This window comes from Sphingomonas jinjuensis (genome assembly GCF_014197105.1).
Classification (GTDB): Bacteria; Pseudomonadota; Alphaproteobacteria; order Sphingomonadales; family Sphingomonadaceae; genus Sphingomonas; species Sphingomonas jinjuensis.
This window is the reverse complement of the sequence record NZ_JACIEV010000005.1, coordinates 111,672-285,907: the sequence shown is the minus strand read 5'-3', so window position 1 is coordinate 285,907 and position 174,236 is coordinate 111,672. Positions and strand designations below refer to the sequence as shown.

At 67.5% G+C, this 174,236-nt stretch carries 195 protein-coding genes, 2 tRNA genes and 1 pseudogene (1 of these 198 only partly in view); 77 read left to right on the top strand and 121 right to left on the bottom strand.

From position 1 onward, the window contains the following. Window positions 1-130: 130 nt before the first annotated feature. Window positions 131-643, bottom strand: coding sequence for a GNAT family N-acetyltransferase (locus GGQ80_RS10940; protein WP_183984658.1), 513 nt, complete (start codon window positions 641-643; stop codon window positions 131-133). A gap of 83 nt (window positions 644-726) precedes the next feature. On the opposite strand from GGQ80_RS10940, the gene GGQ80_RS10935 reads away from it, so the two are divergent. Next, window positions 727-1,098 carry a dihydroneopterin aldolase gene (locus tag GGQ80_RS10935; RefSeq protein WP_183984656.1) on the top strand — a complete coding sequence of 124 codons (372 nt, stop codon included), beginning with the start codon at window positions 727-729 and terminating at the stop codon, window positions 1,096-1,098. Here the strand turns inward: GGQ80_RS10935 and GGQ80_RS10930 are convergent. After that, entirely contained in the window at window positions 1,073-1,921 is an 849-nt protein-coding gene (locus GGQ80_RS10930; protein ID WP_221364326.1) for a hypothetical protein, read from the bottom strand. The two genes, GGQ80_RS10935 and GGQ80_RS10930, sit on opposite strands and share 26 nt — an antisense overlap. Before the next feature lie 224 nt (window positions 1,922-2,145). On the opposite strand from GGQ80_RS10930, the gene GGQ80_RS10925 reads away from it, so the two are divergent. From GGQ80_RS10925 to GGQ80_RS10905, 5 genes are all read left to right on the top strand, one after another. After that, a complete protein-coding gene (locus tag GGQ80_RS10925) occupies window positions 2,146-2,814 on the top strand; it encodes an energy transducer TonB (protein ID WP_183984654.1) in 669 nt (222 codons plus the stop codon). A gap of 75 nt (window positions 2,815-2,889) precedes the next feature. Next, a complete protein-coding gene (locus GGQ80_RS10920; protein ID WP_183984652.1) occupies window positions 2,890-3,681 on the top strand; it encodes a MotA/TolQ/ExbB proton channel family protein in 792 nt (263 codons plus the stop codon). A gap of 92 nt (window positions 3,682-3,773) precedes the next feature. Continuing rightward, complete coding sequence (locus tag GGQ80_RS10915) at window positions 3,774-4,250, top strand: ExbD/TolR family protein (protein WP_183984650.1); 477 nt, start codon at window positions 3,774-3,776, stop codon at window positions 4,248-4,250. Between the two features lie 31 nt (window positions 4,251-4,281). Beyond that, entirely contained in the window at window positions 4,282-4,710 is a 429-nt protein-coding gene (locus GGQ80_RS10910; protein ID WP_183984647.1) for an ExbD/TolR family protein, read from the top strand. 855 nt (window positions 4,711-5,565) lie between these two features. Next, window positions 5,566-5,922 carry a tetratricopeptide repeat protein gene (locus GGQ80_RS10905; RefSeq protein ID WP_183984645.1) on the top strand — a complete coding sequence of 119 codons (357 nt, stop codon included), beginning with the start codon at window positions 5,566-5,568 and terminating at the stop codon, window positions 5,920-5,922. Between the two features lie 168 nt (window positions 5,923-6,090). Here GGQ80_RS10905 and dcd read toward each other — a convergent pair whose 3' ends face one another. Continuing rightward, window positions 6,091-6,645 (bottom strand): dCTP deaminase, encoded by a 555-nt coding sequence (gene dcd, locus GGQ80_RS10900; RefSeq protein ID WP_183984643.1) that lies wholly within the window; start codon window positions 6,643-6,645, stop codon window positions 6,091-6,093. A 100-nt stretch (window positions 6,646-6,745) separates the two neighbouring features. On the opposite strand from dcd, the gene GGQ80_RS10895 reads away from it, so the two are divergent. Together GGQ80_RS10895 and GGQ80_RS10890 are read left to right on the top strand one after the other, a co-directional pair. Next, window positions 6,746-7,204, top strand: coding sequence for an NUDIX domain-containing protein (locus GGQ80_RS10895; protein WP_183984641.1), 459 nt, complete (start codon window positions 6,746-6,748; stop codon window positions 7,202-7,204). Continuing rightward, window positions 7,204-7,835: pseudogene (locus GGQ80_RS10890) on the top strand (5'-methylthioadenosine/S-adenosylhomocysteine nucleosidase). The gene GGQ80_RS10895 and the pseudogene GGQ80_RS10890 overlap by 1 nt, the downstream one beginning before the upstream one ends. Before the next feature lie 134 nt (window positions 7,836-7,969). Here GGQ80_RS10890 and GGQ80_RS10885 read toward each other — a convergent pair. The 3 genes from GGQ80_RS10885 to GGQ80_RS10875 are packed head-to-tail and all read right to left on the bottom strand — an operon-like array spanning window position 7,970 to window position 9,586. Beyond that, a complete protein-coding gene (locus GGQ80_RS10885) occupies window positions 7,970-8,428 on the bottom strand; it encodes a cytidine deaminase (protein WP_183984639.1) in 459 nt (152 codons plus the stop codon). After that, the gene (locus GGQ80_RS10880) at window positions 8,425-9,111 is read right to left on the bottom strand and encodes a GH25 family lysozyme (RefSeq protein WP_343051023.1); all 687 of its coding nucleotides are present in this window, start codon (window positions 9,109-9,111) and stop codon (window positions 8,425-8,427) included. The genes GGQ80_RS10885 and GGQ80_RS10880 overlap by 4 nt, the downstream gene beginning before the upstream one ends. Next, window positions 9,104-9,586, bottom strand: coding sequence for a UPF0262 family protein (locus GGQ80_RS10875; protein WP_183984637.1), 483 nt, complete (start codon window positions 9,584-9,586; stop codon window positions 9,104-9,106). Before GGQ80_RS10875 ends, GGQ80_RS10880 begins: the two co-directional genes overlap by 8 nt. Before the next feature lie 156 nt (window positions 9,587-9,742). Here GGQ80_RS10875 and GGQ80_RS10870 point away from each other — a divergent pair, with 156 nt between their 5' ends. After that, entirely contained in the window at window positions 9,743-11,233 is a 1,491-nt protein-coding gene (locus tag GGQ80_RS10870) for a replicative DNA helicase (protein ID WP_183984635.1), read from the top strand. Between the two features lie 135 nt (window positions 11,234-11,368). Here the strand turns inward: GGQ80_RS10870 and GGQ80_RS10865 are convergent, their stop codons facing one another. From GGQ80_RS10865 to cobA, 5 genes are read right to left on the bottom strand one after another with little or no spacing between them, the layout of a single operon-like run. Beyond that, on the bottom strand, window positions 11,369-12,127 hold the full coding sequence (locus GGQ80_RS10865) for a phosphoadenylyl-sulfate reductase (protein ID WP_183984633.1): 759 nt from the start codon (window positions 12,125-12,127) through the stop codon (window positions 11,369-11,371). After that, window positions 12,120-12,569, bottom strand: a complete 450-nt coding sequence (locus GGQ80_RS10860) for a DUF934 domain-containing protein (RefSeq protein ID WP_183984631.1) — start codon at window positions 12,567-12,569, stop codon at window positions 12,120-12,122. The genes GGQ80_RS10865 and GGQ80_RS10860 overlap by 8 nt, the downstream gene beginning before the upstream one ends. Then, window positions 12,562-14,193 carry a nitrite/sulfite reductase gene (locus GGQ80_RS10855; protein WP_183984629.1) on the bottom strand — a complete coding sequence of 544 codons (1,632 nt, stop codon included), beginning with the start codon at window positions 14,191-14,193 and terminating at the stop codon, window positions 12,562-12,564. The genes GGQ80_RS10860 and GGQ80_RS10855 overlap by 8 nt, the downstream gene beginning before the upstream one ends. A gap of 15 nt (window positions 14,194-14,208) precedes the next feature. Then, window positions 14,209-14,505: a DUF2849 domain-containing protein gene (locus GGQ80_RS10850; protein WP_183984627.1), complete on the bottom strand. Its 297-nt coding sequence runs from the start codon at window positions 14,503-14,505 to the stop codon at window positions 14,209-14,211. Continuing rightward, the gene (gene cobA / locus GGQ80_RS10845; protein WP_183984716.1) at window positions 14,502-15,290 is read right to left on the bottom strand and encodes a uroporphyrinogen-III C-methyltransferase; all 789 of its coding nucleotides are present in this window, start codon (window positions 15,288-15,290) and stop codon (window positions 14,502-14,504) included. The genes GGQ80_RS10850 and cobA overlap by 4 nt, the downstream gene beginning before the upstream one ends. A gap of 181 nt (window positions 15,291-15,471) precedes the next feature. On the opposite strand from cobA, the gene GGQ80_RS10840 reads away from it, so the two are divergent. Then, window positions 15,472-15,738 carry a hypothetical protein gene (locus GGQ80_RS10840; protein WP_183984625.1) on the top strand — a complete coding sequence of 89 codons (267 nt, stop codon included), beginning with the start codon at window positions 15,472-15,474 and terminating at the stop codon, window positions 15,736-15,738. Between the two features lie 84 nt (window positions 15,739-15,822). Continuing rightward, window positions 15,823-17,613: a DUF885 domain-containing protein gene (locus GGQ80_RS10835; protein WP_246347002.1), complete on the top strand. Its 1,791-nt coding sequence runs from the start codon at window positions 15,823-15,825 to the stop codon at window positions 17,611-17,613. 32 nt (window positions 17,614-17,645) lie between these two features. Here GGQ80_RS10835 and GGQ80_RS10830 read toward each other — a convergent pair whose 3' ends face one another. From GGQ80_RS10830 to GGQ80_RS10785, 10 genes are all read right to left on the bottom strand, one after another. Further along, window positions 17,646-18,383 carry a 3'(2'),5'-bisphosphate nucleotidase CysQ gene (locus tag GGQ80_RS10830; RefSeq protein ID WP_343051022.1) on the bottom strand — a complete coding sequence of 246 codons (738 nt, stop codon included), beginning with the start codon at window positions 18,381-18,383 and terminating at the stop codon, window positions 17,646-17,648. Next, complete coding sequence (cysN, locus tag GGQ80_RS10825) at window positions 18,380-20,290, bottom strand: sulfate adenylyltransferase subunit CysN (protein WP_183984623.1); 1,911 nt, start codon at window positions 20,288-20,290, stop codon at window positions 18,380-18,382. Before cysN ends, GGQ80_RS10830 begins: the two co-directional genes overlap by 4 nt. Before the next feature lie 127 nt (window positions 20,291-20,417). Then, window positions 20,418-21,317, bottom strand: a complete 900-nt coding sequence (gene cysD / locus GGQ80_RS10820) for a sulfate adenylyltransferase subunit CysD (RefSeq protein WP_183984621.1) — start codon at window positions 21,315-21,317, stop codon at window positions 20,418-20,420. 69 nt (window positions 21,318-21,386) lie between these two features. Then, a complete protein-coding gene (locus GGQ80_RS10815; RefSeq protein ID WP_183984619.1) occupies window positions 21,387-21,605 on the bottom strand; it encodes a hypothetical protein in 219 nt (72 codons plus the stop codon). A gap of 102 nt (window positions 21,606-21,707) precedes the next feature. Beyond that, window positions 21,708-22,952, bottom strand: a complete 1,245-nt coding sequence (locus GGQ80_RS10810) for an N-succinylarginine dihydrolase (protein ID WP_183984618.1) — start codon at window positions 22,950-22,952, stop codon at window positions 21,708-21,710. Then, window positions 22,952-23,971 (bottom strand): arginine N-succinyltransferase, encoded by a 1,020-nt coding sequence (locus tag GGQ80_RS10805; protein WP_183984616.1) that lies wholly within the window; start codon window positions 23,969-23,971, stop codon window positions 22,952-22,954. The genes GGQ80_RS10810 and GGQ80_RS10805 overlap by 1 nt, the downstream gene beginning before the upstream one ends. After that, complete coding sequence (locus GGQ80_RS10800) at window positions 23,968-25,173, bottom strand: hydrolase (RefSeq protein ID WP_183984614.1); 1,206 nt, start codon at window positions 25,171-25,173, stop codon at window positions 23,968-23,970. The genes GGQ80_RS10805 and GGQ80_RS10800 overlap by 4 nt, the downstream gene beginning before the upstream one ends. Window positions 25,174-25,252: 79 nt before the next feature. After that, entirely contained in the window at window positions 25,253-26,164 is a 912-nt protein-coding gene (locus tag GGQ80_RS10795) for a DUF481 domain-containing protein (RefSeq protein ID WP_183984612.1), read from the bottom strand. A gap of 12 nt (window positions 26,165-26,176) precedes the next feature. After that, the gene (locus GGQ80_RS10790; RefSeq protein ID WP_183984610.1) at window positions 26,177-26,689 is read right to left on the bottom strand and encodes an RNA pyrophosphohydrolase; all 513 of its coding nucleotides are present in this window, start codon (window positions 26,687-26,689) and stop codon (window positions 26,177-26,179) included. Further along, complete coding sequence (locus GGQ80_RS10785; RefSeq protein WP_183984608.1) at window positions 26,686-27,639, bottom strand: alpha/beta hydrolase; 954 nt, start codon at window positions 27,637-27,639, stop codon at window positions 26,686-26,688. Before GGQ80_RS10785 ends, GGQ80_RS10790 begins: the two co-directional genes overlap by 4 nt. A gap of 47 nt (window positions 27,640-27,686) precedes the next feature. Here GGQ80_RS10785 and GGQ80_RS10780 point away from each other — a divergent pair, with 47 nt between their 5' ends. Next, window positions 27,687-28,583 (top strand): arginase family protein, encoded by an 897-nt coding sequence (locus tag GGQ80_RS10780; protein WP_183984607.1) that lies wholly within the window; start codon window positions 27,687-27,689, stop codon window positions 28,581-28,583. Window position 28,584: 1 nt separating this feature from the next. Here the strand turns inward: GGQ80_RS10780 and moaB are convergent, their stop codons facing one another. The 3 genes from moaB to GGQ80_RS10765 all read right to left on the bottom strand — a co-directional run bounded on the left by moaB (window position 28,585) and on the right by GGQ80_RS10765 (window position 31,830). Next, on the bottom strand, window positions 28,585-29,112 hold the full coding sequence (moaB, locus tag GGQ80_RS10775) for a molybdenum cofactor biosynthesis protein B (protein WP_183984605.1): 528 nt from the start codon (window positions 29,110-29,112) through the stop codon (window positions 28,585-28,587). Window positions 29,113-29,287: 175 nt separating this feature from the next. Continuing rightward, the gene (locus GGQ80_RS10770) at window positions 29,288-31,105 is read right to left on the bottom strand and encodes a lytic transglycosylase domain-containing protein (RefSeq protein WP_183984603.1); all 1,818 of its coding nucleotides are present in this window, start codon (window positions 31,103-31,105) and stop codon (window positions 29,288-29,290) included. Then, window positions 31,102-31,830, bottom strand: a complete 729-nt coding sequence (locus tag GGQ80_RS10765; protein WP_183984601.1) for a uracil-DNA glycosylase — start codon at window positions 31,828-31,830, stop codon at window positions 31,102-31,104. Before GGQ80_RS10765 ends, GGQ80_RS10770 begins: the two co-directional genes overlap by 4 nt. Window positions 31,831-31,947: 117 nt before the next feature. On the opposite strand from GGQ80_RS10765, the gene GGQ80_RS10760 reads away from it, so the two are divergent. Genes GGQ80_RS10760 through GGQ80_RS10750 form a run of 3 tightly spaced genes read left to right on the top strand, consistent with a single transcriptional unit; the run spans window position 31,948 to window position 36,084 of the window. Then, on the top strand, window positions 31,948-33,603 hold the full coding sequence (locus tag GGQ80_RS10760) for an electron transfer flavoprotein-ubiquinone oxidoreductase (RefSeq protein ID WP_183984599.1): 1,656 nt from the start codon (window positions 31,948-31,950) through the stop codon (window positions 33,601-33,603). Beyond that, window positions 33,575-35,200, top strand: a complete 1,626-nt coding sequence (locus GGQ80_RS10755) for a tetratricopeptide repeat protein (protein WP_343051021.1) — start codon at window positions 33,575-33,577, stop codon at window positions 35,198-35,200. The genes GGQ80_RS10760 and GGQ80_RS10755 overlap by 29 nt, the downstream gene beginning before the upstream one ends. Beyond that, window positions 35,197-36,084 carry a 4-(cytidine 5'-diphospho)-2-C-methyl-D-erythritol kinase gene (locus GGQ80_RS10750; protein ID WP_183984595.1) on the top strand — a complete coding sequence of 296 codons (888 nt, stop codon included), beginning with the start codon at window positions 35,197-35,199 and terminating at the stop codon, window positions 36,082-36,084. Before GGQ80_RS10755 ends, GGQ80_RS10750 begins: the two co-directional genes overlap by 4 nt. A gap of 7 nt (window positions 36,085-36,091) precedes the next feature. On the opposite strand, the gene GGQ80_RS10745 is transcribed toward GGQ80_RS10750, so the two are convergent. Then, window positions 36,092-38,119, bottom strand: coding sequence for a glycoside hydrolase domain-containing protein (locus GGQ80_RS10745; RefSeq protein WP_183984593.1), 2,028 nt, complete (start codon window positions 38,117-38,119; stop codon window positions 36,092-36,094). An 81-nt stretch (window positions 38,120-38,200) separates the two neighbouring features. Between GGQ80_RS10745 and GGQ80_RS10740 the strand changes: the two genes are divergently transcribed. The 4 genes from GGQ80_RS10740 (at window position 38,201) to GGQ80_RS10725 (ending at window position 43,748) form a co-directional block, all read left to right on the top strand. Further along, window positions 38,201-38,743, top strand: a complete 543-nt coding sequence (locus GGQ80_RS10740; RefSeq protein WP_183984710.1) for an RNA polymerase sigma factor — start codon at window positions 38,201-38,203, stop codon at window positions 38,741-38,743. After that, window positions 38,736-39,707: a FecR family protein gene (locus GGQ80_RS10735; protein ID WP_183984591.1), complete on the top strand. Its 972-nt coding sequence runs from the start codon at window positions 38,736-38,738 to the stop codon at window positions 39,705-39,707. Before GGQ80_RS10740 ends, GGQ80_RS10735 begins: the two co-directional genes overlap by 8 nt. 97 nt (window positions 39,708-39,804) lie before the next feature. Continuing rightward, window positions 39,805-42,618 (top strand): TonB-dependent receptor, encoded by a 2,814-nt coding sequence (locus GGQ80_RS10730; RefSeq protein ID WP_246347000.1) that lies wholly within the window; start codon window positions 39,805-39,807, stop codon window positions 42,616-42,618. Further along, complete coding sequence (locus GGQ80_RS10725; protein WP_343051020.1) at window positions 42,615-43,748, top strand: YdcF family protein; 1,134 nt, start codon at window positions 42,615-42,617, stop codon at window positions 43,746-43,748. The genes GGQ80_RS10730 and GGQ80_RS10725 overlap by 4 nt, the downstream gene beginning before the upstream one ends. 1 nt (window position 43,749) lies before the next feature. Here GGQ80_RS10725 and GGQ80_RS10720 read toward each other — a convergent pair whose 3' ends face one another. Then, entirely contained in the window at window positions 43,750-44,253 is a 504-nt protein-coding gene (locus GGQ80_RS10720; protein WP_183984589.1) for a MarR family winged helix-turn-helix transcriptional regulator, read from the bottom strand. A gap of 159 nt (window positions 44,254-44,412) precedes the next feature. Here GGQ80_RS10720 and GGQ80_RS10715 point away from each other — a divergent pair, with 159 nt between their 5' ends. Then, window positions 44,413-45,927, top strand: coding sequence for an O-antigen ligase family protein (locus tag GGQ80_RS10715; RefSeq protein ID WP_183984588.1), 1,515 nt, complete (start codon window positions 44,413-44,415; stop codon window positions 45,925-45,927). Window positions 45,928-45,931: 4 nt separating this feature from the next. On the opposite strand, the gene GGQ80_RS10710 is transcribed toward GGQ80_RS10715, so the two are convergent. Genes GGQ80_RS10710 through GGQ80_RS10700 form a run of 3 tightly spaced genes read right to left on the bottom strand, consistent with a single transcriptional unit; the run spans window position 45,932 to window position 49,403 of the window. Continuing rightward, complete coding sequence (locus tag GGQ80_RS10710; RefSeq protein WP_343051019.1) at window positions 45,932-47,209, bottom strand: cell wall hydrolase; 1,278 nt, start codon at window positions 47,207-47,209, stop codon at window positions 45,932-45,934. Then, complete coding sequence (gene cysK, locus GGQ80_RS10705; protein ID WP_183984586.1) at window positions 47,206-48,126, bottom strand: cysteine synthase A; 921 nt, start codon at window positions 48,124-48,126, stop codon at window positions 47,206-47,208. Before cysK ends, GGQ80_RS10710 begins: the two co-directional genes overlap by 4 nt. Beyond that, window positions 48,123-49,403 (bottom strand): MFS transporter, encoded by a 1,281-nt coding sequence (locus tag GGQ80_RS10700; protein WP_183984584.1) that lies wholly within the window; start codon window positions 49,401-49,403, stop codon window positions 48,123-48,125. The genes cysK and GGQ80_RS10700 overlap by 4 nt, the downstream gene beginning before the upstream one ends. A gap of 116 nt (window positions 49,404-49,519) precedes the next feature. On the opposite strand from GGQ80_RS10700, the gene pdhA reads away from it, so the two are divergent. Both pdhA and GGQ80_RS10690 read left to right on the top strand, forming a co-directional pair. Further along, window positions 49,520-50,563, top strand: coding sequence for a pyruvate dehydrogenase (acetyl-transferring) E1 component subunit alpha (gene pdhA, locus GGQ80_RS10695; protein WP_183984582.1), 1,044 nt, complete (start codon window positions 49,520-49,522; stop codon window positions 50,561-50,563). Further along, a complete protein-coding gene (locus GGQ80_RS10690) occupies window positions 50,563-51,993 on the top strand; it encodes a pyruvate dehydrogenase complex E1 component subunit beta (RefSeq protein WP_183984580.1) in 1,431 nt (476 codons plus the stop codon). Before pdhA ends, GGQ80_RS10690 begins: the two co-directional genes overlap by 1 nt. A 21-nt stretch (window positions 51,994-52,014) precedes the next feature. On the opposite strand, the gene GGQ80_RS10685 is transcribed toward GGQ80_RS10690, so the two are convergent. The 3 genes from GGQ80_RS10685 to GGQ80_RS10675 form a co-directional block, all read right to left on the bottom strand. Further along, window positions 52,015-53,322, bottom strand: coding sequence for a pilus assembly protein TadG-related protein (locus tag GGQ80_RS10685; protein ID WP_246347018.1), 1,308 nt, complete (start codon window positions 53,320-53,322; stop codon window positions 52,015-52,017). Window positions 53,323-53,423: 101 nt separating this feature from the next. Then, entirely contained in the window at window positions 53,424-53,960 is a 537-nt protein-coding gene (locus GGQ80_RS10680; RefSeq protein WP_183984578.1) for a TadE/TadG family type IV pilus assembly protein, read from the bottom strand. After that, on the bottom strand, window positions 53,960-54,451 hold the full coding sequence (locus GGQ80_RS10675; protein WP_246346999.1) for a TadE/TadG family type IV pilus assembly protein: 492 nt from the start codon (window positions 54,449-54,451) through the stop codon (window positions 53,960-53,962). Before GGQ80_RS10675 ends, GGQ80_RS10680 begins: the two co-directional genes overlap by 1 nt. A 146-nt stretch (window positions 54,452-54,597) precedes the next feature. Between GGQ80_RS10675 and GGQ80_RS10670 the strand changes: the two genes are divergently transcribed. Then, the gene (locus tag GGQ80_RS10670) at window positions 54,598-55,194 is read left to right on the top strand and encodes a hypothetical protein (RefSeq protein WP_183984574.1); all 597 of its coding nucleotides are present in this window, start codon (window positions 54,598-54,600) and stop codon (window positions 55,192-55,194) included. A gap of 22 nt (window positions 55,195-55,216) precedes the next feature. Next, window positions 55,217-55,681 (top strand): EF-hand domain-containing protein, encoded by a 465-nt coding sequence (locus tag GGQ80_RS10665; protein WP_183984572.1) that lies wholly within the window; start codon window positions 55,217-55,219, stop codon window positions 55,679-55,681. On the opposite strand, the gene trmFO is transcribed toward GGQ80_RS10665, so the two are convergent. Together trmFO and GGQ80_RS10655 are read right to left on the bottom strand one after the other, a co-directional pair. Then, a complete protein-coding gene (gene trmFO, locus GGQ80_RS10660) occupies window positions 55,614-56,984 on the bottom strand; it encodes a methylenetetrahydrofolate--tRNA-(uracil(54)-C(5))-methyltransferase (FADH(2)-oxidizing) TrmFO (protein ID WP_183984570.1) in 1,371 nt (456 codons plus the stop codon). The genes GGQ80_RS10665 and trmFO overlap by 68 nt on opposite strands. A gap of 33 nt (window positions 56,985-57,017) precedes the next feature. Then, window positions 57,018-58,811 carry an ATP-binding cassette domain-containing protein gene (locus tag GGQ80_RS10655; protein WP_183984568.1) on the bottom strand — a complete coding sequence of 598 codons (1,794 nt, stop codon included), beginning with the start codon at window positions 58,809-58,811 and terminating at the stop codon, window positions 57,018-57,020. A 151-nt stretch (window positions 58,812-58,962) separates the two neighbouring features. Between GGQ80_RS10655 and GGQ80_RS10650 the strand changes: the two genes are divergently transcribed. Together GGQ80_RS10650 and GGQ80_RS10645 are read left to right on the top strand one after the other, a co-directional pair. Further along, on the top strand, window positions 58,963-59,346 hold the full coding sequence (locus GGQ80_RS10650) for a VOC family protein (protein WP_183984566.1): 384 nt from the start codon (window positions 58,963-58,965) through the stop codon (window positions 59,344-59,346). Next, complete coding sequence (locus tag GGQ80_RS10645) at window positions 59,343-59,774, top strand: DUF488 domain-containing protein (RefSeq protein WP_183984563.1); 432 nt, start codon at window positions 59,343-59,345, stop codon at window positions 59,772-59,774. The genes GGQ80_RS10650 and GGQ80_RS10645 overlap by 4 nt, the downstream gene beginning before the upstream one ends. A 108-nt stretch (window positions 59,775-59,882) precedes the next feature. Here GGQ80_RS10645 and GGQ80_RS10640 read toward each other — a convergent pair whose 3' ends face one another. From GGQ80_RS10640 to yaaA, 5 genes are all read right to left on the bottom strand, one after another. Beyond that, the gene (locus GGQ80_RS10640) at window positions 59,883-60,236 is read right to left on the bottom strand and encodes a DUF952 domain-containing protein (RefSeq protein ID WP_183984561.1); all 354 of its coding nucleotides are present in this window, start codon (window positions 60,234-60,236) and stop codon (window positions 59,883-59,885) included. Continuing rightward, window positions 60,233-63,010 carry a DNA gyrase subunit A gene (gene gyrA, locus GGQ80_RS10635; RefSeq protein WP_183984559.1) on the bottom strand — a complete coding sequence of 926 codons (2,778 nt, stop codon included), beginning with the start codon at window positions 63,008-63,010 and terminating at the stop codon, window positions 60,233-60,235. The genes GGQ80_RS10640 and gyrA overlap by 4 nt, the downstream gene beginning before the upstream one ends. Window positions 63,011-63,122: 112 nt before the next feature. Further along, window positions 63,123-63,374 carry a hypothetical protein gene (locus GGQ80_RS10630; RefSeq protein ID WP_183984557.1) on the bottom strand — a complete coding sequence of 84 codons (252 nt, stop codon included), beginning with the start codon at window positions 63,372-63,374 and terminating at the stop codon, window positions 63,123-63,125. Between the two features lie 130 nt (window positions 63,375-63,504). Beyond that, entirely contained in the window at window positions 63,505-64,194 is a 690-nt protein-coding gene (locus GGQ80_RS10625; protein ID WP_183984555.1) for an SDR family NAD(P)-dependent oxidoreductase, read from the bottom strand. Then, on the bottom strand, window positions 64,191-64,931 hold the full coding sequence (gene yaaA, locus GGQ80_RS10620; protein WP_183984553.1) for a peroxide stress protein YaaA: 741 nt from the start codon (window positions 64,929-64,931) through the stop codon (window positions 64,191-64,193). The genes GGQ80_RS10625 and yaaA overlap by 4 nt, the downstream gene beginning before the upstream one ends. A gap of 158 nt (window positions 64,932-65,089) precedes the next feature. Here yaaA and GGQ80_RS10615 point away from each other — a divergent pair, with 158 nt between their 5' ends. Next, window positions 65,090-66,424 (top strand): tetratricopeptide repeat protein, encoded by a 1,335-nt coding sequence (locus tag GGQ80_RS10615; protein WP_183984551.1) that lies wholly within the window; start codon window positions 65,090-65,092, stop codon window positions 66,422-66,424. A gap of 377 nt (window positions 66,425-66,801) precedes the next feature. Here the strand turns inward: GGQ80_RS10615 and GGQ80_RS10610 are convergent, their stop codons facing one another. Next, window positions 66,802-67,275 carry an Lrp/AsnC family transcriptional regulator gene (locus GGQ80_RS10610; protein ID WP_183984543.1) on the bottom strand — a complete coding sequence of 158 codons (474 nt, stop codon included), beginning with the start codon at window positions 67,273-67,275 and terminating at the stop codon, window positions 66,802-66,804. 183 nt (window positions 67,276-67,458) lie between these two features. Between GGQ80_RS10610 and GGQ80_RS10605 the strand changes: the two genes are divergently transcribed. Together GGQ80_RS10605 and GGQ80_RS10600 are read left to right on the top strand one after the other, a co-directional pair. Further along, complete coding sequence (locus tag GGQ80_RS10605) at window positions 67,459-69,189, top strand: histidine kinase dimerization/phospho-acceptor domain-containing protein (protein WP_183984541.1); 1,731 nt, start codon at window positions 67,459-67,461, stop codon at window positions 69,187-69,189. 58 nt (window positions 69,190-69,247) lie between these two features. Further along, window positions 69,248-69,324, top strand: a tRNA-Pro gene (locus GGQ80_RS10600). A 1,079-nt stretch (window positions 69,325-70,403) separates the two neighbouring features. Here GGQ80_RS10600 and GGQ80_RS10595 read toward each other — a convergent pair. The 7 genes from GGQ80_RS10595 to GGQ80_RS10565 all read right to left on the bottom strand — a co-directional run bounded on the left by GGQ80_RS10595 (window position 70,404) and on the right by GGQ80_RS10565 (window position 75,944). Next, window positions 70,404-71,000 (bottom strand): methyltransferase domain-containing protein, encoded by a 597-nt coding sequence (locus tag GGQ80_RS10595; RefSeq protein ID WP_183984539.1) that lies wholly within the window; start codon window positions 70,998-71,000, stop codon window positions 70,404-70,406. Beyond that, window positions 70,997-71,650 carry a PIG-L family deacetylase gene (locus tag GGQ80_RS10590; protein WP_183984537.1) on the bottom strand — a complete coding sequence of 218 codons (654 nt, stop codon included), beginning with the start codon at window positions 71,648-71,650 and terminating at the stop codon, window positions 70,997-70,999. The genes GGQ80_RS10595 and GGQ80_RS10590 overlap by 4 nt, the downstream gene beginning before the upstream one ends. Then, window positions 71,647-72,621: an acyl-CoA dehydrogenase family protein gene (locus GGQ80_RS10585; RefSeq protein ID WP_183984535.1), complete on the bottom strand. Its 975-nt coding sequence runs from the start codon at window positions 72,619-72,621 to the stop codon at window positions 71,647-71,649. Before GGQ80_RS10585 ends, GGQ80_RS10590 begins: the two co-directional genes overlap by 4 nt. Continuing rightward, entirely contained in the window at window positions 72,618-73,661 is a 1,044-nt protein-coding gene (locus GGQ80_RS10580; RefSeq protein ID WP_343051014.1) for a glycosyltransferase, read from the bottom strand. The genes GGQ80_RS10585 and GGQ80_RS10580 overlap by 4 nt, the downstream gene beginning before the upstream one ends. Further along, complete coding sequence (locus GGQ80_RS10575) at window positions 73,658-74,092, bottom strand: pyridoxamine 5'-phosphate oxidase family protein (protein WP_183984533.1); 435 nt, start codon at window positions 74,090-74,092, stop codon at window positions 73,658-73,660. The genes GGQ80_RS10580 and GGQ80_RS10575 overlap by 4 nt, the downstream gene beginning before the upstream one ends. 287 nt (window positions 74,093-74,379) lie before the next feature. After that, entirely contained in the window at window positions 74,380-75,246 is an 867-nt protein-coding gene (locus tag GGQ80_RS10570; RefSeq protein WP_183984531.1) for a Brp/Blh family beta-carotene 15,15'-dioxygenase, read from the bottom strand. Next, window positions 75,243-75,944: a bacteriorhodopsin gene (locus GGQ80_RS10565; RefSeq protein ID WP_183984529.1), complete on the bottom strand. Its 702-nt coding sequence runs from the start codon at window positions 75,942-75,944 to the stop codon at window positions 75,243-75,245. The genes GGQ80_RS10570 and GGQ80_RS10565 overlap by 4 nt, the downstream gene beginning before the upstream one ends. Before the next feature lie 221 nt (window positions 75,945-76,165). On the opposite strand from GGQ80_RS10565, the gene GGQ80_RS10560 reads away from it, so the two are divergent. Further along, window positions 76,166-76,723 (top strand): putative antibiotic biosynthesis monooxygenase, encoded by a 558-nt coding sequence (locus GGQ80_RS10560; RefSeq protein ID WP_183984527.1) that lies wholly within the window; start codon window positions 76,166-76,168, stop codon window positions 76,721-76,723. 40 nt (window positions 76,724-76,763) lie between these two features. Here GGQ80_RS10560 and GGQ80_RS10555 read toward each other — a convergent pair whose 3' ends face one another. The 3 genes from GGQ80_RS10555 to GGQ80_RS10545 all read right to left on the bottom strand — a co-directional run bounded on the left by GGQ80_RS10555 (window position 76,764) and on the right by GGQ80_RS10545 (window position 79,158). Then, entirely contained in the window at window positions 76,764-76,922 is a 159-nt protein-coding gene (locus GGQ80_RS10555) for a hypothetical protein (RefSeq protein WP_183984525.1), read from the bottom strand. Between the two features lie 112 nt (window positions 76,923-77,034). Further along, window positions 77,035-77,316 (bottom strand): protein NO VEIN domain-containing protein, encoded by a 282-nt coding sequence (locus tag GGQ80_RS18825; RefSeq protein ID WP_425506046.1) that lies wholly within the window; start codon window positions 77,314-77,316, stop codon window positions 77,035-77,037. 426 nt (window positions 77,317-77,742) lie between these two features. Next, a complete protein-coding gene (locus GGQ80_RS10545) occupies window positions 77,743-79,158 on the bottom strand; it encodes a hypothetical protein (RefSeq protein WP_246346996.1) in 1,416 nt (471 codons plus the stop codon). 272 nt (window positions 79,159-79,430) lie between these two features. Between GGQ80_RS10545 and GGQ80_RS10540 the strand changes: the two genes are divergently transcribed. The 6 genes from GGQ80_RS10540 to GGQ80_RS10515 all read left to right on the top strand — a co-directional run bounded on the left by GGQ80_RS10540 (window position 79,431) and on the right by GGQ80_RS10515 (window position 85,966). Beyond that, on the top strand, window positions 79,431-80,288 hold the full coding sequence (locus GGQ80_RS10540) for a hypothetical protein (RefSeq protein ID WP_183984521.1): 858 nt from the start codon (window positions 79,431-79,433) through the stop codon (window positions 80,286-80,288). Window positions 80,289-80,456: 168 nt separating this feature from the next. Then, window positions 80,457-81,362, top strand: a complete 906-nt coding sequence (locus tag GGQ80_RS10535) for a glycosyltransferase family 2 protein (RefSeq protein ID WP_183984519.1) — start codon at window positions 80,457-80,459, stop codon at window positions 81,360-81,362. After that, the gene (locus GGQ80_RS10530; protein WP_183984517.1) at window positions 81,334-82,137 is read left to right on the top strand and encodes a ChbG/HpnK family deacetylase; all 804 of its coding nucleotides are present in this window, start codon (window positions 81,334-81,336) and stop codon (window positions 82,135-82,137) included. Before GGQ80_RS10535 ends, GGQ80_RS10530 begins: the two co-directional genes overlap by 29 nt. A gap of 20 nt (window positions 82,138-82,157) precedes the next feature. After that, window positions 82,158-82,715, top strand: a complete 558-nt coding sequence (locus GGQ80_RS10525) for an RNA polymerase sigma factor (RefSeq protein WP_183984515.1) — start codon at window positions 82,158-82,160, stop codon at window positions 82,713-82,715. Continuing rightward, window positions 82,705-83,643 carry a FecR family protein gene (locus GGQ80_RS10520; protein WP_343051011.1) on the top strand — a complete coding sequence of 313 codons (939 nt, stop codon included), beginning with the start codon at window positions 82,705-82,707 and terminating at the stop codon, window positions 83,641-83,643. Before GGQ80_RS10525 ends, GGQ80_RS10520 begins: the two co-directional genes overlap by 11 nt. A gap of 52 nt (window positions 83,644-83,695) precedes the next feature. Beyond that, window positions 83,696-85,966: a TonB-dependent receptor gene (locus GGQ80_RS10515; RefSeq protein ID WP_343051010.1), complete on the top strand. Its 2,271-nt coding sequence runs from the start codon at window positions 83,696-83,698 to the stop codon at window positions 85,964-85,966. On the opposite strand, the gene GGQ80_RS10510 is transcribed toward GGQ80_RS10515, so the two are convergent. Together GGQ80_RS10510 and GGQ80_RS10505 are read right to left on the bottom strand one after the other, a co-directional pair. Next, complete coding sequence (locus GGQ80_RS10510) at window positions 85,932-87,365, bottom strand: hypothetical protein (RefSeq protein WP_221364323.1); 1,434 nt, start codon at window positions 87,363-87,365, stop codon at window positions 85,932-85,934. The genes GGQ80_RS10515 and GGQ80_RS10510 overlap by 35 nt on opposite strands. 49 nt (window positions 87,366-87,414) lie before the next feature. After that, window positions 87,415-88,509, bottom strand: coding sequence for an alpha/beta fold hydrolase (locus tag GGQ80_RS10505; RefSeq protein WP_183984511.1), 1,095 nt, complete (start codon window positions 88,507-88,509; stop codon window positions 87,415-87,417). A gap of 110 nt (window positions 88,510-88,619) precedes the next feature. Between GGQ80_RS10505 and GGQ80_RS10500 the strand changes: the two genes are divergently transcribed. Beyond that, a complete protein-coding gene (locus tag GGQ80_RS10500; RefSeq protein WP_183984509.1) occupies window positions 88,620-89,651 on the top strand; it encodes an acetamidase/formamidase family protein in 1,032 nt (343 codons plus the stop codon). A 42-nt stretch (window positions 89,652-89,693) separates the two neighbouring features. Then, window positions 89,694-90,188, top strand: coding sequence for a nucleoside deaminase (locus GGQ80_RS10495; RefSeq protein WP_183984507.1), 495 nt, complete (start codon window positions 89,694-89,696; stop codon window positions 90,186-90,188). 6 nt (window positions 90,189-90,194) lie between these two features. On the opposite strand, the gene GGQ80_RS10490 is transcribed toward GGQ80_RS10495, so the two are convergent. Continuing rightward, entirely contained in the window at window positions 90,195-91,073 is an 879-nt protein-coding gene (locus GGQ80_RS10490) for a polysaccharide deacetylase family protein (RefSeq protein ID WP_183984505.1), read from the bottom strand. A 104-nt stretch (window positions 91,074-91,177) separates the two neighbouring features. Between GGQ80_RS10490 and GGQ80_RS10485 the strand changes: the two genes are divergently transcribed. From GGQ80_RS10485 to GGQ80_RS10465, 5 genes are all read left to right on the top strand, one after another. Continuing rightward, window positions 91,178-93,223 (top strand): TonB-dependent receptor, encoded by a 2,046-nt coding sequence (locus GGQ80_RS10485; RefSeq protein WP_183984503.1) that lies wholly within the window; start codon window positions 91,178-91,180, stop codon window positions 93,221-93,223. A gap of 162 nt (window positions 93,224-93,385) precedes the next feature. Continuing rightward, a complete protein-coding gene (locus GGQ80_RS10480; RefSeq protein ID WP_183984502.1) occupies window positions 93,386-93,529 on the top strand; it encodes a hypothetical protein in 144 nt (47 codons plus the stop codon). After that, window positions 93,526-93,762, top strand: coding sequence for a hypothetical protein (locus GGQ80_RS10475; protein ID WP_183984500.1), 237 nt, complete (start codon window positions 93,526-93,528; stop codon window positions 93,760-93,762). The genes GGQ80_RS10480 and GGQ80_RS10475 overlap by 4 nt, the downstream gene beginning before the upstream one ends. Before the next feature lie 100 nt (window positions 93,763-93,862). Beyond that, on the top strand, window positions 93,863-94,498 hold the full coding sequence (locus tag GGQ80_RS10470) for an SOS response-associated peptidase family protein (protein ID WP_183984498.1): 636 nt from the start codon (window positions 93,863-93,865) through the stop codon (window positions 94,496-94,498). Between the two features lie 11 nt (window positions 94,499-94,509). Continuing rightward, window positions 94,510-94,782, top strand: a complete 273-nt coding sequence (locus GGQ80_RS10465; protein ID WP_183984496.1) for a hypothetical protein — start codon at window positions 94,510-94,512, stop codon at window positions 94,780-94,782. 339 nt (window positions 94,783-95,121) lie between these two features. Here GGQ80_RS10465 and GGQ80_RS10460 read toward each other — a convergent pair whose 3' ends face one another. Beyond that, window positions 95,122-95,877 carry a Mom family adenine methylcarbamoylation protein gene (locus tag GGQ80_RS10460; protein WP_183984494.1) on the bottom strand — a complete coding sequence of 252 codons (756 nt, stop codon included), beginning with the start codon at window positions 95,875-95,877 and terminating at the stop codon, window positions 95,122-95,124. Between the two features lie 203 nt (window positions 95,878-96,080). Here GGQ80_RS10460 and GGQ80_RS10455 point away from each other — a divergent pair, with 203 nt between their 5' ends. After that, window positions 96,081-96,263, top strand: coding sequence for a type II toxin-antitoxin system HicA family toxin (locus GGQ80_RS10455; protein ID WP_183984492.1), 183 nt, complete (start codon window positions 96,081-96,083; stop codon window positions 96,261-96,263). A gap of 29 nt (window positions 96,264-96,292) precedes the next feature. Further along, the gene (locus GGQ80_RS10450) at window positions 96,293-96,748 is read left to right on the top strand and encodes a type II toxin-antitoxin system HicB family antitoxin (protein WP_183984490.1); all 456 of its coding nucleotides are present in this window, start codon (window positions 96,293-96,295) and stop codon (window positions 96,746-96,748) included. Between the two features lie 37 nt (window positions 96,749-96,785). On the opposite strand, the gene GGQ80_RS10445 is transcribed toward GGQ80_RS10450, so the two are convergent. The 5 genes from GGQ80_RS10445 to GGQ80_RS10425 form a co-directional block, all read right to left on the bottom strand. Next, complete coding sequence (locus GGQ80_RS10445) at window positions 96,786-96,974, bottom strand: hypothetical protein (protein WP_183984488.1); 189 nt, start codon at window positions 96,972-96,974, stop codon at window positions 96,786-96,788. 12 nt (window positions 96,975-96,986) lie between these two features. After that, a complete protein-coding gene (locus tag GGQ80_RS10440) occupies window positions 96,987-97,346 on the bottom strand; it encodes a hypothetical protein (protein WP_183984486.1) in 360 nt (119 codons plus the stop codon). A gap of 12 nt (window positions 97,347-97,358) precedes the next feature. After that, on the bottom strand, window positions 97,359-97,868 hold the full coding sequence (locus GGQ80_RS10435; RefSeq protein ID WP_183984484.1) for a TIGR02594 family protein: 510 nt from the start codon (window positions 97,866-97,868) through the stop codon (window positions 97,359-97,361). A gap of 103 nt (window positions 97,869-97,971) precedes the next feature. Continuing rightward, entirely contained in the window at window positions 97,972-98,355 is a 384-nt protein-coding gene (locus GGQ80_RS10430) for a hypothetical protein (protein ID WP_183984482.1), read from the bottom strand. A 20-nt stretch (window positions 98,356-98,375) separates the two neighbouring features. Next, window positions 98,376-98,909: a hypothetical protein gene (locus GGQ80_RS10425; protein WP_183984480.1), complete on the bottom strand. Its 534-nt coding sequence runs from the start codon at window positions 98,907-98,909 to the stop codon at window positions 98,376-98,378. A gap of 172 nt (window positions 98,910-99,081) precedes the next feature. On the opposite strand from GGQ80_RS10425, the gene GGQ80_RS10420 reads away from it, so the two are divergent. Continuing rightward, complete coding sequence (locus tag GGQ80_RS10420) at window positions 99,082-99,726, top strand: PEPxxWA-CTERM sorting domain-containing protein (protein ID WP_183984478.1); 645 nt, start codon at window positions 99,082-99,084, stop codon at window positions 99,724-99,726. Window positions 99,727-99,745: 19 nt separating this feature from the next. Here the strand turns inward: GGQ80_RS10420 and GGQ80_RS10415 are convergent, their stop codons facing one another. The 9 genes from GGQ80_RS10415 to GGQ80_RS10375 are packed head-to-tail and all read right to left on the bottom strand — an operon-like array spanning window position 99,746 to window position 109,682. Next, a complete protein-coding gene (locus GGQ80_RS10415; protein ID WP_183984476.1) occupies window positions 99,746-103,084 on the bottom strand; it encodes a hypothetical protein in 3,339 nt (1,112 codons plus the stop codon). Continuing rightward, a complete protein-coding gene (locus tag GGQ80_RS10410) occupies window positions 103,084-103,320 on the bottom strand; it encodes a hypothetical protein (protein WP_183984474.1) in 237 nt (78 codons plus the stop codon). The genes GGQ80_RS10415 and GGQ80_RS10410 overlap by 1 nt, the downstream gene beginning before the upstream one ends. Next, window positions 103,317-103,634, bottom strand: a complete 318-nt coding sequence (locus GGQ80_RS10405; RefSeq protein WP_183984472.1) for a hypothetical protein — start codon at window positions 103,632-103,634, stop codon at window positions 103,317-103,319. The genes GGQ80_RS10410 and GGQ80_RS10405 overlap by 4 nt, the downstream gene beginning before the upstream one ends. An 11-nt stretch (window positions 103,635-103,645) precedes the next feature. Then, window positions 103,646-103,984 carry a hypothetical protein gene (locus GGQ80_RS10400; RefSeq protein ID WP_183984470.1) on the bottom strand — a complete coding sequence of 113 codons (339 nt, stop codon included), beginning with the start codon at window positions 103,982-103,984 and terminating at the stop codon, window positions 103,646-103,648. Then, on the bottom strand, window positions 103,984-104,607 hold the full coding sequence (locus GGQ80_RS10395; RefSeq protein WP_183984468.1) for a hypothetical protein: 624 nt from the start codon (window positions 104,605-104,607) through the stop codon (window positions 103,984-103,986). The genes GGQ80_RS10400 and GGQ80_RS10395 overlap by 1 nt, the downstream gene beginning before the upstream one ends. Window positions 104,608-104,621: 14 nt before the next feature. Further along, window positions 104,622-104,906 carry a hypothetical protein gene (locus GGQ80_RS10390; protein WP_183984694.1) on the bottom strand — a complete coding sequence of 95 codons (285 nt, stop codon included), beginning with the start codon at window positions 104,904-104,906 and terminating at the stop codon, window positions 104,622-104,624. Then, a complete protein-coding gene (locus GGQ80_RS10385; protein WP_183984466.1) occupies window positions 104,906-105,460 on the bottom strand; it encodes a DUF4376 domain-containing protein in 555 nt (184 codons plus the stop codon). Before GGQ80_RS10385 ends, GGQ80_RS10390 begins: the two co-directional genes overlap by 1 nt. Beyond that, window positions 105,457-107,976 (bottom strand): hypothetical protein, encoded by a 2,520-nt coding sequence (locus tag GGQ80_RS10380; RefSeq protein ID WP_183984464.1) that lies wholly within the window; start codon window positions 107,974-107,976, stop codon window positions 105,457-105,459. The genes GGQ80_RS10385 and GGQ80_RS10380 overlap by 4 nt, the downstream gene beginning before the upstream one ends. Window positions 107,977-107,993: 17 nt before the next feature. Beyond that, window positions 107,994-109,682, bottom strand: coding sequence for a phage tail protein (locus GGQ80_RS10375; protein WP_183984462.1), 1,689 nt, complete (start codon window positions 109,680-109,682; stop codon window positions 107,994-107,996). A gap of 36 nt (window positions 109,683-109,718) precedes the next feature. Between GGQ80_RS10375 and GGQ80_RS10370 the strand changes: the two genes are divergently transcribed. Continuing rightward, window positions 109,719-110,039 carry a hypothetical protein gene (locus GGQ80_RS10370; RefSeq protein WP_183984460.1) on the top strand — a complete coding sequence of 107 codons (321 nt, stop codon included), beginning with the start codon at window positions 109,719-109,721 and terminating at the stop codon, window positions 110,037-110,039. Here GGQ80_RS10370 and GGQ80_RS10365 read toward each other — a convergent pair. The 21 genes from GGQ80_RS10365 to GGQ80_RS18450 all read right to left on the bottom strand — a co-directional run bounded on the left by GGQ80_RS10365 (window position 110,036) and on the right by GGQ80_RS18450 (window position 126,868). Next, window positions 110,036-110,455 carry a DUF6950 family protein gene (locus tag GGQ80_RS10365; protein WP_183984458.1) on the bottom strand — a complete coding sequence of 140 codons (420 nt, stop codon included), beginning with the start codon at window positions 110,453-110,455 and terminating at the stop codon, window positions 110,036-110,038. The two genes, GGQ80_RS10370 and GGQ80_RS10365, sit on opposite strands and share 4 nt — an antisense overlap. After that, window positions 110,452-111,105 carry a hypothetical protein gene (locus tag GGQ80_RS10360; protein WP_183984456.1) on the bottom strand — a complete coding sequence of 218 codons (654 nt, stop codon included), beginning with the start codon at window positions 111,103-111,105 and terminating at the stop codon, window positions 110,452-110,454. Before GGQ80_RS10360 ends, GGQ80_RS10365 begins: the two co-directional genes overlap by 4 nt. Next, entirely contained in the window at window positions 111,102-111,704 is a 603-nt protein-coding gene (locus GGQ80_RS10355; protein ID WP_183984454.1) for a hypothetical protein, read from the bottom strand. The genes GGQ80_RS10360 and GGQ80_RS10355 overlap by 4 nt, the downstream gene beginning before the upstream one ends. Then, window positions 111,704-114,097: a hypothetical protein gene (locus tag GGQ80_RS10350; RefSeq protein WP_183984452.1), complete on the bottom strand. Its 2,394-nt coding sequence runs from the start codon at window positions 114,095-114,097 to the stop codon at window positions 111,704-111,706. Before GGQ80_RS10350 ends, GGQ80_RS10355 begins: the two co-directional genes overlap by 1 nt. Window positions 114,098-114,099: 2 nt before the next feature. Continuing rightward, window positions 114,100-114,258: a DUF7697 family protein gene (locus tag GGQ80_RS18820; protein WP_425506045.1), complete on the bottom strand. Its 159-nt coding sequence runs from the start codon at window positions 114,256-114,258 to the stop codon at window positions 114,100-114,102. Window positions 114,259-114,260: 2 nt separating this feature from the next. Beyond that, a complete protein-coding gene (locus tag GGQ80_RS10345; RefSeq protein ID WP_183984726.1) occupies window positions 114,261-114,860 on the bottom strand; it encodes a hypothetical protein in 600 nt (199 codons plus the stop codon). Next, window positions 114,860-115,831 (bottom strand): phage tail tube protein, encoded by a 972-nt coding sequence (locus tag GGQ80_RS10340; RefSeq protein WP_183984450.1) that lies wholly within the window; start codon window positions 115,829-115,831, stop codon window positions 114,860-114,862. The genes GGQ80_RS10345 and GGQ80_RS10340 overlap by 1 nt, the downstream gene beginning before the upstream one ends. A 12-nt stretch (window positions 115,832-115,843) precedes the next feature. After that, complete coding sequence (locus GGQ80_RS10335) at window positions 115,844-116,284, bottom strand: hypothetical protein (RefSeq protein WP_183984448.1); 441 nt, start codon at window positions 116,282-116,284, stop codon at window positions 115,844-115,846. After that, on the bottom strand, window positions 116,281-116,925 hold the full coding sequence (locus GGQ80_RS10330; RefSeq protein WP_183984446.1) for a DUF6441 family protein: 645 nt from the start codon (window positions 116,923-116,925) through the stop codon (window positions 116,281-116,283). Before GGQ80_RS10330 ends, GGQ80_RS10335 begins: the two co-directional genes overlap by 4 nt. Next, complete coding sequence (locus GGQ80_RS10325) at window positions 116,922-117,242, bottom strand: head-tail joining protein (protein WP_425506041.1); 321 nt, start codon at window positions 117,240-117,242, stop codon at window positions 116,922-116,924. The genes GGQ80_RS10330 and GGQ80_RS10325 overlap by 4 nt, the downstream gene beginning before the upstream one ends. A 3-nt stretch (window positions 117,243-117,245) precedes the next feature. Continuing rightward, window positions 117,246-117,503 carry a hypothetical protein gene (locus tag GGQ80_RS10320; RefSeq protein WP_183984442.1) on the bottom strand — a complete coding sequence of 86 codons (258 nt, stop codon included), beginning with the start codon at window positions 117,501-117,503 and terminating at the stop codon, window positions 117,246-117,248. 67 nt (window positions 117,504-117,570) lie between these two features. After that, window positions 117,571-117,855 (bottom strand): hypothetical protein, encoded by a 285-nt coding sequence (locus GGQ80_RS10315; protein ID WP_183984724.1) that lies wholly within the window; start codon window positions 117,853-117,855, stop codon window positions 117,571-117,573. 59 nt (window positions 117,856-117,914) lie between these two features. Next, window positions 117,915-118,952, bottom strand: coding sequence for a major capsid protein (locus GGQ80_RS10310; protein WP_183984440.1), 1,038 nt, complete (start codon window positions 118,950-118,952; stop codon window positions 117,915-117,917). Window positions 118,953-119,027: 75 nt separating this feature from the next. Next, window positions 119,028-119,390 (bottom strand): head decoration protein, encoded by a 363-nt coding sequence (locus GGQ80_RS10305; RefSeq protein WP_183984438.1) that lies wholly within the window; start codon window positions 119,388-119,390, stop codon window positions 119,028-119,030. Window positions 119,391-119,448: 58 nt separating this feature from the next. After that, window positions 119,449-120,951 carry a S49 family peptidase gene (locus GGQ80_RS10300; protein WP_221364322.1) on the bottom strand — a complete coding sequence of 501 codons (1,503 nt, stop codon included), beginning with the start codon at window positions 120,949-120,951 and terminating at the stop codon, window positions 119,449-119,451. Window positions 120,952-120,953: 2 nt separating this feature from the next. Next, window positions 120,954-122,639: a phage portal protein gene (locus tag GGQ80_RS10295; RefSeq protein ID WP_183984434.1), complete on the bottom strand. Its 1,686-nt coding sequence runs from the start codon at window positions 122,637-122,639 to the stop codon at window positions 120,954-120,956. A 1-nt stretch (window position 122,640) separates the two neighbouring features. Then, entirely contained in the window at window positions 122,641-122,898 is a 258-nt protein-coding gene (locus GGQ80_RS10290) for a hypothetical protein (RefSeq protein ID WP_221364321.1), read from the bottom strand. 12 nt (window positions 122,899-122,910) lie between these two features. After that, a complete protein-coding gene (locus GGQ80_RS10285; RefSeq protein ID WP_183984432.1) occupies window positions 122,911-124,998 on the bottom strand; it encodes a terminase gpA endonuclease subunit in 2,088 nt (695 codons plus the stop codon). Between the two features lie 43 nt (window positions 124,999-125,041). Continuing rightward, window positions 125,042-125,680, bottom strand: a complete 639-nt coding sequence (locus GGQ80_RS10280) for a hypothetical protein (protein ID WP_183984430.1) — start codon at window positions 125,678-125,680, stop codon at window positions 125,042-125,044. Between the two features lie 182 nt (window positions 125,681-125,862). Continuing rightward, window positions 125,863-126,042 (bottom strand): hypothetical protein, encoded by a 180-nt coding sequence (locus GGQ80_RS10275; RefSeq protein WP_183984722.1) that lies wholly within the window; start codon window positions 126,040-126,042, stop codon window positions 125,863-125,865. A 136-nt stretch (window positions 126,043-126,178) separates the two neighbouring features. Next, window positions 126,179-126,868, bottom strand: a complete 690-nt coding sequence (locus tag GGQ80_RS18450; RefSeq protein WP_246346995.1) for a hypothetical protein — start codon at window positions 126,866-126,868, stop codon at window positions 126,179-126,181. A gap of 132 nt (window positions 126,869-127,000) precedes the next feature. Here GGQ80_RS18450 and GGQ80_RS10265 point away from each other — a divergent pair, with 132 nt between their 5' ends. After that, complete coding sequence (locus GGQ80_RS10265; RefSeq protein ID WP_183984428.1) at window positions 127,001-127,942, top strand: DUF2806 domain-containing protein; 942 nt, start codon at window positions 127,001-127,003, stop codon at window positions 127,940-127,942. On the opposite strand, the gene GGQ80_RS10260 is transcribed toward GGQ80_RS10265, so the two are convergent. Genes GGQ80_RS10260 through GGQ80_RS10250 form a run of 3 tightly spaced genes read right to left on the bottom strand, consistent with a single transcriptional unit; the run spans window position 127,874 to window position 129,586 of the window. Then, window positions 127,874-128,227 (bottom strand): LexA family protein, encoded by a 354-nt coding sequence (locus GGQ80_RS10260; RefSeq protein ID WP_183984426.1) that lies wholly within the window; start codon window positions 128,225-128,227, stop codon window positions 127,874-127,876. The genes GGQ80_RS10265 and GGQ80_RS10260 overlap by 69 nt on opposite strands. Then, a complete protein-coding gene (locus tag GGQ80_RS10255; protein ID WP_183984424.1) occupies window positions 128,224-128,763 on the bottom strand; it encodes a hypothetical protein in 540 nt (179 codons plus the stop codon). Before GGQ80_RS10255 ends, GGQ80_RS10260 begins: the two co-directional genes overlap by 4 nt. Window positions 128,764-128,779: 16 nt before the next feature. Beyond that, entirely contained in the window at window positions 128,780-129,586 is an 807-nt protein-coding gene (locus GGQ80_RS10250; protein WP_221364320.1) for a helix-turn-helix domain-containing protein, read from the bottom strand. 56 nt (window positions 129,587-129,642) lie between these two features. Here GGQ80_RS10250 and GGQ80_RS10245 point away from each other — a divergent pair, with 56 nt between their 5' ends. Then, window positions 129,643-130,170 (top strand): hypothetical protein, encoded by a 528-nt coding sequence (locus GGQ80_RS10245; RefSeq protein ID WP_183984421.1) that lies wholly within the window; start codon window positions 129,643-129,645, stop codon window positions 130,168-130,170. Window positions 130,171-130,175: 5 nt separating this feature from the next. On the opposite strand, the gene GGQ80_RS10240 is transcribed toward GGQ80_RS10245, so the two are convergent. The 3 genes from GGQ80_RS10240 to GGQ80_RS10230 are packed head-to-tail and all read right to left on the bottom strand — an operon-like array spanning window position 130,176 to window position 131,217. Next, window positions 130,176-130,874, bottom strand: coding sequence for a hypothetical protein (locus GGQ80_RS10240; RefSeq protein ID WP_221364319.1), 699 nt, complete (start codon window positions 130,872-130,874; stop codon window positions 130,176-130,178). Beyond that, complete coding sequence (locus tag GGQ80_RS10235) at window positions 130,874-131,053, bottom strand: hypothetical protein (protein WP_183984417.1); 180 nt, start codon at window positions 131,051-131,053, stop codon at window positions 130,874-130,876. The genes GGQ80_RS10240 and GGQ80_RS10235 overlap by 1 nt, the downstream gene beginning before the upstream one ends. Continuing rightward, a complete protein-coding gene (locus GGQ80_RS10230) occupies window positions 131,050-131,217 on the bottom strand; it encodes a hypothetical protein (RefSeq protein ID WP_183984415.1) in 168 nt (55 codons plus the stop codon). The genes GGQ80_RS10235 and GGQ80_RS10230 overlap by 4 nt, the downstream gene beginning before the upstream one ends. A 45-nt stretch (window positions 131,218-131,262) precedes the next feature. Between GGQ80_RS10230 and GGQ80_RS10225 the strand changes: the two genes are divergently transcribed. After that, window positions 131,263-131,451 (top strand): hypothetical protein, encoded by a 189-nt coding sequence (locus GGQ80_RS10225; RefSeq protein ID WP_183984413.1) that lies wholly within the window; start codon window positions 131,263-131,265, stop codon window positions 131,449-131,451. A 7-nt stretch (window positions 131,452-131,458) separates the two neighbouring features. Here GGQ80_RS10225 and GGQ80_RS10220 read toward each other — a convergent pair whose 3' ends face one another. From GGQ80_RS10220 to GGQ80_RS10165, 12 genes are all read right to left on the bottom strand, one after another. Beyond that, on the bottom strand, window positions 131,459-133,648 hold the full coding sequence (locus GGQ80_RS10220) for a DNA cytosine methyltransferase (protein WP_183984411.1): 2,190 nt from the start codon (window positions 133,646-133,648) through the stop codon (window positions 131,459-131,461). After that, window positions 133,645-133,875 carry a hypothetical protein gene (locus GGQ80_RS10215; RefSeq protein ID WP_183984409.1) on the bottom strand — a complete coding sequence of 77 codons (231 nt, stop codon included), beginning with the start codon at window positions 133,873-133,875 and terminating at the stop codon, window positions 133,645-133,647. Before GGQ80_RS10215 ends, GGQ80_RS10220 begins: the two co-directional genes overlap by 4 nt. 3 nt (window positions 133,876-133,878) lie before the next feature. Further along, window positions 133,879-134,868, bottom strand: a complete 990-nt coding sequence (locus tag GGQ80_RS10210; RefSeq protein ID WP_183984407.1) for a DUF2303 family protein — start codon at window positions 134,866-134,868, stop codon at window positions 133,879-133,881. Window positions 134,869-134,886: 18 nt separating this feature from the next. Next, complete coding sequence (locus GGQ80_RS10205; RefSeq protein ID WP_183984405.1) at window positions 134,887-135,312, bottom strand: hypothetical protein; 426 nt, start codon at window positions 135,310-135,312, stop codon at window positions 134,887-134,889. 32 nt (window positions 135,313-135,344) lie between these two features. Further along, window positions 135,345-136,103 (bottom strand): hypothetical protein, encoded by a 759-nt coding sequence (locus GGQ80_RS10200; protein ID WP_183984403.1) that lies wholly within the window; start codon window positions 136,101-136,103, stop codon window positions 135,345-135,347. Beyond that, complete coding sequence (locus GGQ80_RS10195) at window positions 136,100-136,306, bottom strand: conjugal transfer protein TraR (RefSeq protein WP_183984401.1); 207 nt, start codon at window positions 136,304-136,306, stop codon at window positions 136,100-136,102. The genes GGQ80_RS10200 and GGQ80_RS10195 overlap by 4 nt, the downstream gene beginning before the upstream one ends. Then, a complete protein-coding gene (locus GGQ80_RS10190) occupies window positions 136,299-136,940 on the bottom strand; it encodes a methyltransferase (protein ID WP_183984399.1) in 642 nt (213 codons plus the stop codon). Before GGQ80_RS10190 ends, GGQ80_RS10195 begins: the two co-directional genes overlap by 8 nt. Beyond that, complete coding sequence (locus GGQ80_RS10185; RefSeq protein WP_183984397.1) at window positions 136,937-137,092, bottom strand: hypothetical protein; 156 nt, start codon at window positions 137,090-137,092, stop codon at window positions 136,937-136,939. The genes GGQ80_RS10190 and GGQ80_RS10185 overlap by 4 nt, the downstream gene beginning before the upstream one ends. Before the next feature lie 39 nt (window positions 137,093-137,131). Next, window positions 137,132-137,632 (bottom strand): phage regulatory CII family protein, encoded by a 501-nt coding sequence (locus tag GGQ80_RS10180; protein WP_183984395.1) that lies wholly within the window; start codon window positions 137,630-137,632, stop codon window positions 137,132-137,134. Further along, window positions 137,625-137,903 (bottom strand): hypothetical protein, encoded by a 279-nt coding sequence (locus GGQ80_RS10175; protein WP_183984393.1) that lies wholly within the window; start codon window positions 137,901-137,903, stop codon window positions 137,625-137,627. The genes GGQ80_RS10180 and GGQ80_RS10175 overlap by 8 nt, the downstream gene beginning before the upstream one ends. After that, on the bottom strand, window positions 137,900-138,514 hold the full coding sequence (locus GGQ80_RS10170; RefSeq protein WP_246346994.1) for a hypothetical protein: 615 nt from the start codon (window positions 138,512-138,514) through the stop codon (window positions 137,900-137,902). The genes GGQ80_RS10175 and GGQ80_RS10170 overlap by 4 nt, the downstream gene beginning before the upstream one ends. 118 nt (window positions 138,515-138,632) lie before the next feature. After that, window positions 138,633-138,839: a helix-turn-helix domain-containing protein gene (locus GGQ80_RS10165; protein ID WP_183984391.1), complete on the bottom strand. Its 207-nt coding sequence runs from the start codon at window positions 138,837-138,839 to the stop codon at window positions 138,633-138,635. A gap of 102 nt (window positions 138,840-138,941) precedes the next feature. Between GGQ80_RS10165 and GGQ80_RS10160 the strand changes: the two genes are divergently transcribed. From GGQ80_RS10160 to GGQ80_RS10120, 9 genes are all read left to right on the top strand, one after another. Beyond that, window positions 138,942-139,604: an XRE family transcriptional regulator gene (locus tag GGQ80_RS10160; RefSeq protein ID WP_221364318.1), complete on the top strand. Its 663-nt coding sequence runs from the start codon at window positions 138,942-138,944 to the stop codon at window positions 139,602-139,604. 314 nt (window positions 139,605-139,918) lie between these two features. Continuing rightward, window positions 139,919-140,884, top strand: a complete 966-nt coding sequence (locus GGQ80_RS10155) for a hypothetical protein (RefSeq protein WP_183984387.1) — start codon at window positions 139,919-139,921, stop codon at window positions 140,882-140,884. Window positions 140,885-140,899: 15 nt separating this feature from the next. Beyond that, window positions 140,900-141,283: an HIRAN domain-containing protein gene (locus GGQ80_RS10150; RefSeq protein WP_246346993.1), complete on the top strand. Its 384-nt coding sequence runs from the start codon at window positions 140,900-140,902 to the stop codon at window positions 141,281-141,283. A gap of 117 nt (window positions 141,284-141,400) precedes the next feature. Next, the gene (locus GGQ80_RS10145) at window positions 141,401-141,772 is read left to right on the top strand and encodes a DUF968 domain-containing protein (protein WP_183984383.1); all 372 of its coding nucleotides are present in this window, start codon (window positions 141,401-141,403) and stop codon (window positions 141,770-141,772) included. Next, window positions 141,769-142,221 (top strand): hypothetical protein, encoded by a 453-nt coding sequence (locus GGQ80_RS10140; protein ID WP_183984381.1) that lies wholly within the window; start codon window positions 141,769-141,771, stop codon window positions 142,219-142,221. Before GGQ80_RS10145 ends, GGQ80_RS10140 begins: the two co-directional genes overlap by 4 nt. Beyond that, complete coding sequence (locus GGQ80_RS10135; protein ID WP_183984379.1) at window positions 142,218-142,637, top strand: hypothetical protein; 420 nt, start codon at window positions 142,218-142,220, stop codon at window positions 142,635-142,637. Before GGQ80_RS10140 ends, GGQ80_RS10135 begins: the two co-directional genes overlap by 4 nt. After that, entirely contained in the window at window positions 142,634-142,906 is a 273-nt protein-coding gene (locus tag GGQ80_RS10130) for a hypothetical protein (RefSeq protein ID WP_183984378.1), read from the top strand. Before GGQ80_RS10135 ends, GGQ80_RS10130 begins: the two co-directional genes overlap by 4 nt. Next, entirely contained in the window at window positions 142,906-143,934 is a 1,029-nt protein-coding gene (locus GGQ80_RS10125) for a phage Gp37/Gp68 family protein (protein WP_183984376.1), read from the top strand. Before GGQ80_RS10130 ends, GGQ80_RS10125 begins: the two co-directional genes overlap by 1 nt. Then, window positions 143,931-144,320 (top strand): thermonuclease family protein, encoded by a 390-nt coding sequence (locus GGQ80_RS10120; protein ID WP_183984374.1) that lies wholly within the window; start codon window positions 143,931-143,933, stop codon window positions 144,318-144,320. The genes GGQ80_RS10125 and GGQ80_RS10120 overlap by 4 nt, the downstream gene beginning before the upstream one ends. 68 nt (window positions 144,321-144,388) lie before the next feature. Here GGQ80_RS10120 and GGQ80_RS10115 read toward each other — a convergent pair whose 3' ends face one another. Then, a complete protein-coding gene (locus tag GGQ80_RS10115; RefSeq protein WP_183984372.1) occupies window positions 144,389-144,640 on the bottom strand; it encodes a hypothetical protein in 252 nt (83 codons plus the stop codon). A gap of 110 nt (window positions 144,641-144,750) precedes the next feature. Between GGQ80_RS10115 and GGQ80_RS10110 the strand changes: the two genes are divergently transcribed. The 3 genes from GGQ80_RS10110 to GGQ80_RS10100 are packed head-to-tail and all read left to right on the top strand — an operon-like array spanning window position 144,751 to window position 146,232. Next, the gene (locus tag GGQ80_RS10110) at window positions 144,751-145,215 is read left to right on the top strand and encodes a hypothetical protein (RefSeq protein WP_183984370.1); all 465 of its coding nucleotides are present in this window, start codon (window positions 144,751-144,753) and stop codon (window positions 145,213-145,215) included. Next, on the top strand, window positions 145,215-145,448 hold the full coding sequence (locus tag GGQ80_RS10105) for a helix-turn-helix transcriptional regulator (RefSeq protein ID WP_246346992.1): 234 nt from the start codon (window positions 145,215-145,217) through the stop codon (window positions 145,446-145,448). Before GGQ80_RS10110 ends, GGQ80_RS10105 begins: the two co-directional genes overlap by 1 nt. Next, the gene (locus GGQ80_RS10100; RefSeq protein WP_183984368.1) at window positions 145,435-146,232 is read left to right on the top strand and encodes a hypothetical protein; all 798 of its coding nucleotides are present in this window, start codon (window positions 145,435-145,437) and stop codon (window positions 146,230-146,232) included. Before GGQ80_RS10105 ends, GGQ80_RS10100 begins: the two co-directional genes overlap by 14 nt. On the opposite strand, the gene GGQ80_RS10095 is transcribed toward GGQ80_RS10100, so the two are convergent. From GGQ80_RS10095 to GGQ80_RS10070, 6 genes are all read right to left on the bottom strand, one after another. Continuing rightward, the gene (locus tag GGQ80_RS10095; RefSeq protein ID WP_183984366.1) at window positions 146,207-147,538 is read right to left on the bottom strand and encodes a tyrosine-type recombinase/integrase; all 1,332 of its coding nucleotides are present in this window, start codon (window positions 147,536-147,538) and stop codon (window positions 146,207-146,209) included. The two genes, GGQ80_RS10100 and GGQ80_RS10095, sit on opposite strands and share 26 nt — an antisense overlap. Before the next feature lie 177 nt (window positions 147,539-147,715). Further along, window positions 147,716-147,791: transfer RNA gene (locus GGQ80_RS10090), tRNA-Ile, on the bottom strand. Between the two features lie 109 nt (window positions 147,792-147,900). After that, window positions 147,901-148,167 carry a hypothetical protein gene (locus GGQ80_RS10085; protein WP_183984364.1) on the bottom strand — a complete coding sequence of 89 codons (267 nt, stop codon included), beginning with the start codon at window positions 148,165-148,167 and terminating at the stop codon, window positions 147,901-147,903. 132 nt (window positions 148,168-148,299) lie between these two features. Continuing rightward, the gene (locus tag GGQ80_RS10080; protein ID WP_183984363.1) at window positions 148,300-149,694 is read right to left on the bottom strand and encodes a M20/M25/M40 family metallo-hydrolase; all 1,395 of its coding nucleotides are present in this window, start codon (window positions 149,692-149,694) and stop codon (window positions 148,300-148,302) included. A gap of 120 nt (window positions 149,695-149,814) precedes the next feature. Continuing rightward, window positions 149,815-150,171, bottom strand: coding sequence for an SEL1-like repeat protein (locus GGQ80_RS10075; protein ID WP_183984359.1), 357 nt, complete (start codon window positions 150,169-150,171; stop codon window positions 149,815-149,817). Then, window positions 150,168-150,350, bottom strand: a complete 183-nt coding sequence (locus GGQ80_RS10070; protein WP_183984357.1) for a hypothetical protein — start codon at window positions 150,348-150,350, stop codon at window positions 150,168-150,170. Before GGQ80_RS10070 ends, GGQ80_RS10075 begins: the two co-directional genes overlap by 4 nt. Window positions 150,351-150,453: 103 nt before the next feature. Between GGQ80_RS10070 and ettA the strand changes: the two genes are divergently transcribed. The 3 genes from ettA to GGQ80_RS10055 are packed head-to-tail and all read left to right on the top strand — an operon-like array spanning window position 150,454 to window position 154,257. Further along, window positions 150,454-152,133: an energy-dependent translational throttle protein EttA gene (ettA, locus tag GGQ80_RS10065; RefSeq protein WP_183984686.1), complete on the top strand. Its 1,680-nt coding sequence runs from the start codon at window positions 150,454-150,456 to the stop codon at window positions 152,131-152,133. A 28-nt stretch (window positions 152,134-152,161) separates the two neighbouring features. Continuing rightward, window positions 152,162-152,611 carry a ribose-phosphate pyrophosphokinase gene (locus tag GGQ80_RS10060; protein WP_246346990.1) on the top strand — a complete coding sequence of 150 codons (450 nt, stop codon included), beginning with the start codon at window positions 152,162-152,164 and terminating at the stop codon, window positions 152,609-152,611. Between the two features lie 23 nt (window positions 152,612-152,634). After that, a complete protein-coding gene (locus tag GGQ80_RS10055) occupies window positions 152,635-154,257 on the top strand; it encodes an FAD-dependent oxidoreductase (protein WP_183984355.1) in 1,623 nt (540 codons plus the stop codon). On the opposite strand, the gene GGQ80_RS10050 is transcribed toward GGQ80_RS10055, so the two are convergent. From GGQ80_RS10050 to GGQ80_RS10030, 5 genes are all read right to left on the bottom strand, one after another. Then, the gene (locus tag GGQ80_RS10050) at window positions 154,234-154,962 is read right to left on the bottom strand and encodes an SDR family oxidoreductase (RefSeq protein WP_183984353.1); all 729 of its coding nucleotides are present in this window, start codon (window positions 154,960-154,962) and stop codon (window positions 154,234-154,236) included. The genes GGQ80_RS10055 and GGQ80_RS10050 overlap by 24 nt on opposite strands. 38 nt (window positions 154,963-155,000) lie before the next feature. Next, window positions 155,001-155,807: a ThuA domain-containing protein gene (locus GGQ80_RS10045; RefSeq protein ID WP_183984351.1), complete on the bottom strand. Its 807-nt coding sequence runs from the start codon at window positions 155,805-155,807 to the stop codon at window positions 155,001-155,003. Then, window positions 155,807-156,616, bottom strand: a complete 810-nt coding sequence (locus tag GGQ80_RS10040) for an NYN domain-containing protein (protein WP_183984349.1) — start codon at window positions 156,614-156,616, stop codon at window positions 155,807-155,809. Before GGQ80_RS10040 ends, GGQ80_RS10045 begins: the two co-directional genes overlap by 1 nt. Window positions 156,617-156,654: 38 nt before the next feature. After that, complete coding sequence (gene greB, locus GGQ80_RS10035; RefSeq protein ID WP_183984347.1) at window positions 156,655-157,143, bottom strand: transcription elongation factor GreB; 489 nt, start codon at window positions 157,141-157,143, stop codon at window positions 156,655-156,657. Window positions 157,144-157,314: 171 nt separating this feature from the next. Next, the gene (locus GGQ80_RS10030; protein ID WP_183984345.1) at window positions 157,315-159,336 is read right to left on the bottom strand and encodes a lytic transglycosylase domain-containing protein; all 2,022 of its coding nucleotides are present in this window, start codon (window positions 159,334-159,336) and stop codon (window positions 157,315-157,317) included. A 79-nt stretch (window positions 159,337-159,415) separates the two neighbouring features. Here GGQ80_RS10030 and dapA point away from each other — a divergent pair, with 79 nt between their 5' ends. From dapA to GGQ80_RS09970, 12 genes are all read left to right on the top strand, one after another. Next, a complete protein-coding gene (gene dapA, locus GGQ80_RS10025; protein ID WP_183984343.1) occupies window positions 159,416-160,300 on the top strand; it encodes a 4-hydroxy-tetrahydrodipicolinate synthase in 885 nt (294 codons plus the stop codon). A 159-nt stretch (window positions 160,301-160,459) separates the two neighbouring features. Beyond that, the gene (locus tag GGQ80_RS10020; RefSeq protein WP_183984341.1) at window positions 160,460-160,783 is read left to right on the top strand and encodes a hypothetical protein; all 324 of its coding nucleotides are present in this window, start codon (window positions 160,460-160,462) and stop codon (window positions 160,781-160,783) included. A 39-nt stretch (window positions 160,784-160,822) separates the two neighbouring features. After that, entirely contained in the window at window positions 160,823-161,305 is a 483-nt protein-coding gene (smpB, locus tag GGQ80_RS10015; protein ID WP_183984339.1) for an SsrA-binding protein SmpB, read from the top strand. Next, window positions 161,305-161,856 carry a DUF2062 domain-containing protein gene (locus GGQ80_RS10010; RefSeq protein WP_183984337.1) on the top strand — a complete coding sequence of 184 codons (552 nt, stop codon included), beginning with the start codon at window positions 161,305-161,307 and terminating at the stop codon, window positions 161,854-161,856. The genes smpB and GGQ80_RS10010 overlap by 1 nt, the downstream gene beginning before the upstream one ends. Window positions 161,857-161,918: 62 nt before the next feature. Further along, window positions 161,919-163,970, top strand: a complete 2,052-nt coding sequence (locus GGQ80_RS10005; protein ID WP_183984335.1) for a M13 family metallopeptidase — start codon at window positions 161,919-161,921, stop codon at window positions 163,968-163,970. An 84-nt stretch (window positions 163,971-164,054) separates the two neighbouring features. Next, entirely contained in the window at window positions 164,055-166,448 is a 2,394-nt protein-coding gene (locus tag GGQ80_RS10000; protein ID WP_183984333.1) for a response regulator, read from the top strand. A gap of 86 nt (window positions 166,449-166,534) precedes the next feature. After that, window positions 166,535-166,885: a response regulator gene (locus GGQ80_RS09995; protein WP_183984682.1), complete on the top strand. Its 351-nt coding sequence runs from the start codon at window positions 166,535-166,537 to the stop codon at window positions 166,883-166,885. 66 nt (window positions 166,886-166,951) lie between these two features. Next, on the top strand, window positions 166,952-167,728 hold the full coding sequence (locus tag GGQ80_RS09990; RefSeq protein WP_183984331.1) for an SDR family NAD(P)-dependent oxidoreductase: 777 nt from the start codon (window positions 166,952-166,954) through the stop codon (window positions 167,726-167,728). 7 nt (window positions 167,729-167,735) lie between these two features. Then, window positions 167,736-168,650, top strand: coding sequence for a glycoside hydrolase family protein (locus tag GGQ80_RS09985; protein WP_183984329.1), 915 nt, complete (start codon window positions 167,736-167,738; stop codon window positions 168,648-168,650). A 43-nt stretch (window positions 168,651-168,693) separates the two neighbouring features. Continuing rightward, window positions 168,694-170,412: a dihydroxy-acid dehydratase gene (gene ilvD / locus GGQ80_RS09980; RefSeq protein ID WP_183984327.1), complete on the top strand. Its 1,719-nt coding sequence runs from the start codon at window positions 168,694-168,696 to the stop codon at window positions 170,410-170,412. 134 nt (window positions 170,413-170,546) lie between these two features. After that, complete coding sequence (locus GGQ80_RS09975; protein WP_183984325.1) at window positions 170,547-171,932, top strand: NAD(P)H-hydrate epimerase; 1,386 nt, start codon at window positions 170,547-170,549, stop codon at window positions 171,930-171,932. After that, window positions 171,923-173,107 (top strand): class I SAM-dependent RNA methyltransferase, encoded by a 1,185-nt coding sequence (locus GGQ80_RS09970; protein ID WP_183984323.1) that lies wholly within the window; start codon window positions 171,923-171,925, stop codon window positions 173,105-173,107. The genes GGQ80_RS09975 and GGQ80_RS09970 overlap by 10 nt, the downstream gene beginning before the upstream one ends. A 96-nt stretch (window positions 173,108-173,203) precedes the next feature. On the opposite strand, the gene truA is transcribed toward GGQ80_RS09970, so the two are convergent. Together truA and fmt are read right to left on the bottom strand one after the other, a co-directional pair. Then, on the bottom strand, window positions 173,204-173,941 hold the full coding sequence (gene truA / locus GGQ80_RS09965; protein ID WP_183984321.1) for a tRNA pseudouridine(38-40) synthase TruA: 738 nt from the start codon (window positions 173,939-173,941) through the stop codon (window positions 173,204-173,206). Beyond that, window positions 173,938-174,236, bottom strand: partial view of a methionyl-tRNA formyltransferase gene (gene fmt, locus GGQ80_RS09960; RefSeq protein WP_183984319.1) — the final stretch only. It continues 613 nt past the right edge of the window; only the last 299 of its 912 coding nucleotides appear in the window; its start codon lies beyond the right edge, outside the window; it ends in the stop codon at window positions 173,938-173,940. The genes truA and fmt overlap by 4 nt, the downstream gene beginning before the upstream one ends.

Sequence of the window (174,236 nt, the reverse complement as noted above, 5' to 3'; positions counted from 1 at the left end):
CGCCATCGCCACCCGATATGACAAGCGAGCCGTCGCCTTCCTCGGTGCCGTCCATCTCGTCGCGGCCTTCATCACACTCAAGTGATGACACGCCCGAGTTCGGCATGACGGTATATTGCGGCAGAGCCTATTACGCCTCGACCGTCACCCTCGGCCCCAGCTCTCCCGCCACGGCGGGCACATCGCGGCCCTTCGCCAGCAGGCGTTCGCGCTCGACCGGGCCGGGGAGACGCCAGCCGGCGGTGGCGGCGGCGTCGAAACCGAAAAATCTACCGTAATAGGCGGGATCACCGATCAGCATCATCGCCTGGTCGAGCCCCTGCGCCGCCGCGGCGTTGAGCGCATGCGTCATCAGCATCCGGCCCAGCCCGTCGCGCTGCCGCGCCGGCTCGACCGCGACCGGGCCGATCATCACCAGCGGATGAGTGATGCCTTCGTTATCGGTCAGCGTGATCGGCCAGCATTGGATGGTGCCGACGAGTGCGCCGTCCTCGACCGCGGCGAGGCACAGCGCATCGATCGGCGCCGCATCGCCGCGCACCTTGTAGGCGGTACGCGCGTGCCGGCCCGTGCCGAAGGCGTGGTCGAGCAGCGCCTCGACGGCGGCCGGATCGACGGAGGCGAGAGGGACGAAATCGACCATGAGCGGCCCCTTCGTCGTCGCGCGTGGCAAAGGCAAGCGGCAAACGTTGCCGACGCGTGCGCCCACGACTATGCCGCGGCGCCATGCACGACAGCCTCCAGCTGGAAGTCCACGACCTCGAAGTCATGGTGCTGACCGGCGTCTATTCTGAAGAAACCCATCTGCCGCAGCCGCTGCGCATCTCCTTAACGGTCGATTTGAGCTGTCCCGAGCATTTTGCGCCGGACACGCCTCTCTCGGCGTCGAAGAACTATCTCGACCTGAAGCATGCGGCGACCGCGGCATTGCCGCCGGGCGTCCACTTCACGCTGATCGAGGGGGTCGCCGACCACATCTGCGAGACGATGTTCGTCGGCGACGCCCGTGTTCAGCGGGTGATGATAAAGATCGTCAAGCTCGCGATCGCCGAGGCGGGCGAATCGATCGGCATCACGCTGGTACGCCACCGGCGATAGCGCGCGTGCGCACGCAGGCGCCAAGCTGCTGCAGCACGAAGCCATAGTCCTGGCGGGCGGCGGCGGCGTCTTCCGCCGACAGGCTCTGCGTGCTGCGTTCGGGCAGCGCGCGGGGCAGCGAGCAGGCGAGGCGATACCAGAGCAGCGTATCGCGCTGCGGCGGGCCGGCGGCCTCGTCGACGATTTCCGACAGCGCCACCGCCCAGCGCGGCTGCTCGCCGGGACGGCGCAGCACGGTGAGCGACACAGGCGGGCCGTTGGCGGTGGTCAGGAACACCTGGGTCTCGCCTTCGCCCGGCAGCGCGCCGGGGACGTGGAAGGCGTTGCCGATTCCGGTGATCCGCGGCGGCGCATCGCGCGCGACGAGCGCGGTGGCGACGCTGCGCACCCGGGCGTCGAGCGCCGGCGTCCAGGCGAGCTGGGCGTCGGGCGCGACCAGCTGGAGCTGGCCCGCCGCCTGGGTGGGGCGGGCGAACAGCAGGACCCGGGCCCTCTTCAGCTTGGGCAGGCGGCCGTCGGCGCCGGTGCCCACATCGAGCAGATAGCCGATCCGCGGCGGGATGCCGTCACGCCCCCTGATCAGCGCCGTCACGTCCGCCTCGACATAGTAGCGGGTGAGGCCGGGAGCGAGGCCCGGCGCATCGGCAGGCTTTACCTTCGCGGTCGAGCGGATCGTCGCGTCGGCGATCACCGGCGCGGCACCGACGAGGTCGGCGACATCGGCATAGGCGACGCCAGCGGCGAGCGGTGCGGGCATCGAGGTCTGGGCGGCGAGGGGGGCCGCCAGCGCGAGCGCGAGCACCGATGAAACATAAGTAATCATTGTCCATCCTGCTAACGAAAGGGGGCTTTGCGATACAGTCATAAATGCGCCATGCGCCGATTGTACGTTTGTTGCGTCCGACAAAGCGTTTGCACCGGTCGTAGCGTCAAGATAGGACTCGCGATCTGCATCCGGTACCGCTAGCCGGACCAGAAGGCCGCTGCGTGGGCCCCGCAAGGGGAAACCTGCGTCGGCCCGCGAAATTTAGGGAGTGTCGTTGCTGAATGGCCTATGCTGACCAGAAGATGTCCGGCGGCAAGATCGTGGCGATCGTCATCGTCGCGCTCATCCATGCCGCGCTGGGCTACGCCTTCGTCACCGGCCTCGCGTACCAGTACGTGAAGAAGGCGAGTGAGAAGCTGAATACCTTCGACGTGGAGGAGCCGCCGCCGCCGCCGCCGGACGAGCCGCCGCCCCCGCCGCCCGATCAGCCGATGACGCCGCCGCCGGTGGTGTCGCCGCCGCCGATCGTGCAGAATCCGAACCCGCCGCCCGTCGCGATCGCGACCGTGCCGACGCCGCCCCCGGTGTTCGTGCCGACTCCGATCGCCGCGCCGCCGGCCCCGCCCGCTCCCGCCCCGGCTCCGCCGCGGGTGTCGCAGGCGGCCGGTCTGAAGGGTAACCCGGGCCAGTTCTTCAGCTCGGACAACTACCCGCCGTCGGCCATTCGTGCCGGTGCGCAGGGTCGCGTGGTCGCCCGTTTGACGGTCGGCACCGACGGCCGCGTCACCGATTGCTCGGTGACGACGTCGAGCGGCAATTCGGATCTGGACGCCACCACGTGCCGGATCGCGAAAAGCAGGGTCCGTTTCAGCCCGGCGAAGGACGAGAATGGCACCGCCATCAGCTCGACCTATAATCTGCCGGTCCGTTGGACGCTGCCGGAACAATGATAGCTTTCCCGGGGCGGGCGCCCGTCGCGCCGCCCCGGTCCATGCGAAGACATTCTTAGAGGGATCAACGCAACCATGATTACCACTATCCTTGCGGCGGCTGCGCCCTCCGCTGCCGAGAATCAGTTCGGCCTCGCCTCGGCGCTCCGCGAAGGCGGCATTATCTCGCAGTCGGTGTTCAGCATCCTGGTGCTGATGTCGGTCGTGTCGTTCTACATCATGTTCTCGAAGCTGTTCGAGCAGCAGAAGATCATGAACCAGGCGAAGCGCGTCCGTCAGGGCTTCTGGAAGTCGAACTCGTTGCGCGAGGGCGCTGCCAAGCTCGACAAGAATTCGGCCTACAAGCAGCTGGTCGACGACGGCCTGGCCGCGCAGGACCAGCACCAGAAGCTGACCGATCCGGTCGAGGCGCACGACTGGCTGCACGGCTCGCTCGCGCGTTCGGAAGCCGCGATCAACTCGCGTCTGGGTGGCGGTCTCGCCTTCCTCGCGACGGTCGGTGCGACCGCGCCGTTCATCGGCCTGTTCGGTACAGTCGTCGGCATCTATCGCGCGCTGATCAAGATCGGTGCGTCGGGCGATCCTTCGATCGACAAGGTCGCCGGTCCGGTCGGTGAGGCGCTCATCATGACCGCACTCGGCCTGGTCGTCGCGGTTCCGGCCGTGCTCGCCTACAACTGGCTGCAGCGCCGCAACAAGTCGATCGCGGAAGACCTGTCGGCCTTCTCGAACGACGTGCTCGGCTTCCTCGCCTCGAACGGTGCGGTCCGTCCGTCGATCGGTTCGCCGGCGACGGCTCCGGCCAAGACCAATCCGGGCGCGACCACGACGGCCGGTCAGGCCGGCGGCGTCCAGACCCGCGCCTGAGGTGAATGGGCGGGGGCCGGCACCGGTTCCCGCCACTCCTGCCGGCCCCGTTCAGCCGGCAGCAAAGATCTGAAGGATAGGATAGCTCTCACATGGCGATGAGCACGGGTGGTGACTCCACCGAAAAACCGATGTCGGACATCAATACGACCCCTCTCGTGGACGTGATGCTGGTTCTGCTCATCATCTTTCTGATCGCGGTTCCGGTCGCGATCCAGACGGTGAAGGGCATCAAGCTGCCGCAGGTGCGGTTCGATCCGACGACGACCAAGCCCGAGAACGTCTCGCTGTCGGTGACCACCGATGCGGCGGGCCAGTGCGCGGTGTACTGGAACACCACGCAGGTGAACAGCAAGGAGCTGCTCGACCGCGCGGTGGAGAAGCTGAAGGCGGAGATCGCGCGCCAGGGTGGCCCCGGCAACCCTGACCTCGAGCTGCCCGAAGCGCATATCCGCGCCGACGTGAATACCCCGTATCGCTGCGTCGGTGGCACGATCTACACGATGCAGATGGCCGGGTTCGCCAAGGTCGGCTTCATCTCGTCGCCGCCGCCCGGCGCCGCCGGTTGAGCCCGGCAGGCCACACCAGGAGTAACGTAACATGGCAATGAGTGGTGGCTCCGACGACGGCGAGCCGATGATGGAAATGAACACGACGCCGCTGATCGACGTCATGCTCGTGCTCCTCATCATGTTCATTATCACGCTGCCCAAGCCGACCCACGCGGTGAAGGTCGACCTGCCGGTGAACGATCCCCGGCAGCAGAAGCCGCCGGTCGACCCGCAGAAGAACAAGATCGCGATCGATCCTGCTGGCACCATCACGTGGAACGGTGCGCCGGTCGACGACGTGACGCTGCGGCAGTATCTCGACACCGCCGCGGGCATGAACCCGGAACCTGAGCTGCACTTCCAGCCTGATCCGAATGCCCGCTACGAAGTGGTCGATCGGACGCTGGCGGTGATCAAGCGGTCGCAGGTGACCAAGCTCGGCTTCATCGGCAACGAGCAGTATCGCAGCGACTTCTGATCGATTGGGGCGGACATTCGAAACGATGAGCGAAGGGCGGTCCCGCGAGGGGCCGCCCTTTTCGATTCCGGATCGGTCGGGCGATGCGATGGCGACGCGTCCGATCCGTGCAGCGCTGAACGACCGCGCAGGCGGGCGGGATATTGCGGGAGACCCCAGCTGGTGATGGCTTAGCCCGCTGGTTTGATCGCGACGGCTACCTAATCGGTCGATGGCCGGCGATCGGTGGAGCACCTTCGCCCGATCACCGTACGGAAGGGGCTCATTGCCAATGACCAATTCGCCTTGGACGCCGGGGCGTGCCGGGACCGGAGGCTGATCGCCGAGGCGACGCCGATCGCGGTGCTGGCGCCAGACGGCGCCGAGCCGAACGCTCACGCCCGGCCATTGCGAGTGGATAGCCGCCACAGTACCGAGCGGATCTCACCGTAGGTAGCGTGCGCTGAAGCGGCACACGCGGGGCGCGGCGGACGGATGGCCCGGCGAGCGTGCACCGGCTGCCGACGCGGTGCTGCGCGCAGCGTTACGATGGTCGACGGCGCCAGCGACAGCATAGTGCCGACGATGCTGGATATGCTTCGGCCAGGGCCGCCAGGTCGGCGCAGTCAAAGGTAGCAGCGCTGAACAGCGTCAAGTGATTGCGGTCGCGATTGCCACTCGAGGCAGCCAAAAGCGCGCAGCTTTCGCTGACGGTGAATGACGGCGCAGTCGCGCGGAGCGTCACCCGACATCGCAAAGCCAGAGGCACCTCCCTCGAATCGTCCCGTTTCGGTCGCGATCGGTGGAACCAGCCGCTTGCACATGCGTCATCGAAGTGACACAACAGTGTCACAGAAGTGAAACATGGAGGCGGCGATGCGAGCAGTGATGGTGGTGGCGGCGGTAGCGGGCATCGGCATGGCGACGCCGACGCTGGCGCAGGATCGCACCGGGTTCCAGGCGATCGCGGCAGGCGATTTCGCCGGGGCGGCGCGGCAGATCGAGGCGGAGCGCCGGATTTTTCCGCAGCGGCCCGAGCTGATGCTCAACCTGGCGGCGGCCTATGCCAAGCTCGGCCGGATCGCGGATGCGCGCGCGCTCTACGGCGAAGTCCAGGCGGTGCCTGTCGTGAACATGGACATGCCGAACGGCGCAGTGGTGTCGTCGCACGACATCGCGGCGCGGGGGCTGGAGCGGCTGCCGGCGCGCGTCGAGGCGTTCGCGACGCGGTGAGTGAGTGACGGAGCGCCGCGGCTCGATGCTGCGGCGTTCGGGAGCGTGCGGCTTTGGTTGAGTGATACGGGGCGGTTGCGGTCGCGGCAGCTGGCTTGTGAATACGCTTACCCACCCCCGGCCCCTCCCTTGCAGGGAGGGATGATTTAGCAGCGTCGTCTTGCCGCTTTAGAGTCGCGGCAGCGTGACCCCCTGTTGGCCCATGTATTTGCCCGCGCGATCGGCGTAGCTCGTCTCGCAAGGCTCGTTTCCGGCTAGAAACAGGAACTGGCAGGCGCCCTCGTTGGCGTAGATCTTCGCCGGTAGCGGGGTGGTGTTGGAGAATTCCAGCGTCACATGACCTTCCCAGCCCGGCTCGAGCGGGGTCACATTGACGATGATCCCGCAGCGCGCATAGGTCGACTTGCCGAGGCAGATGACCAGCACGTCGCGCGGCACCCGGAAATATTCGACCGTCCTCGCCAGCGCGAAGCTGTTGGGCGGGATGATGCAGACGTCGGTCTTGCGATCGACGAAGCTGTTCGCGGCGAAATCCTTCGGGTCGACGATGGCGTTGTCGACGTTGGTGAAGATCTTGAATTCATCGGCGACACGGGCGTCATAGCCGTAGGACGACAGGCCATAGCTGATGCAGCCCTCGCGGCGCTGGCTTTCGACGAACGGCTCGATCATGCGGTCACGCGTCGCGCGCTCGCGAATCCAGCGATCGGACAGGATGGACATCGGCTAACCCCTTCGCCCATGTCCTTTGCCGGCTTTCGCGGGTGAGGCAAGCATGGCGGCTCGGCCGGGGCCGGTGGGCTCTTGCCATTGGGGGGATTCGATGCGGGCTATGATCGATCTGGCGCATCGCGTCCGGCGCAAGGCGATGGCGGTGCTCGGCGTGAAGACACGCGGGGTGAAGGTGATGGCGTTCGATGTGGCGGGGCGGCTGGTGCTGGTCCGCCACCGCTATGGCAGCCCGCAGCTGATGCTGCCGGGCGGCGGCGTCGGCCGGCGCGAGACGCCTGCGGCGGCGGCGGCGCGGGAGATCGCTGAAGAAATTGGCTGCACCCTTGCCGAAGTCGAACCGGCCGGCATCTTCGCGGCGCGGGCCGAGGGGCGGCGGGATACCGTCCATCTGTTCCGCGCGCGACTGGCCGGCACGCCGCAAGCCGACGGGATCGAGATCGCCGAGGTCGTCCCCGTCGATCCCGACGCGCTGCCGGACGCGGTATCGCCCGCGACCCGTCGGCGGATCGACGAATGGCGGGGGCGGCGGCAGGCAAACGGGCGGTGGTGATGCGGATCGAGACGATCGGCGGGCGGCGGGTCGCCTTCGCCATGGCCTGCGCGCCCGAATATGGCCCGGCGTTGCGAGCGCGGATCGCGCCGTTGATGACGGGGTGGGGCCGATCGAGGCGGCATTGGCGGTCGGCGTCGCACTGGCCGAGGCGCAGGCGGCGGGGACGCTGCCTGACGTCATGGTGTCGCTCGGCTCGGCGGGATCGCGGCGCTGCCGGCTGGGCGAGGTGTACCAGGTCGCGAGCGTGGCCTGGCGCGACATGGATGCGTCGCTGCTCGGTTTCGTGCGCGGGGTGACGCCGTTCGTCGACCACCCGGTGTGCATTGCGCTGGAGACGCCGATCGCGGGCATGCCGGTCGCGACGCTGTCGACGGGGGCGGATGTGGTCGGTGGTGCCGGCTATGACGCGATCGACGCCGACATGGTCGACATGGAGACGTTCGCGGTGTGGCGGGCATGCCAGCGATTCGGCGTTACGCTGGTGGGCTTGCGCGGCATTTCGGACGGGTCGGGCGAGCTGACGGGGATCGAGGGATGGGCCGAGTTGCTGGGCGTGATAGACGACCGGCTGGCGGCGGCGGTGGATCGGATGGTGGAGGCCTGGTCGTCCGACTCAAGGCCGGGGTGACGGGGACTTCTGCCAATTCCGATAGCGCTGGGCGAGGAGGGTGGCGCCGAGGATGAAGCCGCCGGGGGCGAAGAGGATGACGCCGGCGAGGGCGGCCTGCTTCCAGAAGGGCGTGGGTTTCGGCTCCTGATCGCTCACCGGGCGGGGCCGATGCCGAGGTCGGCGGGGCCGAAGGCATGGGGCAGCAATTCCGACAGGCGATAGCTGGCGATCGCGTCCCCTTCTGCCGCGCCGCAATGGACGGGCAGGTCGACCCCGCCCATCTGCGCCGCCTCGTTGAGGACCTGGCGACAGCGGCCGCAGGGGCTGACGGGGCCGGTGCCGGTCGGGCGGCCGTCGGCATCCATCGCGCCGCCGATGACGCCGACCGCAACCACCTCGGCCAGGCGCCCTTGCGCGCTGGCGGTGGCGATCGCGACGGTTTCGGCGCAGAGCGACAGGCCGTAGCTCGCATTCTCGACATTGGCGCCGGTGACGAGCGTGCCGTCCTTCATCAGCAGCGCGGCGCCGACCGCAAAGCGCGAATAGGGGGCATGGGCGTGATGCGCGGCGGCGCGCGCCGCCTCGATCAGCCGGGTCGCGTCGTCATTCATGGTGCCACCACGTTCCAATTGACCGGTCCCTTCATACCGTCGACGCGGCGCAGGTCGCTCGCGCGCCACAGCCGCCACGGCCGCGCCGTGTAGCCGGGGGCGATGAAATTGCCCATCGTCCACAGCGGCCGGTCGAGCGCCGCCGACAGTTCATAGTCGCCCTCCACCGCGCGACTGATGCGCAGGATGACGGGATGGCGCAGGTGGATCTCGACGGTCTTCGCGAAACGGGTGAGGTCGGCGATCAGTGCCGCCTTGTCGGGACGGGTCGCGCAATCGTCGCGATAGCTGACGTCGACCGCCGCGGGCAGCGCGTCGTCGGCCTGCGGGACGACGGCGTTAAAGGCGTTGGCCTGCGCAAGCCCCGGCTGGCACAGCGAATAGAGGTGAAGCGCGCCGCGGCGGAGGCCGGCGTCGGGCAGCGCGGCCCAGTTCGCCTCGAACGACGGGTCGCGCCGATCGGCGCCGGATGTCGCGACAATATAGGCGAAGTCGGCACCGCGCGCGCGGAGCATCGGCCATTCGACCGGCGGCGGGTTCTCCGGCAGGTCCACCCCCTGCACGGGATAGCGCGCGACCGAGGGGTGCCAGGCGGTCGCCGACATCCAGACCGCGAGGCACAGCACCCCGGCAAAGACGAGGAGTGCGATCAGGCGGGTTCCATAACCGAAGCGATCAAGCACGAATATGCAGCACGCAGATAAGAGTGAACAGGCGCCGCGCGGTGTCGAAATCGACCGCGATCTTGCCGTCGAGCCGCTCCATCAGCAGTTCCGCCGCCTCGTTGTGGATGGCGCGGCGGGCCATGTCGACGGTTTCGATCTGTTGCGGCGTGGACTGGCGGATGGCCTGGTAATAGCTGTCACAGATCGCGAAATAGTCGCGGATCGGGCGGCGGAAACGCCCGAGCGCCAGTACGAGCGTTTCGAGCGGCGTTCCGTCCTCGCGCTTGATCGCGAGCGCCAGCCGCCCCTCCTCGACGCTGAGGGCGAGGCGGTAGGGGCCGGCATAGCCATCGGCATGTTCGCGCTGGGGGGCGAAGTAATTGGCCTCGATCAGGTCGAAGATCGCGATCCGCCGCTCTTGCTCGACATCGGCTGAACGCCACAGGATGGTGCGTTCGTCCAGTTCGACGTCGATGATCCGCGGGTCGGCCACGCCACAGCGGATAGCGCCGGGTCATGCGGGTGTCACTTATCACCGCGTCACGCGGCTGGCACTTATCTCCGCATCACGCGGATGGCACTTATCCCCGCCTATCGCAGCGACGATGGGTTGAGCGCGGCGGTCGGGCAGGGGTAAGGCGTCGGCATCATGGCAACCCTCGCATTTCCGACTCCGCTGCAGCCCGAGCCGCAGCAGCTGCCCCGCAACGTCGAGGCGGAGGCCGCGATGCTCGGCGCGATGATGATCGACAACCGGCTGGCGGACGATCTGGTCGACCGGCTGGAGCCGGCGCATTTCTACGAGCCGCTTCACGGCCGCATCTTCGCCGCGATCAAGACGCTGCGCAGCAACGACATGCTCGCGACGCCGGTCACGCTGCGCCCGATGTTCGAGGCGGACGAGGCGATGAAGGAGCTGGGCGGGCCGGCCTATCTGGCGGGGCTGACCGGGTCGGGTGCTGGCCTGATCGGCGCGCGCCAATTCGCGCAGCAGATCTATGACCTGGCGATGCTGCGCGCGCTGGTAACGGTGGGCCGGACACTGGTCGACCGCGCGATGGACACCAGCGAGGAGGTGAATCCGCGCGCGCAGATCGAGCTGGCCGAAGAGGAACTGTACAAGGTCGCGGGCGACGGCGGCGCGGAAAATGCGATCAAGACCTTCGCGCAAGCGACCACCGCCGCGGTGAAGATGGCCGAGCGGGCACTGAATTCGGGCGGCAATCTGTCAGGCGTCACCACCGGGCTTGATTCGGTGAACTCCAAGATCGGCGGCATGCACCATAGCGACTTGATGATCCTGGCGGGTCGTCCGGGCATGGGGAAGACGTCGCTCGCCACCAACATCGCGTTCAACGCGGCGCGGCGCTGGATGCGCGACATGGCGGACGGGATCGCGCCTGCCGATTCGGTCGGCGCCAAGGTGGCCTTCTTCAGCCTGGAAATGAGCGCCGACCAGCTGGCAACGCGCATCTTGGCCGAGCAGTCGAAGATCAGCTCCGAATCGTTGCGCATGGGTAAGATCAGCAAGGCGGAGTTCGCCCAGCTGGCGGCGGCGGCAGCCGAGCTGGAGAACCTGCCGCTGTTCATCGACGATACCGGCGGCCTGTCGATCAGCGCGCTGCACACGCGCGTTCGGCGGCTGCAGCGGCGGCACAATAACGAGATCGGGCTGGTGGTCGTCGACTATCTTCAGCTGCTGACCGGGTCGGGCAAGTCCTCCGAGGGCAACCGCGTGCAGGAGATTTCGGAAATCAGCCGCGGATTGAAGACGCTGGCGAAGGACATGAACGTGCCCGTCTTGGCTTTGTCGCAGCTGAGCCGCGCGGTGGAGAGCCGCGAGGATAAGCGGCCGATGCTGTCCGACCTTCGCGAATCGGGCTCGATCGAGCAGGACGCCGACATGGTCTGGTTCGTGTTCCGCGAGGATTATTACCAGGCGCAGAAGGAGCCCAAGCGCCCGATGGAGGGCGACGACGCGCGCGTGTTCGAAGACCACGCGAAATGGGCGAGCGACATGGAGCGCATCTATGGCCTGGCCGAGCTGATCGTCGCCAAGCAGCGCCATGGTGCGACCGGCAAGGTGGTGCTGAAGTTCGACCCGACGATCACGCGGTTCAGCGACTATGCGGGATATTGAGCGGGGATCGGTCGCTCCTTCCCATATATACCCGTCACCCTGAACTTGTTTCAGGGTCTCGATGGGGAACGTACTCCGCCCGCCCCACAGAGATGCTGAAACGAGTTCAGCATGACGGGGTTGGAAGTAAGCCCCTTAGAAAATCGGGTCTTCACCCGGCTCGGCAGGGCGGTGGATGCCGCATTCCACCTTGTCCCAGCCGCGCCAGCGGCCGGCGCGGGGATCTTCGCCGTGGCGGACCTTCGACGTGCAGGGCGCGCAGCCGATCGACAGATAGCCCTGTGCCTCAAGCGGATGGCGGGGCAGGTCGGCTTGCGCGAAATAGGCGTCGAGATCGCCCTTCGACCAATCGGCGAGCGGGTTGATCTTCAACCGGCCCTCATCCTCCTCGAACCGCGGCAGGGCGGTGCGGGTGCCGGCCTGGAATCCCTTGCGACCCGATATCCAGGCGTCGAACGGCGCCAGCGCGCGGCGGAGCGGTTCGACCTTGCGCAACTCGCAGCAGCCGTCGGGGTCGTAGGACCAGCGCAGCCCCTTGTCGTCGCGCGCCGCCAGCAGCCGGGGATCCGGGCGGTAGACGCGCAGGTCGGTGAGGCCGAGCCGCTCGGCGAGCTCGTCGCGATAGGCCAGCGTCTCGCCGAAGATCTTCTGAGTGTTGGTGAAGACGACGGGGATGTCCTTGTCGATCTGCGCCACCATGTGCAGCAGCACGGCGGACTCGGCGCCGAACGACGAGACCGCGGCGGTGCGGCCTGCCAGCTCACCGGTCAGCAGCTCACGCAGCATGTCCGGCGCCGCGACGCCGGCGAAACGCGCCTGCATCGCTGCGGCATCGGCGGCGGTGAAGGCGGGGGTCAGGTCGATCGCATCGATGCGACGGGCGGCTTCACCCATGGCGGCGCTGCCAGACCGGGACGCGGCCATCGGCGGCCTTTTGATAGACGTCGTCGTAGCGATCGAGACTGCGGCGAAGGACCGACTGGTCGATCGGCTGTTCCGGCGCGAAACTGTCGAAGCCGCAACGGCGCATCGGCGACACTTGGTCGACCAGCACGTCGCCCGCTGCGCGCAGCTCGCCCGTGTAGCCAGCCTCGCGCAGGATGCGGGCGGAGCTATAACCGCGACCATCGCGGAACGAGGGGAAGCTGACCTCGACCAGCATCAGCCGATCGATGAAGGGCAGCAACGCGCGCGCGTCGTCGCCCGCCTCCAGCCGCACCGCGCTGGCGTTGCCGGGATCGGCGACGAACGAATCGAGCGTCATCGCCGGTTCGTCGTGAACCTCGTCGTCGCGAAAGCGGAGCAGGTTGTCGGTGTCACCGGCGAGATCAGCCATAGATCGCTTCCTTGAACGGCTGCATGCCGATGCGGCGGTAAGTGTCGAGAAACCGTTCGCCCTCGCTGCGTTCGGCGACGTAGCGGTCGGCGACGCGCTCGATCGCGTCGACGATGCCGTCCTCGTCGAAGCCGGGACCGGTGATCTTGCCGAGGCTGACGTCCTCCGCCCCCGATCCGCCGAGCAGCAGCTGGTAATTCTCAGTGCCCTTCCGATCGACGCCGAGGATGCCGATGTGGCCGGCGTGGTGGTGGCCGCAGGCGTTAATGCACCCCGAGATCTTCAGCTTCAGCTCGCCCAGATCCTGCTGGCGCGGCGCGAAGCGGGTCGCGATCTTCTGCGCGAGCGGGATCGAGCGTGCGTTGGCGAGGCTGCAATAGTCGAGGCCGGGGCAGGCGATGATATCGCTGATGAGGTCGAGGTTCGCCTCCGCCAGTCCGGCGTCGGCCAGCGCCTGCCAGACGGCGTAGAGATCGGCCTCGCGGACGTGGGGCAGGACGATGTTCTGGGCGTGAGTGACGCGCAGCTCGTCGTGCGAATAGCGCTCGGCGAGATCGGCCATGACATTGATCTGATCCGCCGAGGCATCGCCGGGGATGCCGCCGATCGGCTTCAGCGACACGGTGACGATCGCATAGCCAGGCTGCTTGTGGGCACTGACGTTCTGCGTGCGCCAGATAGCGAAGTCCGGGTCGTGCGCCGCCAGTTCGTGCGGGACCGAGGGGACGGCATCGAACGCAGGCGGGGCGAACATCGCGCTGATCCGCGCCAGCTCAGCGGCGGGCGGATCGATGCCCAGCGTCAGGACCTGGGCGAATTCCAACTCGACCTCGTCTCGATAGCGATCGGCGCCGATCTCGTGGACGAGGATCTTGATCCGCGCCTTGTAGATATTGTCGCGCCGGCCGTAGCGATTGTAGACCCGCAAGGCGGCCTCGAGATAGCTGAGCAGCTGGTCGGCCGGAACGAAGTCCCTGATCTCGGGCGCGATCATCGGCGTGCGGCCCATGCCGCCGCCGACGAAGACGCGGGCGCCGAGGATCCCGTCGCGCCGCGTGATCTGGAGGCCGATGTCGTGCAGCCGCATCGCCGCGCGATCCTCGTCCGCCGCGATCACCGCGATCTTGAACTTGCGCGGCAGGTAGGTGAATTCGGGGTGAAAGGTCGACCACTGGCGCAGCAGCTCGGCCCAGGGGCGCGGGTCCGTAACCTCATCGGCGGCGGCGCCGGCGAACTGGTCGGAGCTGATGTTGCGGATGCAATTGCCGCTGGTCTGGATGGCGTGCATTTCCGCCTTCGCCAGCTCCGCCAGAATATCGGGCGCGTCGGCGAGCTTGATCCAGTTGTACTGGATGTTCTGCCGCGTGGTGAAATGGCCGTAGCCGCGGTCGTAGGTGCGCGCGATGTGCGCAAGCAATCGCATCTGGCGGCCGTTGAGGGTGCCGTAGGGCACCGCGACGCGCAGCATATAGGCGTGCAGCTGGAGGTAGAGGCCGTTCATCAGCCGCAGCGGCTTGAACTGGTCCTCGGTCAACTGGCCAGCGAGGCGGCGTTGGACCTGGTCGCGGAACTCTTCGACGCGGGCGTCGACGATGCTCTGGTCGTATTCGTCGTACTTATACATGCTGGTTCTCGCGGATCATATCACCCAGCTTCCCGCGGCGGGATCGGCGGGCTTGAGCGTCAGGTCGGGACGGACGGTTGGGCCGAGCGCGCGGATGCGGTCCTTGATGTGCGCGGGGCGGGGGCCGTCCGGGGTCTGAGTGGCGTCGATGACATAGGCACCGGTGACGCGGCGTGCGCCTTCCTCGGCGCGGGCGATCGCCTCGCCCTGGTCGGCGACGTCGGCGGCGTCTTCGACATGCCGCGACCAAGCGGCGCCGGACCACCAGATCACGTCGCCGGTCGCCAGATCGTTGCCGGTCAGGATCTTCATGCCATCGTCTCCGCCACGCGCGCCCAGGCCGCCAGCTTGTCCTCGGCGTCGGACAGTTCGACCACCTCGCCGACCACGATGATCGCCGGGCTCTCGACCGACTCGCGCGTTACCATCGCACCGAGATCGGCAAGCAGCGTCTTGAGCGCGCGATGCCCCTCAAGCGTTCCCTTCTCGAGCACCGCGACCGGCATGTCGGGGGCGACGCCATCGGCCATCAGCTTGTCGGCGATGGCGGCGGCGGTGGCGACGCCCATGTAGATGACGAGGGTACGGCCCTGGCCGGCAAGGCCGGACCAGTCCTGGTCGGACAGGCCCTTGCACTGGCCGGCGACGAAGCTGACCGCGGAACTGTGATCGCGATGGGTGAGCGGCAGCATTGCCTCCGCCGCGCAGCCGAGCGCGGCCGACACGCCGGGAATCACCTCGACGGCGAGGCCGGCGGCGCGGACTGCCTCCACCTCCTCGCCGCCACGGCCGAAGATGAAGGGATCGCCGCCTTTCAGCCGCACGACGATGCTTCCCGTCTTCACATGCGCGACGATCAGCGCGTTGATCGCCTCCTGCGGCAACGTGTGGCGGTCGCGACGCTTCGCCACCGAGATGCGCTGCGCCGTGGCGGGCGCGAGGTCGAGGACGCGGGAATCGATCAGGCCGTCGTGGACGACGACATCGGCCCGGCCCAGCGCCTCGACCGCGCGAACGGTGAGCAGACCGGGGTCGCCCGGGCCTGCGCCGACGAGGATGACGCGCCCGCGGGCGGTGGGGTCGAGGAGGGTGGCCATGGTCGGGGACATGGGGCCGCCACCCTGATCTTCGCAATGCATCGATGCTTGGGCGACCGACAGGTGAACTATCGGCGACGTTTCGCAGGAACCAACCTGCCTTTGGTGGCGTTCGTCGCGGGATTGTTGCCCGGCATCAGGTCGTGCGTCACGCTCCCAGTGCAGTGAAGGAGACTGAAGGATGGTTTCACGATTGATGGCCTATGCGGCCGCGGCAAGCCTGGTGGCGAGCCCGGTGATCGTAGCGCCGGCGATGGCCGCACCGGCCGCACCCTCCGCCGCCAAGCTGTCGCTGGCGCCGGCGGCGCGTGCCGGGACCGCGTCGACGAAGACGACCAAGCTGGGTGAGGGCAGTGGCGGCTATATCGTCGCGGCGATCGCGGCGGCGGCGGTGATCGTCGGCATCATCCTGATCGCCGACAGCGACGACAACCCCAACAGCCCGTAATCATTAGCGCTCGACGCTAGCCAAGGCCCCTTGTCGCGGTTCGCCGGTTCGATAGGACCGGTGGATCGAGGCGAGGGGTTTTTCATGCGCGCTATGATGGCCGCAGCGGCGGCGATGATGGTACCGGGCGTAGCGTTGGCTCAACAGCCGGCGACGGCGGCCCAGGCGAGTGACGCAGACCGTGCTCTGCTCAAGCTGTTCGCCGATACCGACGAGCGAGACCTGCGCGAAAATCCGGTCAGCGCGATCGGTCGCGGCGACTTGCGCTTCGCCGACAGCTTCGGCGACTATCTGACCGAAGCGCGCACCGAGCGGGCGCGTCGTTACATCCGCGAGGATCAGGCGGCGCTGGACCGGATCGATCGGGCGAAGCTGACGCCCGTCGACCAGATCGCCTACGACGTCTTTGCCGCGGATCTGGCGCAGGGCGCCGTCGGACTGTCGCCCGACGTCTGGGCGGTCACCCGGCTGCTGCCGCTGAGCCACCAAAGCGGTTATCAGGTGTGGTATCCCAGCTTTGCCTCCGGCAAAGGCGCGGCGCCGTTCAAGACGGTGGCGGACTACGAGAACAACCTGAAGCGCAACCGGGGCTATGCCGAGACGCTCGACCGTTCGATCCCGTTGATGCGCGAAGGCATGGCGAAGGGCGTGACCCAGCCCAAGCTGGTGGTGCGTAACATGATCGAGCAGTTCGACAATCTCGACAAGGACGGGGTCGAGGGATCGGTGTTCTTCGCGCCGACCAAGACGTTCCCGGCGAGTATCCCGGCGGCGGAGCAGGCGCGGCTGAAGGCCGCCTATGCCGCACAGATCCGCAATGTCATTCTGCCGGCGCACAAGCGGGTGCGCGACTTCCTCGCCAACGTGTATCTGGCGAAGGCGCGCGATACGGTGGGGCTGTCGGCGCTGCCCGGCGGCGACAAGCTGTACGCCTATCGCATCTACAGCAACACGACGCTGCCGCTGAAGGCGGAGGACGTCCATCGGCTTGGGCTGAGCGAGGTCGCGCGGATCCTGAAGGAGATGGAAGCGCAGAAGGCGCGGGCCGGCTTCACGGGAACGCTGCCGCAATTCTTCGACTATCTGCGTACCGACGCCAAGTTCCAGCCCAAGACGGCCGAGGAATTACGGCTGGGGTACGAGGCGATCGGGCGGCGGGTGGATACGACGATCCGCACGCAATTCTCGCTGATCCCCAAGACGCCGCTCGAAATCCGGCCGGTGCCCGACTTCAAGGCGCGCACGGCGGCGGCGGGGTCTTACGAGGAGGGGACGCCCGACGGCAGCCGGCCGGGGGTATTCTACTACAACACCTTCGACCTGCCGATCCGCTTCACCTGGGGGATGGAGACGCTGTATTTGCACGAGGCGGTGCCGGGGCATCATTTCCAGATCAGTCTGGCGCAGGAGAATGCGGCGCTGCCGGCGTTCATGCGCTTTGGCGGGAATACGGCCTTCATCGAGGGATGGGCGCTCTATGCCGAGACGCTGTGGAAGCCGCTGGGGCTGGAGACCGATCCGCTGCAGCGGCTCGGCGGCCTGTCGGACGAGATGCTGCGCGCGATGCGGCTGGTGGTCGATACCGGGCTTCACGCCAAGGGCTGGAGCCGCGACCAGGCGATCACCTACATGATGGCGAACTCGCCGATGAGCCGCACCGACGCGACCGCCGAGGTCGAGCGTTACATCGCGATCCCGGGCCAGGCGCTGGCCTACAAGATCGGGCAGCTGACGATCCTGAAGCTCAAGGCGCAAGCCCAGAAGAAGCAGGGCGCCCGCTTCGACCCGCGCGTGTTCCACGCCGAGGTACTGGACACCGGCGCGTTGCCGATGCCGGTGCTGGAGAAGAAGATCGGGGATTGGTTGGCGCGGTGAATTCTTCGAACCCCTCCCCTGAAGGGGAGGGGTTAGCTCGCTTGGTACGCCGCCACCGCGCGCAACACCGTTGCCGCCAGCTCCGGGCGGCAGATCAGCAGGTCGGGGAGCAGCGGGTCGGCGCAATTGTAGACGAGCGGGCTGCCGTCGATCCGCGAGGCGTGCAGCCCCGCCGCCAGCGCGACGGCGGCGGGGGCGCAATTGTCCCATTCATACTGGCCGCCGTCGTGGAGGTAGATGTCGGCCTCGCCATCGACGACCGCCATCGCCTTCACGCCCGCCGAGCCGCGCCCGACGCTCGTCGCACCAAGGGATTCCGCGACCGCGGCGGCGACGGCAGGCGCGCGGGTGCGGCTGACGACCATGCGCGGCTGGACGCCGGCGATCCCGCGGCAGGCGATGCCCGCGGTCGAGTAGAGGCGGCCCTGCGCCGGCACCGACACGGCGCCGATCACCGGGCGTCCACCGACCGCCAGGCCGATATGCACCGCCCAGTCGTCGAGGCCGTCGGCATAGTCGCGGGTGCCGTCGAGCGGATCGACGATCCACACCCGATCCGACCCGCAGCGCGCGGGATCGTCGATCGACTCCTCCGACAGCACGAAGTCGCCGGGCCGCTGGGCGTGGAGGCGATCGAGGATCAGCCGGTTGGCCTCGCGGTCGCCGCGATCGCCGAGCGTGCGACCCCGTTCGCTGCCCTCGGCGCGGATCGCTAGCAGCAGCTGGCCCGCCTCCTGCGCGATGGCGGCGGCGAGGGCGGCGTCGTTCACAGGTCGTAGCTCCAGATGCCCAGCACCTGCTCGACGATCCGCTCGGCGGCGGCTTCCGCGCTTTCACGGCGGGTATCGATGCGGATTTCGGGCCGCTCGGGCGGCTCGTAGGGGCTGGAGATGCCGGTGAAGTTGGCGATCTGGCCGCTGCGCGCCTTGGCGTAGAGCCCCTTCACGTCGCGCGCCTCCGCCACCTCAAGCGGGGTGTCGACGAAGATTTCGAGGAACTCGCCCTTTGGCATCATCGTGCGGACCATGTCACGTTCGGCGCGGAAGGGCGAGATGAAGGCGGTGAGGACGATCAGCCCCGCATCGGTCATCAGCTTCGCCACCTCGCCGACGCGGCGGATGTTCTCCACCCGATCAGCATCGCTGAAGCCGAGGTCGCGGTTGAGGCCGTGGCGGATATTGTCGCCGTCGAGGAGGAAGCTGTGGCGACCCATGGCGTGCAGCTTCTTCTCGACGAGATTGGCGATCGTCGACTTACCCGATCCCGACAGGCCGGTAAACCACAGCAGTCGCGGTTCCTGCCCCTTCTGCCGGGCATGCGCCTCGCGGCCGATGTCGATCGACTGCCAGTGGACGTTCTCCGCCTGGCGCAGCGCCTGGTCGATCATGCCGGCGGCGACGGTCGCGTTGGTTTCGCGATCGATCAGGATGAAGCCGCCCAGCGTATGGCTGTCAGCATAGGGCTCGAACACGATCGCGCGATCGGTGTAGACCTCGGCCACGCCGATGTCGTTGAGGGCGAGCGTCGGCGCCGCGAGTTCGGCCTGGGTGTTGACGTCGACGACGTGGCGCGGCGGCTGGACGCTGGCACCGACCGTTTGGGTGCCGAGCTTCAGCCAGTAACCACGGCCGGGTACGAGCGGCGCGTCCGCCATCCAGACGATCGTGGCGACGAGGCGATCGAAGGCGGGTGGCGGGTCGCCGGCGGCAGCGATGACGTCGCCGCGCGAGCAATCGACCTCGTCGGCGAGGACGAGCGTCACGGCCTGTTCGGCTTCGGCGGTCTCGCGGTCTCCATCGAAGGCAACGATGCGGGCGACACTGGTGATCCTGCCAGACGGTACGATTCGGACGCTGTCGCCGATCTTTACACGTCCGCCGGCAATCGTGCCGGCAAAGCCGCGGAAGTCGAGATCGGGGCGGTTGACCCACTGCACCGGCAGGCGGAACGGGCCGGCGGCCGCTTGATCGGCATCGATCGGAATCGCCTCCAGATGCTCGAGCAGCGCAGGGCCCGCGTACCAGGGCATGTCGGCGGATCGGTCGACCACGTTGGCGCCGGTCAGCCCCGACAGCGGAATAGCGGTAAAATCACCGATCCCGATCGATGCGGCAAACGCGCGATAGTCTGCGACGATCGCATCGAAGGTCGCCTGGTCGTGATCGATCAGGTCCATCTTGTTCACCGCCAGGACGATGTGGCGGATGCCGACGAGGTGCGCGAGGAAGCTGTGCCGCCGGGTCTGGGTGAGCACGCCCTTGCGCGCATCGATCAGGATGACGGCGGCGTCGGCGGTCGAGGCGCCGGTGACCATGTTACGGGTGTACTGCTCATGGCCTGGAGTGTCGGCGACGATGAACTTGCGGGCCTCGGTCGAGAAGAAGCGATAGGCGACGTCGATGGTGATGCCCTGCTCGCGCTCGGCGGCGAGGCCGTCGACGAGAAGTGCGAAGTCGATGTTCTGGCCCTGGGTGCCGACGCGCTTCGAGTCGGCTTCGAGGCTGGCGAGCTGGTCGGCGAAGATCGCACGGCTGTCGTAGAGCAATCGCCCGATCAGTGTCGACTTGCCGTCGTCGACCGAGCCGCAGGTGATGAAGCGCAGCAGCGATTTCGATGCATGCCGGTCGAGATACGCCGCGACGTCTTCGGCGATGAGGGGGGAGGGTTGGTAGGTCATGCCGCCAAGACTTCGGTCAGAACGTCATCCTGAACTTGTTTCAGGATTTCTTCAGGCGAGCGCGTCGCTCCGTGGCGACGAGATGCTGAAACGAGTTCAGCATGACGAAGTTGGGGGACAGCGCGCATCAGAAATACCCCTCGCGCTTTTTCTGCTCCATGCTCGCGCCGGCATCGCGGTCGATCGCGCGGCCCTGGCGTTCGGAGGTGGTGGAAAGCAGCATCTCGCGGATCACCGCAGGCAGCGTGTCGGCCTCGCTCTCGACCGCGCCGGTCAGCGGATAGCAGCCGAGCGTGCGGAAACGGATCGAGCGGGTCACCGGCTTTTCGCCGGGCATCAGGCGGAAGCGATCGTCGTCGACCATCAGCAACAGGCCGTCGCGCTCGACGGTGGGGCGCGGCGCGGCGAGATAGAGGGGGACGATCTCGATCCCTTCCGCGAGAATATATTGCCAGATGTCGAGCTCGGTCCAGTTCGACAGCGGGAAGACGCGGATGCTCTCGCCCTTGCGGATGCGGGCATTGTAGAGGTTCCACAGCTCGGGCCGCTGCGCCTTGGGATCCCAGCCATGAGCGGCGGAGCGGAACGAGAAGATGCGCTCCTTGGCGCGGCTCTTCTCCTCGTCGCGACGCGCGCCACCGAATGCGGCATCGAAGCCGCCGGCGGTCAGCGCCTGCTTCAGCCCTTCAGTCTTCCACAGATCGGTGTGGCGGCTGCCATGGTCGAACGGGTTGATGCCGGCGGCGAGCGCTTCGGGATTGCGATGGACGATCAGCTCCATGCCCGCCGCCTGCGCCGCCCGGTCGCGCAGCGCGTACATGTCGCGAAACTTCCAGGTCGTATCGACGTGGAGCAGCGGGAAGGGCGGCGTTGCCGGGAAAAAGGCCTTGCGCGCCAGATGCAGCATCACCGCCGAATCCTTGCCGACGGAATAGAGCATCACCGGGTTCGCCGCCTCGGCGACGACCTCGCGCAGGATATGGATGCTTTCGGCTTCGAGCCGTTGGAGATGGGTTAGCCCGCTCATGACGTGGGGCACATAATGCGCCCCGCCGCGATGGGGGCACAAGTTATCCTGTCGAGCGATGAAGTCCCGTCAGGCCGGGTCGCGATCGGCGACCGAATCGAGCAGCCGCCCGCCCGCCATGAACACCGCGACCGGGCAGCAGGCGAAGAGCGCCCAGCCGCCATAGCCCGGATATTGCTCCAGATAATGAAAGCCGCGCTCCACCGCGCCGGAGCCAAGACCATAGATGACGAGGAAGGCCTCGAACTTGGTCTTGATGGTGAAGAGCCGAGTGATGCTGTTCAACATGCCAGACACTTAGGCAAGGTGCGTGCCAGCGGCGGAAATGGCTAACGTCGCGTTAAGCGACATGGTTAATTGTCAATTAACCCGACGCTTCTGTGCGCCAGGTCAGGCAAGAACCGACAGATCGAGTGCCTCCAGCAGCGCGAGCCGCCCCCGCTCTATCCGCGCGATCAGCGCCGGATCGCCGATCGCGGCAGGGTCGATGGCGTCGGGCCAATGCGTCTCGATCACCGCGGCGATGCGGTCGAGCAGGGCGGCGTCGACCAGAAAGCGCGGATCGATGGTCGCGGGATCGGCGACGACGCGAAGGCGCAGGCAGGCTGGACCGCCGCCGTTGGCCATCGATTCGCGCACGTCGACGACCTCCACCCGGCGGATCGGACCGTTGCCGGCCTGATGCCGCTCGAGCCAGCGCCAGACCGATGGCGTCGCGCGCGCCTCGCCGGGGACGATCAGCGTCGGGCCCTGCGGAGTCGTCACCAGCTGCGCGTTGAAGAGGTAGGAGGCGATGGCGTCGGCGAGGCTGACCTCGGCGGCGGGCACCTCGACGATTTCGATGTCGGGGAGCAGGCGGCGGAGATCGGCGTAGACGGCGTCACGATTCGCAAAGGCCTGCTCGTGTGCGAACAGGACGCGCTCGTTGGCGACGGCGACGACGTCGTTGTGGAAGGCGCCGGCGGCGATCGCTTCGTCGGACTGACGGACGAAGAGCGTGCGCGCGGGATCTAGGCCGTGGTGGCGGGCGATGGCCTCGCTCGCTTCGCGATGCTGGCGGGCGGGGAAGGGGCCGCCGGCGACGCCATAGACGAACACCTCGACGCCGGGCTCGCCATGCGACGAGCACAGGCGCATGTGGTTGGCGGCGCCCTCGTCGCCGAAGGGGGCGGGGACGGCGTCATGGACGGCGAAGGCGGGGTCTGCGAATGCGAGCCGCAGCTGGGCGAGCGTCGCGGGCCACTCGTGGCTGCGATGCGGCATCGTCACGAGGTTGGCGACCGTCAGGTGGCAGCGGCCGTCGGCGGTGTCGGGCGCGGGCGATACGGTGGCGGCATTGGCGGCCCACATCGACGAGGCCGACAGCGCCTGCGCCTGAAGATGCGGCGGGGCGTCGGCATAGGTCAGGCCGAGGCGACCCAGCCAGCTGTGATCGGGGCGCGGGTGCGGCAGGAGGATGCCCTGCGTCAGGCCGAGCGCCAGATTGGCGCGCATCTTGGCGATGCCCTGAAGCGCGGCGGCGCGGGGATGGCTGACCTTGCCGGCGTTGCGGGTGGCGGCGAGATTGCCGTGCGACAGGCCCGCGTAATTGTGGCTTGGGCCGACGATGCCGTCGAAGTTGATCTCGACCGGCATCACAGCACCCGCGCGACATGGCGGACGACATCGTCCTCGGCGACACCGAGCGCGGCGGCGCAGGCGGTGCTGAGCACGATGCCGTCGCCGACGCTGCGGACCTGGCCGAAGGCGCAGCGGAACTTGGTGAGATGCCCGGTCGCGACCAGTGCTTCCTCGCCGCCGTCGCTGTCGATCGCGACGATACGAGCCTCGCGCGCCTCGGCGATGGTGCGGACGCGGTCGGTGCGCGCGGTCATGGTCGGGCCGCCGTCGAAGATGTCGACGTAATTCTCGAACGCGAAGCCCTCATTCTCCAGCATCCGCATTGCCGCCCGTCCCGAAGGGTGGGGCAAGCCGATCACGGCGCGCGCGGTCTCGGTGAGCATCGCGGTGTAGATGGGATGCTTCGGCATCAGGTCGGCGATGAACTGGTGGCCGTGGACGCCGTTAAACTGGTCGGCATCCTGGAAATTCATGCCGAAGAAGCGGCCTGCCAGCCCGTCCCAGAACGGCGAGCCGCCGGCCTCGTCGATGATCCCGCGCAGCTCGGCGAGGATGCGGTCGGCGAAGCGCGGGCGGTGCGCGGCGATGAAGAGGTAGCGGCTGCGTGCGAGAAGAAGGCCGAGGCCGCCGGCCCGCTCGCCGGGGTGGAGGAACAGGCCGCCGACCTCCGCCGACCCTTCGAGATCGGTGGTCAGCGCCAGCATCTCGGCGCGGAAGGTGCGGTCGAGCTCGCGGCTGTGCTGGGTCAGCGTGCCGAGGCGATAGCTGTAGAAGGGGTGGCGCTGGCCGACCTGGGTGAAGAGCTGGCAGGTGCCGCGAACCTCGCCGGTGGCCGTATCCTCGAGCATCAGCACGAACAGCTCGTCGACGAGCGTATCGTCGGCGCGGGCGAAGGCGTCGGCGCTGCGGTCGAGCTTCGCCTTCAGCGCGCGGCGCTCGGGCGGCAGGTTGGTGAAGCCGCCGCCGGTCAGCTTCGCCATCTCATACAGGTGCTGGAGGTCGTCGGGACGGGCGGCGCGGATGACGTAGCTCATGGACGGCCCTTTTCGGAGATGGACAGGATGGCGAGGGTCGAAAGGGCGGCGCGCTCGTACAGGCTGTCGAGGATCATGAACTCATCCGGTGAATGGATCGCGCCGCCACGAACCCCCATGGTGTCGACGACGGGGACGCCGGCCGCGGCAATGTTGTTGCCGTCGCACACCCCGCCGGTGGCGCGCCAGGCGACCGGGATGCCGAGCGTCGCGCCGGCGTCGGCGACGACGGCGAACAGGCGCTCGGCGGCGGGGTCGAGTGGTTTGGGCGGGCGATTGAAGCTGCCGTGGACCTCGATCGCGACGTCATGCGCGCGTTCGACGGCAGCGACCGCATGGTCGATCGCCTGGCGGGCATAGGTGATGGCATCGCGGTCGCCGGGGCGGAAGTTGACGCGCAGGATCGCGAGATCGGGGACGACGTTGTTGGGGCCGCCGCCGTCGATCCTGGCGGGGTTGACCGACAGCGCGGGGCCGCGCGCCTCGGCAAGGCGGAGCGCGATGTCGGCGGCGGCGACGACGGCATTGCGACCCTCATCGGGATTGCGGCCGGCATGGGCGCTGCGGCCGCGGACGACGATCGAGAAGTTGCCGGTGCCGCCGCGCGCGCCCGCCAGCGTGCCGTCGGCGAGGGCGGGCTCGTAGGTGAAGGCGGCGACCTTGCCGCGCGCGGCCTGGGCGATGAGGGCTGCGGACGAGAAGGAGCCGGTTTCCTCGTCCGAGTTGATGACGACCTCATAGCCCAGGCGGTCGGCGAATGACGTCGTCTCCACCGCCTTTAGGGCGGCAAGCATCACCGACAGGCCGCCCTTCATGTCAGCGACGCCGGGACCGCCGATCGTGCCGTCGCCGCGGTCGCTGACTAGCTGGAAGGGGTGATCGGCGGGATAGACGGTGTCCATGTGGCCGGTGAAGAGCATCTGCACCGGCGCATCGGGGCGGACGCGCAGGTGGAGGTGGCGGCCATGGTCGAGCGCAACGACCAGGCCTTCCGCGCCGACGCTGGCGGCCGGGGCGGGATCGACCAGCGTGAGCGTGCCGGGGAGGGCGGCGAAGGCGTCGGCGAGTTGGCCCGCCATCATCGCAAGGCCGACAAGGTTTCGCGTGCCACTGTTGATCGCGGACCAGCGCTCAACCTGGGTGCGCATCGGGGCGGCGTCGATGGTGTCAACCACGACCTGATGCGGCTGAGATGGTTTCATGCGTTACTGGTAGCGGGGTGCGCCGCCAGTCTCCACCCCCTCCGTCGAGCCGGGGGAAGCCCGGTATGACGAAGTATGGCTAGAAACTGTACACCACGGAGGCCCGGGTCGTGGTGTCGGTCGAAACCGAGCCCACGGGCGGCTGGCTTTCGTATTGGATGTTGTACGACAGCGATGCCGAGAGCGGCCCGATCAGCTTGGCGTTGAGCGCCGTGACGCCGCTGATCGTCGAATTGAAGCGCTGGACATAGGCCGCACCGTTCTGCGTGACCGATAAGCCGGGCAGCAGCTGCCAGCGAAACGCCAGCGAACCGCGGCCGGCGGGACTGGACTGAACGGTCTGGTCGGTAAAATAGGTGTGGCGGAAGGCGGGGCCGAGTTCGAGGTCCAGCGACATGGCACGCGACTTGAGGACGCTGTAGCCGGCGCCGATCGATGCGGAGAAGCGGTTCCAATAGCCCAGGAACTTGTCGCTCTCATACTGGCCGGCGCCGTACATGTAGAGGCGGTCGTCGATCTTGTAGTTGGGCTCGTAGCTGGCGAGATAATGCTCGCGCGTCGTGACGCCCTGGTTTTCCTGATAATCGGCTTGGACGCGGAACTTGTGGCGCCATTGAAGGCCTTCGCGCTTGGCGTCGATCACCGCGCTGCCGCCGGCGATGTCGCTGTTGCCGGTCGAGATATAGCCGCCCAGCTGCGCACTGCCGCTCCACAGGTCGAAGACGGTGGCCTGGCGGATCGTCTCCTGGCGCGCCGCCTCGCGATCGGCGCGCCATTTCTGAGCGATGGCGAGCACGGCGTCGGCGCTCGCCGGATCGGCAAGGCGGGCATATTTGACGATCGTCGAGATTTCCCCGTCGTTGCCGGTTTCGATCGCGGCATCGAGCATTGCCTTGATCGCCGCCGGGATCGGCACCGGGCTGTCGCCGGGCGGCGGGGCGTCGGCGAGGACGAGCGGCAGGGCCGCGACAAGAAGAACCAGCCGACGCATCACGGGCAGCCCTTATCGGCTGGTTTCCGCTACGGCACCATCGCTTCGCTTGCCTGCGGCCAAATGTGGCTTCAGCGCGGCGAGTACATCCTCGTATAGCTTTTTTTTGAAGGGCACGATCAGGCGCGGCAATTCGTGGGCATCGACCCAGCGCCAGGCGCGGAATTCGGGATGTGAAGTGGCGATGTTCACGTCGCTGTCCTGGCCGTCGAAGCGGAACAGGAACCAGCGCTGGCGCTGACCGCGCCATTTGCCCTTCCAGATCTTGCCGATCATGTCTTCGGGCAGATCGTAGACGAACTCGCCTGGTGCCTCGGCGATCAGCGTCACCTGGTGAGGCGCGATGCCGGTTTCCTCGCCGAGCTCGCGGATCGCGGCGGTCAGCGCATCCTCACCGGGGTCGACCCCGCCCTGCGGCATTTGCCAGGCCTCCAGCGTCGAATCGAGCCGCTGGCCGACGAAGACCCGGCCGTCGCGATTGGCGAGCATGACGCCCGCGCAGGGGCGATAGGGGAGATCGCTCATGCGTCGGCCACCTGCTCGGCCAGCATCGCCCGCACCGCGGTAAGGTAACCCGTGACGTCGCCCTGGCCCGAAGGGATCGCCTGGCGCATGTTGATGAAGCCATGAATATTCCCCGACGCCTCGCGGTAGATGGTGGGGATACCCTTTTCGATCAGCGTGGCGGCATAGCGGCGGCCCTGGTCGCGCAGCGGATCGAGCCCGGCGGTGACGATCACGCAGGGCGGCAATCCCGTTAGGTCGGCGCGGATCGGCGAGGCGCGCATATGATCGAGGTCGGCGGCATAGGCGTCCTCGAACCAGCTCATCGATTCGCGGGTCAGCAGGTAGCCGGCGTTGAACTGGTCGTAGGAGCCATAGGGCTCGACCCGGTCGACGACGGGATAGATCGGCGCCTGGACCAGCACCGGCACCGTGGCGGGCTCGTCGCGCAGCGCGATGGCGGTGACGATCGTCAGCGCGCCGCCGGCGCTGTCGCCCATCAGGACGAGGCCGGTGACGCTGCGCTTTAGCTCGGGCGGGCTGGTGGCGACCCAGCGTGCGGCGGCTTCGCAATCGTCGGGTGCGGCGGGCCACCGATGCTCGGGGGCGAGGCGATAGTCGATCGCGATGACCGGCACGTCGAGCACCCGTGCCGCCTCGGCGCAAAAGCTGGCGTGGGTGTCGAGATCGCCGATGACGAAGCCGCCGCCGTGGAAGAAGACGACCGCGGGTCCGGCCTCGTGCCGATCGGCGGCGTCGAACAGGCGGGCCGGGATGGCGCCGGCGGGGCCGGGGATCGACAGATCGCGGACCACCGCCAGCTCACCCTGCGGTACCTCGGCGACTCCCTTGGTCGCGAGATACAGCTGGCGCGCGGCGGCGGGCTCCAGCTCGTGCATCTTCGGGCCGGGCATGTTGTTGAGATAGCCCAGGAACGCGGCGACGTCGGGGCGGACGAAAGGGTCGGTCATGCGCTCTCCTGCTTGGGAAGGGGGCTTCCAGCGCCTACCTAGGCGGCGTGATCCATGTCGTCCATCATCCCGACTATGTCGCGCCCGCGCCGGCGCGATCGACCTATCGCTGGAACAAGAACGGGCTGATCCGCGACTTGCTGCGCGACGAGGGTGAGCGGCTGTGCTGGCACGAGCCGGAGCCGATGCCGGCGCGCTGGCTGGAGGCGGTGCATGACGCCGATTACGTCGCCGAGGTGCTCGCCGCCGATGTACCTGCGGCCAAGACCCGGCGGATCGGCTTCCCGGTGACCGAGGCGGTGGCGCGGCGCGCGGCGGTCGTGCCGGGCGGCACATGGCTGGCGGCGAAACTGGCGCTGGAGCATGGCTTTGCGGCGAACACCGCTGGCGGCAGCCACCATGCGCTGGCGGATACCGGGGCGGGCTTTTGCGTGTTCAACGACCTGGCGATCGCCGCCAACCGCCTCGTCGAGGAAGGAGCGGTCGGGCGCGTGCTGGTCGTCGACTGCGACGTGCATCAGGGCGACGGCACCGCGGCGCTGCTGGCGGGACGGGCGGAGATCACGACCTACTCGATCCACGCCGAGAAGAATTTCCCGGTGCGCAAGGCACGCTCGACGCTCGACGTCGGGCTCGCCGACGGGATCGGCGACGAGGAGTATCTCGCCACGCTGGAACGCACGCTGGTGCCGCTCCTCGACGAGGTGGCGCCGGGGCTGGTGCTGTACCAGGCCGGCGTCGATCCCTTCGTGGGCGACAAGTTGGGGCGGCTGGCGCTGACCCGCGAGGGGCTGGTCGAGCGCGAGCGGTTGATCGCGCGGCTGATGCGCGCGCGGGGCGTGCCGCTGGCGAGCACGGTCGGCGGCGGATACGGCGACGATGCGGTGGAGATCGCGCAACGGCATGTCACGGCGGTGATGACGCTGGGCGAGGGTTTCGCCTAGGCTATCGCTCCATAAGGCGCGGCATGAGTTCGACGAAGTTGCAGGGGCGGTGGCGGCTGTCGAGCTGGTCCTGAAGGATGCCGTCCCAGCCGTCCTTCACCGCGCCGGTCGAGCCGGGCAGCGCGAACAGATAGGTGCCCCGCGCGACCGCGGCGCAGGCGCGCGACTGGACGGTGGAGGTGCCGATCTTGGCATAGCTTAGCCAGCGAAAGAGTTCGCCGAAGCCTGGGATCATCTTTTCGGCAGTGCGCTCGATTGCCTCGGGCGTGACGTCGCGGCCGGTGACGCCAGTGCCTCCGGTGGTGATAACCACGTCGATGTCACGGTCGTCGATCCACGCGTTCAGGCGGGCGACGATGATGTTGGCGTCGTCCTGTTCGATGGCGCGATCGGCGAGGATGTGGCCGGCGGTGGTCAGCCGCTCGACGAGAGTATCGCCGGAACGGTCGTCGGCGAGGGATCGGGTGTCGCTGACCGTCAGTACGGCGATGCGGACGGGGAGGAAAGTGCGGGTGTCGTCGATCGGCATGTCCGCGGGGCTAGGCGTTGGCGGGCGCCTATTCAATCCTCCCCCGCCAGGGGGAGGTGGCGCGCCGGAGGCGTGACGGAGGGGGCGGAGGCCGCTAACGTAGTCGTCGCTTACCTCCCGCTCCGTCAGCTGCGCTGCCACCTCCCCCTGGCGGGGGAGGATTTGCGGAAACGCCTTAGCGCATCGCCCCTGCGCCGATTTCCGAACCGATGCTGGCGCTCGCGAGGCGCGAGGGCTGCGCGTTCATTCGGATCGCGCTGGCGCCGGGGAGCCCGGGGAACCGCGGCCACATCCCCTGCGCCAAGGCGGTGCGGCTGGCGGACTTCGCCTTGCCGCCCTGCGCCTCGTACATCCAGTAGTTGCGCAGCACCGTCGTGACGTAGCCGCGCGTTTCCCAATAGGGGATGCTCTCGATGTAGAGCAGCGGATCGCCGCGGTCGTGAACGATCGCGTTCCACTCGCCGACCGGCTTGGGGCCGGCATTATAGGCAGCGATGACCTTGGGCAGCAGACCGCCGGTGACGCCGGCCATGTCGCGCAGCCGCTCTAGATGGCGCTGGCCGATGTCCATGTTGGTCGACGGCCGCGTCAGCTGCGACCGGTCGATCGCACCCAAGCCCTTTTCCCGCGCGAAATCGGTCGCGGCGGCGGGCATGATCTGCATGAGGCCATAGGCGCCGGCGGGGCTGACGACCTTGTTGCGGAAGCCGCTTTCCTCGAGCGTGTGGGCGTAGACCAGCGCCTTGTCGACGCGCCAGCCGCTGTCAGGGGTCCAGGCGGGGGTGGGATAGCGAGCCTCGGCCTCCGCTGTCACGCCGGCCGGGCAGTTGTGTGCGAGCCAGACGGTGGTGGCGGGCAGGCTGAGCGCCTCGGCGATGCGGACGAGGCCGGCGAACTCGCTGGGCGAACCGATCTTCGCCTGCTGGCGGATGACGTCGTCGGCAAGGTCGGTTTCGCCGATTTCGACCAGCGCGGCGGCGACGCGGACGTTGGGGCGCTGGCCGAGTACCGCCCAGTCGCGGGTGACGACGCCGCCCATCGCGGGCTTTCCGTCGCGCATCGCCAGCGCCTGTCGGGCGAGCTGACCGTAGAAGCTCTCGCTATATTGTGCCGCGGCCTTCAGCCGGCCCTGAATCCGGTCAGGGCGTCCGCAGACCATGTCGGCGCGGCTGGCCCAGTATAGCGCCGCGGCACGCAGATCGACGTCGTTGGCGCGCGCGGCGGTGCCTTCGAACCCGTTGCCGGCGGCAACGCAGTCGTTCTGGCGCCATGCCGCCAGCGACGCGGTCCAGCGGCCCTGGAGCGCCCAATCGCCGAAGCCGACACCGGCAAGGCCGCCCATGTCGCGCGCCCGTGCGTCGTCGCCGGACAGGAAATACATCCAGGCGATCTTCGCCTGCCATTCGGTCTGCGCCTCGGGCGAAAGCCCCTGCGTCACTTCGAGCAGCGCCTGTGCCTCGGCGCCGGCGTCAGCCTTCACCAGTGGCGCCATCTTGGCGGCGAGATCGGCGGCGATCGCATCGCTGGCGGTCGCCTTGGCGCGGCTGCGGCGGGGAGCGCCGTCCTGCCAGATCAGGCGCTGCTGCGACGGCAGCGGCGCGAGGTCGGTTGCGCCCTGCGCGCGGGCGAGGCGGAGCAGGTCGGGCGCCTGGGGCAGTTCGGGCGCTTCGGTGAGGAGGGCGGTGAGCGTCGTCAGCTCGGCGCGGGGGGCGCCCTTCGCGGTCCACAGCTCGGCGCGGGCGATGGCGTGCAGCGGCCCCGGCTTCATCGTGTCGAGCGCGATTTGCGCATCCTGCCAGCGCGCGTCGCGGATCGCCTGGAAGACGGTGCGGTAGCCGGAACGCTGCTCCGCATCGAGCTGATCGGGCAGACGCTCCGCGCTGCGAGCCGGGGGGGGCGCGACGACGCGGGGGTCGAGCGGTTCGGCAGCGGTGGCGGGATCGGGCGACGGCGTCATGGCGGTCGCGGCGGCCAGCAGCGCCAGCGAGATCATGCGGGCATTCCCCCCTTAAACAACTGCAGGTCGCGCCAAGCTTCCGCCTTCGCGACCGGTTTCTCGATCAGGAAGCGCGGGTGGAAGCTCGCGACGACCTCGACGCTGCCGTTCTTAGCCGCGAAGGGATGAAGAGAGCCCCGCGTCGCCATGAGTTCCGCCCCGAGGATCGCACGGCTCGCCGCATTGCCCATCACCAGCAGGCGCTTGGGGGCGACCAGCCCGACGTGATGGCGAGCGATGTCGTGAAGCCGTTCCTCCGCCTCGCGCGGCAGACGACCGGCGACGGGGCGGCGGACGCAGACCGCGGCGATATGCACCTCGTCGCGGGACAGGCCGATCGCGGCGAGCATGCGATCGAACAGCCGTCCCGATGCTCCCGCGAGCAAACGGCCTTCGTCGGCATCGTCGCGGTCCGGGCAGTCGAGCAATACCATTGCCGTAGCGTCGGCGGGGCCACTGGCGAGGATCGTCGCGCCGCGCCATGCCGCCTCGGGCACGGCATCGCCGCCGCGCCAGGCGAGGAAGGTGGCAAGGTCGTCGGGCATCGCCGCGGCGGCGACGGCGGCCGGTTCGACCAAAGCCCGTTTCGGCACGGCGGCGGGCGGCGGGGCGAGCCAGTCGCGGGGGGTATCGTCGACCAGGATGTCGACGCCCGCGTCTGCCCACCAATCGAGCGCACTCGCCGCGGCGCCGTGCCAGTCGAAATGCTGATCTGCCCCCATCGATGCTGTCTAAGGGCATAGTTGACGTGGCGGTCAACTTGTCGGATCGGCAATGCAGGACAGAACGTTGCCGACCCAAGCCCGATCGCGGGTACGGCTACGCGGGAGAATGGTGCCATGAGCGAACGCGAGTCGATGCCCTATGACGTGGTGGTCGTCGGCGCTGGCCCCGCGGGCCTGAGTGCGGCTATCCGGCTGAAACAGCTGGCGAACGAGGCTGGCGCCGAATTGTCGGTCTGCGTCATCGAAAAGGGTTCGGAGGTCGGCGCCCATATCCTGTCGGGCGCGGTCGTCGATCCGCGCAGCCTGGACGAGCTGCTGCCCGACTGGCGCGAGCAGGGGTGCCCGATGGCGGAGACGCCGGTGACGGAGAACCTTCACTGGGTGCTGTCGGCGAAGCGCAAGACGGTGCTGCCGCACCTGTGGACGCCGCCGTTCCTGCACAACAAGGGGACCTATACCGGCAGCCTGGGCAATCTGTGCCGCTGGCTGGCGGGGCAGGCCGAAGAACTGGGCGTCGAGATCTTCCCGGGCTTCGCCGCGGCGGAAGTGCTGTACGACGAGCAGGGCCGGGTAAAGGGCGTCGCGACCGGCGACATGGGCGTGGCGCGCGACGGCACGCACAAGGGCGATTACCAGCCGGGGCTCGAACTGCATGCGAAGTACACCTTCTTCGCCGAAGGTTGCCGCGGGTCGCTGACCAAGCAGGTGATCCGGACGTTCGACCTCGCCGCGAACAGCGATCCGCAGGTCTATGGCCTGGGCGTCAAGGAGTTGTGGGACATCGATCCCGAACTTCATGTGCCGGGCCGGGTGATCCACACCCAGGGCTGGCCGCTCGACGACGATGCCAATGGCGGCGGCTGGATCTATCACCAGGCCAACGGCCAGGTGTCGATCGGCTTCGTGACGTGGCTGAACTATACCAATCCCTACACCTCGCCGTTCCAGGAAATGCAGAAGTGGAAGACCCATCCCGAGGTCGCCGCGCTGCTGAAGGGCGGCAAGCGCGTCAGCTATGGCGCCCGCGCGATCAGCGACGGTGGGCTGCAGTCGATCCCCAAGCTGGTGTTCCCGGGCGGTGCGCTGATCGGGGATAGTGCGGGGTTCCTCAACGTGCCGCGGATCAAGGGCACGCATACCGCGATGAAGAGCGGGATGATGGCGGCCGAGGCGGCGTTCGCGGCGGTGCAGGCCGGGCGCGAGCATGACGAACTGGTCGCTTACCCCGAGGCATTCGAGCAATCGTGGGTGAAGAAGGAGCTCTCGATAGTCCGCAACGTCGTGCCGCTGGTGAAGAAGTTCGGCGATTTCCTGGGATCGGGGCTGGCCGGCGTGACGATGTGGGCGGAGCATCTGGGGCTGAAGATGCCCTTCACGATGAAGCATCATCCCGATCACGAGACGCTTTGGCGCAAGGATCTGGTGAAGCCCAAACTCTATCCCAAGGCGGACGGCGTGCTGACGTTCGATCGCCTGTCGTCGGTGTTCCTATCGAACACCAACCACGAGGAGGACCAGCCGGTCCACCTGGTGCTGAAGGACCCGTCGCGGCCGATCGACTATAACCTGCCGCTCTATGACGAGCCGGCGCAGCGTTACTGCCCGGCGGGCGTGTACGAGGTGGTGGGGCAGGAGACGGGCGATCCGAAGTTCGTCATCAATGCCCAGAACTGCGTCCACTGCAAGACGTGCGACATCAAGGACCCGACCCAGAACATCAACTGGGTGGTGCCCGAGGGCGGTGGAGGCCCGAACTATCCCAACATGTAAGCATCTGTTCGGCGGCGCGGCGGCGCTGCTGGTCGTCCTGCCGCTGCCGGCGCTCGCCGACACGCCCAACGTCGCGGCCTATCTAAAGGCGCGTGCCGCCGATGCCGATGGGCGGAGCGAGGTGGCGGTGGCGGGCTATGCTCGGGCGCTGTCGAGCGCGCCGGGCGATGCCAAGCTGGCGGTGCGCGCGTTTCGCGAGGCGCTGGCGGCGGGCGACATGACGCTGGCGAGCCGGGCGGCGGCGATATTGCGCACGCAGGGCGAGGTGCCCGCCGACGTTGCCCTGCTGGCGATCGGCGAGGCGGCGCAGGCCAACGACCCGGGGGCGGCGGAACGCGGCGTCGCGGCGCTCGACCGGACGCCGCTCGGGATCCTGTCGCCGGCGGTCCGCGGGTGGATCGCGTCGGCGAAGGGTGTCGATCCGATGCCGGTGCTCGGGCGCGCCGCGGTTCGGCCCGATCCGCTGGCGCAGCGTTTCGCCAACGAGACGCGCGCGCTGCTGCTGATCGCACGCGGCGATACGGCGCAGGGACTGGCCGCAGTGGCGGCGGCGCGCAGTGCGGGGGCGCCGGCCGACCTGTCGGTGGCGGCGGCGCAGCTGCTGTTTGGGCGCGGTCAGGAGGCGGAGGCGCGAGCGCTGCTCGATGGCGACGATCCGGTCGTCGTCGCGATGCGGCGCGGCTATCCTGCGAAGCCGACGCTCGCGTTCGGGGTGTCGCGGCTGTTCGGCCGTGTCGCCGCCGATCTGGCGGGGGGTGATTCGCCGAGTGCGATCGCAATCGCGCTGAGCCGGTCGGCGCTGGTGGCCGATCCGACCGACGGACGCGCCAGGCTGTTGCTAGCGGATGCGCTGGCGCGCGACGGCGGCACCGATCGCGCGCTGGCGACGCTCGCGAAGCTCGACCGCGACGACCCCTTCGCCGCCGCGGCGCAGGCCAATCGGGTTGCGATCCTGGCCGCCGCCGGCCGCAGCGACGAGGCGCTCGCGGCGGCGAAGGCGCTGGCGACGCGCGAGGGTGCGGTCGCCGCGGACTGGCAGCGGTACGGCGAGCAGCTGACGCTGGCGGGGCAATATGCGGAGGCGGCACGCTGGTATCGCCGCGTCCTCGACGCCGACGCCGCGCGCGAGCCGTGGACGGCGTGGATGCAATATGGCGGCGCGCTCGACCAGGCGGGTCGCTGGGCCGAGGCGAAGCCAGCGCTGGAACGCGCGGTGAAGCTGGCGCCCGACGAGCCGCTGGCGCTCAACTATCTGGGCTATGCACGCGCCGAACGCGGCGACGACGTGAGGAACGCGACGCGGCTGCTCGAACGCGCGGCGGCGCTGGCGCCGGACAATGCGTCGATCGCGGACTCGCTGGGATGGGTGTATTTCCTTGGCGGCAATATCGCCAAGGCGCTGCCGCTCGTCGAGCGGGCGGCGGCTGCGGAGCCCGACAATGCCGAGATCGCAGAGCATCTGGGCGACATCTATTGGTCGGTCGGTCGACGCTATGAAGCGCGCTACGCTTGGCGCGCGGCGGCGGTGGTGGCGGAGCCCGACGAGGCGACGCGGCTGGCCGGCAAGGTCGCGAGCGGATTGCCGACGCAGCGATGATCGCCGAGGCGGCACCGGCGAAGATCAACCTGGCGCTGCACGTCCGGCGGCGGCGGGCGGACGGCTATCACGATCTGGAGACGCTGTTCGCCTTCGCGCGCGATGGCGATGTGGTGACGGTGGCGGAGGCGGAGTGGGACCGCTTCGAGGTCGTCGGCCCGTTCGCGGCGGCTTTGGGACACCCTCACCCTTCCGCGGCTGTGCCGCTCCCTCCCTCTCCCGGTGGGAGAGGGAATCAGGGATGGGCCGATAACCTCGTGACGCGCGCAGTCGATGCCTTTCGCGAGCGCTTCGGCGTCGCGGCGCATTATGCCATCACGCTCGACAAGCGACTGCCGATCGCGTCGGGGATCGGGGGCGGGTCGGCCGATGCGGCGGCGACGTTGCGGGCGCTGGCGACGTTGCATGGGCTTGCGCCGGACGCGCCGGCGTTGATGGACATCGCGTCGTCGCTGGGGGCGGATGTGCCGGCGTGCCTGGTCGGGCGGACGACGCTGGGCGAGGGGCGGGGCGACGCGCTGCGGCTCCTCGACGACAGCCTCGCGCGGACGCCATTGCTGCTGGTCAATCCCGGGGTTGCGGTGTCGACGGCGGCGGTGTTCGGCGGCTGGGACGGGATCGATCGCGGGCCGCTCGCCGAGGGGGCGTTGATCGATCGGGCGCTGGCGTCACGCAACGACCTGGAGCCGCCGGCGCGGCAGCTGGCGCCCGCGATCGACGCGGTGCTGGCGCTGCTGGCCGGTGCGCCGGGCGTGATGTTGTCGCGGATGTCGGGGTCGGGCGCGACGTGCTTCGCGCTGTTCGCGAGCGAAGCCGAGCGGGATGCTGCAGGGCAGGCCGCTAGCGCGAAGGGCTGGTGGACGTTGGCGACGACGCTGGCGTGATGCTCGCCTAACGGGTCGTCACCACCAACTCGCCGCCGCGCACCAGCGCCGCATGGGTGACGCGGAAGTCCGCCAGCGAATTGCCGTCGAGCGTGGCGCTCACCGGAGTACCCGCAGCCGGGCCGGCCCGCCGGATCGTCAACGTCCGGCCGCCGCCCATATCGATCCGCGTCGTCGCGAAGGCCGGCGTCGACACCAGATACCATGGCTCGCCCGGTACCAGCGGATAAAGGCCGAGCGAGGCGAATACGTACCAGGCGGTCATTGCGCCAGCATCGTCGTCCATGCCGTCGGCGAAACCCTGCGGCGCGAGCTGGAAGCTGGGGCCGACGAAGGGCACCGGCAGCTTGCCGGCATTGGTGTAGGGATGCTCGATCGGCTTCGTCAGGATGGTGTGGACCAGCGTCGCAGTCGGCTGCGGCTTGCCGAGAGCAGCGAAGAGCCAGGGGACGTGGATGTCCGGCTCGTTGGTCATGTTGAACAGGCCGGCGTCGAAAAAATGGTGGAGCTGATCGACGAAGCGGTCGCGGCCGACGGTCTTCGCCATCCAGTCGAGGTCGAACACCGGTGCCCAACGATATTGCCACAGCGTCCCCTGATACAGCCCGCGCGCCTTGACGGTATCGCCGTCGGCGCCCGGCGTTTCGAACACCGAACGCCACATCGGGCGATAGTCGAGCGCGCGCGTCGTGAAGTCGGCGGCGACGTCGCGACGACCCAGGTCGGCGGCGAGCTGGGCGACGGCCCAGTCGTCATAGGCGGCCTCGATCTGCTGGTCGGGCGTTTCACGCTGGAGCGTGGCGCTGTCGGCGATCATGCCCGCGAGCGTGGCGGGAGCGTCGAAGGCGGCGAAACCCTTGCGGCGAAGGTCGAGCAGGGCGATGCCGGCATGCTCGGTGCGCACCGAGATGAAGGGTTCGGTCTTGGTCGCCCATTGCGGCTTGGTGCGGGCATAGAGCACCTCCAGCGAGCGGGCGAGATCGTTGCCGCGCTGGGGCTGGAGTAGCGCCAACAGCGGCAGCTGGGTACGGTAATTGTCCCACAGCGACCAGCTGGCGTAGCGCGTCTGGCCGGCAGGCGAGCGGGCGATGCTGCCGTCGTTGTCGCGGTGGCGACGATCGGGATCGTCGATCGCGACGGGGGTTTGCAGCACGCGGTAGAGCGAGGTGAAGAACAGGGCGCGCTGGTCGCGTGGACCCTGCGGCTGGACGCGGCCGAGTTCGCGGTCCCAGGCCGATGCGGTGGCCGCTGCAATGACGGAGAAGGCGCGACTGCCGAGCTCGCGGCGGCGGACGAGCGCTGCACCGTCGCCATCGACCGAGGACAGACCGGTGCGAACCTCGACGACGTCGCCCGGTCTGGCGGTCAGCGACAGCTGCGCCACGTCGCCGGCGCCGATCGAGAGTGTCTGCCGAAGCGGGCGACCGTTGAGCGTGATCGCGGTGTCGCTGAACAGCCGGTACGCGCCGACGTCGCAGACCGAGCCCGCGATCAGTTCGGCACGAAGGCCATCGCTCGAACGTCTGGTCCAGCTGGCGGACAGTCGCTTGGAATAGCTGTGGCGGGGATCGATCGCCAGCGTCACCGCGCCGGCACGCGGCAGCGTCAGGCGGATGACGCCGGCGCCGCGCGTGGCGGTGAGTTCGGCAGCGATGCCGTCGTCGTAGCGGACACGATAGATGCCGGCGCTCGCGCTTTCGCCGGCTTTGTCGATCAGCGACCGACCGGCGCGGTCGGCATAGCGCAGCGACACCATCAGGTCGCCGCCGGCCCCACCACAGCCGACGCCGACGCCGCGGGTGTGCGAAAAGCCGAGCAGCGTCGTCGCGGCATGATCATAGCCGGCGTGATTGGCCGGGGCGGTGTCTGGGCCGAGCTGCACCATCCCGAACGGCGCGACCGCGGCGGGGGTCAGCTGGCCGAAATCGGCGAGCGTGCCGACGAAGGGATCGACCAGCTGTGACGGCCGCTCCTGTGCCGAAGCATGGCCGGTGAGGGCCAGGGACAGCGCGAGCAGCGGGAGCGACCGGTTCATGGGCCGCGTCCTAACCGGCGGGAAGTGGGGGCGTAAAGCTGGCGCTTGACGGGAAGCGTGGGCGCGCGCTTCCTCGCGCGCATGGGGGAGAGGCCGGCACGATCGGGGGACGACACCGCACGCGGATCGGTGCTGCGCGCACTGGTCGGCACCTATGCCCAGCCGCTGGGGCGCTATTTCCGCCGCCGTCTCGCCTCGGCGGAGGATGCCGACGACATGGTGCAGGAGGTGTTCCTTCGCCTGAGCCGCTACGATGACCCCGCCGATATCCGCCAGCCAGAGCATTTCCTGTTCGTCACCGCCGCCAACGTGCTCCGCGACCGCGCTCGGCGCGAGGCGGTGCGCGGTGGGCCGGCGCTGCCGATCGACGGCATCGACATGCCGAGTTCGGATTTCGCGCCCGATCGCGTCTTGGAAAGCAGGGACGCTGCCGCGCGCATCCGCGACGCGCTGGCGGAGTTGCCGGAAAGGACGCGCGACGTGTTCGTGTTGCGACTGATGGAAGGGCTGAAGATGGCCGATGTCGCCCGTGCATTCGGCATTTCGACACGTGCCGCCGAAAAGCATCAGGCGCGGGCGCTAGCGCATGTCGCGATGCGGCTGGAGGATTGGCGGCTTGGCTGACGCGCGGCTGATCGAGGCGGCGCACTGGGTCGAGCGGCGAGCGGAAGGGCTGCCACTTGCCGGATTCGATGCGTGGCTGGCGGACCCGGAGAACGAGCGGGCCTGGCGTAGCGTGGACGCCGCGCGCGGGACGGCGATGGCCGAGGGCGACCACCCCGATCTGCTGGCGATGCGCCACGCGGCGGTCGCTCGTGCGGCGCTGGTTCGGGGCGAGCGGCTTTCAGCGCGGTGGTGGCCGGCGCTGGCGGCGGCCTGCCTCGCGGTGGCCGCGGCGCCGCTCGCGACCTGGTACGTCATGCGCGGCAAGGTGGCAGCGCCGACGTCGCCGGTGCTCGCGACGGAGGTCGGGCAGCGGCTGGTCGTTCGGTTGCCCGACGGATCGCGGATGACGCTGAACACCGAGAGCCGGGTGCGGCTGGCCTATAGCGACAGCGAGCGGCGGTTGGTGCTCGAACGCGGCCAGGCCTTTTTCGACGTCGCCAAGCATCAGTCGCGGCCGTTCGTCGTCGTCGCGGGCGGCGAGCGCGTGACCGCGCACGGAACGGAATTCGACGTGCGGCTGGAGCCCGGCGCGGTGCGCGTCGCGCTGGTCGAGGGGAAGGTGTCGGTCACCCCGGAAGCGGCGCACGGCCCCGCGGTGATGATGAAGCCCGACGACGTGCTGACCGCGCGCGCCGGGACGATCTCGCTTCGCCACGCCGAGGGGCACGCCGCGTCGCTGTCGAGCTGGAGCGAGGGGCGGCTGGTGTTCGAGGACGAGCCGCTGGGCAAGGCGGTGGCCGAACTCAACCGCTATGGCACGCCGCCGATCGTCGTTGCCGACGCGCGTGCGGCGCGGGTGCGGATCAGCGCGTCGTTGCGGACGGGCGAGATCGATCCGTTCCTCGACGCGCTCGAACTGGGCTTTCCGGTGAAGGTCGTGCGGCAGTCCGATGGCGGCGCGCGCATCGAGTCACGGCACTGACGTAAATTTTTGCCAGAGGCGCGTTCGGGTTTTCGAGACCCTTGCGTCTTGAGTGGAGAATGGCCGGCGAAGGTCCGGCATTTGGGGGAAATTTAGCATGACGGTGAACCGCAAGCGCGCTCTGCTGCGTGGTCTGTTGGTGACGAGCATGGTCGCGGGTCTGTCGCTGCCGACGTTCGGCGCGGCGGCGCAGGCGGCGGTGGGCGTCAAGATCGCACGCCAGGACCTGGGCCAGGCGCTGATCGCCTTTTCGCGCCAGAGCGGCCGCCAGATCCTGTTCGCGCCCGAGTTGGTCCGCGGCAAGCGCGCCAATGCGATCGCCGGCCAGATGGGCGTCGATGCCGCGCTGGCGGCGATGCTGCGCGGTTCGGGCCTCGCCTACAAGGCTACGGCAAGCGGTGCCTATCTGATCGTCGCGTCGTCGCAGCCGATCCGCCCCGTCGCAGCCGCTGCTGCCCCGGTCGCCGCGACACCGGTGCAGACCGCCGAGGCGACGCAGACCGCCGATCCTGCGCAGGCGGTGACCGAAGAGGAAGCCCCCGACGTCATCGTCACCGGCTCGGCACGCCGCCAGCGTCGTTTCGACGTGTCCTATGCGGTCAACTCGCTGGGGCAGGACGACATCAAGCGGCTGGCGCCGCTCAACTTCGCCGACCTGCTCGGCAAGCTGCCCGGCATCCAGGTCGAGCCGACCGGCGGTGAGGTGCAGAACATCACGCGCATCCGCGGCATCCCGACCGACGACGGCTATGCGCAGTTTCAGCAGGACGGCCTGCCGCTGTTCCATGACATGAACGGCAACTTCTTCCGCGGCGACAGCCTCAATCGCTACGATCTGATGACCGAGCGGGTCGAGGTGGTGCGCGGCGGCCCGGCGCCGATCTATGGCAGCCAGGCGGCGGCGATCGTTAACTCGATCACCGCGAGCGGCACCGACACGCCGCACGGCAAGGTGCAGGTGACCGCGGGCACCACCGACCTCTATCGCCTCGACGCGATGCTGTCTGGCCCGCTGGGCGACGACACCTATTATGCGATCGGCGGGTTCATCCGTCGCGACGGCGGCCAGCGCGACAACGGCTTCCCGAACGATCGCGGCGGCCAGATCCGCGCGAACCTGAAGCACGACTTCGGCAACGGGTTCATCCGCGTGACCGGCAACTATCTGAACGACCACAACGTCTTCTACCTGCCGATCCCGGTCGCCGATCCGCGCAATCCGGCGGTGTCGCTCGACAAGTACATCGACTTCTTCCACGGCACGCTCAATTCGCCGTATCTGCAGAATGTGCCGCTTCGCTATCGCGACGCGAATGGCGTGGTGCGGACCGACGTCCGCAATCTCGAGAGCGGTCGCCATATGGAGTATGGCAACTTCGGCGTTCAGTTCGAAGGCGATTTCGACAAGTGGCTGGTGTCGTTCAAGGGCGGCTACACGCGCGGCCGGCTCGATTTCGACGCGCTCTATTCGACGTCGAACCCGGCCGATGCGACGACCTTCGCCAACGGCTTCCTGACGGCGTCGCGCACCGCGTTCGGCGCCAACGTCTCGCGCCTGGGCTATGCGCTGGCGGGCACCTATGGCCAGACCCCCTATGATCCGGCTAGCGCCTCCGGCCTCGTCGTCCAGGCGCAGTATCGCGGCGTCGGCTCGTCCTTCTATTCGGGGCAGAGCGACCTCAGCGTCACGCGCAGCTTCGAGACCGGCATCGGCAAGCACGACGTTCGCGTCGGCGTCTATGGCGCGGCCTATGGGCTGACCAACAAGGCGATCTATCAGGATTACCTGTTCGAGGTACGCAGCCAGCCGCGCCCGCTCGACCTCTATGCCTATTCGGCGAGCGGCCAGATCCTCGGCCGGGTCACCGACAATGGCGTGCTGCGCTATGGCACGACGCTGAATCAGGGCGAGGTCGATACCCGGATGTGGGCGGTGTACGCCAACGACACCTGGGAAGTCGTGCGCGGCCTGCGCATCGACGGCGGCATCCGCCATGAGGAATACACCATCAACGGCTATGGCCTGTTGTCGACATCGGTAAACCTCGGGGATCCGACGACGCTGGCGGACAACACCGTCCGCGGCTTCACCGGCGCCCGCCAGCAGCGCACCGGCAAGCCCAGGATCACCAACTGGACGGTCGGCGCCAATTACGACGTCAACGACCATCTCGGCGGCTATGCCCGCGCCTCCCACCTGGAGGTGCCGCCGCAGTCGACCAGCTTCTACGGCATTGATCCGGTGATCCTGACGACCAAGGCCGACCAGTTCGAGGCCGGGCTGAAGGCGTCGTTCGGGCGCAACTATCTGTACCTCACGGGCTTCTACACGAAGTTCAATCCATTCAACGCGTCGTTCGTGGCGTTCAACCCGGCGACGGGCCGAAACGACCAGTCGGTGCCGTTCATCGGCGAGGCGACAGTGAAGGGGATCGAGGCGGACGGCACGCTGGCGCCGGTCAGCTGGTTCTTCGTGTCGGGCTCGCTGACGTACCAGAATCCGCAGTACAAGAACCTGCAGAACAGCTCGGGCGCCGATCCGTCGGCGGTCAACGGCAACCAGATCATCCGCGAGCCCAAGTGGTTCGGCAACGTCCGCCCGACCTTCGCCTTCGAGCGCAACGGGACGGGGATCGAGCTGTACGGTCGCTACGAGTACACCGGACTGCGCTACGTCGACCTGTTCAACCAGACGCGACTGCCGGCGTTCGGCACTTTCGGCCTGGGTGTGACGCTGACGCGCGGGACGGTGCAGTTCCAGGTCGTCGGCGACAACATCACCAACGCGCGCGGCCTGACCGAGGGCAACCCGCGCACCGACCAGCTGAGCGGCCAGTCGACGCGTGACGCGATCTACGGCCGGCCGATTTTCGGCAGGAGCGTTCGCTTCATCCTGAGCAAGTCCTGGTGATTCGCGCCGCGATCGCCGGGATCCTGCTCGCATCGAGCGGCGCGGCCGTGGCGGCTTCCTGCCCGCCGCGGCTCGGGCCGGCGCTGTTCCCGACGCTCGCCGTCGATGCCGGCGGCTGGGTGCGGGGGACGGCGGTGAAGCGGATCCTCGCATCGCGGAAGGCGCGCATGGCGGCGTGCCGTGGAGTCGCACCTTGTGTGGTCGAGGCCGCGCATTGGCGCGACGCCGATCGCGCCGCGCTTGCCCAGGCCCGGGATGTCGTGGCGCCCAGCGCTGCGATGCGGCTGGCCGGCGACAGCGGGGCGGCGGCGGTAACGCGTGAGATCGACGGCCTGGACCGCGTGCTCGACGTCTATGCCGGGGCGCAGGCGCCGCTCTATCCCAAGATCGACGGGCCCGACGATGCTGCTGGCTCGCCGGCGCGGGCGGCCAAGGTTGCCCGCGCCGTGAAGATGGCGGCGTCATGCGTGCCGAGCAGCGGTCTGCGCGACGAGAGTCTGGGCCTGGCGCTGGCGCTGCTGACGGTCAACGATCGGACCGAGGCGATCGCGTTCGAACCGCTCGATGCCCGTCACCATGCCGGTGCGGTGGCGTTGGCGAAGCGCACCGACTGGAGCCGCTTTCCCTACACCGCGCTGATCGTGCCGGGCATCGGGCCCGAAGAGCCGGGCGTGCAGCTGTCCACCGCGAGCGATGCCAATGCCCGGATGGCGGCGGATCGCTATCGCCGCGGGCTGGCGCCGCTGATCGTCGTCACCGGCGGATCGGTTCATCCGCGCCGGACGCGCTTCGTCGAGGCGGTCGAGATCCGCCGCGCGCTGGTCGATCGCTATGGCGTGCCGGCCGAGGCGGTGGTGATCGAGCCTTATGCCCGCCACACCACGACCAATCTGCGCAACGTCACGCGGCGGCTGGTGTCGCTCGGCGTGCCGCTCGACCGCGATACGCTGATCGTCACCAACGTCGATCAGAGCCGCTATATCGAGGGCGCGGAGTTCACGGCGCGCAACCTGCGCGAGCTCGGCTACCAGCCGGGCGCGGTCGGACAGCGGGTAAGCGCAAACGATCTGGTCTTCAGGCCCTCACCGCTGTCGCTGCGGATCGATCCGGCCGATCCGCTCGATCCGTGACCTAGCTGTTCTTCGACTTGGCGTGGAATGCGGCGAATTGCGACCGCGCCTCGGGCGTCATCAGATGCTGCATCATCGACCAATAGCCATTGACCGCGGTTTCGCCGGCGGCGGCATAGGCGCGCTGCATGTTGGCGCGCAGCTCGTTGAACAGGCGCTGTTCGAGATCATGACCCTCGGCACTGAGCCGTAGGAGACGCTGGCGACGGTCGCGCTGGCCGGGCTCCTGAATGATGAGGCCGCGCTTCTGCAGGTCGGTCATAACCCGGCCAAGCGACTGCTTGGTCACGCCGAGCAGGTCGAGCAGCTCGCCGACCGACAGCCCCGGCTGGCGCGCGACGAAATAGAGCACGCGATGGTGGGCGCGACCGATCTGAAGCGCGGAGAGTTCTTCGTCGGCCCGGCGCAGGTGCGATTTATGGGCAAATAGCAACAGGTCCATGCCGCCGCGGATCGCGTCTTCGCGTAGATACTGCGCGGGTGCCGGCCAAAGGAGCTCTGTCATCGGCCTAGGTGTTGCCTTCGCGTCGAGCGCTCCGCAACCGATTTTATGCACCGGTCAAAGCCGATGGTCCGGTTCATGGACTTTTAAAGGGGCTGCTGCCAAAAGTCGCTCCTCGCCCCGCCGCCCGCGGGGCGTGGCTGACGGTCGAAGGTCTGACGCATGTTTTCGGTGATGGTTTCGTGCGTCAAGGTCTCGCTGATCCTGGGGGTGGCGGGCTGGCTCCTCACCGGACTGCTGCGTGAACCCGACCGCAGCTGGATCCGCCAGCGGGCGCTGTGGATCATGCCGGCGATCTACACGGGGGCGATGTTCGCGCCATCGATATGGGCGATCTTCGGTTTCGCATTCCTGGTCGTGCCGCTGGCGGCGAAGCGTCGGGAGGATGTGGCGCCTTTCCTGCCATTTGCGATGCTGGGCATACCGGCGATGAGCCAGGAGATCCGCGTTGGCGGATCGGCGCTGTTGACGGTGACGTCATGGCACTGCGTGTTCGTGGGCGCCTTGCTGGCGCTGTCGGTCCACCGGCGCAGCGGACCGGCATTGCGGATCGGCGCCGGGGCAGCGGTACCGTTCGTCCTACTTTACATTGTGACGATCATCACGATGATCCACGGCGCCAATGCGACGACGTCCCTACGGTCGCTGATCGAAACCTTCATGCTCTATGGTATTCCGTTCCTGATCGCGGCGCAGGGGCTGCAGACGCGAGCGGATATCCGTCGCTTCGCGACGGCGTTCATGATCGCGATCGCGCTGCAGGCGGTGATCGGTCTCTACCAGTCGCGCGCCTACTGGCCGATCTACGAGAACATCTTTTGGTCGACCGGCATTCCGTTGCCGAAGGCGCTCGCGTTCAAGGTGCGCGGGGGCATGATGCGCGCGACAGGGAGTTACCTCGAATCGAACTCCCTGGCTGGATTGTGTGCGTTCGGGCTCATCCTTGTACTAGCGATTCGCAACGTTTTCCGGAGCACTATCGCATTCCAGATTGCGGTGCTGGTGATGCTGGGTGGCATCTATGCGACGGTGTCGCGGGGCGGTTTCGTGTTCGCTGGCCTCGCCTGGCTAGGATTCGAGGCCTATCGTGGCAAATATGCCCGGGTCGGCATAGCTGTGGTGGGAATGGCAGTGCTCTACGGTGCTGCAACCATCGGTGGCCGCTATATCGCCGGCCTGGCGGCGTTTACCGGTGGATCGGAGGATTCGCAGGGCACTGGGGAATACCGTCGCCAGCTTTTCGACCGCGGTATCGAAGAGATTATGCGCAGCCCTGTGTTCGGCTATGACTGGGCGACGATCAAAGTCGTGATGGGTGACCTGCGGCAGGGCGAGGGCATCATCGATTTCGTCAACGGCTACATTCTAGCCGGGATTACCGGCGGCGTCGGCGCGATGCTGATGCTGTTCATGATGTTCGTCATCGCGGCGGTGCAGGTGTTCCGTGTCCGCAACCGACTTCCGGATGAGACGACCGCCCGGATTGCCGCGGCCTGCTTCGGCGTGCAGGTCGCGACCGTCGTCACCTGCTTCACCTCGGGGTTCTTCGGCAACGCGGCGGTGCCCTTTGTCATGTTGCTGGGCGTTGGCGCGGTGCTGACGTCGAAGTCGATCCAGCGCGGCGCGCGTCCGGCGGCATTCACGCCGATCCGCGCGGAGCCGCTGCCTGCCGCCTGATCATTCAGCGATAGTCGCCGCCAACGGGAGACGGGGTCGGCGAGGGCGTCGGGGCCGGGACTGGGCGACGACGCACGCCGGGGAGTTCGCCCGGCCCGCGGAGCGGCTCGATCGTGACCGCGTTGGCGGGCTGGGGCGCCGTGCCGAGCATCTGCGTCTTCATGCACTGGCCAGGCGGTGCGCGCTTGACCTGCTGGCAATTCCACAAGGGCTTCTCATAGCCGCCGACGCGGTCGCGGAGATAGCTGAAGGTCATCGACGCGATGTCCGCGGCGTTCAGCGGCAACGTCGCCGGGCGCTTGGCCGGATCGATCCAGGCGGAGAATTTGCAGTAGGTGCGCTCCCCGCACGCCTGCTGCGCCAGCGCGGGGTAGGTTTCGGGTGCGACGCCGCGGGGCAGGACGACGAGGAAACTGTTGGGATCGGCCTCCACGCTGGCGGGCGTGCCGGTCGTCGCGGCGGTGGCGGCATCCGTGGTCGCCACGGCTGCCTCGTCCAGCGCGGCGCCCAGGCGATGCGCATCGGACACCGCCGCCAGCTTGGCGATCGACGGCTCGTCACCCGACACGGTGCGGCCGAAGGCGGGCGGCGTGCCCCACCAGCCGGCCCAGCGGAAGAACAAGTGACTGCCGACCTTTACGACCTTGTCGAGGCTCGACTGCCAATAGGGCACGACCCAGTCGGTATGATAATGCGTCGAATAGCCGACCGGTCGAAAGACTGATCCCGACAGCGCCATCTCGGCGATCTCGCGGGCACGGCGCCAGCCGGCGTCGGGTGGCGACCAGCGGGTGAGGGCGCCGTCACAGGTGAAGGTGAACTGGCAGCCGGTCGATCGCTCCGCGCCCTCGAACACGACGCCGCACACGGTCTTGGGAAAGGCGGGATGGCGAAGACGGTTGAGGACGACCTGCGCCACGGCGCGCTCGCCCTTGGCGTCGTCGCCGGCCTCGTAAAGCACTGCCGCCGCCAGGCAATCGACCGCGCGCGCGCGAGCGTCGGTGGGGCCGCTAAAGCGGAACGGCCGCGCCGCCGGGTTGGGCGCGTCGGAGAACGGAACAGACGCGTTGTATTCGCGCGCGTCGTCGGACGACAGATCGACGAATCGAACCGGCTCGACCGGCGGTAGCTCGGCCTGCGGCACGATGCGCTTGGGCAACTTGATCGCGATCTTGCGCGCGGCCGCCAGGGCCGGAGGATGAAGCACCACCCAGGTCGGCACTGCGACGGCGCCGAGCGCGATCGCGCCCAGCGCCACGCCGGTCTTGGTCGAGATACTCACTGCTCGGGCAGGAAATCCGGCACCGAGAGATAGCGCTCGCCCGTGTCGTAGTTAAAGCCGAGCACGCGGACACCGTCGGGGAGATCGGGCAGCTTCTTGAGGATCGCCGCAAGGGTGGCACCCGACGAAATGCCGACGAGCAGACCTTCCTCCCGCGCCGAGCGCCGTGCCATGTCCTTGGCGACGTCGGCGTCTACCTCGATCACGCCGTCAAGCGCCTGGGTGTGAAGGTTGCGGGGGATGAAGCCGGCGCCGATGCCCTGGATCGGGTGCGGACCGGGCTGGCCGCCCGCGATGACCGGCGACGCCGTGGGTTCGACCGCGAAGACCTTCAGGTTCGGCCATTCCTTCTTCAGCGTCTCGGCGACGCCGGTGATGTGGCCGCCGGTGCCAACGCCGGTGATGATGACGTCGATCGGCGAATCGCGGAAGTCGTTGAGGATCTCCTGCGACGTGGTGCGGACGTGGACGTCGATGTTCGCTGGATTCTCGAATTGTTGCGGCATCCAGGCGCCGGGCGTCTGCGAGACGATCTCGAGCGCGCGTTCGATCGCGCCCTTCATGCCCTTCTCGCGCGGCGTCAGGTCGAAGGTCGCGCCATAGGCCAGCATCAGCCGTCGGCGCTCGATCGACATCGATTCGGGCATGACGAGGATCAGCTTGTAGCCCTTCACCGCCGCGACCATGGCGAGGCCGACACCGGTGTTGCCGCTGGTCGGCTCGACGATCGTCCCGCCGGGCTTGAGGTCGCCCGATGCCTCGGCCGCCTCGATCATCGCCAGCGCGATGCGGTCCTTGATCGAACCGCCGGGATTGCTGCGCTCGGACTTGATCCACACCTCGCTGCCCGGAAACAGGCGCTGCAGGCGGATATGGGGCGTATTCCCGATCGTCTCGAGAACGGTGTTCGCCTTCATGGCTGTGCTACTCCGTGTTGGGGCTCGGCTTCGAGCATGTCGGGAGGATCAAAGGTTCGCGCCCGCTTGAGTTCCGGGAACAGGTGCGACCAGAGAAGCGTGATGCCGATCGCCGCGCAGCCGCCGAAGACGACCGCGCCGACCGGCCCGAGCAGCGAAGCGAGCAAGCCGCTCTCGGCTTCGCCGAGTTCGTTCGAGGCGGAAATGGTCAGCTGCGACACCGCCGATACGCGGCCGCGCATCGCATCGGGCGTGTGGAGCTGGATCAGCGAGGTGCGGACATAGACCGACACCATGTCCGCGGCGCCGGCGACGATCAGCGCGACGAGGCTGAGGTAGAAGTTGGTCGAAAGACCGAACGTCAGGATCGCAGCCGCAAAGATCAGTACCGCGATCAGCATCTTGCGGCCGACGTCGGATTTCATTGGCCGGAACGAGAACCACAGCGACGCCACGGCCGCGCCGATACCCATGCCCGCGGCAAGGAAGCCAAGGCCGCTCGCCCCGACATGGAGGATGTCGCGCGCGTAGATCGGCAGCAGCGCGGTGGCGCCGGCAAGCAGGACGACGAACAGGTCGAGCGTGATCGTCGCCAGCACCAGCCGGTTGGCGCGGACGTAGCGGAAGCCGTCGAGGATCCGCTGCATCGGATGGCGGTCGGTCTGCGCCGGCGGCTGCGGCACCTTGCCGATCAGGAACATCAGCCCGAGCGCGAGGACGAACAGCGCCGCGACGGTGGCATAGGCGACGTCGGGGTGGATCGCGTAGAGGAGGCCGCCGACGCTCGGCCCGGCGATCGTGCCGGTCTGCCACGCCAGGGTGCTGATCGCGATGGCAGTCGGCAGGCTTTCGCGCGGGACGAGGTTGGGCGCGAGCGACGAATAGGCAGGCCCTGCGAAGGCGCGGGCCACGCCGACGAAGCCGGCGGCGACGAACAGGAAGGGCAGCGACAGGTCGCCGATCCACGTCAACACGCCAAGCATCAGCGCGTTGACCGTCAGCAGAAGCGTGGTAAAGCGAACGATCCAGCGCCGGTCGAAGGTGTCGGCCGCCAGCCCGACCACCGGGGTCAGCAGGAACAGCGGCACGAACTGGACCAGCCCGATCATGCCGAGGAGGAACGCTGCCTCCCTGATCGGCATGGTTTCACGGGCGATGCCGTAAACCTGCCAGCCGATGATGATGCCCTGCGCCGACAGCGCGATGGTGCCCGCGAAGCGCGACAGCCAATAGGCGCGGAAGTCGGCGATACGCAGCGGGTGGACGATTTCGGCCATGTGAGAGACGCTTTGGCCGCTGTCAGCGCCGGGAGCAACCGCGGGAATTGAAAGGAGCAATGAAGCAGGACTATAGGCACCCACATCTCCCCTACGGAAACGAGGTTTTCCTGATCGTGGCCAAAGCCCCTGTGCGCACCAACGAGCCGCCCATTCCCAACCGCGAGCGTCCTGCCGAACCGCAGCCGTTCGAGGCGAACCCGGAACAGTTGCTTCAGTTCTACAAGGAAATGCTGCTGATCCGCCGCTTCGAGGAGAAGGCGGGCCAGCTCTATGGCCTGGGCTTCATCGGCGGCTTCTGCCATTTGTACATCGGCCAGGAAGCGGTCGCCGTCGGCCTTCAGTCGGCGCTCGACGGCGAGCGAGATTCGGTCATCACCGGCTATCGCGACCATGGCCACATGCTGGCCTATGGCATCGATCCCAAGGTCATCATGGCCGAGCTCACCGGACGTGCCGCCGGCATTTCCAAGGGCAAGGGCGGCTCGATGCACATGTTCTCGACCGAGAAGCGATTCTACGGCGGGCACGGCATCGTCGGCGCGCAGGTGTCGCTGGGCACCGGCCTGGCCTTCAAGCACAAGTACAGCGGCGACGGCGGCGTGTGCCTGGCCTATTTCGGCGACGGCGCGGCCAACCAGGGCCAGGTGTACGAGAGCTTCAACATGGCCGAGCTGTGGAAGCTGCCGATCATCTTCGTAATCGAGAACAACCAGTACGCCATGGGCACGAGCGTCAATCGCGCGTCGTCCGAGGACCAGCTGTATCGCCGCGGCGAAAGCTTCCGCATCCCCGGCATCCAGGTCGACGGCATGGACGTGCTGGCGTGCCGCGGTGCCGCCGAGGAGGCGCTGGCGTGGGTGCGCGCGGGCAAGGGGCCGGTCATCCTCGAGATGAAGACCTATCGCTATCGTGGCCACTCCATGTCGGACCCCGCCAAGTACCGCAGCCGCGACGAAGTGCAGGCGGTGCGCGACAAGTCCGACCCCATCGAGCACGTCAAGCGCCTGCTGACCGAGCAGGGCGTCAAGGAAGAAGAGTTGAAGAAGGTCGAACAGGACATCCGCAAGACGGTCAACGAAGCCGCCGACTTTGCCGAGAGCACGCCCGAGCCCGAGGTTGGCGAGCTGTACACCGACGTGCTGGTGGAGACTTACTGATGGCCGTCGAGATCAAGATGCCCGCGCTCTCCCCGACGATGGAGGAGGGCACGCTGGCCAAGTGGCTCGTCAAGGAAGGCGACCAGGTGAAGTCCGGCGACATCATGGCCGAAATCGAGACTGACAAGGCGACGATGGAATTCGAGGCGGTCGACGAAGGCACCGTCGCGAAGATCCTGGTCGCCGAGGGCACCGACAATGTGAAGGTCGGCACCGTCATCATGACGCTGGCCGCCGAGGGCGAGGACGCCTCCGCCGCAGCGCCTGCCGCGACGAAGGATGACAGCCCCGCGCCGCAGGCGAAGGCGGACGAGAAAAAGGCCGACAAGGTCGAAGACTCGGCACACCCGGCGCAGGAGAAGGTCGACACCGGCGCGCGCCAGCTGTTCGAGGCGGCCGCGCACAAGGCCGAGGTCGAGAACCCCGAAGTGCCCGCGGGCACCGAGATGGTGAAGACCACCGTCCGCGAGGCACTGCGCGATGCGATGGCCGAGGAAATGCGCGCCGACGAGCGCGTGTTCGTGATGGGTGAGGAAGTCGCGCAATATCAGGGCGCCTACAAGGTGACCCAGGGGCTGCTCGACGAATTCGGGGACAAGCGCGTCATCGACACGCCGATCACCGAATATGGCTTCGCCGGCGTCGGCACGGGCGCAGCGATGGGCGGCCTTCGCCCGATCGTCGAGTTTATGACGTTCAACTTCGCGATGCAGGCGATCGACCACATCATCAACTCGGCCGCCAAGACCAACTACATGTCGGGTGGCCAGATGCGCTGCCCGATCGTGTTCCGCGGTCCCAACGGCGCGGCAAGCCGTGTCGGTGCGCAGCACTCGCAGAACTATGCGCCGTGGTATGCCAGCGTCCCCGGCCTGATCGTGATCGCGCCCTATGACGCGCAGGACGCCAAGGGCCTGCTGAAGGCGGCGATCCGCAGCGAGGATCCGGTCGTGTTCCTGGAGAACGAGCTGCTCTATGGTCGCTCGTTCGACGTGCCCAAGCTCGACGATTTCGTCCTGCCGATCGGCAAGGCGCGGATCATGCGCGAGGGCAAGGACGTGACGATCGTCAGCTATTCGATCGGTGTCGGCCTGGCGCTGGAAGCCGCCGAGACGCTGGCGGGCGAGGGGATCGACGCCGAGGTGATCGACCTGCGCACGTTGCGCCCGCTCGATCGCAAGACGGTGCTCAAGAGCCTGGCCAAGACCAACCGCATCGTGGTGGTCGAGGAAGGCTGGCCGACCTGCTCGATTGCGTCGGAAATCGCGGCGTTCGTGATGGAGGAGGGCTTCGACGACCTCGACGCCCCCATCCTTCGCGTCACCGACGAGGACGTGCCGCTGCCCTATGCCGCCAACCTCGAGAAGCTCGCGCTGATCGACGCCGCCAAGGTGGTGAAGGCGGTGAAGAAGGTCTGCTACAAGGGCTGATCGGGGTTGCCGCCGCTCGCGTCACTGGGTGATGTGGGCGGTGGCGACGGCCTGCTGGAACAGCTTGTTGAGGGCCGCGGTGATGTCGTCGTCCGATGTCACCTTGTAGTACAGGCCAGTCGATGCACACGCCTGGAGCGCAGGCTCTATCTGGTACAGATAGGGCACCACGTTCGTCTGCGACCAGTCGTTGCCATCCATCGAGCTCTGCAGGAATTCGGTGTAGAGGACGGCGATACGAAGCCCGCGATTCTTGATCGCCGTGCACAGGGCGGTATCGATCGCGACTTCCGGGCGGCCGTTGGGGCGATATTCGTCGCGCATGCCATCGGTGATAACGAACAGAATGCCCTGCGGGGAATCCCCGGAAGCGTTCGTGCCGTTGCCAGGCGTCGGGATTACATTGTTCGCTCGCGTGAAGGCGTCGCTGGTCGCGGTATCGGTATCGTTGTTGCAGAAATCCTGCTTCGGGCAGCCGTTGTTGTAATATAGCGATGTCTTTGCGCCCGCGGCCGCAGACGAGACGCTACTGAGATTATTCGTCAATCCGGACAGAATCTTGAAGCTGTTGTTCGCGCGCGAATCGGAGGCGGCGAAGGTCGCCATCGCTGCGCGATATTTCGCCTTGTTGTTCTGCGCGAGCGAGGTCGCCTGGCTCATCATCGCTTGAACCGCCTTGCGCGCTTCGTCCACACGCAGCGGGATGCCGAACGACGTCGCCACGCCATAATAGTCCGTCCACTGGCCGTTCGCGTCCTGTGCCCGACCGTCGTTGGTGGAATGGCACGCGAACGCGCACCCCCCAGTCTTCGACCGCAGCAGCGTGATGCCGGCGCTGGTCGCGGGAAACGCCATCGATCCCGACGTGTCGAGCAGCACGTAGAAATCGATATTCGGCGCGACGGCCGCCTTCGTTTCCGATTTGCCGCCGATCGTAATCGTCCGCATCCCGAGTACGCCCGAAAAGCTATTAGTAGACTGAGCGGTCCACGTGATGCTTGCGGTCCGGTTGTAGGCCGTCGAACTCGCCGACTTGGTTGTCGAACAACTGCCCGTGCTGGCATTGTCAGTAACCGACACCGCCAGTTGCGTGCTGTCCAGCACGTTGATAACCAATCCATCCAGCCCTGTCGTCTGGTTGACGAACAGCAATCGGGCCTGGGCGCAGGCGTCGGCGCTTGTCTTACTCATCATCGGCGTCGTGACCGCCGCCAGCGCCGCCGCATCGGCGACGGCGTTGAGCTTCGTCTGAAGCCGCGCCGCGCGCACGTAATCGATCGCCATGCCGGTCGAGAAGGTAAGCGGGATCACCGCAAACCCCATCATCATCAGCACGTTGCCACGACGATCGGTTACGAGGCGGCGGAGCCGGGAGGCAAAGGCATGGAACATCGTGACGATCTCGAAGCGAAAGGGTGCCGGGGGGTCGATCACTGCTGCATCGTGACCGAGGTCGACGCGCGCGGACTCATGATGATCGTCTCGCGCAGCGGGATCGTGCCGAAGAACTTCGACCCGAACAGCGGCGTGTAGGTGTAGCTGATCTGCGCGACGATCATCGACGTGTTGGCCTGGCGGATCGCGAGCGGCAGGTTGAAGTAGGTGCCGCTTGCCAAGCCTTGCGCGTTCTTCCCGCGACTCCAGTCGACCGTGGGATAGGCAAGGTCGTTCATCTTGACCTGCGTGACCGTGATGATCGCCGCCGACGCCTTGTAGGGAGACATCACCTGCTGGGACGAATTGAGGATGTCGATGACATCCTGCTCGTCGACGGATGTATATTGCGAAGTGAGGTCCGCGACCGTGCGCGTGGCGCGCGTGACCTTCCGCCAGGCGGAGACGGCGTCGCACACCTGAAAGCCACCTACGTAGAGCACCGTGAGGAACGGCAGCGACATGGCGAATTCGATCATCGCGACGCCGCGCCGTGCGGCAAGAAGGCGGCGGATGAAGCGCACGGCCCGCATCACGAAATCTCCGACTTGAACACCTGGGTCGAGACCATCAATCGCTTGCCGCGCGACAGTGTCGATAGATCGAAGCCGAGCGGACCCGGTGCGACGTTCCAGATGTACATCAGCCGTACGATCGTGATCTCGCTCGAGTCGCCCGGGTCGAACGCGCTGACCGGTTTGCCGGAGCTGTCGTAGGTGATCGTCGGCGTCGACGTGTCGATGCTGGAAAATTGGGCGGCCGATTGCACGTCGACGATCAGGTTCGCACATTGCATGAAAGTGGGCAGGCTAGTGCAGGCCTGCGTTTTGAACTGGGCGGCGGTCATTCCCGATTTTTGCGCTGAGCCGGTTACCAGGATGCGGACAGCTTTCTCGCTTGCCGTATCGAGTGCCTGCTGCGCAAAGAAGACGAGCGAAGTCTGCAGGATGGCGATCAGCAACGCGAAGAAGGGGATCGAGACAATCGCGAATTCGACGATCGTCGCTCCGCTCTTGTCGGCCATGAGCCGCCGAAGGGGTCGACCGCGTCGACGTGGCGGGACAACGGGAGTGGCGACCATGCTGGCGGGACTACCGCGGCTTGATTAAATTTCGGTATAATCCCGGCGTGTCCGATCCATTTTCGCTTATCCGCGGCCAGCTTGAAGGTGTGATTTACCCGGCGTACGATGCCGTCGTCGCGCTCGATCGCCGACTGGAACAGCTCGCCCGGCGGACGCGCGATCCGCTGGTGGCGCAGATGCGGCTGACCTGGTGGTTCGAGGCGCTGGGTGCGCTCGACGCCGGCACGGTGCCGGCGGAGCCTTTGTTCGAACAACTCGCCGCCGAGGTGTTGCCGCGGGGCGTGACCGGTGCCGCGCTGGCCGAGATGGCGAGCGGTTGGGAAGTGGTGTTGGAGCCGCGTCCACTTCCCGACGAGGCGCTATGCCGGTTCGCACGCCAGCGTGGCGAGACGCTCTTTGCCGCGGTCGGTGCGCTGCTCGGGACGACCCCACCGGCAGCGGCGGGCGAGGCATGGGCGCTGGCCGATTTTGCCGCCTCGATCGATGGCGAGGAGCGCGCCCGCGCGAGGGATCTGGCGGAGGCCCGGTGGCGTGACGCCACGATGTCGCCATGGCCGGCGGCGGCACGACCGATGGGGGTGCTGACGCTGCTGGCGCTACTGCCGCTTCGGTCTCGCGATGGTACGGCCGGCGGGCTTGGCGCGGCATGGCGTGTGGCGCGGTTCCGGCTTACCGGTCGGTGATCTTTCGCAGGGGAAACGGACGATGTGGCGATGGGTGGCGGGAGCCGGCGCGGTGGTGGCGGCGGGTGCGGCAGGCGTGCTGATGCTTGGTGACCGGCCGGCGGTGCAGGCGGCGCTTCCCGCCGCGCCGATGCAGCGGGCGGGCATCGACGACGCGCCGCTTCCCGACAGCGTACCCAAGGCGTCGCCCGCCACGCGCGAGCAGAAGCGGTTCAACCGCTACGACAAGAATCGCGACGGCGAGGTCACCCGCGAGGAATATCTGGCGCAGCGGCGCAAGGCGTTCGCCAAGCTCGACCGCAACGGCGACGGGCAGCTCTCGTTCGACGAATGGGCGATCAAGGCGACGACCAAGTTCGCCGCCGCCGACCGCGACAAGTCTGGCGCGATGAACGCCGCCGAGTTCGCGACCACCGCGGTCAAGCGGAAGCCGCGTGCTCCCGCGAATTGTCCGCCGCCGTCGGCGCCCCAGTCGGAAGAGAGCTGAGCCACGTCGCCAGCGCCGCACGCCCGCGATCGGTGTACATCTTCTTGCGGTCGGCCTTCTTGGTCCGGCCGGGGATCGGTGGGAACAGGCCGAAGTTGACGTTCATCGGCTGGTAGGTCTCGGCCTCCGCTGCGCCGGTGATGTGGCCGAGGAGCGCGCCCAGCGCGGTTTCCGGGGGCGGCGGCGTCAAGGTTCGGGCGGCCAACTCGGCGGCAGCGAACCGGCCGGCGAGCAAGCCGACCGCCGCGCTTTCGACATAGCCTTCGCAGCCGGTGATCTGGCCAGCGAAGCGGATGTTGGGCCGGTTCTTCAGCCGCAAGGTCGGATCGAGCAGTTCGGGCGAACGGATGAAGGTGTTGCGGTGAAGCCCGCCCAACCGCGCGAACTCGGCATTCTCCAGACCCGGGATCGTGCGGAACAGGCGGACCTGCTCGGCATGCTTCAGCTTGGTCTGGAAGCCGACGATGTTCCACAGCGTGCCGGTGGCATTGTCCTGGCGCAGCTGGACGACGGCATAAGGCCAGCGGCCGGTGCGCGGATCGTCGAGGCCGACGCCCTTCATCGGCCCGTAGCGCAGCGTATCGACGCCGCGTTCCGCCATGACTTCGACGGGCATGCAGCCCTCGAAATAAGGTGTGTCCTTCTCCCACTCGCGGAATTCGGTCTTCTCGCCATCGAGCAGGGCCTGGTGAAAGGCGATATACTGCTCCTTGGTCATCGGGCAGTTGATGTAGTCGGACCCTTCGCCCTTGTTCCAGCGCGACTGGAACCAGGCGATGTCCATGTCGATGCTGTCGCGATAGACGATCGGGGCGATCGCATCGAAGAAGGCGAGCGCGTCGCTACCCGTCGCCGCACCGATCGCCTGGGCGAGGCCGGGGGCGGTGAGAGGACCGGTGGCGATGATCGCGGGACCGTCGGGCAGCGCATCGATCCGTTCGCGGACGATCATAATGTTGGGATGCGCCTCCAGCGCGGCGGTGACGCCGGCGGAGAAGCCGTCACGGTCCATCGCGAGCGCCGACCCCGCAGGGACGCGGTGGATATCGCCTTGGCGCAGGATCAGTGAGCCGAGCGTTCGCATCTCCTGATGCAGCAGCCCGACCGCGTTGCTCTCGGCATCGTCGGAGCGGAAGCTGTTCGAGCAGACGAGTTCGGCGAGGCTGTCGGTATGGTGCGCGGGCGTCATGGTGCCGCCGCCGCGCATTTCAGACAGGCGGACGCAATAGCCGGCCTCGGCCAGCTGCCAGGCGGCTTCCGATCCGGCGAGGCCGCCGCCGATGACGTGGATGTCGTGGGTCATGACGGCGCGGGCTACACCACCGCGTGCGCGACGTCACGCCGTCAGCGCGGCCTTGCCCTCGTCGGCATCGTCGTTCGCCGCCGCCTGGGTCAGGCCACCATCGCGGGCGAGCGCGGCAAAGGTGCCGCCCTGCGCGACCAGCTCATCGAAGCTACCCTGTTCGACGATCCTTCCCTGGTCGAGGACGATGATGCGGTCGGCGGCGCGTACCGTCGACAGGCGATGAGCGATGACGAAGGTGGTGCGGCCGGCGCGCAGGCGGTCGAGGCTTTCCTGAAGCCGCGCCTCGGTGGCGACGTCGAGCGCGCTGGTCGCCTCGTCGAGGAGCAGGATCGGCGCGTCCTTGAGCAGCGCGCGCGCGATGGCGATGCGCTGGCGCTCCCCGCCCGACAGGCCCTGGCCACGATCGCCGACGGGGGTGGCGAAACCCTGCGGCTTGCGCATGACGAAATCGTACGCGCCGGCGATCCGCGCGGCGTCCTCGATCTGCGCCATCGTCGCATCGGGATTGCCCATCGCGATATTCACGGCGATCGATCGGTTGAACAGCCCCGCCTCCTGGAACACGACGCCGGTCGCGGCGCGCAGGCTGGCGAGGGTGACGTCGCGAATGTCCTGGCCATCGACCAGGATGCGGCCCTTTTCAGGGTCATAGGCGCGCTGGAGCAGGCCGAGCGCAGTGGACTTGCCCGAGCCGGTCGGGCCGACGATCGCCACCGTCTCACCGGGCGCGACATCGAAGGCGAGGTCGTGGACCGCGCCCGATCCCCTGGGATAGCGGAACGAGACATTGTCGAAGCGGACATGCCCCCTGGCGACGGTCAGCGGCTGTGCGGCCGGGGCCTCGACGATATGCGATTCCTGATCGAGCACGCCGAAGAACAGCGCGAGCGACGGCAGGCGCTGGGCGACGTCAACGATGAAGGTCGTCATCATCTCGAGCCGGGCGACGAGCAGCGTGGCGAAACCGACGAAGGCGACGACGTCGCCGATCGTCGCGTGGTGGCGCGACACCAGCGCCGCACCGACGCCGAAGATCGCAACGATCGCGATCGACGAGGCACCGCGGGTCAGCACCGCCGAGATCGCCCACCAGTTGAGCACGGGATATTGCGCATGGAGCAGGTCGTGGAGCGACGACTTGACTTGGCGGAGCTCGCCGGGAACGGCGAGGAAGCTCTGAAGGACGGTGACGTTGCCGAACAGGTCGCCGAGCTTGCCCGACAGGTCGGTAAAGCGGTTTTCGACCATCGCCTGGCCGGTCGAGGTCCGCCGCACGACGATCAGGTTGACCGCCGAATAGATCAGCATCAGCGCGACGAGGACGAGCGCCAGCCGCCAGTTGGTGAAAAACGCGATCGGCACCAGCGCGAACAGGATCGCGGCGTTGGTGATCTGGTCGCGGAGCAGCGGCAGCCAGAGCATGAACAGGCTGTCGCAACCCGAAATCATCATCCGCATCAGCCGTCCCGAGCGTGCCTCGTTATGGAACGACGGCGGCAGCGCGAGCAGATGCTCGACGAAGCTGGCCATGCCGGCGAGGCGCCGACGGTGGGCCAGGCGGTCGGCGATCAGCGAGATGACGACGGCGGACAGGAAGCCCATCGTGCTGATCGCGCACCAGAGCGCGACATAGCGCATCGGATTGGCACGGGCGGTCAGCGCGTTGATCGCCTTGCCGAACAGCAGCGGCTCGAGCACCTGAAGCACTGCGATCAGCGCACCGGCGCCGATCAGCGCGCCCGCCTTGCCACGTTCGGGCCGAAGCAGCCCGAGTGCCCGCGTGAAGACATGACCGCGCGCAGCCGCGAAGAAAGTGGAGGCCATCGGGAACCTTGCCGCTATTCGGATTGTTGGGCACCCCGGCGCCCAAGCCGCGCCGGAAACGGGCGCGCGATTAGCCGCGGAATGGTTAACAGTCTATGGCGGTCTGCACATTGTGCGCACCATAACGGGACGAACCGAGGGATAGGCGGCGATGATCGATCATCTTGGGCTCGCGGTAATCGACATCGGTCGTTCGCGGCGCTTCTACGCCGCCGCTCTAGCGCCGCTCGGTTACCGGATCATTGCCGACACGAAGAACGACGCCGGTCATTCGGTCGTACTGATGGGAGTCGGCGAGACAGTCGACTTCGTGATTGGTGACGGCGAGCGGCCCGGGGAGGGAAGCCATGTCGCCTTCCGCGCCGCGAACCGTGCCGAGGTCGACGCTTTCCACGCCGCCGCGCTCGCCGCCGGCGGACGCGATCATGGCGCCCCCGGGCTGCGGCCCCAGTACGGCACGGGCTATTATGCCGCCTTCGTGCTCGACGCCGACGGGATCAACGTTGAGGCGGTGTTTCACGAGGAGCGGGGATGACGATCTACACCATCGGCTATGAAGCGACGACCATGGCGGAGTTCCTGGCGGCGCTCACCTCGGCCGGAGTCGAGCGCGTCATCGACGTCCGCGCGCTGCCGCTGTCGCGGCGGCCAGGCTTTTCCAAATCGTCGCTGGCGGCGTCGTTGAAGGAGGCGGGGATCGACTATGTCCACCTCCGCACACTTGGCACGCCCAAGGAAGGGCGCGATGCGGCGAAGAAGGGCGATGTCGCGACGCTGGAGCGGGTCTATGCCGAACAGCTCGAGCTGCCCGAGACGCAGGCAGAGGCGGCAATCATGATGGGCCTGGCGGCGGAGAAGCCGAGCGCGCTGCTGTGTTACGAGCGCGATCCCTGCCACTGCCACCGGACGCTGTTGTTGCGCGCGGTGGGCGAGGGGGCGGAGGTGGTGGATTTGTATGCTTAAATTGCTCCGTCCTCACCCTTCGCTGCCTGCGGCAGCTTTTTCCCTCTCCCGCCGGGAGAGGGAAGAGGCCCGCTGCCGAAGGCAGTGGGGAGAGTGAGGGTGGGTCAGTTACCCAGCGATCGGTAGCTTGATCGCCCCATCCGTCCCACGCACCAGCGGGCCGTAGGCGATGACCTCTTCGAGCAGCAGCGGCCCGTAGAGGTGCGGGAACAGCGCGCCGCCGCGGCTTTCCTCCCACTTCAGCGAACCGCCGAAGCTGCCGAGATCGATCGCCGCGATCTGGAGATCGTCGACGCCAGCGAAGTGCTTGTCGACGGTTCCCGCCAGCTGGTCCTCGGTCGACAGGTGGATGAACCCGTCGCGGCGGTCGTCGGCTGAGCCTTCGAACCGGCCATCGCGTTCCAGCGTGGCCAATTCGTCGGCGGTCAGCACCTTATAGGCGATCTGCGGGCGCTCGCTCATTCCTCGATGTCCTTCTCGCCCAGCGTGGCGGGCCCGGTGCCGTCGTCGACGATCAGCTGATCCTCGACTGGCGCGGCGGGCGCCTGAGCGAGTTCCTCGGCGACCAGCTCCTCGGCGGGATTCTCGGGCTCTTCCTCTTCGTCGATGCGCGCGGCGGACACGACGTGTTCGTTCTTGGCAACGTCGAACAGCGTCACGCCCTGCGTGTTGCGCCCGGTGACGCGGACGTCGCCGACCGAGAGGCGGATTAGCTTCGCCTGATCGGTCACCAGCATCAGCTGCTCGCCCGAATGTGCGGGGAAGCTGGCGACGACGTCGCCGTTGCGCGCCGAGGTCACGATGTTGGTGATGCCCTGGCCGCCGCGGCCGGTGCGGCGATATTCATAGGCCGAGGTGCGCTTGCCATAGCCGTTGGCGGTGACGGTGAGGACGAACTCCTCCGCCGCCTCGAACTCGGCCATGCGCTCGGGCGAGAGCGTCACGTCGCGCTCGCCTTCCTTCCAAGGCGCCGCCTTCAGATACTGGTCGCGCTCCTCGGTCGAGGCGTCGAAGCCCTTCAGGATCGACAGCGAGATCACCGCGTCGCCCTCGGCGAGGCTGACGCCGCGAACGCCGGTCGAGGTGCGGCTCTGGAATTCGCGCACGTCGGTCGAGGCGAAGCGGATCGCCTTGCCCGCCCGCGTCGCGAGCAGCACGTCGTCCGACTCGGTCAGCAGCGCGACGCCGATCAGGCGGTCGCTGCTGTCGTCGTCGAAGCGCATCGCGATCTTGCCCGCGCGCGGCACGTTGGTGAACGCATCCATCGAGTTGCGGCGGACGGTGCCGTTGGCGGTCGCGAACATGACGTGGAGGTCGCTCCACGTCGCCTCGTCCTCGGGCAGCGGCAGGACGGCGGAAATCGTCTCTCCCGCATCCATCGGCAGCAGGTTGATCATCGGCCGCCCGCGCGTCGCCGGCCCGCCCTCGGGCAGGCGCCAGACCTTCATCCGATAGACCTTGCCCGCGGTCGAGAAGAACAGGACGGGCGTGTGGGTCGAGGTGACGAACAGGTTCGTCACCGCGTCCTCCTGCTTGGTGGCCATGCCGGCACGGCCCTTGCCGCCACGCTTCTGCGCGCGGAAGGTGTCGAGCGGGGTCCGCTTGATGTAGCCGTCCGCGGTCACGGTGACGACCATGTCCTCGCGCTCGATCAGGTCCTCGTCGTCGATGCCGTCGGCGGCAGCGGCGATCTCGGTCCGCCGCGGGGTGGCGAAGATCGAGCGGACGTCGACCAGCTCCTCGCGCAATACCGCATAGAGGCGGGCGCGGTTGGCGAGGATCTCGAGCAGCTCGTTGATTGAATCGGCGAGCGTCTTCAGCTCGTCACCGATCTCGTCGCGGCCGAGCGCGGTCAGGCGATGGAGGCGCAGGTCGAGGATCGCCCGGACCTGGACGTCCGACAGGCGATAGGTGTCGCCGACCCGCTCGCTCTCCACCGCCTCGACGAGGCGCAGGTAGGAGGCGATCTCCGCCACCGGCCATTCGCGCGCGAGCAGGGCGGCGCGTGCTTCGGCGGGGCTCGCCGAGCCGCGGATCATGCGGACGACCTCGTCGAGGTTGGTCACCGCGATCACAAGGCCGAGCAGGATGTGGGCGCGGTCGCGCGCTTTCGCGAGCTCGAACTTCGAGCGGCGGGTGATGACCTGCTCGCGGAACTGGACGAAGGCGCTGATGATGTCGCGCAGGTTCAGCGTCTCGGGCCGGCCGCCGCGGATCGCGAGCATGTTGGCGGGGAACGAGCCCTGCGCGGGCGTGTGCCGCCACAGCTGGTTCAGCACCACCTCGGGCGTCGCGTCGCGCTTCAGGTCGATGACGATGCGGACGCCTTCGCGATTCGATTCGTCGCGGATGTCGCTGACGCCCTCGATCCGCTTGTCCTTCGCCGCCTCGGCGATCTTCTCGACGAGCGCGTTCTTGCCCTGCTGGAACGGGATCTCGGTCAGGACGATCGAACGCCGATCGCCGCGGCCCTCCTCGACGATGTGGCGCGAGCGGACGATGATCGAGCCGCGACCGGTCTCATAGGCCGAGCGCGCGCCCGCACGGCCGAGGATGATCGCGCCGGTCGGGAAATCGGGCCCCGGCACGATGTCCATCAGCTCTTCGGTCGTGATCGCGCCGTTGTCGATATACGCCAGGCACGCGTCGACCACTTCGCCGAGGTTATGCGGCGGGATGTTGGTCGCCATGCCGACGGCGATGCCGCCGGCGCCGTTGACGAGCAGGTTGGGGAAGCGCGCCGGCAGCACCTGTGGCTCGCGCTCGCTGCCGTCGTAGTTGGGCTGGAAATCGACGGTATCCTTGTCGAGATCCTCCATCAGATAATTGGCCGACCGGGCCAGACGCGCCTCGGTGTAGCGCATCGCGGCGGGCGGGTCGGGGTCCATCGAACCGAAGTTGCCCTGGCCGTCGATTAGCGGCAGCCGCATCGACCAGTCCTGCGTCATACGCGCCAAGGCGTCGTAGATCGCGGTGTCGCCGTGCGGGTGGTATTTACCGATCACGTCACCGACAATGCGGGCGGATTTGCGGTAGGGCCGGTTGAACAGGAAGCCGCTTTCGTTCGCCGAATACAGGATGCGGCGATGGACGGGCTTCAGGCCGTCGCGGACGTCAGGCAGCGCGCGCGCGACGATCACGGACATGGCATAGTCGAGATAGCTCGACTTCATCTCGTCGACGATGGAGATCGTCGAGACGTCGGAGGGTTCGGCGAGGGTCGTCTCGTCGGCCAAGGGTGCGGCTCTTTCGGGTTGTTACGAGGGTGTCACGCCCGTCTACGCCGCCGCTGCTCGCTTGTCACGCGCGCGTGTACGCTTACGCGCGCGCGTGATCGACGGTGGCCGCTCACTTTTTGCAGACGGCTTTCGTCGCGTTGCCCGGTTTGCCGCAGTCGTAGGTGACCGACTTGCCATTGGCCAATTTGGTGGTGACCATTTTGCCCGACGTCGTCGTCTTCTTGACGAACTGGCCATTGGCGGCGCGCTGGGTCGTCGTCTTGGTGGTCGTCTTCGTCGCGGTCTGCGCGTCGGCGATCGCCGCGGTACCGGCAATCATCGCGCCGGCCGACAGAAGGATGAAGGGAAGCGACTTGGTCATCAGACACCTTCCTATATTGTTATGGGGTGCGGCGCTCCAAGACAGGGGGATAGGAGCGCCGCTGACCCTTTTCTGCGCCCACACCGCTGACGGCGATGTGGCGCGGGCATGACAATGCCGTCACTTCGTGTCACGGTGCAATCTCTAAACCCTGATAATCGAACAACTTGCCGCTGTCGGGCGCCTTCAATCCATCGAGCACGTCGAGCAGCTGCACCGCGGCGCGATCGGGCGTGAACAGTGTGCCTTCGCGCACCCGGCCCTGGAACGGGCGTGACAGCGCGGTGTCGACGGTGCCGGGATGAAGGCCGACGACGATCGCGCGATCGTTGCGCCGACGCTCCTCGATAGCGAGCGTGCGGACGAACTGGTTGAGCGCCGCCTTCGCCGCGCGATAGCCGTACCAGCCGCCGAGCTTGTTGTCGGAGATGCTGCCGATCCGTGCCGAGAGCACCGCGAAGACGCAGCGCCCCTGGCGCGGCATGATCGGCAGGAAATGCTTCGCGACGATCGCCGGGCCGATCGCATTGATCGCGAACTGACGCGCGATCCAGGCGGGATCGAGCTCGCCGATCGACTTTTCGGGCGTCCGATCGCCCTGGTGCAGCAGGCCGGTGGCGACGACGACCAGATCGAGGACTCCACCCGTTGCCACTCGCGCCGCCGCGGCGGCGATGCTGGCCTCGTCCTCGATATCGATATGCGCCTCGCCGGGCAGCGAGCGTGCGAGGCGGATCGGCGCCTGGCCTTCCTCCGCCAGCGCGTCGGCGATGGCGGCGCCGATCCCGCCCGAGGCGCCGATGACGACCGCGCGGGTCATCGCGCGAACCGCCACTGGTCGTCGCTGCTCGCCTCGACATCGAAGCGATAGCCGTCGGCGTCGAAGCCGCGCATGTCGTCGACGTTCTCGATGCGATGCTCGACCAGCCAGCGCGCCATCATCCCGCGCGCCTTCTTCGCGTGGAAGCTGACGAACCGGTTGCCGTCGCGGAAATCGACCGCAATGACGCGGACGCTGGCGGGGAGCCGTCCGTCGACCGCCGCCCAATATTCCTGGCTGGCGAGATTGAGGACGGTGTTGGAGCCTTCGGCGGCGAGATCGTCGGCGAGCGCGTCGGCGATGCGATCGCCCCACCAGTCGGTCAGCTTCTTGCGCCGCGGCGCCCAGCGCGTGCCCATCTCCAGCCGGTAGGGCCGCATCGCATCTAGCGGACGAAGCAGGCCGTACAGACCCGACAGCATCCTGAGGTGATCCTGCGCGAACGTCACCGCCGCCTCGTCGAGCGTCGCCGCGTCGAGCCCGGTGTAGACGTCGCCAGCGAAGGCGAACATCGCTGGACGCTCGGGCGCCTCGGCAAAGTCGCGGTATCGGTCCGCGTTGAGCTTCGCCAGCGCCGGCGAGATGTGCATCAGTTCCGATAGCTTCTTCTGCGTCAGGTGCGACGCCGCCTTGGCGAGCACCGCCGCCTCGTCGGCGAAGCGCGGGCTCGTCGGCTCGACGGGCGGGAGCGCCGATTCATAATCGAGCGTCTTGGCGGGGGAGATCACGGCGATCATCGCCGCCGGGTAGCGGCATGGGCGCCCGCGTTCAATCGCGGTTCAGCGGCGGACCGGCATTTGGAACCGGCAATCATTCCCTTCGCTTGCTGGTACGCCGCGGCATCGTTAATGCCGCGGGCGATCCGCGAAAGCGCTCAACAGGAGAGTTCGCCCCCATGAAGACCATTTCGAAGCTTGCACTGGCGCTCGCGCTGACGACTGGTGTGAGCAGCCTCGCCATCACCGCCTCTCCGGCGGCTGCGGCGAAGAAGGAAGAGAAAAAGGGCGGGCTGAAGCTCAGCCCCGAAGCGCTGAAGCCGGCGCAGGCCGCGCAGACCGCGCTCGCCGCCCGCGACGTCGCGACGGCGGAGCCGCAGGTCGTGGCGCTCGAGGCTGCGGCCAAGACCGACGACGACAAGTACATTGCCGCCGCGCTGCGCTATCAGCTAGAGCAGACCAAGATCATCGCCGGTCAGCAGGCAAACCCGAACGCGCCGATCAACGAGGCGGTTCTGGCCGCCCCGCTCGACGCGCTGATCGCCAATCCGTCGACCCCGGCGGAAGATCGCGGCAAGTACGCCTATCGCCGCGGCGCGCTGGCCTACAACGGCAAGCAGTATCCCGTTGCGATCCAGTATTTCGAGCAGGCGCAGAAGCTCGGCTACGTCAATGAGGACATGGGCCTGCAGATCGCACAGGCGAAGGTCGCCAGCGGCAACGTGACCGGCGGCCTGTCGGACTTGAAGGCGGCGATCGACGCGCAGACCCAGGCCGGCAAGAAGGCGCCGGAGGATTACTACCGCTACGGCATCGCCCAGTCGAACAAGGCGGGACAGAAGCAGGTCGCGACCCAGTGGATGCTCGATTACGTCAAGGCGTATCCGACGTCGAAGACGTGGCGCGACGTCATCGTCACCTACGGCATCGGCCAGGGCAGCATCGCGACGCTCGACAAGCCGCAGAAGATCGACCTGTTCCGTCTGATGCGCGCCACGGGCTCGCTGGCCGATCAGTACGACTATGAGGAATATTCGCAGGCGCTTGCCGACCGCGGTCTGCCGCAGGAATCGAACGCGGTGATCAAGGAGGGCATCGCGTCGGGCAAGGTGCCCGCCGCCAATGCGCTCGCCAAGGAGCTGCTCGCCAATTCGGCCAAGGGCATCCAGCTCGAAGGCTCGCTGACCACCAGCGAGAACAAGGCGAAGGCCGCGGCCTCCGGCGACATCGCGGCGCAGACTGGCGACGCGTATCTCGGCACCGGCAACTATGCCAAGGCGATCGAGATGTATCAGCTGGCGCTGCAGAAGGGCGGCGCCAAGGTGAACGCCGACGAGGTCAACACCCACCTCGGCATCGCCCAGGCGCGTGCCGGCGACAAGACCGCCGCTACGGCAAGCTTCGCCAAGGTCACGACCCAGCCGCGCGCCGGTATCGCGCAGCTGTGGACGACCTATCTGCAGGCACCGCCCGCTGCCGGTGGTGCGGCACCGGCGGCTGCACCGGCTGGCTGAGCGTGATTGCGTCACCCCGGGCCTAGGCTCGGGGTGACGTGGCCCGTTCGGTCGGTATCGCTTAGAAAGGGTGGCTTGTTCTCAGGGGAGGGCTCAGCCACCTTTGCCTGGAGACGGCGCTTTGGCTGCGCTCAGCGCCTCCTCAGCACGAACGGATCGATAGGTAGCGAGCCGAGGAAGCCCCAGCCATTTGGTTGCGCATTCCCGTTCGCCCTGAGGAGAGGCTGAGCGCAGTCGAAGCCTCGTCTCGAAGGGTAGGCCAAGCCGCCTGTGGTTCGAGACGGCAGTTCGACTTCGCTCAGTGCCTCCTCGCCACGAACGGGATGGCGGAAGGCGATTGAATTGCGCCCGACCGACCGATCTGTTGAAATTGAGGTTTACCGCGCGTCGACGTCGACCGGTACGCCGCTAATCGACTTCGCGGTGCGGATCGTCAGCGACGTCTTCACGCTGGCGACGTTGGGCGCGGGCGTCAGATGCGTGGTCAGGATTTCCTGGAAGCTCTTCAGGTCCTCGGCGACAATCTTCAGGATGAAGTCGATCTCGCCGTTCAGCATGTGGCATTCGCGCACCTGGGGGATCGCGGCGACATGCTGTTCGAACGCCGTCAGGTCATGCTCGGCCTGGCTGCGCAGCGACACCATCGCGAAGACGGTGATCGGATAGCCCAGGCTCGCGGCGTCGAGATCGGCATGATAGCCGCGAATGACGCCCGCTTCCTCCAGCGCGCGGACGCGGCGCAGACAGGGCGGAGCAGTCAGACCGACGCGTTCGGCCAGATCGACGTTGGTCATCCGTCCATCCTGCTGGAGCAGGGCCATGATCTGCCGGTCGATGCGATCGAAAGCCATTGTCAACGCAACTCCTAGGGCGCCCATGAACCACCGGTGCGCGTCGCCCTCATAATAAAATTGCGGGGATACGCAATTGTCCCACTATGCGACGTCGGGTTTTTTGACGCGTTGCGCGTTGCAACAGGGCCATTAAGGAACTGTTACAGGGCGCGCCGCAGAGGGCCGCGCAGGGGGACATGCGTGAGGTTCGACGATAGCCTGAAGACGGTGTTGGCCGGCGAGTCCGCGACGGGGGTCGGCGCATCGGCCACCTGGCGTCAGCTCGTCGACCTGCTCGGTCGTGGGCGCGCCCGGGCCGACGAGCCGACGATCGCCCGGCTGCGGCTGCTCCGCCAGGCGGTGCCGACCAACGTACGCGCCGCCAGCGCACGGGCGCTCGCCTTCGCGGCGCCCGGCCCCGAACTGGTCGGGCTGTTCGCCGAGGACGAGCTGGCCATCGCCGCCCCCGTCTTGCGCACGGCGAAGCTGCTCGCGGTCGACTGGATCGCGATGCTGCCGCGACTCAACCCCGAAGGCCGGTCGGTGTTGCGCCACCGCCGCGATCTGCCCGAAGAGGTGATGCGCGCGCTCGATGCGTTCGGGCCGACCGATTTCGTCCTGCCCTGGGACGGCGGCGATACCGCCAACGACGACGCCCCGGCCGCGCCTCCCGCTGCCCCACCGGCGCCCGAACCCGATGCGCCGACGCCAGGCGTGGGCGATGCCGCGGTCAACTATGCGGTGCCGCCGCCGCCCGCCGACACGCCGCTGGCCGACACGTCGTTCGTCGCGCTGGGCGACATCGCTCGCAGCCTGCCGTTCGTCGACAAGGCGTTGCGCCAGGCGGAGCAGGTCGAATCGCCCCAGCCGGGGGCGCAGGGTGGCTATGTCATCGCCGACCTCGTCGCACGGATCGATGCCTTCAACCGCGCCCGCGATGCCGGTCCGCGCGAGCGCGAGACCGCGCCGACGGCGGCGACGGGATTCACCTTCGAAACCGACGCGGCCGGCGTCATCCGCCGCGTCGATGGCGTTGCGCCAGGGCCGCTGGTGGGCGTTTCGATCGCGTACGGCGGCGCGCAGGGCGTCGTCCGCGTCGATGCGGCGATGAACGGGGCGCTGCGCCAGCGCGCGCGGTTCGGCCATGCCAGGATCGATGTCGGCGGCTGGTCCGATGCGGCGGGATCGTGGCGGGTCGCCGGTGAGCCGATGTTCGACGAGCGGACCGGTCGCTTCCTCGGTTTCCGTGCCGCCGCCCGCCGCCCGCGGATCGAAGAGGGCGCCGAACCGGCGCCGCGGCAGGGCGCATCGGATGCGATCCGCGAACTGGTCCACGAACTGCGCACGCCGACCAACGCCATCGCCGGCTTCGCCGAGCTGATCGAGGCGCAGCTGCTTGGCCCGGTGCCACTCCACTATCGCCATCACGCCGCCACCATCCGCGAACAGGCGATGCTGCTAATCGGCGCGATCGACGATCTCGACACGGCGGCGCGGATCGAGGGCAGGGCGCTCGACCTGCGGGTGACCGAAGTGCCGCTGGCGACCATGCTGCAGCGGCTGGCCGACGAGCTGGCGCCGCTCGCGCAGAACCGCGGGGTCGAGGTGATGGTCGATGTCGATCCCGCGCTGACGCTGTACGTCGACGAGCGGGCCGGCGAACGACTGTTCGCGCGGATGCTGTCGCTGGCGATCGGCGGGACGAGCGGCATGTTGCGCGTCGCGGCATCGACCGGGGACGGCGTGGCGACGATCTCACTACCGGCGCCGGCGACGGGCAGCGACGAGGAGGCGGGATCGCTACTCGGCAGTGAATTCACCCTGCGGCTGGCTCGCAACCTGGCGGCGGAACTCGGCGGAACGCTGACGATCGCGGGCGATCGGCTTGTCGTGACGCTGCCCGCCACGCCGCGCAACGCGGTTGCCGGCTGAGCGGATCGTATCGCCGCTTGCGCGCGAGGGCCGGTCGCCGCTAAAGGGCGGCGCTGGGCGGGGAGTGGCGCAGCCCGGTAGCGCGCCTGCTTTGGGAGCAGGATGTCGCAGGTTCGAATCCTGTCTCCCCGACCAACTCCCGCTAAGTTACTGATGTCAGGTTTCCAACCCGGCGATCGGGAACCGTTGTACCCCTGGTTGTACCTACTGGGGGAGCAAGGAGGGGAATTGCCGAACCTGAAACTGCGCGGCGGCAGCTTTCATTCGCGGCGGCAAATGATGGTGGCCGGCCAGCCGCTGCCTCTCTCCATTTTGTTACGAACCGGGGGTTTTCACCGCGCGCATTGGATCCGACGAACTGAGCGTCGCAGCCGGGAATTGTGCAGCAGACCTGCCCTTCACCGCCGGCTGGGTCGGGATCGGCTGCTTCATGCTTCAATTTGCCTGTCTGTTCGCCGCGTGGGTGCGACCTGATCGGGGAGCGCGTGACGAAGCGACAAACGCTAAACGGTCGGGGCCCTTACTACCACGATCGGCCGTCCGATTGAGCCGCACGGCTCCCGATAGCGGCCGTTCCGCTTTCGTCCGGGTGGCGTACCCGGAAGCTGGCATGTCGTAGCTACGAAAGGCTTGTTGAGTGACGTTCAAGAGCCTTGGGCAACCGTGACCGTCAACAAATAAGTGGATCGCAAATGGCGATAGCGATCGGATAGCGATCGAACGCATGGAGTGCGCGCTCCGCTAGTCAGAAAATCGCTCGTTTCGCGCCGTTGACCATATTCGCATATCCCCCAACCGAGCCGTCTCGTTCAAGTGGACGATCCTGGCGCAGCAATGGAGAAAGACGTTCCCTTGGATCCCTGGGCGAGCGCATACACAATGTTGCAGAAATGGCGCTGCGCGTCGGCCATTAATGGATGTTTGCTGTTGAGCGGGGGCCCCACACCGGCCAACGGATGCATTTGGGGCATGTTGTCATCCGAAAGCGCACTCAATCCGACGGCGTGGTGCCCGTGTCTGTTTCGCTTCTGCGGTTTAGCGCCTGGCGGACGCGATCGAGCAGATCGTTTTGGTAAGGCTTGCAAGGCTGTCGAAGCTGCGCAGGGGACCCTTTGCGACAAGCTCCTTGCTATGCCCAGTGGTCATCAGAACAGGCAGATCGGGCGCACGACGCGCGAGTTCCCTGGCAAGGACCTCCCGTCGTTGCTCCCTGCTCAGCATACAGGCGCCCATTGACGACGGCCGCAAGCTACCACCAGCCAACGACCGGTGCGACGTACGATCTTGCAGTTCCACTCGCGACCTGTCTGATCGAGAAAGGCTTGCTGCAGATGGGCGGCGTGCTGAGCGAAGTCGTGGAAGTCGATGCGATGATGGGCCAGCACCAATTGTCCGCCCGGCCGAAGGGCACTCGCGACGTCGCGCGCCATTTGCCGCATCGCGTGAGGCGAAAGATAGTAGAGCAACTCGGCGATGACAATGATGTCATAGCGGATGCGCGGGAAGCGGGCCGGCACCGCGAGGCGGATCGCGCGGGCGCGGTGACTATGGTTGCGGAGCGCCAATCCGACGAGGCGGGTTCCCGCGGCCGTTGCCTCGGTGGCGTCGAGCCTGAGCGCTCGTGCGGCGATCATGCGGCTGTTCGATCCGTTGCCCGCAGCGAGTTCCAGTATGCGCCCATGCGGTCCGGCTCCAATCGCATGCCGGATCGCCGCGCGTTTTGTTGCTTCGTCATGATCGGAGAAGGTGCGCCATGGATCCGAGTCGTTGCTGAAGGTGCGCTCGAACCCGGCGAGCGTGATCGGCTTCATCGCCCGGCCATCGGCGCGAAGACCTCCTGAGGCCGGCTGAAGGCGGCGATCTGGCCCGGCGTCATGGCGAAGCCGTTCGGGTCGTCGGTGATGGCGCCGGCCTGCGTCTGATAGCGACGAAGCGCCAGCCGCTTGGCGAGACGTTCCTGCGCGGTGAGCGGAAGTGCGCGTGCGCCGCATAGGCGCTGCCCTGCGGGCCATACGGGATAGCGCCACCAGGTCAGGCCGCACTGGCGGTGCGCCGCGGCCGCCACGACGCGATGGTCGGGATGGTCATCAGCGAGCGATGGCGCGAACGCCAGCAAGGGCCGGGGTAGCTGCATCGCCGCGCGCATGACGTAGCGATGCACGGCGGACGCCGTCTCGCCAAGTCGCCCGTCGGGAAGGCCGAGGAAGACGATCGACGACGCGTTGACGCCGAGATCGCGCATCACGCGTCTCGTTTCGCGCTGACGCTGGCGCACTAGTCGCTCGCGCGGCCACAGTCGGCTGCCGGGATGCGACGCGGCACCATCGCTGACGACGACGATCGCGATCGTTGCTCCGCGCCGTGCAAGCCGCTTAATCAGCGCATGGGCGGCGATCGCTTCATCGTCGGGATGGGGCGCGACGATCAGCAAGGCGCGCGTGCGACCGGGAAGGAAAGTCACAGCGCCGGCCGCAGCACGCCGGCGGCGACGGCGGCGCCCACCTGCATCCGCTGCGCGTCAGGGCCGGGCTGGCGAAGGTACATGGAAAGATCGGTGATCGCGTCGGCAAGCGGGTGGTCCACAAACAGCGAGGAGACGCCCACCGCCTCCTGCGCCAGTGCCAGCGCCTCGCCGCCCGATTCATAAACCGCGGCACGGGCTGCAGCGACGCGGGGTAGGCGAGAGGCATTGTCCTCGAACCAGCCATCGGCGGCGCGCCTCACTGCCGCTGCTGACGCCTCAGCCAATGCAAACAGCCGGGCGAGACGTCCTGCCTGATGCGGGTCTGCGGCGCGATCGAGCGCCACGAGATGGTCGCGGACGATATCGACCAGCCGCGCAATGCCGCCGGCCTGGACCGCCGTGAAGCGCAGCGCGCCGCCGCTGAACCACGGCTCGCGGACATAGTCGCCGGACGCCCCGATCAGTGCCTCCTGTTCGACAACGGCATCATGCCAGCGCACGACATGCGTTTCCGATCGCTGCATGCCCACGACGCACCAGATGCTGCGATCAATGGTTGGCGGCGCGGCAGCCAGATCGATCAGCACTAGCTGCCGGCCGCCGTCCCCCTCCACAGTGACAAGCGCGTGGGACAGGATGCCAGCGCCCGACGCAAAACTCTTGCCGCCGTTCAGGCGACCGTCGACCAAATGGAGCGGTGCGCCCTTAAGGTCGGCATTCCAGACGCCGAACGTCGCGCCCTTGTCGATCGCCGCTCTCAGCGAGTGGCGTTGCGCCGGGGTGCCATAGCGGGCGACGATCTGCACGGCGTCGACATGCCCCTCGAACAATCGACCGAGCGGCAGGTCCTCGCGACCCACGCGATAGAGGAGCCCGAGCAGGGCGAGCAGCGATCCCGCGTCCGGCGGATCGCCCAGGAAGGGGCTATCGTTGGCGAGGGCGGCGAGCCGAGCGGGCAGGGCGGTCATGCCGCCTTGACCGAGACGGTATGGGTGAGCGCTCGCAGCGTATCCTCGGCCATGGCGAGTGGAACTTGCCGCATACCGCCGGGCGCCTCTGGGACAACGCGCATGGCGAATGCCTCGGCATTCGGGCAGTCGCGAGCGACCCCGCGCAGGTGATCGGGGGTCAAGCGGATCGCATCCGCCAGGGCCACGAAATCGCTGTTCGGAAAGCTATGGCGAGCGAGCGCGTGGTGGCGATACTGCCACACCTGATCGAGCGGATGCGTGACGCGGACGGCGTCCAGTCCCATTCGATCGAGCATGTGCAGCGCCGTTGCGAGGCCGCCCTGCGCCCGGCCGATCCGCCGCGCTGAGGTATGGACCACGCTTGCGGCGTCGCGGCGGACGCGAAGGCCGAGGCGGGCGGCATCATCGACCAGCCTGGCGTCTTCCCCGCTTGCCAAGAGCGCGAACCCGCCAAGTGCCGCATAGGCCTCGCTGCGGATTGCCAGATTGGCACCGCTGGCGTGGTGATGTGTCGCGGGGGCTTCCCAGGCGAGGGGATCGATCAAGCGGCGTAGCGCATAGAGCTGCGCATAATATTGCTCGATACTATCCTGCGCGTGATGCTGCTCATGGTCAGTGCGGATCACGTCACCCGCGACCAGATCGGCCATGCCGATAGCGGCCATGGTCGCGTGGAGCCAGTCGGCGCGCGGCTGGCTGTCGGCGTCAGTCGTCATCAGGACACCGCCGGCCCTTCCCAGCGCTGCAACGCCCAGCGCCATGGCGGCGCGACGGGCGATCCCCGCGTTGGCTGTCGTTGATCGGGCCGTCGCAATCCGCACCGAATGACGCGATCGCCCCGCGTAGCCGGCAGCGATCCGGCCGCTATCGTCGGAGCAACTGTCGAGGAGCAGGCAGAGGACCACGGTAGCACGCGGCGGAACCGCAAGCCGTTCGATCGCGTCGAGAAACCGGGGAAGCCGCGCCGCTTCATTGCGCGCGGGGACGCAGATCGCGAACCGCAGCGAAGGATCGGTCGACGCCGCCGCTATGCTCACGCCTGCAGCTCGCCCTCGTCGCTCCCATCCCAGTACCGAATCCGGTGGGCATGAATCTTGATCATGACCACGCCGGGCGTGTCGATGCCTTCAGGGAAATAACGATCGAGATCCTTGGTCCAGTGCGCCTCGAATTGCGCCGCGTCGTCGATCAGCTCGGCGTGCCCGTCGACGGCGACGAACAGGGGCGAACCGCCCAGCATGCCCGCGGCGCCGGTATAGCTGAGGCAGACCTCCGGCTGACGACGGATGTCGGCCACTTTACGCGAGTCATCATAGGCAAAGAAATAGCTGTCACCGGCATAGTCCACGTCGCTGTTATTGCTCATAGGGCGCGCCGTCATGGCGCGATCGCTCGAATGAGTGGCCAGCATCGCGAAATCGAGATTGGCCATCCTCGTCGACAGTTCGTGCAACGTCAACTCTGCCACGGCGCTGAATCCTTGTGCTGCGAGCTTGGACGACCGCCTTACGCCGCGTCGCTCGTATCAAGGTCGAAACGAGCGCTAGCGAAACTGGTTCAACACCTTTCATGTTGATGTCGATCGCTAAAGCAAGTGTCTAACAAGATTGGCCAAGGGCGGCGCATGAGCTTTGATAGTGCCGCTCGCTCCCTTCAGCTCGGAGACGGCGAACGGGGCGTCGTCATCCTGCCGGGTCGACATGGCCAGATCTTCATTTCCGCCTGGAAGGCGCGATCCCAGGCGGCTCGCGACCGTCACCCATGCGCAGCGCCTCGGTTCCAAGCGTCCTGCCGCGTGCGGCTCCAGTCGCCGGCCGGCTCTCGCGCGTCGCGTGGTTCGAAGAGGGGCGTGACGAGGAGGTGCGGCATGGCAAGGGCAGCGATGCCGGCGAAGAGGCCGCGCACACCGCTCGGATCGACATGGTGGAGGATCACCGCCACCAATCCAGCCAGCAACACCGCCGCCGCGAAGACCGGCGCAACCGTTCGCAGATAGGCATAGGTGGTGCTGCATCCCAGCCGATCGCGGTGCTCGAACGTCTGCGGTAGGGCGTGGAGCATCAGGAACCCGATCGTGAAGCCGACCAGCGGAGGCAGAAGCAGCAGCGCAGCCATCCCGCCCGCAAGGCGCACGTCCCGACGCCGCCAGGCCAGCCAAAGCAGAGCCGTGCCGGCTATGCCGCCGGCCTGAGCGATGATCGGCGTGAAGGTCGACACTCCGAACGACGCCCCTCCCGCGACGCGAAGCAGGGATGCATAGCCCGCCGGATGCAGCGCCGCCGGCGCCGCGATCAGCGCTATCCCCCTTGCGCCACGCTCCGCGATCGATCCATGCGGCGCGTCCTCCAGGCCGAAGTGGACCGCCGATGCGACCAGGAAGGCTGGCAACGCCACCGAAGGATCGGCCGTCCACCACAGCATGGTCGCAAGCGACACGACGGCATAGGCTGAGAGGAACGCCGGACGTTTGGCCGGCTCCACGACCGCAAGATCGCCAGCACCATGAAGCATGCCTACGACACCGATGCCTGCGATCGCAAAGGCCAGCTGACCCGCCAGCGAAGCGCTTGACGCCGCCGCCGCTGCTGCTGTCAGCATCAGCCAGGCAGCCCGACGTTTCATGCCCGGCTCGGGCCTTCGCCCAATGCCTTGTCGAGGTTTGCCGCGGCATAAAAGGCGTAAGCGACCTTGGCGACGACATCCATGATGAGGATCGCCCAAACCGACGTGGGATCGCTGATCATCTTCAGTCCCTCGGGACCGACGAGGAAGACGATCGGGTAGAGGAACCAGATCACGGTCAGGAAAGAGATGTTCTTGCCATAGGCGATCGCCAGGGGCTTGCCACGCTCTGCAACCGTCGCACGCAATGGCCCCCAGAGGAGATACAGGACACCCACGAAGGCGACGCAGGACCACAGATACCAGACCCACTTCGCTACGGGCGCCGCGGCAAGCGACGAAACCAGCCCGGCCACGATCATCAGCACGTCGAGAACGATGATCGAGGTGAGATAGCCCCCAACCTCTCCCGTCCGGCCACGTTCGTGAAAGGCCGTCAGGACAAGTCCCGCCAGCAGGATCGGCGTCGTCACCGACCAGTCGAGATACCGGGCGAGATAGGTCGCCGTTCCATCGCCCTTGACCAGAGTCCCGATGCCGAAGGCCATCGCCAGATATGCCGTAGCCGCGATGAAGGGCACTGCCGCATGCAACAGTGTATGGTGTCGCGCTGGTGGCGCCTTGCTGCCCTTGGCATAGATCGCCAGCGAGGCGAGCGACATGATCGCGAACCCGATCAAGAAAGCAGTCTGATCCATCAGGACATTCCTCGCTGCGGATCGACCGTCTGCCAGATCCACGAACGCAACGCGGATTGTTGCAAAATGTTGCTAAAGGCGATGCCGGTTTCGATCTTTAGGCTATGATGCCGGGAACCCCGCTAGCGGCAAAAGCTCCGACTGCGGCGATCCGCCGAGCGGCTGATCCCCTGAGCAACGAGGCCCCCCCCGGCAACCGAGGTCGAGGGCCGAGCATTCTGGTGGGTATGCCAGCCGATCCCGAACAGACCGCCACCATCGTCATCAGCCGCGCCGTGCGCGTCGGTCATGAGGAGGCGTTCAGCGCCTGGGTCGATCGGCTCGATCGTCTTGCCGCCGGCGCATCGGGGTATCGAGCGGCGATCCGGCTGGGCCAGACGGCGGGGTTCCAGCACCTGCTATTCCGCTTCGACGATCGCACCGCCGCCGATGCCTGGCGGTGCAGTGAGCCGATGGCGGCGCTGAGCGCGGAGGCCGATCGTTTCTCGACCGCCCTGCTCCAGCTCGACACTGGCAATGTCGTCGCCTTCGAGCTGCCGAGCGACGCCAGCGCTAGCAAGTGGAAGCGGTTCGTCACGACATGGCTCGCGATCTTCCCTATCCTGCTGATCGTCAGTTCGCTCGTCCGCCTGCCGCTCAAGGACGCGCCGCTGCCGTTGCAGCTGATCCCTTCGTCGCTGCTGCTCACCGCGACGCTGCAATGGATCGTGTTGCCGCGGCTGCAGCGCTACACCCGCTTCTGGGTGCTCCAGAACAGCGCTGGTCGCTTGCAAACATGAGGGAGCGGCGAGGCAATCGGCCTCGCCGCCCCTCGGTCGATCAATCGCGCGACGGGCTCGATGCGTTGACCGGTTCGGGTGCCGACACCGCGCGAAGCGTCTGCTCCTGCGCGTCCGGTTCGATCCGCCGCTGCCGATCGATCCGATCGATCTTCACCGGCCCGCCCGATTTCAGCGCCTCGACGATCGCCTCGATCACCACCAGATCCGCCAGCCCTTCCTCACCATCGAGTTCGACGACCGTGTCGTTGAGGATGCAATCCGAAAAATAGCGCAGCTCGCCGCCGAACTGGTCGGTCGCCTTGTAGCGCTCATGCTCCTTGTCGCTGCCGACCTGGCGCGTCTGTTCCAGACCGAAAGCTAACCTGAAAGCTGGCCGGCATCAGCGACGCATGCGCGTCCAGCGGCGGTCGCAGTTCGAACCTGCGCGGATTGCGAGCGAAGTCCCAGACCCGGACATGGCACCAATCGTGGCGATGCTCTTCCGACACGGCCAACTCGTTACGGCTTATAGGAAAGGGCGTGCGCTTCGATTTATTGGTGGTCTTCACTTCGATAGGGCGAGGTCGATCATCGAATTCGACGCAGGCGATGGCGTAGCCGGTGCCGTCGTTGTCCTGGTGCGAAACTCAACGAACGCGATCGGCCGGATCGTCTCGCCGGCGGCAATCAGCGACGATCTTTTGTGAAGAACGATACTCGGGTGAAGCTTTCACGACGAAGGGCGATGCCCGCCGACCCGGCGGTCCGCGACTGGATGGCGCGATGCGGCGAACGAATGGCCGCTGGCGAAAAGTAGCGGCACATCGTTGGCCCCGACGCGCCGGATAGCTCGCCGCGTCGGGGCCGCGTCAGGGGCGCTCCCCGTCATCGGCCGCTAACTTTTTTTGCGCACACATTTTGTACCCATCGCTGCGCAACTCGCAGCCAGACGGGTTATTCGTTGACGAGAAATCGACGACTAAGCGGGCCGGAGAAAAATTCGGAGAATCCTGTCTCGCCGACCAACTCTCTCTCGGTCACGTCCTAACGCTCAGGTCTCGCCGCAGGTAGACCAAGCTGTGCCCCCCGCCGCGCGCGGTGCGGAAGATCAGGCGATAGTCGCGGGCGAGCGCCTCCTCGACCAGCGACAGGGTCGATCGGTTCCATTCAGCCAGTGGCTCGTCGAGGGTGACGATCACCGGTGGACGCTGCGCCAGGATACGGCGGACCTCGGCGGTTTCGTCGATACCGCTGGCGCCGCGCTCTGGCTCATAGGCGAGTGTCGACGGGAAGGCGCGGCTGGTCGGCAGGCAGGTGTTCGACAGATAATAGGTGATCGAGTCGCCCGCGAAGACATAGGGGCACGCTCGCCCGCTGTTGGCGGCGACGATCCGGGCGACGGCGCGCGCGCCTGTGCCATCGTCGGCCGGCAGCAGCACCTTGATGACGAACATCACGATTCCGCCGGCGAAGAAGGCGGGCATCGCCCAGCGCCGACGGCCGAGCGCCCCCGCGGCGATCACCGCGAGCGGTGGCAGCAGCGGTAGCGCGTAGTGGTCGAAAAAGGCGCCGATCATCGCATAGGCGACCAGCGCCGCCGCGAGCCAGCCGAACGCCAGCCTGATCTCCGGCGAGCGTGGGCGCGTCCGCCAGACGGCGATAGCGGCGATGACGAACGGCGCCAGCTGCGCCCAGGTCCCGGCGAGGCGGCCGGCGATCTTGGCGGCAGGATATCCGCGGCGCAGCGCGACCGAGGCGAAATTGGCGAACCAGAAGGCGTCGAACGCTGCGGCCCCGCGAGCAGCATAGATCGCCATCACCGCCAGCGTCGGCGCAAGCGCCGGGACGATCCACGCGGTTGCCGCCAGGGACAGCATCGACCACGATACGCCGCCACGACGCGCATAGTAGAGATGGGCGACGCCGAGCCAGGCACCCTCGACGATCGGCGTGTACTTCGTCTGGATCGCCAGTCCGGCAAGAAGGCAGGCAGCGGCGCCGCTCGCCAGGATTGTGCCGCGCCGCCCCTCCTGCGCCCACCGCGGGAGGTTCAGCGTCAGCAGCGCGGCGCCGGCGACGAAGAGATTGTAGAAGACCGGCGACTGGCCGGCGCGCCCGCTTAGCAACGGCAGCCACAGGAGATAGGCGACACCCGCCGCCACGGCCGGGCCGCGCGCTGCACCGAGCCGTTCGGCACCGCAGACGATGACGAAGGCCGTGGCGGCCGCGAACAGCGTCGCGACGAGCTGATAGGCGAGGATGCCGTCGCCGGGCAGCAGCCGCATCGCCGCGTAGAGCGCGAACAGGCCGACCGGCTTGCGATCCCAGATGTCGAGATAGGGCCACGCGCCATGGAGCATGCGGTCGCCGACGAGGAGGTAATATTGCTCGTCGACATGGACGATCGGGTTGCCGAAGTCGTGGCAGCGCAGCGCGATGGCGACCAGCAGCATCAGAATGGCGATCGGCCAGGGCGATCGCCTGGCAACGGCTGTCCACATCGGCTCCAACGATCAGGCGACCACCGGCGGATCGTGCCGGTCGGCGGCCAGTCTAGGGCGAGTGCAGACGCGAAGCGACCGAACTATTTCGCGCCGCGTCGCTGCGGGTCGGGGCCAGCCGCGTCGTTCTAGTCCGTATGCGGGTCATGGGAATGGTCGATAGCGTGCGGCGGTGGGTCGAGCGGCCCCGTGTCGCTCGCGTACTGCGGACGGCGGGACGCGCCGTGGCGCCGCTGCTCTCGCTCGGCATCCTGGCGGCGGCACTGGTCGAATTGCGTCTGCTCGACTGGCATGCGGTGGCCGCGATGGTGCCGCGCGATCCGCGCTTCTGGCCGATGTTCGCGCTGGCCTATGCGACGCCGGTGCTGTGCGACTGGGCGATCTATCGCCGGCTATGGGGCGTGCCCGCCAGCGGTATCGCGGCGCTCGCGGGCAAGATGATCGGCAATGACCTGCTGATCGGCTATGCCGGCGAGGCCTATCTGATCGCCTGGGCAAGAGCGCGCGGCCAGCCGGTTCGAGCCGCACTTGCCGCGGTAAAGGACGTGTCGATCCTGTCGGCGGTGGTGGGCAACGGCGCGACGCTGTTCCTGACCATCGCGGCACTGCCGTTTCTCGGCGCGCTACAGCTGGGCGTGCCGGGGTGGATCGTGGCGGCATCGGTCGCGGTGATCGCGGCGCCGCCGCTGCTCGCCCTCATCCTGCGCCGGCGTCTGTTCGGCCTGCCGGCGGCATCGCTGAGAACGGTCGCTGCGATCCATGCGGTGCGGGCGACGGCGACGGTCTCGCTGACGGCGCTGCTGTGGCACCTCGCGATGCCGCAGGTCGCGGTGTTCTGGTGGCTGGTGCTTTCGGCGCTGAAGCTGGTCGTCTCGCGATTGCCGCTGGTGTCGAACAAGGACCTGGTCTTCGCCGGGGTGACGGTCGCGCTGCTCGGCCATCAGGCGGGGGTGCCGCTGATGCTGTCGATGATCGCGACGCTGACGCTGGCAACGCATGTCGCGGTGGGTGCGGTGCTGGGCATCGCCGGGATGGCGGACGCGGCGATGCGCCGGGGCCGGGTCGCGGCGCCTGTCGGATAAAATTTCCTCCCGCGGTGCGGGACCGTCGCCATGGCGTCGTCATCGATGTGACGGAAGGTTGCCGGGGGGCATTCGACCGGGGGTGGCAGGGCGGCATGGCGTCGCCGCTGCTGCACGATCCTCAGACGCATCCCCCGGGAATCGGCCGCGCGACGATGGACCCGACCGATGCTGCTCGATCTTGCCGACCGACCCCATTCACCGACGCCTCCTCATTCGCGGGCGGCCTATCAGGCGCCCCGCTGGAGCGTGCTGCTGCCGTTCTTCAACGAAGAGGCGTGTCTGGCGGCGACGATCGAGAGCCTGGGCGCCCAGTCGGTGCCGGTGCGGCTGATCCTGATCGACAATGGATCGACCGACGACAGCGCGGCGATCGCACGCGATTGCTGCGAGCGGCTCGGCCTCGACTATCTGCTGCTGACCGAGAAGCGCGCCGGCAAGGTCCAGGCGCTCCAGACCGGCCTTGTCTGGGTGCGGACGCCGCATGTCGCGACATGCGATGCCGACACCTTCTACCCCGTGGACTATCTCGCCGCCGCAGAGGCGGTGCTGGCACAGGAAGGCTGCGTCGTCGCCGGCGCCTATTGGTCGCAGCCCGACGCCGACCCAGGCGTCCGTGCGGCGGCTGGCCGCAAGATGCTGGCAACTGCGCGGATGCTGCCGCGTCAATGCCACACCGGCGGCGCCGGCCAGTGTTTCCGCACCGACGTGCTGCTGCGCGCGGGCGGCTTCGATCCGCAACGCTGGGGCTATGTGCTGGAGGATCACGAGATCATCCACCGGGTCATGCGCTTCGGCGCGATGCGCTATGCGAGCGACCTGTGGTGCGCGCCGTCGCCGCGCGAGCGCGATCGTCCGTCGATCCGCTGGACGCTGATCGAACGGCTGGCCTATAGCGCGTTGGCGCCGGTCGCCGGCGACTGGTTCTTCTATCGCTTCCTTGCGCGCCGCCTCGCCGCGCGTCATCTGCTGAGCCGAAGCATCCGCGAGCGCGCGTTCCAGGATGCCGAGCCCTGCCGAACCCCGATTGCGCCAAGGACCCTGCGTGCCGCGTCTCACCCTGTGTGCGGATGATTTCGCCTTTTCCCCCGCGGTCAGCGCGACGATCGCGGCACTGGCGGCTGACGGACGACTGAACGCGACCAGTTGCATGACGGTGATGCCCAACTGGCACGCCGATAGCGCGCTGCTGGCGGGGCTGCCCGATCATGTCGAGATCGGCCTTCACCTCGTCCTGACACTTGAGCGACCGGCCACCGTGATGCCGCGGCTGGCGGCGACCGGCACGTTGCCGACGATCCGCGCATTGCAGGCGATGACGCGACGCCCCGCGTTGCCGATCGACGAGATAGTGGCGGAGATCGAGGCGCAGTTCGATCGGTTCGAGGAGGCGATGGGCCGGGCGCCCGACTTTGTCGACGGGCACCAGCACAGCCACGCGCTGCCGCAGATCCGCGAGATTGTTCTGGCGACCACGGCACGCCGCGCACCGCGTGCCTGGCTGCGGACCAACGAGGAGGCCCTTGCCGCAATGATGGCGCGCCCGTTCCGCGGCAAGGCACTGGCGAGCGCCTGGCATTCGCGCGGGTTCGCGGCGGCGGCGGCGCGGCATGGCCTGCGTTGCAACGACGGGTTCGCCGGTCATTACGGCTTCACGGGCGACTATGCGGCGATCTTCCCTGCGTTCCTGCGGCGGCCGGGCGGGCAACACTTGGTGATGTGCCATCCCGGCGCCGGCGATCGCCCGGGCGATGCCATCGCCGCCGCACGGCTGGTCGAGGCGGAGGCGCTTCGCCGGCTGCCGCTGTCCCAATTGGCGGCGGAGAAGGAATTGACCTTCCCGGCCTGAATGGTCGAACAGGCTGGACGATGCGCGTCGGCGGCCTTCAGGCGATCTTCTTGGAACAGCGCGCGGTGCTTCACCGCCTCCTTGTCGCACGGCTGGGCAGCGCGGCGGAGGCGGACGACGTGCTCCAGGACATGTGGCTGCGGATCGACAGCCTCGCCGATCGACCGATCGACCAGCCCGCCGCCTTCCTGTTCCGCGTCGCGACGAACCTGGCGACCGACCGGCGAATCGCGGCGCAGCGGCGTCATGCGCGTGACGGATCGTGGCACGACGTCCAGCCGATCGCGGCAGAGATGCCCGATACCGAGCGGATGCTGATCGCGCGCGACCGGCTGGCGCGGGTCGAGGCGGCGATGGACGACATGCCCGACCGGATGCGTACCGCGCTGCGCATGTTCCGCTTCGACGAGCAGCCGCAGCGAACGATCGCCGCGACGCTGGGGATCAGCGTCAGCGGCGTCGAGAAGCTGTTGCGCCGTGCCTATCGTCGTATCGTCGATGCGGTTGGCGACGATGGTGCGGATAGCGTGGAGCGGCGTCGTCATAGCGATGAAGGGAAGTCCGACAGTGACGACTGACACGCGGATCATCGACGAGGCGATCGACTGGCATCTTCGCGAGCCGACGATGTCGGCCGACGACTGGGCTGCATTCGTCGTCTGGTTGGAGGCCGATGCGGCGCATCGTGCCGCGTACGATCGCGTCGCGCTGGCGGATCGCCAAATGCCCCCGGTCCCCGAGCCGATGGTGGCGGCGAACGACGATGCCCCCGTCGCCCGGCGCTGGCCCTGGCTGGCGGGCGGTTCGATCGCCGCGGCGCTGGTGGCGGCGCTGGCGCTGGCGGTGATGACGGCGAAGGGGCCGCAGCCCTATGCGGTTGAGACGGCGGCGGGCGAGCGGCGGGCCATCGCACTCGACGACGGCACCCGGATCGACCTGAGCGGTGGCACGCGGCTGACGCTCGATCACGGCGATCCGCGGGTCGCCTCGCTCGATCGCGGTCAGGCGGTGTTCGCGGTGCGTCATGATGCGGGCAAGCCGTTCACGCTGACCGCAGGTACGCTGACCGTTCGCGACGTCGGCACGGTGTTCGATGTGGCGCGCACAGGCGCGCGATTGAACGTCGAGGTTGCCGAAGGATCGGTGATAGTCCAGCCCGAGGGCGAACGCATCCTGCTGGCGAAGGGACAGACGCTCGCCGCCGATCCTGCGACCGGCGCGGCGGTGCGGGGGACGATCGATCCCGATGCGGTCGGCGGCTGGCGATCGGGGCGTATCGCGTTCACGCGCGCCACGCTGGCCGACGTCGCGGCGACCTGGCAGCGGCTCTATGGTACGAAAGTGGTCATGGCCGGCGAGTTGCCGAACCGGCCGTTTACCGGCATGGTCGAGCTGACGGGCAAGGCTGAGCGCGACGTGCCGCATGTGGCAGCGCTGATCGGGGTGGATTGGCGACGCAGGGGTGACGACTGGATCATCGGGACGTCGGTCCGCGCGCCGCGCTGACGCGATCCTTTTCCTTTCAGCTTTATCGATCGCTTCGCCGGCCGGCGCGCAGTTGCGTGCCACCATCGCCGTGCCCGTATCGACGCTCGACCGGGCGCTGCCAATGGTCGGTCGGCAGGCGGGCATCGATATCGTCAGCGTCGAGACCGGTCTGGCGCAGGTGCCGACGCGCGCCGTGGCGGGCAAGCTGGCGCCCGTGGTGGCGCTGCGCCGCTTGTTGCGGGGCACCGGCTATCGCGCGGTGGCGATCGACGGCCGCAGCTTCCGCATCGTCCGCGACCCCGCGTCACACACCGCGGGCAAGACCCACGCCCCGGTCGCGACCGCAGCGGGCGACGTCATCGTCACGGCGAGCAAGCAGCGCATCCCGCTGCTCCGCTATCCCGGCAGCCTGTCGTCGATCGACCTCGCCGCGCCGGTGCTGGCGGGGCGGCAGGACCTGGGCACGCTGACCCGGGTGTCGCCGATCCTGCAGTCGACGGGCTTCGGGCCGGGGCGCGACAAGCTGTTCATCCGCGGCATCGCCGACAGCAGCTTCGTCGGCGCAGCCCAGTCGACCGCGAGCGTCTATGTCGGCGACGTCCAGCTCGGCTTTTCCGGCGCCGATCCCGCGATCAGGCTTTACGACATGGCGCGGGTCGAAGTGCTCGAAGGGCCTCAGGGAACGCTCTACGGCGCCGGCGCGATCGGCGGGGTGATCCGGCTGACCCCGAATGCGGTCGATCTGACGAGGGCCGGCGGTGCCGTCGAGGCGGGCGCGACGCTGACGTCCGGGGGGGCGCCCGGCGGCGACGTGGCGGCGACGCTCAACGTGCCGCTGTCCGCCGCGGTCGCCGGGCTTCGTGGCACGGTCTACCGCGCGCGTGACGGCGGTTATGTCGATGATCCGCAACGATCGCGCCAGAACCTCAACGGTGTCGAGACGACCGGCGGGCGATTGACGCTGCGCATCGATCCCGGCGACGGCTGGACGGTCGAGCTGGGCGGATTGGGGCAGCGGATCGAGGCTGCCGACGCTCAATATGCCGAACGGCGGGTGGGTGCGCTGGCACGGCGTACGACGCTGGCCCAGCCCTATTCGAGCGACATCCTGTTCGCGCGCGGCGTGGTGACGAAGCGCTGGGACAGCGGCGTCGAGCTGGTGTCGGCGACGGGCCTGGCGATTACCCATGCCGACGACCTGTTCGACGCCTCGCGTCGACCGGCAGGGCAGGGGACGCCGATCATTTATCGTACCCAGAGCGAGCGGCAGCTGGCCAGCCACGAGATGCGGCTGTCGCGGTCGCTGGATGACGCGGCTTCCTGGGTCGTCGGCATCGCCCTGCTCGACAATAACGATAGTCGGAACCGGACGGCGGGCTTCGCCGACGCGCCGATGGAGATCATCGGCGTCACCAACCGGACGCGCAGCGCGTCGGTGTTCGCCGAGGGATCGGTGCCGCTGCGCCGGTCGCTCACCGCGACGCTCGGATTGCGCGGCACGGTGGCGCGGGTCGACGGCGACCCGTCGTTCCGGCCGCGCGAGGCCGACTTCGTCGCCGGCCAGGCATCGAAGCGGGTCGATCCCACCGCAGCCCTCACCTGGACGGTGACGCCCGACGTGGCCGTCTTCGGGCGGATCCAGTCGGGCTATCGCACCGGCGGCCTCGCCGTCGCGCTGGGTGTCGGTCGGGTGGCGGATTTCCGATCCGATTCGATCCTGCTGGAAGAGGTCGGGATCAGGCGCCTGCGACGGGGGTCGACCGGGCTTGCCTTCTCCGCCGCGGTGTCGCGCGCGTCGTGGCGCAACATCCAGGCCGATCTCGTCAGCCGGCGCGGCCTTCCCTATACCGACAACATCGGCAACGCCCGGATCGGTGCGGTCGAGGGGAGCGTCGACTGGGTGCCGATTGCAGGCCTCAATGCGTCGCTGTCGTTCCTCTACACGCAGAACAAAGTACGCGGCGCGCTGGCGAATACGTCGCAGGCAGATAACCGCCGGCTGCCCGATACGCCGCCGATCGCGGCGGTGGCGGGGCTCGCCTATCGCTGGTCGGTGGGTAGCGGGGATTGGCTGAGTATCGCCGCCGATGCCTCTTACGTCGGGCGCTCGGTGCTGGGAACGGGCGACCTGTTCGATATCTCGCAGGGCCGCTACGCGGTGGCGAGCGCGTCGGCAGCCTGGACGCACGGGTCGATGACGGTGTCGCTCAGGGTCGACAATGTCGCCGACGTCGCCGCCAACCGCTTCGCCTCGGGTAATCCGCTGATCCTGAGCGCGCGCGACCAGACGACGCCGCTGCGCCCGCTCAACGCGCGACTGGGGGCGGGGTGGAGCTTTTAGCGCGGTAGAGGGTGAAACGCTTGTTGCCGAGCGGCAGCGTCGTCGCGTCGGCGCGATACGCCAAAAGGTGACGTTCGACGCGCTCACGCTGCGCCAGATCCTCGCCATCCTCAACCGTCTGCATGACGACGACGTCGGGACGGCGCGCGAAGATCCGGTCGATCTCGGCGGGCTGATCGATCCCGACCGCACCGGCCTCGCGGGCGAGCATCAGGTGGGTCGGAAACAGATACGCCGTCACCGGCCGTCGCCCCGTCGCGGTGTAGAGCATCGTCGAGCCGTTATAGACATACAGCGTGCCCGGCCCCTTGCCGATCGCGGCGACGGTGCGCTGGAATTGGGCGGGCGTGCCGCGGGTGCGCCGCTCCGCCTGGAGAACGATCTGTCCTGCGACGAAGACGACGGCAGCGACGATCACCCCGATCGCGCGACCGCGGCGACGATGCGCGACAAAGCCGGCGGCACAGCAAGCTGCGGGAAGCATCACCGGCAAGGTGTAGTGATTGAACCAGGATCCGAAGGTCAGGAACCCCAGTACCGCCGCCGCCAGCCAAAGGCGAAGGAACAGCGCGGCCTGCCGCTCCACGCCGTCGCCCGGGTGCCGCGGCACGGCGATGGCCATCGCCAGGAGGGGCGCGAGGAGCAGCGTGTCGGTCAACAGGTTGCCGATCGCCTCGCCGATCGGATCGGCGCGGCGCTGGGTGATCGAGACGAAATTGGCATACACGAACGCGTCGCCATGCCCCGCCGCCAGGAAGGCCAGCCAGGCGGCGATCGTCGGCACCAGCGCGGCCGTTACGAGCAGCGCGCCGAGCATCAGGACAGCTTCGATCCGACGCTCGCGCCGCCACTCGTCCGCCAACAGCCACAGGCCGAACGCCATTCCCTCAAACACCGCCGCATATTTGATCTGGAGCGCCAGCCCGACCAGCAGCATGGCCAGGACCGCACGACGCCATCCTCGACCGCGATCGAGGATCATCGTCGCCGCGCCAGCCATCAACAGGTTGTAGAATACCGGCGACTGACCGCCCTGGCCGTCGGCGAGGTTGAGCCAGAGGAGGTAGAATATCCCCGCCAGCAAGGCGCCGCGGTGCCATCCGGCGCGAGTCGCGATCCGTCCGATCAGCAGCGCCGTCGCCACGACCGCTGCGAGCGCCAGGAACTGGTAGAGCCAGATCCCGAGCGGCGGCGGCCAGTGGCCGGGCAGCCAATAGACCAGGAACAGCCCCAGCGGCTTGCGATCCCACACATCGACATAGGGCCAGGCGCCCCCCGCCATCATCCGCCCGGCGGTGTAATAGAATTCCTCGTCGACCCCGACGATCGGGTTGCCCAACGTCACCGCGCGTGCGGCCAGCGCGGTGAGGAGCAGCCAGGCCAGGGCCGGAACGCGCATCGCCGTGGCGGCCGGGGATTTGACGATCGTCCGCATGGCCCGAACCGCCCTATTCGCTGCGGCGGAGCAGTTCGACCAGATGCTGCTTCCAGAACCGGGCGGCGGTATGGGTGCCGTGGCCGCGTGTCTCGGCCGTCTCGGGGATCAGGATGAAGCGGGCATCGCGCATCCGAGCGACCGAGCGCTGCGGATAGTCCAGCCCGCGTGGATTGATGAAGTCGTCGGCCGAGTTCACCCAGGTGGTCGGCGCGACGATCGCCTCCATCTGCGGCCAGGGCGCATAGTGGCGCGAGGCGTCGAGCTGGTAGACGAGGTCGTTGGCGTCGGTATTGGCGATCGACGCCGCCACCCGCTCGCCAGCAAAGGCTTCGGCAGCGTCACGCGTCGGATATTGCGCCTGAAAATAGAGCGGCGCCGCGCCGGCCACGAACAACAGGCTGGCGGCGGTGCGCAACCCCTGCACCGGCGGGGTCCGATACTCGCCATTGGCCCAGGCGGGATCGGCCTTGATCCCGTCGATGGCGAGCTTGCGCCACATGCGATTTAACCCAGCGATCTCGATCGGCTCGCACGCCAGCGGCATCAACGCCCTGGCATAGTCGGGATAGGTCTCGCCCCAGACCAGGCTGTGCATGCAGCCCATCGACGTGCCCATGATCAGCCGCATTCGGCGGATGCCGAGCCCGTCGTGGAGCAGCCGGTATTGGGCCGCGACCATGTCGTCATAGTCGTAATGGGGGAAGCGCATGTGCAGCCCGTCCGACGGCTTCGACGATTTGCCGTGCCCGATCCCGTCGGGCAGGATGATCCAGTAGCGGGTGATGTCGAGCGGCTGGCCGGGGCCGTACAGCTCGTCGGCGAACTGCGGACTGAGGAACTGGCGCCCGGTGCCGCCAGTGCCGTGCAACACCATGACGGCATTGTCGATCTCGCCGCGCGCGTTGCGATGGGGCTGGCCCAGCATCGTATAGTTGATCCGCAGCGTGGGCAGCGTCTCGCCCGACCGGAAGCGGAAGTCGCGGATGGTGTATTGCGCGTCGCGCGCCGGCCATTTGGAGACGACGGGGGCGGGGCGCGCGGCCGGCGTCAGTGGCGTGGGGGCAGCGGCAGTCTGCAGCAGCAGGAGCGAGAGGAAGATCGACATGCGCCATCGTCGCCGCTGGCCGGGCGATGGGCAAGCGATTGTCGTCGCATGCCCATCGATCCAGCCCCGCCCATGCGCTACGCTGCCGCGCGACAAGGGGAAAAATCGGAATGGCCATCAACTGGAAACTGGCGCTGCTGCTCGCCACGTCGAGCGCCGCCGACGCCAAGCAGTACGACCTGCCGGCAACGCCGGCGACGGTGGCGTGGGGCCATTACGAAGCGGCGACGACGCCTGTGCTTACCGTCCGATCGGGCGATACGGTGGTCGTGCATACCCTCATCACCAACAGCCCCAAGGGGCTCGAGGGGGCAGGGCTGCCCGCCGACCAGGTGGAGCCGGCGTTGCGCGCGGTGTTCGACGGCGTGCCGGCATCGGCGCGGGGACCGGGCGGCCACATCCTGACCGGCCCGATCGCGGTGGAGGGCGCGCAGCCGGGCGACACGCTGGAGGTACGGATCCTGAAGGTCGACCTCGCCATTCCCTATGCCTACAACGCCTTCGGGCCGACGACCGGCTTCCTGCCCGACGACTTTCCCCATCGCCGGATCAAGATCGTGCCGCTCGACCGCCGGCGGATGATCGGTGCGCTGGCGCCGGGTGTCGAGGTGCCGTTGCACCCCTTCTTCGGCTCGATGGGGGTCGCGCCGCCGCCCGCCTTCGGCCGTTATGATTCGACCGCGCCCTCGATCCACGGCGGCAACATGGACAATCGCCGGCTGGTCGCGGGCACGACGCTGTTCCTGCCGGTCCACGCGCCCGGCGCCCTGCTCGAAGTCGGCGACGGCCATGCCGCGCAGGGGAATGGCGAGGTTGACATCACCGCGCTGGAGACGTCGCTGACCGGCACGCTGCAACTCGTGCTGCACAAGAAGGGGGAGGGGCCTGCGCTGGAGGCCGCCTATCCGCGCGCCGAAACCCCCGACGCCTATATCGCGATGGGCTTCGACGAGGATCTGTCGAACGCCGCGCGAAAGGCCGTGCGCAACATGATCGGCTTCCTGGCGGAGACGAAGGGGATGTCGCGCGACGACGCCTATATGCTGGTCAGCACCGCGGGCGATGTTGAGGTGACCGAGCTGGTCGATCGCAACAAGGGCGTCCATGTCGTGCTGCCCAAGCAGGTGTTCACGAAACGCTGACGCCGGCCGGCAACCGTTGCCGCGCTCACCGGTTGATCGTCGATGGAACACGACGCCGACGCACCGAGCCTGAACGACAGCGACCTGCGCTACCTTCGCCGCTGCGTCGATCTTGCCGCCGAGGCGGTCGATGCGGGCGACCATCCCTTCGGATCGGTTCTCGTCGTGGCATCGGGTGAGGTGCTGTTCGAGGACCGAAACCGGGTCGGCGGCGGCGATCCGACGCGGCATCCCGAATTCGCGATCGCCCGATGGGCGGCCGAGCATCTGTCGCCGACGGAGCGGCGTGCCGCAACGGTCTATACCTCGGGCGAGCATTGCGCGATGTGCGCGGCGGCGCACGGCCTCGCCCGGCTGGGGCGGATCGTCTACGCCACGTCGACGCCGCAGCTGATGCGCTGGCAGGAGGAGCTTGGCCGCCCGCCGATGGGGATCGCGCCGCTGCGGATCACCGATGTCGTGCCCGACGCCGTCGTCGCAGGGCCGGTCGAGATATTCGCCGCAAAGGTGAGGGCGCTCCACGCCCGAAGCGGCTGAACCGGCTCAGGCGGCCAGCCCATTGTCCTCGACGTGCGCGGCGATGTCGCCCGCTGTGGTCCACCAGATACGCGGATCGTTCGCCTCGCGCAGCTCGGCCAGCACGCGGGCGAGCGGCGGGACACGGTGCGCCTGGCCCATGATGTAAGGGTGGAGCGCGATGCCCAGCACCACCGGCCGTCGATCGCATTCGGACAATAGCTGCTCGACCGCCGATCGGATCATCGCGGCGAACGTCTCGCCCTCCTGACGCCGCTGGATGATCGCCGGCAGATCGTTGATCTCCTGCGAATAGGGCACCGACAACAGGCCGCCATGCGCGGTCGAAAGCCGTGTCGGCTGGTCGTCGTGCGCCCAGTCGAGGACATAGCGATAGCCGTGCCTGGCGAGCAGGTCGGGCGTATCGCGGCTTTCCGAGATCCACGGGCCGAGCCAACCGGTCGGCCGCATTCCCAACGATGCCAACCTCTCGGTGACCTCACGGATCAGCCGGTCCTCGCCATGCTTGGATAGGCTGCCCTGCGCCTTGGCGTTGCTGCCGCCATGCGCGGCGATTTCGTCGCCGCGGTCGCGGCATGCCTCGGCCAGGCCGGGGCAGCGGTCGATCACGTCGGCGTTGAGCAGCGCCGTCGTCCGCAGCCCGAGCCGGTCGAACAGGTCGAATAGCCGCCACACGCCAACCCGATTGCCGTAATCCCGCCAAGCATAGTTCATGACGTCGGGTTCGGTCTGCGATGGCGCCAGTTTCGCGCCCAGGCCACCGCCGAAGTCGAACACCTCGTGATTGACGCCAAGATAGATCGCCAGCCGGCGACCGCCCGGCCAGTCATAGGCAGGACGGGTGGTAATGGGGCTGTAGGAATAGCGATCATGGGAGCTGCTCATGACGGCGCCAACGTCTGGATGGCGGAAACGTCACCGGGGTTCGCGAGTGTGTGGCTGCAAATAAAGGATCGCGTGTCGGCGTTCGCCGGGTACAGCAGCATGCGATGATCCGCTGCCTGCCGCTCCTGTCGCTCGTCGCCGCCGTGCCTGCGGGCGCGCAGGAAAGCGGGGAGGTCGTCGTCGTCGGTCGCGGCCTGGCGGCGCGGCCGGGCGATGCCGCCGCGTCGGCGGTGACGATCGATCGGGCGCGTCTCGACGAAAGCGCCAGCGGCCGGCTCGAAAACGTCCTCGCCGACGTCGCCGGGCTCCAGCAGTTCCGCCGCTCCGATTCGCGCACCGCCAACCCCACCAGTCAGGGCATCAGCCTGCGCGGGATCGGTGGCAACGCATCTAGCCGGGCGCTGCTGGTCCTCGACGGCGTGCCGCAAGCCGATCCGTTCGGTGGCTGGGTGCCGTTTCCGGCCTATGCGGTCGATCGCATCGGCCTGATCCGCGTCACCCGCGGTGGCGGCAGCGGCTATCTCGGCCCGGGCGCGCTCGCCGGATCGGTCGAGATCGAGAGCGCCGGCGCGGCCGATCAGCCACCGCTCAGCGCCGACATCGCCTATGGCAGCCGCCATTCGCTTGATGCCTCTGCGTCCGCTTTGCTGTCGCGCGGGGGCGGGTTCGTGACCGTTGCCGCCAGCTACGCGGGGGGCGACGGCTTCGTCCCCGTCGTCGAGTCGCAGCGCGGACCCGCCGATCGTCCCGCACCCTATGAGCAGGCCTCGATCGCCATCCGCACCGTCGTGCCGGTCGGCGCCACGACAGAGATGCAGGCCAGCGCCTCCGCCTTCACCGACACCCGCGAGCGCGGCACCGCCTTCACCCGCAATCGGAGCCAGGGCGCCGACGCCAGCCTCCGCCTCGTCGGGCGCGGCGCATGGGGCTGGTCGGCGCTCGCCTATCTCCAGACGCGGGCCTTCGCCTCGCAGTTCGCCGCGGTCGATGCTGCGCGCGCCGCGGCAAGCCTGACGCTCGACCAATATAACACGCCCGCAACCGGTCTCGGCGGGCGGATCGAGCTGGCGCCGCCGGTCGGCGCAGGCCGCGACGTACGGATCGGTGCCGACGTTCGCCGCGTCGATGGGCAGACGCAGGAGAATTTCACCTATGTCGCCGGCACGCCCACCCGTCGCCGGATCGCGGGCGGCGAGGCGCTGACCTGGGGGGTGTTCGCCGACGCCTCGACGACGGGGCCGGTCACGCTGACGCTGGGCGGACGGGTCGATCGCTGGCGGTTGAGCGACGGTCGGCTGCTCGAAACCACCATAGCGAACGGCGCCCCCGTCACCACGGCGCGCTTCGCGGCGCGCAGCGGCACTGAGTGGACCGGCCGCGTCGGAGCGGCTTGGCAGGTGGCGCCACCACTCAAGCTACGAGCCTCCGCCTATCGCGGTTGGCGGCTGCCGACGCTCAACGAACTGTACCGCCCGTTCCGGGTCGGCGCCGATGCGACCGCGGCCAACGCCGCGCTCGCTCCCGAGCGACTGACCGGCGTCGACGGCGGGATGTCGCTGACCCCCGGCGCTGGGCTGACGCTAGGCGCGACGCTGTTCTGGAACCGGCTGGCTGGCGCCATCGCCAACGTCACCGCGGGCCGGGGGCCGGGCAATTTCGCCGGCGTCGGCTTCGTCGGCGCGGCAGGGACCTATCGCATCCGCCAGAACCTCGACGCGATCCGCTCGACCGGGCTCGAGGTCGACGCCCGCTGGGATCGGGGCCCATTCTACGTGCTGACGTCATGGAGCCACGTCGATCCGCGCGTCGAGGCGCATGGGCTTGCCGGGCCGCTCGACGGCCTGCGGCCCGCACAGACGCCGCTCGACAGCGTGTCCGGCACGATCGGCTGGCACCGCGGCATCATCGGCGCATCGACGACGCTGCGCCACGTCGCGCGCCAATTCGAGGATGACCAGAACAGCCGTGCCCTGGCGCCGGCGACCACGCTCGACGCCTATCTCGCGCTGCCGATCACCCGCGGCCTGGCGATCGAGCTTCGTGGCGAGAATTTGTTCGACGAGCGCGTCGAGGCGGGGATCAGCGGCGCCGACATCGTCGAGCGCGCGACGCCGCGAACGCTGTGGATCGGGCTGAAGCTGCGCGGCTGACGGGGCGGGAAGTGGTGGGCCCGGCACCTATCGGACTCATCCCGCGCTACGGCTGTTTTCTGCCATTCCTTATGGCTGAACCTCTGAGAATACCCCCACCGATACCCCCAAGTATGGTGGCATACCCCTTGATGAAGCGCGATCCGGAGCTAGGCTGCTGAAATGAACGACGATCTCGCTACCGCCCTTGACCACCTTCGCCGCTTCCTGGCGACGTTTAACGAAGGCGACTTGGTCGACGAGGAGAGCGAGCTGACGGCCGACGATCTGCGGGCGATCGCCGCGGCGGCCGAGCAGCGTGCGTGACCGACGAGGACAAGGGCCGCTCTCGGCTGGTCGACCTCGCGCGCGAGCACGGCACCAGCTTGGCCGCGCTGTCGATCGAGATGGGGCGGAACGTCTCGTACCTCCAGCAGTGGGCGACGCGCGGATCGCCCAAGTTCCTCGACCCCGCCGACCGTCTGTGGCTGGCGAAGCGCTTTCAGGTGAACGAGCGCCAGCTCGGCGCGAGAGATCCGTGGGAACCGGGTCAGCCGTGAGCGAAGATGCGGTGTGGCTCGAGGTCGCGGCGTGCGCCGTCCTGGCGACAGCGGGGCTGGCCTCCGGCGTGCTCGCCCTCGTTCACTGGCTCGGCTGACGATGTGCAATCGCGCCCGCTTCGCCGGCGAGCCGGAGACGCTCCACGAGCGCTTCGGTGGCGGCTGGCTCACCGATCGACCGCGTGACAACACCTTCAACCCGCAGGAGCTGCGGCCCAACAAGCGCGCCTATGTCATCCGCGAGGAAGCGGGCGAGCGCGGCGTCGACGTGATGAACTGGGACGTCCTTGGCGGGCAGGCCAAGTGGTTCATGACGAACGTCCGCAACCTGGCGCTTCCGCAATGGGCGCGGTTGGCGGAGCGTCCGGAGAATCGCTGCCTCGTGCCGCTGACCGAGTTCGCCGAGTTCACGCCGGAGCGGCACGACCTGGGGGACGGCAAGAAGCCGCTGAAAGGTGAGATGTGGTTCAGCGTCATGGACCAGCCGGTGTTCGCCGTCGCCGGCTTCTGGCAGCGGACCGCCGCCGGCGATGGCTTCGCGATGGTCACTTGCGACGCGAACGAGCTGGTCGAGCCGATCCACCCGAAGGCGATGATCACGATTGTGCATGAGGGGGACTGGACGACCTGGCTGCGTGGCGGTCTTGACGAGGTGAGGGCGCTGCAACGGCCCTATCCAGCTGCGGCGATGACCATGCGCGGCCCGGTGTTTCCGACACGGGGAAGAGACGCCTAGCCGAATCGGTCATGATCTGTTCTCGTGACGCGATGGACTGGCGATCGATCTCGATGTTCACGAAAGTGCCCGACATGAAGCACCCGCTGGAGGACGAGTTCGCCAGCGCGATCTATCGCGGATGGGTGAGCGGCGGCCCCACGTGGGACCAGCTGCCTGTTGCCGACCGCGAGCAATGGCGTGAGAAGGCTCGCCGGTTCGGCGGGAACGACATCAGCGTAGCGCCGTGGCAGAAGAAGGTCGCCGAGGCTGCGAAGCCATCAATCGTGCCGGCCTGGATCTAACCGAAATGATGGAGCGGCCCGACGGGGTCGCACCGTCCTCGCACGCGGGGGTACCGCGCTCGTCCGATGGACGGGCCGCATAAGCAGCTGCTGCCACTGCTTTTCTTTGACTGCAACTGCTCCGATATGGTCGCAGACGATAAGGAGAAGCGCCATGACCGTGCCAGTCGAGTTCCCCGATGGCAGCATCAGGCACGTCCCCAGCGTTACTGTCACAACGACCCGGCGACCAATAGGGCGGCGACCGGGGCCGTCCTCTCACCACCAAGAACCTGCTTATGATCCGAACTGGACCTTTGAGGCAGCGCTCGAAGGGAAATGGTTTGCGCACCCGCGTCGCTAGGCTGGCGGCTGTTCATAGGCCGGCTTGGGAAAGGGCAGCGCCGGATAGCGACAGCCGCGAGCGAACCTCGGCTTGAGGAACCGCAGGTATCGGAACTGACGAAGCCGGTGTGCCACCGCGCGATTGCGGTTGGAACGTAGGTGCGACGCGCGGGGGCTCGACGCCGTCCGGCTGTTGGACATTAGGCTGTCATGATACCACTCGCCATCGAGTTCCCAGAATCGGCCCTGATGCTCGCCGTGGAAGGTAAAGCCCGCCGCTTGGTAGACGGTGCCGAACAGCCCGCAGCGCTCGTCAGCGAACGACTGTATCCATTTCACGGCCGGCCGCACGCGGCGGATCAGCCGGATCGAATAGGCCAGCGCCTTGCTCTCGCTGTTGCGTGGTGCGGCGTCGTCGAGCCACATGCGGTTGAGTTCGAGATATTCGTTCATGGCGGTGCCGGTGACGACGCTCCCGGCTGAGGCGGGGTTCATAGCGAAGCCGTATTGCAGCACGCCCACCAGCCGCCGATCAATCCAGACGCCCAGGTGAAGCGTCGATGCGCGATAGACGCGCCGGCTATAGTGATTGGCTATGATGATGCCGTTTGCGATCTGGCGATCGAGCAGCGCGACGGCGAACGCCTCGTCACCGAAGCCGATCGCGTCGCCCTCGCTATGGGCGAATAGATAGCCGATACCCTCACCCGCCGCGCCACGCGGGCGCGCGAAATCCAACGCCGGGAGCCCGACGCTTAGCAAATTCTCCACTGTCTCGGTTCCATCGATGCCGTCCCGCGCAAGCGGGGCGGGATGACCGGCGTTGCCGCCCGGTCGTGACGGGGGTCTCTACCCCTCGTCGGCTCTGCCGGTGGCCGCCGGCATCACCCGCGGCCTATACGGCGCGCGAAGAAAATAGACAGATATGTCTCTTTTCAATTGCCGGCATAGACGTTCGTGTCTATAACGGCTGCATGAACAGCGATCAGTTCCGCCGCTACCTCGCCAAGCAGGGCACCACCTTCGAGTCGGGCAAGGGCGGCCACCTGATCTGCCGTCGCGAGGGCCGCATATCGGTCCTCCCGCAGCACGGCGGGGCCAAGCAACTCGGCACCGGGCTGATGCGGAAAATCAAGAAAGACTTGGGGATCGAATGATCCCCGCCATGAATGCCAAGGAGGGCAAAATGCAGTACCCGGTTGAACTAACCCCCGACGACAACGACACCGTGATGGTAACCTTCCCCGACGTCCCCGAAGCGTCGTCGTTCGGCGATGATGCCGACGACGCACTGCTTCAGGCGCAGGACGCGCTGGAAACCGCGCTTAACGCCTACATCACCGATCGCCGCGACATTCCCGCGCCGTCAGATGCGAACGGGCGCCCGGTTGTTAGCCTCAGCCTGCTCGCCGCGCTGAAGGTCGGCATCTATCAGCGGATGCGCGCGCGCGGATGGCGCAAGGCGGACCTCGCACGGGGCATGTCGCTCAATCCCCGCCAGATCGATCGCCTGCTCGACCTGACGCACGCGTCGACCGTCGAGCAGCTGGAACATGCAGCGGCGGTGGCAGGCGGCAAGTATCTGATCGAAATGCGTGAGGTTGTCGGGTTCGGCGAGCGGCCGGTTCACGTCAGCGTCTGAGTAGGGCCGACCGCGCGAACGCAGCCGGCCCTATGGGTCAGGCAAGCCGCGCCTGAAGCGCAGCGTGCGAGGCGTCGTTCTCGGCCGCCAGCGACGCCAGACGCTGGCGTAGCTTGCCTTGGTCAGCCTCGCTCAGCACCGCGCCGGCTTCCGCCGCGATGTCGACCGCGGCGGCAAAGGCAGCCTGCGCGGTGCCGATCAGCTTGAGGATCTTCTCGAGGTCCATCGTCCATTCTCCTTACGTGGGGGTCATGTTGCCGAGGGCGCCGATCGCGGTCAGCGCCTGCGCAATCGCGGCGGAGTAGCTGTCGACGTTGCCAGCCTTGTATGCGGCACGTGCGGCGCGCACCGCTGCGTAAGCCTGCTGGTCGGCCAGGCGCAGAGTCGGCTTCATCGCCGCGCTGACCAGCCCCGCGTCGAGCGCAAGCGTCTCGGCTTTCGCCGCCGCCTTGTAGGCGAGCTCGACGCCGGCGAGCGCCTTCTCGTTGATCCTCGTCGCGTCGGCCACCGCGGCGGGTGAGGGCGGGGCGGTCGGCACTGTCAGCGCCGTGCACGCGCATAGGCTCGCCGCGAGGGCGAGGGACAGCAGTCGCTTCATGGGTCGTCTCCTTCAGGCTTCGTTGTTGGAGGTCGGTCGAGCCGGGCCGCCGGCGATCCACACTGGCCCGCCGATCACCGGCGTCCCGCGCGGCCAGCGCCGCGCGATGCAGCGGCTTTTCGCGATGCGGACTATCGACACGCAATCGCCCTGGTTGCCGCCCAGCACCTCGTAATGGGTCTGCGTCTCGCCCAGATAGAAGCCGACGTGCCCGCCGCCCTCGCGCTGGAACACCAGCACCGCGCCGGGAGCGAGCCGCTCTGGGCGGATCGGCGCCTGCCAATCCGCCCACGACTTGGCGCGCAGCGCGATCGGCGGCGGCGTGATCCCGGCGTCCGTCATGCAGGTCGCCGCGAACAGGCCGCACCAAGGCACGCTGTCGGCATTGTAGGCGATGCCGAGCACCTTCGCGCCGAGCCGTTTCGCCCAACCGAGGATCGTCGGGTTGTTGAGCGCGCCGGCCGCCTCGCGCGTGCCGAGCTTCGCCCGCGCGGCGATCAGCCACGCTGGTTCCTTCGCCATGTCGTTCTCCTGTGATAGACGCTTCAAGAGCGCGCGTCGGACTGGGCGGCGCGCTCGGCGCCCCGCCCGGTTTGCGTGTCACTGCGGGCGGTGGCGGGGCGCCTTATTCGACCGGCTTGTCGTCAAAGCTCGGCGTGTTCCGCCGCACCCAGCTGAGCGCGATCGTGATGATGCCGGCGCCGAGCGCACCGATCCCGGTGCCCGTCATCAGCGCCTCGAGCGGCTCAGGACGCCGGGTCAGCACTGCACCGGCTGTGAACATCATGGCGAGGATCGTCACCGGCATGTCGATCGTCCAGCGATGCTGCTCGCGCGCGGTCTGGACGACGTAGAAGCGGACGGCTGCGCAGGCGCACAGCGCGGCGATCATGCTGCCCGCTTCAAACGGATAGCCGAGCGCGTGCCAAACGACCGGCACCGAAGATGCTACGGTCGCCCCCTTGTCACGCACGATCGCAGCCGCGGCGACCGGTAGGAATGCCCCCATGGTGATTGCCCCTCTGATCATCATCGCGTGGACACCACGCCAACGGAGGCGACGAGCGCCAGGAATGCGATCGCGGCCGGGCGCTTCAGCAGGCGAAGTCGCGGCCACATTCGCAACGGGAACGGCTCTTTGCGGAGCTGCTCAATCATCGCGGGTTCGGAAAGCGTGTAGAGGGTCAGAAAGACGAGCCCGAAGCTGATCGCCAGCGGGTCGGTCAGCCGCTTCGCTATCAGGAACCAGGCCGTCGTGACCGGCTCCAGCGGATCCCATCCCCATAGTGACATGGCTTCGACGCCGCATCGCATCGCGATCCCGGTTGCCCCGACCACGCCAATCAGGCGGAAGATAAAGGCTGGAGCCGGCCACCCGTCGCGCTCCTTGTGTCGGATCATGTCCTTCACCAGCTTGCCGACTAGCATCAGGGCGAGGATCGCCGCCGTCGTCATCCAGGCGAGATTGATGGCGACGAGCCAACCGTGGCCGTCGAAGCTGGGCGGGGCGACCGTCATCGGTCCATTCGCGACCGCCTGGACCGCGAAGCTGTTGTTGCTCATGCTGTGCTCCTGAAGGGCGGGGAGAGACGCGACCCGCACGCCGCAGGTGTCCCGATCCGGGATCATCCAAATCGGCGGTAATTCGTTGGTTATTAACGCGTTGACTAACCTCGGCCGCCCGTTGAGCTTTGCGCGCAGGCGAACAACGATTCGCTGAAACAGGGGTTAAATTATGAAAACCGCCGTTACGGCGCTGCTTGTCGGCGCCTCTTTGCTCGCGTCGGCGCAAGCCAACGCTGCTGAATATCTTCTCTACACGGTCTACGGCACCGGGACGGTGAATGTAGATCGTGGATTCCCCTCAGGGGACCGGACCAACTTCTCTACGACGCGCGACACCGTCTTCCAATTCCTGCTGCCCGCAAGTGCCGCGGGCTCACTCTCGACGAGCAGCGGTTTTTACGATCGCCAGACCAATCAGGTCAGCGTCACGGCATCCTCGACCCAGCTGCTTTTCACGTCTGGACAATCGAGCGAACAGTTCGCGGCCAATGTGCAGTTCGGCGCGCGCGTCTCGATCTGTGGCGATTTCTCAAACGGCTTGCCGGCTCAGAGCTTCGTCGCCGACAGCACCTGCTCCAGTGGTAGTTCGAGCTTCAGCGCGGGAAGCGCTGGGCTCACCACCAGCATCAACTATTCCGGCAACGTAGCCAGGGTGTCGGTCGACCGTATCACGGGCGAAAATCTGCGCGTCGGCCTTATCGCGGTTCCTGACGTGCCCGAGCCCGCCACTTGGGCGATGATGCTCGTCGGCTTTGGCATGATTGCGGCGACGGCGCGCTACCGCCGTCGCTCGACCAAGATAGCCTACGCCTGAGGCTAAGCGGCGCGGTGCATCAGAGCACCGCGTCGCGACCGGCGACGTAACCCTGATAGCGCAGTCCGTTGGTATCCCGGACCCCCACGCGGAGCGACCAGACAATCTCGCCGATGCCTTGGAAGTAGAAGACCCACCCAGCGCAGTTCTGACGGATCATCTTAACCCAGTCGGTTTCGAGCTGCTTCGCCAGCGCCGTCTGCGTGTAGGCGAGCAGCGTGTCAGCGTACTGCTTACCGTTGCCGGGATTGGCTGGGTTGCGATCGACGCTGTAGAACGCGCCGTGCTGCGCCGCCGCCTCGTAGAGCATTGGGCGCTTGCCCGCCGCCAGCACCGCGCGGGTGAAGTTGCGCAAGCGTGTGGCTAGGCTGGGCAGTGAGGCGCGGAAGTTCGCGTCGATTTTTGCCGTGGTGAAGTCAGTCGCGGAATAGTCGACGTTCGAGCCATCCGGCTTCATGCTGTCGAACAGGTAGCCTCCGCAGCCCAGGTGAACGAGCCGGGTCCAGAGGGTCGGCCGCCATGCGCGCATAATGTCGAATCCGCTGACACCGTCCGAGGCGAACGTCATCGCGCAGGGCTCGACACGCGCCGCGAAGCTGCTGCCGAAGACGGTCTGCCAGATGTCGAGCAGCTGGTTGTTCCGGTGACAGTGCATGCGCTCGGCCACCAGTGCGCAATCGCCCTCGGTAAAGGCTACTTCCCAGTTGACGTTATCGGGATTGACGCTCGATCCCGCCGGTCGATTGGTCTTGGCGCGCAGCACCACACATCCCATCCCGCCAACAAGGATCAACCATAGGCTGCCGGCCGCCGCTGCGGGCGAGAGAGTGTTGGTTTCGTTTTGCCCGGTGTAGGCTGGTTTGCGGGGGTCTTGCGGATGGGGGATCAGCCCCACCGTCAAGGCTGGCTGCGCACCGTTCCCGTAGAAGCCTGCGGCAAAGCCGCGGATTGCCAGGTTCTGGTTGCCGCGCATTCCCACGCCGTCGTACATCGCGAACTTGCGGTTCTCGTTGCCGAACTCCGGGACAATCTGGATGCTGGGATCGAGCGTGTCGCGCAGCGTAATGCCAGCTTCCTGCATGCCGGCGTCGGTCAGGTCGACCGGGATGACGAACTGCAACTTGCTGAATGTCGGGCGCACCGCCCTGATCGCGTTGCAGGCCAGCGCGATGTCCTGCGTCGACTCGCCGTCAGGGAAATAGTAGCCGGTCTTGCCCTGATCGCCGTAGATCTGATTGGGCTGGCCGCGAGCCTGCATGTGGTCGCGAACGCTGGTCACGGTTTCCTGGTTACCGCTCTGCAGGTTGAGCGTCCGCATTCCATCAGAGTCGTAGACAGCGACGAACTCGGGGTTGATCGCAGCCGTGACGCCCTGCTTCTTGATGACCGGATTGGCCGGGCAGACGCCGCTCCAGGTGAAGGCACGATAGGCGTCGCCGACGTCAGCGTGGTCGACCACGACCGTGCCAGAGCCGTTGCCCGACACGATCGTTGCTCCGCTGCCGTTGACCGGCGTGATGTTGGAGCCGACTGGCAGGGTATAGACCCAGCGGCCGACGAGTTGCGGGACCGTGAACGAGAAATTGCCGTTGGTGCCGTCGCCCACCGCCGCGTATTTGCCCGCATCTGCGGACATCATAGCGTATCGGTAATAGGTCGTGGTCTGGTCGTTCCAGCCCCAGCGGACCGGCGTCGCCCCAGGGTTGTTGATAACGATGCCGCTGGTGCTCGCGACCTCAGGCGTGTCGTTGTACTTCGCGTACTGGACGTCAATCTGCGTCTCAGCGGCAGTCGCGGTGTAGGTAATATCGCTGCCGCTGACCACCGTCTCGCCGACTATCCATGGCCCGTAGGGGTTGCCGCTGCCGGTCTGGCGGGTGCGGTGCTGCAGCTTCGTCGGCACGATGCCGGTGCTGGTCAGCTTGCTGACGAACGTCGGGCCATCGTTGGCGTCGCGCGTGGTGCTGACGAAGTTCAGCGAGCCGAGCAGCTTTTTGGCCGAGACGTTCGTGACCTTGGCGAGCGCGTCGATGTCGTTCTGGCCGAAGCCACCATGGCCCAGACCCCACAGCTGGCCCAGGATCGTCGGGTCAAGCGCGAAGGTGGTGACGTCGGCCGGCGACCAGCCGGGGATGATCGTCAGCGTCGTGCCGTCAGCAGAAATGCGGAACGTGAAGGTGTGCTCGGCGTCGCGGGTCTGGATGCGCGACGGGCCGCGCCACAGACCGTTGCCGTCTTGGTTCACCGGACCCGACGTCGGCTTGATGTAGTAGGTGGCCTGTCCGTTGACGACCTTGACCATCTCGAACGAAATGTTCGGGTTTGCGCTGTTGTCGAACGTCCTGTCATAGGGATTCATGCCGACAAGGATCGCGATGAAGTTGTTGGCGTCTTTCGAGCCAATGATGGGCACGATGGGAATGCCAGAGCCGCCAGTCGTCTCGCGCGGAATGACAGAGAAGGTGCCCTCGGCGGTCGGCGCGCTGAACCCGCTGTCGAAGGCGGTGAACTTCAGGTCCTGGTAGGAGCCGGTGAAGACAGCGTGATTGTTGCCATCGAGCGTGTACTGGTTGAGGGCGTTCTGACCGAAGACGCCCCAGCCCGGCAGGGTGGTGAGCGGGGTGCCGGACGCGCCGCTGAACGACTTCGAGACGTTCTGGCTCTGGACCTGCGCCGCCTCGATCGTCTGCAGCGTGACGGTCACGGTCTGCGTCGCGGTCGAGCCGTCGGCGAAGGTCACCACCAGCGGCAGGCTCCGCGTCGCCTGGACCGAACCGTCGGTCAGCGCAGCGTCCGCGACCGAGAAGTTCGGGATGGCGCTATTCGGAATATAGACGTTCGAGGCGTTGGCGCCCGACCCGGCCGCGATCGAGGCGATCGGCTTGTTCGCCTCAACCTTGTAGAACTTCCGCGTGTTGCCGGGCTGCGCGTAAGCGTTCGGGCTCGTGATCCCGCCGACGATATCCGGCGTCGCCAGCGTGACCTCGACACTGATCGTGTCGGTGCCATCGGTGAAGGTATAGTCGATCGCGCCTGCGCTGACCGCCGTCGTGCCGCGCACCAGCGGGTAATAGCTGTTCGACCCGCTACCGACGAGGTCGCCGACGACGAACCGGCCGTCGTTCGGGCTCCCGGTCGGCTTCTGATTGGCGCCGAGGAACCGGCCGACCTCGAACCCCGCGCCGGCCGCCGTGGAGCAAGTCAGCGTCCCGGTGATGGTCATCGGCACGTCCGGCGTGGGGCCGGTGCCGGTGCCAGCCTCCAGGGCGGTCACGCGAACGGCAAGCGCCACCTTCTGGGCAGTCAGCGTTGCGACCTGGCCCTTCAGCGACAGGATCGTTTCGTTCACGCTCGGCATCAGTGCGCCTCCAAATCTGCAATGCGGGGTTCGAGATCAGCGAGGTCGTCGCCGAGGGCGGTCAGATTGTTCTGGAAAGAACCGACCAGCAGCGTCATCCCGATCACCTGTGAGACGTCGAGGCTGCTGTCGTCCGGCGTGTTGTCCAGCGTGGCGATGGCGCCGCCGATCTCAAGCGTGGGCAGCACCTCGATCTCGAAGACCCAGGTCGGCCGAATGGTCAGCTTCGTGCTCATTCGGTCACATCCTCCAGGATCTCGATGGTCATCGTGTCGGTGGAGATGCGCTCGCGGCCGCGCTTCAGTTGGATGTCCCAGCGCCAGTCGCCGACCTGCCAGTCGATCGTGTCGGCTGAGAGCTTGAAGGCCGGCTCGTCGTTACGCGTCACCGCCTCGACCGTGATCGGCTGGACGATGTCGCGCCCAAGCCGCGCCTCGCTGGTGACGACGACGCCGAGGGCGACGACATTGACGGCCAGGCCGGTCTTCTCGTCGCGCACGACGAAATAGGCGAGCAGGGTGTCGCCCTGCTTGCGGGTGATATCCGCCACGGCTGTGCTCCTCAGGTGTAGGTGACGGTGATGACGCTGTCGCGCGGGCTGTTGACCGCGCCGGCGAGCACCTCGCGGACGGCAAAGCTTTCGATATATCCGGGCTGCTTGCCGCTGCCGCTCGGGTTCATGACCCTGAGAACCGCAGTCGTGTCGTCGACCTGGTAGCTTGTGCTGCTCGTACCCTGCGCACCGAGCCCGCCGGGAGCCGACAGCGTTGAACCCGCGGTGCGGCTCAGCAGGGCGACGTTGCCGCCTGTTGCGGCGGGCAGCGTCACGCTTCGGTCCAGCGCGCGCAGCACGATCGGCACCGCTGCGCCCGCGCCTGCCAGCGCCATTCCGGGCAGCATCAGCCGATCGCCTTCGTCAGGCCGGTCACCTCGATCCGGTCGGCCGCCTTGACCACGAAGTAGAGGCTGTCACGCGCGCCCGCTGCCGTCGAGAGCGTGACCGTCGATGTGTTTCGCCAGGCGCTGCCGAACGCGAGCTGGCGCCCGCCGGTGCCATCCTGGACGATCTCGATGAACCCCGATTGCCCAGGCTTCGCACGCGACGGATTGCCGAGCGTCCGGTTGCCCCCCAGCGTGACGACGCCGTTGAGCATCGCGCCGAGGTCGATGGCGATCGTCGACTGGTCGGTCAGCACCACCGGTACCGCAGCGTCCCATACCGCCGCGCCGGTCAGCGCCTTGGCAGCAGCGCTGCGGAACTCCGCGGCGGTCGCCGTGCCGAGCAGCGCCGCCGCGCCCAACGATAGGGCGACGCGCATCGCAGCGGCATCGTCGACGCCGATGGTGATCGTGTCGCTGGCGTCGTTGATCGCGAGGCCGAGGCCATCCTCGGCGCGGAGCAGCGCCCCGACCACGTCGCGGACCTGCTCGTCGGTGTAGCCGTCGAATGTTCCGCCGGCAGCAAGCCATTCGGCAAGGGGGCGCTTCTGGCGAGCCATCTGGCGCGCGGGACTGTCGGCCATCAGTGTCTCCGGGGTCAGGCGGTGGGAGCCCGGCCAATGCAGGCCGTCTCGACGTTGCGCAGGCAGTGGCCGGGCGCGGCGCCCAGCAGCTCGAACAGCCCGTCGATCGCCCAGGCGACCGGCGTGGCCCACGGTGCCCCACGCTGCAGCCCGCGGCCGACGTAGCTGGAGATCGTCTCATCCGCTGACGGGCAGGTGTCGGCCAGGCCGAGGAAGAAGAAGGGTCCGACGATCAGCACCTGCGCCAGCTGGTCGATCGAGACGAGGATCTGCATGATCCAGGCGGCGAGGCGCTTCATCATGCCGGCCACCCGCCGGTGATGTCGATCGCCTCAACCGCCGCGGCGCTCGTCGCGGCCTTTACCGCGGCTGCGAGCGCCTCCGCACGCTGCCGAACCGTGTTGATGCGGGCGGCTACTGCGATCCCCACCCCCAGCGTACCTGCGGCGTCGAGCACCTCCACCCGCTCGCCATCGGCCTCGACGAAGGTGAAGGGCTGCTGGAAGTTGGTGGCACCGAAATTGATCGACGTCAGCGCCAGGACGTGCGCCGCGATAATCAGCTCGCGAGAACCGGCGTCGGTCTTGACGCGCCCGCTGGGCGTATCCGCCCCAGCCGACGCCACCACCGCGCTGCGCTGTTCGATGCGCGCCAGCGCCAGCGCCTGCGCCTCCGCCAGCTGCTCGGCCGGGGTTGGCCCGGTATCGCTGTCGTCAGGGAGGTCGACGGCGTCACCGCCATCCTCGAACAGCACGCGCCAGCCGCCATCCCAGGCGAGGACGGTGAGGACCACGCGCGGCGCGGTATGTTCGTCGGGCGCCCAGAAGTCGCCGACCTGAGGCAGGTTCGTCATGCTTCCTCCACGCCGAGCAGGGTGGTGCCGGTCGCGATCGTCATGGCGACCGTGCCGACGTTCTCGATGGCGAAGCGCACCACGTTCGCGGCGCGGCAGACGCCGCTGGTGATGTAGAGGTCAGTCGCCGATGGCTGCCGAGCCGGGAAATAGGCCCGGAACGTCATGCCGATCGTCGCGCCGGGGCAGGGCACGTCGTGAGGGACGGCCTGACCCGGCTGGATGACCTCCTGCTGGTCGGAGACATACTTCGCCAGCACGCCGCGCACCGGCGGTGGCGGGTTGAAGTTACCGGCGCTGGGCGGCGCCCCGTCGGGGAACTGGTTGCCCGTCTTCTCGCTCTTTGGCGAGATGACGCCGACCTCATTCCCCATCGCCGCGAAGGCGGCGAGCCGCTTGTTAGGATCGCTGACGCGGTTGTCGTTGACGCGCAGTTCGACGTCGCCCTTGCGGCCGATGATGGCGACGCTGGCGCCGACCGATCGCAGGCCGCAGTCCACCAGCTCGTTGCGGCTGAACGAGCAGTCGATGGTGGTGTCGTCGTGGAGCAGCGTCGCGCCCGTCTCCAGGCCGCCGCGGAGCCAGCGGTTTTCGTCGATCGTCACGCGCCGGCTTGCATAGCCTTCGAGATTGCCGAGCAGGATGGCGTCGACTTCCTCATGCTGGTTGCCGCGATATTCGACCCCACACGCTCCGCGCAGTCGCATGGGCTTGCTGACCTTACGCAGGTGATTGTGAAGGATCTGGATGTTGTGGTCGTTCGCCTGGCCCGCGATCGTCGCCGGGGTGACGCCGCCGTTGACGTCAAAGCCGAGCACGCCCTCCTCGATCGTGTTGCCCTGCATCAGAATATCGAGGCGGCCGGCATAGTGGTCGGGCGGCCCGAGGTTCCCGGTCATCGCAGCGCCGGTGAAGTCGCGGAAGGCGTTGAACAGTAGCTTGATCGTGTTCGCCTGGTCTGCGCCAGTGTTGCGCAGAGGCTCGATGTCGATCGGCCCCGGCATTCCGGGCAGCGTCATGCGCATGAAGGTCGAATATGCGACCCACATACGAGCGATGCTTTCCGCCGAGATCGCGTTGCGGTTCTGCTTCAGAATGCCGTCGAATAGCGATGACATGACCCGAAGGTCGAAATTCTGGGCAACATCGGTGGGCTTGAAGCCGTGCGATACATAGAGTGCGTCGCCCTGCCAGCCGAAGAAGCCGCATAGCTCGAATGTCAGGCCGGTGACGCCGGCAAAGGCGCAGAGATGATTGTTCTCGACGAACCCGTTCGTCTCCACGGAGCCGTAAAAGCCCACCCGGCGCGCGCCGATATCGGCGAGGTTGTCGTTCGGATCACCCGACCGGCTGTTGCCCATCAGGATATAGCCCTTGCCCCGGTTGTAGATCCGGGTGCTGCGCGGACCATCGCCTTCCAGGAACGTGCCGCTTCGCACGTTGCCCGGCGACGAGTTGAGCAGATCGAAGTCGTTGGGGCCGCCGGTAGCGACCTCCGGGTTCGTCCAGGCACCGCAGTCGAGATAATAGTCGCCGCTCTTGTCGAGCCCCCCGAAGCGCGTGCCAGGCAGCAATAGCCGCCGGTACCCGTCGCTCATCAGCGAGGCGAGCGCGTTGTTGTGGTCGGGGTCATTGCGCTGCCAGGCATCGTCGAGCGCGATCTGTTCGCTCATCTTCTGACGCGCGCTCTTGCCGATGCTGAACATGAAGCGGTCGAGCGCCGTGCTGGGGTCAGGGCCGACCAGCTTGAAGCTGTGCACGGTGAAGATGTCGCCGGCGTCAGCGCCCGAGGTCAGCACGATTGGTGCGACCCCGCCGGGAGCGGTAAAATCGATCAACCCCAGCTCTTCACCGTTCAGCTCGATAACTGCCGCATCGGTGTAGCTGAACGCGTACTTCGGATCGGAGAAGTCGCCTTCAGCAGGGAAGCGCGTCTGCCCCTGGGTCGCGGTGATGTCGACGCGATCGGGCGTCGCGGCGTCGCGGCCCGCCGGCCCCGCTGCGCCCGACACCGTTACCTCGACGATGCTGGTGCCGATCTGGAACTGCGCGCTGCCGCCGAAGTTCGGCCGCTGCTGCGGCACCCCCGGCAGTCCGCCGGGATCGCTCGCGCCGTCGGCGCCGCTCACCGCCGCCAGCGCCCAGAACTCGCCTTCGAGCCACACCGACCGGTCGCCGCCGACCGGCGTCACCTGAAGATCGTAGGCGAGAACGACGTCGTCGCCCTGCTCGCCGAAATAGGGGAGCGCCGCCATCGTCGCCTCGGCGACGCGGATGGCGATCGTCGTGCGGAAGCTGCGGCCACGCTCCTCGCTGCGCAGGACGATGATGCCCTCCGCTTCGGGATCGCCAACGGTCCGAAGGTCGACCAGCGGCGCGCCGGGCGCGTTCGGCGTCTCGCGTACCTGCAACCGGAAGGCCGCGGCGCTCAGATCGTGCGGCGCCGTCAGCATGATCGTGCGCGACAGCGGCTGGAAGCGCCGGCCCCCGAGGGGCAGGCGGGCGACTTGATCCATGCGGGAAAGCCTTCCGGTTACGGCTGCTGTTGCAGCTGGTCGACGTCAGCGCGCAGCTGCTCGAGGAACGTGCGGTCGTAGCCGTCGATCGAGCCGGCCTGCCCGGCATAGTCGGCGGTGCCCGCCTCGGCCGCGTATTCGACCTCGGTATAGGGCGGATAGTAGACGGGGATGCTGAGGTCGGGCGTCGGCGGTGCCTTGCCGGTTTGGCCGAGGGCGAACTCGTGCTTGCCCGGCGTCTCCGAGCGGCAGGTCAGGGTCACTCCCATCGTCGCCGCGTCGATCTCGCGCCCGCGGACGATGACGTTGCGCCCGACGAGCGCGGCCTCGGGGATCTCGATCGTCAGGCAGTCGCCGGGGCGGTAGCCGAGCGCATAGACCTTGCAGGGCAGCGTGATGCCGTCGAGCTCGCGCATGTTGAGCAGGTGGTAGAGCGCGAGCTGCGCGCCCTGGTCGACCTGCTGCACCAGCGGCAGCTCAATTTCAGTCGGCCGGCTCCCGCCGTCCGCGGCGACATAGTCCGGCACCGCCACCGCATCGAGCGGCTGGACCTCCCAGCCGTGGGTTTCGAGGCGGACACGGGCGATGATGGTGTTGCGACGCGAGCGGCGCGGCGCCGACGATGGCACGTCGATATCGCCGGTGATGTCGGCCGTCGTGATCGTCCCGATCGACACGCGCGGGGCATTGAAGGTGCAGGAGAGCAGCGCGTTGACCGGCATGACCTCGCCGCCGCCGGCCTGTGCGATCATCTTCAGCACGTCCCAGCTATTGTCGTCGGTCGTGAAGACCTGGCCACCGACCTTCCACTGGTTGGCGTCGCAGACGTTCGCCCATTCGGTGAAGGGCGCGAGATCGATGCCGACGACGTCCAGGCCGCCGCCGGCGATCAGCACGCCGTTCTGATAGCGGCCATAGGCCCAGGTCACCGCATGGCAGGCGGGGTTCTCGCTATAGACGTAGGTCGCCTCGTCGCCGAGCCGGCAGGCACCGCTCCCGCCCGGGACCGACGAGTCGAGCCGCATGTCGTAAGCGAGCATCCCCTCCACCACACGGGCGCGCTGCGGCACGCCGTTCGGGAAGACGTTGTTCTTCTGCGCCTTGTCGAACTTCAGCGTCCACAGGTCGGCTGCGAGCCCCGACAGCTTGGAGGCGGACGTCCAACCGGCGAACGCGCCTTGCGGGCCCGCCAGCGCCCGCGGCTCCGGGCACGCGCCCAGCTGGGTGTCGAGCCACATGAATCCGGCATAGGTGCCGGTCGCCCCGCTGCCAGCGAACGTTACCGGCGCCTTGTCGATCAGGAGCGGACCGACACTTTTCACCGGGCCGAGGCTGAGCGCGGTGACCCAGCTCTCGAACATGTTCTTCGTGCCGTAATACTGACGATGGACGACCCGACCGCCAGCGAGGGTGCGGCCTAGAACGATGGGGATCCCGCTATCTTTGTCGATCGTGAACTTGGTCGGGTTGCCGGCAGCTGTCCCCTTCGGTGCAGTTGCCCCCGCCGCGACCGTCAGGGCGAGAGCCCCAAGGCTGGCTAAGGTGCCTATGGTGGTGAAGGTCGCTGCAGTCGCCACACCAGCGATGACGCCCCCGCTCGCGGCAGCAGCTCCGAGAAGCCCTGCGCCTGCTGCAGCGCCAACACCAGTCGCGATCAGCGCGGCGGCGCCCACGACCAGAGCAGCCGTTTTCAACGCCTTCGACATGAGGCATCGTCCTTTCGACCACATCGGAGAGACGTCGTGATTCTGCTGTTGCTGCTCACCGCCGCTGCGGGAGGCCAAGTCGACAAATTCGAAAGCAGGAAGCCGGTCGCAGACTACGTGACCAGCCGAAAGCTGGAAGACGTCGAGCGATGCCTGATACGGTTCGGATCGCCGCCTCAGGTCTACCGTCAGCCCGATCTACCCGACGATGCCATCATAGTCTGGCCAGCCAGTGGGATCCCCGTCGGCAACGCCGCGGCCCGGGTGGACCTTCATCGCGAAACGGCGGCGACGACAAGGATCAGGAGTTGGTTCGGCGCCAAGGTGGTTACCGACTGCGCCCCGCGGGGGAGTTAACAGCGCCACGCCGCGAGGTAGACGAGGGGCTGCAGGATCTCCGCTCGATCGCTATCCTCGTGCCACCCCAGCACACGTCCGTTGCCCACCGCGACCGTCAGCGCGCCGCCGAAAGGACCCTCCCCGGGCAGCATGATGATATCGGCGACGAGCGCTGCCGCGGGCGTGATCCTCGACAGGCCCATCCCATCAAGGACCTGGTCGAGCGACGAGTGACCGAGCCGCTGAATAGCGCGAGATGCACCAAGGGCTGTGCTGTAGCTCCCTGCGCGCGCCAACGGCGAGGCGTGCCCCATCGCGCGCAGCACCATCGCCGCCAATCGCCCGCAATCATTCCGTCCGAAGGCGAGAGGCTGGCCCTTGAAGCGGTCGACGGCGGCCTGAGCGGCCTGCTGGCGCCGGATCATCTCGATCATAGCTGAGCCTGGATCCGATCGAGGAAGGCGGCGCGCAGCGTTCCCGACGGGACGGACGCGACATTCGACGGCGGCTTCTCCACGCCCCAATAACTCGTCTTCTCGATCCCGCTCATATTTGCGAGCCCCGTCTCACCAGGCCAGACCATCTGGTGCCAGGAATCGGACAGTCGAGCGCCAATCTCCTGGTCGTGAAACACCTCGAGCGCCGACACGCACCGCCATTCGATGACGCGGCTGCCGGCCCCGACGCGGAGGCGGGCATAGTCCAGCTCGCCGGCGAAGACCTGAAGCGGCTCGGGCAGCAGCTGCCCCGTCGCCCGATCGACGACGGCCAGCCACCCCGACACCCGGCCACCCTGCGCCGTCGAACTCGCCAGCGTCGCCGCGGTGACGTCGCTGGGCGGCGCGAAGGTCAGCAGCCACTCGGGCGCTTCATCGGCGACGCCGTCCTGGAGGTTGCCCGCGGCGACCAGCGCACCGAAGCGCTGGTCGAGGCCGACGAAGACCTTCTCGCCCCACGCGATCTCGCCGGAGCCCACGAGGTGGCGCACCGTATAACCGGGCAGCTCAACCTCGACGAGCGGCGCGATCGGCGACAGCCCCTGCCGCAAGGCGGCGCTCATCGCCGGCGTCAGCCGGAAGGTCACGCCCGCTCCTCGATCGAGAAGGTGAAGGGGTCGATGCGGTTGCGCACCCACTTCGCGCCCTTGCCGTCGAATCCGAGCAGCCGCCCCTCGATGAAGGGGCGGTCAATCGCGACGGCCTCATCGTCGGCGGTAAGGAAACGCAGCATCGGCCAGAGGGGCAGGGCCGCGGTGCCGTCAGCACCGACGCGAACGTCGGCGGTGACCATGTGCAGGTATCCCTTCCCGCCGTGAACGATGGTCAGGTATTTTCGGGTCACGATCACCGCGCCCTTCCGAGCGCCGCGAATGCGCAGGGTTGAGCCAGCCTGGCCGCCGCCCGCCACGCGCACCGTCGGACCTGCCGACGACGGGCGGGGCAAATCTGGCTCGTGGACGACCATACGCGCATCCAGTGCCGCGGCAACGGTCAGCGCCGCGATGAGCGCTCGCCCCTGAGCGTCCTGCCGCAGCTGAGCCGTCTCAACGTCGATCGCGAACCGGTCACCCATGCGCGGAATGGCAAGGTCAGGTCCGCCAAGCGCACCCTCCTGCGTGCCGGTGAACAGCCGCTGGCGTATCGCGGCGCTGGCGATGCGCGCCCACGGGATCTCGACGCTCATCAGAAGCGGCCTAGGCGGCGCTTGCCCGCCGCTCGCCGCTCGGCCTCCGCAATGGATGCGCCGCCGGCGGCGCCGCGCGCCGCGCTGCTGCTCGCGAGCGAGTTCATCTGGGCGAGCAGATCCTGCGTCACGACCGCTCCGCGCAGATCGAAGCTGAAGACGGGCGCGGAGCGCTCGGCGTTGTCGTTCCCGGCGAGCAGCCGTCGCGTCTCAGCCGCTGGCGTGATCTTCGAGCCCATCGGCAGGCTGACCAGCTCGGGACCGTTCTCGGCAATCCAGGTGGCGCCGCCGCTGAAGTGCTCGGTGCCCGAGGCGTTCTTTGCCGGCGCCTTGCCGCCGCTGAGCAGGTTCGCCAACTGGGGAAGCGACGACGACACCTTGCTGACCGTCCACTTCGCCAGCAGCTCGGTGATGACGTTCAGCCCCATCTGCTGGAACCGCGACCAGATCGACGACACGCCGCCGGTCATCAGATCCTTGTAGAGGTCGGCCACCGTGCGGACGCCGTTCTCCTGGATCTGCTGTCGACGCTGCTGCTCGTTGTTCCAGTCCTCGCGGCGCCCACGATCGCCGTCGCGAACCATATCGCCGAGCGGGTCGCCAGTGATGCCGAACATCGTGCGGAACTTCTCGCCCTGCGCCTTCTCGCGTCGATCGTTCTCGTCGATGATGCCGCGGAAGGTGTAATCGTCGCCCTGCGCCTTGGTCAGCTTGCCGGCGGCGACCAGCTTGCTGATCTTGTCGAGCGACGCCGCATAGTCGTTCGCCGCCGCGCGGGCTGGGTCGAAACGGCGCGTCACCGCCTCCAAGTCGTTCTGCAATTCGCGCTGTGCCGCCGCTGCGTCTCGCGTCGCCTTGCCGTGCTCCCGCGCCGCGTCGCGCGCGCCGTTGACCGCGCGCTCCGCCTCCCCGACCCGAGCCGAATATTCGGCCTGGGTGATCGAGCCCGCCTTCAGCTCGGCCCGAGCCGTCGCGCGAACCTTGGCGAGATTGGCTTGCGCGCGCTGAAGATCGGTCGTCGCGGCAATGCCCTTGGCGTCAGCATCAGCGAGCGCCGTCGATGCCGACTTGCTTTGCCGTGCGGCTTCGGTGTCGCGGTTGCGGGTGACGGTCAGCTTGCGCAGTTCCGCGTCGTATGCAGCTGGGCTGAGCCGCCCGCTGTCATACCGCTTGTTCAGGTCGTCGACGGCTCGCTCGTAACGACCTGTTGCCGCCGCCGTCTTGTCGAAAGCCTCCGCCACCCGCCGCTGCATCGCCGGGATTTCCGCTTGGCGGAAGGTAACTTGGGCCTTGGCAAGAGACTGCTCCTGCGCCTTCAGCTGGGCGTCGAGCGTCTTGATCCGGCGCTCGATGGTGGCACCCACTGCGCCGCTGACGCTGATGCCGCCGTCGGACGCCGTGTCGTCCATCCGCGCGTCCTGCTCGGCGAGGCTGGCGCGCGCCGACCGCAGTTTCTCGATCGTTGCCGCCCGGGCGTCCAGCGCTTGCTGGCGGAGGGCGGCGGCGGTGCGAAGCGTTTCGGCCTGAGCGTCCTGCTCGCTTCGCGTCTGGCGCTTCGTGGCCTCGTTGAGATCGTTGATGGACTCGGTGAGCGACTTGACCGCCACTTTCTTCTGGTCGGCAGCGTCGCCCGACTTGAGGAAGTGATCCGTCAACGCGCCGAGCAGAAGCAGGCCGCCGGTGATCGCGAGGCCCCACGGGCCGGTAAGAAAACCAGCAACGGCGCCGAGCTTGCCCTCCAAGTGCACCATCTGGCCGGCTGCCTGACCGCCCTGGATCGCCAGCACGCTCAGCGGGTTGGCGCCCATGCTCAGCTGCGTAAACGCGTCCTGCGCCTGAAACGACAGCCCCTGCATCGCCGCGCGGTGGGCGCCGCTTGCACTGGCCGCGCGACCCTGCGCGCCCGTCACCCGATCCAGCTCGGCCTGTTCGACCTTCAGCTTGGCGCAGTACTGATCGAGCGAAATGGCACCGGCGCTGACGAGCGACCGCGCCTCGCCAATCTCGCGATTGAAACGCTGCTGAGCGGCGAAGGCGGGATCGATCGCAGCGACGAGGGCGCGGGTGCGGCTTTCCAGCCGCTCCTGCTCGGCGAATAGCTCGCGAAACGCTGCGGCGGACTGCCGCGCGGTGCCCTCGTACTGGCCGAAGCCGGTGCCGTTCGCATCGTTGATGCGCATCTGCACCGACGTCTGCGGCGTGATCGCGGCAATCTTCGCCGCGGCGTTCGCCTGGCGGCGCATGGCCGCCTCGACTTCCTCGCCGGCGCGCTCGTACGAGGCCGCGAGCCGCCGCGCCGATGCGTCACCAGATGCGGCGATGTCGTCGAACGAGCGGGTGACGTCAGCCTTGCCGGTCGTGCCCAGGCGGATGGAAACGGAGCGCTCGGCCATCGTCACTCCTCCCCATCAGGCTCGTCGATCAGGTTGGCGAGGATCGCGTCCTCGGCGATGGGCAGGACCTCGGCGAGCAGCCGCTGGTCGACCCCCGAGGCCGCGCCGACGTTCATCACCGCGCCGAAGTCGAGCGCGAAGGGGACGCCGGCGCCGCCGATCCTCAGCTGGCGTTCGCAGTCCGTGAGGACGCGCCAGACCTCTTCTTCTTCGTCGGTTTCCGCCGCGTGGAGGGCGTAGGGGCACTCGGCGCATCGGCCGCCCGCGCCTGCCGCGCAGGAGAGGCGGCAGTAGTTGCTGCCCCCGTCTCCGCCGGACCAGTGCCATTTGGCGAGGGCGGCGAGTCTTTTCCCGGCGCGGCGCGCTCGCGTTCGCGGGTGACGAACGGGATGACATACGCCTGGTCGAATGCGTCGAAGGTGATCGGATCGGCGAAGAGCATCGCCTTCGTCTCGTCCGTGCAATCCAGCGGCGCGCCGGGCCCTTCGTCGTCGGCATCCGCCATCTGGCAGACGTCGCGCCAGTCCTTCACGCCCTCCATGAGCAGCGCATGGCTCAGCGCGTCGCCGAGATCCTCGATCTGCTCTTCCACCGAGGCAAGGTCGGCGCCGTCGCCGGCATCCTCTGCCTGCCGGCCGAGCGCGAGGAGTGCCGCCTTGCGGGCGCGGCGCATCATACCGCGGTCGATCGGCGCGAACAGCACGCTCGCGCCGAGAACCGGCTTCCACTCAGGCCCAGCCGGGGCCGCGCGCGCGACAAGCATCAGGCGTAGCTCGCAACGTCGTTGAGCAGGGTGACAACCACCGACTTGCCGCTCGATGCGACCGCCGCCTGCCAGTTAAAGACGGCCTGGATGCCGTTCGGGCCGGTGATCGGGCGCTTGGGACGCGGCAGGAAGACGCGGCCGACGAGGAAGACCAGCTCGAACGCGCCGAACTTCCACCCGAACGCCAGCTCGACAGGCTGGGGCGGGCTGGCGGACGCCGCGGCAAGCAGCGCCGTATCCTTGAACCGCACCGTCACCGAGCCGGACATGCCAGCCATGCCTGGGTCGCTATCCTCGATCCGACCATCCGCCTGGATCGTCTCCACCTTCTCGAGGTTGTTCGAATACGCGAAGTCGGCGCCGACAACGCTGCCGAGCACCTGGCCGCCCTTCTTCACGTAGCCGGTGGCTTGCGGAAAGCGCGTCACGGCGAGCGCGCCGGGGTTGACGGCGCCGACGGTCGCGGCGACAGGGTCGGTTTCGCCGATGCAGACCAGGCTGCAGGTCGCGTTGAGCAGACCCGACCGCGACATGGCGATCCGCAGCTGGTTGCCGCGCGCGCCGCGATGGACCGAATAGGCCGGCACCTCGGGCGCGCCCACCTCGATCGACATAGACGGCAGCACCGCGGCGCCCGATCCGAAGACGTGCGTGTAGGCGCCGTTCGAACCGGTCGTCTGCGGCGCGCCGAAGAACAGGCTGAGCCAGCGGGCGAAGTTGCGGACGTCGACCGGCACGACGATGTCGCCGTCGTTGGTCGCGACGTCGGGCGTCGGATCCTGCATCTCGCGGCCGAGGCCGAGCAGGTCACTCGGGAGCAGCGGGCGCTCTTCGCCGAGCTGGTGGCTGACCAGCGGCACGGTGAACCAGTTGTCCGAGGATCCCGGCACCGTACCGGGCGTGCTCTCGAATGCCGCGACGACGCGGGCATTGGAGCCGCGGGCGCGCGTGGTGGGCGTCAGAGCCATGAAGGCGTCTCCTCAGGTAAGCGGGTTCGGCGTCGAGTAGGATGCGACGATGAGCAGGTCGGCGCCGCGCGGGACGGCTGCGCCGTCGGTGTAGATGTCGTCGGTGCCGGGCGCGGTGGGCTCCAGCCAGTCACAGAGGCCGCCGAGCGTCCGGTCCGCCTCGATTGCGGTGCCGATCGCCTCCATCATGGCGTCGAGCACCTCCTCGGCGCTGCGCGATGACGTCTTGTAGCCGATGATCTCGATCGGGATCGGATGGCGATAGTTGTAGGCCAGCGGGCTCAGGTCGACCTCGGCATCTCCGGGGTCACCACTGCGCACGACGACGCGTCCACCATCCTTCACGCGGGCGGGCGCAGCATCGTCGCCGTTCAAGCCGACGACGTCCGCGCCAGGGAGCGCCGCCTTGACCATCGCCCTTACCGCGGCGAGGACATCGAGACGCTTGCTCATGGAGCCTCCACTCGCTGGGCGAATGATGCCTCGAACCGGCTGGTCCACTTCGCCGCGACCGCATCGAGGTCAAGAAGCTTGGGCAGGCGGACCGCGGGCACCATGACGAACATCAGCACGGGCTTCTCGGCGCGACCCTGCGCGAGCCGACCCTTGGTTGACGGCTTGAACGACTTGCGGTTGCGCGACTGGACGGCGTTGACGAAGGCGTAGACCCGGCCGTTGGGCCCGCGCTTGAAGAACAGGTCCTGGTTGAAGGCCAGCTGGACCTCTTCCGGCGTCATCTGCTTGCGAGCGCCGCGTGCGCGTGTCTGTGGCACGTTGTTCGTCGGGATAGCGAGGAAGCGGCGACCGGCCAGCGGGCGGATCGTGGCGCCGCGCGAGAACGCATCGACGATGTCGGGCGCATTCGAATAGATGTATCCGGCGGGGTTCACGCTGCGCCGCGACTGCGGGTAGACGTTGCCTCGCCAGGTGTTCGCGAGCCGCTGCCCCAATCCCGACGAGGTGATCTGGTCGCGAAGCTCCTGCTTGGCGAGCGGCATCGTCTCGCGCATCGCCTCGGTCGCGGCGCCGGCGATCTCGCCTTCGAAATTGCTCAGCGCCAGCTTCAATCCGTCGAACGACGCCTTGATCTTCACGGCTCGACCGGCTCGCAGCTGGTCTGCCAGGTCAGTTCTTCGACGTCCGAAAGCGGGTCGGCATTCACTCGGAATAGGCGCTCGCCAAGGGCGAAGATGTCATCGACTGCGGGTTCGGGAACGTCGCTCATACGGACGTCGATCGTATTCGTATCCGCGATCACCTGACCCTGACCGAAGCCGATTGCCTGGTCGGGGCGGCTGCGGATGACGCGCACGCCCGGCTTGACCGGATCGCCGTTGGCGGGGCGGTATTCTGCAGCTTCGGAGCCCGGGCCGTTGAAGATGGCGTCGAGCGCCATTGCGAAGGGGTCCATGGGTCAGCGCTCGAGCGCGCGGCGCGCCCGGATGGCGGCGACGGTGTCGGCCTTAACCGCGTTCGGCCCGATATCGACCCGCTCAGCCTGAGCAACCGCACGCACCTCGTCGATGGTGCGGGTATCCAGATCGTCGGGTTGTGCCAAACCGACGCGAATGAGCCGCTTTGCGTCCGCGCGAGAGACCATCTGCGGCCCCTCGGAGGGAAACCGCGTGACGCCACGGATCGGCGCGGCGCCAATCAACACGATGTTCGGCATTGATCCTCTCCCATTTGCCAGCGGGACGGACGAAGCGCCCCGCTGGCTGTCGAGGATGGCGTGGGCCTCAGTCCTTCAGGACTTCGACCAGATCGACGGCGCCGGTCTCGATCAGGCGATCGAGAGCCTTGCTGTCGAGCTTGTGCGCCTTCGCCACATCGTCGGTGATGAGCGTGCCGGCGAGGATCTTGCTGTCGTCATCCTTGCCGGTTTGCAGCTCGTGCACCGCACGGTGCATTTCGACCGTCTTCGGGCCGCTCTTCGCGCCCGACTTGGCAGCGGCCGCCTTATCGGCAGCGGCCTTGTCCACGGCAGCCTTGTCCGCGGCCGCCTTCTTTTCTTCTTCAGTCATGCTCGGGGTCCTTCCCAGGATTGGCCATCAGCCCGCCGCGCCGGGCGGCGGGGTGGGGATCAGGCGACGGTGATGCAGGCGGTGGCGTTCGGGCGCTTCGGCACGAAGATCGGCGCCGACTGCGTCATCAGATACTCGCCAGCCGGGTTCTCCTCGATCCAGTTCTTCGAGAAGAGGCGCGTGGCGCCGTAGTTGTTGCGCGGGTCGAGGATGGCGCCGTAGCAGGGCGTCCCCTCATAGGCGCCAGGCGCACCGATGATGACGGTGTACTGCGGCAGCAGCTTCTTGGTGGTGCCGTCCACGTCTTCATAGGTGTCGTTGTAGACGTACAGCTCGACGGTCCCGATACGGCCCATAAACACCGGCGAGCCGGGCAGGCCCGGCTTGTAGCCGAGGTCGACCGCGCTTGTGTTGCCCTGATAGGTGGTGTCGAGCTTGTCCTTCAGGTTCGGGTCCGCCTTGAAGAACTTCCACGCGTCCTTCTCGAACACGACGTGGCTCGGCGCGGCGCCGCATTCCTCGGCAACTTCCTGGATCCAGCCCTCGAGGTCGTTGACCGGCGAAACGCCCGCCTGGCCCCAACGCGCCGCGCCCGTCAGCGTCTTGGTCAGCGACCCCTTGCGGCCGAAGCTGACGACGGCGCGGGGATACTCGACACCCTCGATGACCACACCGCCAGTGCGGATGATTTCGGAAGCCATCACCTCCTCGCGGCGCTCGATCTTCGTCTTGTGCGCCTGCAGCTTGTCGAGGAAGTACAGGTCACGGCGCTGGCCGAGGCTCAGCTCGCCGCCGATCGGCTCACCGGGGCGTCGACGCGTGATCTTGTGCGCGTCGATGCGGTCCAGCGGCTTGATATAGCCGGGCGCGAACCGATCCGTCTGGAAAGGGCGGTCCTGGCTGGGCGTGCCCTTCGCGTAGGGGCTGACCCACGGCGCGATCCGCTTGTCGTCGAACACGCGGTCGAACATGACCTCGGGCGTGTCGAACTCGATTGGCGTCGCGCCGAAGAACAGGGTGCGCAGGAAATTGCCCTGCACGGTGAGCGGGGTGATGATGCCCAGGAGGGCGGTCGTCGAATAGAGGAGCGGGTCCATGGCCGGCCTTTCCGAATGAGGAAGGGCGGCCCGACCGACCGTCGGACCGCCGTCTATGATGGGAGAGAGACGGCGTCAGCCGTCGAAGGTGATGCCCTTGTCGCGCAGACCAGCGCGGATGCTGGCGAGCGTGTGACCGGCGCCGAGCACCAGCGCGGAGCCGATGAGGTCACCGGTTTCGATCGCCATGGCCTCCACATCGCCGGCGGTGGCGTCGACGGTATAGGAGAGGACATAAGCCGGCGTCTGACTGCCGTCGCCAGCTGCGGCGACCGACGTGGTTGCCTTGCTGTTGGCGGTGATGACGCCGAGAACGGTGCCGATCGGGTAGACCGCGCCGGCGAGCAGCGTGACCTTCTTCGTGTTGGGTGCGCCCGACCGAATGATCTCGACCGGAGCGGTCGAGGTGGTCGAGGCGTAGAGAGCGCGAGCGTACATGGCGCTGATTCCTTTGCTGAGACGCGGCCCTCAGGGCCGCAGATGCGCGCGGCGGGCCTCAGCCTGCCGGCTTGAGGTGGGCCACCGACCGGTGTCCCAGCGACGCGGCGAGCGCGAGGATGCCGGTGGCCTGCTCTGCGCCGGTCACCGTCTTGCCGGTACCAGCCTTCGCATCCTTGCCCGTCTCCGGCAGCTGATCGGGCTGGACGGCCCCCGCGCGGAGGTCGCCCATCGTGGCGCCGCGGGTCTTAGCCGCGGTCGCAAGGCCGATGGCGAACGCACCGGCGTCCTGTCCGCCCTCGATCGCGGCACGCAGCGAGGCCGACATGATTGTCTCGGGGCAAAGGTCGGTCAGCGCGAGAACGCGCGTGCGCTCGGCGGTGGTCGCCTCGGTGTTGGCGCCGGCGCCGGCGGCAGCATCGACCGCGGTGACGGCGATATCGCCGAAGCCGCCCGCGGCAAGTGCCGTTGCGAGGGCCGTGGCATTGGCGGACGTGCCGACGATCGTCATGCTCGTGATGCCGGCGAGGACCTGGCTGGCCGCCGCCGACGCGTTGTCGGGTTCACCCGGCATTGCAGTCTCCATAGATGCGCGGTTGCCCGACGTTCGGGGCCGCTTGGGATTGGCCTGGCGGCCGTTCACGGCCGCGAGGAATTCGGCTTGCGAATCCCTCCAGCTCATGACCTTGTCGACGAGGCCGGCCTTGACGGCGTCCTCGCCCTGAAACACGCGCGCCTCGGTCGCGCGGACAGCGTCTTCGCTCATCCCCCGGGCGGTCGCCACGTGAGCGACGAACCGCGAATATGAGTGGTCGATCCGCGCCTGGATCTCGGCGCGGACGTCGTCGGGAAGCGCTTCAAACGGGTTGCCGTCGGCCTTATGCGCGCCGGCATGGATGAGGGTGACCTTGACACCCTCCTGCTCGAGCTGCGCGGAGAAGTCGGCGTGCATGCAGATCACGCCCACCGAGCCCGCGAAGCCTAGGTCCTGGACAGTGATCTCGTCGCAGCAGGCCGCGATCGCATACGCCGCCGATGCCCCGACACCGCGGATGATGGCGCGCGTCGGCTTCTTGCCGCGGTCTGCCATCATCACGGCGACCAGCTCCATGAGATCGTCGACCTCACCGCCCGGGCTGTTGATGTCGACTGCGATCCCGCGGACGTTGGTGTCGCGCTGCGCGAAGCCCCACGCGGCCATGACGGCATCGTAGCCGGTGAAGCCCGACGAGGGACTGACCCCGCCGCCGTTCTCCGCAACAAGTTCGCCGCGGACATCAATGTGGGCGACGCCATCCTGCACCAGCAGCACGTCGGTGGCGTTGAGGTCCGGCCGGCGACCATCGGCGTTCTGCCGCGCCTCGATCTGGAGCCTTTCGGTCGCGGCGCGCTGCTGAAGCTCGCCGATGCCAACCTGATCACCGCCCGCGTGCAGGAGCAGCTGACTGACATCGAACCTCGGGCCGACGACGCCGAGCACGATAGCGGCGGTCGAGGGCAGCACGGCAAGCGGCGTGTTGAAGAGCCGACGCGTGATCCCCGCGCGGCTGAAAGAGCGCATGCTCATTCCTTGTCGTCCTTCTTGTCGGCGCCGGGATCATCCGGCTGCGGCTTTGCGCCGCTTGCTGGCGTGCCTGGCGACACCGCGACGGGCAGCCCCTCAGACACCCACGCGCGGTGCTCACGCCCGCGCCGGCGGATGTTCTCGCGGTAGCTGCCGCCGGTCAGTTCGGCGGTGATCTCCTCGCCGGTCTGCCAGCCATTATCCTGGCGGATCTTGTACCCGTTGGCCTCCTGCGCCGGGTTCAGCGTGATCTTCCCGTCGCCGCGCCAGTCGACACCGGTCCAGGCGGCTCGCACGGCCGGATCACGGAAGAAGCCGGGCATGACATAGTCGCCCCGTGCGACCTTCTCGGCGATGAAGCAGACGAATGTCGGCGCGCACCAGTCGCCGCCAAACCACGCACGCTCTGCGCGAACTTCGAGGTAGAGCGCCTCGAGCTCCGCCTTGCTGGCGGTGTAGCTGGAGTTGAACATGAGCATGAGGACGCCGGCGGGAATGCCCGTCGCCGCGCCGATCTGCCGCACAACCGCCTGGAAAAACGGGTCGAAGGCCGAATTTGGCCGGCCGGGCGATTTAATGTCGACCTCGGCTTCGCTGTCGATCTCCATGACCGAGCCGCTTTCGAACCGGTATTGGTTCGCCGGCGGAGGTATGTCGTAGGCGACGGCAGCTTCGTCGCCGCTGGCGACGCCCGTTTCGTCGCCATAATCAGGCTCGGGCATCGGTGTCGCGCCTGGGGATTTATAAACCACGGCGATCATCGCCGACATGACGGCTGCGAAGAGTTCGGCGTCGCTCAGATCCGACACCATCTTCAGCGGCTCGAGCACCGTGGCGAGCATGCCAACGCCGCGGACCTGCTCCGGCCGTTCCTTCTTGTAGACGTGAACGACGCGCGGAAGGTCGAGCGCCCGGTCCCAGGCTTCGATGCGCTCAGGCTCCTGGTTCGCTGCGGCGTTCACCTGCAGGTCGCCAGGATGCTGGCGCAAAATGTGATAGGCCACCGGGGCGTCGAAGGCATCCAGCTCGACGCCACCGATAATGCGGTTGCCGGTCCGCGCATCGACCGCCCCATCTTGGACCTGTCGAGGATTGCGAAGCCGATCGGCCTCCACCAGCTTCCATGCCGTCTCAATCACTCGGCCGGGCTGGCTGGTCGGCATGACCCGGAGCGCAAGAATGTCTCCGGAAGTCATCGCCCCGCGCTCGATGATCGACTGCACGCCGTATCCCGTCGCCTGCCGCGCGGCGTCGACGTCCTTCGACGCCATATAAGCGTCGTAGTCGGAGGCGATCCGCTGCTCCCACTCCTCCTGCTCGTCGTCGGACAGACCCAGCGCCGCTCCGTTGACGGCCGGGATCGCCATGAGGCCGGTGCCGATGACGAACGTCGTCTTGCGGTTGATCGCCGCGGTGGCGATCGGCTGATTCATCGCTGCGTCGCGCTGCTCGGCGCGAAGCCGCTCGGCATTGGGCAGTGTGTCCGCGTTCGCCGAGCGCGCGCGCGCAAACCAGCCGCGACGTGCGCTGCGATCCGGCTGTGCGCCGCGATAGCCGCCGCTGCTGCCGAACACGGCGGCGCTGGCGGCGAGACGCGTGCGTGCCTCCATGCGCGCGAGGCCGGCTCGCGGGTTTACGAACGCCACGGCGCGATCGATGAGGCTGGGCGAAGCCGTTACCTTCACGTCAGCGCATCCGATACCGGCCGGGTCGGACCCGCCCGACGGCGCGACGCAGCGGCATCGCCGGCGGGTTCGGGTTCAGTCGATCGACGTGCGCCTGCCAATAAGCCAGACCTTCGCGGATCTCGCGTAGATCCGCGCGGGTCAGCTCGCGACCATCGGCGAACCGCGTCGACTGACCGGCCAGAACCGCGGTTTCCGCCGCGAGGTACTGCGCAACGCGGTCGCTAGCGATCGCGAAGGTGATGCCGGCGTCGGCCATGGCGGTGGCTCCTCAGCTGGATCGCACCACGCGGACTGCGCGGCGCGGCTTCGGCTTGGCGGGCGCGCTCGGGCGCGAAACCGTGATCGTTGGGCGATCAGGCGGCGGCTTGTCGTCGTCACCCGGTGGCGCGGCGGTCGCCGGCGCGCTGGGGCGGGGAGGCCGGGCCCACTGCGGCACCCGGCTGAGGTTTTGATCGAGCCCGACCAGCCGGAGCATCACGACCAGCGAGTAGATGAAGAGATCCCAGCTCTCGTTGCGAACGCCTTCCGGCTTTTCCCAGACGCCCTCGACCTTCTCCTCCGCGCGCAGCTCGTCGAGGTGCTTCGCGGAGATGTCGATTGGCAGTCCCACGAAGGCGGGGCCCGGAAGTGGGCGCCGAAGGCGGTAATCGGCGATGTCCTTCATCCGATTGACGTTCGGCACGAAGAGTTCGCACTCCGGGGCGCCCTTAACCTGCCGCTTCGCATCGACCGTTGGCGCCGGCAGCAGGCGCCCCGCTGGGCGATTGCCGCCCTTCAGCAGCGTGATGACGCTTGCGGGCAGGGCGGCCCTGCCTTCCTTGCGGCTGCCGGTGACCATGTCGTGCCACCAGGCATAGGCATTGTCGGTCGCGTCATCGCTGCCACCGGTATCGATGCCGGTGCTCAGCACGCGCATGCGCAAGCTCGGGTCTCGCTGCAGCGGATAGGTGCGTTTCAGGACCTTCTCGTAGAGCACCGACCAGTGCTCGCGACGTCGGAATGGCTCAACCTTCGTGATGCCGTCGCCGAGCGTCAGAATATCGAAGCGGTCTATGATCCAGGCGCGATTGCCGACGCCATGACCGACCGCCATGCACGAGAATCGATCGATACCGAGGTCGACGGTCATCGTGATCGCGACAACACCATCTGGCACCTGGCCGAGGCTGTAGCCGGCGGCACGGGCGCGCTCGGCAAGCATATCGACGGTCACCGGCGCGTCGCCACTCGTCCGGCTGACGTAGTTTCGGCCGACCTTGGTCTGGAAGAAGGACTTGAGCGGCCCTTCATCCTGGTGCTCCTCGAAGCGCAGTTCAGCCGTTCGATACTGCCGCGCCAGACTCGCCCAAGGCGCCAGGCCGAAGACGCCGTCCCACCAATAGCTGTCGGTGGTGTTTGCCTCGAGCTCGCCCGTTTTGCCGCTGTTCGATCCTGACGACCAGGAAACCGCAGTCTCGCCTTTGCCAATGTACCGACCCGTCGCCATCAGCCGGAGCTTGTCGGCCTGCATGTGCGACCCACCGCAGGACGGACAGGTCATCTCGACGGTGTTGGCGGCGTCCAGCGCGGTCCCGCTACGCTCGAAGGTCAGCCGCTCCCACGACATCTCGAAGGGATCGTGGCAGTGGAGGCAGTCCACCCACCACCGCTTCGAGGTACCACCGGCGACGAGCGGCTCTATGCCGCGCTTGGTGCCTTTCTTCGGGCTGGAGTTGACGTACAGCTTCCAGCCGTATCCCTGGAACGAAGTGGTGCGGCCCTCGAACAATGAAACGGCGTCGCCCTGTTCGCCGATATCGTCGGGGAAGTCGTCATAGTCGTCCTGCCGGCCCCGCGAGAACGGGATCGCGCGAAAATTCGCGCCGGTAGGCCAAAGGAAATGCCAGTCGCAGCCCTTGAACTGCTTCAGGAAGATGTTGTCGGCGCTGACGGTCGTGAGCTGCCGGGCGGACAGATCGGGGCATTCGTCGAGCAGCTTGTCGATCTGGCTCGTCACATAGCGAGCCGTGAGTTCCTTCGTCGGCGACCAGAAGCCGATGTCGGCGGGATCGTAGAGGACGCAGTGAAGCTGCCAGTTGTTGCCGATCTCGGACTTACCCATCTGCGACGGGCCCATGACCGCCACAATCGAATAGGCGCTACCCATCGCGAGATTGTTGGTCGGATCGACCAGGTGCTGCATCGGCTCCGGACTGTCGCGCCACGGCCCGCTGTACGCGCCGGGGTTGCGGAGGTGGCGGTGAAGGTTGGCCGCCTCCATCGGCGTGACTTTGTCGGGGAAAACGACCTCGCCGAAGGAGCGGCGGATGCTTGCCCGTGCATCAACGAACCGTGGCGGCTCCCGCGTCTGCTGCATCAGCAGCGAGAGCGCGCCCAGCCGTGGATGAGGCGAGTGAGAGCTAGTCGATCCCGCCCTCATCGACTGCGTCGTCGATCGCGGCGTCGCCAATGTCGGGGACGTCGGCATCCAGCGCCTCCACCAGCAGCCTCAGCCGCTCCGCGATCATCTCGTCGATCGCGTCCTGCACCTCCCGATCGAGTGAGAACCGTCGGCGAATGACCTGGCCGACGGTCTGAAGCTGGCGGCGCAGCTCGATGATGGCGTTGACCGTCTCGGCCTCGATGTCCTGAACGCGAACCAGCTCGCCCATCGCCTCGCGATATTCGAGTTCTGCGAGGCCGGCCTTGAACTCGTCGCCGCGCTGCTTCCCGGTGAGCAGCAGGTCGTCTTCCGAAGCGTCGCCGCCCAGCAGCTGGAGGCGCAGTTCGGCCAGCTTCGCGGCGCGCCCGTCATCGTCGCCGGCGCTGGCCGCTCTCTGCTTCCACCACTCGATCGCTGCGAGAGCCACGATCTTGTAGCCGCGACCCCGCGCGCCACGCTCCAAGATCCAGGGGGCCTTCGCCGGCGCGGTGCGCAGGTGCGACCGCATCGTCTCGGTCGTGACGCCGCAGAGCGAAGCGAACTCATCGAGATTGACGATGATCTCGTCGGACTTGCGCTTCCGCGGCGCCGGCCTCGGCTTCGCTGGTCGGGCCATCCGGCTCCCCGCTGGGGCCGGGAGTGAACCCGAAACCCAAATATAAAGGCGTAGTGAAATCGCGACATGGAAGACGCGCGCGCGTCGGGACTTCGCCCCCCGTATTACCCGTGATCGCCGGGAGGACCCAACGGGGGGGCCTGGCGGCGCCGAGGGGCGGGCGGCGGGGCCGGTCGGCCGGTCTAGCCGCGGCCCCGGAACACGGCGTACACCGCCTTCGCGAGGCGCTCGCCCTCGGCGATCAGCATCTCGGCGCGCTCGATGTGGCGGGATGGCTGGTCGACCGCGTCGGCAAGCGTCAGCAGCTCATCGGCGAGCCGACGCAAGCGTTCGCCGCGGGTGGGGGCGGGCGTTGAGGCCATGCGCGATCTCCGCGGGGAAGCGCCACGCGGCTCGCGACCGCGCTTCTACCAATGCGTAGCAGAATGACCGAAGCGTGGCTTCGGCGGAGGGACGGGCGCAAGAGCTAGGCTCCAGATCGCGCGGTCCAATGCCGCATCAGGCAGCGGCAACCACAGATGTGTTCCCGCTCTGTACATGGTCAGGTGCCAGCCGCCAAGCCTCGATCGTCATGGTGAGCGATCCGCCGAAATGGACCACTGCTGAGCGCCCATCGCTGCTCTCGACGATGCCCGTCATCCCACCCAACGCGGGCATACCTTCCACCGTCACGGTCTGCTGAGGGCTGAACTCGCGGCGTTCCATGCGCAAGGCCTTCTGCCGTGCGCGCTCTGTCTTCATCAGCGCTGCTCGCTCGCGGCGGCGGGCTTCGCGGCCCTCGCACTCTCGCAGCTTGTCGATTATCTCCTGCGCTCGCCGCTCTTCCTCCTGCAGACCCGCCACGTCGGCGCCGCGGACCTCGGGAATGCTGTTATCGGCACGACGTAGGAATGAGAATTGCGGGTGCGGGCTGGCGGGGTCAGCGGCGATCGCCAACACCTCATCGCGATGAACCGCCCGGATGAAGACGTAGGTCGGAAGAATTGGTGCATCGATCTCAACGGTCGCGCGACGGCCGTCCGGTCCGATCGCCTTGCGGGAGGGATGCGGGCGCTTCTCGGTTCGACGGGGTGTCCAGGCTTCGACGCCTACTGCCGCCAGCGAATCAGCGACCGCCAGTGTCCGAGGCCCGCTCATCCGCAGGATGCACCATCGGGTGCAGGCCATGTCGATCGGCTGATGCATCATGCGGCTCTCCCCCGCCGCTCCGCCGTAGGCGGGGGAGCGACCACGTTCCCGCTATGTGCCTGTTCCAACAGGGCGAATAGTTGCTATTTCGTAACGATGGATGAGTCGAACGAACGTCACTCCGGAGGTGGGATGCTCGAAATCTTTTGGGGCATCGTTAAGGTCAAAGCGCCGGCTGCGGCCGAGAGTGTGCTTCGAATTACTGGCATCAAGCTCCTCGGTGCGGCGCTGGAATGGCCCGAAGCCTGGCTGAAGGACAAGGCGCAGGACATCAGAGATAGGACCGATGCCAAGAGCGCCTTTCGCACTGCATTAGCGAAGGCAGCATCGGAGGCAGCCATAGCTGAGCCTGACCGCGTTGCCGCTATGGCTGACTACCTTATGGAAGGGGCTGCGGCCACTGTCGCGAACCAAGCTGCAGTTCTGGGTGCGGCTGCCCACCGTTTGGGTGAGGCCACCGATGACGAGCTTCGCACGGCAGAGGTACCCGATGATGACTGGATGGCGGCGTTTCGGCGCCATTCCGGCGAGGCGTATTCCAGCGAGCTTCGCGATGCCTTTGGTCGGCTGCTCGCAGGAGAAATCCTCAAAAAGGGGTCATTCTCGCGACGTACGCTGCGGGTGCTATCCGAGATGGATCAGCAAACGGCCCAAGTGTTTCAGCGAGTTTATGCTGCAACGATCGATGGTTGGATCCCGAAAGATCGCTTCAAAAGTGATGGTTTTGGGTTCGCCGACTTGGCTTTGTTGCGTGACGCGGGCTTGATGAACGCTGGCGAGGGATACTTAAAGACCAAACCTCCCGCTGATAATCCGGAGGCCAAGCGCGCGACCCTGAAGGTAGGGACGCTCGAAGCTGCGTTCGATTGGTCGCATATGAAATTCACGCCTTTCATCGCCGACCTAGAGGTGGTGCTTTTGACGGACAATGGTGAGGAGCTAGGACGCATCCTTCCCCCTCCGGATATAGATGCGAACACGCTCGCGATCGCGCATGATCTGCAGTCAGAAGATTTTATCGTTTCGATCACAATTGATGGTCAGCCTTTCCCCCTGCCGCCTAAGAGTGGCTGATTTACAATGGTCGTCGACGATCCAACCCTCGCGTCGCAGGATTGCAACGGCCCGTTCGATATCACCCGGCATGCGGATGCCCCGGGCTTTCTTGGGCTCGCGGATGATCCGCCCAGCGGCCGCCAATTCGTTGAGCGCGCGGCTGACGCGAGGCTTAGTCGAGCCTACCTGTAGCGCGATCTCGCTCAGCGTCGGGCCCACATCATGCGCGAGGATGAACGCACGTACGAACGAAATGATGTGCACTTTCAGGCTGGTCGAACGGGGGATGGTGGTGTCGCTCACGCGCTCGGGACCTCCTCCGCGATGTCGGCTTGGTACGTGCCACCATCGACAGTGAAGCGCGTCGCGCAGCCGACCCGCCGCATGTAACCGTTCAGCGCCTCCACCGCTTCGGGTGTCGGCGGGAGCGTCGGCTCGGCAGGCAGCACCGCCGGCATGGCAGCGGCGCGCTCGATCTCCGCGCGCATTGTTGCGAGACGAAGCAGCCGCGCACGCCGCCGAACGATCATCTCGTCAGCGAGCCGCCGCACCTCGCCCTCGATCTCGCCGATGAAGCGATACGGCGTGTGGATCGCTTTCTTCGCCGCCGTGAGCGCGACCATCGCCGGAAGGTCGCTCAGCGCCTCCACCATGGCACAGCGCCAGTCCGCCGCGCCGTCGCCCGCGGTTGGCAGCACTTTCGCCGCCAGCCGCCGCAGCCGCTCATCGATAGCCTTTTCCCACTGGGCCCGCTCGGGGCCGCCGGCCGGCACCGGGCGCAGCTCGTGCTGCGTCTTCCACTCGGCCGCCGCGATCGCGGCTTCGGTGGCATCGCCCAACTCTGCCACGACCACGTCAGTCGGGGAGAAAAGCAGGCTCAGCGCCCTCCATGCCAGGTCGGGCGGCCCATCCGCTGCCCCGGTCGTTGCGACCTCGCTTCCCATGTCGTCTGTTCTCGCTCTCGGCGCGGCGATCATCGCGTTTGATCAGCTCGCGCAGTCGGTTCCACCACGTTGCATCCCAGTCGAGCTTGCTCGCTCGCTGCCCGGCTTCCGAGATCCAGAAGTCCCGGAACTCGGCCACCTCTTCCGCCAGGCGCCCCGGCGGCCAGCCATCGACGACCTTGGCGATCGCGTCGGGCAATGGCTTGGCCGGTTGCCAGTCGATGTCGATGCGTCGACCGCGCTGGCCCGTGATCCGTTCCTCCGGGGTGGCTGGAGCGCCCGGCGACATCGGCTTGCGCGTCACGCGCTTCGGCCGCGCCTCCGTAGAAGGCGTAGCCTTCGAAGGAGATTGGGGGGTAATTGATGGTTCGCCCGCAGCTGGTGCGGGGGCCTCCGCATCTGGTGCGCCCCGCATGTCCTGCGCCCCGCAGCTGCTGCGGGGCTGGACGGTGTACGTGCAGCCGCGGCCCGGCTGCTCGATCCGCGCCAAGTGCCCCGCCGCGCAGAGCGACTTGATGGCGCCTTGGATCGTCCGCTCGCCGAGCGACGTCATGGTGATCAGATCGATCTTACCGCGCAGCGACTTCACCGCGATCCAGGTGATGCCGTCATCGTCGGCGCAGTCCGCCAACGCTGCCAGCACGACCTTCTCGGTCGCGGGCAAGTCGAGCCGCCATGCCGCGGAAAGCAGTCTGTTGCTCACGCGAGCCAACCCCATCGAGGATCACCACCAACGGACTGCCGACTGCTCATCGGCGATGCTAAGCCAGTCGCATGAACGATGACGACTTCTCGCAGGAGCGATTTGACAGGTTGAGCGCAGGTCAGTCGATCTTGGAGATCGTGCGGAGTGGCGTCTTGTCTGCGCGGCCGAGCGAGCCGCTTTTCAGAGCAGCGGTGCTGGCGTTGGTGGTCGACCTCAACTTTCTGCTGCTGGCGATGGCCGCCGCAAATCGTCGCTTTGATCGCCTCCCGTTTGCGCCGGCAAGGCCGCGCAAGGACGGTACACCAGCGGATCTGACAGAGGTCATTCGCAGGTTCCGCAACTCGCTTTGCCACGCCGGCGGTCCTGAACGGGAATGGCTGGGTGACGAGGATGATGGCAGCTCGGTACGGGTGGGCTGGATTGTCATCGCTGGGGGTGTCGCCGGAGTTCAGGGCTGGGGCGGTCGAAAGATGCCCGCTCCACCTGATGGGGACCTGATGGTGGGCACCGGCGGTCACTTCCTGATGGTGAACGCAGATCTGCGATACGCGATAGAGGACGCGCTCGATTTCGCAGGTGTGAGTTGGCGCCGCTGACCTCGTCATGCCGCCAACTCCTCGAGCCGGTCAGCATAGGCTCGCAGGCCGCCCCATTCGTCCGTCGAGCCGCCGAAGAGCGGCAGACGATAACGATGGTGGTTTTGCGCCAAGCTGGTGCTGTCGCAGCTGACGAATGGATAGTCGCCACCGACGAGCACACCGCGCAGCATGTGCAGCGGGTGCCACCGATTGCCCATCAGAGCGGCGACCTCGTCCATGCGGGCGCGGTACGCATCGCATCCCACAGGCTCGCGCTTCGGATCGCCGATCCATCCCAAGCAGACCCGGTCGAAGCGCTCGCAGAGGCGGGCGAGGCGATCGAGCGGACCGTCCATGTGCCAGACTGGCGCGCCGCGGCTACGCCCGAACGGCCACTCGTTCACGAGGCCGTCATTCATCTGCGACGGGGCCGCCGGCTTGTCAGGGACAACTGCCCAACGCCCAGGGTGCCACAATCGGCTATCCAACCAGTCGTAATAGCTTGACCAGTCGCCCCGCCCTGCGTCCATCGGGTCAGCGCCCTGCCGCAGGGCCTCCATCCAGAAGGAGAAGGCGCCGTTATCGTACATGACGAAGGGCGCCTGTGCTTCAACGTCAGCCGTCGAATCGGGACGGTAATAGCTGACGCAGAACGCACGCGCGCCAGCGGCGATAAGCGCAGCACGCGGGGTAAGCGGGGTGCCGTGATAGACCAGCGCCATCATCGAAACCTCGCCCGTCCGCGCAGCCCGGCAGCGACCGTGAACAGGTCGGCCGCCTGGGCCAAGCTCTCGCGATCGCCGCGCTCAGCAAGCGCGACGGCTTCAGCCTCATAGCCATCGGCCAGAGCTGCCCGCGCTGCCGCCAATCGCAGCAGCTGCGCGGTTTCTTGGGCGCTCATGCGGCACCCCACACGCGCCCGGCGCTGGCCGGCGGCACGTACCGCGGCGTGACCCGCGCCATGCTGCCCGCATCCTTGCACCCCGCGCAGTCGATGCGCTGTGGGCAGGGCTCGCGTACCTCGTCGCGATAGCCGCAGGGGCAGGCGAAGCTGGCGACGCTCATGCAGTTGCGCCTTGACCTGCCCTACCGCCGAATCGCTGGTACGCTATGCTGTCGTTCATGACAGACGAAGAGTTCGCAGCCGCCTTCATGCCAGAAGGCAAGTTCACCACTGCCAGCCTAGAGCCGCTATCCCGCGAGGCGTTGCTGCACGCCGCGGGACAGCTGCGGGAGCGCGGCATGCACGAGGAGGCCGACAAGACCTTCGCTGATGCGCAGCGCATGCCGCTGGTATAAACGCCGCTCACGCCACCGCCCTCACAGCAGCGTCGCACGGCTGATTTGCAGCGACGAGCGCGCGCGCTACCGGAGGGCAGACGCTGTTACCGATCGCGCTGATCTGCGCGGCAAGCGGCAGGCGGCCGAACTTCTGCTTGCCGCTAGCCGTCGTGTACCAGCATTCGGGGTCCAGGACGTACGTGTCAGGGAAGCCTTGCGCGCGGGCCAGCTCTCGCGGCCTCAGCATGCGCAGCCCAATGTCGACGATGACGTACGTCTTCGCGTCGATCGTGACCGTCACCACCGCGAAGCGGGCCTTGGTGGTGATGCAGTCGAGCGGCCGATCCGCCGCTTGGCTCTGCGCCACCTCGTTCTCCCCGTCGGTCCCGTAGTATTTCACCAGGAACGCGGCGACGCGGGTGGCGCTCTCCATCAGCGCGGGAGGTAGGTCGCCCTCCTCGATCATGGTCGTCTCGACGAGGCGCTGAGTGGAGCCCTTGCCGACGATGGTACTGAGCGGCTTGGACGCGCTGTGGCCAGGATGGATGCCGCCGTGCGGCATCGTATTCGCCTGCTCGAGATGAGCAGCGACGACCGAATGGTGATTGGCGCCGGCGAGGATCGTCTTGAGTGGGAGATCGGGCTTGCCGCGCCCGCCATTGGTGTTGCTGGTGTACATCGAGGAAAGGAAGGCGGTTACCGCGGCCGACTTCCCCCCGCCGCCCGCCGTCGTGGCGCCGATCGGCTCGTCGGCCGGGGCCGGGGTCGAGTTTCCGAACTGGCGATCGATCAGCGGCGCCATGGCCGCGGTCACCGCGGCGCCCTGCGACCCCGTGGCGGTCACGGTGCCGAGCGGCTTGCCGAGGTCGAGAGCGCGCGGATCCTGCCCCTCGCGCTCGCCGTTCCCCATCTTGACGAGCGTCGCCGCCGCGAGGCCGTTCGTGTCTTTGGCCGACGCCGCGACCGTATGGTGCGGCTCGTCGACTGCACGCGAGTGCCCGCCGTGCTGCCCGTAGGTGACGAAAGGTGCCAAGGTTGTGCCGACCATCACCTTCTTGCAGCCGGTAGCCACGACCGTGTGCATCGGCTCGTCCGCCGCGGAGAAAGGTTTCTCGCGGTTGGCCATGCTGGCGACATGCGGCGCAAGCACCGCGCCGACGACGCCTAGGGGGCTGGCGCCAGCGGGACGGGCCGGCTCGCCATTGGCGGTCACCGTGGGCATTGGCAGGTCAGCAGCCGAACCGATCGAGCCGGTGCGGAATTTCGTTATGTGGGGCGCGACCTGCGCGTCGACCACGCCGAACTCGGCCTGAGTCGTGACGGTCCTCACAGGATCCTGTGGATCGAAGGTGCGAGCTGCGCGGGTGTTGGTGAAGGCCGTCCCGACGATGAACGGTCTCGCGGCATCAACGACGTAGCGCATCACGCCATGCGCGATCCGCCGCTTGGTGGCGTCCGCGAGCTCCTTCTTGCGCCCGAAGATGGATGGGCAGGGCTCAGCCCAGTCGATGCACTCGGCAGCCGTGCGATAGGAGAGCAGCTTGCCTGATCGAACGCCCGGGCTGCCAGGCGCGCCATGCGTCGGCTTCGGCTTGACGATCGGCAGCCCGTCGCGGCGCATGACCATGTAGAGGCGCTTGCGGCTGGTCGGGGCACCGTAGTCGCAGGCACGCAGGATGAACCAGCGAACGCGATAGCCGAGCGCGCGGATCGACCGGACGAACCGCCTGAACTCGCGGCCTTCCTGTCCAGCGATCGGGCGGCCATCGGCGTCTAGCGGCGCCGCATACTCGAATTCCTCGACGTTCTCGAGATAGCCGCAGGTCGGCCGCACCTCGTCAAGCCAGTGCACCACCTCCCAGCAGAGCGCACGAATGGACCGATCCTTGACCGGGCCGCCCTTTGCCTTGCTGAATTCCTTGCAATCGGGGCTGAACCAGGCGCCCGCGACCTCGCGATGCCGCGTGACCTGCCGGGGCAGGAAGGGCTGCCGGATATCGGTGCATAGGTGCTCTGTCTGAGGGTGGTTGGCCGCGTGGATCGCAATCGCCGTGTGGCTGTGGTTGATCGCGATGTCGACTTCGCGGCCGATTGCTTGTGCGATGCCCGTCGACGCACCACCGCCACCGGCAAAGCCGTCGATAAACAGGCCGTCCACCTGGATCGGGGTGAAGGCGAGAGCGGCACTCGCAACAAAGCCGGTAACGGCGCTCACCGCCCCATCTCCGCGCGCAGCTGGTCCACCTTCGGCCGAGCCCGCTCGAAGCGATGTGACCGATAGGATGCCGTCTTCCGCTTGCGGCGCTCGGCCTGGGCGGCGCAGCCATCGGCGATGGATGCGTCGAGCAGGGCACGCTGGCGCTGCTCAGGGGTGGGCTCCTGCCGGTCGGCCGCCGCGAACGGGGCCTGACCGGCGAGAATGCGTGCGATCAGGCCCCGCACCGCTCAGGCCTCCGGGGCGCCGTAGAAGACCGCCGCCGGCGTCTCGGCGCGGACCTTGTCCACCGCCTCCGCGAATGCGTGGTCGAACGAGCGGTCAGCCCGATAGAGGTCGTACCAGAACTTCACGCCCTCGGCCGTCTTCCGGTACCGGAGGCGGGCGCCGATGCGGTAGAACGGCCCCTTGTTGAAGATCGGGATGGCGATGAAGAACATCGTCGGTACCTTCACGACGCCGCCGCTGCGACCCCGCGTCTCGTGCTCGACCGAGAACCGGATATGCCCCTCGCCCGACGAGAGGTTGTTGGCCTCCTCGACATTCGCCTGTTCGAACACCTTCAGCCCACGCGACAGCTCGATCAGCGTCGCATAGTCGGCGATCGCATCCTCGCCGCCGTTCACGGCAACGAAGCGGCTTAGGTCGTCGGGGAACTCGTCGCCGGCGATGGCGATGTCGCCGATCCGGTCCTCGAGGAACAGCGCAAACTGACCCATGGTCATCGCGGTGCCGTTGACCTTCTGCCAGGCTTTCCACTCGTCGCTGAGCGGGAAGGCGAAGGTCGTGCGGTGCTTGCCGTGACGATAGGCGCCATGCTCGCCCTCGAGGACGTTGTCCTGGCGATGGTAATCGAGCACCGCCGTCAACTTGGGACTGTCGCGGCGATCGTCGGCGAAGACCGCCGTGTCGCCGTCGCCGAACCGGTTGACGTGGTCGATGAAGCTGGCGAGCGCCGTCATCGTGGCCGTGCCGCGGCGGAATCGCGGAGCACCGCGCGCGCCGTCGAAGACGTCGGCCGGAATGGGCGCCATACCACCGTCGCGGTCAAGCAGCGCCAGCACCGTCAGATCCGTGCCGGGCTCGGTCACCTCAACGATGGTCGCGCTCAGGCTGTCGGCGATGAACTCGCGGGTCGCCTTGAACACGTCGCCAACGCCCTCGGCGGTTGGGCTGGGCACCTCGATCACCGCGAGGCCGTTCTCAATCTCGTCTGCCATGTGTCAGTCCTTCCGGGGTCAGACCGTCCGCGTGTCGCGGGCGGAGTTGTCGGCGACCACGCGGGTGCCGAAGAACACGCCCTGGTCGGGGCGATTGCGGGAGAGGCGGCCCTCGTCGTCCGAGAACAGCAGCGTGCCGGGCTGGTCGGGCGTGGGCGCCACGATCTTCAGCGACGGCGTCACGACGTGGGCGCCGTTCATCATCTTGATGTCGAGCTTGATGGCGATCGAGCCCTTGGCGACGCCCTTCGCATTGTCGGCGTGGTCGGCGATCTTGGTCACCAGCTCGCGCAGCTCCGCCGACGCGTCCAGGTCGAACTGGCCGTCGTTGAGCAGGCGGATGGTGTCGGCGAACGTCGCCGAGGGCGGGGGCAGGCGGCTCCCGTCGGCGGCACGAGTGGAGAGGATCTCCCCCGTGTCGCGGTCGAACGCTTCTTCGGTCATGGTGGTGCTCTCCGCTGTTGAAGGTGTGGCGCTCATGCGAGCTTGCTCCAGGCATCCCGTTGCCAGCCGTTGCGCTCGGCACGGGCGATGACGTCGGCGGCGGTCAGGATGCTCGACCCGCGACGCCAGTGATTGCCCTTGGGGTCGTACCGGCCGCTGGCATCGCAGCGTGCGACGGGGCCAAGGCGGCGCAGGAAGTCAGCCGCCTGGCCCGCCAGCGACCAGTCGCGCTTTGCGGGGTCAAATGGAGTGCCGAACTTCGACGCGCGCGTCGCTCCAGTCGCGACGGCGCGGGAGGTGGCAGCGGGCCGCACGGCGACGCGCTCCCTCGCTTCACGAGCAAGACGGTTGCGATAGGCGGCGCGACGGTCGAAGCCCGCCTCTTCATCCCACCGGCGCACGACGTCGACTGACACGCCGTAGCGCTCGGCCGCCGCAGCCTGGGTCATGTCCAGCGTGACCTTGAAGTCGTCGGGCATGGGCTTCACGGAGCGCTGCAGCGGGGTGGCGCCAGTCTCGCCAATCCACCGATGCACCGTCGTATATGCCGCCCCGTAGTGCGCCATCAGCTGCTCGACGTGGAGGCGAGCGGCGACGTCAGCGAAGTCGTCGGGGGCAGGGCGCCCGTAGATGCGCTTCTTCGGCCGATCGAAGCCCAGCTCGTCCGCCTTGTTGAAGACGGTTCGATAGGAGCAGCGCAGGGCGTCCTTGATGGTGTGGCCATCGGCGCCGGCGGCGATCATGTCGCGGAGCTTGCCGATGCGCTCTTCGGTCCAGGGTTCGTGCTTCACCGCCGGCGCTCCCGCTTGTCGCGGCACCGCGCGCAGAGCAGCAGCCCAGCCACCTCGACGAGGCGCGGGCTGTCCTCGACGCACCCTTCGCACTCGCCAGGCTGGCCGCGCGGGATCGCAGCGCTCGCGCGCCGGGCCGCGGCGACATGCCGGTCGGTGTGAGCCTCCGCGAAATCCGCGGCGATGTCGAACTGGTCAGCCATGGGCAGCCTCCGCGAGCGAGGCGTAATCTTCCGTGCGCTCGAGCCGCTTGCGGCAGGGCGGTATCCAGCACAGCCGCGTGTCCTGGGATCCGTGGACCCAGACCAGCCAAGCATAAGCTGTGGCGCTCGAGGCGGATGGGTCCACCTTGCCTGCGACCATCGGCACTCGCTCAGCGAACTGCAGCACCGCGGCTGGGGGATTCGACGAGAACAGCGACTCGTATCGGCCTATGCCCTCAAGGAACGCAGCCCGGAGGATCACAGCACAGCCGACGCGGCTAGTGGCGAGCGCCCGCTCGATGAACCGGTCAGCGAGGGTGAAGGGCGGGTTGGTGATCGTCCAATCGACGACAGAGAGCTCGAAGGGAAAGAGGTAGTCCTCTTGCCGCCAGCCCATGCCGTAATCAGCGATATCGCTGGCATCGACGTTATCGAAATATTCGGCGAGCGCTCGAACCATGTACCCGCGATTCGCTGCCGGCTCGCGGCACGACTGCTCTCCCAAGGCATAGCCATCGCCGGTCAGCCATTCGCACAGAGCCCTGGTGGCCCACGGCGGGGTTGGGAAATCGTCGAGCGAGCGCAGCGGCTGCACGCGGCGCTGCATGACCGCCGTCGAACGGTTCTGGCTCATCGCGCGACGCCCACGCTCGGCGCCCAGGCAACCGGGTGCCAGCCGATCGTCACCGCGCCGAGGCGGAACAGCTCCGTCGGCAGCGCGGTCGGCTCAAGCCGCAGTTTCTCACTCGCAGAAGCGGGGTGCTTCTGCGCCATGGTGGCGGTCATCGGTCGTACTCCTGGCGGGTGGCGACCCGCGGTTGATCCTCAGTCGGACTTGCCGTCGGCGAGCCGTTGCAGTTGGTGGCGTAGCTTGGCCGACGCCCGGTCGAGGTCGGCGAGGTGGTCGAGAGCGGCCTGCGCCTCGCGGGGCGACACCTCAGTGCCAGCGTCGCTGGTGCCGCTCAGGGCCTCCGAAATGGCGCGCGACACGTCGCCCAGCTCGCAGCTGAGATCGATCACGCTCATCTGCAGGCAGCGATCGTCGGTGACCGGCTCCGGCAGCATGATGAAAACGCCACCAAGCAGCCCCGCCATCGCGTTGATGATGTGGGGGTGGCCCGCCTCGCCGGCGCCGATCGCATCGATGCGGACGGCGTCGCGCACCGAGATGCTGTCGCGATGGTTCGGGGAGCAGCAGCGCGAGATCTGGCTATCGGAGACCTTCGTCTCGTCCTCGCAGACCTTAAGGCCGCCCGCGGCCTGCACCGCGCGCTTCGTCGCAGCGGCCAGGCGCTGCTCGTCGGCGGGGAGCTTCCCCTCAACCATGGTTCTCGATCCGTTCGAATGCGTGGGAAACGCGGCTGGCGTTTCCCGAAGTCAGAGGGGCGCCGTCGCGCGTATTGCCGACGACATGGACAGCAGCTCGCTCCTCACCGCGCCCAAGGCGCTCCGCATCGCGGTCGCCCGTGACCTGGTGGAACGGCATGCCGTTGACGTCGTGGCGGCCGAGCGCCGCAGCCGCGCTGGTCACCGCATAGGGGGCGCCAACGGCGACGGTGCAGGCTGCGCCCACGGCAGCGATCGCCCGCGCGCTCATGCCAGCTGCGCCTCGACAGCGGACGTGAACGGCAGCAGGGCGTCATGCTCGCCGCAGCCGCGACCGACCAATTCGCCATGCTCGCCGCCGGTGAAATCGCGCCAATGGGTCCAGCCCTGGGGGCAGATGAACCCCCACTCGCGGACCTTCGGGCCGGTGATGAAAAGCGACAGCGCGCGCTCGCCCGGCAGGATTTCGAGCCGATGAGCGGCCGTCGCCTCGCGGCTGCCGACCCATCCGGCGCCGCGCATAAACGAGCCATCGGGCGTATGCTCGACATAGCGGCCATCCAGCAGCATCGAGGTGTTCGCCCAAGGGTGATCGTGCAGCGCGCGATCGTCGTCGCTGCGCAGGATCTCGTGCAGGTAAACGTTGCACGCCTCGTTGCGCGGAATGACCCACCAGCGGCGCAGGTACGGCGCGTCAGCGGGTCCGATCACGAAGTCGGGCGCCCGCTCCATCATTGCGGCAGCCCACGCGATGAGCTGCTCGGGCGTGGCGTAGGCGAGGGGCCTCATGCCGCCACCGCCCGCGCTGGCGCGCTGTGATCGTGATGCGTGCTGCCGGCCGTAAGGGAGGAACAGCCGGCAGCACGAGGTTCCGGCGTGCAACGGGGGTCGCAAATCACGCCGGCTTCGGGAGCGGAGAGGGTGCTCCGAAGTTCGCAGTCAGGAACGGTGCAGGTGCGGGCCTCGGGATGACCAACCCATGCGCCACAGCGACAGGTGCTCATGCGGCCTCCTCGGCAAGGATTCCGAAGAAATCATTCGGGGTGACGGCTCCCGATGTTTCCTTGACCACAAGCGGCATCGTGTCGCGATCGGGGATGCGCTCGCCGGCGACGTACCGCCGCACAGCTTCCGACGAGCGGCCGATCCGGGTCGCGAACTGCGGCCCAGTCATCCCCTTGTCTTCAAGCCATTCCTTGAGCGTCATTCGATGATCTCCTCGAAACACCACTATGGTGTTATTCGGGGCCATTCGTCAACACCAAAATGGAGTATGGGGCTGGCGCACCATTCTGGTGCAAGAAGCGGCATGGCCAGCGCCAACAACATCGAACGGCTCAGGGGAGAGCGCGGCTGGTCACGGCCTGAGCTTGGCCGGCGCATGGGGACGAGCGGTCAGCAGGTCGAGCGGCTGGAGAAAGCGCAACGTCGACTGACGACTGATTGGATCGACAGGGCCGCCGCTGCGCTCGGTGTGTCACCCAGCGACATCATCGCAGCAGAGCCGGCGCCGATGCAGCCTCTGCCAGATCAGCCCGTCGCGCGGTCCGCCGATGCGGGCGAGACGGTCGAGATCGTCCAGCTGGACCTCTCGCTGCCGATGGGCCCGGGCGCGACCGTAGACGAGTACATCGAGGAGGAGCCGATCCGCTTCGACCTCGGCTATGTCCGCTCGTTCACCCGCACGCCGCCGCACCGCCTGCGCATCGCCCGCGGCGTCGGCGATTCAATGTACCCGACGCTCAACAGCAACGACCTGGTGTGGATCGACAGCACGCAGACCGACCTCAACCAGCAGGACCGCGTCTGGGCGGTGTCGATCAACGGGGCGGCGGCGATCAAGCGGCTCCGCCGCCTTTCGGGGGACCGGGTGATGGTCGTCTCGGATAACCCAGCGATCGAGAATTATGAGGTGGAACGCGCCGAACTGCTGATCGGTGGGAGGGTCATTCGTTTCGCACGGGATCTATGAACGGCTAGACGGCTATGCCGGAGGGTTAGTTAATACGACATGATGCCTCGCATCGGCACCACACTGGGCAATGGACTATCCGACTTTAGTGTCGTGCTTCGGTGCCCATCCTGCGCGCGACAGTCAAACGCTGCTTTTGCCTTGGTCGAGCAGACTTTTGAACGGACGACATACCGATGCCGTGGTTGCAAAACTATGCTCCTACGCATCACGCTCTATAGTGGCGATTATGCCTCAAAACCGCGCGATTCGCTTCTGCTGAGCGGTATGCTGGTGGAGTGGTTCGGCGAGATGTTTGTTAAGCCGCAAGATAGGTGAAGTTGCTCATGAGGATGATGGTTGCTGTGCTGTTCTTGGCGTTGACCGCGTCAGTGGCCGCTCAAGCTCCACAGAAAGAGCCCAATAGAAGCGGGGCTACAGAGCGTGAGCAGCAAAGCGCCCAACGCGCGCCTCTGTCGGTTCGGATTGTCGAAGATCAGGATGACGCCGCACGCCGCCGCGCAAGCGAGGACGCAGCCCGAGAAGACCGCAAGGCCCAGGCCGATGCTCAAAGCCAATCCGTGCGCGCGGCATGGGCGCAAGCGATTTTTGGCTTTCTGACCTTCGTTTTGCTGTTCATCACCCTGATCTACACTGCGAGGGCAGCCAAAGCGGCCGAACGGTCTGCCGACGCTGCTCAGGATGCAAGCGGGGCGGCGGCAGGCGCCCTCGAGCATACCGTAGAAGCAGCGAAAGCCGCAACACGTAGTGCAACGGCGGCCGAACGAACGATCGAACAGGGGCAGCAGCAGTTCAATTTGTCTAACCGACCATGGGCGACGATCTCCCCGGAAATTGCATCGGCCTCGCAGATGCGGTTGATGCAAGAGGATGGATCGATCGTCGAAACCGATGGGCTGGTTCTCATCCCAATCGTGCGCAATATCGGAAGGTTACCAGCAAAGCGCATGCAGCTGGACGTCAGCTTCGATGAACTTCCTGCTAACTCAACGCGGCAGTGGCCCGAGCCGACGTGGTCCGGCGTTGCATTTACGGTGGCGCCCGGCCAGCGAATTGCGGCTGATCGGATACCAATTCCTGCAGAAACTGTTGATCGTGTGTTTAATCGGGCGACAAAGTTTGCCGTCATAGTCAACGTGCGTTATCTCGACCCCCAGAACGATCAAGAACATCAATCAGTAAGCGAATACGAGTTAGATATGGCAACGCCCTATTCAGAAGTGGCGAAAGATAATATGTCGGGAGTACAGATTCGGCCATTGAACTCAGAGATGGCTTAGCTTGCAGCCATGCAAATGAGCTTGGCGGTTGTGGGCGCTGACCATCCCAACAAGCGTGGCCCTGCGCGCCGGTTTGAGCTAGCGCTATGCTTGCAGGGCGAGGAGGTGGACCTCGTGCCCGAGCCAAAAAACCCGGTAGACGAGCACGCGATCGCCGTCTTCTCGGCTCGCGGCGTCCAACTGGGCTATCTGACCGCCGAGCGCGCACCCTGGATCGGAGGCATGCTGAAGAACGGGCGGGAGATCGCGGCCGTCTTCCAAGCTCAGGCCTCGTTCGGCGCCTGGATCCGCGTCGCATTCGATGGCGAGAAGCCGTTTCTCCCAAGCATAGCGGCGGCACCACCTCCGCCCGAGCCGGTGGGGCCGAGGGTTGAGCGCGACTTCGATTGGGGCTGCTGACAACACCAAAACGGTGTTGACACCGTAACACCATTGTGGTGTAGATTATTCCAGCGCGGCACCCCGCCGCCTGGAGACGCCCCGGTGCTCACCCGCCGATCATCCCTGCCTCGGTCGATGTTCACGACCAAGAAGCCGCCTAGGGCAGGGCGCCCGGCGTGGAAGTGCGCCGAGGAATTCAGGCGCTGGCTGCGGAAGCTGCCGTGCCCCTGCTGCGCGCACCCCGGTAGCGAGCGCAATCCGATTATCGCCGCCCACGTCGACCATGCGGGCGGGAAGGGCACGTCGACCAAGGTGGCCGACAAGCATTGCATCCCGCTGTGCGACGACTGCCACACGAAGCAGCACGCGATGGGCTGGCGGTCGTTCGAGCTGTCGCTACCCCTGCATGACGGGGTCAAGCTGGCCGAGGCATACTGGCTGCAGTGGCCGGGCAGGGTGGCGTGGGAGCGTGAGCTAGCCGAGAGCGGCCAGGCGGTGCGCGCATGAAGCCCGCCCGCATGCAGCTGCCCGCGCCGGTCGATCCCGACCTCGAGCGCGCGATCGCCGAACTGGCGTTCACCGTCCGCCGGATCCGCGACGTCGAGAGCATGCTCATCGATCCGAACTCGAAGCACTATCCCCGCCTCATGCAGATGATCCACGAGCGTGCGGATCTCTGGCAGGAGGTGGCCAACCGTGCCGAGAAGCTGAACCTGCCCACCCGGGCGCTGGGGCTGATCGTCGAGGAAGCCGACCGGCTTCGGAAGCGGCGCGGGCGGAAGGCACCGCTCGCCGACGTGCTTCGCGCGGTCGAGGTGCTGCAGGAGCAGGTCGCCCGCGACCGGCAGGAAGCCGCGGTCGAGCTGCGCATCATGCAACTGGCTGACGGCCGCGCGCAGCAGCGCGTCGACGCCGCGGCCGGCGCCCGCACCTATCTTGAGGCGTGCCGCGCATGAGCCGCCTCGACCCGAACACGCCGCCCATCGGCCGCCAGCCGCTCGGCATCAAGGTGACCCCCTCGAAGGCGGGCTCGCCCTGGATCGGCACGATCGCGGACGCCGTGCGCGGCGATGTGGCCGTCGAGGGCGGTCAGCGCTTCACGCTCGAGCAGCAGCGCGAGCTGATGACGAGAGGCGGGGACGTTCCGACCGCGCCAACGCTGGTCGTCAAGCGCCAGGCGGAGTGGAATGAACTCTGGTGGCCGCTCGGCTCTCTGCCGCCCGTCTTTGCATTCGAATGCCCGATTGTCGGGCGCCGCGGGGATCGCGTGAAGGTGATCGCGCCCAGCGGAGTGGTGAAGCTCGTCGCCGAGGATGGTTGGGCTCACCGCCCGTACCGCCGCGCCCGCGACCAATGGGGAAACAAGCTGTGACCGGCATCTTGCACGTCGGCGACTGGTCGCCCGTCGCCATCGCTCAATACGCGTTGGGGCTCGGTGCCCTCGCCATGATGGCCGCGCTCTCGATCGTCATCCTCTACGGCGACTTCTGGCGCCAGCGGCACCGCATCTGGGCTGTCCTGCGCGGCCGGCAGCCGCTCTACCCCGTACCCCAAGCCGACCTGGAGGCACCCCACGCCTCGGCATCCACCCAGCTCCGTCGCGACAGGTCCGCGGCCGAGCCGACCCGTGAGGCCGCGTGATGGCGGAGAACAGCGCGATCGAGTGGTGCGACCACACCTTCAACCCGTGGGAAGGTTGCCAGAAGGTCGGGCCCGGCTGCGACCACTGCTATGCTGAAACGCGCAACGCGCGGTTTGGCGGCGGCACCGCCGTGAACTGGGGTCCGGGCGCGCCGCGCCGGCGGACGTCCGCCAGTAATTGGCGGAAGCCGCGCCAGTGGCAGGCGGCCGCGGCGCAGTTCCTGACCGATCACGGCCGCCGGCAACGCGTGTTCTGCGCTAGCCTCGCCGACGTGTTCGACAATGCCGCGGATCCCGCCTGGCGCACCGATCTGTTCGCTCTGATCCGGGACACGCCCGATCTCGACTGGCTGCTGCTGACCAAGCGGATCGGCAACGTCGCCAATATGCTTCCCGTGCCATTCGACTTCGAGAGCCAGTACCCGAACGTCTGGCTGGGCGCGACCGTGGTGAACCAGGCGGAGGCGGAGCGTGATGTGCCGAAGCTGCTCGCAACTCCCGCGCGCGTGCGGTTCTTGTCGATTGAGCCCATGCTTGGGCCGATCAGCTTGGAGCAGGCGTGGTACGGGGAGAATGCGCTCGACAGCGAATGCTGGGGCAACTGCGGCTGGTGCGAAAAGGGCTATCCGCCGCTTTGGAATTGCCAGCGTGACTGGAGCGGCGCCCGATACGAAGCTGGCGCACGGTGCCGCTCGGGGCTCGACTGGATCATCGTCGGCGGCGAGAGCGGGCCGGGCGCTCGGCCGTTGCATCCCGACTGGGCCCGCCAGCTGCGCGACGAATGCGAAGCCGCAAGCGTGCCGTTCCTATTCAAGCAGTGGGGCGAGCACGACCTCTCCTACGATCGCGAGCGCGACGACCCGGACTGGCGGCGTTGCGGCGATCAGGAGCGGCGGCCCGGGCGCTGGATCAACCTTGAAGGCGGCTGGGGTTTTCACGGGGAGCGCGTCCACTACGCCGCCCGCGTAGGTAAGAAAGCGGCCGGTCGCTTGCTCGACGGCCTCCAGCATGATGGAGCGCCAGGATGATCTCGCTCCCGCCGTCGTTCACCTGCGAGGTCGTCCGCGTCCATGATGGGGACGGGCCGCTGTGGTGCCGGTCGGGTGAGAAGGTCCGCGTTGCCGGCATCCAGGCGCCCGACTTCGCCAGCGCGGAGCCGTGCCGCCGCCCAGCCGCGCGCCGCGCCGCCTATACCTGCGACGATCGCGCCGCGGTCCGCAGCCGGGACATCGTGGCCCGGTTGACGTTGGGCCGTCGCATCAGCTGCCAGCCGGTCGACCAAAGCTATTCGCGCATCGTGGCGCGCTGCACGCTGCCGGATGGCAGGTCGCTCAGCTGCGCGGCGATCGCCGCCGGCGCCGCCGTCCGTTGGGATCGGTACTGGCGCCGCTATCGTATGGGGGAGTGCCGCTGATGTTTTCGTCGAGCGCCGCCGCCTTGGCAAAAACCGCTCCGTCGATGCGCTTTGCGGCTGGCCTTGCCTCAGACGTCAACGAGGTACAGCGGCACGTCTCGGAGCGCCGTTGCAGCCGCGGTAAAGGGCCGGGCACCTCGGTCCGGAAACGACGCCAGGCACAAGCGCAGATCACTGGCCTTGAGCTTGTGTGCCCACTTGATGGCGTCCACGAAGGACCCCTCGAACACGACGTCTCTCGAGCCACGATCGGCCGGATTGGTCGTCGTGCTTGGCTGAGTGATCACAGTTCTTTCATTCGGTCGAAGCTTCAGCAGCATCGTCAGTCCTCTAGAGGCGCTGCGGGAGTGTATGCGGCCCACATAGGTAGGCAAGTCATGTTGCACGGGCGCGCACTCGATTGGCGCGATAGCATGGGGGAGTGCCGCTGATGGCCTATGCCGAAAACACCACAGTGTCGGTCGAGAAGTCGATCGCCGGGATCATTAGCCTCGTGAAGCGGGCCGGTGCCCAGCGGGTCGCCCAATTCGATGAGCCGGAGCAGTTCACGATCACGTTCGAGCTGGCGAACCGCATGATCCGCTTCCAGGTGGCACTGCCCCCGCTTGGAGAAATGCCGGTTCGAGACGGTCGGGGCGTGACCCTGCCGCCCGCCAGACGGGCGGAGAAGCGCCAGCAGGCGCACCGCCAGAAAGCGCGCGCGCTGTTGCTCGTGATAAAGGCTAAGCTCGAGAGCGTGGAAAGCGAGGTCGAGACGTTCGAGCAAGCGTTCCTGCCCAACGTCGTCATGGCCGACGGCGCGACCGTCTACGAACGCATCGCTGCGCCGATCGCGGCAGAGTACGAGCGCGGGGCACCAGGCGTGCTGTTGCTCAGCGGGCCGGGAGGCCGATGATGAACGCCATGACGGGTTTTGACCGCACGAAAGACAAGCTGCTGCGCATCGGTGAGGTGAAGGCGCGCACCGGCCTTTCCACGGCCACGATCTATCGCAGGGTCGCGCAGGGCACGTTCCCCCCGAAACGGCAGATCAGTCCAAAGCTGGTCGCTTGGTACGAGAGCGATGTTGGTGCCTGGATTGCCGATCCCATGAGCTATCGCGTACCTTCGTACGATGAGTGCCAATGATTTAGATCGGTCATCATCGACGGCGGAGCTAGATATCGACCTGAGCAGCTTCAGTCGCGAGTTGGAAGCTACGGGGCGGCATCCCGACATCGTTTCACGGATCGCACGCGTGACAGGCGCGGCCTCGGCGCACAAAGACCTGTCCGACGCGCTTAACGCCATCTATGCGATGCAGAAGCTGATCGACGAGGAGCAGGGCGGAAAGCGGCAGCTGGACGCTTCATTAGCGATGCAGCTCTCTGCCTATTTCACCTACGCTTTGGTGCTGTACACGCGCGCGACCGAAACCGATGCAATCGATCGGTTAAAGTGGTTTGGTCGTGGCAAACTGCCGGTGGATCTCCGCGAGCCTCACACGCGGATGATGTTGCTGAGGGACAAAGGCATCGCCCATTTCGGACGACATCCTGTGAAGACCCTGTCTCCTGCGGTCGCCGATGCTCTGACAATGCGACTAGAGAAGACCGCGGGCGGCATTAACAACCAGTACGTCTATCATGACACCCGATCGATCGTGCGCGGGAGCGATGTCGACGCTCTCGAGAGCCTGCTAGAATGGGCGATGCCCGCAGCGATGGATGCGTTCGACGCCCGCTGCGATGAGTTGTCTGCGGAGCTGAAGAGAGCGGCCAGTTTTGATCGCAGCGTGCACCAGAAAGTTTGGGAGCACGCTTTTGATGCAGTGGGTTTCTACCGCCGAGCCGGCCTGCAGGTGCCGACCGGCGAGGACGAGTTCCAGTTCGCGACGCAATCTGACCCTATCGAAGGGGATCCAACGAGTTAGAATCCGCTCTTTCGCGCAGCAGTGTGAACGGCTGGTCGAGCCCGTCGCTGACCATCGTCGCCCACGTCTCCGCGAGCTCGCGCCGGCGCTTCGCGAACTTGGCGCGCATGTAGGCAAATTCGCTGCCCGACACGCCCTTTGGGCGGTGCGCCAGCATCAGGTCGATGAGCAGTCGGTCGCCTTCGCGGCCATGCTCCATCGCCCACTCGTTCATCAGGGTGGAAAAGGCTGATCGCCAGCCGTGCGGCACATGCTTTCCCTTGAAGCGGCCGCCGTCCATGCGCTTGTAGAGCGTGCTGATCGCGCTGTCGCTCATAGGGACGCGCGTGGACTTGTTGCTCGGGAAGAGCAGGGGGCAGCGCCCGGTCAGCATCCGGAGCGCGCGCAGGCATGCCACCGCCTGGGGAGCGAGCGGCACGTCGTGGTCGAACGCTTCGTCGCCCTTGTGCTCGACCTCGAGCTTCATGCGCTCCGCCGAGATCCGCCACACGGCGTCGACCACCGGCGCCGCCTGGTCGTCCCAGTCGATGCCGCTGATCTCATCCCAGCTTGCGGTGCGCAGCACGCCGACGCGCACGTGAGTGATTGCCAGCAGCCGCGACGCGATCTTCGTCACCGGGCTGGAGGTCGACGCGTCGACCACGCGCTGGAGCGACAGCAGGGCGGGCAGGGTGGTGAGCGCCGGCTGCTTGGAACCGCGCGGTGTCGGCTTCAGCGCGCGATCCATGTCGCTGGTGACCGGGTTCACCAGGATGAGGTGCTCGCCCTTGGCGCGCTTCATGACCTCGCTGATGTAGCCCTTCACCCGCTTTGCCGTCTCGATCGCGCCGCGGCGCTCGATCTTGCGCAGAGCGCGGAGGATCTCGGGGCCATCGATATCGGCGACCGGCCGTCGGCCGAGGTCGGGGAAGACGTCGCGGGTGAGGGCGTTCATGACGACCTGGGCGTGGCGCGGTGACCAGCGCGGCTTTTCCGCCTCGTGCCAGTCGAGCGCGACTGCCTTGAACATGGCGCCGGCCGCGGCGATCTGCGCCTGGCGCTGCCGCTCGATCTCGATCGCCGGATCCTTGCCGTCGCGGATCATGCGCCGTGAAACGTCGCGCCGCTCGCGGGCGTCCGCGAGGCCGACTTCCGGGAACAGCCCGAAGGTCAGCAGCTTCTCCTTGCCGCCGAACCGATATTTGAGCCGCCAGCTGCGCGCGCCTTTACGGGTGACGAAGAGGTAGAGCCCGCCGCCGTCGGCCAGCTTATAGTCGCGCGCCTCGTCGGGCTTCGCGTTCTTCACCTCGGCAGCGGTCAGGGCCATCGATTCGCCTCGTTGGGGGTATCCGGGCACCCGGCGCCGGCCGATACCCCCAACGATACCCCCGCTTCATCCGCGCTGTCGCGAGAAGGCGTGAGAACGTATGAGAAACACCGCGCGCCGGTCATCACGAACGCGTAGCGCAGCGTGAGAACATATGGAAGACATGCGATGAAGATGTGGTGGGCCCGGCAGGACTCGAACCCGCAACCTAGCCGTTATGAGCGGCCAGCTCTAACCGTTGAGCTACAGGCCCCACCTGTCGTCGTCCGCTAGCGCAGGATCGGGCAAAGAAAAAGGGCGCTCCCCGGATGGAAAGCGCCCTTTCGGATCGTGATCGGAAGGCGAGCCTTCCGATCGGTCGATCACTTCATGTTGTCGGCCTTCTCGTCGGCGGCATCGCGGACGTTGTCGGCAGCGGCGTTCAGGTTGTCCGCAGCGTTCTCGAGCGTGGCAGCAGCCATGCCGTTCGAAGCGTTGTCGGCCATGGCGTCCATGTTGTCCGCCTGCATTTCCATGTTGTCCGCCAGCATGTCGGCGTTGTTCTCGACCGCAGCAGCCTCCGGCGACTTCGAGCAGGCAGCGACGGACATCAGGCCGGCGGCAGCGAGAACAAAGGCAAACTTCTTCATTCGATTGCTCCCAAGCAAATCATAGGTTCGCGGCCGACCCGAGTGCCGACGCGAGCCCCCGTCCATAGCCGTCCGCCGACATCGGTCAATCCGCAAAATTCATCGACCAGTCATGTATGCGGCGAAAAGATGTCATCGGCGTGGGGGGACCGCCCCGATCTCCTCTGGCGCATCGGCGACGATGGCGAGCATCGTGGTCCATGCCGCCACATTCTGCCGCAGCTGGTCCTTGTCGATCCGGTCGATCACGTCGTCGGGCGTATGGTGCGTGTCGAAATAGCGCAAACCCGACTGGTTGAGGTCGACCGCGCCGACGCCGAGCGCCAGCGTCGGCCCGACGTCGGTGCCGTCGCCGGCGACGCCGCTGCCCTTGACGATGCCCAGCGGGGCGAGCGCCGATTGCAGCCGCCCGGTGACCGCGGCGGCACTGTCCGACAGGTTCGTCTCGAACCGCCAGATGCGATCCGCGCCGAAGTCGCTCTCGGTGGCGATGGCATGGCGCTCGCCGCCGTGGACGCGGGCATAGTCCTTGCCGCCGATGCCGCCCGGCTCCTCGGCGCCGAACCAGACGACGCGGATCGTACGGCGCGGGCGGCCGGCGTCCATGATCCGCTTCGCCGCCGCCGCCGTGATCGCGACGCCGCTCGCATCGTCGATCGCGCCGGTGCCGAGATCCCAGCTGTCGAGGTGACCGCCGATCAGCACGACGCCCGCCTTGGGGTCGCTGCCCGGCACTTCGGCGATGACGTTGCCCGACGTGCCTTGGCCGGCGAAGCGCGGCGTCATTGTCAGGTGGATCGTCACCGGCTTGCCGCGCGCGGCAACGCGCTCGAGTTGCTCGGCATCGGGCACCGATAGGGCGGCGGCGGGGATCGGCGTGACGCCCTGCGGCCAATTGGTGCCGCCGGTGTGCGGGTTGCGATGATGGTCGGTGCCGATCGACTTGATGATCGTCGCCACCGCACCCTTGCTGGCCGCCAATGCCGGCCCGACGAAGCGCCCGGCGCCGAACGCGCCATAGCTCGACCCGTCCTGGGTCGGCTCCATCGCATTGCCGATATAGGCGATTTTCCCCGCCAGGCTGCCCGCCGGCGCGCTGGCGAGGTCGCCATAGCCCTTGAACACGACCACTGGCGCCGTGATGCCCTGCGCCGGCGTCGCCCCGGAGTTGCCGAGCGCAACCAGCGTCAGCTTCTGCGGGAAGGGTGCGACGATCTCGGCCGTCTCGGTGCCGCGGAGCCAGACCGGCATCTGGAATTCCTCAACGTGGACGTTCTTGAAGCCCATCGTCTTCAGCTTCGCCACCGCCCAGGTTCGCGCGCGCGCCTCAGCCTCGGTCGCGGCGAGCCGCTGGCCGACCTCGGTCGTCATCCCTTCGACGATGTCCCAGGCGATATCGTCGTCCAGCGCCGCGTCACGCAGCTTCGCGACCTTCGGATCGACCGGCGCGGGCGCGGGCGGGGCGGCACGCTGGGCGAGGGCGGGGGCGGCGATGAGGGCGCTGGCGAGCAGCAGGCGACGGATCATGCGTAGTCCTCAAGTGGATCGTGAACGGGAAGGCCGATCGCCCATTTGGCGCTCGCTAATGAAATCAGATAGGCCTCGTCATCCGGCGCAAGGCAGGAATTTAGCGACAAGCATTCGCCCTTACTTACAGGGATTTCGACGAGCGCAAATTACAGCGAGACGGTTAGCAGCCTTTTTGGAAACATCGACCTTGGCCTCCTGAACGGTGGCTACTCGGCCAGCGGGATGAGCACCGAAGCCCGCGACGTGAACATCCACTTGACGCTGTCTCTTGGATGCTGATCGGTAGAGCTGAATGGCCGCCGATATGTCGCGGCCGACGCCAAGGCCCTCTTCGTATCGGCGCCCCAGCTCATATTGTGCGTCCTTGTTTCCGCGACGAGCCTCTTGCTCGACAATTATCAGCGAGACCCTGTTCCAGTTCGTCACGGGAAATTGCGCCGCAACAGCAAGCGCGATGAAGGACAAACCGATCATATTTCCAGCGCGCGCGACGTTGCGATGGCGCTGTGTCCGAGACGCTGGCTGGCCTCAGGCGCCAGCGTCAGCGAGGCTCGCACCTGCTCGTTTTGAACGAACACCACCTCGTCACCGCGCTCGGCCGCCTCGACCCAGCGAGCGATCTCGCCCTCCATCGGTATCTCGATCCGGTCCATGGCCCAAGTCCTACGCCCGGGCGGGCGCGTTGCCAATCGGCTCGGCCATCGCTATCTCGCGCGGCACATTCCCGCCCCGTTCGAACCCAGGAGCCGTCGGCACATGGCCGTCCAGTATACCTACGTCATGAAGGGTCTGACCAAGACCTTCCCGGGCGCGCCCAAGCCCGTTCTCAACAACATCCACCTGCAGTTCCTGCCCGGCGCCAAGATCGCGATCATCGGCCCCAACGGGTCGGGCAAGTCGACGCTGATGAAGATCATGGGCGGCATCGATACCGATTACGTCGGCGAAGCCTGGGCCGCCGACGGCGTCAAGGTCGGCTATCTGCCGCAGGAGCCTCACCTCGATCCCGACAAGACGGTGATCGAGAACGTGCGCCTGGGTGCCGGTCCCGTCGTCGGCATGATCGACCGCTTCAACGCGATCTCGGCCGAGATGGGCGATCCGAAGGACGACACCGACTTCGACGCGCTGATGGAGGAGATGGGCGATCTTCAGGCGAAGATCGACGCCGCCGACGGCTGGAGCCTCGATTCGCAGCTGGAGCAGGCGATGGAGGCGATGCGCTGCCCGCCATCCGATTCGCCCGTCACCAACCTGTCGGGCGGTGAACGCCGCCGCGTCGCGCTGGTCCGGCTGCTCCTCGAAAAGCCCGACATCCTGCTGCTCGACGAGCCGACCAACCACCTCGACGCCGAAAGCGTCAGCTGGCTGGAGAACCACCTGAAGGAATATGCGGGCAACGTCATCCTGGTGACGCACGACCGCTACTTCCTCGACAATGTCGTCAACTGGGTGCTCGAGCTCGATCGCGGCCGTTACTACACCTATGAAAGCAACTATTCGGGCTATCTGGAAAAGAAGGCCAAGCGGCTCGAGCAGGAAGAGCGCGAGGAAGCTGGCAAGCAGAAGGCGATCGCGGACGAGCTTGCCTGGATGCGCCAGACCCCGAAGGCCCGCCAGACCAAATCCAAGGCGCGTATCCGCGCGTTCGACGAGCTGGTGGAGAAGCAGGAGAATCGCGTCGCCGGCAAGGCCGCGATCCTCATCCAGCTGCCCGAGCGGCTCGGCGGCAAGGTGATCGAGGCGAAGGGCCTGACCAAGAGCTATGGCGACAAGCTGTTGTTCGAGAATCTTGACTTCACGCTGCCGCCGGGCGGCATCGTCGGCGTCATCGGCCCCAACGGTGCCGGCAAGTCGACGCTGTTCAAGCTCATCACCGGCCAGGAGACGCCCGACGCCGGGACGATCGAGGTCGGCTCGACCGTGCGCCTGGGCTATGTCGACCAGAGCCGCGATCAGCTCGATCCGAACAAGAACGTCTGGCAGGAAATCTCTGACGAGCTCGAGGTCTTCCGCTTCGGCAAGCAGGAGATGGGAACGCGCGCCTATGTCGGCGCCTTCAACTTCCGCGGGGCGGACCAGCAGAAGAAGGTCGGCCAGCTGTCGGGCGGTGAGCGCAACCGCGTCCACATGGCCAAGATGCTGAAGGAGGGCGGCAACGTCCTGCTGCTCGACGAGCCGACCAACGACCTCGACGTCGAGACGCTGCGAGCGCTCGAAGAGGCGCTCGAAAGCTTCGCGGGCTGCGCCGTGGTTATCAGCCACGATCGCTTCTTCCTCGATCGCCTCTGCACGCACATCCTGGCGTTCGAGGGCGACAGCCACGTCGAATGGTTCGAGGGCAATTTCGAATCCTACGAGGAGGACAAGCGTCGTCGCCTGGGCGACGCCGCCGATCGCCCGACCCGCCTCGCGTATAAGAAGCTGACGCGCTGATGCGCGCTGGCAAGAAGCTGACGCGCTGATGCCGACGGGCCGGCCGACGGGGGACGACCTCGGCGGCTGGCTCGCCGCCAACGGGTTCGAACCGGTCGAGGGGCCGGGGACGATCGCCGATGTCGCGCTGGTCCGATCGCTGCTGGTCGCCGCGGCGCGCGATGGGCGCGCGATGAGCTACAGCGAGATCCTGCGCGCGCTCGGCCACCGCTTCACCCGCCCGAAGATGCGCGCGCTGTGCAAGACGCTCGACGCGATCGACAGCGCAGGCGCGGCTGCCGGTGAGCCGGGCCTGGCGGTGCTTGTGGTCCGCGAGGGCGACCGGTTGCCGGGGCAGGGCTGGTGGGTCGGACGAAACGACGCGCCCGCCCGGGAAGGCGTGACTGCGCGCGATTATGTGGATCGACACCAGGCTGCGGCATTTACCTTTTGGCGCTATGCCGATCGTCCGCTGTCCGTACCCGCGCCGTTGGGCTAGGGGCGGGCCTGGGGGAGCATGTGATGTCTGCGCCGATCACTAGCATCGATCCGTCCGTCGCGAAGGAGCGGCTGTGGGACGTGATTGTCATCGGCACCGGTATGGGCGGCGCCACTACCGCCTACAGCCTCGCCCGCCAGGGATTCAGCGTGCTGATGCTCGAGCGCGGGCAAGCCGCCTTTGGCAGCACCGACGATCCCGAGCATGAGGATGTGACGCAGCGGCTCGATCAGGGACGCTGGCCCGAGCGGGCGTTCGGCCAGATCGACGCGACCCATAGCCAGCCGTTTTTGCCGCTGGGGTGCGGCATCGGCGGCTCGACGCTGTTCTTCGGCGCGGCGATGGAGCGGTTTGAACGGTCGGATTTCGAGGATGTCGCGGGAAACCCGCACCCTACCGGCGGCTGGCCGATCCAATATGACGAATTTCGACCGTGGTATGAGGCGGCTGAGCGTCTCTATCGCGTTCACGGGACGCACGATCCGCTCGGCGATCCGACGCCCTGCACACTGCCGCGCCCCGGCACGGCGAGCGAGCAGGACCAGTTCTTCATGCGCGATTTCGCCGCTGCGGGGCTTCATCCCTACCGCGTGCATGTCGGCATCGCCTACAAGCCGGGTTGCCACGAATGCCTCGGCCGGATCTGCCCCATGAAATGCAAGAGCGACGCGCGGACGATCTGCGTCGAGCCGGCGGTCGAGCATCATGGCGCGTCCCTCCTCGATCGATGCGAGGTCCTGCGTATCGACGCGGATCGCGAGCGCGTGACGTCGATCGCCTGCGTCCGCGATGGCGAGCCGCTCAGCCTGCGCGCGCGACAGGTCGTCCTGTCGGCGGGCACATACCGCAGCGCCTCGATGCTCCTTGCGTCGAAAAACGAAGCCTGGCCGTCGGGCCTAGGCAATCGATCCGATCTCGTCGGGCGCTATTTGATGTTCCACAGCTCGGACTGGTTCGCGGTTTGGCCGAAGCGGTCGGGCAGCACCGCCGGCTTTCGCAAAGCGATCGGCTTTCGGGACCTCTACGCGGCTGATGGCATGCGGCTGGGGTCCGTCCAGTCGACGGGCCTGCCGGCAGGATACGGCAACGTACTGATCTACCTCTACCGCTGGTTCGATCTTAGCCCGCTGCGACGGTTTCGCTTCCTTCGGCCGTTCCTTCGCATCCCCGCCAAGATAGCGTCGATCCTGTTCGGCAACGCCACGATCTTCGCAATGATCATGGAGGATTTCGGCGACGTCGAGAACCGCATCGTCCACGATCCGCAGCGCCCCGGCCGGATCGTCTTCCGCTATCGCGTATCGAAGGACATGGCCGAGCGGACCTCAGCGGCACGCCGGCTCGTCAAGCAGCGGATGCCGGGCTTCCGCAAATATTGGCTCCAGCCCGACGTCATGGTCGACCTGGGGCATCCGTCGGGCACCTGCCGCTTCGGCAACGATCCGGCGACGAGCGTCCTCGATAGGAATTGCCGCGTCCACGGCATCGACAATCTCTACGTCGTCGATGGATCGTTCATGCCCAGCAGCGGCGGCGCCAACCCCAGCCTGACGATCGCCGCCAATGCGCTCCGCGTGGCCGAGGCGATCGGCGATCGACTGCGGCGCGACGCTTCGGTCGCGTCAGCGGCGCAGGAGCTTGCGTAACAACCTGCGCTTGAACGATCGCGGCGGTTCGACCAGCTGATCGCGGTCGAATATCCGACCCGATGGGCCGCCGGCGGGCAGGTCGATGAGGTCGATTCCCCATCGCGCCGCCGTGGCCGGATCGAGCCCATCGGGCGTCCCCATGTCCGTGCGCAGCCCGCCCGGCACCCATTCGTTGACGAGGATATCGGGAAAGTCGCCGGCCAGTTCGGCCTCGATCGCCTTGACGAGGGAATGCAACGCTCCCTTCGACGCCGAATAAGCCGAGCTGTTTGCGATCGGCGCGCCATCGGCGAAGCTGCCGACGACGGTGATCCGCCCCCGCGCTACCGCCATCATCGCGGGCAACACACCACGGATGCAGGCGACGACCCCGCCGACATTGACGGTGAAGACCTGCATCCAGTCGGCCGCCGATTGCTCGATCAATGACACGCGAGGATAGACCGCAGCATTGGCGATCAGCGCGTCGACCCGGCCGTAATTCTCTAGCGCGCGCGCCAACGTCGCCTCCACCGCGGTAAAATCGGCGACGTCGACGATTTCGGATTGATAGAGGCTCGGCGGCAGGCCGGCGCCCGTCTCGAGCAAGCCTCGCTCGCTGCGCCCCAAAGCGATGACGGTATCACCGCGCCCGACCGCCTCGCGGGCGAGTGCGCGGCCGAGCCCGGCCCCTGCACCGGTGATGACGATGATGCGATCCATAAAGCCTTCCTAGCGTGTGCGGCGAGAGCGGGAGGCCGCTATCGCCCTACCCACCGCATCGCGTTCGCGATCAAGCGTCGGTAGTTGGGATCGTCGTACCCCTCAGGCCGATGCCCTAGCGCCGAGAACACGACGCGCCCCCTGCCGACGTTACGCGTCCAGACGACCGGATGGACCGCGCCCATCTTCTGCCGCGGGTCGGGGCGGTAGCTGGTCTCGTCCAGCGTCGCCAAGATCTCGCTCCCCTGCGCCCGCGGCGGGGCGGCGAAGGAGTACCATTCGTCGACCGGCGCCCAGGGCGTGGTGATCCCGGCCATCACCGGATGGCGCGGTGCGACGAGCTGCACCGTCGCCCGCTGGAACTGGTCCTGGCCGCCGGGATGGCCGATGAACTGCGCGCCGATGACCTCCTCGACGTAGAAGGGCCAGTCGTAGCGCGGGTCGCCGCCCGAGCCGTGCAGCGCCACGACGCCGCCACCTGCCTTCAGCCAGTCGGCAAAGGCGGCGCGCTGCTCGGGCGTGAACAGGTCGCCGCTGGCGCTGTTGAGCACCACCACCTTCACGCGCTTCAGCAGCGCCGGGGTGAAGACCGCCGCATTCTCCGTCGTGAAGCTCGGCCGCCCCGCTTCGTGCGCGACGTCGGCGATCACCGCGTTCGAATGCGGGATATGCTCGACGTGGCGCCAGCCGTTGGTCTTCGAGAAGATCAGCACCCCGTCGCGGAAATTCGCCGGCAGGATCGGCGGCGCGTGGTCATACACCGGCGCCGGGCGATGCGGATCGGTTGCGGTCTGAGCCATGACGGGCGCCGCGAGCAGCAGCGCTGCGATGAGCAGTGCGCGCATCAGCGTAGCCGCCGAACGTAGGAGCGGCCATTGTCGCGGCGCTCGATCTGGAAATTGGGCACCGCCGCGATCAGGTCGGACAGCCGGCTATAGCCATAGTTGCGCGTGTCGAAGCTCGATCGATTCGCCGCCAGCTGCCCCATCGCCGCCAGGCTGACGAAGCCCCGCTCGTCGCGCTTCGACGCATCATAGGCGTCGACCAGCAGCTTGAGCAGGTCGGGATCGACCGGCGACTTGCGCTTCGCCTCCGCCGCGGCACCGATCGAGGGCGGCAGCGAGTCGCGGATCGGCACTTCCTTGCTGGTCGGCTTCGCATTCGCCGGGGCGGCGGCGACAGGCGTGACGGGGGAGGGCGCCGCCTCCGACGCCACCAACGCTCCGACGTCGATGAAGCGTGTACACGCCTGCTTGAAGGCCTCGGGCGTCTTGGCGTTGCCGAAGCCGTAGACGGGCAGGCCGTCCTGGCGGATGCGCATCGCCAGCGGCATGAAGTCGCTGTCCGACGACATGATGCCAAACCCCTGGACGCGCCCGCGAAACAGCAGGTCCATCGCATCGATCGTCATCTTCATGTCGGTCGCGTTCTTGCCCTTGGTCAGGTCGAACTGCTGCTGTGGCTCGATGCCGTGCTTCAGCGTCATGTCGCGCCAGCCCTTCAGCGCCGGCTTCGACCAGTTGCCATAGACGCGCCGGACGTTGACCGGGCCCAGCTCTGCCAGGACCGTCAGGACGGGGTCGATCGCGTGCCAGGACGCATTGTCGGCGTCGATCAGCAGGGCGATGTTGCGGGTGGGGAAATCCTCGGCCATCCCGCGGTGGTCGCCCGGCCCGCCCGCCGGGTCAACCGCTATCCCGCGGCGGGCGGATAGGCGATGGCGACGACCTCATATTCCCTGGTGCCTGCGGGCAGCTCGACGCGGCGCAGGTCGCCCACTGCCGCGCCGCGGAGCGCACGGGCGAGCGGGGCGTTCCAGCCGATCCGCCCCTGGCCGGCATCCGCCTCGTCGTCGCCGACCAGCGTCAGCGTGCGCAGGGCGTCGTCCTCATCGACGATCGTCACGCTGGCACCGAACCAGGCACGGCTGCGATCCTCCTGCCGGGCAGGATCGACGACCTTTGCCGCCTTCATCCGCCGCGACAGCCAGCCGAGCCGCCGGTCGATCTCGCGCAGCCGCTTGCGGCCGTATATATAATCGCCGTTCTCCGACCGATCGCCGTTACCCGCCGCCCAGGCGATCGTATCGACCAGCGCGGGGCGTTCGGTCGCGAAAAGCTGTTCGTACTCCGAACGCAGCGCGGCGTAGCCGGCGGGGGTGATGTAGTTGGGACGGTCCATGCGGGCGCTTGTGGCGTCGCGGCTCGTCCTGTCAAATCCTCCCCCGGAGGGGGAGGGGGACCGCCGCGGAGCGGTGGTGGAGGGGTATTGGCCGCTGGCGGTACGCTCGTGGAGACTACCCCTCCACCAGCTTCGCTTGTTCCCCTCCCCCTCCGGGGAGGATTGAGTAGCTCACCCCGTCGCGCGTGTCCGCCCCAGATACCACGCCAGGGGCGACGGCGCCCCGCGGCTCTTTGCACGCGCAGGGTTCATCAGGTCGTAGACCACCGCATTCTCGATCACGCGCTGCACATAGTTGCGCGTTTCCTGGTACGGGATCGCCTCGATCCAATCGACCATGTCGATCGTTCCGGTCCGCGGATCGCCGTTGGCGCGCAGCCACTTGTTCACGTTGCCGCCGCCCGCGTTATAGGCGGCGATGGCGAGCGGATAGCTGCCGTAATTATTGTAGATCCGCTGGAAATAGCTCGATCCCAGCATCATCGACAGGTTAGGATCGCTCGTCAGTGACGCAGGCTCGTAGGTCAGCCCCATCTTGCCCGACTGCTCGCGCGCGGTGCCCGGCATCAGCTGCATCAGCCCGCGCGCGCCGGCATGGCTGACGGCGGTGCGATCGAACTGGCTCTCCTGCCGCGCGATCGCATGGATGATCGTCCAGTTATCCTCATAGCCGGTCGGCACCGTCACCGTCGGGAAGCCGGCGGCGGAGTAATCGGTCAGCCCATTCTGCTGCGCGTTGCGGCCGACCATGACGCCCAGGTCCGGCCGCCCGATCTCCGCCGCCAGCTGCGCCGCCAGGATGTGATCGGTCTCGCTCGAGGAGTCGGCGGCGATCTCGCGAATGAAGGCGGTCTGGTCCTGCCAGTCGGCGATCTGGCCCAGGAACCGCACCGCCTTCACCAGGTCGCGCGACTCCCATTCCGCCTTGGCGCCGGGATCGACCGCGGCGAGGTTGAGCGGCGGCGGCGCGGTCAGCGGCTTGCCGGTGCGCTCCATCGCCAGTTGACCATAGAATTGGTCGCGATAGTTCGCCGCCTGCGCATAGAGGCTGGCGGCCTGCGGCTGGATGCCAGCCGCCTCGGCGGCGCGACCCGCCCAGTAGAAGCCCTTGGCGCGCGTCTGCGGCGCCTTCGACCCGCGGCCATAGCGTTCGAACAGCGGCATCGCGTCTGCGGGCCGGTTGAGCTGCTTGAGCGCGGTCTGCCCCGCCAGCCACACCAGGCTCGTATAGTCGTCGCGCTCGCCATAGGGCTTCACCGAAACGTCGGTCGCGGGCGGATAGGCGTCGTCGACCTGACGCGCGATGTCGTAGGCGAGCTGCCACTGCCCGTCAGCCGCCGCGCCGCGCGCATTGGTCAACAGCACCTCGTACCACGCCTCGACATTGCCGGGCCGACGCGCGAGCTGGCGCGGCTGGGCGAGGAACGAGCGAGCCGTCGGGCCGGCGCCCGAATTGCGCAGCCATGTCGCGCGATCGGCGATGTAGCCGGGATCGCTGAGCAACGCGGGGTCGGCCGATAGCGCGACAGTGGCGGCGTCGGGCGCATTGGTACGCAGTGCCAGCCGCGCGGTGAAGGCCGCGCGCCGATCGAGCGAGGTGTTCGCGAGGATGCGGCCCGCCGCGCTGGTCTGGTTGCCCCATAGCAGCGCGTCGATCCGCTCGTCGTAATCGGCGGGCAGCAGCGCGCCGCCGAAGCGCGCCAAGATCGCCGCCTCGTCCGACGGGGACAGCGATGCCATGCGAAACGCGCGCCGCGCCGCCGCCTGTGCTTCACCCTGCCGGCCGAGCGCGACCAGCGCATTCGCCTGCGCCGCGGTGCCGCCCGCGGTCATCGGTGGATAGCGCAGGAAGAACGCCACCGCGCGCGCCGGGGTCGCCGTCGCCGCCTGCCGCTCCGCCGCGCGCCGGTTCGCCGCCTCGCCGGGCCAGTCGGGATGCGCGAGCAGGAACGAGGCATAGCTGTCGAACGGCAGCGAATCGGTCTGCTGCAGTGCCCGCCACTGGGCGATGGTCGCGGCGATCGCGCCATTGCCCGGCGGCGGGGGCACGGGGCTCATCGTCGCCATCTGCTGGCGAAAACGTTCGAGCTGGTCGGGCGAGGGAAGTGGCTGAACCTGCTGCCCCGCCTGAGTGGCGGCGACGCTCGACAACGCCGCGAGAAGGATGCCGAAACCGATGCTGGTTGAGTGCATATGGACAGGATACGCGACACGCTTTTATCTGTCCTGAACAATTTCCTGTTTTTCGCCGCACCAGGAGCGCGTTCAGCCGATGTTTTCCGGATCCATTCCCGCGCTCGTCACGCCATTCGACGCCGACGGCGAGTTCGTCGAGGCGGCGTACCGCGATCTCGTCGAGTGGCAGATCGCGGAAGGCTCGAGCGCGCTCGTCCCCTGCGGCACCACCGGCGAGGCGGCGACGCTGACCGCCGACGAGCATTTCGCGATCGTCCGCGTCTGCGTCGACCAGGCGAAGGGGCGCGTGCCGGTGATCGCCGGCGCCGGATCCAACGACACGCGCGTCGCCGCCGCCAACCTGATCCGCGCGAAGGAAGCCGGCGCCGACGCTGCGCTGATGGTCCCGCCCTATTACAACCGGCCGAGCCAGGAGGGCATCTACGCCCATTTCGCGCATCTCGCGAAGGATGCGCCGCTGCCGATCGTCCTCTACAACGTCCCCGCGCGTACCGTGACCGACATCCAGCCGGCGGCGATGGCGCGGATCGTCAATGCCTTTCCGCAGGTCTTCGTCGCGGTGAAGGACGCGAGCGGTGTCCTCGCCCGGGTGTCGATGCATCGCGCTGCGATCGAGGGCGCCTTCGTCCAGCTGTCGGGCAACGACGACCTCGCGCTCGCCTATAATTCGATGGGCGGGGTAGGCTGCATCTCGGTCAGCGCCAATGTCGCACCGCGGCTGTGCGCCGAATTCCAGGCAGCGACGCGCGATGGCGATTACGCAAAGGCGCTTGATCTCCACGACCGCCTCTTCCCGCTCCACGACGCGCTGTTCTCCGATGCGTCGCCGGGTCCGGTGAAGTACGCGATGACCCGCGTCCGCCCCGGCTTTCCCGATGGCCTGCGCCTGCCGATGACGTGGCCGAGCGAGGAATCGCGGGCCAAGGTGGATGCCGCGCTGGAGCACGCCGGCCTCGTCTAGATTCCTCCCCCGCCAGGGGGAGGTGGCGCGCCGAAGGCGTGACGGAGGGGGCGGAAGCCCTCAATTCGCAATCTGGGTCGCTCACCGCCCCCTCCGTCAACGCTGGCGCGCTGCCACCTCCCCCTGGCGGGGGAGGATCATCATCGAAGTGCCACATTCGTGCGGCACGTTGTCGCGATGATCTGGTGGCTGATGATGCAGGCGGTAAGCGGCCCGGCTCTTCCCGCGCCGCCGCCGGTCAGGCCCAAACCGCTCGTTCCCGCCTGCATATCCAGCGCCGACCCCGGCGACATCACCGTCTGCGCCCGTACCGACGAGCCCTATCGGTTGAAGAAACTTCCCGTCGGGTTCGAGAAGGAGAAAACGCTGCCCAAGGCCGAGATCGGCATCCCCGGCGGCAAGCTGGCGGTCGAAACCGAGCAGGCCGATATCGGCGGCACCCCCTCGCGCCGTGCGATGGTCCGGTTCAAGGTGCCGTTCTGATCGCTTCCCTTGGGCCGATCGCGCGCCTACATCGCAGCGATGCCGCGTCCCAAGCCAGCCACCTTCGACAAGAAGAAGATCGTCGCCGAAAATCGCAAGGCGCGGTTCGAATACAGCATCGAGGACAAGTACGAGGCCGGCATCGCGCTGACCGGCACCGAGGTGAAGAGTCTGCGCTTCGGCGAGGGCTCAATCGCGGAAAGCTATGCCGAGGTGAAGGACGAGGAGGTATGGCTAGTCAACGCCAACATCCCCGAATTCAGCCACGGCAACCGCTTCAACCACGAAGCGAAGCGTCCGCGTAAATTGCTGCTTCACGAACGCGAGATAAACAAGCTCCACGGCGCCGTCGCCCGCGAGGGAATGACGCTGGTGCCGCTGACCGTGTATTTCAACTCGCAGGGGAGGGCCAAGGTGGAGCTGGCATTGGCCAAGGGTCGGAAGGATCACGACAAACGTGCCGCCATCAAGGAGCGCGAGTGGAAGCGTGAGGCCGGTCGCGTGCTGCGCGAGCGCGGCTGATGGCCACCGCACCCCCCGGTCTGTGGCAGCGTTTCGCCGCCTGGTGCCGGCGCAACCTGCCGACCCGCGAATCGATGGAGCAGAGCCGCATGCTCCGCCCCGTCGCGCACCGCGTGCTCGCGCCCGAGCTGTGGCGCTTCACCCGCCGGTCGGTGCCGCGCGGTGTCGCGCTCGGCATGGTGACCGGCATCCTGTTCCCGGTGGCGCAGATTCCGCTGTCGGCGCTGCTGGCCTTGCCCGTTCGCGCCAACATCCCCGCGGCGGCGCTGACGACGTTCATCACCAATCCGATCACCACCCCGCTGATCTGGGGACTAGCCTATTGGATCGGCCATTGGGCGCTCCACGTCGATCGGGCCATTCCCGGCGATCCGCTGCGCGAGGCGGCGACGTCGGACTGGATGCAATGGCTGATGTCCGACGCCGCCCCGGCGATCGCCGCGGGGCTGCTCGTCATCACCATCGTCGGATCGGTGGCGGGCTATCTCCTCAGTCGCTGGGGCTGGCGGCTGTGGATCGCGCGCAAGTGGCGAACGCGTCACCAATACTGACGTTGACGAGGCGTGCCAGTCGGCTAGAGCAGCGGACATTCCTTTAGAACCAAGGGTTTGTCATGCGTCGTTCGATTGCCGTCGTCATTTCCCTCGCGTCTGCCGCCTCTGCGATCACCTGGGCGCAGACCGCGCCGACCACCGGCCAGGCGGTTTCCGAAACGCCGGTATCGACCGAGGCCCAGCGCTTCGGCACGTTCGGCTTCGACACGGCGGGGATGGATCGCACCGTCCAGCCGGGCGACGACTTCTATGATTATGCCAACGGCACCTGGGCGAAGAACACTTCGATCCCCGCCGACAAGTCCAGCTATGGCGCGTTCGACCTGTTGAGCGACCTGTCGCAGGCGCGCACCCGCGGCCTCCTCGCCGAGGCTGCGCGCGACAGGAACTCGAAGATCGGCACCGCCTATGCGACCTATCTCGACACCGCCGGGATCGAGGCCAAGGGGCTGGCACCGATCCAGCCGTGGCTGGGCAAGCTGAAGGGGCTGACCCGCGCCAACTATGCGTCGCTCGTCGCCGACGCGAACCGCCATGGCATTCGCGGGCCGTTCGGGTCGGGCGTGGGCCAGGACGACAAGCTGCCCGAAATTTATGCGCTCAACCTCAGCCAGTCGGGGCTCGGCCTGCCGGATCGCGACTATTATCTGAAGCCCGATCCCAAGCTGGTCGAGGCGCGCACCGCCTATCAGGCGCATCTCGCCAAGTTGCTGACGCTGGCGGGCGAGCAGAATGCTGAGGCGCGCGCCGCCGCGATCCTGGCGTTCGAAACCCAGATCGCTCAGGTCAGCTGGACCCGCGTCGACAGCCGCGACGCGACCAAGACCTATAACAAGATGTCGGTCGCCGATCTGCAGAAGATGGCGCCCGGCTTCGACTTCGTCACCTATTTCAAGGGCATCGGTGCGCCGGTGAACAGCGTGATCGTGGCGCAGCCGACCGCCGTCGCCGGCATCGCCAAGCTGATCGCCGCCGCGCCCGAGGGCGTGCTGCGCGACCAGCTGATGACGCGTTCGCTCGACGGCTATGCCGACGTGCTGCCAAAGGCATTCGACGACGAGCGCTTCGCCTTCTTCGGCACCACGCTGACCGGCACGCCGCAGCAGCAGGCACGGTGGAAGCGCTCGGTGCAGTTCACCTCGGGCGCGCTGTCGGACGACGTCAGCAAGCTTTATGTCGCGCGCTATTTCCCGCCCGAGACGAAGGCGGTCGCCGATCAGATGGTCAAGAACATCCTGTCGGCGATGAACGCGCGGATCGACAAGCTGACCTGGATGGCGCCCGAGACCAAGGCGAAGGCGCATCAGAAGCTCGCCGCCTTCACGCCGAAGATCGGCTATCCGTCGCGCTGGAAGGATTATTCGAACCTCCAGATCAAGGCCGGCGACGCGTTCGGCAACAAGTGGCGCGCCGCCGAGTGGAACCAGGCCGAGGACGTCTGGCACCTCGGCAAGCCGCTGCAGCGCTGGGAATGGGGCATGACGCCGATGACGGTGAACGCCTATGCCAATTTCGGCATGGTCGAGATCGTCTTCCCGGCCGCGATCCTGCAGCCGCCGTTCTTCGATCCGAAGGCCGATCCCGCGGTCAACTACGGTGGCATCGGCGCCGTCATCGGCCACGAGATCAGCCATCATTTCGACGACCAGGGCGCGAAGTACAACGCCAAGGGCGAGCTGACCGACTGGTGGACCCCGGCCGACGTCGAGCGCTTCACCGCGCTCGAGCAGAAGCTGGTCCAGCAGTACAACCAGTACGAGCCGCTGCCCGGCCAGAAGCTCAACGGCCAGCTGACGCTCGGCGAGAATTCGGCCGATCTCGCCGGGCTCGCGGCGGCGCATGACGCCTATCTCGTCTCGCTCGGCGGCAAGCAGGCGCCAGTGATCGACGGGCTGACCGGCGACCAGCGCTTCTACCTTGGCTGGGCGCAGGTGTGGCGGCGCAACTATCGCGAGCAGGCGCTGCGCCAGCAGCTCCTTACCGATCCGCACTCGCCGGGCGAGCAGCGCACCAATATCGTCCGCAACATGGACCCGTGGTACGCCGCCTTCAAACCGCAGCCCGGCCAGAAGCTGTATCTTGCACCCGACCAGCGCGTCCGCGTCTGGTAAGCCTGCGACCCTCCGCCCGGCCATCGCGCCGGGCGGAGTAGTTGGCGGCTTGACGCTGGCCGGTCGCTGATCCGAAGACACACCATGGCCTCGATACCGCTAACGCCCTCTCGTGCGACCTCGGCGCGCCTCGCCGCGCTGGCATCGGTCGTCGCCGGTATCGCCGCGGCGGCGGTGGTGCTGACGCTGATCGGCAGCTGGATCGTCGCCGCCGCCTTCATGGCGACCGCGATCGTCGCCGGCGGCACCGCGGTCGCCTGGCGGATGGTGGCGCCGGCATCGGCGGGCACGTCGCGGATCATCGACTGGGACTTCACGCGGGTCGTCGCCCAGGCCAGCGACGATGCGATCGCCGTGACCGATCGCGCCGGGCGGCTGGTGTGCGCCAATGACGCCTATGAGGCGCTGTTCGACGGTTTCCCGACGCCGCCCGGCCTGCCGCTCGACGACGACGGCGTCGCCGCGCTGGCGAGTGCCGGGCGTGCCGCCTGGCGCGACGGTCGCGGCAGCGCCAGCGACCTGGCCGCGGGCGGCAACCAGCTGCGCGCGCAGGTCGCCCGCGCCGGCGACGATTCGGACATGCTCGTCTGGCGCTTCACCTCGGTGCCCGACACCGACATCACCGCGACCGCGCGCTCGCTTGTCGCCGGGCCTGGCGGCGATCGGCTCGGCGGCGCCGGGATCATGATGGCGCTGGTGACGGCGGAAGGGGTGGTGCTCGGCGCCAATTCGACGCTCACGATGCGTGCGCTGGGCGGCGACGAGGGCACGATCGAGGGGATGGATTTCGCGCGCCTGCTCGTCACCGACGCGGCCGGCTTCATCCGCTTCGAGCGCGAGACGGCGAACGGCAATCCGCTCCGCCTGATCCCGATCCACTTCATGGAAGGGGAGGGCGCGCCGGTGCTGCTCGCGATCCTCGACGACGTCGAGCGCGACCCCGCCGCCAGCGCCAATGCGAGCGCGCACCTGCGCAGCCTCGTCAACCTGATGCCGCTCGGCGTCGCGCTGGTCGATCGCGAAGGCCGGTTCCTGCAGATGAACAACGCATTCATCCGCGCCGCGCAAGTCGATGCCGCGCATCCGCCGCTCTACCCCGGCGACCTCGTCGTGCGCGAGGACAAGGCCGCCGTCGCCGATGCGATCCGTCGCTTCGCCGGCGGCGCCAGCCATACCGCCGACATGGCGATCCGGCTGAAGGATCATCCCGACGAGCCGATCGTCCTCACGATCGCCGGTGCGCGTGGCCTTGGCGAGGCAGCGGTGCTGCTCAGCCTGAAGGACAATAGCGAGGAGTCGCGGCTGCGGCGCGAGGTGGCGCAGGCGACCAAGATGCAGGCGGTCGGTCAGCTCGCGGGCGGTGTCGCCCATGATTTCAATAACATCCTCACCGCGATCATCGGCCATTGCGACCTGATGATGATGCGCCACTCGCCCGGCGACAGCGATTACGACGACATCCAGCAGGTGCGCACCAACTCGAACCGCGCCGCCGGCCTGACCCGCCAGCTGCTCGCCTTCAGCCGCCAGCAGACGATGCGCCCGCAGGTGCTCCAGCTGCCCGACGTCGTGTCCGAGGTGTCGAACCTGCTCAAGCGGCTGATGGGTGAGACGGTGAAGCTCGAGGTGACCCACGGCCGCAACCTTGGGCCGGTGCGCGCCGATCCGGGCCAGCTCGAACAGGTCGTCGTCAACCTGGCGGTGAACGCCCGCGACGCCATGCTCACCGCCAATCCGCGCGGCGGCGGCGCGCTGACCATCCAGACCAAGGCGGTGACCCCCGCCGAGGTGCGCGCGCTCGGCATCGATATCCTGCCCGTCGCCGACTATACCGCGCTCGTCGTCAGCGACACCGGCACCGGCATCCCGCCCGAGGTGTTGCCGAAGATCTTCGAGCCGTTCTTCACCACGAAGGAAGTCGGCAAGGGCACCGGCCTCGGCCTTTCCACCGTCTACGGCATCGTCAAGCAGTCGGGCGGCTGGATCTTCGCCGATTCGAAACCGGGGCAGGGCGCAACCTTCACCATGTACCTGCCCGTTCACAACGAGGCGGTGGTGGCGCAGCGCCCGATGTTGAACCGTCCCGCGCCCAAGCCCGTCGAAACCTGGGGCACCGGCACCGTGCTGCTGGTCGAGGACGAAGCGATGGTCCGCGCGGTCGCCGAACGGGCGCTGTCGCGCCAGGGCTATACCGTGCTCACCGCCGACAATGGCGAGGCCGCGCTTCAGCAGCTCGAGGCGCATGGCAAGCCCGACCTGCTCATCAGCGACGTCGTCATGCCGCAGATGGACGGCCCGACGCTGGTCCGCCGCGTTCGCGAGCAATATCCTGATCTGCCGATCATTTTCATGTCGGGATATGCCGAGGAACAGCTGCGCAAATCGATCGATATCGAGAACGTCGCCTTCCTGCCCAAACCCTTTTCCGTCCAGCAGCTGGCGGAGGCCACGCGCGACGTTCTCGCCGCCGCCGCCTGACCTCGATCGGGCACGGCAATGAAACGTCATCGTACCAACGCGCTAACATGTTGGCGTTGCGCAACGATGCCGCTAAGGGGCGGGCGATGGTCGCTCCGCAGCAAATTCTCATCGTCGAGGACGAACCCCTGATCGCTATGATGCTCGAGGATTTCCTTGAGATCCTGGACAAGCAGGTGGTCGCATCGGCGGACACCGTCGCGACCGCGCTCGACGCGATCGATGGCGGCACCGTCGATGCCGCGATCCTCGACGTCAACCTGCGGGCGGGCGAGAAGAGCACGCCGATCGCCGAGGCGCTGGCCGAGCGTTCGATCCCCTTCGTCTTCGCCACCGGCGGCGGCGACGAGGGTGTCGACGAGCGGTTCCGCGATCGGCCCCGGCTGTTGAAGCCCTTCACCATGGAAGGCGTGGCGAAGGCGCTCGACAGCCTCTGATCACTGCCGATCGATCGTGACGCAAACGTCACGGAACCGAAGGCTCGCCGGCGCGCTTGCCCCGGCATGGTCGATCCCAAACAAGCGCCGGTAGCAGTCGTCACCGGCGGCGAATCCGGCATCGGCGCGGCGTGCGTCGCGGCGCTGGCGAAACAGGGCGCTCGCGTCGCGCTCACCTATCACAGCGATGCCGCTGCGGCCGCGAAGGTCGTCGAGGCGGCGGGCGGCGAGGGCCACGCGATCGCCGTCCATTGCGACGTCGGCGACGAGGCGCAGGTCGACGCCCTGTTCGCCGCGGCCGAAAAGGCGTTCGGCCCGGTCACGCGACTGGTCAATTCCGCGGGTCTCAACATGACCGGCGTGAAGCTGGTCGATATGCCGGTCACGCAATTCACCGACGTCCTCCACGCCGACCTGGTCGGCCCGTTCCTCACCTGTCGCCGCTTTGCCCGCGCCCTGACGAGCGCCGATGCGGGTGGCCGCATCGTCAACATCTCGTCGATCCACGAGCGAGCACCGCGTGCCGGCGGCGTCGACTATGATTCGGCGAAGGGTGGCCTTGCCCAGCTCACCGCCACGCTCGCGCTAGAACTCGCGCCGCAGAAGATCGCGGTCAACGGCGTCGCGCCGGGCATGATCCTGACTCCGATGAACGCCGCTGCGCTCGATGATGCCGCGGTCCGCCGCGAGCGCGAACGTCATATTCCCTGGGGCCGCGCGGGCACTGCCGACGAGGTTGCGGCCCTCGTCGCCTTCCTCCTGTCACCCGCCGCCGATTACATCACCGGCACCACCGTCACGATCGATGGCGCGCTGTCGCTCGTCATCGCGCAAGGGGCCTGACCCGCGCATGCCCACCTATTCGGTCGAGCAACTGGACGACGTCAGCATCGCGCCCGGGTCGATCCTCGACGGCATGGATCTGATGAGCCCCTTCGTCTGGGCGGAGGGCGACCGCTATCGCATGCTCGTTCGCGGCGTGCCCTGGCCGCTGCGCGACGGCGATCCGACCGGCGTCATCGCCAGCGGCTGGAGCGACGACGGCCTGCGCTTCACGCTCGATCCCGAACCGGCGATCGCCCCCGGCACCGATCCCGATGATCCCGACGCCGGCGGCTGCGAGGACCCGACCGTCGTGATCGACGACGACGGCGACTATGTGGTTTATTATACCGGCGTCGATGCCAGGCGGACCCAGGGCGTGATGATCGTCGCCTCCGGCCCCTCGCTCGATGCCCTCGTCAAGCGCCGCGTCGCGCTCGCCGCGCCGCCGGGGGAGGGCAATATCAAGGAGGCGACCGTCGTCCGTACGCCCGCCGGCGACTGGCGCCTGTTCTATGAATATGCCGCGGCCGAGGAGAAGGGCGTCGGCGCCTCGCGCATCGGCCTCGCCACCGCGGCCCAGCTCCGCGACCATTGGCAGTCGGTGGCAGACCCGTTTCCTATCCGTATGGACTCGTGGGATAATTGGCATCTTTCGACCGGGCCGATCTGCCAGGTCGAGGGCGCCGACCCGGTGATGTTCTATAACGGTGCGACGCTCGACGCGCGCTGGCGGATCGGGTGGATCAGCTTCTCCGCCGACTATGCCCGCGTCACAGGCCGCGGTCTCGAACCGGTCATCGTGCCGCCGCCGCCGACCGACCGCACCAAGACCGACATCGCCTTCGCCGCCTCGTCGATCGTCGAGAACGGCATGATTTCGCTCTATTTCTCGCTTGAGGACCGAACACTTCGCCGGGCCCGCATCCGTTACTACGCGTAACAAGCTTGCGTTGACGGGCCGTCCCGCGACATAGGGCGTCGCCATGACCCAATTCGACAAGGCGAAGCTGCCCAGCCGTCACGTTTCGGTCGGTCCCGAGCGTGCCCCGCACCGTTCCTATTATTATGCGATGGGGATCAGCGAGGAGGATATCGCCAAGCCCTTCGTCGCGCTCGCCAGCGCCGGCAACAACTCGGCGCCGTGCAATACCACGCTCGATGCGCAGGCGGACGCGGCGCAGGCCGGGGTGATCCAGGCGGGCGGCATGCCGCGCCGCTTCAACACCATCACCGTCACCGATGGCATCGCGATGGGCCACCAGGGGATGAAATCCTCGCTGGTCAGCCGCGAGGTGATCGCCGATTCGGTCGAGCTGTCGGTGCGCGGCCATTGCTACGACGCGATCGTCGGCTTCGCCGGGTGCGACAAGTCGCTGCCGGGCATGATGATGGCGATGCTTCGCCTCAACGTGCCGTCGATCTTCGTCTATGGCGGCTCGATCCTGCCCGGCCGCTTCCACGACCGCGACGTCACCGTCGTCGATGTGTTCGAAGTGGTCGGCAAATATGCCGCCGGCGCCTGTCCGATCAGCGAGGTCCACGCGCTAGAGAAGGTCGCGTGCCCCGGCCATGGTGCCTGCGGCGGCCAGTACACCGCCAACACCATGGCCTGCGTCGGCGAGGCGATCGGCCTGTCGCTGCCCAACAGCAACATGGTGCCTGCACCCTATACCAGCCGCGAGCAGATCGCCGTCGCCGCGGGCGCTCAGGTGATGGATTTGGTCGCACGTCAGTTGCGACCGCGTGACATTTGTACCCGTCAAGCCTTTGAAAACGCAGCGCGGATTGTCGCCGCCACTGGCGGCTCGACCAACGGCGCGTTGCATCTGCCGGCGATGGCGCACGAGGCGGGGATCGACTTCGACCTGTTCGACGTCGCCGAGATCTTCAAGACCACGCCCTATATCGCCGATCTCAAGCCCGGCGGCCAATATGTCGCCAAGGACATGTACGAAGCGGGCGGCGTCTACATGCTGATGAAGACGCTGCTGGCGGAGGGGCTGCTGCATGGCGACTGCCTGACCGTTACCGGCCGCACCCTTGCCGAGAATATTGACGAGGTGACGTGGAACCCCGACCAGAAGGTGATCTACGACGCCAAGGCACCGATCACCCCGACCGGCGGCGTCGTCGGCCTGCGCGGCAGCCTGGCGCCCGACGGCGCGATCGTTAAGGTCGCGGGCATGCACCGCCTCCAGTTCGAAGGCCCGGCGCGCTGCTTCGATTGCGAGGAGGACGCCTTCGCCGCGGTCGAGGAGCGCAGCATCCGCGAGGGCGAGGTGGTCGTCATCCGCTACGAAGGGCCCAAGGGTGGCCCCGGCATGCGCGAGATGCTGTCAACCACCGCAGCGCTCTATGGCCTGGGGATGGGCGAGAAGGTGGCGCTCATCACCGATGGCCGCTTTTCGGGCGCGACGCGCGGCTTCTGTATCGGCCATGTCGGCCCCGAAGCCGCCGAGGGCGGCCCGATCGCTCTCGTCGAGGACGGCGACACCATCCGCATCGATGCGGAGGCGGGGACGATCGACCTGCTCGTCGACGACGCCGTGCTCGCCGACCGCCGTGCGGCGTGGCAGCCGCGCGTCAACGACTATCAGTCGGGCGCGCTGTGGCGCTACGCGCAGAATGTCGGACCGGCCTATGCCGGCGCGGTGACGCATCCGGGTGCGAAGATGGAGAAGCACGTCTACGCCGACATCTGACACCAACCTCCCTCTCCCGCTGGGAGAGGGAAGGGGCCCGCCCGGCGCAGCCGGGTGGGAAGGGTGAGGGCGGGGCACCGCTCATGCCTCACTCTCGACTCATCACCCGTCCCAAGCCATGGCCCCCTGACGCCATGCCCCAACCCATCCTCACCGCCGCCGCGATGCGCGACGCCGAAACCGCCGCCGTCGCCGCGGGCACCACCTACGCCGCCCTCATGGCGACCGCGGGCAAGGCGGTCGCCGACACCGCCGCCCGGTTCGCGCTCGGCCGCCCGATCCTGGTCCTCGCCGGCCCCGGCAACAACGGCGGCGACGGCTATGTCGCGGCGAGCATCCTCGCCGAGCGAGGCCATGACGTCATCGTCGCTGCGCACGGCGACGCCCGCAGCGCCGAGGCGATCGCGGCCAGGGCGGCGTGGCAAGGGCAGACCATCGCCCTCGCCGATGCCGAGCCGCGCCCGATCTTGATCGACGCGCTGTTCGGCACCGGCCTGTCGCGCCCGCTCGACGCCGACGTCGCCACCACGCTGCAATCGCTCGTCGATGCCGCCGAGTTCAGCCTGGCCGTCGATGTGCCGAGCGGCGTCGACACCGATACCGGCGCCGATCTTGGCGCACCACACGGGCTCACCGCGACGCTCGCGCTGGGCGCCTACAAGCCCGCCCACCTGATCGAGCCGGCCGCCGGGCTGTGCGGCCACCTGTTCCTCGCCGACATCGGCGTTCCGGCGCGTGGCAGCTGGCACGTCATCGCCCGGCCGCAACTCGTGCCGCCGCCCCGCGATGCGCAGAAGTTCACCCGCGGCCTCGTCGTCGTCGTCGCCGGCGCCATGCCCGGCGCCGCCCGCCTGGCGGCTCGCGCCGCGATCCACGCAGGCGCGGGCTATGTCATCCTCGCCGGCGCCGATGCCGGCCAGCCCGAGGCCATCGTCCACAAGCCGCTAGGCGACCCCGCCGACCTCGCCGCGATCCTCGACGACGACCGCATCGGCTGCGTCCTCATTGGTCCCGGCCTCGGTCGCGACGACCGCGCCAGCGCGCTGCTCGATATCGCCGTGGCGAGCCGCCATCCGCTCGTCGTCGACGGCGATGCCCTGACGCTCCTCGGCCGCGAGGCCCCCCACCGCCTCGCCCCGCGCGCCGATATCGCCATGACGCCGCACGCCGGCGAGTTCGCCCGCATGTTCGCGAGCGCGGACGGCAAGCTCTTGGCAACGCTGTCCGCCGCCAGGGCGATCGACGGCGTCGTCGTCCACAAGGGTCCGGACACCGTCGTCGCCGCGCCCGATGGCCGCGCCGCCGTCCAGATCGAGCGCAGCAGCTGGCTATCGACCGCCGGCAGCGGCGACACGCTCGCCGGCATCCTCGCCGCCCGCCGCGCGACCGGCGTCGACTTCTTCGGTGCGGCGCAGCAAGCCGTCTGGTTTCACACCCGCGCCGCAAAGCTCGCCGGTCCCGCCTTCGTCGCGGACCAGCTTTCCCACTATCTTCCCGCCGCTATCGGAGAATGCTTGTGAGCACGATCGTCCGCATCGGCGGCAAGGGGGAGGGCGTTGCCGACGACGGCCGCCGCGCCGCCCTGGCGGCCCCCGGCGATATGCTGAACGACGACGGCACGCTGACGCCCGGTCTGCATCGTCAAACACCACCATGCCGCCATTTCCCGACCTGCGGCGGCTGCCAGCTCCAGCATCTCGACGAAGACGCCTATGCCGCGTTCGTCAGCGATCGCGTCGCCGGCGCGCTGGCGGGGCAGGGGCTGACCGCCACCATCCGCCCCGCGCAGATTTCGCCGCCGCGCAGCCGCCGTCGGGCGACGCTGCATGCCGATGGAAAAGGCGGCAAGGTCCGGCTCGGCTTCACCGAGGCCAAGAGCCACGCAATCGTCGACATCACCGAGTGCCACATCCTGGCGCCCGACCTGTTCGCGCTCGTCGCGCCCGTGCGCGGCCTGCTCCAGAAGCTGCGGCTGAAGGGCCGCGCCGATGTCCACCTGACGCTCGCCGACCAAGGCCCCGACATTCTCGTCACCGGCGTCAAGGCCGACGGGTTGAGCGCGCACGACGCGATCGTCGACTTCGCCACCGCGCATCGCGTGGCCCGCTTCGCCATCGACGACGGCATGGGGCCGGAGACGCGCTGGGAGCCCGACGCGGTGACGATCACGCTCGGCGGCGTCGCCGTACCGTTGCCACCCGCGGCTTTCCTCCAGGCGACGCCCGAGGGCGAGGCATCGCTCGTCGCGGCGGTGCGCGAGGCGATCGGCGATGCGCCGACCACCGCCGACCTGTTCGCCGGGCTCGGCACCTTCGCGCTGGCGCTACCCGGCCGCGTCTATGCCGCCGAGGGCGCCCGCGATGCCCTGTTCGCGCTCAAGGCCGCCGCCAACCGCGCCCAGCGCCTCGTCTTCGCCGAGCATCGCGACCTGTACCGCCGTCCGCTCACCGTCGCCGAGCTCGACCGCTTCGCCGCCGTGGTCATCGACCCGCCCCGCGCCGGCGCGCGCGAGCAGGCCGAGGCGCTGGCCACCAAGGCATCAGGCGTCATCGCCTATGTTTCTTGCAATCCCAGCAGCTTCGCGCGCGATGCGAAGATGCTGTGCGAGGGCGGATGGCGGCTGGACTGGGTGGTGCCGGTCGGCCAGTTCCGCTGGTCGACGCACGTCGAGCTCGCGGCGCGGTTCGTCAAATAGGTTCGCACGAAGGCGTCAAGAGCTGACGAGAACGGCATCCCGTTCTTAACACCAGGTATGAAGAGCAATCGCGATCTTTGCGTCTTCGTGCGTATCTCAATATGACGCCGCCACGAAGAACAACCCATCGGGCGGCGCGTTCAGCGCCAGCCGCTGACGGTCCCGCGCCTCCAGCGCCGCCGTCACATCGTCCGCCGACCAACGGCCCAGCCCCACCTGCGCCAGGCACCCCACCATTGAGCGCACCTGGTGATGCAGGAACGATCGCGCCGCGGTCCGCACCAGCACCCGTTCGCCGTCGCGCACCACGGCGAGCCGATCGAGCGTCTTCACCGGACTCGCCGACTGGCAATGCGCCGAGCGAAACGTCGTGAAGTCGTGCAGCCCCACCAGCCGCTGCGCCGCGACGTGCATCGCCTCGGCATCGAGCGGTCGCGCGACATGCCAGGCCAGGCCGCGCTCGAACGTCAGCGGCGCCCGGCGGTTGATGATGCGATATTCATAGGACCGCCCGACGCAGGAAAAGCGCGCATGCCAGTCGTCGGCGACCTCGTTGCACGCCAGGATCGCCACCGGGGCGGGCCGCAGTCGGGCGTTGAGCGCCTCCATCAACCGAAACGCCGCGAACGGCTTCGCCACGTCGAGATGCGCGCGCATCGCCAGCCCATGGACGCCGGCATCGGTCCGCCCCGCGGCGTGGACCGTCGCCACCTCGCCCGTCACCGCGAATGCCGCTTCCTCGATCGCCTGCTGCACCGACGGGCCATGGCGCTGGCGCTGCCACCCCATGAAGGGCCGGCCGTCATATTCCACCGTCAGCGCGAACCGCGTCAAAGCCGCGTGCCCACCGCTACCGGAAAACCCCGCAACAGCTCGTCCGTCGCCACCACGCCGCGCCCCGCACGCTGGACCAGCGTCGGCCGAATGGCCCCGTCCCCGCATGCGATCGTCAGCCGATCGTCGATCACCAGCCCGCTCATGTGCCCGCCGTCATGGTGGACGACCTCGGCGGCGAGGATCTTCACCCGCTCGCCCGCAACCTCGACATAGGCGCCTGGCGCCGGGTTGAAGGCGCGCACCTGTCGCTCCACCGCCATGGCGTCCCGCGCGAAGTCGAGGCGCGCCTCCG

Bases quoted from the DNA above. Each gene is read 5' to 3' on its own strand.
- GGQ80_RS10785 (WP_183984608.1), bottom strand. From the start codon at position 27,639: ATGACCGACCCTTTCGTCCGCCCCGACGTCGCCGCGTTCCTGGGCTAT.
- GGQ80_RS10935 (WP_183984656.1), top strand. From the start codon at position 727: ATGCACGACAGCCTCCAGCTGGAAGTCCACGACCTCGAAGTCATGGTG.
- GGQ80_RS10280 (WP_183984430.1), bottom strand. From the start codon at position 125,680: ATGGCCCGACCAGCGAAGCCGAGGCCGGCGCCGCGGAAGCGCAAGTCC.
- trmFO (WP_183984570.1), bottom strand. From the start codon at position 56,984: ATGACCCACGACATCCACGTCATCGGCGGCGGCCTCGCCGGATCGGAA.
- GGQ80_RS10300 (WP_221364322.1), bottom strand. From the start codon at position 120,951: ATGCGCTCTTTCAGCCGCGCGGGGATCACGCGTCGGCTCTTCAACACG.
- GGQ80_RS10805 (WP_183984616.1), bottom strand. From the start codon at position 23,971: ATGAGCTACGTCATCCGCGCCGCCCGTCCCGACGACCTCCAGCACCTG.
- cysD (WP_183984621.1), bottom strand. From the start codon at position 21,317: ATGAGCGGGCTAACCCATCTCCAACGGCTCGAAGCCGAAAGCATCCAT.
- GGQ80_RS10650 (WP_183984566.1), top strand. From the start codon at position 58,963: ATGATCGATCATCTTGGGCTCGCGGTAATCGACATCGGTCGTTCGCGG.
- ilvD (WP_183984327.1), top strand. From the start codon at position 168,694: ATGACCCAATTCGACAAGGCGAAGCTGCCCAGCCGTCACGTTTCGGTC.
- GGQ80_RS10730 (WP_246347000.1), top strand. From the start codon at position 39,805: ATGACGGTGAACCGCAAGCGCGCTCTGCTGCGTGGTCTGTTGGTGACG.
- GGQ80_RS10595 (WP_183984539.1), bottom strand. From the start codon at position 71,000: ATGAAGCCGATCACGCTCGCCGGGTTCGAGCGCACCTTCAGCAACGAC.
- GGQ80_RS10440 (WP_183984486.1), bottom strand. From the start codon at position 97,346: ATGAAGCGACTGCTGTCCCTCGCCCTCGCGGCGAGCCTATGCGCGTGC.
- GGQ80_RS10120 (WP_183984374.1), top strand. From the start codon at position 143,931: ATGATCTCGCTCCCGCCGTCGTTCACCTGCGAGGTCGTCCGCGTCCAT.
- GGQ80_RS10800 (WP_183984614.1), bottom strand. From the start codon at position 25,173: ATGAAACCATCTCAGCCGCATCAGGTCGTGGTTGACACCATCGACGCC.
- GGQ80_RS10415 (WP_183984476.1), bottom strand. From the start codon at position 103,084: ATGCCGAGCGTGAACGAAACGATCCTGTCGCTGAAGGGCCAGGTCGCA.
- GGQ80_RS10525 (WP_183984515.1), top strand. From the start codon at position 82,158: ATGCGCGTCGGCGGCCTTCAGGCGATCTTCTTGGAACAGCGCGCGGTG.
- GGQ80_RS10565 (WP_183984529.1), bottom strand. From the start codon at position 75,944: ATGGATCAGACTGCTTTCTTGATCGGGTTCGCGATCATGTCGCTCGCC.
- GGQ80_RS10750 (WP_183984595.1), top strand. From the start codon at position 35,197: ATGATCGCCGAGGCGGCACCGGCGAAGATCAACCTGGCGCTGCACGTC.
- GGQ80_RS10810 (WP_183984618.1), bottom strand. From the start codon at position 22,952: ATGCCGGTCGAGATCAACTTCGACGGCATCGTCGGCCCAAGCCACAAT.
- GGQ80_RS10505 (WP_183984511.1), bottom strand. From the start codon at position 88,509: ATGTCGATCTTCCTCTCGCTCCTGCTGCTGCAGACTGCCGCTGCCCCC.
- GGQ80_RS10760 (WP_183984599.1), top strand. From the start codon at position 31,948: ATGAGCGAACGCGAGTCGATGCCCTATGACGTGGTGGTCGTCGGCGCT.
- yaaA (WP_183984553.1), bottom strand. From the start codon at position 64,931: ATGATCGCCGTGATCTCCCCCGCCAAGACGCTCGATTATGAATCGGCG.
- GGQ80_RS10340 (WP_183984450.1), bottom strand. From the start codon at position 115,831: ATGGCTCTGACGCCCACCACGCGCGCCCGCGGCTCCAATGCCCGCGTC.
- GGQ80_RS10665 (WP_183984572.1), top strand. From the start codon at position 55,217: ATGTGGCGATGGGTGGCGGGAGCCGGCGCGGTGGTGGCGGCGGGTGCG.
- GGQ80_RS10435 (WP_183984484.1), bottom strand. From the start codon at position 97,868: ATGGCGAAGGAACCAGCGTGGCTGATCGCCGCGCGGGCGAAGCTCGGC.
- GGQ80_RS10080 (WP_183984363.1), bottom strand. From the start codon at position 149,694: ATGATCCGTCGCCTGCTGCTCGCCAGCGCCCTCATCGCCGCCCCCGCC.
- dcd (WP_183984643.1), bottom strand. From the start codon at position 6,645: ATGTCCATCCTGTCCGATCGCTGGATTCGCGAGCGCGCGACGCGTGAC.
- GGQ80_RS10940 (WP_183984658.1), bottom strand. From the start codon at position 643: ATGGTCGATTTCGTCCCTCTCGCCTCCGTCGATCCGGCCGCCGTCGAG.
- GGQ80_RS10105 (WP_246346992.1), top strand. From the start codon at position 145,215: ATGAACGCCATGACGGGTTTTGACCGCACGAAAGACAAGCTGCTGCGC.
- GGQ80_RS10905 (WP_183984645.1), top strand. From the start codon at position 5,566: ATGCGAGCAGTGATGGTGGTGGCGGCGGTAGCGGGCATCGGCATGGCG.
- GGQ80_RS10585 (WP_183984535.1), bottom strand. From the start codon at position 72,621: ATGACCGCCCTGCCCGCTCGGCTCGCCGCCCTCGCCAACGATAGCCCC.
- GGQ80_RS10925 (WP_183984654.1), top strand. From the start codon at position 2,146: ATGGCCTATGCTGACCAGAAGATGTCCGGCGGCAAGATCGTGGCGATC.
- GGQ80_RS10745 (WP_183984593.1), bottom strand. From the start codon at position 38,119: ATGAACCGGTCGCTCCCGCTGCTCGCGCTGTCCCTGGCCCTCACCGGC.
- GGQ80_RS10165 (WP_183984391.1), bottom strand. From the start codon at position 138,839: ATGACGCTCAAGGAATGGCTTGAAGACAAGGGGATGACTGGGCCGCAG.
- GGQ80_RS10535 (WP_183984519.1), top strand. From the start codon at position 80,457: ATGCTGCTCGATCTTGCCGACCGACCCCATTCACCGACGCCTCCTCAT.
- GGQ80_RS10860 (WP_183984631.1), bottom strand. From the start codon at position 12,569: ATGGCTGATCTCGCCGGTGACACCGACAACCTGCTCCGCTTTCGCGAC.
- GGQ80_RS10510 (WP_221364323.1), bottom strand. From the start codon at position 87,365: ATGCGCGTTCCGGCCCTGGCCTGGCTGCTCCTCACCGCGCTGGCCGCA.
- GGQ80_RS10225 (WP_183984413.1), top strand. From the start codon at position 131,263: ATGCTGTCGTTCATGACAGACGAAGAGTTCGCAGCCGCCTTCATGCCA.
- GGQ80_RS10045 (WP_183984351.1), bottom strand. From the start codon at position 155,807: ATGCGCGCACTGCTCATCGCAGCGCTGCTGCTCGCGGCGCCCGTCATG.
- GGQ80_RS10095 (WP_183984366.1), bottom strand. From the start codon at position 147,538: ATGGCCCTGACCGCTGCCGAGGTGAAGAACGCGAAGCCCGACGAGGCG.
- ettA (WP_183984686.1), top strand. From the start codon at position 150,454: ATGGCCGTCCAGTATACCTACGTCATGAAGGGTCTGACCAAGACCTTC.
- GGQ80_RS10305 (WP_183984438.1), bottom strand. From the start codon at position 119,390: ATGTACGCTCGCGCTCTCTACGCCTCGACCACCTCGACCGCTCCGGTC.
- GGQ80_RS10630 (WP_183984557.1), bottom strand. From the start codon at position 63,374: ATGACCAAGTCGCTTCCCTTCATCCTTCTGTCGGCCGGCGCGATGATT.
- GGQ80_RS10645 (WP_183984563.1), top strand. From the start codon at position 59,343: ATGACGATCTACACCATCGGCTATGAAGCGACGACCATGGCGGAGTTC.
- GGQ80_RS10140 (WP_183984381.1), top strand. From the start codon at position 141,769: ATGAAGCCCGCCCGCATGCAGCTGCCCGCGCCGGTCGATCCCGACCTC.
- GGQ80_RS10570 (WP_183984531.1), bottom strand. From the start codon at position 75,246: ATGAAACGTCGGGCTGCCTGGCTGATGCTGACAGCAGCAGCGGCGGCG.
- GGQ80_RS10500 (WP_183984509.1), top strand. From the start codon at position 88,620: ATGGCCATCAACTGGAAACTGGCGCTGCTGCTCGCCACGTCGAGCGCC.
- GGQ80_RS10615 (WP_183984551.1), top strand. From the start codon at position 65,090: ATGAAGACCATTTCGAAGCTTGCACTGGCGCTCGCGCTGACGACTGGT.
- GGQ80_RS10205 (WP_183984405.1), bottom strand. From the start codon at position 135,312: ATGACCGAAGAAGCGTTCGACCGCGACACGGGGGAGATCCTCTCCACT.
- GGQ80_RS10385 (WP_183984466.1), bottom strand. From the start codon at position 105,460: ATGACGAACCTGCCTCAGGTCGGCGACTTCTGGGCGCCCGACGAACAT.
- GGQ80_RS10030 (WP_183984345.1), bottom strand. From the start codon at position 159,336: ATGCACTCAACCAGCATCGGTTTCGGCATCCTTCTCGCGGCGTTGTCG.
- GGQ80_RS10465 (WP_183984496.1), top strand. From the start codon at position 94,510: ATGATCTGTTCTCGTGACGCGATGGACTGGCGATCGATCTCGATGTTC.
- GGQ80_RS10240 (WP_221364319.1), bottom strand. From the start codon at position 130,874: ATGGCGCTGGTCTATCACGGCACCCCGCTTACCCCGCGTGCTGCGCTT.
- GGQ80_RS10675 (WP_246346999.1), bottom strand. From the start codon at position 54,451: ATGGCCGACAAGAGCGGAGCGACGATCGTCGAATTCGCGATTGTCTCG.
- GGQ80_RS10335 (WP_183984448.1), bottom strand. From the start codon at position 116,284: ATGAGCAAGCGTCTCGATGTCCTCGCCGCGGTAAGGGCGATGGTCAAG.
- GGQ80_RS10400 (WP_183984470.1), bottom strand. From the start codon at position 103,984: ATGCTGCCCGGAATGGCGCTGGCAGGCGCGGGCGCAGCGGTGCCGATC.
- GGQ80_RS09990 (WP_183984331.1), top strand. From the start codon at position 166,952: ATGGTCGATCCCAAACAAGCGCCGGTAGCAGTCGTCACCGGCGGCGAA.
- GGQ80_RS10100 (WP_183984368.1), top strand. From the start codon at position 145,435: ATGAGTGCCAATGATTTAGATCGGTCATCATCGACGGCGGAGCTAGAT.
- GGQ80_RS10740 (WP_183984710.1), top strand. From the start codon at position 38,201: ATGGGGGAGAGGCCGGCACGATCGGGGGACGACACCGCACGCGGATCG.
- GGQ80_RS10445 (WP_183984488.1), bottom strand. From the start codon at position 96,974: ATGGACCTCGAGAAGATCCTCAAGCTGATCGGCACCGCGCAGGCTGCC.
- GGQ80_RS10350 (WP_183984452.1), bottom strand. From the start codon at position 114,097: ATGGCCGAGCGCTCCGTTTCCATCCGCCTGGGCACGACCGGCAAGGCT.
- cysK (WP_183984586.1), bottom strand. From the start codon at position 48,126: ATGAAGGCGAACACCGTTCTCGAGACGATCGGGAATACGCCCCATATC.
- GGQ80_RS10685 (WP_246347018.1), bottom strand. From the start codon at position 53,322: ATGATGATGGGGTTTGCGGTGATCCCGCTTACCTTCTCGACCGGCATG.
- GGQ80_RS10865 (WP_183984633.1), bottom strand. From the start codon at position 12,127: ATGGGTGAAGCCGCCCGTCGCATCGATGCGATCGACCTGACCCCCGCC.
- GGQ80_RS10700 (WP_183984584.1), bottom strand. From the start codon at position 49,403: ATGGCCGAAATCGTCCACCCGCTGCGTATCGCCGACTTCCGCGCCTAT.
- GGQ80_RS10175 (WP_183984393.1), bottom strand. From the start codon at position 137,903: ATGAGCGCGCGGGCGATCGCTGCCGTGGGCGCAGCCTGCACCGTCGCC.
- GGQ80_RS10410 (WP_183984474.1), bottom strand. From the start codon at position 103,320: ATGAGCACGAAGCTGACCATTCGGCCGACCTGGGTCTTCGAGATCGAG.
- GGQ80_RS10390 (WP_183984694.1), bottom strand. From the start codon at position 104,906: ATGAAGCGCCTCGCCGCCTGGATCATGCAGATCCTCGTCTCGATCGAC.
- GGQ80_RS10085 (WP_183984364.1), bottom strand. From the start codon at position 148,167: ATGAAGAAGTTTGCCTTTGTTCTCGCTGCCGCCGGCCTGATGTCCGTC.
- GGQ80_RS10625 (WP_183984555.1), bottom strand. From the start codon at position 64,194: ATGACCCGCGCGGTCGTCATCGGCGCCTCGGGCGGGATCGGCGCCGCC.
- dapA (WP_183984343.1), top strand. From the start codon at position 159,416: ATGTTTTCCGGATCCATTCCCGCGCTCGTCACGCCATTCGACGCCGAC.
- GGQ80_RS10485 (WP_183984503.1), top strand. From the start codon at position 91,178: ATGATCCGCTGCCTGCCGCTCCTGTCGCTCGTCGCCGCCGTGCCTGCG.
- GGQ80_RS10870 (WP_183984635.1), top strand. From the start codon at position 9,743: ATGGCAACCCTCGCATTTCCGACTCCGCTGCAGCCCGAGCCGCAGCAG.
- GGQ80_RS09970 (WP_183984323.1), top strand. From the start codon at position 171,923: ATGCTTGTGAGCACGATCGTCCGCATCGGCGGCAAGGGGGAGGGCGTT.
- GGQ80_RS10210 (WP_183984407.1), bottom strand. From the start codon at position 134,868: ATGGCAGACGAGATTGAGAACGGCCTCGCGGTGATCGAGGTGCCCAGC.
- GGQ80_RS10060 (WP_246346990.1), top strand. From the start codon at position 152,162: ATGCCGACGGGCCGGCCGACGGGGGACGACCTCGGCGGCTGGCTCGCC.
- GGQ80_RS10135 (WP_183984379.1), top strand. From the start codon at position 142,218: ATGAGCCGCCTCGACCCGAACACGCCGCCCATCGGCCGCCAGCCGCTC.
- GGQ80_RS10420 (WP_183984478.1), top strand. From the start codon at position 99,082: ATGAAAACCGCCGTTACGGCGCTGCTTGTCGGCGCCTCTTTGCTCGCG.
- GGQ80_RS09975 (WP_183984325.1), top strand. From the start codon at position 170,547: ATGCCCCAACCCATCCTCACCGCCGCCGCGATGCGCGACGCCGAAACC.
- GGQ80_RS10185 (WP_183984397.1), bottom strand. From the start codon at position 137,092: ATGACCGCCACCATGGCGCAGAAGCACCCCGCTTCTGCGAGTGAGAAA.
- GGQ80_RS10375 (WP_183984462.1), bottom strand. From the start codon at position 109,682: ATGTCGAAGGCGTTGAAAACGGCTGCTCTGGTCGTGGGCGCCGCCGCG.
- GGQ80_RS10765 (WP_183984601.1), bottom strand. From the start codon at position 31,830: ATGGGGGCAGATCAGCATTTCGACTGGCACGGCGCCGCGGCGAGTGCG.
- GGQ80_RS10235 (WP_183984417.1), bottom strand. From the start codon at position 131,053: ATGAGCGCCCAAGAAACCGCGCAGCTGCTGCGATTGGCGGCAGCGCGG.
- GGQ80_RS10490 (WP_183984505.1), bottom strand. From the start codon at position 91,073: ATGAGCAGCTCCCATGATCGCTATTCCTACAGCCCCATTACCACCCGT.
- GGQ80_RS10795 (WP_183984612.1), bottom strand. From the start codon at position 26,164: ATGCGTCGGCTGGTTCTTCTTGTCGCGGCCCTGCCGCTCGTCCTCGCC.
- GGQ80_RS10770 (WP_183984603.1), bottom strand. From the start codon at position 31,105: ATGATCTCGCTGGCGCTGCTGGCCGCCGCGACCGCCATGACGCCGTCG.
- GGQ80_RS10640 (WP_183984561.1), bottom strand. From the start codon at position 60,236: ATGAGCGAGCGCCCGCAGATCGCCTATAAGGTGCTGACCGCCGACGAA.
- GGQ80_RS10920 (WP_183984652.1), top strand. From the start codon at position 2,890: ATGATTACCACTATCCTTGCGGCGGCTGCGCCCTCCGCTGCCGAGAAT.
- GGQ80_RS10610 (WP_183984543.1), bottom strand. From the start codon at position 67,275: ATGGCTTTCGATCGCATCGACCGGCAGATCATGGCCCTGCTCCAGCAG.
- GGQ80_RS10450 (WP_183984490.1), top strand. From the start codon at position 96,293: ATGCAGTACCCGGTTGAACTAACCCCCGACGACAACGACACCGTGATG.
- GGQ80_RS10190 (WP_183984399.1), bottom strand. From the start codon at position 136,940: ATGAGCCAGAACCGTTCGACGGCGGTCATGCAGCGCCGCGTGCAGCCG.
- GGQ80_RS10070 (WP_183984357.1), bottom strand. From the start codon at position 150,350: ATGGACCGGATCGAGATACCGATGGAGGGCGAGATCGCTCGCTGGGTC.
- GGQ80_RS10850 (WP_183984627.1), bottom strand. From the start codon at position 14,505: ATGAAGATCCTGACCGGCAACGATCTGGCGACCGGCGACGTGATCTGG.
- cysN (WP_183984623.1), bottom strand. From the start codon at position 20,290: ATGACCTACCAACCCTCCCCCCTCATCGCCGAAGACGTCGCGGCGTAT.
- GGQ80_RS10365 (WP_183984458.1), bottom strand. From the start codon at position 110,455: ATGATCGAGATGATCCGGCGCCAGCAGGCCGCTCAGGCCGCCGTCGAC.
- GGQ80_RS10720 (WP_183984589.1), bottom strand. From the start codon at position 44,253: ATGACAGAGCTCCTTTGGCCGGCACCCGCGCAGTATCTACGCGAAGAC.
- GGQ80_RS10290 (WP_221364321.1), bottom strand. From the start codon at position 122,898: ATGGCCGACGCCGGCATCACCTTCGCGATCGCTAGCGACCGCGTTGCG.
- greB (WP_183984347.1), bottom strand. From the start codon at position 157,143: ATGGACCGTCCCAACTACATCACCCCCGCCGGCTACGCCGCGCTGCGT.
- smpB (WP_183984339.1), top strand. From the start codon at position 160,823: ATGCCGCGTCCCAAGCCAGCCACCTTCGACAAGAAGAAGATCGTCGCC.
- GGQ80_RS10315 (WP_183984724.1), bottom strand. From the start codon at position 117,855: ATGACTGAAGAAGAAAAGAAGGCGGCCGCGGACAAGGCTGCCGTGGAC.
- GGQ80_RS10915 (WP_183984650.1), top strand. From the start codon at position 3,774: ATGGCGATGAGCACGGGTGGTGACTCCACCGAAAAACCGATGTCGGAC.
- GGQ80_RS18450 (WP_246346995.1), bottom strand. From the start codon at position 126,868: ATGATGCATCAGCCGATCGACATGGCCTGCACCCGATGGTGCATCCTG.
- GGQ80_RS10285 (WP_183984432.1), bottom strand. From the start codon at position 124,998: ATGCAGCAGACGCGGGAGCCGCCACGGTTCGTTGATGCACGGGCAAGC.
- GGQ80_RS10150 (WP_246346993.1), top strand. From the start codon at position 140,900: ATGAGCTTGGCGGTTGTGGGCGCTGACCATCCCAACAAGCGTGGCCCT.
- GGQ80_RS10310 (WP_183984440.1), bottom strand. From the start codon at position 118,952: ATGGACCCGCTCCTCTATTCGACGACCGCCCTCCTGGGCATCATCACC.
- GGQ80_RS10160 (WP_221364318.1), top strand. From the start codon at position 138,942: ATGGCCAGCGCCAACAACATCGAACGGCTCAGGGGAGAGCGCGGCTGG.
- GGQ80_RS10425 (WP_183984480.1), bottom strand. From the start codon at position 98,909: ATGAGCAACAACAGCTTCGCGGTCCAGGCGGTCGCGAATGGACCGATG.
- GGQ80_RS10840 (WP_183984625.1), top strand. From the start codon at position 15,472: ATGGTTTCACGATTGATGGCCTATGCGGCCGCGGCAAGCCTGGTGGCG.
- GGQ80_RS10075 (WP_183984359.1), bottom strand. From the start codon at position 150,171: ATGATCGGTTTGTCCTTCATCGCGCTTGCTGTTGCGGCGCAATTTCCC.
- GGQ80_RS10545 (WP_246346996.1), bottom strand. From the start codon at position 79,158: ATGCTGCTGGTCGCCATCGCGCTGCGCTGCCACGACTTCGGCAACCCG.
- GGQ80_RS10470 (WP_183984498.1), top strand. From the start codon at position 93,863: ATGTGCAATCGCGCCCGCTTCGCCGGCGAGCCGGAGACGCTCCACGAG.
- GGQ80_RS10815 (WP_183984619.1), bottom strand. From the start codon at position 21,605: ATGTTGAACAGCATCACTCGGCTCTTCACCATCAAGACCAAGTTCGAG.
- GGQ80_RS10355 (WP_183984454.1), bottom strand. From the start codon at position 111,704: ATGAGCGTCGAGATCCCGTGGGCGCGCATCGCCAGCGCCGCGATACGC.
- GGQ80_RS10275 (WP_183984722.1), bottom strand. From the start codon at position 126,042: ATGGCCTCAACGCCCGCCCCCACCCGCGGCGAACGCTTGCGTCGGCTC.
- GGQ80_RS10495 (WP_183984507.1), top strand. From the start codon at position 89,694: ATGGAACACGACGCCGACGCACCGAGCCTGAACGACAGCGACCTGCGC.
- GGQ80_RS10000 (WP_183984333.1), top strand. From the start codon at position 164,055: ATGGCCTCGATACCGCTAACGCCCTCTCGTGCGACCTCGGCGCGCCTC.
- GGQ80_RS10145 (WP_183984383.1), top strand. From the start codon at position 141,401: ATGTTCACGACCAAGAAGCCGCCTAGGGCAGGGCGCCCGGCGTGGAAG.
- GGQ80_RS10125 (WP_183984376.1), top strand. From the start codon at position 142,906: ATGGCGGAGAACAGCGCGATCGAGTGGTGCGACCACACCTTCAACCCG.
- GGQ80_RS10895 (WP_183984641.1), top strand. From the start codon at position 6,746: ATGCGGGCTATGATCGATCTGGCGCATCGCGTCCGGCGCAAGGCGATG.
- GGQ80_RS10690 (WP_183984580.1), top strand. From the start codon at position 50,563: ATGGCCGTCGAGATCAAGATGCCCGCGCTCTCCCCGACGATGGAGGAG.
- GGQ80_RS10885 (WP_183984639.1), bottom strand. From the start codon at position 8,428: ATGAATGACGACGCGACCCGGCTGATCGAGGCGGCGCGCGCCGCCGCG.
- GGQ80_RS10855 (WP_183984629.1), bottom strand. From the start codon at position 14,193: ATGTATAAGTACGACGAATACGACCAGAGCATCGTCGACGCCCGCGTC.
- GGQ80_RS10180 (WP_183984395.1), bottom strand. From the start codon at position 137,632: ATGGTTGAGGGGAAGCTCCCCGCCGACGAGCAGCGCCTGGCCGCTGCG.
- GGQ80_RS10395 (WP_183984468.1), bottom strand. From the start codon at position 104,607: ATGGCCGACAGTCCCGCGCGCCAGATGGCTCGCCAGAAGCGCCCCCTT.
- GGQ80_RS10455 (WP_183984492.1), top strand. From the start codon at position 96,081: ATGAACAGCGATCAGTTCCGCCGCTACCTCGCCAAGCAGGGCACCACC.
- GGQ80_RS10320 (WP_183984442.1), bottom strand. From the start codon at position 117,503: ATGCCGAACATCGTGTTGATTGGCGCCGCGCCGATCCGTGGCGTCACG.
- GGQ80_RS10480 (WP_183984502.1), top strand. From the start codon at position 93,386: ATGAACGACGATCTCGCTACCGCCCTTGACCACCTTCGCCGCTTCCTG.
- GGQ80_RS10230 (WP_183984415.1), bottom strand. From the start codon at position 131,217: ATGAGCGTCGCCAGCTTCGCCTGCCCCTGCGGCTATCGCGACGAGGTA.
- GGQ80_RS10715 (WP_183984588.1), top strand. From the start codon at position 44,413: ATGTTTTCGGTGATGGTTTCGTGCGTCAAGGTCTCGCTGATCCTGGGG.
- moaB (WP_183984605.1), bottom strand. From the start codon at position 29,112: ATGCCGATCGACGACACCCGCACTTTCCTCCCCGTCCGCATCGCCGTA.
- GGQ80_RS10930 (WP_221364326.1), bottom strand. From the start codon at position 1,921: ATGATTACTTATGTTTCATCGGTGCTCGCGCTCGCGCTGGCGGCCCCC.
- cobA (WP_183984716.1), bottom strand. From the start codon at position 15,290: ATGGCCACCCTCCTCGACCCCACCGCCCGCGGGCGCGTCATCCTCGTC.
- GGQ80_RS10115 (WP_183984372.1), bottom strand. From the start codon at position 144,640: ATGCTGCTGAAGCTTCGACCGAATGAAAGAACTGTGATCACTCAGCCA.
- GGQ80_RS10380 (WP_183984464.1), bottom strand. From the start codon at position 107,976: ATGGATCAAGTCGCCCGCCTGCCCCTCGGGGGCCGGCGCTTCCAGCCG.
- GGQ80_RS10055 (WP_183984355.1), top strand. From the start codon at position 152,635: ATGTCTGCGCCGATCACTAGCATCGATCCGTCCGTCGCGAAGGAGCGG.
- GGQ80_RS10345 (WP_183984726.1), bottom strand. From the start codon at position 114,860: ATGCTTGTCGCGCGCGCGGCCCCGGCTGGGCCTGAGTGGAAGCCGGTT.
- GGQ80_RS10195 (WP_183984401.1), bottom strand. From the start codon at position 136,306: ATGGCTGACCAGTTCGACATCGCCGCGGATTTCGCGGAGGCTCACACC.
- GGQ80_RS10835 (WP_246347002.1), top strand. From the start codon at position 15,823: ATGCGCGCTATGATGGCCGCAGCGGCGGCGATGATGGTACCGGGCGTA.
- GGQ80_RS10325 (WP_425506041.1), bottom strand. From the start codon at position 117,242: ATGGACCCCTTCGCAATGGCGCTCGACGCCATCTTCAACGGCCCGGGC.
- GGQ80_RS09985 (WP_183984329.1), top strand. From the start codon at position 167,736: ATGCCCACCTATTCGGTCGAGCAACTGGACGACGTCAGCATCGCGCCC.
- GGQ80_RS10040 (WP_183984349.1), bottom strand. From the start codon at position 156,616: ATGGCCGAGGATTTCCCCACCCGCAACATCGCCCTGCTGATCGACGCC.
- GGQ80_RS10250 (WP_221364320.1), bottom strand. From the start codon at position 129,586: ATGGGGTTGGCTCGCGTGAGCAACAGACTGCTTTCCGCGGCATGGCGG.
- GGQ80_RS10680 (WP_183984578.1), bottom strand. From the start codon at position 53,960: ATGCGGGCCGTGCGCTTCATCCGCCGCCTTCTTGCCGCACGGCGCGGC.
- GGQ80_RS10050 (WP_183984353.1), bottom strand. From the start codon at position 154,962: ATGGATCGCATCATCGTCATCACCGGTGCAGGGGCCGGGCTCGGCCGC.
- GGQ80_RS10430 (WP_183984482.1), bottom strand. From the start codon at position 98,355: ATGGGGGCATTCCTACCGGTCGCCGCGGCTGCGATCGTGCGTGACAAG.
- GGQ80_RS09995 (WP_183984682.1), top strand. From the start codon at position 166,535: ATGGTCGCTCCGCAGCAAATTCTCATCGTCGAGGACGAACCCCTGATC.
- GGQ80_RS10010 (WP_183984337.1), top strand. From the start codon at position 161,305: ATGGCCACCGCACCCCCCGGTCTGTGGCAGCGTTTCGCCGCCTGGTGC.
- GGQ80_RS10110 (WP_183984370.1), top strand. From the start codon at position 144,751: ATGGCCTATGCCGAAAACACCACAGTGTCGGTCGAGAAGTCGATCGCC.
- GGQ80_RS10790 (WP_183984610.1), bottom strand. From the start codon at position 26,689: ATGAGCGATCTCCCCTATCGCCCCTGCGCGGGCGTCATGCTCGCCAAT.
- GGQ80_RS10005 (WP_183984335.1), top strand. From the start codon at position 161,919: ATGCGTCGTTCGATTGCCGTCGTCATTTCCCTCGCGTCTGCCGCCTCT.
- GGQ80_RS10265 (WP_183984428.1), top strand. From the start codon at position 127,001: ATGCTCGAAATCTTTTGGGGCATCGTTAAGGTCAAAGCGCCGGCTGCG.
- GGQ80_RS10655 (WP_183984568.1), bottom strand. From the start codon at position 58,811: ATGGCCTCCACTTTCTTCGCGGCTGCGCGCGGTCATGTCTTCACGCGG.
- GGQ80_RS10245 (WP_183984421.1), top strand. From the start codon at position 129,643: ATGAACGATGACGACTTCTCGCAGGAGCGATTTGACAGGTTGAGCGCA.
- GGQ80_RS10910 (WP_183984647.1), top strand. From the start codon at position 4,282: ATGGCAATGAGTGGTGGCTCCGACGACGGCGAGCCGATGATGGAAATG.